This window comes from Pantoea sp. MT58 (assembly GCF_014495885.1).
Classification (GTDB): domain Bacteria; phylum Pseudomonadota; class Gammaproteobacteria; order Enterobacterales; family Enterobacteriaceae; genus Pantoea; species Pantoea eucalypti.
Genome location: NZ_CP061083.1, coordinates 287,543 through 516,078, shown reverse-complemented (window position 1 = coordinate 516,078; position 228,536 = coordinate 287,543). Strand labels below are relative to the sequence as shown.

The following is a 228,536-nucleotide window of genomic DNA, read 5'->3' as shown; positions in this document are numbered from 1 at the left end:
TATTTATTGATATCGCCTGGAAACAGATTCAGCAGCAAAAACAGTTGCTGATAGAGCGCTGGCAAATGGTTTTCACGTCGCCGCGCCTGATTGGTGGTCATGGCGGAGACGGCCGCATACATAAAGCGATTCAGCAGCTTGCGTCCGGTACGCGCCTTTGATTTATCACGAATTAACAGGATCACCATCATCGCCACAAAGCAGCCGATAACCTGTCCGAGCACGTTGTCCAGAAAGACATTGGTGTGAAATTGCATCGGATTATCAAGAACCACGACGTTGAGAGTACCAATTAAGGCGCCCAGCGTGCCGATCTGACGCCGCTGAATAAAGATGCCAGCGATAAAGCCCAGCACGCCAATTGCGATGCAGAGCAGCAATGCGCTCTGCTGAGTAGCAGGGAGAACATACATAAAGTAGAGCGCACCCAGCGGAACCGCGACTGTCATGCCGTAGAGAAAATCTTTGGCCATCATCAGTGGATTAGGCATACGCATTGCCAGTGCGGTGATTACCGCCAGCATCACCATACAGCCACTGCCTGAGGTCCAGCCGGTATAAAGCCAGAACAGTGAACCCAGCGCAGTCGCAACGAAGGTACGAATACCGTTGATCATCGCATGATGTGTTTCAGCGGAACGCGCCTGAATCACCACTTCCCGCTGTAAAATCTCCTCTTCCAGCGAGGTGATTCGGCTGTTGCTTTTGATACCATTGAGCAGCAGGAGATATTCAGTGGCAGTGCTAACCCAACTGGCCAGCGTGACCGGCGTCGATTTGCCACTGGCACCGATCACCCGCCGCATCACTTTCATCCGCTTGTGCACCTCTTCAACCGTCGACGCGGGCTTTTCAACCATCAAACGATATTGAGGCGGAATGTAGTCAGGGCGAGAATTCTGAATGAGGAAGGTTTCAGCAGCCTGCGTAATCAGCGTCAGCGACAACGTGTTCAGCATCTGCAAACGGCGGTGACTGTTCTTCCAGCGTGACGACTCCATCATCAGCTGGCTGCGCATGCTGTTCAGGGCTGAAGTGCGACGCACCAGGCCTCCCCATGCTTTGTCGACCTCTTCTTTATCACCATGTGCGACGCAGAGTTGCAGCAGGTGATAATGCGCCACCAGCAGCGAATCCACTTCGGCGTCGATCACTTTTTTGATTGAACGTGGCGAGAAGATCATGTCGGCCAGAATGGCACACAAAATACCGAGAACGATTTCACTGCAACGCTCAACGGCGTATTGCGGTACCAGTGTCAGACCGCCGCTGGCGTTGGCCGTGACCACAATAATGAGCGCCGTGTAGCCCGCCAGTCCCAGTGCGTAAGAGTTTTCAACTTTGATCAGCGACGAGAGCCAGACGCAGAGCCCTGCCCAGATGCAGCACAGCAGCAGCATCACGACCGGCGCACGAACGGTGGCAATCATGATGGTCAGCGCGGCAATACACCCAATGAATGTCCCGATAATACGCAAAACACCGCGATAACGCAGCGCCCCGGAATAGGGATCACCACCGGCCGCAAACGCGGTGCCGCCCGCCACGATCCCGGCGGTCATCACTGCCCAGCGTGGCGTTTCAAGGTTCAGGTGGAACCCCACCATCAGCGCTAATACCAGCGCAAAGGTGAGTTTTACCGGGAAACGCAGAAACTGGATCATATCGCCCTCTTAACCAAACTCACGCAGGCGATTAAACAGTCGGATCATCGGTGACACCTGTTCAGGCTGACGATCGACCTGGCCCGTTATCACCACCGTTGCCGTGGTTCCTGCCGGGAAGCGATTACCTGGCTGGTCATCCAGCCGAATTCGCACAGGCACACGCTGCGCCAAACGGACCCACTCCAGGTTGGAGTCCACTGTTGCCATACCTTTACTGTCGACCGAGCTGCTGCTATTGGTCACGCCAGCCGCCACACTATCGACCGTGCCACGCAATACAATGTTGCTGCCAAGCGGCGTAACTTCCGCACGGTAACCCTTCTCAACACCGTGCAGCTTGGTCTCTTCCAGGTAAGCCAGTACATAGAAGGAGTGCTGCTGAACCAGCGCTACTGCCACAGAACCGCGGGTAATAAACTCACCCTGGTAGACATTAAGGTTAGTGACCCAGCCGTCCGATGGCGCTTTTACAGTGGTGCGTTCAAGGTCAATCGCCGCCAGATCGCGTGTTGCCACCGATTTCGCCAGCTGATGCTCGCTGGTTTGCAGATCGTTATTGGATTGCTCGATAGCCTCGCGCGACATCGCGGAGGTGCCAAGCTGATTTCGTCGTCCGGCTTCGCGACGTTTCTCACTCACCAGTGCCTGATAGTACTCAACATCCGCCTGTGCCTGATCAAGCGCTTTCTGATAGCGCGGCCGATCAACCACAAACAGCGTATCGCCCTTTTTAACCAGCTGATTGTCGTGTACCGGAACATCGGTAATGAGGCCGGTGACGTCAGGCGAAATCGCCACCACGTCTGCCGCGAAACGTGCATCCCGGGTCCAGGGCGATTCGGTGTAGAACACCCAGGCGCGGAAAATGATTACCACAGCGATGATGACCAGCAGAATAGTGATCGCGTAGCGCGCGATTTTTCTTATGAGTGCTTTCACTTCAACCTCAGACTAATAAACGGGAGACAAGGTAAAACACACAGCAGTAAAGCGCTGTATTAAAAAGTGCCGGATGCCAGACAAGATCGTAGATACCGCTCGGCGTGAGCACACGTTTCACTAACCAGAACAGCATCAGTGAAATAATAAGTTCGATGAAAACGGGCGGAAAAGAGAGCCCAAACATGACAAATACCGGAAGCACACTCATCAAAAATCCTTAGTTCGACCTTGCCGGGATACTCCTTTGCCTTTTCAGATTTCGCGGGAAAACCATCTGGCAGCGCTATCCGAACCGCAGCTGGCTTAATAATAGCGTATCATCGAAGGGTATCAGGCAATGAAGAATCACCGGGAAATACCCCGGCGCGCATATAGTAACGCGCCTGACTATACGTTTTCTACAGAATGTGATCTAAATCACTTTTAAGCCAGAGTAAATAATGGAACGACTGAAAGGCATGTCTGTCTTCGCCAGAGTGGTCGAACTGGGTTCGTTTACCGCCGCGGCACGCCAGCTTCATCTTAGCGTCTCATCAATTAGCCAGATTGTCGCGAAACTGGAAGATGCATTGCAGGTTAAGCTGCTGAATCGCAGCACCCGCAGTATCGGGCTGACCGAAGCGGGTAAAATCTATTATCAGGGTTGTCGCCGTATGCTGGCCGAAGCGACGCAGGTGCACGAGCAGCTCTATGCGTTTAACAACACGCCCATTGGCGAACTGCGAATTGGCAGCTCCTCAACCATGGCACAGAATGTGTTAGCCGGCATGACCAGCGACATGCTGCGGGAGTACCCGGGACTGAGTGTGAATCTGGTTACCGGTGTACCGGCGCCGGATTTGATTGCGGATGGTCTGGATCTGGTGATTCGGGTGGGCGCACTAAAAGACTCCAGCCTCTTTTCACGTCGTCTTGGTGCCATGCCAATGGTGGTGTGCGCTGCAAAAAGCTATCTGACGCAGCATGGCACGCCCGAGAAACCAGCTGACATTGATAATTTTTCCTGGCTGGAATATAGCGTACGGCCCGACAACAATTTCGAGCTGATTGCGCCGGAAGGCCTGGTGACCCGCCTGTCACCGCAGGGACGTTTCGTGACGAATGATTCTCTGACGCTGATCCGCTGGCTGAAGTCGGGCAATGGCATCGCCTATGTGCCAATGATGTGGGTGATTAATGAGATCAACGCGGGTGAGATCGATATTCTTTTTCCGCAGTATCAGTCCGATCCGCGGCCGGTCTACGCACTCTATACCGAGAAAGATAAGTTGCCGCTTAAGGTGCAGGTCTGTATCGATTACCTGACCGGCTATTTTGAACAGGTGGCTGAACAGTATCAGCAGCACCGTAAAAGCTAACAACCCGCCAGGTGGCGGGTTGTTGAGGTCACATCAGGCGGTGCCGCCGATGGTCAGTTTATCCAGCTTCAGCGTAGGCTGACCGACACCGACCGGCAGGCTCTGGCCCTCTTTACCGCAGACGCCCACGCCTTTATCCAGCGCCAGGTCGTTACCCACCATCGAGATCTGCTGCATCGCTTCAATGCCGGAGCCAATCAGCGTGGCGCCTTTCACCGGTTTGGTGATTTTGCCGTTCTCAATCAGATAAGCCTCTGAGGTTGAGAAGACAAATTTGCCGGAGGTGATATCCACCTGACCGCCACCAAAGTTCGGCGCATAGATGCCGTACTCAACACTTTCAATAATATCCTGCGGTGATGATTTACCTGCCAGCATATAGGTGTTGGTCATGCGCGGCATAGGCAGATGGGCGTAGGATTCACGGCGTCCGTTACCGGTCGGGCTGACGCCCATCAGTCGCGCATTGAGCTTGTCCTGCATGTAGCCTTTCAGCACACCATTCTCAATCAGCATGTTGTACTGGCCGGGAACACCTTCATCATCCACCGCCAGTGAACCGCGCAGCCCTTCAAGGGTGCCGTCATCCACCACGGTACAGAGTTCAGACGCAACCTGCTGACCGATTTTACCGCTGAACACTGAGGTGCCACGGCGGTTAAAGTCGCCTTCCAGACCGTGACCAACTGCTTCATGCAACAGGACGCCAGGCCAGCCCGCACCCAGCACCACCGGCAATGCGCCGGCAGGTGCCGCTACAGCAGAGAGATTAACCAACGCCATGCGCACCGCTTCACGCGCCCAGGCATCAGCGCGCACTTCGCCATTTTCATCTTCAAGGAAGAACGTATAACCGGTACGCGCACCGCCGCCGCTTGCGCCGCGTTCACGCTTGCCCTGATCTTCAACCTGAACGCTGATAGAGAGGCGAACCAGCGGACGAACGTCAGCCGCCAGTGTGCCGTCAGTCGCGGCCACCAGCACCTGCTCGTAAACACCGGTCAGGCTGGCATTGACTTCCTGCACGCGCGGGTCAGCCGCACGGGCCACTTTATCAACGCGATGCAGCAGGGCAATTTTATCTTCACGTGTCAGGCTGCTCAGCGGATCGACCGCAGAATAGAGCGAACGGTTCATTACGGCAGAGAGCGTGTGTGCCTTGCCATTTCCCTGTTCACGTACGATGCTACGTGCCGCTTCAGAAGAGAGACGCAGTGCATTCAGTGTGATCTGGTCTGCATAGGCGAAGCCGGTTTTCTCCCCGCTGACCGCGCGAACGCCCACACCCTGATCGATATGGTATGAGCCATCTTTAATAATTTTATCTTCCAGCACCCAGGATTCGTGAAAGCTGGATTGAAAATAGAGATCGGCATAATCCAGACGACGTTCTGAAAGCTGCCCTAACAGGGAAAATAGGTCCTGCTGATTAATGCCGTTAGCAGTCAGTAACTGCTCACTTACCAGGTTCAGAGTCATCGTTTCTCACTCATTATGTGCTCAGATAATCATAGCCTGCGGTAATTCCGGTACGGCGTCAAATTCACTTGTTGTCAGTTTCACGCGGTTTACGCAGTACTTCATTGATTTCCGGCTTATCCAGTGGGCCACTGATGTGATAACGCAGCAGCGATATCTTGTTCCAAAGGGGTCCCAGAACTTTACTGGCGGCAAACACCGCGGCACCAATCACCGGATTGATGGCAAAGGCGGTTGCCACGCCGACTGAAGCGGATATTTCCGGCGCCACCACCGCTTCCATGTCAATCTGACGTTTTACCAGGTCGAGATTGCCCTGCATGGCGATATCGGCTTCCAGCCCATCCACCAGCAGGTTATCGGTGCGCATCCTGCCGTTTTCGATCCAGGCGGTGCCGTTAATCGAATCGAAATAGAACGAGTTGGTAAAGGTGTCGCTGAAGTCGAAGCGCAGCTTGCGCAGCAGCGCATCAAAGCTCACCAGTCGCAGGATTTTTCCCGCTGTGCCTGTGTTGACATCCGCAATCTGGCCTTTGCCAAAGTGGGTCTTCAGGGTACCGCTCAGCGTCTCTGCGGAGGGCTGCCAGGGGGCAGAGCGCCAGTGCAGATCGTAAGAAATATCAAATGGCGCATCGCGCAGCGGCGTGTTGACACCAAACCAGTTGGTCGCGTTATTGACATTCGGGCCTTTAAGCGTCCCCTTCAGCGAGGTGCGCTGGTCATCGGGACGGTTGATCCACTCACCGTTAATTTTAAGCTGCGAACTGCCGGTATCCACTTTACCATTAGTAAGCGCTAACTTATCTCCTTCAGGTTGCAGCGCCGCAGATATCTGACCATATTTCTGGCCGAGCACCCAGCATTCTTTACAGCGTAATTGCAGAGCGGGCCACTGGCTGAAATTAATGTTTTTGGCTTGCTGAGGAGACGCTTTGCCGCCTTTATCGGCATCACCTGCATCATTACCCCACTGCGGATTGTAGTAGAGGTAATCCAGGTTCACTTGCCACGGCGCTTTAGGTGCCATTAGCAGCGCACCACGCAACTCTTTCGCATTGACGCTGACCTGGCTATTGCCGCCTGAACCCTGCGCCAGCGTCGCCTCAACATCATGCCATTGCTGCCCGGCCAGCGTGACTGCCGGACTGCGCAGCGTGATGTTACCCGGCAGCGTGACGCCACCCGTCTGGAAATCGCTACCGCCGCCTGATGCACGTGTCCCGGAAGAACCTCCGGCAGCCATCATCGCCACCCAGGCCTCGCCATCCAGCGCAGGCAGGTTCAGCACCATGCCAGCATGATCGGGCAGAGCCGGCGTTTTCCGGGCATCATTCAGCCAGATGCCGCGGTCAACACGCAACGTCGGCTCCAGCAACCAGCGGCTGTTAAAACGGTGGTCTTCATCTATGCTGCCACTGAGATCGAAATGGTTCAGGTCACCGCTGGCCTGAATGGCAATCGGCATTGCCTCACCGGCATTTTTATCGAGCGGTGCAGGTAAGTGACTACTTACTTCTTTGGCATTACCGTTCAGTACCACGTCATAACGCGCCCCGCCATGATGGGGCAGCGTGATATTCACGTCGCCCTGCCAGGGGAGATGCCCGCCCAGTTGCTTACTGACAGCTGCCGGGACCTCGCTGATTTTAGCGGGTTGCCAGTCGCCCTGAAGTTTGACGTTCACGCCAAAGTCGTCCGGGTTCTCTTTGGTGCTGAAACGGACGCCCATTGGCTGACCAAACCAGTTTGCCCGCAGATCCTCACTCTCCAGATTGCCATTGTCGTAACGGAAGCGGCCTGAAAGGTTGTTGATCGTGGTTTTTAACGGCTTGATAAACAGTGAATTATTGTTCAGATCGACATTGCCGCGGGCGTGCACCTGCTGGCCATCCAATGGAATATCCAGATTCAGATGGCCCCCGACGCGGCCTTTGATTTCCAGCTCCGACAGCGCGGCACCCAATGAAGGTTTCAGCGGCGTCTGATCGAAATAGTCAGCGATCTGCGGGCCTTCGCCGCTGATATCCCCGTCGATGATCAGTTTTTCTTTAAGATAGTCCGGGATCACCGCCGTGACATTATGCGCGTCCACCTCGCCCAGTCGGGCAATGGGTGCTTTCATCCACAGACCGTCATTCAGGAAGTTAAGGTCAATATCGAGATTGCTCAACGCCGGCCATTTGGGCTGAAACGCATAGGTCGCCTGGCGAAGCGGCACCCAGACCTGGAACATGCCATCATTGTGCTTGAACGGGAACAGCGCCGGGTTACCTGCAAACAGCAGCGTGGCATTGTCCACCCTGCCACCCTTCACTGCCCCACTCAGATAGTGCGTCAGGCTATTGCCCATCAGCGGTACCGGGAAGTAGCGCCAGGCATCGCCCGCATCGGTAAGCCGGATTCCGGCCAGAATATCCAGACGGGGTTCACCACCGCTATTCTGCTGATAGCTGAAATCCCCACGCGCCCAGAGCGAGCGAGCCTGCAGGTCAAGGTTTTCACCCGCCAGCGTGAGGCCATGTTCATCACGCAGCCACCGCACCGCACCGGTCACGCGCTTAATCTCTAAAGGGGCCTGGAACATATCGCCATAGGGAACGGTTGCCGCCCCCATATCTACACTGACCTGACCATTGCTCAGGCTGCCGCGCGCTTCACCGCTTAAATGGCTGATGCCCGGCAACAATTTCCAGTGCTGCCAGCTGAAATCACGCCACTTTACCTGGACGCGGGTTTTTTCAGGCTGCTGTAAGGGAATATCCAGCGCCAGGCCATCGACGGTGCCCTGGGGCTGCAGCGTCTGCCAGTTTTCAAACAGCGCCGGAGAGAGCGGCGCAAACAGCGGAACGATAGGTGCAATATGGCTCAATACCAGTTGTGTCGCGCGAACACGTACTTCCGGCTGACCGTCCGGCCCCAGCAGCTGTTTATCCTCAGGACGCCATAACAGAGAGAAGTGGCCGGCGGGCCATGACTGGCCGTCAGTGCTGAGCCGCGTGTGCGGCACATTGACGACCCAGCCATTCTGGAAGCGTGACAAATGCGCGGTCAGCCCATCGACGTCTATGCGGTGTCGGCCGGTCTCGCCCTGCCAGCTGGCGCCCCCCTTGCGCAGCAGCAGATCACCGGCATAAATGTCGCCATCACGCAGGTTGACCCAGGCTGCCAGGCTGAAGCGGGCGCTGTCCAGGCGGGTGTTATCGCGCACCCAGCGGCCCAGCCATGGACGCATGTCGACGTCGTCGGCCTGCATCCAGATGCGACCATCATTGAGTACGCCGTTGCTGTCATTGAGATCGAGCCGCACCTGAACCACGCCGTGCTGGCCGGTAAAGCTCGACAGACTGACTTCACCCTCGGCCCGGTGGCGGTTGTCTTCGTTGACCCAGGAGAGTCGCGGAATCGCCAGTTCAGCATGCTGGCCGGAAGGGGTGCGGAAACGGATGGTGCTATCCCGCAGGTCGAAGTGGTCAAACTGACGCAGAAAGAGTTCATTAATCTGCGCCGGACGGAAGCTGTTTTTCTCTTTGTCGTTGTCGAGTAAAGGACGATTAGTCTCGAGGTGCAGCTGCCAGAAGGTCAGATCGCGAAACTGCCAGCGCCAGTGCAGCAGGGATTGCCAGACGTCGAGCGCCAGGTTGATGCGATTGATCGAGAGTTTACCGTTCTCATTAAGATCAACGTTGAGATCGCGTACCTGCAGAGTCGGGCCAAAGTTCTCCCACTTGCCCTCTAACTGGCTGGCGTTAACCGGCACACCTGCGCGGTCAGAGATGAATTGCAGAAGGTTGCTGCGATAGCTGTCGAGATGCGGCATCACCAGACGCAATCCGCTGACCAGCAGCGCGACAATCACGATGATTGCCGCGACCAGCAGTAACAAAATCCTCGGCAACTGCCTCACGCACGCCTCTCCTTGTGTTCCGTAAACGACGGATAGTTGGTTCTTAATACCCGACCGTCTTCAGATGAAAGCGTTAAAAGCGCGCATTTTATCTCAAACAAGGGCGATTTTTCAGCCCGATTTCCGAAGAAACCGGTATTCGGACTGGTGTTACATCATCACCACGTCGAACTGCTCCTGAGTGTAGAGCGCTTCGACATGGACTTTGACCTGCTTGCCGACAAAGATTTCAACTTCAGCCAGTGCATGAGACTCGTCGGTTTTTAACGCTTCACCGACCGTCGGTGAAACATAGACCAGGAAACGGTCAGAATCATAGGCGTGGTGAACCCGGACAATTTCACGCATGATCTCATAGCAAACCGTTTCAACGGTTTTCAGCGTGCCGCGCCCTTTGCAGACCGGGCAATCCTGACATAGAACGTGCTCAATGCTTTCACGGGTACGCTTACGCGTCATTTCCACCAGACCCAACGTCGAGAACCCATTGATACCGGTTTTAACCCGATCTTTACTGAGTGCGCTTTCCAGCGAATGCAGTACCCGGCGCCGGTGGTCTTCATTGCTCATGTCAATGAAGTCGATAATGATAATGCCTCCCAGATTACGCAGTCGCAGCTGACGCGCTATCGCCTGAGTGGCCTCAACATTGGTATTAAAGATCGTCTCATCCAGATTGCGATGGCCGACAAACGCACCGGTGTTGATATCGATAGTCGTCATCGCTTCGGTCTGATCGATGATCAGATATCCGCCTGACTTTAGTTCAACTTTGCGATCCAGCGAACGCTGAATCTCATTTTCGACATCAAACAGGTCGAAAATAGGCTGTTTACCGTTGTAAAGCTCCAGCTTGCCGGCCATTTCCGGGATATATTCACCGGTAAATTCCACCAGCATGTCGCAGGTCAGACGGGAGTCGACCCGGATGCGATCCAGCGCAGCGCCGGCAAAATCACGCAGAATACGCTGGGCCAGCGCCAGCTCGCCGTAAAGCAGGCAGCGGGTCTGGTTGCGCTTTTTACGTTCGCTGACTTTGGTCCAGAGACGTTTGAGAAAAGCCGCGTCCTGCGCCAGCTCCTCTTCTCCAATTCCCTCTGCGGCGGTGCGGATGATAAAGCCACCGAGGTCGTCGCAGTAGTCAGCCACCACCGCTTTAAGCCGATCGCGCTCTTTCTCACTCTCAATGCGCTGAGAGACACCAACATGCGATGCGCCCGGCATAAAGACCAGGTAACGCGAAGGCAGGGTAATGTCCGTCGTCAGCCGGGCACCTTTAGTACCCAGTGGATCCTTGACGACCTGAACCACCAGATCCTGTCCCTGACGCACCAGCTCAGCGATATCACGCACGATGAAGTTTTTCTTTTCGTCACCCGCCACACATTCAGTATGCGGCATGATGTCAGAGGCGTGCAGAAAGGCCGCTTTTTCCAGACCGATATCGACAAAGGCGGCCTGCATGCCGGGCAGAACACGACTGACACGTCCTTTGTAAATATTGCCAACAATGCCGCGCCGCGCTTCACGCTCAATATGTATTTCCTGAAGGATGCCGCCGTCAATATAGGCAACACGCGTTTCAGAAGGCGTGACGTTAACCAGTAATTCAGCCGTCATGTTGACCTCTTACAGCACGCAGTGACTGGAAATGGCTGATCAGCTCCGCTGTCTCAACCAGAGGTAATCCGACCACTGCATGGTAGCTTCCATTAATTTTTCGGACAAAGTTTCCTCCCCTGCCCTGAATACCGTATGCACCCGCTTTATCCATCGGTTCGCCGGTAGCGATATAGTCGTCGATGTCGGTCTCCGTTAAGGTGCGGAATGTCACATCAGTGGTCACAACGCAATCCAGCGCCTGCTGGCTGTCGGCCAGCGCTACCGCCGTCATCACCTGATGTGTATGGCCCGAGAGTTTGCGCAGCATCGCGTGGGCATGGGCGGCATCGCGTGGTTTTTCCAGCACGTCGCCATTCAGCACCACGATGGTATCCGCGCCCAGCACCGGCAGATCCTGCGCGGCCAGTCTGACACCTGCCTGCGCTTTGTCGTTTGCCAGACGGCGGACATAAATTTCCGCCGCTTCATTTGGCTGACGTTGCTCTTCAACGTCAGTCACGATGCGCTCAAATGTCAGTCCAAGTTGAGTTAACAGCTCACGACGACGCGGTGAACCGGAAGCAAGATAAAGGGTTACCATAAATTTCCTTATTGAACAGCGAACTGACGACGAATTTTTCTCATTAATAAGAATAGCCAGGGCCAGAGAATACCGTCGACGACACTGCTCCAGAAAATTTCAGGTCGGAATGAAACGTTGATTACCAGGAACTCTGCCCAGAAGACAATCACATCCATCGCCAGTGACAGCACCATAACCATTAACGCTTGCTGCCACAACGCTAAGTTGCGGAATAACTGGAACTTAAAGGCAATCAGGTAGGCGATGATACTGAGCGCCAGCGCACGCACGCCAAGCGTCGATCCGGCAACCAGATCCATGATGGCACCCAGCACAAATCCAGTACCGACATTGACCCGATGTGGCAGAGCGAGAACCCAATAGATGAGGATCAGTAGCAGCCATGAGGGCCGGAACATATAAATCTCTTCCGGCCACGGCATGATTTGCAGGACTAACGCAACCAGGAAAGAGAGCCAGATGACCCAGCGTCCCTGGCTACGATATCGACTCAAGGCTGGCCCCCGCGTGAACGCGAGGAGTTGCTCTGTCCGCTGCTGCTGGCAGACGGAGCAGGCGGTCCCATCTGAGCGGCTGGCGCTGGCGGGCCCATTTCACCGGCAGGCGGTAAAACCTGCGGCATCATCTGCATCAGACGCTCGTTCGCAACGCGGTGCACTTCATCCTGCGGCAGTGGCATATCGCCATTGCGGTCAGCGCCCCACAGCAACAGCAGGTAACGCAGACGCTGCAGACCGGCGGTCGGATGGGCCTGAATCACCGTGTAAGCGCGCTGGGTGTCCACTTTCACAGAGGAAACCACACCCACCGGATAACCTTCAGGGAAACGACCACCAATGCCAGACGTCACCAGCACATCGCCGACACGAATGTCAGTATTACCCGGCAGATGCTCAAGCTGAAGATCTTCATTACAGCCGTTGCCGGCGGCAATCACACGAATGTCATTACGCAGCACCTGAATCGGCAGGGCATGAGATGCATCACAGATCAGCAGAACACGGCTGGTGAGTTGTCCGACCGCGATGACCTGACCCACCACACCTTTGTCGCTGATGACCGGCTGACCTTCATAGACACCGTTAACGCTGCCTTTGTCGATCACAACCTGGTCGGTGTAAGGATCGGTGCCGGTGGAGATCACCTGCGTCACCATCTTTTGCTCATCCTGACGCAGCGGTGAACCCAGCAGTTCACGCAGACGTGCGTTTTCCTGCTTATATTGCCCCAGCATTAGCAGGTTACTGTTTTTCAGGAAGAGTTCACGACGTAACGCTTTGTTTTCCTGCTCCAGTTGCTGACGCGATGCCAGCGACTCGGACACGCCATCCAACAGCTGACGTGGTCCATTGGCCAGGAAGTAAAACGGACTGACCGACGTATCCAGATAGTTGCGTATTTGGGTAAAAGAACCCACACGGCTGTCGGCAATAATAATGGCAATCGCCACAATTACCGCCAGAAAAAGACGCAACTGCAGGGAAGGCCCCCTGCTAAAAATCGGCTTCATATAATCTGCGTGATCCTCGACAACAGGAGAGGAAGCGACGGCAAAAAACCGTGCTTCCCTGGGCTGAACGCACTGTACCGGCACAGATATCGCCGGTTCACATGCCACTCCCTCGCATGATCATTGCGTTCTCAGCCGGTTGAGGCAATTATTCTTCGCTGAACAAATCGCCGCCATGCATGTCGATCATTTCCAGCGCCTTGCCGCCACCGCGAGCCACACAGGTCAGCGGATCTTCAGCAACCACCACCGGAATGCCCGTCTCTTCCATCAGCAGGCGATCCAGGTTACGCAGTAATGCACCACCACCGGTCAGCACCATGCCACGTTCCGAGATATCTGAAGCCAGCTCAGGCGGACACTGCTCAAGGGCAACCATCACCGCGCTAACGATGCCGGTTAATGGCTCCTGCAGCGCTTCCAGAATTTCGTTGGAGTTTAGCGTAAAGCCGCGCGGTACACCCTCTGCCAGGTTACGACCACGGACTTCAATTTCGCGGACTTCATCGCCCGGGTACGCTGAACCGATCTCATGCTTGATGCGTTCTGCGGTCGCTTCGCCAATCAGTGAACCGTAGTTACGACGCACATAATTAATAATAGCTTCATCGAAGCGATCACCACCAATACGGACTGATGAGGAGTAGACCACACCGTTCAGGGAGATCACGGCCACTTCTGTTGTACCACCACCAATGTCGACGACCATTGAACCGGTTGCTTCAGAAACGGGCAGACCTGCACCAATCGCCGCAGCCATCGGTTCTTCAATCAGAAAGACTTCACGCGCGCCTGCGCCCTGAGCCGATTCACGAATCGCACGGCGTTCTACCTGGGTTGCGCCAACGGGCACGCAGACCAGCACACGTGGGCTGGGACGCATAAAGCTGTTGCTGTGAACCTGCTTGATGAAGTGTTGCAGCATTTTTTCGGTCACGAAGAAGTCAGCGATAACGCCATCTTTCATCGGACGGATAGCTGCGATATTGCCTGGCGTACGGCCGAGCATCTGTTTGGCGTCATGACCCACGGCCGCGACACTTTTCGGCGAACCGGCACGGTCCTGTCGAATAGCGACCACGGAAGGCTCGTTCAGCACGATGCCCTGTCCTTTTACGTAAATCAGGGTATTCGCGGTACCCAGGTCAATGGACAAGTCGTTGGAAAACATGCCACGAAATTTTTTAAACATACTAAGGGATAATCCTGCAAGCTGGGGGCGGAAAATAAAATCCGCTTACTTTACCAACCACACGAAGCTGCCACAAGGCGCAAAAACGTTCTGCTTCGGTGAAAAAAGACGCCTGATTGCGTTTAAGTCATCTGAACCGACGATCTGCAACAGCAGAATGCCGACCAGACGCCATCAGCACTGCTTTTCCCGCGTTTTCCCTGCGCCATGCCCGACATAAAATCTAACATTTCCGGCAGCAAGGTCAGGGATTCAGATGCGGCTAAACATTAAAAAAACCGCAAATTGTCGTTGTTACGACGGCAATTCATTAAATACGGTAACGTTGAGAATATTTCTTCACGTTACTGTTTACCGGAAGCGAAGAGGCAAAAAAGTCTCCCTGTCCGCCTGCGACACCCAGCGCCACTAATGTCTGCCACTCCGCCTTTGTACGAACACCCGTTGCAAACACCTGAATGCCAGTACATTTACAGACTTCAAGCAGGCTCTGCACAAACAGCTGGTTTTCTGTTCGCCGCTCAATATTACGGACCAGACCCGCATCAAGCTTGATCAGTTCCAGCGGCAGCTGTCGTATATAGGCGCTGCTGACCACAGTCAGACCCGCCTGATTGACGGCAACCCGGCAGCCAAAGGCTTTAAGTGCGCGGAATACTGGCGCTAAACGGTTGATGTGTTGACATACATCTGCCTCGGCAAGTTCAAATAAAAATCGTTTTCTTTGTGCTTTCGGACACTGCAACAGCATATTCTGTAGCCAGACGACAAATGGACGCTGCAGGAGCGAGGTTATTGTCACCGGGATGACCAGCGTCTCTTCCGGCCAGAGTTCTGAGAGTGCGGCAATGCGGGTCATCAGTTGGCGATCCCAGGCATCAGCCATCCCCAGTTGCTGAACCAGCGGCATATATTCTGCGGCCAGCACCTCTTTATCGCCATCGAAGATGCGGGTCAGCATCACCCGATGCTGAACTTTACCTTCAATATTAACGGTGGGTTTGTGGTAAAGCCTTGGACCACCCCGGCTGAGTGTGTTCTCCAGCAAGGTTCGCCAGCGCACACTTCCGCGTCCGGCATCCTGAGGATTTCCAGCACCGTTAGTCCAGTTGTTACCGCCCAGCAGTGCCGCTCGTCGGGTGGCCATTTCAGCATTTTCAATGACCTGCGGCACGGTCTGCCCGCTGTGCCAGGCACTGATACCGATGTGGATCAGATCATCACGATTCACCATGCGCATCGGCGGCAGAGAATCGACAGCATTAATAAGTTGATCAGCAATACTGTTAGCCTCTTTGAGGCTGCGATGCGGCAGTAATACGGCAAAATCACTGCGGAAATAGCGTGCCAGTAAAGCGCCAGGGTAGCGCAGCACAAAAGTAGAGAGCATGTTGACGAAATTAAACAGGTACTCCTCAACCAGTCCCTGCTCCAGCCTGTCTTTCAGTGTGTCCAGATCGGGCAGACGCACCATCATCACAACACCGTGAGTGCCGACATTTTCCTGATCCTCCAGCAAAGTCGCGAGCTGGTTGTCAAAGAAAAGTCGGTTATTAAGACCGGTACGCCCGTCCTGTGCGGCAAAGGTACGGATTAGCGTGTCGATACGCAGGCGCTGTTCGCCCGCTTCCTGCAGATCCGCCAGCAAGAGATCCATGGCACGGCTCGCCCTGGGAGGCCACTCATCCGCACCACGGTCTGGCATGATTCCACGCTCACCGTTAATAATCGCCTCTGCCCGTGCTTCAAAATTTTCCATGCCGCGCCACTGCCGACTGAGCCAGCGATGCATCATCAGCAACAACAGACTCATCACCAGCACAACGGTAAACAGAATGCCCAGCGTGTAAGTTCCGGTGATAGAACGTAGCCAGGTTTTAGCAGGATCAAGGGTAACGACCCGCAGCTGTAAGCCGGTTTGATGCATTAAAGGCACATCGACCTGAAAAAAACGATTGGGCTCGTCTTCCAGCATCTGATTTTCGTGTCGGGAGAGAGTGAGAAAAGTCTGTTTGCCGTCGTGAAGAGAAATCTGCTCAGCATTCATTATCGGCATCATACGCGTAAGCCAGCCGTGCAACGCTGCAGGCGACTCAGTGAACATCGCCTGATCGACCTCCGTCGCCAGCACCTGCGCCCGATGCTCAACCCGCTGATGGCTGAACCAGAAAACACTTAATGCGCAGCCAGCCAGCATCAACGACATTGCCAGCAAACTTAAAAAGGTAATAAACGCAGATAATTTTGTGGTTAATCGCATCCCTGTGCCTGTATTACTGCGGTGATAACCGGATCATCCGACCTTGTACCCTTAGCCTGACGAAAACGCGAGCAAAATAGCATAATTTGCCCCTGCCGACAGCGCCTGGACGCATGAAGCCGAAGTATATCCCCGGGATATCATCGCAGGTGTTAATCCCGGCAACTTTCAGTGCATTCTCATCGCCGTGCTCAGCCAGGAAATTTCACATTTTCACAGCGAAACTGGCTGATATCAGCGATAGTCATCATGCTGGATGATGACATCCTGTCTGGAGAAGCCCAATGAAACGCATATCCCACCTGACCGAAGCCGACGTAACGCCGGAAAGCATTTTTAACCTGAAGCGCCGCCAGGTGCTGAAAACGCTGGGACTGAGCGCGGCGGCAATGGGTATGCCGGGCGTGGCGAATGCCGATATTCTCAGTTGGTTTAAAGGTAATGACCGTCCACCCGCGCCCGCTGGCCGGGCGCTGGACTTTACTAAACCGGCGAAATATCAGGCCGATCTGACCTTAACACCTGAGGATAAAGTCTCTGGCTACAACAACTTCTATGAGTTCGGGCTGGATAAGGCCGATCCGGCTGCCAATGCAGGTACGCTAAAAACTGCCCCCTGGAAGCTGACCATTGATGGCGAAGTGGCTAAGCCTGTGACGCTGGACATGGATGACATCTTTAAGCGGTTTGCTATGGAACAGCGAATCTATCGCATGCGCTGCGTAGAGGCCTGGTCGATGGTCGTGCCCTGGATAGGCCTTGAGCTGAATAAGCTTCTTTCGCTGGCGGAACCCACCAGCAAAGCGCGCTTTGTCGCCTTCCAGACGTTGTACGACCCGGAGCAGATGCCCGGCCAGAAAGATCGCTTTATTGGCGGCGGACTCAACTATCCTTATGTAGAAGGTTTACGCATTGATGAAGCGATGCACCCGCTGACGATACTGACCACCGGTGTCTATGGCAAAGCGTTGCCGCCGCAAAATGGCGCACCGATTCGTCTGACGGTACCGTGGAAATATGGTTTTAAAGGCATCAAGTCGATTGTGAAAATCACGCTGACCGACAAACAGCCGCCAACGACCTGGAATCAGATTGCTGCCGACGAGTATGGCTTTTATGCCAATGTGAATCCCCATGTTAATCACCCTCGCTGGTCGCAGGCGACAGAGCGATTCATTGGCCCTGGCGGCAGTCTGAAGGTCGAACGCCAGCCAACGCTGTTGTTTAACGGTTATGCCGAACAGGTAGCGTCACTCTACCGAGGCATGGATTTACGGGAGAATTACTAGGTGGTCCGCCTGTCGCTAAAACAGATCACATGGCTCAAGGTGATCCTGCATCTGGCGGCCCTGTTGCCGCTGGTTTATCTGATTCTGGCCGCAATGCAGGGTGGACTGAGTGCGGATCCGGCAAAAGATATTCAGCATTTTACCGGCCGCATGGCGCTGAAACTGCTGCTGGGGACGCTACTGGTTTCACCGCTGGCACGTTACGGCAGGCAGCCGCTTCTTATCCGCACGCGTCGTCTGCTCGGCGTATGGACCTTTGTCTGGGCGTCCCTTCATCTGCTGAGCTATTACCTGCTGGAGCTGGGCGTGGACAATCTGCGTCTGCTGGGCAGCGAACTGATCTCCCGTCCCTACCTGACGCTGGGTATTATCAGCTGGCTGATATTACTGGCCCTGGCGGTAACCTCTTTCCAGCGCGCTCAGCGCAGACTCGGTAAGCGCTGGCAAACCCTGCACAACGCGGTCTATCTTGTCGCGATCCTTGTGCCGATTCACTATATCTGGTCGGTGAAAATCCTGTCACCCCAGCCACTTATCTATGCCCTTCTTGCTGCGATACTGTTAGCGTGGCGTTACAAAAAATTTCTCAAATGGTGGTCCCGCTAGCGCTTCACCCGTTGTTTTCCTCTGCCGTTTTCTGATAAAAGATGTGGCCCGCAGGCTACATCCGATCATCTTCGCAGATAAGACCAGTATTTTGCTGCGAAATGACACGAAACGGATATAATGCCCGGCTTTATTGCTCGTCGGGTCTTCTTTTTAGCCCCGAAAGGTGACAAATGAAGATTCGCAAGGTATTTTACGCGATGCCTCAATGATTGCGGGAGATGGCAGCACGATGGCGCATAAATTACATATTCTGCTTTTGAACGGGCCCAACCTTAATCTGTTGGGAACACGTGAGCCTGAGAAGTATGGTCATACCACGCTTAGTCAGATCGTGGACGATTTGACGCGTCAGGCAGACCAGCTGAATGTGGAGTTGAGCCACCTGCAGACCAATGCTGAATTTCAGCTGATTGATCGCATTCATGAGGCCAAAGGCAATGTGGATTACATCATCATTAATCCTGCCGCGTTTACCCATACCAGTGTCGCATTACGTGATGCCCTGCTGGCGGTAGAAATACCGTTTATCGAGGTTCATCTCTCTAATGTGCATGCCCGCGAGCCCTTCCGCCATCACTCCTATCTTTCTGATGTTTCTGCTGGCGTGATCTGTGGGCTTGGCGCTGACGGCTACACATGGGCTTTACAAACGGCAGTAAAACGCCTGTCTCAATCTCATTAATCAAACTGAGTACGGAACCCCACTCATGGATATTCGTAAAATTAAAAAACTGATCGAACTGGTTGAAGAGTCTGGCATTTCTGAGCTGGAAATCTCTGAAGGTGAAGAGTCCGTTCGCATCAGTCGTGCCCCTGTCAATACGGGTTACCCGATGATGCAGCAGGCTTACGCTGCGCCGGTTCAACAGCCTGCTCTGGCAACCGCTGTAGCCCCTGTTGCAGCGGCTGCCGAAGCGGCACCGGCTGAAATCAGTGGTCACATCGTGCGTTCACCGATGGTAGGGACCTTCTACCGTACGCCGAGCCCGGATGCGAAAGCCTTTGTGGAAGTTGGCCAGAAAGTGAATGCTGGCGATACCTTGTGCATCGTCGAAGCCATGAAAATGATGAACCAGATCGAAGCTGATAAGTCAGGCGTAGTGAAAGCTATCCTGGTTGAAAGCGGTCAGCCGGTCGAATTTGACGAGCCACTGGTTATCATCGAGTAACGGGGCAGATCATGCTGGATAAAATTGTTATTGCTAACCGTGGTGAGATCGCACTGCGCATTCTGCGTGCCTGTAAAGAGCTGGGCATTAAGACTGTCGCGGTTCACTCAAGCGCGGATCGTGACCTGAAGCACGTGCTGCTGGCAGACGAAACTGTCTGCATCGGCCCGGCGCAGTCAGTTAAAAGTTACCTCAATATCCCGGCGCTGATCTCTGCTGCAGAGATTACCGGCGCGGTGGCGATTCACCCAGGCTACGGCTTCCTCTCTGAGAATGCCGATTTTGCCGAGCAGGTTGAGCGCTCCGGCTTTATCTTTATCGGCCCGAAAGCAGATACTATTCGCCTGATGGGCGACAAAGTCTCTGCGATCAATGCGATGAAGAAAGCAGGCGTCCCAACCGTACCGGGTTCTGACGGTTCACTGACCGATGATATGGACAAGAACCGTGCCTTTGCTAAGCGCATCGGTTATCCGGTCATTATCAAAGCCTCTGGCGGCGGTGGCGGTCGTGGTATGCGCGTCGTGCGCAGCGACAAAGATCTGGAACAATCCATCAACATGACGAAAGCGGAAGCCAAAGCGGCATTCAGCAACGACATGGTTTACATGGAGAAGTATCTGGAGAATCCACGCCACATCGAGATTCAGGTACTGGCTGATGGTCAGGGCAACGCGATCTATCTGGGCGAACGTGACTGCTCAATGCAGCGTCGTCACCAGAAAGTGGTTGAAGAAGCGCCAGGCCCAGGTATTACTGAGGAACAGCGTCGCTTTATCGGCAATCGCTGTGCTAAAGCCTGTATTGAGATTGGCTATCGTGGCGCAGGTACGTTTGAGTTCCTGTATGAAAACGGTGAGTTCTACTTCATTGAGATGAACACCCGTATTCAGGTGGAACATCCGGTGACCGAGATGATCACCGGTGTTGATCTGATCAAAGAGCAGCTGCGTATCGCCGCAGGCCAGCCGTTGTCGATCAAACAGGAAGATGTGATCATTCGCGGACATGCGGTCGAGTGCCGTATCAACGCCGAAGATCCCGTGACCTTCCTGCCAAGCCCGGGTAAAATTACTCGCTTCCACGCGCCAGGCGGTTTTGGCGTGCGCTGGGAGTCGCATATTTATTCAGGCTATACCGTGCCGCCTTATTACGACTCCATGATCGGTAAGCTGATCACTTACGGCGAATCACGCGACGTGGCCATCGCCCGCATGAAAAATGCACTGGCGGAACTGATCATCGACGGTATCAAAACCAACGTTGAACTGCAGATGAAAATCATGTCCGACGAAAACTTCCAGCACGGTGGAACCAATATCCACTATCTGGAGAAAAAACTCGGCCTGCACGAGAAGTAATCGCAACGCTGAGTAGTCAGAGGCCGGTTAATCCGGCCTTTTTCTTTTTCCGCTGGCGTTAAGGTTGAATCATGGACGCTCGTTTTATACAGGCTCATAAAGAGGCGCGCTGGTCGCTCTGGCTCACGCTGCTCTGGCTCGCGGCCTGGGGGCTCTCTGCCTGGCTGGGTGGCAGTGAAATCGGTGTCACCGGTCTGCCGCGCTGGTTCGAACTCTCCTGCCTGTTTGCTCCCCTGTTGTTCATTTTCCTGTGCTGGATGATGGTGCGGGTCATTTTCCGCGACATGCCGCTGGAGGATAAAAGTGAACAGTGAAATTATCCTGCCATTGCTGATTTATCTTGTCGTCATTGCCGCGCTGTCGGTATTTGCCGTTCGTAAAAGACGTGAAGGCAGTTTCCTGACGGAATACTTCCTTGGCAGCCGCTCCATGGGCGGGTTTGTGCTGGCAATGACGCTTACTACCACCTATATCAGCGCCAGCTCGTTTATTGGTGGCCCCGGTGCTGCCTATAAATATGGGCTGGGATGGGTATTGCTGGCGATGGTACAGGTGCCCGCCGTCTGGCTGTCGTTAGGTGTGCTGGGGAAGAAGTTTGCCATTCTGGCGCGTAAGCATAATGCGGTGACGCTGAATGACATGCTCTACGCCCGCTATCAGAGCCCGCTGCTGATCTGGCTGGCGAGCCTGAGCCTGCTGATCGCCTTTATCGGTGCCATGACAGTGCAGTTTATTGGCGGGGCGCGGCTGCTTGAAACCGCCGCAGGTATCCCCTATGACACCGGTCTGCTGATTTTTGGCGGCACTATCGCGCTTTACACTGCGTTCGGCGGATTCCGTGCCAGCGTGCTGAATGACGCGATGCAAGGCATTGTGATGCTGATTGGCACCTTTCTGCTGCTGTTCGCGGTGATTCATCAGGCTGGCGGCCTGAGCACGGCCGTGCAGAAACTGCATGACATCGATCCTGCTCTGCTGTCGCCGCAGGGGCCAGGCGAAATCATTACACCCACCTTCCTCAGCTCGTTTGTCGTGCTGGTCTGCTTTGGCGTGATTGGCCTGCCGCATACTGCGGTGCGCTGCATCTCATATAAAGACAGCAAAGCCGTACATCGGGCCATTATTCTCGGCACTATTGTGGTGGTGATTCTGATGCTGGGAATGCATCTGGCCGGTGCGCTGGGCCGGGCAATTCTGCCTAACCTGACTGTGCCGGATAGTGTTATTCCTGTCCTGATGATTACCGTACTGCCTCCGTTAGCCGCCGGATTGTTTCTGGCAGCACCGATGGCCGCGATCATGTCGACCATTAATGCCCAGCTGTTACAGGCCTCGGCCACGCTGATTAAAGATCTCTATCTGCGTGTCGCACCGCAACAGCTGGAAAATGAGACACGGCTGCGACTGTTATCTGGCACCATTACCTTCGCACTGGGTCTCCTGCTGCTGATGGCGGCATGGAATCCACCCGATATGATTATCTGGCTCAACCTGCTGGCATTTGGCGGCCTTGAGGCGGTTTTCCTGTGGCCGCTGGTTCTGGGCCTCTACTGGGAGCGCGCTAATGCCGCTGGGGCCATCACCGGCATGGTGGTGGGGGGAGGCTGCTACGCTTTTCTGGCGAGCCTTAACCTGCAGATACTGGGTTTTCACCCCATCGTGCCCTCACTGCTTTTGAGCCTGCTGGCATTTTTAGTGGGCAACCTGTTTGGACGCGCGCCGCAAGCGGTCGACGCGCCGCAACACTGACGGAAAGAGAGACGTTATGCCGTGGATTCAAATCAAAATTAACAGCTCAGGTGAACATGCGGAAACGCTGAGCGATGCGCTGATGGACATCGGTGCGGTTTCAGTGACTTTTCAGGATACCCATGACACGCCGGTGTATGAGCCACTGCCAGGCGAAACGCGTCTGTGGGGTGATACTGATGTGATCGGCCTGTTCGATGCTGAAACTGACATGGCTGTCATTACTGCCGAACTGGAGCAGCATCCGCTGCTGGGCGCCGGTTTTCGCCACCGGATCGAGCAGATCGAAGACAAAGACTGGGAGCGCGAATGGATGGAAAACTTCCACCCAATGCGCTTCGGCGAACGTCTCTGGATCTGCCCAAGCTGGCGTGACGTGCCGGATCCCGATGCCGTCAACGTGATGCTTGACCCGGGTCTGGCGTTTGGAACGGGTACCCACCCCACTACCTCACTTTGCCTCACCTGGCTTGACGGTCTGGATCTGGACGGCAAAACCGTGATCGATTTTGGCTGTGGATCGGGGATCCTGGCGATCGCCGCATTGAAGCTGGGTGCAGCTCAGGCAATTGGCATTGATATTGATCCGCAGGCCATTCAGGCCAGCCGGGATAATGCAGAGCGCAACGGCGTCTCTGACCGCCTGTCACTTTATCTGCCCCACCAGCAACCCGACAACCTGCAGGCTGACGTGGTGGTCGCGAATATTCTGGCCGGTCCGCTACGTGAGCTGGCACCGCTGATCAGTGTACTGCCCAAGTCTGGTGGACACCTGGGCCTTTCGGGCGTTCTGGAGAGCCAGGCTGAGAGCGTCTGTGAAGCATACGCCGGCGAGTTCACACTCGACCCGGTTGCCGTTAAAGAGGAGTGGTGCCGAATTACCGGGATTAAATCCTGAATCTGGCGCCTGTCTACCCCTTCTGATATCGCACTGGCCGGCCCACAGTGCCTTAACAGAACATTCAACCAGCCCGCAGCGTAAGCTGCGGGATTTTGCGATTTGAAATGGATGCTTGTATCGTTAATCACGTTATGTGACGTTTTTTATCTGGTGGATTGACGTACTTTTCTGGAAAAACTTTTGTTCACAATTTCAGCATAAAAAATTAACTGACTGATATTTAAGGTTAATAATCTTAATCCCCGATCATCATCCGGATTTCATTGATCTTTCTTGCTGATTGTTCAAAGTTTGGCCTTTCATCTTCCTGCAAAAATGCGTAATATACGCCGCCTTGCAGACACAGTATGGCCATTCTGACTTCATGCGTATTGGAAACCTTCAGCTGAGAAATCGACTGATTGCAGCACCGATGGCCGGTATTACCGACAGGCCGTTCAGGGCGCTGTGTCACGAAATGGGTGCAGGTATGGCAGTTTCTGAGATGTTGTCTTCTAACCCGGAAGTGTGGGCTAGCGACAAATCCCGATTACGCATGGTTCACAGTGATGAGCCAGGCATTCGCGCCGTGCAAATTGCCGGTTGCGATCCCAGTGAAATGGCGCAAGCTGCACGCATTAATGTTGAGGCTGGTGCACAGGTCATCGACATTAATATGGGATGCCCTGCCAAGAAGGTTAACCGCAAAATGGCGGGTTCAGCCTTGCTGCAATATCCCACCGTGGTGGAGTCTATCCTCTCCGCAGTGGTTAATGCAGTGAATGTGCCGGTTACGCTGAAAATTCGTACTGGCTGGGATCCTGAAAACAGGAACTGTGTCGCGATTGCCCAATTGGCTGAACGCTGCGGTATACAGGCTCTGACGATACATGGTCGCACTCGTGCCTGCCTGTTCAACGGAGAAGCTGAATATGACAGCATTCGGACAGTTAAGCAGAGTGTCTCCATTCCGATTATCGCGAATGGAGACATAACTGACCCGCATAAAGCCAGAGCGGTGCTCGACTATACAGGGGCCGATGCTCTGATGATAGGACGCGCTGCTCAGGGAAGACCGTGGATCTTCCGGGAAATCCAGCATTATCTGGACACTGGGGAGTTGCTTGCCCCGCTGCCAATGGCAGAGGTCAAGCGCTTGCTTGTTTCGCATATACGTGAGCTGCACGACTTTTACGGTTCAGGCAAGGGATACCGTATAGCGCGAAAGCACGTCTCCTGGTACCTGCAGGAGCACGCCCCGAATGACCAGTTTCGGCGCACATTCAACGCCATTGAGGATGCCAGCGAACAGCTGGAGGCGTTGGAGGCATACTTCGAAAATCTTGCGTAACGAAATAAAGAGCTGAAAGAACTATGTTCGAACAACGCGTAAATTCTGACGTACTGACCGTTTCTACCGTTAACTCACAGGATCAGGTAACTCAAAAACCTTTGCGTGATTCGGTTAAACAGGCACTGAAGAACTATTTTGCTCAACTGAATGGTCAGGATGTGAGCGACCTGTATGAGCTGGTTTTGGCTGAAGTCGAGCAGCCTCTGTTGGACATGGTGATGCAGTATACCCGTGGCAACCAGACCCGTGCTGCCCTGATGATGGGTATCAACCGCGGTACGCTGCGTAAGAAATTGAAAAAATACGGCATGAACTGATTTTTAGTTCTGTCTGTTAATCACGCCAGCCTTCGGGCTGGCGTTTTTATTTGTGCCTGTTCACACAAATTCATCGCCAGACCAGTGAAACATTTGCGGGTAATATGGTAACTATAGTTGCAATTGCTGGCGTGATATTTCACCTTCTCGCTTTTGCTTGTGCTGATTTGACTTAATCTCTCTTCTGAAAATCACCCAGCCCAAACCCCTGCCAGTGCTGGGGATGTGACTTTCTACGCATTAAAAAAGCAATATCACCCCTTCGTACATATATGCATGAGCGATTGCTCACACTGCTCCCATATAGTGAAACTATTTGCACTAATTGTGATCGAGTCGACTCGCATTGCTTCCTTTTGGTGCGCCATATTAGCGAAACTTTCTAAGTACTTCCGAATATTAACCGTTCTTTCATATGAATTCAGGATTCTGCAAAACTGGCATCAGCTTTGCAAAGTCGTGGATGGCTGACCGCCATAGACAGGAAAAAAACGCACATTAAAGTGCGCAAACATAACAACATGATCCCGCCACACAGGATGCTTTATGAAAAAGATGATGCTCTCTACGCTGATCGCCGCCGCCTCACTGGTTGGCCTTGCTCAGCAAGCACACGCAGGCACCACTCTGGATGCGATAAAGAAAAAAGGTTTTGTTCAATGTGGTATCAGTGACGGCCTGCCGGGCTTCTCCTACGCAGATGCGGGTGGCAAGTTTACCGGTATCGATGTAGATGTGTGTCGTGCGACGGCTGCCGCTGTGTTTGGCGATGCGACCAAAGTGAAATATACCCCGCTGACTGCGAAAGAGCGCTTCACCGCGCTGCAGTCAGGCGAAGTGGATGTGCTCTCACGCAATACCACCTGGACTTCATCGCGCGATGGCGGCATGGGCTTTCTGTTTGCGGGCGTGAACTATTATGACGGTATCGGCTTCCTGACTCACAAGAAAGCCGGCCTGAAAAGTGCGAAAGAGCTGGATGGCGCGACGGTCTGTATTCAGTCAGGTACCGATACCGAGCTGAACGTGGCGGACTATTTTAAAGCCAACAAAATGCAATATACGCCAGTGACCTTTGACCGCTCTGATGAATCTGCGAAAGCACTGGATAGTGGACGCTGCGATACGCTGGCATCTGACCAGTCTCAGCTTTACGCCTTACGCATTAAGCTCGGCAAGCCTGACGACTTTATTGTTCTGCCAGAAGTGATCTCCAAAGAGCCGCTGGGGCCATTGGTACGTCGTGGTGATGATGACTGGTTCACCATCGTCAAATGGTCGCTCTATGCCATGCTGAATGCGGAAGAGATGGGTATTAACTCGAAAAACGTCGACCAGATGACAGCCAAACCAACGACACCAGACATGGCACACTTCCTGGGTGCCGAAGGTGATTTTGGTAAAGATCTGAAGCTGGATAATAAGTGGGCCTACAACATCGTTAAGCAGGTGGGTAACTACCAGGAAAGCTTCGATCGTAACGTCGGTAAAGATAGCGCACTGAAGATCGCACGTGGCCAGAATGCGTTGTGGAATCAGGGCGGTATCCAGTACGCACCACCGGTACGTTAACAGACCTCTCCAATCGGGCACTGTATTCTGCGGTGCCCTGCCCCAGCTCTCGTATTGAGGTTTCAACATGTCACAACGCCCAACCGTGAAAAGGGATTTTTCATTTGGTAATCCCACGGTTCGCGCCTGGATTTATCAGCTCATCGCCGTCGTCGCGGTGCTTGGTGTGGTGGGTTATCTGGTGCATAACACCATTATTAACCTGGACAATCGCGGCATTACATCGGGGTTTGGATTTCTTGAACGCACTGCCGGTTTCGGCATCGTTCAGCATCTTATTGAGTACACGGAGGGAGATACCTACGCGCGCGTGTTTCTGGTTGGATTAACCAACACGCTGCTGGTCTCTGCGCTCTGTATTGTTTTCGCGTCGATTCTCGGATTCGCGGTCGGTCTTGCCCGCCTGTCTGACAACTGGCTGCTGCGGAAGCTCTCAAATATCTATATTGAAACTTTCCGTAATATCCCGCCTTTGCTTCAGATTTTCTTCTGGTACTTCGCGGTTTTACGCAATCTGCCAGGCCCACGCCAGGCGCTGAATGCGTTTGATCTGGCGTATGTCAGTAATCGCGGACTTTATGTGCCGTGGCCGACCTATGCACCTGGCAGCTGGCCGTTTGTTATCGCACTGCTTCTGGCGGTAGCGGTGAGCTATGCTCTGTACCGCTTTAACCGCCAGCACCAGTTAAAAACCGGTGAGTTACGTCGCACCTGGCCCGCAGCCGTTGGAATGCTGATTCTCTTTCCTTTGCTTGCGCATCTTGGGTTTGGCGCAGCGATGCACTGGGATGTGCCGCAACTGCGTGGATTCAATTTCCGCGGCGGCTCGGTGATGATACCGGAGCTGGCGGCACTGACGCTGGCACTGTCGATCTATACCTCGTCGTTTATCGCTGAAGTGATCCGCTCAGGAATTCAGTCTGTGCCGCATGGGCAGCATGAAGCCGCCCGGTCGCTGGGTCTGCCGAATCCGGTAACGCTGCGCCAGGTCATCATCCCTCAGGCCATGCGCGTCATTATTCCGCCGCTGACCAGCCAGTATCTGAACATCGTAAAGAACTCCTCACTCGCCGCCGCTATCGGTTATCCCGATATGGTGTCGCTGTTTGCCGGATCGGTGCTCAATCAGACTGGTCAGGCCATTGAGACGATCGCTATCACGATGGGCGTTTACCTGATTATCAGTCTGCTGATATCGATGCTTATGAACTTCTATAACCGCAAAATTGCGCTGGTTGAGCGTTAAGAGAACGGGATAACTATGTCTGTGACTACGCATGAAACGCCCCCCGTCCCGACGACGCCTGTCAGTCGCGCCTGGCTTTGGGCTCGTAAAAATCTATTTTCCAGCTGGTTTAACACGTTACTGACGCTGTTCTGCATCTGGGTAATCTGGCACGTTATTCCGCCCGCGCTGAACTGGCTGGTCTTTCAGGCAAACTGGATTGGTACCACGCGCGCCGATTGCACCAAAGAGGGAGCCTGCTGGGTGTTTATCCATGCGCGTTTCGGCCAGTTCATGTATGGGCTTTATCCGCATGAGTTGCGCTGGCGTATTAATCTGGCGCTGGTGATCGGCCTGGTGTCGATTGTGCCGATGTTCCTGAAGAGCCTGCCGTATCGTGGACGCTACATTGCGGCATGGGCCGTGATCTATCCGGTGATTGTCTGGTTCCTGCTGTATGGCGGGTATCTGGGGCTGGAGCGTGTCGAAACACGTCAGTGGGGCGGATTAACGCTGACGTTGATTATCGCGTCGGTCGGTATTGCCGGTGCGCTGCCGCTGGGTATTTTGCTGGCGCTTGGCCGTCGTTCACGTATGCCGGTGGTCCGCACGCTGTCGATTATCTTTATTGAGTTTTGGCGTGGCGTGCCGCTGATTACGGTGCTGTTTATGTCATCAGTGATGCTGCCGCTGTTTATGTCTGAAGGTACTAATATCGACAAGCTGGTGCGCGCACTGGTGGGCGTCATTCTGTTCCAGTCCGCCTATGTGGCAGAGGTGGTTCGCGGTGGTCTTCAGGCACTGCCTAAAGGCCAGTATGAAGCAGCCGAGTCTTTGGCGCTGGGGTACTGGAAGACGCAGATGCTGGTGATTCTGCCACAGGCATTAAAGCTCACCATTCCCGGTCTGGTTAACACCATTATTGCACTGTTTAAAGATACCAGCCTGGTCATCATCATTGGTCTTTTCGATCTGTTCAGCAGCGTCCAGCAGGCAACGGTCGATCCGACCTGGCTGGGGATGTCGACTGAAGGTTATGTCTTTGCTGCACTGGTCTATTGGATTTTCTGTTTTAGCATGTCGCGCTACAGCCAGTATCTGGAAAAGCGCTTTCACACCGGGCGTACATCGCACTGAGGTTTTACATGACTGACTCTATGACACACACTTCCGACGCGTTGATGATTTCGCTTGAGAACGTGAATAAATGGTACGGGCAGTTTCACGTACTGAAAGACATCAACCTGCAGGTCAAACCCCGTGAACGCATCGTGCTGTGCGGGCCTTCCGGCTCCGGCAAATCGACGACGATCCGCTGTATTAATCATCTGGAAGAGCATCAGCAGGGTCGCATTGTTGTTGACGGTATCCACCTGAACGATGATGTGCGTAACATTGAGCGCGTGCGCACCGAAGTAGGCATGGTATTTCAGCACTTTAACCTCTTCCCGCACCTGACCGTATTGCAGAACTGTACGCTGGCACCTTCGTGGGTGAGAAAGATCCCTAAGAAGGAAGCAGATGAACTGGCCATGCATTATCTGGAACGCGTGCGCATTGCCGAGCATGCCCATAAATTTCCAGGCCAGCTCTCTGGTGGACAGCAGCAACGTGTCGCCATCGCCCGCTCACTCTGTATGAAGCCTAAAATTATGCTGTTTGATGAGCCAACGTCAGCACTGGATCCTGAGATGGTTAAAGAGGTGCTGGATACGATGATTGGTCTGGCTGAAGACGGGATGACCATGCTGTGCGTCACCCATGAGATGGGCTTTGCCCGCACCGTGGCTGACCGGGTGATCTTTATGGATCGGGGTGAGATCGTCGAAGTTGCGCCACCGCAGGAGTTCTTTGCGAACCCTAAATCGGAGCGCACACGGGCGTTTTTATCGCAGGTTATTCACTGATTACTGGCTCAGTGATCTTACAACCCGGCCTGGTGCCGGGTTTTTATGGCCTGAAAACTGTCTGAATGCGCTCATTGCGTGGATGCACTGATGCACTGATGATGAACGCGAAGAGTGATGGACTGCTATGACGGTGTTTTATTGCGGACTTCCACAATGAAAGTGGATTGCCACAACGAAAAAAGCCCTTCGCATACGCGAAGGGCTCTCTCTTATTTGATGCCTGGCAGTTCCCTACTCTCGCATGGGGAGACCCCACACTACCATCGGCGCTACGGCGTTTCACTTCTGAGTTCGGCATGGGGTCAGGTGGGACCACCGCGCTACAGCCGCCAGGCAAATTCTTTTATTTACCGAACTCGTGTCTTAACTGGTGCTGATACCCAGAGTCGAACTGGGGACCTCACCCTTACCAAGGGTGCGCTCTACCAACTGAGCCATATCAGCACACTAAATTTGATGCCTGGCAGTTCCCTACTCTCGCATGGGGAGACCCCACACTACCATCGGCGCTACGGCGTTTCACTTCTGAGTTCGGCATGGGGTCAGGTGGGACCACCGCGCTAAAGCCGCCAGGCAAATTCTTTGTGCACGAAACGAATCTTTTACGTCATGACCGCGTTGCCATCGCTCAGCCACACCGGTCACATACTTCAGTATGCTCCCGCTGATGTCTTCGCTCTGCGCCTCGTCACGCCGCAAAATCTTTCGTTTCCGCAAATTATTATCCGGTAACAGGCTGAAAATTGTGTCTCTCAAAAACGCCTCTGGCGTTGTAAGGTTAAGCCTCACGGGTCATTAGTACCGGTTAGCTCAACGCATCGCTGCGCTTACACATCCGGCCTATCAACGTCGTAGTCTTCAACGTCCCTTCAGGACTCTCAAGGAGTCAGGGAGAACTCATCTCGGGGCAAGTTTCGTGCTTAGATGCTTTCAGCACTTATCTTTTCCGCACTTAGCTACCGGGCAATGCCATTGGCATGACAACCCGAACACCAGTGGTGCGTTCACTCCGGTCCTCTCGTACTAGGAGCAACCCCCCTCAATTCTCCAGCGCCCACGGCAGATAGGGACCGAACTGTCTCACGACGTTCTAAACCCAGCTCGCGTACCACTTTAAACGGCGAACAGCCGTACCCTTGGGACCTACTTCAGCCCCAGGATGTGATGAGCCGACATCGAGGTGCCAAACACCGCCGTCGATATGAACTCTTGGGCGGTATCAGCCTGTTATCCCCGGAGTACCTTTTATCCGTTGAGCGATGGCCCTTCCATTCAGAACCACCGGATCACTATGACCTGCTTTCGCACCTGCTCGAGCCGTCACTCTCGCAGTCAAGCCAGCTTATGCCATTGCACTAACCTCACGATGTCCGACCGTGATTAGCTGACCTTCGTGCTCCTCCGTTACTCTTTAGGAGGAGACCGCCCCAGTCAAACTACCCACCAGACACTGTCCGCAGCCCGGATCACGGGCCTACGTTAGAACATCAAACATTAAAGGGTGGTATTTCAAGGTTGGCTCCACGCGAACTGGCGTCCGCGCTTCAAAGCCTCCCACCTATCCTACACATCAAGGCTCAATGTTCAGTGTCAAGCTGTAGTAAAGGTTCACGGGGTCTTTCCGTCTTGCCGCGGGTACACTGCATCTTCACAGCGAGTTCAATTTCACTGAGTCTCGGGTGGAGACAGCCTGGCCATCATTACGCCATTCGTGCAGGTCGGAACTTACCCGACAAGGAATTTCGCTACCTTAGGACCGTTATAGTTACGGCCGCCGTTTACCGGGGCTTCGATCAAGAGCTTCTCCTTGCGGATAACCCCATCAATTAACCTTCCGGCACCGGGCAGGCGTCACACCGTATACGTCCACTTTCGTGTTTGCACAGTGCTGTGTTTTTAATAAACAGTTGCAGCCAGCTGGTATCTTCGACTGGCTTCGGCTCGGGGAGTAAATCCCTCCACCTACGCGCCAGCGTGCCTTCTCCCGAAGTTACGGCACCATTTTGCCTAGTTCCTTCACCCGAGTTCTCTCAAGCGCCTTGGTATTCTCTACCTGACCACCTGTGTCGGTTTGGGGTACGATTCTGTGTTACCTGATGCTTAGAGGCTTTTCCTGGAAGCTGGGCATTTATCACTTCAGCACCGTAGTGCCTCGTCGTCACGCCTCAGCGTTGATAAGGGACCGGATTTACCTGGACCCTCCGCCTACACGCTTAAACCGGGACAACCGTCGCCCGGCTGATATAGCCTTCTCCGTCCCCCCTTCGCAGTAACACCGAGTACAGGAATATTAACCTGTTTCCCATCGACTACGCCTTTCGGCCTCGCCTTAGGGGTCGACTCACCCTGCTCCGATTAACGTTGAACAGGAACCCTTGGTCTTCCGGCGAGCGGGCTTTTCACCCGCTTTATCGTTACTTATGTCAGCATTCGCACTTCTGATACCTCCAGCATGCCTCACAGCACACCTTCGACGGCTTACAGAACGCTCCCCTACCCAACAACACATAGTGTCGCTGCCGCAGCTTCGGTGCATGGTTTAGCCCCGTTACATCTTCCGCGCAGGCCGACTCGACCAGTGAGCTATTACGCTTTCTTTAAATGATGGCTGCTTCTAAGCCAACATCCTGGCTGTCTGTGCCTTCCCACATCGTTTCCCACTTAACCATGACTTTGGGACCTTAGCTGGCGGTCTGGGTTGTTTCCCTCTTCACGACGGACGTTAGCACCCGCCGTGTGTCTCCCGTGATAACATTCCTCGGTATTCGCAGTTTGCATCGGGTTGGTAAGCCGGGATGGCCCCCTAGCCGAAACAGTGCTCTACCCCCGAGGATGAGTTCACGAGGCGCTACCTAAATAGCTTTCGGGGAGAACCAGCTATCTCCCGGTTTGATTGGCCTTTCACCCCCAGCCACAGGTCATCCGCTAATTTTTCAACATTAGTCGGTTCGGTCCTCCAGTTAGTGTTACCCAACCTTCAACCTGCCCATGGCTAGATCACCGGGTTTCGGGTCTATACCCTGCAACTTAACGCCCAGTTAAGACTCGGTTTCCCTGCGGCTCCCCTATACGGTTAACCTTGCTACAGAATATAAGTCGCTGACCCATTATACAAAAGGTACGCAGTCACCCCCATAAAGAAGGCTCCCACTGCTTGTACGTACACGGTTTCAGGTTCTGTTTCACTCCCCTCGCCGGGGTTCTTTTCGCCTTTCCCTCACGGTACTGGTTCACTATCGGTCAGTCAGGAGTATTTAGCCTTGGAGGATGGTCCCCCCATATTCAGACAGGATACCACGTGTCCCGCCTTACTCATCGAGCTCACAGCACGTGTGCTTTTGTGTACGGGAGTATCACCCTGTACCCTGCGACTTTCCAGACGCTTCCACTAACACACATGCTGATTCAGGCTCTGGGCTGCTCCCCGTTCGCTCGCCGCTACTGGGGGAATCTCGGTTGATTTCTTTTCCTCGGGGTACTTAGATGTTTCAGTTCCCCCGGTTCGCCTTGCAGCACTATGTATTCATGCTGCAATGATGCACAGAGTGCACCGGGTTTCCCCATTCGGACATCGACGGCTGTAGCGGTTCATATCACCTTACCGTCGCTTTACGCAGATTAGCACGTCCTTCATCGCCTCTGACTGCCTGGGCATCCACCGTGTACGCTTAGTCGCTTAACCTCACAACCCACAGGCGTTTTACAACGCTGCGAGCTGCAAGCATTTGAGAGACTCGAACATGTCGCGCTTTTCATTCTTATTACGGAGAATGAAAACGACACGTCGTTTCAATTTTCAGCTTGTTCCGGATTGTTAAAGAGCAAATATCTCAAACGCGCCACGGCTGCTTACGCAACCAGAACGGTTTTGAGATACTGTATGGAGACACCTTTCACCTGTCACCAAGCAGGTGGCGTCCCCTAGGGGATTCGAACCCCTGTTGCCGCCGTGAAAGGGCGGAGTCCTAACCGCTAGACGAAGGGGACACGATAGTGTCACGACTTCGCAGCCGTCCTGCTCATTACTTTTTATCAGACAATCTGTGTGGACACTGCGCGGGAAGGTATCTTCAGGTAAGGAGGTGATCCAACCGCAGGTTCCCCTACGGTTACCTTGTTACGACTTCACCCCAGTCATGAATCACAAAGTGGTAAGCGCCCTCCCGAAGGTTAAGCTACCTACTTCTTTTGCAACCCACTCCCATGGTGTGACGGGCGGTGTGTACAAGGCCCGGGAACGTATTCACCGTGGCATTCTGATCCACGATTACTAGCGATTCCGACTTCACGGAGTCGAGTTGCAGACTCCGATCCGGACTACGACGCACTTTGTGAGGTCCGCTTGCTCTCGCGAGGTCGCTTCTCTTTGTATGCGCCATTGTAGCACGTGTGTAGCCCTACTCGTAAGGGCCATGATGACTTGACGTCATCCCCACCTTCCTCCGGTTTATCACCGGCAGTCTCCTTTGAGTTCCCGCCATCACGCGCTGGCAACAAAGGATAAGGGTTGCGCTCGTTGCGGGACTTAACCCAACATTTCACAACACGAGCTGACGACAGCCATGCAGCACCTGTCTCACGGTTCCCGAAGGCACTAAGGCATCTCTGCCGAATTCCGTGGATGTCAAGAGTAGGTAAGGTTCTTCGCGTTGCATCGAATTAAACCACATGCTCCACCGCTTGTGCGGGCCCCCGTCAATTCATTTGAGTTTTAACCTTGCGGCCGTACTCCCCAGGCGGTCGACTTAACGCGTTAGCTCCGGAAGCCACTCCTCAAGGGAACAACCTCCAAGTCGACATCGTTTACGGCGTGGACTACCAGGGTATCTAATCCTGTTTGCTCCCCACGCTTTCGCACCTGAGCGTCAGTCTTTGTCCAGGGGGCCGCCTTCGCCACCGGTATTCCTCCAGATCTCTACGCATTTCACCGCTACACCTGGAATTCTACCCCCCTCTACAAGACTCAAGCCTGCCAGTTTCAAATGCAGTTCCCAGGTTAAGCCCGGGGATTTCACATCTGACTTAACAGACCGCCTGCGTGCGCTTTACGCCCAGTAATTCCGATTAACGCTTGCACCCTCCGTATTACCGCGGCTGCTGGCACGGAGTTAGCCGGTGCTTCTTCTGCGGGTAACGTCAATCGGTAAGGTTATTAACCTCACCGCCTTCCTCCCCGCTGAAAGTACTTTACAACCCGAAGGCCTTCTTCATACACGCGGCATGGCTGCATCAGGCTTGCGCCCATTGTGCAATATTCCCCACTGCTGCCTCCCGTAGGAGTCTGGACCGTGTCTCAGTTCCAGTGTGGCTGGTCATCCTCTCAGACCAGCTAGGGATCGTCGCCTAGGTGGGCCATTACCCCGCCTACTAGCTAATCCCATCTGGGTTCATCCGATAGTGAGAGGCCCGAAGGTCCCCCTCTTTGGTCTTGCGACGTTATGCGGTATTAGCCACCGTTTCCAGTGGTTATCCCCCTCTATCGGGCAGATCCCCAGACATTACTCACCCGTCCGCCACTCGTCACCCAAGAGCAAGCTCTCTGTGCTACCGTCCGACTTGCATGTGTTAGGCCTGCCGCCAGCGTTCAATCTGAGCCATGATCAAACTCTTCAATTTAAGTTTGATTTGCTTAAACAAGTTAAGCGGTGCTCATCTGTAAAACGTCATAATGAATTTCATTATGTGTTCACTCGTGAGGCTTTGATATTTTTTTACGTCCGGAGACGCTGATATCAATCCTGCGAGTGCCCACACAGATTGTCTGATAAATTGTTAAAGAGCAGTGCGAACAGTGCGTTAGCGTCCTGTCGCGAGGTGGCGTATATTACGCTTTCCTCCTGCAGAGTCAACCTCTATTTCAGAAGTTTTTCTCCGGCGGCGCAGTCTCCTGTGCCTCTCAACCCGCTTCCCGTTGCCGGTGTTCCGTGTCGATGGAGGCGCATTATAGGGATCCCGTTTCAGAGCACAACCCTTTTTTTGGATCTTTTATCTGAACGGTTATAAATGATCCAGATTGATGAGATCACCAGCGATCCGGGTCAGAATTGGCTTGTCAGCTGTGTAAAATCGCATCAGGCTGCAGTGAAAACAGAACAAAGGAGAACATGATGACTTCCGCCCTACGCCCCTATAAAGATCTTTTCCCGCAAACTGGCCAGCGCGTTATGGTCGATTCAAGCAGTGTTGTCGTTGGTGATGTGATTATGGAGGATGACGTCAGCATCTGGCCGCTTGTTGCGATCAGGGGTGACGTGAATCAGGTCCGGATCGGTGCCCGAACCAATGTGCAGGACGGCAGTGTTCTGCACGTTACGCATAAATCTGCAGCCAATCCGCAAGGCTTCCCTCTTATTATTGGCGAGGAGGTCACGGTCGGCCATAAAGCGATGCTGCACGGCTGTACCATTGGCGATCGCGTGCTGGTCGGAATGGGATCGATTTTGCTTGATGGCGTAATAGTAGAAGATGAGGTGATGATTGGTGCCGGCAGTCTGGTGCCGCCAGGTAAAAGACTGGAGAGTGGCTATCTCTATCTGGGGAGTCCGGTGAAGCAAATCAGGCCGCTTAATGACAGCGAAAAAGAAGGGTTACGCTATTCCGCTAACAACTATGTGGGCTGGAAAGATGATTACCTGGCTGACGCTAACCAGACCCAGCCCTGAGCATCAACGTTATCCTGACGGATAGCCTCTTCCGCCTCATCCTCCAGATCCCAGCGATGGTGCTGAAACAGCGCCATCGCCTCTCCTTCACCAAAACGTGATATCAACGACTCACAGCTGATTGCACAGTTCAGCCGCATGCCGTTGACCAGTACCGGGAAACAGACCGCCTTGAGTTCAGCATCATAGGCTTCATCATCAGGGAACTGTATCGCCTGATTCACGACTGCATGGCCTGCTTAAGCTGAGCAATGACCGGAGCAATGTCTGGCATTACTCCGTGCCATATATAGAAGGCATGAGCAGCCTGCCCCACCAGCATACCCAAACCATCTGCCAGATGATTCGTGCCATGCCCCTGACACCAGCGCAGGAAAGGCGTCAGCCCGCTTTGGTAAAACATGTCATAGCACTGCACGCCGGAATGGATCACGTCAGAAGGTAAAGGAGGCGTTTCTCCATTCACACCGCTTGAAGTGGCATTAACGATCAGATCGAAGTGCTGACCCGTCAGCTGTTCAAAACGACATGCCCGGATAGGCCCATTCTCTCCAAACAGCGTCGCCAGCTCTTCAGCGCGTGCAGCTGTACGATTGACGACGGTCAGTGTCACGCCCGCTGAAAGCAATGGCAGAATGACGCCGCGAGCAGCCCCGCCCGCGCCCACCAGCAATACATTGTCGCCAGCGTTGATCATCTTAAGCCGCTCAAGGTCACTTAACAGGCCAATGCCATCCGTGTTGTCCCCCAGGATCTGACCATCACTGAGTTTTTTCACCGTGTTTACCGCGCCGGACAGGGCTGCACGTTCACTCAGCTGATCGGCAAACTCCCATGCCTGCTGTTTAAAAGGCAACGTCACATTGGCACCACGACCTCCCTGTTCAAAAAAGGCAGAGAGCGCCTGGGGAAAACCATCAATCGGGGCGCAGATGCGACCATAGCGATGTTCAATACCCGTCTGCTCAGCGAAAACCTGATGGATCAGCGGAGATTTACTGTGGCTGATGGGATTACCGAAAACGGCGAATTGATCCATGAATTAACCCTGACGTATAAGTTCGCCGCTAATCACATCGCGGATTTCAGAGGGATTAAGGCGGCCACCGGTTTTTCCCGACAGAACCGGGAAGTGCTCACCAAACTGTTGCTTCACTTCTTCCGCCGTGCGGCAGGGAGGCAGACCCGACAGATTTGCGCTGGTTGAAACCAGCGGTTTACCAAATGCGCGGCAAAGCGCCTGCACATCGGGATGGTCACTGACGCGAATGGCCAGCGAATCAAACTGCCCGGTCAGCCAGCGAGGGGTTTGTGGTGGAACGGGGACGACAAAGGTCACAGGACCGGGCCAGCATGCAAACATCCGCTCACGCTGCATCACCGAAAGTTCGCGTGCGGAGATATAAGGTTCAAGCTGGGTGTAATCAGCGGCAATCAGGATAAGTCCCTTTTCTACCGGACGCTGTTTCAGCGCCAGCAAGGCCATGACGGCAGATTCACTGTCAGGGTCACAGCCCAGACCAAATACAGCTTCAGTGGGATAGGCGATGACCGCCTGACGATTCAGATGCGCTAAGCAATTTTCAAATGAATCGGCGAGGTGTTGATTTTCCATGATCTATGAATTCTCTTCAGCGATGGCTTTGCCACAACTCTTACTGGCACAGAATCGTTTAATGCCCTGCGCCGTCTTTTTTTCAACTAACAGTGGATACTCACAATAAGGACAGATTCCGGCAACGGGTGTCAGATTCACAACAAACTGGCAGGCGGGATAGCGATCGCAGGAGTGAAACGTTTTGCCGTAACGGGAACGCCGCTGAACTAACCGGCCTTCATGGCACTGAGGACAGGCCAGCGAGGTTTCATCCGGTTTATCGATGGTTTCGGTGTATCCGCATTCCGGATAGCAGCTGCAGCCGATAAACATGCCAAAACGTCCCTGCCGCAGCACTTTATCCGCACCACATTCTGGACAAGCGTGGCCTTCCAGCACTTTGACCACGTGGCCATCGGCCTGACCTTTTAAAGGTCGAATGTAGTCGCAAGCCGGGTAGTTCGCGCAGCCCAGAAAAGGACCATGTTTACCGGAGCGAATAACCAGTTCTGCCCCGCAAGCGGGGCAGGGATCCTGTTTACGCACGGTGAAGAGTGCAGCTTTACTCATAGCGATCAATGCATGAAAGGAAATTTAATGCAGCATACCTTCATTGACGTCGAATAGCAGTTCTTCCATCTGCTGATAGGCATTTTCACATCCCGGGATGTTGAACAACACCATCAGCACCACCCATTTGAGATCCTCCAGGTCAAACTCAGAGGTATCCAGCGCCATGATACGTTCGATGACCATTTCACGGGTTTCCAGGTTCAGCACCTGAATCTGCTCCAGGAACAGCAGAAAACCACGGCTATCAGCATCTAAACGCTTGCTCTCTTCGTCGGTATAGATACGCATGGAGAGCGGATCACTTGTCAGTAAAACTGGCTCAACCAGCCCTTCCTGATAATCAGCCAGTCTTTCCAGCCAGTTCAGCGCACTGTAAACATCTTCACGATGGAACCCGGCATCCGTCAGGTCGTCTGTCAATCTGTCCTGATCAACACCCATTTCTGCTTCGTTGTGGATATATGTCTCAAACAAATACATCAGTACGTCGAACATGGCATGCCCTCCTCAATCGGACATAGCCGCCGGGTACAGCTGCGATCCATCCTGCTAACTCCAGTTCCAGCAACTGAGCTGAGATAACTGGCACAGATTGGCCGGCACGTTCAGCGACAACGTCAACAGGTGTAACATCATCACCTACGTTAGCCAACACATCAGCAAATGGCAATGGAGCATCGTCACTCACCTCAGAATAAATTTCGTCAGCCTGTGTCGCTGGCAGCCAGTTCAGCGCACCAGCCAGATCTTCCACGATGTTATTGGGGTGGGCCACCAGCAGCGCACCCTGCTGAATCAGCCAGTTAACGCCTTCGCTTAATGGATTGCCGATCGCGCCAGGTAAGGCATAGACATTGCGATTCTGCTCCAGCGCATAACGTGCCGTCACCAGTGAGCCACTCTTCAGCGAGGCTTCTACCACCAGCACCCCATGACTCAGACCGCTGATGATACGATTACGGCGTGGAAAATTCGCCGGATGCGGCAGGGTCGCCAGCGGAAATTCAGAAATCACAGCACCACCCTGCTCAACAATCTCTGCGGCAAGGTCGGCATGATTTTTAGGATAGAGATTTTGTAACCCACTGCCCAGCACAGCCACCGTTTTGCCCTTCACGTTGAGTGCTGCCTTATGTGCAACACCATCAATACCCCGGGCCAGTCCGCTGGTAATGGTCAGACCGCTGAGGCTTAAGTGCTGAGTAAACCAGTCGCACCAGTAACGGCCATTATGTGAACAGTTTCGACTCCCCACCACCGCTAACTGAGGAGTACTTATCACAGCAGGATCGCCATGAATATAGAGCAGTGGCGGAAAGCGGCTCGTTTCTTTGAGACGGGCTGGATAGGCCGCGTCCAGCGCAGTAATCAGATGATGAGCCGGACTCTGTGCCAGCCAGTCATACAATTCTGGAAGTTTTTTTGCACTGAAATCATAATATTGCTGGCGCTGACTGGCATCTAACCCTAATCGGATAAGCTGCTCCTTATCTGCTACCTGGCCACCTGTCTGCTGTGCGACGTCAATCCAGCGTTTCCCTGTCATTCCAGTGACGGCTGCCAGCCGCACATACTGCGCTATTTTGTCCATCTCAGACTCCCTGATCGCCCTTGCTTCCTGCTGCACAATGCTGTCAATCAGGCCTCGAAAAGTCTACAATATGAGGTAGTAATCTTTTCTTAACCGAATACAGATCTGGATATTTATGTCAGTTTTGCAGGTATTACATTTCCCTGACGAGCGTCTTCGCAAAGTCGCTGCGCCCGTTAAAGAAGTTAACGCAGACATTCAGCGTATCGTTGATGATATGTTCGAGACGATGTATGCCGAAGAAGGTATCGGTCTTGCCGCTACGCAGGTCGATATTCATCAGCGCATTATCGTGATTGATGTCTCTGAAAGTCGTGAAGAGCGTTTAGTTCTGATCAACCCTGAGCTGCTGGAAAAAAGCGGCGAAACCGGTATTGAAGAGGGTTGCCTCTCAATTCCGGAACAGCGCGCATTTGTTCCACGTGCCGAGCGGGTTAAAGTCCGTGCACTTGATCGTGACGGTAACAGTTTCGAGCTGGAAGCCAGCGAGTTACTGGCCATCTGTATCCAGCATGAGATCGATCATCTGGAAGGCAAACTGTTTATCGATTATCTGTCGCCTCTGAAGCGGCAACGAATCAAAACTAAGTTAGAGAAACTGGCGCGTCAGAACGCCCAGGCTTCCTGAGAACTTAAGAAGGGATACACGTGTCTGCCCCGCTAAAAATCATCTTTGCCGGCACACCTGACTTTGCAGCGCGTCATCTTGACGCGCTGCTTGCTTCTGAACATCAGGTTATCGGTGTATTCACCCAACCCGACCGCCCGGCGGGTCGCGGTAACAAATTAACCCCAGGCCCGGTCAAAACGCTGGCGATGGCACATGACATTCCTGTGTATCAGCCTAAGTCACTGCGACCGGAAGAGAATCAGCAGCTGGTTGCTGACCTTAAGGCTGATGTGATGGTTGTTGTGGCCTACGGATTAATTCTGCCAAAGGCCGTGCTTGATATGCCACGTCTGGGCTGCATCAACGTTCATGGTTCACTGCTGCCACGCTGGCGTGGAGCCGCACCGATTCAACGTGCGCTCTGGGCTGGCGACAGCGAAACCGGCGTGACCATCATGCAGATGGATGTGGGGCTGGACACCGGCGATATGCTGCACAAGCTTGCCTGTCCGATTACTGCCCAGGATACCAGTGCAACGCTATACGATAAGCTGGCTGAACTTGGACCACAGGGACTGCTGGATACGCTGACCTTACTGAGCACTCAGCAGGCTACACCTGAAAAACAGGATGAAGCGCAGGCCAACTATGCTGAGAAGCTCAGTAAAGAGGAAGCTCGTCTTGACTGGACACTCTCAGCAGAACAGCTTGAACGTTGTATTCGCGCGTTTAACCCGTGGCCGATGAGCTTTTTCACCATTGATGATCAACCGGTGAAAGTCTGGCAGGCAAGCGTTCTGCCTCACAGCGATCGTTCGCCGGGTGAAATTATTCATGCGGATAAACGTGGCATCCAGGTGGCGACCGCTCAGGGTGTACTGAATCTACTGCAGTTGCAGCCCGCCGGTAAAAAACCGATGTCGGCTCAGGATCTTCTCAACTCGCGCCGGGAATGGTTTGAACCTGGAACCCTTCTGGACTGACTCTCAGGCCCGGTCACTCACCGGGCCTTTTGTTTGATGACAAAACCCTATGACTAAATCAATCAACCTGCGTAGCCTCTCCGCCCAACTTATTGAGCGCGTTGTCGACAAGGGCGAATCCCTGAACACGGCACTGCCTGCCGCTCAGAAAAAACTCTCTGACAAAGATAGCGCGTTAGTGCAGGAGATCTGTTTTGGCGTGTTGCGTACATTACCGCAGCTTGAAGCGCTAATCGGTAAACTGATGGCGCGTCCCCTTACCGGTAAACAGCGGGTTCTGCACTATCTGATCATGGTCGGGCTTTACCAGCTGGAATATACACGCGTGCCTGCTCACGCCGCACTGGCAGAAACTGTCGCAGGGGCCGAAGTCCTGAAGCGCACCAGCCTGAAAGGCTTATTAAATGGTGTATTACGCCAGTTTCAGCGCCAGCGCGAAGAGCTGCTCGCCAGCATTCAGGATGGCCCGCAGCGGTATCTGCATCCGGGATGGCTGCTAAAGCGATTGCAGCATGCCTGGCCAGAACAGTGGCAGCAGATCGTCGAAGCCAATAACCAGCGTCCGCCGATGTGGTTGCGGGTTAACCAACAGCACCACGAACGTGATGCATGGCTGGCCCTGCTGACTGAAAGTGGCAGGAATGCACAGCCTGCTGACGATGTGCCGGATGCACTGCGGCTCGATGCCCCTGCTCCGGTCAGTCAGTTACCAGGCTTCGGGCAGGGTTGGGTGACCGTGCAGGATTTGTCCGCTCAGCGCTGTGCTTTGCTGCTTGAACCCCAAAACGGCGAACAGATTCTGGATCTATGTGCTGCACCCGGCGGTAAAACGACCCATATTCTCGAAATCGCGCCGGAAGCAGAAGTCATGGCCGTCGACGTAGATGCACAGCGCCTTAAACGCGTTGAGGAAAATCTGCAGCGACTGGGCATGAAAGCAGATGTTAAACAGGGTGATGGACGGACGCCGCAGCAGTGGTGCGGTGATCGGCAGTTTGACCGAATTCTGCTGGATGCCCCCTGCTCTGCTACCGGAGTGATCCGACGTCATCCAGACATCAAGTGGCTGCGTCGCGATCGTGATATCGCCGAGCTGGCAAAGCTTCAGTCTGAAATTCTTAATGCTGTCTGGCCGCACCTGAAACCAGGCGGTACGCTGATTTATGCTACCTGTTCCATCCTGCCTGAAGAGAATCATCAGCAGATAGATGCTTTCCTGCAGCGCCAGCACGATGCACAAGCCGTTCCCCTCAGGGATGCACCCGCGAATGGCCTACAGGTATTCCCGCAAGCCGAAGGCGGAGATGGTTTCTTCTACGCTAAGCTGATAAAGAAATCGGGTACAAACTGAGATGAGTATTGATAAGCGATGAAAATAATCATTCTGGGCGCAGGTCAGGTTGGCGGTACCCTGGCAGAAAATCTGGTCGGTGAAAACAACGATATCACGGTGGTGGATACCGACTCTTCTCGCCTGCGTCATCTGCAGGATAAATTCGATCTGCGCGTCGTACAGGGTCATGGTTCTCATCCGCGCATTTTGCGGGAGGCAGGCGCGGAAGATGCCGACATGCTGGTTGCCGTTACCAACTCCGACGAAACCAACATGATTGCCTGCCAGATTGCTTATTCGCTTTTCAACACGCCGAACCGTATCGCCCGGATTCGCGCGGCCGACTATCTGCGTGATGCGGACAAGTTATTTATTCCTGAAGCGGTGCCCATTGATCACCTGATCTCACCGGAACAGTTGGTGATCGAAAATATCTACCGTTTAATCCAGTATCCTGGCGCGTTGCAGGTGGTTAACTTTGCTGAGGGCAAAGTCAGCCTTGCGGTGGTGAAAGCCTATTATGGTGGACCACTGGTGGGCAATCCGCTCTCCATTATGCGTGAGCATATGCCACACATTGATACCCGAGTAGCCGCTATCTTTCGTCAGGACCGGCCCATTCGTCCGCAGGGATCAACCATTGTTGAAGCGGGTGATGAAGTCTTTTTCATCGCGGCCAGCCAGAATATTCGTGCCGTAATGAGCGAGATGCAACGGCTGGAGAAACCCTACAAGCGGATTATGCTGGTGGGTGGCGGTAACATTGGTTTCGGTCTGGCACAGCGTCTTGAGAAACATTACAGCGTTAAGCTGATTGAACGTAATGCTCAGCGCGCAGCCGAACTTGCAGAACATCTGCATGACACGGTAGTTTTTTATGGCGATGCGTCCGATCAGGAGTTGCTGGCGGAAGAGCACGTTGAGCAGGTTGATCTGTTTATTGCCGTCACCAATGATGATGAAGCCAACATCATGTCAGCCATGCTGGCAAAAAAGATGGGGGCGAAGAAAGTTATGGTGCTTATTCAGCGTCGTGCGTATGTCGATCTGGTGCAGGGCAGCGTCATCGATATTGCTATTTCACCTCAGCAGGCCACTATCTCTGCTCTGCTGGGCCATGTGCGCAAAGCAGATATCGTGGGTGTATCGTCACTGCGACGCGGTATTGCAGAGGCAATCGAAGCAATAGCGCATGGTGACGAATCCACTTCACGCGTGGTCGGCCGTTCAATTGATGATATCAAATTACCGCCAGGGACCATTATCGGCGCAGTGGTTCGCGGTGACGATGTGATGATTGCCAATGACAATCTGCGTATTGAACAAGGAGATCATGTCATCATGTTCCTCACCGACAAGAAATTTGTCTCAGACGTTGAACGTCTCTTTCAGCCAAGTCCATTTTTCCTGTAAATGCCGCATTTACAGGCATAAAAAGTACGAGACGCGTGAAAGTGCCGCTTAAATCGCTGAGTTGATGGCAAAAACAGTAAGGTTTGTTAAACTTTATGACATTGGCTTAGGCAAGGAGATAAGTATGAGTTTAATCAAAGAGTTTCGCGATTTCGCGATGCGCGGTAATGTGATGGATCTCGCCGTCGGTGTTATCATCGGTGCGGCCTTCGGGAAAATCGTTTCATCGCTGGTCGCCAACATCATTATGCCACCATTGGGCTTGCTGATCGGTGGTGTCGACTTTAAATCATTCCAGTGGGTACTTAAGCCCGCAGTTGGTGATGCGCCAGCCGTTGTAATGCAATACGGTATCTTCCTTCAGACCATCTTCGATTTCGTCATCATCGCTTTCGCAATCTTCATGGCGATCAAGTTAATGAACCGTCTGTATAAGAAAAAGGAAGTTGAAAAGCCCGTTGCGAAACCAACGAACGAAGAATTACTGCTGACTGAAATCCGCGATCTGCTTAAACAGCAAAACACGCGGGTATAGTTGATAAGCCGCCGCACAGGCGGTTTTTTTAACCGTAAAAGCAGAAGGGCAGTGATAAGACGCTTTCTTATCACTGCCCTCCCATCCAGTCCCCTTGCCATGTTTCTCTTTTCGCTTAAAACTGCCTTTACCTTTTTGCTTCTGCTCAATACGTTGCCGAAATAGCGGGTCGTGTAAGAGGGCCTGAATCGCGTTGTCGCGAATTTGCCCTTTGGTGTGCTGATATTTACTCATGACGCCTCCTGTTTATAAGGTCTGATACTTTATTCTTTTGCAGCAAAATAACAATATCCTTATTTGCTCAAAGCCTCTCCCCGCTCCAGTGCCTCAAGAATTGAGCACGAAACGCTAGTGTGGCTGTCTCCACAACAGGCATCCGAGAGATGTCGCAGAGAACGCTGCATCGTTTCTAATTCTGCGATCATTTGAGCAACTTCATACAGCCGTTTTTCAACGATCGCTTTTGATTCCTGACAGGTGTGATGCACAGGATCGACCCGGATCGAGAGCAGCTCTCTGATGGCTTCAAGGCTAAAGCCGAGTTTGCGCCCGTAGCGAATAAATTTCAGACGCTGAAGATCACTCTCGCTATAAAGTCGAAAACCGCCTTCTGTCCGACCATCATGATCCATCATCTGTTGTTTTTCATAGAAGCGAATCGTGTCTGGCGTGACATCTGCAAGCTTAGCTAGCTGGCCAATGCGAAACATTTACTTCTCCTCACGGAAATGATGCTGGATGGCTGTGGAATAACGGCCATGAAGAAAATCGGTACTCATACCTGCCTGACGTAATCTTAGCTCCAGAACCTGCAGCCGATGACAATGATCCTGATAGCGATGATCCTCTGGATCGAGCTGACAAATAAGATCGTTAACTTCCATGGCTTCGCGTCTTAACTCAAGTTCAGGCGGCAGAAATCCTGAATTTTTGAGCAACCGGTAACCTGCTCTTAATTCGGGCGGAACATGGCTGTCATCATCCAGCTGCAGTGGCTTACCTGAGCCAGGAAGATTGCTCAGCTCGCCTTTTTCTAACGCTGCTTTGATATGCTGTTCAGCAAGTTCATCAACCAGCCACATAGTTAGCTCCTTTGAACATAAAAGACTACGTTCTAAGGTAATAAATTGCAGGCAATAAAAAACCCGCCGAAGCGGGTTTTTTACGTTGCTACAGATTACTCTGCAGCTGCTTCTGCTTGAGCTTCTGGACGATCAACGAGCTCGATGTAAGCCATCGGAGCGTTGTCACCAGCACGGAAGCCACACTTCAGAATACGAGTGTAACCACCGGCACGGCTCGCGAAACGCGGGCCTAACTCATTAAACAGTTTTGCCACGATCTCGTTATCACGAGTACGGGCGAATGCCAGACGACGATTAGCTACGCTGTCGGTCTTGGCAAGAGTAATCAGCGGCTCAACTACGCGACGCAGTTCTTTGGCTTTCGGCAGAGTCGTTTTGATGATCTCATGACGAACCAGAGAACCGGCCATGTTGCGGAACATAGCCTGACGATGGCTGCTGTTGCGGTTCAGTTGACGACCACTCTTACGATGGCGCATGACCTTATCCTTCTCAGTGAAACCTTAACCTGTGATCTGATTATTCATCAGCAATGCTTGCTGGCGGCCAGTTCTCAAGGCGCATGCCCAGAGAAAGACCACGCGAAGCCAGCACATCTTTAATCTCGGTAAGAGATTTTTTACCAAGGTTAGGCGTTTTAAGCAGCTCAACCTCGGTACGCTGTACCAGATCACCGATGTAGTGGATAGCTTCTGCCTTAAGGCAGTTAGCAGAGCGGACAGTCAATTCCAGATCGTCAACAGGGCGCAGCAGGATCGGATCGAATTCTGGTTTCTCTTCTTTAACTTCCGGCTGACGTACATCACGTAAGTCAACGAAAGCTTCAAGTTGTTCAGCCAGAATGGTTGCCGCACGACGAATCGCCTCTTCAGGATCGATTGTGCCGTTGGTTTCCATTTCGATGACCAGCTTGTCCAGGTCGGTGCGCTGCTCTACACGCGCTGCTTCAACATTGTAGGCGATACGGTCTACAGGGCTGTAGCAAGCGTCAACTAACAGGCGGCCGATTGGGCGCTCATCTTCTTCCGAATGAATTCGGGCAGAAGCCGGCACATAGCCACGTCCACGCTGAACTTTGATACGCATGCTGATAGCAGCGTTCTCATCGGTCAGATGGCAAATGACATGCTGAGGCTTGACGATTTCGACATCACCATCATGGGTAATGTCGGCTGCAGTCACAGGGCCAATGCCAGATTTATTCAGGGTCAGAATAACTTCATCTTTACCCTGAACTCTTACCGCCAGCCCTTTCAGGTTGAGCAGGATTTCCAGGATATCTTCCTGTACGCCCTCTTTGGTGCTGTACTCATGAAGTACACCATCAATTTCAACCTCGGTCACCGCGCAACCCGGCATGGATGAAAGCAGAATACGGCGCAGTGCGTTACCAAGAGTATGGCCAAAGCCACGCTCTAAAGGCTCAAGGGTCACCTTGGCGTGCGTCGAACTCACTTGCTCGATATCTACCAGGCGCGGTTTTAGAAACTCTGTCACAGAACCCTGCATTGTGTCCTCTCTTTGGTACTAAGCCTTACTTGGAGTAAAGCTCGACGATCAGGTGTTCGTTAATGTCCGCAGACAGATCAGTACGTTCAGGAATACGCTTGAACACACCTTCCATCTTAGTCGCATCAACTTCCAGCCAGGTTGGCTTTTCACGCTGCTCAGCCAGCTCCAGAGCGGCCTTCACGCGAGATTGCTTTTTGGCTTTCTCACGGATGCTAACGACATCATTCGGAGATACCTGATAAGAAGCGATGTTAACAACGCGGCCATTTACCAGAACAGACTTATGGCTCACCAGCTGACGTGCTTCTGCACGAGTGGCACCAAAGCCCATACGATAAACTACGTTGTCCAGACGACCTTCCAGCAGAGCCAACAGGTTTTCACCGGTGTTGCCTTTCAGACGAGCTGCTTCTTTATAATAGTTACGGAACTGACGCTCCAGCACGCCGTAGATACGACGAACTTTCTGCTTTTCACGTAACTGACCGCCGTAATCAGACAGACGCGGTTTACGCGCACCATGCTGACCAGGGGCTTGTTCAATCTTACACTTGGAATCAATCGCGCGAACGCCAGACTTAAGGAATAAGTCAGTGCCCTCACGACGGCTCAGCTTGAGCTTAGGACCCAAATATCTTGCCATTTTCTTTCTCCAACTATCCTAAAAAAACGGGCGTTATACGCGACGTTTTTTCGGCGGACGACAACCGTTATGAGGGATCGGAGTCACATCAGTAATATTAGTGATGCGGAAACCAGCGGCGTTCAAAGCACGAATCGTAGATTCGCGTCCTGGACCCGGACCCTTTACCATAACTTCCAGGTTCTTAATTCCGTAATCTTTTACCGCTTCTGCACAGCGCTCTGCAGCGACCTGAGCAGCAAACGGAGTGGATTTACGTGAACCGCGGAAACCGGAACCACCGGCGGTTGCCCAACCCAGTGCGTTACCCTGACGATCAGTAATGGTAACGATGGTGTTGTTAAAAGAAGCATGGACATGAGCCACGCCATCTGAGACTTGTTTTCTTACACGCTTGCGTGCACGAACTGGTGCCTTTGCCATTATTTACTCACCCCGATTATTTCTTGATCGGTTTACGCGGACCCTTACGGGTACGTGCGTTGGTCTTAGTACGCTGACCGCGAACCGGAAGACCACGACGATGGCGCAAACCACGGTAGCAACCAAGGTCCATAAGACGCTTGATGCTCAGGGTGATTTCACGGCGCAGATCACCTTCTACAACGAATTTCGCAACTGCATCACGCAGCTGATCAATTTGTTCTTCAGACAGCTCACTGATCTTAACATTTTCAGCAATACCCGTTGAAGCGCAGATGGCTTTTGAACGGGTTTTACCGATACCGAAGATCGAAGTTAATGCGATAACGGTATGTTTTTGATCAGGAATGTTAATGCCTGCTATACGGGCCACTATGCACTCCTATAATTAAACAAGCACGTCCCATGCTGAAAAGCCCGTTTTCAGGATACTCAAATGGAAACGCACTGACATACAAAAGATTGGCTGGCTAATCTAGCCAGCTCAACCCGACTTTGCAAGAAAAATATGTGACAAAATCAGCCTTGGCGCTGTTTATGCTTAGGCTCGGCGCTACAAATCACACGGACGACACCGTCGCGACGAATGATTTTGCAGTTACGACATAATTTCTTGACGGAAGCACGAACTTTCATTTTTACTCTCCGTAACTTCTCAACCAACTGAATTAACGGCCGTAGCCTTTCAGGTTAGCTTTCTTCAGTGCCGACTCGTACTGACTTGACATCATCAGAGTTTGCACTTGAGCCATAAAGTCCATGATGACGACAACTACGATAAGCAGTGACGTACCGCCAAAGTAGAAGGGAACCTTCATCGCATCACGCATGAACTCCGGGATAAGGCAGATAAACGTAATGTACAGGGCGCCGATTAAGGTCAGTCGCGTCATTACTTTATCAATATACTTCGCCGTTTGCTCTCCCGGACGAATTCCCGGTACGAATGCACCAGACTTCTTCAGGTTATCTGCTGTTTCACGTGGGTTGAAAACCAACGCCGTATAGAAGAAACAGAAGAAGATGATTGCAGTCGCATAGAGTAGCACATAAAGCGGCTGTCCTGGCTGCAAATACAGCGAAATTGTTGTCAGCCAGTTCCAACCGGTACCGCCCCCAAACCACGATGCAATCGTTGCCGGGAACAGAATAATGCTGGAAGCGAAGATAGCTGGAATAACACCCGCCATGTTCACTTTCAACGGTAAATGTGTGCTCTGTGCAGCGTAAACGCGACGACCCTGCTGACGTTTTGCGTAGTTCACCACAATGCGGCGTTGACCACGTTCAACGAAGATAACAAAGAAGGTCACTGCGAATACGAGTACTGCAACCAACAGCAACAGAAGGAAGTGCAGGTCGCCTTGCCGCGCTTGCTCGATGGTATGGCCAATGGCCGGCGGGAGACCCGCAACAATACCTGCGAAGATAATGATCGAAATACCGTTACCGATACCACGTTCAGTAATCTGTTCGCCCAGCCACATCAGGAACATCGTTCCCGAGACCAGACTCACAACAGCGGTAAAGTAGAAAGCAAAGCCTGGATTCATTACCAGGCCTTGCATCCCTGGCATATTCGGCAGACCGGTAGCAATACCGATCGACTGGAATATGGCCAATACCAACGTACCGTATCGGGTGTACTGGCTAATCTTACGACGGCCAGCCTCCCCTTCTTTCTTAATTTCCGCTAACGCTGGGTGAACCACCGTTAATAACTGGATAATAATCGATGCCGAAATATACGGCATGATGCCCAGTGCGAAAATAGAAGCACGGCTGAGAGCACCACCAGAGAACATGTTAAACATTTCAATGATGGTGCCACGCTGTTGCTCAAGCAGTTTGGCAAGTACAGTGGCATCAATACCAGGGATTGGAATAAAAGAGCCAATACGGAAGACAATGAGTGCGCCGATTACAAACAGCAGTCTGCGTTTCAGCTCACCAAAGCCACCTTTGGCACTTTGAAAATCTAATCCCGGTTGTTTAGCCATCTGCTACTTATTCCTCGATTTTACCGCCAGCAGCTTCGATTGCAGCACGTGCACCTTTGGTGACACGCAGACCGCGAACCGTTACCGGTGTAGAAACTTCACCAGACAGAATTACTTTAACGAATTCAATCTGAACACCGACAATGTTGGCTGCTTTCAGCGCGTTCAGGTCGACGATACCGCCTTCAACTTTCGCCAGATCAGACAGACGAATCTCTGTGGTGATCATTGCTTTGCGAGAGGTGAAACCGAACTTCGGCAGACGACGGTACAGAGGCATCTGACCACCTTCGAAACCGCGACGTACGCCACCGCCAGAACGTGAGTTCTGACCTTTGTGACCACGACCACCGGTTTTTCCGAGGCCAGAACCGATACCACGACCCAGACGCTTGGTAGCGTGCTTAGACCCTTCGGCCGGAGACAGAGTATTTAAACGCATCTCTTACTCCTCCACTTTAACCATATAGGAAACCGCGTTGACCATACCGCGTACTGCTGGCGTGTCTTCACGCTCAACGGTGTGGCCAATACGACGCAGACCCAGGCCAACCAGAGTGGCTTTATGCTTAGGCAAGCGGCCGATTGAACTACGGGTTTGAGTGATTTTAATAGTCTTAGCCATCGTGATTACCCCAGAATTTCTTCAACGGATTTACCACGCTTAGCAGCGACCATTTCCGGAGATTTCATATTGCCCAGGCCATCGATAGTTGCACGAACCACGTTAATCGGGTTTGTAGAACCATACGCTTTTGCCAGTACGTTATGAACTCCAGCGACTTCCAGAACGGCGCGCATTGCACCACCGGCAATAATACCGGTACCTTCTGAAGCCGGCTGCATGAACACGCGGGAACCCGTGTGTGCACCTTTAACTGGGTGCTGCAGGGTGCCGTTGGTCAGCGCGACGTTAACCATGTTGCGACGGGCTTTCTCCATCGCTTTCTGGATCGCTGCTGGAACTTCACGCGCTTTACCGTAACCAAAACCTACGCGACCATTACCATCGCCTACCACAGTCAGTGCTGTGAAGGAGAAGATACGACCACCTTTAACAGTTTTAGAAACACGGTTTACCGCGATCAGTTTTTCCTGCAGTTCGCCAGCTTGTTTCTCGATGTGTGCCATCTTAGACCTCTACCTTAGAACTGAAGGCCAGCTTCACGGGCAGCATCTGCCAGTGCCTGGACGCGACCATGATATTGGAAACCGGAACGGTCGAAAGAAACACCAGTGATGCCTTTTTCGATTGCGCGTTCTGCGATAGCTTTACCTACTGCAGCTGCGGCTTCTTTATTACCGGTATACTTCAGTTGTTCAGTGATAGCTTTTTCTACAGTAGAAGCAGCGACCAGAACTTCGGAACCGTTCGGGGCGATTACCTGTGCGTAAATATGACGCGGGGTACGATGTACCACCAGGCGAGTAGCACCCAGCTCTTTGAGCTTGCGACGTGCACGGGTCGCACGACGGATACGAGCAGATTTCTTATCCATAGTGTTACCTTACTTCTTCTTAGCCTCTTTGGTACGCACGACTTCGTCGGCGTAACGGACACCCTTGCCTTTATAAGGCTCAGGACGACGGTAGGCGCGCAGGTCCGCTGCAACCTGACCAATCAGCTGTTTATCAGCGCCTTTCAGCACGATCTCAGTCTGAGTTGGACATTCTGCAGTGATACCCGCGGGCAGCTGGTGATCGACTGGATGAGAAAAGCCCAGAGACAGGTTGACCACGTCGCCTTTAACGGCTGCACGATAACCTACACCAACCAGCTGCAGCTTCTTAGTGAAGCCTTCGGTAACACCGATAACCATTGCGTTCAGCAGCGCGCGAGAAGTACCCGCCTGCGCCCAGCCGTCAACGAAACCTTCGCGCGGAGCGAAAGTCAGAGCGTTGTCAGCATGCTTAACTTCAACAGCATCATTGATAGTACGAGTCAGCTCGCCGTTTTTACCTTTAATCGAAATTACCTGACCGTTGAGTTTTACCTCTACGCCGGCAGGAACAACGACAGGTGCTTTAGCAACACGAGACATATGTATCCTCCGATTACGCTACGTAGCAGATAATTTCGCCACCAAGACCTGCCTGGCGCGCTGCACGATCAGTCATGACACCTTTAGATGTAGAAACTACAGCGATGCCCATACCGGCCATTACCTTTGGCAGCTCATCTTTTTTCTTATAGATGCGCAGACCAGGACGGCTTACTCGCTGAATGCTTTCTACAACAGCTTTGCCCTGGAAATACTTGAGAGTAAGTTCCAGTTCCAGCTTGATGTCGCCTTCGATTTTGAAATCTTCAATATATCCTTCTTCCTTCAGAACGTTGGCAATTGCCAATTTCAGCTTGGAGGAAGGCATGGTGACCGCAACTTTGTTTGCGGCCTGACCGTTACGGATACGGGTCAGCATATCCGCGATCGGATCTTGCATGCTCATCTGTGTTACTCCCGTGATTCAATTGGTGACAATTACCAGCTAGCCTTTTTCAGGCCCGGGATTTCACCGCGCATGGCGGCTTCGCGGACCTTGATACGGCTCAACCCAAACTTCCGCAGGAAACCGTGCGGACGACCTGTTTGACGGCAGCGGTTACGCTGACGCGAAGGGCTGGAATCACGCGGCAGACTCTGCAGCTTCAGAACAGCATCCCAACGATCTTCGTCGGAAGCGTTCACATCAGAGATGATCGCTTTCAGTTCAGCGCGTTTAGCGAAGAATTTGTCTGCTAATTTTGCACGCTTAACTTCGCGTGCTTTCATAGATTGCTTAGCCATTAAGTAACCCTACCTTACTTACGGAACGGGAAGTCAAAGGCAGCCAGCAGAGCACGGCCTTCATCATCAGATTTCGCAGTAGTGGTAATGGTGATATCCAAACCACGAACGCGATCGACTTTGTCGTAGTCGATTTCTGGGAAGATGATCTGCTCACGTACACCCATGCTGTAGTTGCCACGACCATCGAATGACTTAGCGGACAAGCCACGGAAGTCACGGATACGTGGAACAGCAATGGTGACCAGACGCTCAAAGAACTCCCACATGCGCTCGCCACGCAGAGTTACTTTACAGCCGATCGGATAGCCCTGACGGATTTTGAAGCCTGCAACTGATTTGCGTGCTTTGGTGACCAGCGGTTTTTGACCGGAGATTGCTGCCAGGTCAGCTGCTGCGTTATCCAGCAGTTTCTTGTCAGCGATCGCTTCACCAACACCCATGTTCAGGGTGATCTTCTCGACCCGAGGGACTTGCATGACAGAATTGTAGCCAAACTCTGTCATGAGTTTCTGGACTACTTCGTCTTTGTAGTAATCATGCAGTTTCGCCATCGTACTACTCCAAATTACTTGATAGTTTCGCTGTTAGACTTGAAGAAACGGACTTTTTTGCCGTCTTCGAATCTAAAGCCTACACGGTCAGCCTTACCAGTTGCCGCGTTGAACAGTGCAACGTTAGAAACCTGAATAGCAGCTTCTTTTTCAACGATGCCGCCTGGTTGGTTCAGGGCCGGGACCGGCTTCTGATGTTTCTTAACCAGGTTGATACCTTCAACGATGACCTTACCAGAAGACAGGACATTCTTAACTTTACCGCGCTTACCTTTATCTTTACCGGTTAACACGATAACTTCGTCGTTACGACGGATTTTAGCTGCCATTGTTCGCTCCTTAGAGTACTTCTGGTGCCAGAGAGATAATTTTCATGAACTTTTCAGTACGAAGTTCACGAGTTACCGGCCCAAAAATACGCGTACCGATAGGCTGCTCACTGTTATTGTTCAGAATAACGCATGCATTACCATCGAAGCGAATGACAGAACCGTCCGGGCGACGAACACCCTTCCTGGTGCGCACCACTACCGCCTTCAGGACATCACCTTTTTTGACTTTACCACGAGGAATTGCTTCCTTGATGGTAACTTTGATGATGTCACCGACGCCTGCGTAGCGACGGTGCGAGCCACCCAGAACCTTGATACACATTACGCGACGTGCACCGGAGTTGTCGGCGACGTTCAGCATAGTCTGTTCTTGGATCATTTTAGTGCTCCGCTAATGTCAACTACTACTTCGGGACCTAAACCTCAGGTCGTTAGAAAGCCCCATAATTGAGGGCGCGGCATTGTAACACCGGTTCTCACAGATGGGTAGAAAAAATAAACGGCTCTCAATCGAGCCGCTGATTTTCCCTGATGACAGGGAGGGCGTATTCTAGGGAATAGTGCGAACAGTAGCAAATGTAATCTGCCTTATTTTTCGTCGCCTTCCAAATTAAGTGCCCTTCTGACTCAATCAACCAGCTTTCTGGCTAGTTGGTTATGCTGACGCAGTATGGCTGGCAGGTCAATTCCGGCCAGTTCTCCGTTACGCACCCTGACTTTACCGTTAATGATGCTGTAAGCGACCTGGCCGGGATTACAGAATACCAGCGCAGCAACGGGATCGTGCCCTGCCCCGGCAAGACCAATACGATTGAGGTCAAAAATAGCCAAATCAGCCATCATGCCCGGCGCAATAGCGCCCACGTCATTGCGATTCAGCACTTTTGCTCCCCCCAGCGTCGCCAGTTCGAGTGCCTGACGCGCCGTCATCGCATCCGGGCCGAACCCCACGCGTTGCAGCAGCATGGCCTGACGTACTTCTGCCATCATATCTGCGCTGTCATTGGAGGCAGAACCATCCACCCCCAAACCGACATGTACTCCGGCATCGCACATGTGCCTTATCGGCGCAATGCCCGAGCCGAGACGCATGTTTGAGCACGGACAGTGCGCGATACCTGTCCCTGTACGCGCAAATAACTCAATACCGGGCTGATCCAGTTTGACGCAGTGTGCATGCCAGACATCCGGGCCTACCCAGCCGAGGTCTTCAACATACTGCGCGGGTGTCATGTTGAACTTTTCGCGGCTATATTGGATATCACTGTCATTCTCCGCCAGATGCGAATGCAGAGAGACGTTGAAGCTGCGTGCCAGTGCAGCGGATTGCTTCATCAGCTCACGGCTGACCGAGAACGGTGAACATGGCGCAACCACAATGCGTAGCATCGAGCCATAGCTGTCATCGTGATAGCGCTCAATCACCCGCTGCGTATCCTTCAGAATGGCTGCTTCACTCTCAACCAGCGAATCGGGCGGCAGGCCACCCTGTGATTGACCGACACTCATGCTGCCCCGGCTCGCATGGAAACGCATACCCATTAAGGATGCAGCTTCAATGCTGTCGTCAAGCTTACAACCATTAGGGTAAACATAGAGGTGGTCACTGGTGGTGGTGCAGCCGGAGAGGATCAACTCGGCCATTGAGATCTGCGTTGACACCTGAATCATCCCGGGCGTTAAATTCTGCCACAGTGGATAGAGGTGAGTCAGCCAGTTGAACAGTTCACCATTTTGCACCGCAGGAATAGCGCGGGTCAGGCTCTGGTACATATGGTGATGCGTATTGATCAGGCCTGGAATAACAATGTGTCCCTGGAGATCAATCACCTCGTCGGCGTTATCAGGTAATGAGTCTGCTTCTCCAACCGCAGCAATTTGATTTCCTTTTATCAAAATACTGGCGTGTCGTATTTCCTGACGGTCAGCATCCATGCAGACCACATAGTCGGCATTCTTCAGTAACAGCGTTCGTGTCATAAACTTGCCTGTGGGTTGTCAGTGGTTATGTGCTATCCGATATTAGCGGCAAGTTTTTGGCTGAGACAATAGCAGGCAGTGCAGTGACAGTTGCTGGGGTGACAGGTAGTGCGGTGAACGGTGAAAACGTTCAACGGTAGCCGACACAATCAATCATGACTCTCCATTTTCAAGACTCATCACTTCCCTGGCGATGATAATCCGCCCGCTCCCGTGTGGCATTTTCAGGTCGCATTGACTGATGAACCGCAGGACCCACGGGCTCCCCGTTAAATTTGTGAACGCTCTCAGACTTGTACAACCACTGGCATGAATGGAACAGGCCAGATACCAGGCAAAAAAAAACCCCCTGCCGAAGCAGAGGGTTTCTCAGAAAAAACAATTCTTATTACAGAACCGCTTTCTCGATTACGCGAACCAGGGTCCAGGATTTAGTCTTGGACAGTGGACGGCATTCGCGGATTTCTACCACGTCACCAATTCCACATTCATTGTTCTCGTCATGGATGTGCAGCTTAGTCGTACGTTTGATGAATTTGCCGTAGATCGGGTGTTTCACAAAACGTTCGATAGCAACAACTGCAGATTTCTGCATTTTGTCACTTACTACACGACCCTGCAGAGTACGGATTTTATCGGTCATTACGAACCCGCCTTCTCAGTCAGTAAAGTCTTAACGCGTGCAACATCACGGCGCACCTGTTTCAGCAGATGGGTCTGCTGCAGTTGGCCAGATGCTGCCTGCATGCGCAGGTTAAATTGCTCACGCAGCAGATTAAGCAGCTCAGTGTTCAGCTCTTCAACGCTTTTTTCACGCAGCTCTGTTGCTTTCATTACATCACCGTCTTAGTTACAAAGGTGGTTTTGATAGGCAGTTTTGCTGCTGCCAGCTTGAATGCTTCACGGGCCAGCTCTTCTGGTACGCCGTCCATTTCATACAGGACTTTACCAGGCTGGATCAGGGCAACCCAATACTCTACGTTACCCTTACCTTTACCCATACGCACTTCCAGCGGCTTCTCGGTGATCGGTTTGTCCGGGAATACTCGGATCCAGATCTTACCTTGACGCTTAACTGCACGGGTCATAGCACGACGTGCTGCTTCGATCTGACGAGCAGTCAGACGACCACGGCCAACAGCTTTCAGACCGAAAGTACCGAAGCTGACATCCGTACCCGCAGCCAGACCGCGGTTACGGCCTTTGTGCACCTTACGGAATTTCGTACGCTTTGGTTGTAACATCAGCGACTCTCCTTACTTACGGCCTTTACGCTGCTGCTTTTTAGGTTGAGCAGCCGGTTCCGGTTGTTCAACAGCAGCCATACCACCCAGGATCTCACCTTTGAAGATCCATACCTTAACGCCGATTACACCATAAGTGGTGTGCGCTTCAGAGGTGTTGTAGTCAATGTCAGCACGCAGTGTGTGCAATGGCACGCGACCTTCACGATACCATTCGGTACGTGCGATCTCGGCGCCACCCAGACGGCCGCTAACTTCGACTTTAATACCCTTCGCGCCAAGACGCATGGCGTTCTGAACCGCACGCTTCATAGCACGACGGAACATCACACGACGCTCCAGCTGTGAAGTGATGCTGTCAGCTACCAGTTTCGCGTCCAGTTCCGGCTTGCGGACTTCGGCGATATTAATCTGTGCAGGAACGCCAGCGATTTTCGCGACGACCGTGCGCAGTTTTTCTACATCTTCGCCTTTCTTACCGATGACGATGCCCGGACGAGCGGTGTGAATAGTCACACGGATGCTCTTCGCAGGACGCTCGATAACGATACGAGAGACAGATGCTTTAGCCAGTTCCTTAGTCAGGAACTGACGTACTTTAAAATCGCTGTCCAGGTTGTCAGCGAATTCATTGGTGTTCGCAAACCAGGTAGAGTTCCATGGTTTTACAATACCCAGGCGAATACCATTAGGATGTACTTTCTGACCCATTGCTAGTCTCCAGAGTCTCAGCGATCGGACACAACCACAGTAATGTGGCTGGTGCGCTTCAGGATGCGATCTGCACGACCTTTGGCACGCGGCATAATGCGTTTCATGGTCGGACCTTCATCAACGAAAATTTTCGTGATTTTCAGATCGTCGATATCAGCGCCATCGTTGTGTTCGGCGTTAGCAATGGCAGATTCCAGAACTTTTTTGACCAGTACAGCCGCTTTCTTATTGGTGTAGGTCAAAATGTCCAGTGCCTGCGACACTTTCTTACCGCGAATCAGGTCAGCAACAAGGCGAACCTTCTGAGCAGAAGAACGAGCGTGGCGATGTTGAGCTAAAGTTTCCATCTCTTCCTCCTACTTATTTCTTCTTGGCTTTTTTATCAGCCGCGTGACCGCGATAAGTACGTGTCGGCGCGAATTCACCCAGTTTGTGACCAACCATTTCGTCGGAAACAAAGACAGGAACGTGCTGACGACCATTATGGACAGCGATGGTCAAACCGATCATGTTAGGAAAGATCGTTGAACGACGGGACCAAGTGCGCAAAGGCTTCTTGTCACCGCTTTCCACCGCTTTCTCTACCTTCTTCAGCAAGTGCAGGTCAATAAAAGGACCTTTCTTGAGAGAACGTGGCATGGCTTATCCTCTAATATTATTTGCTACGGCGACGTACGATAAACTTATCGGTACGCTTGTTGCTACGGGTCTTCTTACCTTTGGTCTGAACGCCCCACGGAGTTACCGGGTGCTTACCAAAGTTACGACCTTCACCACCACCGTGCGGGTGATCAACTGGGTTCATCGCGGTACCACGAACGGTCGGACGAACACCACGCCAACGGGCTGCACCGGCTTTACCCAGAACGCGAAGCATGTGCTCAGCGTTGCCGACTTCGCCCAGTGTTGCGCGGCAGTCAGACTCGACTTTACGCATTTCACCTGAACGCAGACGCAGGGTAACGTAAGAACCTTCACGCGCAACGATCTGCACATAAGCACCAGCTGAGCGAGCAATCTGACCGCCTTTGCCTGGTTTCATTTCTACGTTATGCACGGTTGAACCCACCGGGATGTTACGCATCGGCAGAGTGTTACCTGCTTTGATCGCAGCATCAACGCCAGATTGAATCTGGTCGCCGGCTTTCAGGCCTTTAGGGGCCAGGATGTAACGGCGCTCGCCGTCTTTGTACAGAACCAGTGCGATGTTCGCAGAGCGGTTCGGATCGTACTCAAGACGTTCAACAACTGCCGGGATACCATCTTTGTTGCGTTTGAAGTCAACAATACGGTAAGCCTGCTTGTGACCACCACCGATATGACGGGTAGTGATACGACCATTGTTGTTACGGCCACCGGATTTGCTGTTTTTTTCTACCAGCGGGGCGAATGGTTTGCCCTTGTGCAGCTCCGCGTTTACCACTTTAACTACATGGCGACGACCCGGAGATGTCGGTTTACATTTAACAACTGCCATTGTCTTTCTCCTCCGACTTACTCAGCGCCGCCAGCGAAGTCCAGATTCTGGCCTTCTTTCAGGGTGACGTAAGCTTTTTTCCAGTCGCTACGACGACCGATACGCTGTCCTTGACGCTTAACTTTGCCCTTAACTACCAGGGTGTTTACGTCTTTAACTTCTACTTCGAACAGTTTCTCAACAGCAGCAACGATCTCTGCTTTGGTCGCGTCATTAGCAACTTTGAGAACGATGGTATTGGTTTTTTCCATCGCGCTAGATGCTTTTTCAGATACGTGCGGCGCGCGCAGTACTTTCAGCAGACGTTCTTCACGGATCATGCCAGCATCTCCTCAACTTGCTTAACTGCATCAGCAGTCATAACGACTTTGTCGAAGGCGATCAGGCTAACTGGGTCGATACCGGATGCATCACGCACGTCAACCTTGTACAGGTTACGCGCAGCCAGGAACAGATTCTCATCCAGTTCACCGGTGATGATCAGCACGTCTTCCAGAGCCATGTCTTTCAGTTTCTGTACCAGCAGCTTGGTTTTCGGTGCTTCTACAGCAAATGATTCGACAACGATCAGACGATCTTGACGTACCAGTTCGGACAGGATGCTTTTCAGCGCGCCGCGGTACATCTTTTTGTTAACTTTTTGACTGTGGTCCTGTGGCTTCGCAGCAAAGGTCACACCACCTGAACGCCAGATTGGGCTCTTTACAGAACCTGCACGCGCACGGCCGGTGCCTTTTTGACGCCATGGCTTTTTGCCTGAACCAGTTACTTCGGCGCGAGTTTTCTGCGCACGAGTACCCTGGCGGGCGCCAGATGCGTAAGCAACAACAACCTGGTGAACCAGCGCTTCGTTGAAATCACGACCGAAGGTAGTTTCGGAAACAGTCAGCGCGCTCTGCGCGTCTTTCAATACTAATTCCATTGCTATCCCCTTACGCCTTCACAGCTGGTTTAACGATCAGGTCGCTACCGGTAGCACCGGGAACTGCACCTTTAACCAGCAGCAGGTTGCGCTCAGCGTCAACACGTACCACGTCCAGACTCTGAACGGTTACGCGCTCATTACCCAGCTGACCTGCCATTTTCTTGCCTTTGAACACTTTGCCCGGAGTCTGGTTCTGACCGATTGAACCCGGAACGCGGTGAGACAAGGAGTTACCGTGAGTAGCGTCCTGGGTACGGAAGTTCCAGCGCTTAACGGTACCGGCGAAACCTTTACCTTTAGAGGTACCGGTTACGTCAACTTTTTTAACTTCAGCGAAAATTTCAACGCTGATGCTCTGACCTACAGAGTATTCTTCACCTTCAGCGGTGCGGAATTCCCACAGGCCACGGCCAGCTTCAACGCCAGCTTTAGCAAAATGACCAGCTTCAGGTTTGGTCACACGGTTTGCTTTTTTAGCACCGGTGGTAACCTGAATTGCCTGGTAACCATCGTTTTCCAGGCCTTTGACCTGAGTAACGCGGTTCGCTTCAACTTCGATTACGGTGACGGGGATAGAAACGCCATCTTCAGTGAAGATGCGGGTCATGCCCACTTTTTTACCGACTAAACCAATCATTGTTTCAACCTCTCAATCGCTCGATGACCTGATTAACCCAGGCTGATCTGCACGTCAACACCGGCAGCCAGATCCAGACGCATCAGAGCATCAACGGTTTTTTCAGTTGGCTCAACGATGTCTACCAGACGCTTGTGAGTGCGGATTTCGTACTGATCACGCGCATCTTTGTTAACGTGCGGAGAGATCAGAACAGTAAAACGCTCTTTGCGGGTTGGCAGCGGGATTGGACCACGAACCTGCGCACCAGTGCGCTTGGCGGTCTCAACGATTTCCGCGGTTGATTGATCGATCAGACGATGATCAAACGCTTTAAGACGGATACGGATTCTTTGGTTCTGCATGAGACCAGAGCTCCAAACTTTTTATAGACGAAAAAAATTACTACTCGAGCCCATTACGATTGATGGGAGAGTGTAATCGTTCAGCATATAACTCCACAATTGGGAGTATTGTCAGGCGGCCTAAAATTCAGCCGTCTGCGATTCTGCTCGAATCGCGCCTGCAATATCTGCAGGCCCGCGCATTATACGTAAATCTGTTCAGGAAGCAACCCGTGTTGCGCTTTTCCCTGCTAAATAGTGGCCGACGTGTGAGGCACGCGTCGCACTGAACTGCCTTAAGGCTGATAAATCATGGATTCAATTGTGAGCACATTTCCGGGGTTCCTCATTCGCAGATGACACAGAACAGCAAGCCGGTGAGAGTGTTCGTCACCTTTTACCTGGAGCATAACCATGTCCCTGCCCTTTATTACTCAAATCGCTGTTCTGGCTGGCGGAGGTGCATTAGGAAGCTTTCTGTCTCTGGCCTGTGCGCGCTTCTCTCCTGCCCTCCCTCCTGACCAGTGGTTTGCCTCACTCTGCTTCCCCGGGTCACGGTGCACCCATTGTCAGCAGCGCCTGCTATGGGGCGATAAACTGCCTCTGGTCAGCTGGCCAGTCTTAAAAGGACGGTGTCGTTTCTGCAATCAGCTATTCAGCGAATCGAGCTTTGTCATGGAATGTCTGACTGCAATGCTCTGTCTGCTGGTGCTACAAAGCGTTACCCATTCTGCAGACGCGATTTTTATTATTGCGGCCTCTGGCCTGTTGCTACTGGTGGCGGCTATTGATTGTCGCCACTACTGTATACCCGACCCGCTGAGCTATCTGCTGCTCTGGCTGGGATTACTGCACGCCTCACTAACCGGAAATGAAACAGCGGCGATATGGGGCGCCCTGACTGGATACTGTGCGTTGTGGCTGCTTGCCTGGGGCTATCGGCTGGTAAGGGGGTTTGAAGGATTAGGCTATGGCGATATCAAGCTTTTCGCAGCGCTAGGTGCCTGCTGTGGCTGGCAGGCATTACCCTGGATTGCGCTGGGTGCTACAGTTCTGGCGTTAGCGACCATCGTGATGTTGCAACGACGGGGCGTAGTCCAGATGGACAGCCCGCTACCCTTTGGGCCGTTCCTGGCCATTGCGGGCTGGGTGATGCTTGTACTTCAGGCGCGGTTCACTCTTCTTTGATTTGAGCCTGCAAATAGTTCTGGATGCCCATCCTCTGGATGAGCTCAAGCTCCGTCTCAATCCAGTCGATGTGGTGTTCTTCATCCGCCAGGATTTCAATCATCATGTCACGGCTGACGTAATCATGAACTTTATCAGCATAGGAGATAGCTTCACGAAGATCTTTAGCCCCTTCCAGCTCCAGATTCAGGTCTGAACTCAGCATCTCCTCAACGTCTTCTCCAATACGCAGACGTCCCAGATCCTGAAGATTTGGAATGCCTTCAAGAAAAAGAATGCGCTCAATATATTTGTCAGCATGCTTCATCTCATCGATTGATTCGTGATACTCCACATCATTGAGGCGCATCAGTCCCCAGTTTTTAAACATGCGTGCATGCAGAAAGTACTGGTTGATAGCAACCAGTTCATTTCCAAGCAGTTTATTGAGATGACTAATAACTTTGATATCACCCTTCATTGTTAACCCTCCGCGTCTGATTTATTAGAGCGTAGATGCGGTTAAAAAGAAGTCAAAAAAGCGTGACAGATATTGTGGGTATTCACACACCGATGTTCGTCAGGCTATCTCTTTATAGAGCGGCGGATTTTGCATCTCTTCATCCAGGATTTCACGCGCAGCACGAACGCATTTGCCGCATTGTTTGCCTACTGGCACAAACTGACGCAGTTGCTGGATAGACTCAGGCTGATAGCGACGCACGACTTCACGAAGGGTTTTATCACTGATGGCATTACAAAGGCAGACGTACATTGATTCATCACTCTGGTACATTTTCTATACACAGTGTAAATGCGAATAGTTTTTATTTCAAACCCACCCTTTGCAGGGTTATGGCTTATTCAGAGCAAAAAAAAAGAGCACCGAAGTGCTCTTTTATCTGTGTTGCAGTGGCCGTTTGCACGACTACAGCAGATATCACAATTAAGCGATAACTTTAGCAACAACACCCGCGCCAACGGTACGGCCGCCTTCGCGGATTGCGAAGCGCAGACCTTCGTCCATTGCGATTGGGTGGATCAGGGTAACAACCATTTTGATGTTGTCGCCTGGCATGACCATTTCAACGCCTTCTGGCAGCTCTACTGAGCCGGTTACGTCAGTTGTACGGAAGTAGAACTGTGGACGATAGCCTTTGAAGAACGGAGTATGGCGACCACCTTCGTCTTTAGACAGAACGTAAACTTCTGACTCGAACTGGGTGTGTGGCTTGATTGAGCCTGGCTTAGCCAGAACCTGGCCACGCTGGATGTCTTCACGCTTGATACCGCGCAGCAGAACACCACAGTTTTCGCCTGCCTGACCCTGGTCCAGCAGCTTACGGAACATCTCAACACCGGTACAGGTTGATTTCGCAGTATCTTTGATACCAACGATTTCAACTTCGTCGCCGACTTTAACGATGCCGCGCTCAACACGACCGGTAACAACAGTACCACGGCCAGAGATTGAGAATACGTCTTCGATTGGCAGCAGGAACGGCATGTCGATCGCACGCTGTGGTTCTGGGATGTAGTTATCCAGATGCTCAGCCAGTTCGATGATTTTCGCTTCCCACTCAGCTTCGCCTTCCAGCGCTTTCAGAGCAGAACCACGAACGATTGGAGTGTCGTCGCCTGGGAAGTCATATGCTGACAGCAGGTCACGAACTTCCATTTCTACCAGTTCCAGCAGCTCTTCATCATCAACCATGTCACACTTGTTCAGGAACACGATGATGTAAGGAACGCCAACCTGACGACCCAGCAGGATGTGCTCACGGGTCTGTGGCATTGGGCCATCAGTCGCAGCAACAACCAGGATCGCGCCATCCATCTGCGCAGCACCGGTGATCATGTTTTTCACATAGTCGGCGTGGCCTGGGCAGTCAACGTGCGCATAGTGGCGGGTTGGGGTTTCATACTCAACGTGTGAAGTGTTGATGGTGATACCACGTGCTTTCTCTTCTGGTGCGTTATCGATCTGATCGAATGCACGAGCCTGACCGCCGTAAGTTTTAGACAGTACGGTGGTGATAGCTGCAGTCAGGGTGGTTTTACCGTGGTCGACGTGACCGATGGTGCCCACGTTTACGTGCAGTTTGTTACGCTGAAATTGCTCTTTCGCCATGGCGATAATTCCTTACGTTGTGCCTTCACCCTTTAGGTGAAGGCATCAGTTCAAATTTAAACCGTAGCTTATTTGCTACGAGCTTCAATAACGGCCTGCGCTACGTTGTTCGGCGCATCGTCATACTTCAGGAACTCCATGGAGTAAGAAGCACGACCTTTGGTCAGAGAACGCAGCTGAGTTGCGTATCCGAACATCTCAGACAACGGAACTTCAGCGTGAATCTGAACGCCAGTAGCGTTAGATTCCTGCCCTTTAAGCATACCACGACGACGGCTAAGGTCACCGATGACATCACCCGTGTTCTCTTCTGGCGTTTCAACTTCAACCTTCATGATAGGCTCAAGCAGGACTGGTGTCGCTTGTTTAAAGCCTTGTTTGAAGGCAATAGACGCGGCCAGTTTGAACGCCAGTTCTGAGGAGTCAACATCGTGGTAAGAACCGAAGTGCAGACGCACGCCCAGATCCACAACCGGATAGCCGGCCAGAGGGCCTGATTTCAGCTGTTCCTGAATACCTTTGTCAACCGCAGGGATGTATTCACCAGGAATCACACCACCTTTGATATCGTTGACGAATTCGTAACCTTTCGGGTTAGAACCTGGCTCCAGTGGGTACATGTCGATAACAACATGACCGTACTGACCACGACCACCAGACTGCTTGGCGTGTTTACCTTCAACATCGGTAACTTTGTTACGAATCGCTTCACGATAAGCAACCTGTGGTTTACCCACGTTCGCTTCAACGTTGAACTCACGCTTCATACGGTCAACGATGATGTCGAGGTGCAATTCACCCATACCAGCGATGATGGTCTGGTTAGATTCTTCATCAGTCCATACGCGGAATGATGGGTCTTCTTTCGCCAGACGGCCCAGAGCCAGACCCATTTTTTCCTGGTCAGCTTTGGTTTTCGGTTCAACGGCGATAGAGATTACCGGCTCCGGGAACTCCATGCGCTCAAGGATGATGACGTTATCTGGGTCACACAGGGTGTCACCAGTGGTCACATCTTTCAGGCCGATCGCAGCTGCGATATCACCCGCACGAACTTCTTTAATCTCTTCACGCTTGTTAGCGTGCATCTGAACGATACGGCCCAGACGCTCACGGTTTGATTTAACCGGGTTGAATACGGTATCACCCGTGTTAACAACACCAGAGTAAACGCGGAAGAACGTCAGGTTACCCACGAATGGGTCGGTAGCGATTTTGAACGCCAGTGCAGCAAACGGCTCGTTGTCATCAGAGTGACGAACAGCCGGCGTGTCTTTACCGTCGTCCAGCATACCGTTAATCGCGGTAACGTCAGTCGGTGCTGGCAGATATTCAACAACTGCATCCAGCATCGCCTGAACACCTTTGTTCTTAAATGCAGAACCACAGGTTACCAGGATGATTTCGTTGTTCAGAACACGCTTACGCAGAGATGTTTTGATCTCTTCTTCAGTCAGTTCTTCACCACCGAAGAATTTCTCCATCAGCTCATCAGAGCCTTCAGCAGCGGCTTCAACCAGCTTCGCATGCCATTCTTCAGCCAGTTCCTGCATATCAGCTGGGATATCTTCGTAGTCGAAGGTTACACCCTGATCTGCGTCGTTCCAGTTGATTGCTTTCATTTTCACCAGGTCAACAACACCGGTGAATTTCTCTTCTGCGCCGATAGCCAGCTGCAGAGGAACTGGAGTTGCGCCCAGACGAACTTCCATCTGTTTAACAACTTTCAGGAAGTTAGCACCCATGCGGTCCATTTTGTTAACGAACGCAATGCGTGGAACTTTATATTTGTTAGCCTGACGCCATACGGTCTCAGACTGTGGCTGAACGCCACCAACTGCACAGTAAACCATTACCGCGCCATCAAGCACACGCATAGAACGTTCAACTTCGATGGTGAAGTCAACGTGTCCTGGGGTGTCGATGATGTTGATGTGGTGTGGTTCGAACTGCTTTGCCATACCAGACCAGTAACAGGTGGTCGCAGCGGAAGTGATGGTAATACCACGTTCCTGTTCCTGCTCCATCCAGTCCATGGTTGCTGCGCCGTCATGTACTTCACCGATTTTGTGGTTTACACCGGTGTAGAACAGAACGCGTTCGGTAGTGGTAGTCTTACCGGCGTCGATGTGCGCACTGATACCGATGTTACGGTAGCGGGCAATGGGTGTTTTACGAGCCATTTGATTCCTCTGATTCTCGGGCGTTCAAGGTAAGTCGACCCCAGCGGGTTGGCTGATTGAGCGCCCGCTGGTTTAACTACGTGGTAATTACCAACGGTAGTGTGCGAACGCCTTGTTGGCTTCTGCCATGCGGTGAACGTCTTCACGTTTCTTCACTGCAGTACCTTTGTTCTCTGCAGCATCAGAAAGTTCGTTCGCCAGGCGAAGAGCCATTGATTTATCACCGCGTTTACGAGCAGCATCTACGATCCAGCGCATTGCCAGAGCATTACGACGAACCGGGCGGACTTCAACTGGTACCTGATAAGTAGAACCACCAACGCGACGTGACTTAACTTCGACAGTCGGACGCACGTTTTCCAGGGCTACTTCAAAAGATTCCAGTGCGTTTTTACCTGAACGCTGAGCCAGGGTCTCGAGCGCGGTATAAACGATTGATTCTGCAGTAGATTTTTTACCATCTACCATCAGGATATTTACAAATTTGGCCAGCAGCTCTGATCCGAACTTAGGATCTGGCAGAATTTTACGCTGACCAATGACGCGACGACGTGGCATGGAAATACTCCGTTGTTAATTCAGGATTGTCCAAAACTCTATGAGTTTATTATGACATTTAATTTAAAACGTTTGGCCTTACTTAACGGAGAACCATTAAGCCTTTGGCTTCTTCACGCCGTACTTGGAGCGAGCCTGCTTACGGTCTTTAACACCTGAGCAGTCAAGCGCGCCACGAACGGTGTGGTAACGCACACCTGGCAGGTCTTTTACACGACCGCCACGGATCAGGATCACGGAGTGTTCCTGCAGGTTATGACCTTCACCACCAATGTAGGAGGTAACTTCAAAACCGTTGGTCAAACGCACACGGCAGACTTTACGCAGTGCGGAGTTTGGTTTCTTAGGAGTGGTGGTGTACACACGAGTACAAACGCCACGTTTTTGCGGGCAAGCTTCCAGCGCCGGCACGTTGCTCTTTGCAACTTTGCGGACGCGTGGTTTGCGAACCAGCTGGTTAACTGTTGCCATTAAATAGCTCCTGGATTTGCTTTTGCTTCGTAAACACGTAATAAATCGCCTCGTAGAATTACGAGGAGGCAGAATTTTAGGGCTGAGTCAAAGGGGTGTCAAGAAATAACCAGGTTTTAGCCGATTACCACACGATTTGTTGCTGATGCCTGATCGTTAGCGTGACAAAGCCATTATAGTCTATTGACTGTACGCTGCTCGAAATTTGTCCAGCGAGACCGCGAGCCTGAACATCTTCGTCCAGCACCCACAGCGTCAGGTCGCTCTCTGAGAGCCGCATTAATGCACGGCTTCCGGTTAAGGCGGCCAGCACTCCATCCTGCAACAGCAGCAGGTCATCCCCGGCGCCCGCCATTAAAAGCAGAGTATCAAGATCACTGTAGGCCGGTGAATGCATTAAAGTGTGCAGCATTAACGTCTCTTAGAAAGTAAGAATGCGATCGTAGCTGGCCAGCATCTGCCGCAGTGCCGGCGCGTCCAGCAGGGTAACATCCAGCAACCGGTCAGCGTCAACCTTTAACCCTCGCGCAATCAGGGAGTCCTGGCAGAGATAGCACTGTTCAATGTCATACAGCGGCAGCACGCCAAAGGTCGCGGCATAGTGACGGCTCTTAATCGTCTCTGGTTGCTGATGAAGATTAAGCTGCAATACGCCATCACCAATAAAAAACAGGCCGATATCGTCACTGAGCGCGCCCGTGGCCAGCGCGGCATCCAGCCCTTCGCGCCCTGCACTGCTGCCGTGCGGCGCACGGGTAAAAACAAATGCGACACGATTCATCAGAACTGCACCATGCGTTCACAGCTCAGCGCGGCTTCCGCCAGCGCACCCAACCCACTCAGGGTAAAACCCGGCTGCAGGTTACTGCCCGCCAGCTGGAGCCGGTCCGCTTCCTGCGAATCGCTGACGCCGCGACGCAGCGCGGCCGCGACACAGATGTTCAATGCCACACCGTGCTCCTGATGCAAGGCCTGCCACGCACGTACAAGGTCAAATTCATCACTGGCAGGCGCGGTGAGCTGGTTAGCATTCAGCACCCCTTCGCGATAGAAGAACACGCTGTCGAGTTGATGGCCCGCCGTCAGCAGTGCACGGGCGAACAGGTATGCACTGGTCGCCTGTTGCGTCCCATAAGCCGGGCCGGTCACCATCAGGGTGTAGCGCATTACCGATCCTGTCCCACAAAGTCGCCATTTTTAAACTGACGGATGTAGAGATAGACAGTGTGTTTCGAAATGTTCAGCCGATCCGCAACCTGGTTGATGGCATCTTTGATGTCGAAGATCCCCTTCTCATACAGGTTCAGCACAATCTGACGATTCTTGGCGTTGTTCGATACATTGCGGTCAGCACTCACCTCTTCAATGGTGAACTCCAGCGTCTGCATCACCAGATCATCAACCGAACTGGCGAAGTTGACATTGGAGTCAACCTGCTGCATCTCGGGTGGCATAAAGGTCGACATGATTTGTGAAAACGGCACATCAAGGTTCATGTTGATGCAGAGCAGGCCAATGACCCGTTGCTGACGGTTGCGAATCGCAATGGTGACAGACTTCATCAGCACGCCGCTTTTGGCGCGCGTAAAATAGGCACGGGAGACATTGCTGTCCGCGCCATGCATGTCGTGCAGCATACGCAGGGCTAAATCAGTGATAGGCGAACCGACTTTACGACCGGTGTGTTCTCCATTGGCGATACGTACGGCCGAACACTTAAGATCTTCAAGCGAATGCAGGACAATTTCACAATGCGAGCCGATCAGCATCGCCAGGCCATCCACGACAGCCTCGTACGATTTCAGAATATCGTAATCGGATTGTTCGAACGGGCGCTGCTCCAGAAGATCGAAGTCGCTCAGTTCACCCGGATTGAATGGATTAGACATTGAAGAGTATCACCCTGAATGGCTGGAGCCTGTCACAGCGGCTTATGGGCAGACTCAATATTGGGATAATTAGGCAGGCATTAGTCTGGCAAATGTCGTCGGCTTATGCCAGAGGTTTGTCGTGAAGCTAAAATGAAACCGCCGCCCGGAGGCGGCGGTCAGCAGATTACTGCGCTTTTTCTGCCGCAGCAGGCGCAGGCGCCTGTGCTTTTTCATCTGCTTTAGGCGCTGGTTTGATATCAAGCAGTTCAACATCAAATACCAGGGTGGAGTTAGCCGGGATGCCCGGAACGCCATTTTTGCCGTAAGCCAGATTTGGTGGGATCACCAGCTTGATCTTGCCGCCTTTCTTCACATGCTTCAGACCTTCGGTCCAGCCTGGGATAACACCATCCAGACGGAACGAGAGTGGCTCACCACGGGTATAAGAGTTGTCGAATTCAGTACCATCAATCAGCGTACCTTTGTAGTTCACCACTACGGTATCGCTGTCTTTAGGTGCGTCGCCGGTCCCTTCTTTCTCAACTTTATACAGCAGGCCGCTTTCGGTTTTCTTCACGCCACTCTCTTTAGCAAATTTGGTCGCGAACGCTTCACCCTTTTCAGAGTTCTCTTTCGCATCTTTTTCCATTTTCGCTGAGGCTGCGCCTTTCACGCGGCCTTCAAAGGATTGCAGCGTCTGCTCAATCTCTTCATCAGACAGTTTGCTCTTACCACCAAATGCATCCTGAACACCAGCAATCAGCTGCTGCTTATCCAGTTTGATGCCCAGTTTTTCCTGCTCCTTCAGGGAGTTGTCCATGTAGCGACCCAGTGAAGCACCCAGTGCGTAGGCAGACTGCTGGTCTTCATCTTTGAAAGCAGCATTCTTAGGTGCCTGTGGCGCGGACTGTGGCGCAGCAGCGGGTGCAGCCTGTGGGGCCGCAGCGGTATCTGCCGCCATTGCCAGCGGAGCATTCAGTGCAACAGCCATGGTGGTAGCTAACAATGTGACTTTAAACAGTGATTTCATCCATTCTCCAAAACCGAAGCGTCTAACCTCGGGAAACATTGCGGACTTCAGGGTCCACACTATAACTTTACGTGGCAGTGGCGAACACTCCCACAATGTAATTACCCGGTCTACCTCCGACCTTTATAACATCGGGAAGTTTCATCAGAGATGATGCCGCGCAGCCTTTTTTCAAGCGCAACGCTGGAGGTAGTGAAAAAAACAGGTGATTCCTGGCATTCAGGTCGTAGAATCACGCCCCGAGTCGCACCTTAACAGAGGAACAGGTCATGCAACAATCTGAGTGGGAACAGCGTCTGGAGACGTTAGAGAGTAAACTGGCCTTTCAGGAGATGACGATCGATCAGCTAAACAGCGCAGTGGTTCAGCATGAGCTTGAGATGAATAAAATGCGTGAACAGATGCGCATTTTAACTGACAAGCTCAAAGCGAATGCGCCCTCGATGGTCGCCTCACAGTCTGAAGAGACGCCGCCCCCGCACTACTGATCGCGGGCCATCTGGCCCCGGTTCAGCCGGGCTGAACCAGAGTAACGACCAAAAGAAAGGCCACCCGGAGGTGGCCTTTAAAGGACTGTTGAGACTTAGTGGCTGCAACCGCAACCGCCAGTTCCGCAACCGCCTTTACCGTGATCATGGTCGTGGTCGTGATCATGGCCGTGATCGTGGTCATGATGATGGCCATCTGCACCGTGAACATGGCCATGAGCCAGTTCTTCTGGTGTGGCTTCACGGATAGCAACCACTTCAACGTTGAAGTTCAGGTTCTGACCCGCCAGCATGTGGTTACCATCAACCACGACGTGTTCATCTTCAACTTCAGTGATTTCTACTGGCACCGGACCCTGATCGGTCTCTGCCAGGAAACGCATGCCAACCTGCAGTTCATCAACACCCATGAACACGTCTTTAGGAACGCGCTGCACCAGGTTGTCGTCATACTGACCGTAAGCATCGTTTGCCGGGATATGCACGTCAAACTTGTCGCCGGCAATGTGGTTTTCCAGCGCATTTTCCAGACCAGAAATCAGGGAACCATGACCGTGCAGGTAGTCTAACGGTGCACTCACCGGTGACTCGTCAACTAACACGCCGTCTTCTGTACGTACCTGATAGGCCAGGCTTACCACCAGGTCTTTTGCTACTTTCATGATATCTCCTAACCGTTGAGAGCTGAGATCCCGTCTCATTGGTCTATTCTTGCGTGCAATAACACCAACCAGAAAGGTTCGGGGCTGAGTACAAGAGGGATTTCACATTCTCTTGCGACTTAAGCCTTAATGGCGGTAATTGTAACGGAATTCAATCCCGCTGTAAGTTCAAGCTTAAAAAAAGCTGCCCGATTCCGCTACTCAGGATGGAAAATGCCAATAACCTGTTCATTTGAGCGAACCTGATCGCGCGCCTGCTTATCCGCCTCGCGCATCTGATGACCACACTTCACGCACTCCACCACATCAACATTATTTTCACGCCACATCGCCAGCGTGTCCTTTTCCTGACAGTGCGGGCATGTCGCACCGGCAATAAAACGTTTACGCATTAGCTTCTGCCTGTTTTAAGAGATTATTGGTCATCGTCCCAGCCGTCGAACTGCCGCTTCTCGTGCTGCATTTCGCGCTGGAAGATATCTTCCAGTTCACGCCGTGCTTCACGGACTCGTGAAGCCTGCGCCGCACTTTCAGAGAGATTAGGCATCAGCTCACGCAACATCCGCATATCAAGCCGGCGGAAATGTTGCTGGGCGCGGTGCGCCTGATGCGGATGCATCCCCAGCGTCATCAATGTTTTACGTCCCAGCTCCAGCGCACTGGAAAAGGTCTCGCGCGAGAACTGCGTGACGCCTGCCTGTAACAGCTCATGGGCTTCGACGCGGCCACGGGCGCGCGCCTGAATCTGCAGCTGCGGAAAATGCTGCTGGCACAGATGCACGATCGTCATCACATCTTCCGGTTCATTGCAGGTGATGACAATTGACTGCGCGTTGGCTGCACCGGCTGCCCGAAGTAACTCCAGTTCGGTCGCATCGCCGTAATAGACCTTATAGCCATATTTCCGCATCAGACTTACCACACTGATGTCGCGCTCCAGCACGGTGATGCGTTTATTGTTCGCCATCAACAAGCGTCCCACCACCTGACCGAAGCGACCAAAGCCCACCACAATCACCTGTGGCTGATCATCTTCAACAAAGTGTTTTTCTGCATCTTCATCCGTCTCGTTGAAGCGGCGTGCCAGCAGACGATCGACTCCCTTCATCAGCAGTGGCGTGGTCATCATCGACAGCGTCACCGTCACCAGCAGCATCGGCAGTTGCTCGCCTGAGAAGAGCTTTGCCGAGGATGCCGCTGAAAATAGCACAAAGGCGAACTCACCACCCTGACTCAGCACACCCGCGAACTGCTGTCGCTCTGAACTGCGCAGGCCATAAATGCGCGCCAGCACATAGAGCACCCCTGTTTTCACCGCCACCAGCGTCACCACACCCAGCAGGATGGTCACAATATGGGTATAGAGCACACCGAGATTGAGCGCCATGCCTACCGAAATAAAGAACAGGCCCAGCAGTAAACCTTTGAACGGGTCGATAGCCACTTCCAGCTCATGGCGGTATTCGCTCTCCGCCAGCAGGATCCCGGCAATAAACGTACCCAGCGCCATCGACAGGCCCAGCGCATCCATAAACAGCGCGGAACCCAGCACCAGCAGCAGCGACGCCGCGGTAAAGACCTCGCGCACGCCCGATGCGGCGATGTAACGGAAGATTGGTCGCAGCAGATAGCGTCCGCCTACCAGCATGCCGGCAAACGCCAGCACTTTCATGCCAACCTTCATCCAGTCGATATGGCCGCTGTCGGTCCCGGCCAGCAGCGGGATCAGCGCCAGGGCAGGAATAACCGCGATATCCTGGAACAGCAGCACCGAAAAGCCCAGCTGACCCGCTTCGCTGCGGTTCATGCCTTTATCCATCATCAGCTGCAGCGCCATGGCGGTCGAGGACATCGCCAGGCCAATCCCGCCGATGATCGCCGCCTGCCAGCTAAAATGGGTCAGCCACAATAAGCCGCCGAGAATGGCTGCGGAGAAGATGACCTGCGCCGCGCCAACCCCAAAAATGGAGCGGCGCAGCGCCCACAGCTTTGCCGGGTTCAGCTCCAGCCCGATAATAAACATCAGGAAAACCACGCCGAGCTCAGAGAAGTGAAGAATCTCGTCGACGTCGCTGATAAAACCTAATCCCCACGGGCCGATGGCGATACCCGCCACCAGATAACCCAGAACTGCACCAATACCGAGGCGAGCCGCCACCGGTACAATCAAGACCGCCGCGACCAGATAAATCACCCCCGCGGTCAGCAGCGTTTGCCCTTCCATCTATACCCCTCCATTCAGCAGCGGTGCCGCGAGCCAGTCACCATAAGCGCGGGCGTAATTTTTCAATAATTCAGGACTCTGACGACGTGCCATGTAAACAATCATCGGCGGCATCCAGTGCATACGGCACATCCGGGCGGTCAGCTCAAAAGGCCGCATAATGTCATTGAGCGAATAGCGGTTCAGACCCTGCTGCTTAAAGGCACTTTCCGGTTCGCCGGTCGTCACCACGCTGCGCCAGTATTTACCTTCAAGTGCATTGCCATCCACGCCATTGGCGAAGCCGCGGGACAGAACCCGATCCAGCCACTCTTTCAGCAATGCCGGACAGCTGTAGGTATAGAGCGGATGCTGAAAAATGATCACGTCATGTTCGCGCAGTAACTGTTGTTCATGATGAATATCGATAAAAAAATCCGGATAGGCCGCGTACAGATCGTGCACGGTGACGTGTTCCAGTGCCTGAGCCGGCTGTAACAAAATCCGATTCGCGATCGAATCCTGTGATTCCGGATGAGCATAAAGCAGCAAAACCCTGGGTGGCTGCGACATCCTTTCCCTCCAAAGCGTCGTCATTGGTGCGGTTTTCAGCTACCATGCACGACGCAGCAAAATCTCATTATGTTGCCAGTAAATTAACATATTCTGACGATACGGCGCTTACATGATTGTCTTCTCAGCCTTACAAATTCGCCGCGGCATCCGCGTCCTGCTCGACAATGCCACCGCCACCATTAATCCCGGTCAGAAGGTCGGGCTGGTGGGTAAAAACGGCTGTGGGAAATCCACGCTGCTGTCGCTGTTAAAAGGTGAAATCACCAGCGATGCCGGCACCGTCACGTTCCCCGCTCACTGGGCGCTGGCCTGGGTGAATCAGGAAACGCCAGCGCTGGATAAAGCCGCGCTGGAGTACGTGATTGATGGCGATCGCCAGTTTCGTCAGCTTGAAGCCGAGCTGGCGGACGCCAATCTGCGTGACGATGGCAATGCCATTGCGCTGCTGCATGGCCAGCTGGACGCGGTGCAGGCGTGGAGCATTCATGCGCGCGCCTCAAGCCTGTTGCACGGCCTGGGCTTCAGTCAGGAGCAGTTGCAACGGCCGGTCAGCGACTTTTCTGGTGGCTGGCGCATGCGCCTCAATCTGGCACAGGCGTTGATTTGCCGTTCCGATCTGCTGTTGCTGGATGAACCGACCAACCACCTCGATCTCGATGCGGTGATCTGGCTGGAGCGCTGGCTGAAAAGTTATGAAGGCACACTGATCCTGATCTCGCACGATCGTGACTTCCTCGATCCGGTCATCGACAAAATTATTCATATCGAACAGGAGTCGATGTTCGAATATACCGGCAACTACAGCTCCTTTGAACGGCAGCGCGTCGCCAAGCTGGCTCAGCAGCAGGCGCTGTATGAGAGTCAGCAGGAGAAAGTCGCGCATTTGCACAGCTACATTGATCGCTTCCGCGCCCAGGCGACCAAGGCGAAACAGGCACAGAGCCGCATCAAGATGCTGGAGCGCATGGAGATGATTGCGCCCGCCCATGTTGATAATCCATTCAGCTTCACCTTCCGCAAGCCGGAAAACCTGCCTAATCCACTGATGAAGATGGAGAAGGTCACCGCAGGTTATGGCGATCGCATCATTCTCGACGCGATCAAGCTCAACCTGGTGCCAGGCTCACGCATCGGCCTGCTGGGACGTAACGGAGCCGGTAAATCCACCCTGATTAAGCTGCTGGCAGGTGAGCTGGAGGCGATGCATGGCAAGATGGGGCTGGCGAAAGGGATCAAGCTTGGTTACTTCGCCCAGCATCAGCTGGAGTACCTGCGGGCCGATGAGTCACCGCTGCAGCATCTGTCGCGCATTGCGCCTGACGTGCTGGAACAGCAGCTGCGCGACTATCTGGGCGGCTTCGATTTCCGCGGCGACAAAGTCACGGAGAACACTGAGCGCTTCTCCGGCGGTGAGAAAGCGCGACTGGTGCTGGCGCTGATTGTCTGGCAACGCCCTAACCTGCTGTTGCTCGATGAACCAACTAACCACCTGGATCTTGATATGCGCCAGGCGCTGACCGAAGCGCTGATCGACTTCGAAGGTGCACTGGTGGTGGTCTCGCATGACCGTCACCTGCTGCGCGCGACCACGGACGATCTCTATCTGGTGCATGATGGCAAAGTGGATGTGTTTGAGGGCGACCTCGAAGATTATCAGCAGTGGCTGAGCGATCTGCAGAAACAGCAGGCGCAACAGGATGCCGCGCCGAAACTGGATAACGGTAACAGCGCCCAGGCGCGTAAAGATCAAAAGCGCCGTGATGCCGAACTGCGCACTCAGACCCAGCCGCTGCGCAAAGAGATAGAGAAGCTGGAAAAGCAGATGAGCAAATGGCAGAGCCAGCTGGCCGATGCCGAAGCGCAGCTCGCAGACAGTGCGATTTATGATCAGAGCCGAAAAGCGGACCTGACCACTGCACTCAAGCGGCAGGCGGAAAGTAAATCTGCGCTGGAAGAGGTTGAGATGGCGTGGCTGGAAGCCCAGGAACAGCTCGAACAGATTATGGCCTCATAAAAAATCTCCCCGCTTACGGGGAGATGCTTTTTAACGGGGTTTGTCGCCCAGTACCGTTGCCCGCTGCATGATCCGCCGGGCCGGATAATAGTCGGCATTGGCATAATGCTGCGTGACCCGATTATCCCAGATAGCCAGATCGTCTGGCTGCCAGCGCCAGCGCACCTGAAACTCCGGTTTGGTAGCGTGCGCAAACAGGAAGCCCAGCACCGCATCACTCTCCTTCTCGCTTAAATCCAGGATCCGCGTGGTAAAGCCTTCATTCACAAACAGCGCTTTTTTGCCGCTGACCGGATGCGTGCGGATTACCGGATGCTGCACGGGTGGATGTTTTGCCACCGCCTGCTGCCAGCGCAGATGTTCTTCCTCCGTTTTGCGGTACTTATACTCCTGGAATGATTTTTTAAAATCATGCTCGGCGCGGAGACCCTCCAGCAACTGCTTAAAAGGCACTGACAGCGCCTCGTAAGCGGCGATGCCACTGGTCCAGAGCGTGTCACCGCCCGCTTCCGGTAAGACTTTGGAGGCCAGCAGCGCGACAGCCGGCGGTGTTTCGATAAAGGTGACATCGGTGTGCCAGTTGTCATTATCCGGCGGATTATCCTGATGGGTATCGAGCACGATAATCTCTTCGACGCCCTCCGCATGGGGATAGACCGGATGGATATGCAGGTCGCCAAAACGGATTGCCAGAGCGCGATGCTGTTCAGGCGTAATCTTCTGGTCCCGCAGAAACAGCACCTGATGACGCAGCAAGCCATGATACAACTGCTCAAACTGCGCATCACTCAATGGCCGTGAGACATCCAGGTTTGAGACCTGCGCGCCTATGTAAGGGCCAAGCGGGGTAAAACTCAGACGTTCATTCATGATTGTTCTCCACTCCAGGGCGTCAGACGGCGCTGCAACGCACGAAGCCCGAGTTCTAAGCTAAAAGCGATAAAAGCGATCACGGCGATACCCGCCAGCACCACATCGGTGGCGAGGAATTCTCCCGCTGACTGCACCATAAAACCGAGGCCACGCGTGGCGGCAATCAGCTCCGCCGCCACCAGCGTTGACCAGCCCACCCCGAGCCCAATGCGCAGGCCGGTCAGAATCTCCGGCAGCGCGCCCGGCAGAATCACCCAGCGCAGCAGCTGCCAGCGGTTAGCTCCCAGCGAGCGCGCCGCACGAATCCGTACCTGCTGGGTGTTACGCACCCCGGCCAGCGTGGAGAGCGTCACCGGCGCGAAGATGGCCAGGCTGATCAGCAGGATTTTCGACGTCTCACCAATGCCAAACCAGATCACCATCAGCGGCAGATAGGCAAGTGGCGGAATCGGGCGATAAAGCTCAATAAGCGGATCAAGCAGACCGCGAGCTACCGGGCTGAGGCCCATCAGAATCCCCACCGGAATGCCGATGACGGCAGCCGCGGTCAGCGCAATCAGCATCCGCGTCAGACTGGCGGCCAGATGCTGCCACAGCGTGGCATCCATAAAGCCCTGGGCGCTGGCAATCAGCAGCAGCTTGCTGAACACCTGCTGTGGCGACGGCAGGAACAGCGGAGCAATCAGGCCCAGCGCGGTCACGCCCCACCAGAGCAGCAACAGCAGAGAGAGACTCAGCATGCTCAGCGTGAACGTGGTTGAAAATGGCCAGCGCAAACGACGGCGCACCGGCAGAGACTTGTCGTGGATTAACGCGCTCATGCAAACGCCTCCCGCTGGTCAAATACGCGGCTCAGCACATATTCGCGCTGGGCGATAAACTGCGGATCGGATTTTATGCTGCGGCACGACTCACCTGCGGCAAAGCGCTGACCAAAGCCGGGCCGCAAGCGTTCCACGATGCGGCCGGGTCCTGGCGACAGCAGAATCAGTTCGCTGGCCAGGAAAATAGCCTCTTCTATATCGTGCGTAATCAGCAGGATCTGTTTACCGCTGTCGCGCCACAGCGTCAGCAGCAGGGTCTGCATCTGCTCGCGGGTAAAGGCATCCAGTGCGCCAAATGGCTCGTCAAGCAGCAGCAGTTGCGGATCGGTCGCCAGCGCGCGTGCAATGCCGACCCGCTGCCGCTGACCGCCTGACAACTGCCAGATGGCGCGCTTCTCCGCCCCTTCCAGCCCCACCTGCCTGATGAGCTTCCGTGCGATGGCCTCGCGCGCCGGACGCGACATCCCCGCCAGCTGCAGACCAAAGGCAACATTATCCAGCACGTTACGCCATGGCAGTAAGCCTTCATGCTGAAACACCACGCCGCGCTCCGCACCAGGCCCCGTCACTGGCTGTTTATCCAGCGTGATGCTGCCCGACTCCACCGGCAGAAATCCGGCAACCAGATTAAGCAGCGTGGTTTTGCCGCAGCCGGAGGGGCCGAGCACCACCAGCAGTTCATGGCTATCCAGCTGCAGATTGATATCCTGCAACACCGGTTGTCCGGCATAACGGGCATGAAGATGAGCGATACGCAGCATCGTGCCTCCTTAAGGTTTAACTAATGGTGCGACGAAACGGGAGGTCACATAGCTGCTGTAGTCGTTATCCGCCTGCGGCACCCGGCCCTGTGCTTTCAGAAACTGCGCAGTATCGACGATCGCTTTATTGACCGGTTTGCCCAGCTGCTCAACCTGCTGCTGCGCCGTGAGGTAGGTATTGCCCTTCACCAGATCCGGCACCTGCGCTTCCGGCACACCGCTAAGGCGGGAGAGTTTGCTGAGATTATCGGGCTGCTTCAGCCAGCTATCGGGGCTGTTAAGATAGGCCTGCTGCGCATCAAGTGCGCTGCGGGCAAACGCGGTCACGATCTCCGGATGCTGCTCAGCGAAATCTTTGCGGACCACCCAGACATCCAGCGTCGGCGATCCCCAGCTCCCCACTGCCGCCGAGTCGGTCAGCACCTTGCCCTGTTTTTCCAGTTCATTCACCGCAGGCGCCCAGACGTAAGCGCCATCAATGTCGCCACGCTGCCACGCCGCGATAATCGCAGGTGGCTGCAGATTAACCAGCTGTACCTGCGACGGTTTAATGCCCCAGTGTTTCAGTGCAGCAAGCAGGCTGTAGTGGGTGGTAGAGATGAACGGCACCGCGATGCGCTTGCCGATGAGATCGCTGGGAGTGGTGATGTTCTTCTTTACCACCAGCGCTTCAGAGTTGCCCAGCTGTGAGGCAAGCAGAAAGGCTTCGATTGGCAGCTTTTGCGCCGCTGCGACCGCTAACGGACTGGAGCCGATATTGCCAATCTGGACGTCGCCGGACGCCAGCGCGCGCAATACGCCTGCACCGCTGTCAAACTTACGCCAGTCGACGCTGGCCCCGCTCTCTTTGGCAAAACTGCCATCAGCCTGTGCCACTTTCGCCGGTTCGGCAGAGGTCTGGTACGCAACGGTGACATTGACTGCATCAGCCCGAAACGCCAGCAGCGCCATCGCTGCGGCTAAGAAAGTTAAACGTGTTGCTGCCATGATCACTACCCCACCGGTTTTATCGTGGAGGCAGTGTCTCTGCACGCAATAGTTTCATAAAGGAATTAAAAATTATCCCTAATAGAAATAAGTTCTTAGATCACTATCTGCAAAACTAAGCTGAAAATCGCAAATGCTGAAAATAGCTAAAGTAAGCAAAAATGTCAGGCGCTCACATTGTGCCTGTGTTATTGATATGCGTTCCCAATTATTGCCTGTTAAGGTCTTTAAATCCGATGTCGATCGAGAAAGTCGCTCAGCTGGCTGGCGTTTCCAAAGCCACGGTATCGCGGGTTCTCAACGCGCATCCCGGCGTAAAGCCCGATACGCGTGAGAAAGTTCTGGCGGCAATCTCTGCCTGCGACTATCAGCCCAACTTACTGGCACGTCAGCTGCGGACGGCACAAAGCCACATGCTGCTGGTGCTGATCTCGGATATTACCAACCCCTTCTGTTCGCGCGTGGTTCAGGGCATTGAAGCCGAAGCAGAACTGCACGGCTATCACATTCTGCTTTGCAACTCCGCCTCGCAGCTTCAGCGTGAAGCCGCCTATCTTTCGCTGCTGACCGGAAAAGTGGTGGATGGTGTAATAACGATGGATGCCGCATCAGGGTTGCAGGATTTGCAGGCGCTGATCGCCGGGGCGCCCTGGGTGCAATGCTGTGAATTTGATCCGGATATTCCCGCCTCCTCGGTCAGCATTGATCACCTTGAAGCCGCGCGTGACACCATCCATTACCTCGCGGGTAAAGGGCGGAAACGCATTGGGCTGGTCAATGGCGACATGCGTTACCTCTACTCGCATCATCGTGAAAAGGGCTACCGCCAGGCCATTGAGGAGCTGGGCTATGCGTGGTCCGCCGTCTCCTATACCTATGAAATCTCCCCAGAGGCAGGCATTCAGGCGATGAAGGAATTAATGGCATTGCCGGAACCGCCGGATGCGGTGTTTGCGGTTTCAGATGTGCTGGCGATGGGCGTGGTGCATGCGGCGCTGGAAGCGGGTCTGCGCGTGCCGGAAGATCTGGCGGTGGTTGGGTTTGACGGAGTGCCCTTTACCCGCAGCCTGAATCCGCCACTGACTACCATTGAACAGCCGATGAATCAGCTGGGCGCACGCAGCGTACAGCTGCTGCTGCAGAAGATCCGCAACCCGAACGCGCCGGTGATGCGTGAGTTGCTGCCCTGGACGCGCGTTGAACGCGCATCCAGCTGACTCAATGCCAGATTAATAGCACGCAGGCAGCGGTCAGCAGCCCCATGGCGAGGTTAAATATTCTCCAGGCGCGGCGACTGCGCAGAATGCGACCAATCATCGCGCCAAATCCCATCCAGATGACGCCCGACACCAGATTAACCAGAAACATACCGACGCTTATGGCCATCACGGAATGACGATACGCATCACCGGCCAGACTGAAGCTGGCGACCGCGCCCAGCGCCATCAGCCAGGCTTTGGGGTTGATAAGCTGTAGCAACCCGCCCTGCCAGAACGGCATTGGCGCATCCGGTGCCTGGTCAGTTTCCAGCTTTGCATAACTGGCGGTGGCTATCTTCCACGCCAGCCAGAGCAGATAGAGGCTACCGGCGATTTTCAGCATCAGATGCAGCGAGGGATAGAGCAGGATCAAACCGCCTACGCCAAAGGCCACCATCAGCAGCATCACCTGCATGCCGATCATGATGCCGATCATCAGCGGAATCGTGCGCAGAAAGCCAAAATTAGCGCCCGAGGCGGTGAGTAACATATTATTGGGGCCTGGCGTAATGGCCGCGACCCACAGAAATCCCAACATTGATAAGAAAAGACTCAGTTCCATGGCAATCGGGTACTCCTTACCCTGCAATAAAAAACTTATCGAAGCTAACAGTGTGATATGGAACAGACAAGCTTTTACCACATGAAATTTACCGGCCCGGAAAACGAGCAGTTCAGACCACCTGACACGCTGCGTAACGCGCATCTGCAGACGATGCTGCCGCGCCTGTTACGTCGCCGTATCACCTTCGCTCCTCACTGGCAGCGTCTCGATCTGCCCGATGGCGATTTCGTCGATCTCGCCTGGAGCGAAGATCCGCAGCTGGCGCAGCATAAACCGCGCGTGGTGCTGTTTCATGGACTGGAGGGCAGCTTTCAGAGTCCCTATATTCATGGCCTGATGGCGATCTGCCGCGCACGCGGCTGGCTGGCAGTAGTGATGCATTTTCGCGGCTGCAGCGGCGAACCTAACCGGCTGAACCGCATCTATCACTCCGGCGAAACTGAAGATGCCCGCTTCTTCCTGCACTGGCTGCGCACCCGCTGGGGTCATGTGCCTACCGCCGCCGTGGGTTTCTCGCTGGGCGGCAACATGCTGGGCTGCCTGCTCGGCCAGCAGGGTGCCGCTGCGGAGGTGGATGCCGCCGTGATTGTCTCCGCCCCGCTGCTGCTGGAACCGTGCAGCGTGAAACTGGAACGCGGCTTCTCGCGCTTCTATCAGTACTACCTGCTGGCGCAGCTCAAGAAAAATGCCCGCCGCAAACTGCATGCCTGGCCGGACACCCTGCCGGTTAATCTGGCACAGCTCAAAGCGATGCGGCGACTGCGCGATTTTGATGATGCGATTACGGCCCGCGCCCACGGTTTTGTCGATGCAGCAGATTATTATCATCGTGCCAGCGCCATGCCCTGGCTGAAACACACAGAGAAACCGCTACTGATCATCCACGCCAAAGACGATCCCTTTATGAGTGATGAGGTGATCCCGCACAGCAGCCAATTATCTGCCACTATTACTTATCAACTGACACCCTACGGCGGCCACGTCGGTTTTGTCGGCGGAACGCTACGCCAGCCTGAAATGTGGCTGGAACAGCGCATCCCGCAGTGGATCGCCCCTTTTCTGGATAACTGATCTTGTGATTATTCCCTGGCAACAGGTCTCACCTGAGACCCTTGAAAATCTGATTGAAACCTTTGTGCTGCGTGAAGGCACAGACTATGGCGAGCAGGAACGCAGCCTCCTGGACAAGGTAGCTGATGTGCGACGCCAGCTGGAAACCGGTGAAGTGGTGCTGGTGTGGTCGGAACTGCATGAATCGGTCAATATCATGCCGCGCAAAGAATTTCGTGGCTGATGCACCCGGCATCATTTCATGATAACAATGCTCATCGCCCGACCTCACAGGGAGCTTTTCTATGTCTGCACGTCATCCCATTATCGCGGTGACCGGTTCCAGCGGTGCAGGAACCACCACCACCAGCCTCGCGTTTCGTAAAATCTTTCAGCAGCTCGATCTTCATGCTGCTGAACTTGAAGGCGACAGCTTTCACCGCTTTACCCGCCCTGAAATGGATATGGCGATTCGTAAGGCGCGCGATTTAGGACGTCACGTCAGCTACTTTGGCCCGGAAGCCAATGACTTTGGTCTGCTGGAGCAGAGCTTTAAAGAGTATGGTCAAAGCGGACAGGGCCAGTCGCGTAAATATCTGCACACCTACGATGAAGCCGTACCGTGGAATCAGGTGCCCGGCACCTTTACGCCCTGGCAGCCGCTGCCGCAGAACACTGACATTCTGTTCTATGAAGGACTGCACGGCGGCGTGGTGACGGCGCAGCATAACGTGGCGGAACAGGTTGATTTGCTGGTGGGCGTTGTGCCCATTGTTAACCTGGAGTGGATTCAGAAGCTGGTGCGCGACACCGGCGAGCGCGGTCATTCACGCGAAGCAGTGATGGATTCCGTGGTGCGTTCGATGGAAGATTACATCAATTTCATCACGCCACAGTTCTCGCGCACCCACATCAACTTTCAGCGCGTCCCGACCGTCGACACCTCAAACCCGTTCGCTGCCCGCGCCATTCCGTCACTGGATGAGAGCTTTGTGGTGATTCATTTCCAGGCGCTGGAAGATATCGACTTCCCCTACCTGCTGGCGATGCTGCAGGGTTCGTTTATCTCGCACATCAATACGCTGGTCGTGCCCGGCGGCAAAATGGGTCTGGCGATGGAGCTGATCATGGGTCCGCTGGTGAAGCGGCTGATGGAAGGTAAGCGGATAGAGTAAGAGGTCAGCAAAAAAAACGCAGAGAGCAGAGGCCTTTCGCAAAGATGTAAAACTGGCATTTCTGCGGGGAAAGGCTTACTGCTGAGCTGGCTTCAGGGAGCATACACCTTTCGCAAAGACGCAAAACCGCCATCCCTGGCAGGCTCAGCGCGGGCCATCCCTGGCCCGCTATGCTTTGCTACAGGCATATGCTCCCTTCGCTTCACGTCCGGCAACCACATCCGTTTTCAGAAAGGTCGCCACTGAAAAAACCTGGTGACAAAGAATCTGACAGCAACACCTAAGCTCAACACGCCGGGAACAGGGTCAGAAGAGGAAAGCGTCCCGCGACTGGGACAAAAACGCCGGGAGCGTTTTTGAACAACGCAAAGCGTTGGCCCGGTATGGGCGCACCTCAGGGATGAGGTGCGTAATAACGCGGGCACAGTCTTAAAGCGGACTCTCTATGCAGGAACGGCACGACACCAGACCGACTCCGAATTGGCCCGCGACTTTAAAATGCCCTTCAGCCTGTTACAGCTCAATCACTTCATAGCTATGCGTAATCGTCACGCCTTTACCCAGCATGATGGCCACCGAACAATATTTTTCAGCAGAAAGATCCACCGCGCGTGAGACCGCTTTATCCTGGAGCGCTTTACCACTCACGATAAAATGCAGGTTGATGTGCGTAAAGATTCGCGGCGCCTCTTCACGACGTTCTGAGGTCAGTTTTACTTCACAATCAGCCACATCGTTACGGCCTTTTTGCAGAATTGATACCACGTCAATCGCGCTGCATCCGCCGGCCGCCATCAGCACCATCTCCATTGGGCTGGGCGCTTTATCGCCCGAATTTCCATCCATCAGTATCTGATGGCCGGATGAGGATTCTCCGAGGAATGTCAGTCCTTCTACCCACTTCACTCTTGCCTGCATGATTTTTGCTCCGGAATACGCTGTTTTGTCGCCAGAGTACGCTTTCGCCTGGTAAACAGCAATCCAGAGAAATCCGCCTGTAGCTGAAGCGAGACAACACAAGACAGTCGGCAAAAGCTGTGCTACAAACAGTGCTGAAAATATTTTTCGTCACCCGATGGCGAAGCCGGGAAGAATGATGCGCACTGCGCCTGATGCGGCCCGAATAATTTCCTGAAAGGGAAACGCTTGAAGCTTTCACCGCCTGACAGGGAAAACTGCCCCCTGTATTTTGGGCACGATTACAACAGAGGATAATAGCGAATGGTTCTCGGCAAACCGCAAACAGACCCTACACTCGAATGGTTCCTGTCCCATTGCCATATTCACAAGTATCCATCCAAAAGTACGCTGATTCACCAAGGTGAAAAAGCAGAAACGCTTTACTACATCGTGAAAGGTTCCGTCGCGGTTCTGATTAAAGATGAAGAAGGCAAAGAGATGATTCTTTCCTACCTGAATCAGGGCGATTTCATTGGTGAGCTTGGCCTGTTCGAAGAAGGCCAGGAGCGCAGCGCCTGGGTACGTGCGAAAAGCGCGTGCGAAGTGGCGGAGATTTCTTACAAGAAATTCCGTCAGCTGATTCAGGTTAATCCCGACATCCTGATGCGACTCTCCTCGCAGATGGCGCGTCGCCTGCAGGTCACGTCTGAAAAAGTGGGTAACCTCGCTTTCCTCGACGTCACCGGACGCATTGCACAGACCCTGCTCAACCTGGCGAAGCAGCCAGATGCCATGACGCATCCCGACGGCATGCAAATTAAAATCACTCGTCAGGAAATTGGCCAGATTGTTGGTTGTTCACGCGAAACCGTGGGCCGTATTTTGAAGATGCTGGAAGATCAGAACCTGATCTCCGCACACGGCAAAACCATCGTCGTTTACGGCACCCGCTAATTCCTGTCACCCACGGCGTGATGGCAACATCACGCCGTTATTGTTTGTGTTGGGCCGATGTGGCGTCGAATTATTTACCATCCTGAAGTCAACTACGCCTTGCGGCAAACGCTGGTGCTTTGTCTGCCCGTCGCGCTGGGCTGGCTGGCTGGCGACCTGCAAAAAGGTCTGCTGTTCTCGTTAGTGCCTGCCTGCTGCAATATTGCCGGTCTGGATACCCCGCATAAACGCTTTTTCAAACGCCTGATTGTGGGTGGCAGCCTGTTTGCCCTCGGCAGCTTCCTGATTCAGTGGCTCACACTGCATGCCATTCCGCTACCGCTCATCCTGTTCGCCATGCCCCTGCTGCTCGGCGTGACGGGTGAGATCAGCCCGCTGCATGGTCGTCTGCTGCCCGGCACGCTTATCGCCGCCATTTTTACCCTGAGCCTCATTGGCCGCATGCCCATCTATGTTACCCCGCTGCTCTACATCGGCGGCACGCTCTGGTATGGGCTGTTTAACTGGTTCTGGTTCTGGCTGTGGAAAGAGCAGCCGATGCGCGAAAGCCTCAGCCTGATCTACCGCGAGCTGGCTAACTACTGCGACGCCAAATACACCCTGCTGACGCAGCTGACCGACCCGGAAAAGGCACTGCCGCCGCTGCTGGCGCGTCAGCAGAAAGTGGTTGATCTGATTAACACCTGCTATCAGCAGATGCACATGCTGTCGGCAAGCCGCGATCACAGCCATAAGCGGCTGACGCGCGCCTTTCAGGTGGCGCTGGATCTGCAGGAACACATATCGGTCAGCCTGCATCGGCCGGAAGAGGTGCAGAAGCTGGTCGAACAGAGCCATGCCGAAGCGGTAATCCGCTGGAATGCCAAAACCATTTCGGCCCGGCTGCGGGTGCTGGCGGATAACATCCTTTATCACCAGCTACCCGATCGCTTTGCGATGGATAAACAGCTCGGCGCGCTGGAGAAGATCGCCCATCAGCATCCCGACAATCCGGTGGGTAACTTCTGTCTTTACCACTTCAACCGCATTGCGCGGGTGCTGCGCACGCAGAAACCGCTGTATCAGCGTGATCTGATGGCGGATCGTCAGCGCCGTCTGCCGCTGTTACCGGCGCTGCGCAGTTATCTCTCTTTTCGCTCGTCAGCGCTGCGCACCGCCGGACGCTTTGCGGTAATGCTGATGCTGGGCAGTGCACTGGCGCTGTTCTTCAACATCCCCAAACCTTACTGGATCCTGATGACCATCATGTTCGTCAGCCAGAACGGTTACAGCGCTACGCGTGTTCGCATCCAGCACCGTGCGCTGGGCACCTTTGCCGGTCTGGTGATTGCGGCCGCCACGTTGCGGCTGGCGGTACCGGAGTCGCTGGTGCTGCTGATCATGCTGGCAATAACCTTTATCAGCTATCGCTTTACGCGCCAGTTCTATGGCTGGTCAATGATTGGCTTTACGGTCACGGCGGTTTACTCGCTGCAATTGCTGTCGCTGAATGGCGCGCAGTTTCTGCTGCCGCGACTGATGGATACGCTGATGGGCTGTCTGATCGCCTTTGGCGGAATGCTGTGGCTGTGGCCGCAGTGGCAGAGTGGCTTACTGCGACAGAACGCCCATGATGCGCTGGAAGCCGATCAGGACGCACTGAGATTGTTGCTGGGTAACGAACAGTCACCTGAGAAACTGGCGTATCAGCGCGTGAAGGTGAATCAGGCGCACAATGCGCTGTTTAACTCGCTGAATCAGGCGATGCAGGAACCCGCGTTTAACTCCCGCTATCTGAGTGATATGCGGCTCTGGGTCACGCACAGTCAGTTTATTGTTGAGCACATTAATGCCATAACGATTCTGGCGCGGGAGCACACTATGCTGACCGACTCGCTGGCAGAACGCTATCTGCAATCCTGTGAAATCGCGCTACAGCGGTGTCAGCAGCGGCTGGAATATGATGGTGAAAGCTCACAGGTTAATCTGCTGGATGATCTTGAGAACATCAGTGAGGGACCTGTCACGGTGGTGGAACAGCATGTGCGACGTATTCTTGACCATCTGAGCGTGATGTACACCATCTCCTCACTGGCATGGAACCAGCGACCACAACATGGCCGCTGGCTGATCAGACGCTTACGTAAAAACTAGCCTAGCCGTTAAGCACCTTGCCGACGGCGGTGGCGAAGCGGCGCATGCCCTCTTCGATATCGGCCGGTTCGATAATCAGTGACGGCGCAAAACGCATCACGTCGGTGCCGGCAACCAGCACCATCACGCCCTCAGCGGCGGCGGCATTCAGTATGTCGCGTGACTTCCCGGCATGCTGAGGTTTAAGCGCGGCGCCAATCAGCAACCCCTTGCCGCGAATGTCACTGAACAAGTCATACTTCGCATCAATGGCCTGCAGCGCTGTGACAAAGTGCTCACGCCGCATATCGACACCCGCCAGCACGTCCGGCGTATTGATAATATCCAGCGCCGTTTCAGCGATGGCGCAGGCCAGCGGATTGCCGCCATACGTGGTCCCATGCACGCCTGGTGCCATGGTCGAGGCGATCTCGTTAGTGGTCAGCATGGCGCTGACCGGGAAACCGCCGCCCAGCGCTTTGGCTGAGGTCAGAATATCGGGCTGGACGCCATAATGCTCATAGGCGAACAGTTTGCCGCTGCGTCCCATGCCACTCTGCACTTCATCCAGCACCAGCAGCGCCTGATGCTGATCGCAAAGCTCGCGCAGTCCCTGCATAAATTCCTGCGTCGCGGGCACTACGCCGCCTTCGCCCTGAATCGGTTCAACCACGATGGCGCAGGTGTGGTCGTCGATTACCGCTTTCACTGCATCAAGGTCATTAAACGGCACGTGGACGATATCCGCCGGTTTCGGCCCGAACCCGTCGGAATATTTTGGCTGTCCGCCGACCGTAACGGTAAACAGCGTCCGGCCATGAAAGGCGTTATGGAAGGCGATGATTTTACTTTTAAACGGGCTGTGACGTTTGCAGGCGTAGTAGCGCGCCAGCTTAAACGCGGCTTCGTTGGCTTCGGCACCGGAGTTGGCAAAGAAGACGCGATCGGCAAAGGTCGCCTGGATTAACTTACTGGCAAGGCGCAGCGCCGGTTCGTTGGTGAAGACGTTGCTGGTGTGCCACAGCGTCTCGCCCTGGCTTTTCAGCGTCTCCACCAGCGCAGGATGGCAGTGTCCAAGTGCGGTGACGGCGATACCACCCGAGAAATCGATATACTCTTTGCCCTGCTGATCCCATACACGGCTGCCCTTGCCTTTTACCGGCACGAACTGCGCAGGTGCATAAACAGGCAAAATAACGTTATCGAACGTCTCCCGCGTGACCGCAATTTTTTCCGCTGCCATTGATGACCCCATTTAAATGATTATTGTGCAAACATGAAATAATAATCACAAAATATGCATAAAAAATCACTCAAAGGCAACTTATTGCTCAAGGAAATTGCGCAGCAGCAGATGTCCCTGCTCGCTGAGAATGCTCTCGGGATGGAACTGTACGCCTTCCAGCGCCAGAGTTTTGTGGCGGAATCCCATAATTTCGTCAGGCTCGCCGTCACGCATCGTCCAGGCCGTCACCTCGAACGCCTCGGGCAGAGTATCGCGCTGCACAATCAGCGAGTGATAGCGGGTCACGGTAAGGGGATTATTGAGATTGCGAAACACGCCCTGGCCGGTGTGCTGAATGGCAGAGGTTTTGCCGTGCATCACCTGACGCGCACGTACCACCTGCGCGCCATACGCCTGCGCAATCGCCTGATGGCCCAGGCAGACGCCCAGCACCGGCAGCTGTCCGGCGAAGTGCCGGATTGCCGCCAGCGAGATGCCTGATTCCGACGGCGTGCAGGGGCCAGGCGAGATGACCAGATGGGTCAGTGGCAGCGCCGCCATCTGCTCCAGCGTGATGGCATCATTGCGCACCACCTGAACCTGCGCGCCCAGCTCGCAGAAATATTGATAGAGATTCCAGGTAAAGGAGTCGTAATTGTCGATAAGCAGCAGCATGACGTGTCCAGAATGATAAACCGCGCCGCTATTCTACGCGGTCAGGCCGCCTCACTCACCACTTTCGCAAAGACCTGCTCCAGCGGGACCAAATCTCCGGCTACACCGGCCTGATTCGCCGCTTTCCAGCTTTCAGCATCCGTCTCTTCCCAGTTCAGCAGATATCCGGCATGCAGTGCAAGCTGTTCAAAGAAAATCCGCTGCGCCCGACCATTTCCGTGGCGGAAAGGATGCAGCATATTGATTTCGCAATAGTAGTGAGCGAGGCGCTGAATAAATTCGTCACGCGGCAAATCAGCTAACCCCTTCTCTTCTTCCAGCGCGGCCATCAGGGCATTGCCTTCCTTTTCGATATATTCGAAATGACAGAACGGCGTCTCATCACGCCAGATATCAATGGTGCGCAGTTCCCCCGCCCAGCTGTAGACATCCTGGAACAGCGTGCGATGGATCTGGCGCAGGTAAGGCAGCCCGGGATTACGCGGGCCCAGCTCCAGCGTAGCGGCGCGTGCCGCACTAAAGCTCAGCTCTGCCTTGCGCAGCTGCGCAGCGTCATGAATATCGGGCAGGTTTTTCAGCACGTTGTCGTGCTGCCACAGGTAGGGATCCTGGCTGACGGCGGTATTAGAGTCCATATTGCCTCCTCAGTGACGCCAGACGTGCGGCTGCATCATCGCTGTTAACACTGGTTTCATTTGGCATGAAACCTTCCAGCCGACAGCTGGCCTGATAGCTGGCGCTACGTCGCTGTTGCCACAGGGTGACCTTCTGTTTTTCGGTGAGTTTGTTCGCCATGCCGCCTCCTGCTCAGGTTTTTGCCCTAAGTATAAGAGCAATTTCTGGCTTTGCCGGAGGCGACAGACGGTCGCCATCCGCAGATGGCGACGAAAAGCGTTAAGGCAGGACTTTAGCGGAGAGGATAACTACCGGTTTGGACGGAACATTCTGGTAAGGACCCACATCTTTGGTCGGAACCTGAGAAATTTTTTCAACCACATCCTGACCTTTCACAATCTTGCCAAATACGGCATAGCCAAAATCGCGCTGTCCGTGGTCGAGGAAGGCATTATCCGCGACGTTGAGGAAGAACTGGCTGGTCGCACTGTCTTTATCGGCGGTACGCGCCATAGAGATGGTGCCGCGCAGGTTACGCAGGCCATTGTCCGCTTCGTTTTTAATTGGCGCGTTGGTCTGCTTCTGCTGCATGTCTGTGGTGAAGCCCCCACCCTGCACCATAAAGCCCGGGATCACGCGGTGAAAAATGGTGTTGTTGTAAAAACCATTGTTGACGTAATCAACGAAGTTTTTCACAGAAACCGGCGCTTTTTGGTTATTCAGTTCGAGTTCAATATTGCCGGCGGAGGTGGTGAGCAGAACGTGGGTGTCACCTTTTGCGGCCAGCGCCTGGGCGGAAACGGAAGAGAGCGCTAACAGGGTGATGGCCGCTGTTAAAGTACGTTTAAACATGAAAGATTCCTTACCTGGGAGAGCGGGCACAAAAACGTGATTGATTGTAAAGAGACTCTATTCCATGAGCCAGCGTTTTACCTATATTTACGCTGTTGCAGCAAAAGGTCTGAGCAAACGTTAAACACCCGCAATTGCGTGATTAAAATCACACAATACATGAAATATGGATCTGTAGTTTCACTGCTTGTTTATTAAGATCACAGTTCCGTTTACACTTTCTGACACTTTTTGCCACCCGGTTCTCAACAGGTTCAGAACATGACAAACCGTAATCGTATTGGCCTCACCTGGATAAGCTTCTTCTCCTATGCACTGACCGGCGCGCTGGTGATCGTTACCGGCATGGTAATGGGCGATATCGCAAAAGATTTCCAGATCCCCATCTCCAGCATGAGTAATACCTTCACCTTCCTCAACAGCGGCATTTTAGCTGCGGTCTTCCTGAACGCCTGGCTGATGGTCATTGTGCCGCTGAAGCGCCAGCTTATTTTCGGCTTCGTCCTGATGGTGCTGGCGATAATCGGATTGATGACCAGCCGCGATCTCACTGTCTTCTCGCTCTGCATGTTTGTACTGGGTGTGGTGAGCGGCATTACCATGTCGATCGGCACCTTCCTGATTACCCACATGTATGAAGGTCGTCAGCGTGGTTCACGCCTGCTGTTCACCGACTCCTTCTTCAGCATGGCGGGCACACTGTTTCCGGTGCTGGCAGGGATTCTGCTGGCGCGTCAGTTGCCGTGGTACTGGGTCTACGTCTGCATCGGCTTTATCTACGTCGCCATCTTCATCATGACGCTGTTTGTTGAGTTCCCGGTGCTGCGTAAGCCTGAAAACAGCCCGACGGTTGAGAAAGAAAAATGGGGTGTGGGCGTGCTGCTGCTGGCAGTGGCGGCACTCTGCTACATTCTGGGCCAGCTCGGCTTTATCTCCTGGGTGCCGGAATATGCCACCAAAGTCATGGGCATGAACATCAATGACGCAGGACAACTGGTGGGCAGCTTCTGGACGGCGTATATGGTGGGTATGTGGGCCTTCAGCTTCCTGCTGCGTTTCTTCGATCTGCAACGCATTCTGATGGTGCTGGCAGGCCTGGCGACCGTGCTGATGTACTGGTTCGTCAGCAGCAGCGATGCTGGCATGCTGAAGTGGATCATCATGATTCTTGGTTTCAGCTCAAGTGCTATCTACACCACCATTATCACTCTGGGTTCACTACAGACCAAAGTGGCTTCACCGAAGCTGGTGAACTTCATCCTGACCTGCGGCACCGTCGGCACCATGCTGACCTTTGTGGTCACGGCACCTATCGTTGAGAAAAGTGGTGTGCATACCGCACTGGCGACGGCTAACGCGCTCTACGCCGTGGTGTTTGTAATGTGTGCCCTGCTCGGCTTTGTCAGCCGTCATCGTACTCACGGTCACGTCACGCATTAATCCTTCAGAGCGGCGAGTCATCGCCGCTCTGCTTTCTACCGCCGGAAGTCGATGCGCTCCCGTTCCCGCCAGTAAATCTCGCTTTCTGCGGGCTTTGTCTCTGCCACCACGACACCACGACGCAATGAATAGCGCACCGGCACCTGCCTTCTGACCGCATCAAAACCGCTTTCCGCTGGCAGAATGATCAGGCTGGCCTCGTTGCCGCTCTGAATGCCATAACCTGACAGCTGCATCGTCTTCGCGCTGTTATGCGTAATCAAATCCAGACCCGCATCAATCTGCTCATAGCCCATCAGCTGACAGACATGTAATCCCATATGCAACACCTGGAGCATATTGGCGGTGCCCAGCGGATACCAGGGATCAAACACATCGTCGTGGCCGAAGCAGACGTTAATCTCTGCCTCCAGCATCTCTTTTACGCGCGTTATCCCGCGCCGCTTAGGATAGGTGTCAAAGCGACCCTGCAGATGAATATTGACCAGCGGATTGGCAACAAAGTTAATGCCCGACAGTTTAAGCAGCCGGAACAGCCGTGAGGCGTACGCGCCATTGTAAGAGTGCATTGCGGTGGTATGACTGGCCGTCACACGTGCGCCGTTGCCATCGCGATGTGCCAGCGCCGCCACGGTTTCCACAAAACGCGACTGTTCATCATCAATCTCATCGCAGTGAACATCGATCAGCCGGTCGTAGCGGTTAGCCAGCGCAAAGGTTTTATGCAGCGACTCGACGCCATATTCGCGGGTGAATTCGTAGTGCGGAATGGCGCCGACCACATCCGCGCCCAGCCGTAACGCCTCCTCCAGCAATGCTTCGCCGTTGGGATAAGAGAGAATGCCCTCCTGAGGAAACGCGACAATCTGAAGGGTGACCCATGGGGCCATCTCCGCTTTCAGCTCCAGCATCGCTTTCAGCGCCGTCAGTGACGGATCGGACACGTCAACGTGAGTGCGGACAAACTGGATACCGTTGGCGATCTGCCACTTCAGCGTCTGCAACGCCCGCTGTTTAACATCTTCGTGGCTGAGCAGCGCCTTGCGTTCGGCCCAGCGCTCAATGCCTTCAAACAGCGTCCCGGACTGATTCCATGCCGGTTCACCCGCCGTCTGGGTGGTATCCAGATGAATATGAGGCTCAATAAAGGGCGCGCAGGCTATGCCGCCCTCACCGTCCAGTGATTGATCCGCGGGTGAAGGCTGCTGCGACTGAGCTGAAATGCGGGCAATTTTTCCGTCGGCGATTTCGATTTGCCACAATCCTTCCCGCCAGGGTAAACGCACGTTATTGATCCACTTGGGTGACAACATGGCTGATTCCTTATCCGGTTAACCTGAGTGGTTAAAACTAGCACGATTCATACCACGCACGGCAATGCAGGATATTCAGCAGGTTAGCCTCACCAGATAAACTTAATTAAAATCAAAAACATACCTCTTAATAGGTATATAGGACCGTGGTTGATGTATATCAATAAGCGTCAGAAATGGCGCGCTATTGTAGCCGCAGATATCGCAAATTTGAGGCAAAAATGAGCAAGCACAATGTCGTCGTTATTGGTAACGGCATGGTCGGCCAGCCGGAGAGGTGACCAGTCCCAGCCTGATGATCATCGGCAGCGTGGTGAGTCTGCGTGAAAGCCTGCGCTGGTTTTAAATCCTGCAAATAAAAACGGCGGGCACAAAGCCCGCCGCGTTGTTTGTCTGCTCAGCCATTATGGCATCGCGACAAAGCCTACCGCCTGATAAACCTTCTTCAGCGTTTCCTGCGCCTGTGCGCGTGCTTTGGCCGCGCCATCACGCATTACCTGCTCCAGCAGGGCTTCATCGTTGCGGAAGCGATGATAACGCTCCTGAAGCTCAGAGAGCATGCCCGACACAGCATCGGCTACCGCGCCTTTCAGATGACCATACATTTTGCCTTCGAACTCCTGCTCCAGCTCAGCAATGGTTTTACCGGTCACGCCTGACAGAATATCCAGCAGGTTAGACACGCCCGCTTTCTCTTTGATGTCGTAGCGCACCACTGGCGGCTCTTCAGAATCAGTCACAGCGCGTTTGATCTTCTTCACGACCGCTTTCGGATCTTCCAGCAGGCCGATAACGTTATTACGGTTATCGTCGGACTTGGACATTTTTTTGGTCGGTTCCAGCAGAGACATGACGCGTGCACCCGATTTCGGAATGAACGGCTCTGGCACTCTGAATATGTCGCCATAGATCGCATTGAAGCGATGTGCGATATCGCGGCTCAGCTCCAGATGCTGCTTCTGATCTTCGCCCACCGGCACCTGATTGGTCTGATAAAGCAGAATGTCCGCCGCCATCAGCACCGGATAATCGAACAGACCAGCGTTGATGTTCTCTTCGTAACGCGCTGATTTATCTTTGAACTGCGTCATGCGGCTCAGTTCACCGAAGTAGGCGTAGCAGTTCAGGATCCAGCTCAGCTGCGTGTGTTCTGGCACATGCGACTGAACAAAGATGGTGCTTTTTTCCGGGTCGATACCACAGGCCAGATAAAGCGCCAGCGTGTCCAGCGTCGCTTTGCGCAGTGCTGCAGGATCCTGACGCACGGTGATTGCGTGCAGATCAACGATGCAGTAAATACAGTGGAAATCATCCTGCATCTGCACCCACTGACGCAGCGCTCCCATATAGTTGCCAATGGTCAGTTCGCCGGACGGCTGTGCGCCGCTGAAAACGATGGGTTTCATACTTAAGTCCTGATATTTACAGCCCCAGAGCGGGCAAAAGTTCGTCGAAAGAGTCGAGGGTTAAATCGGGCTGGCTGGTCGCAATCGGCTCGCCATAATTATAACCAAAGGTCATACCCACATTCGGTACGCCTGCCGCCTGCGCCGCCTGAATATCATTGCGAGAGTCGCCAACAAACAGCAACTCATTCTGCAATACGCCGAAGGTGCCCAGCACCATAAAGATCGCTGCAGGGTGCGGTTTTTTAACCGGCACATCGTCGCCACCAATAATCAGCGAAAACGCATCGGCAATGCCCAGCGATTCCAGTAACGGTGCCACAAACGGCGTCGGCTTGTTCGTCACAATCGCCATCGGCAATCCGGAAGCCTTTAATGCCTCCAGCGTCTGTTTTACCTGTGGAAACAGCGTGCTACCCGCCTCTACCGTATCGGCGTAGTGCCGGTCAAACAACGCCCGCGCATCACGCTGCTCTTCAGGCTGCGGTTCGCGACCCAGCGCGAAGGTCAGCGCGCGGGCCATCATGATATCGGCACCGTTGCCGATCCAGGTGGAGACCCGCTCAAGGCCCGCCTGCGGCAGGCGGAGATCGCTCAGCGTGCGGTCGATCGCATCAGCAAGACCTGGCGCGCTATCCACCAGCGTGCCATCGAGATCAAACGCCAGCGCACGAATCTCAGTGAAATGAGCCATTGGCTTTCTCCAGTTCATTGCGCATGTCGTCGATCACTTTTTTATAGTCAGGATGACCGAAGATGGCAGAACCGGCGACAAACATGTCAGCACCGGCAGCCGCTATCTCGCGGATATTGTCGATCTTCACGCCGCCATCCACTTCAAGGCGAATGTTGTAACCGCTCTGATCGATACGTCTGCGCGCTTCACGCAGTTTATCCAGGGTGCCGGGAATAAATGACTGACCGCCAAAACCAGGGTTCACTGACATCAGCAGAATGATATCCAGCTTATCCATGACGTAATCCAGATAGCTAAGCGGGGTCGCCGGGTTAAACACCAGACCTGCTTTACAGCCATGCTCTTTAATCAATTGCAGGGTGCGGTCAACATGTTCGCTGGCTTCGGGATGAAAGGTGATGTAAGTGGCGCCGGCTTTGGCGAACTCAGGGATCAGCGCATCTACCGGCTTCACCATCAGATGCACATCGATGGGAGCGGTGATGCCATAGTCCCGCAGTGCTTTTAGCACCATCGGACCCATGGTCAGATTAGGGACGTAGTGGTTATCCATCACGTCGAAGTGCACCACGTCACCTCCGGCCGCCAGCGCTTTGGCTGTGTCTTCGCCCAGACGGGCAAAGTCCGCCGAAAGGATTGAAGGGGCCAGCAAATATTGTTTCATCCGATTCTCCCACTGTTGTGCGCCAGCCCGGAGGCTGGCGTGATGCGTTGGTCGCGGACGAAACAGACTAGCGATAAAGTGCCAGCAGTTCGTCGACCTTGGTGCGACCCGTTATGCTTCGGCTGATAGAACGCCGGGCTTTGACCACATGTAACACTGCATCCTGATACCACAAACGCGTCAGTGCAGTGTCGTGGTTAGAAATCAGAACCGGAATACGGTTCTCCGACGAAGCGAGCTGTGCCGCTAACGCCGCCAGATTCTCCTGCTCGCGAAGACTGAAGCTGTTGGTGTGATAAGCCGTGAAATTAGCCGTTGCCGACAGCGGGGCATAAGGCGGATCGCAATAGACCACAGAGCCCTTGCCAGCATTGGTCAGCGTAACATCGTACGATTCACAGACAAACGTCGCTTTTTGCGCGCGCTCGGCAAACCATAACAGTTCTGCTTCCGGAAAGTAGGGTTTGCGATAGCGGCCAAACGGCACGTTGAACTCACCACGCAGGTTATAGCGACAGAGGCCGTTGTAACAGTGACGGTTCAGATAGAGGAACAGCAGCGCGCGCTGGTAGGCGTCGGTGCTGGTGTTGAATTCGGTGCGCCGCTGGTAATAACAGATCTCGTTGTTACCTTCCGGCGTAAACAGCAGCTGCGCGTCACGAATGAAATCCGCCGTGCGCGTTTTAACAATGTTGTAGAGATTAATCAGGTCACTGTTGATATCTGCAAGATGGTAGCGATCAAACTCCGTGTTCAGAAACACTGAACCTGCACCCACAAAGGGCTCGACCAGACAGTCGCCTTGCGGCAGGTAACGATGGATCTCTTCTACTAAGGGAAATTTTCCCCCTGCCCATTTCAGGAAAGCGCGATTTTTTTTCATGCTGTCGTGGTTATTACATCTTATTGTGAGGCTGTGGCTTTACCGACAGCAGATCTGCGCTTAAAACGGGGCCAGAACATGGCCCCACATCCGCTATTGGCTGGCTTCTTTCTTCACCTGGCTAACGGGTTTTACCCATGGGTTTTTTGCACGTACTTCCGCAGGCAGCGACGCGACAGCGCGTTTGGCATCCGCCGGTGTGGCATAAGATCCACTCACCAGCACATACCACGGCTGACCGTTACGGGTGGTTTTGTAGACGTGATACCCGCTCAGATTCTGTTGTTTAGCCCAGGCATTCAGGCTTTCCGCCTTCGATGCACCGCTCAGCTGCAGCGTATAGCTGCCGCCTGGCACGGATTTGCTGGCTGAACTGCTGCCGGTGGACGCAGTGGCCGGAGCAGAACTGGCTGGGGAATGCGCTGACGTGGTATGCGTTTTGCTGTCACGGGTTGCAGGTTTCGACGCCGTTTTATGCGATGAATCATGCGCCGGACGTGCAGAAGCACTGGATTTGTTGGGCGTCTGACGTGAAGGTGCGGCGACAGGATTGGCTGCCGTTCCTGCATTACCGCTGACCGTCGCGGGCGCCGTCGGCAGTGAACTGCCACCCTGCGTTCCCATCGCAGCGTTATCGACCTGCTGCTGCTGATTCGTCAGCGCGCTGTTCAGATCGCCTGGCAGCGTGACGCGCTGCTGATTTGCTGGCGCGTCAACCGGCGCGGCCTGGGTAGGCGTTGACGCCACAGGCGGCATGGAAACGTCACGCTGAGGAGCAGAGGCACCCTCACCGCTGGTCGATGCGTTATTTGCGTCAGCCGCTGGCGTGGTTTGACCTGACGGAGGAGTCTGCCCGGCTGACATGGAAGAGGAGCCGCCCAGATCGATATTCTTCTCGCTACCGGAACCGCCACTGGCGGCAGGAGTCGTGCCCGCAGTCGCTGGCTTTTTCTCATCCGGGCCATTCAGCGCTGAACCAATACCCAGTACCAGTAACAGCAGAACCAGAATCCCGACACCCATCATGATGCGCTGGCGCGACGCCGGTACTTTGGCTGCGGCAGACGGCTTACGCGGGCGCGAGGGACGGCGGTCGCTGGCGTCAGGTTTTAACTCGTCTTCCGGTTTAAACTCATCCATTTTGCCTCCTCCGTAAAGCGGCATTCCGCACTGCGCACCCTGCGCGCCGCGTCACCACTCAACTGCTTAATCTCAGGGTTGCTGACAATCATTAATCGCAGCCAGCACCATATCATGTGCCACGCCACCACGCACTTCAGAGCGACCAATCGACAGCGGGAGTATCAGCCGCAGTTCGCCCGCCAGAACTTTTTTATCGCGCATCATGTGCGGCAGATACATCTCCGCACTCATCGCCTGCGGCCCATGCACCGGTAAACCGGCACGGCGGAACAGCGCAATAATGCGGTCGGTCTCCTGCGCCTGGAACTGCCCCATACGTTCAGCCGTTCGTGCTGCCATCACCATGCCTGCCGCAATGGCTTCACCATGCAGCCAGTTGCCATAGCCCATATGTGCTTCAATCGCATGACCAAAAGTATGGCCCAGATTAAGCAACGCCCGCTGACCGTTTTCACGCTCATCGGCCGAAACAACCTCGGCTTTCAGCTCACAGCAGCGACGAATGCAGTACGCCAGCGCCTGTTCATCCAGCGCCAGCAGAGCATCAAGATTCTGCTCCAGCCACTCAAAAAATATCCCGTCGAGAATGATGCCGTACTTAATGACTTCCGCCAGACCCGACGCCAGTTCGCGCGCGGGCAGTGTCTTCAGACAGGCCGTATCAATCACCACCGACGCGGGTTGATAAAACGCGCCGATCATGTTTTTGCCCAGCGGATGGTTAACGGCCGTTTTACCGCCAACCGAAGAATCAACCTGCGACAGTAAGGTGGTCGGTACCTGAATAAAGCGTACGCCACGCTGATAACTGGCCGCAGCAAAACCGGTAAGATCGCCAATGACGCCACCGCCTAAGGCGATAAGCGTCGTATCACGACCGTGCGGTTTTTGCAGAAGTGCGGTAAAAACCTGATCCATTACGGCCAGCGTCTTGTATTGCTCGCCGTCGGGTAAGATCACCTGATCCACTTTTACACCAGCCGCCTTCAGCAGCGCTGTAAGCGGGTCAAGATAAAGCGGAGCCAGCGTCTGGTTTGTCACCACCATGGCGTTTTCGCCCGCGCGTAGCGGCCAAAAAGAAGCCGGATCGTTAAACAGTCCGGCGGCGATAGTGATGGGGTAACTGCGTTCCCCTAGTGAGACGGTGATCTTCTCCATGATGCTCGATACCTGTTAAAGAGCCTTCGAACGTTGGATCAACTTTTTTCCAACATGTGGATAATCTGATTCGCCACCACTTTCGCACTCTGATCATCTGTGCGAATGGTTACATCGGCGATCTCTTCGTAGAGCGGGTTACGTTCGCCAGCCAGCGCTTCGAGCACTTCACGCGGCGGTGAATCCACCTGCAGCAACGGACGTTTTTTGTCACGTTGGGTGCGCGCCAGTTGCTTCTCGATGGTGGTTTCAAGATAAACCACAACACCGCGAGCGGAGAGCCGATTACGCGTTTCCCGGGATTTGACGGAACCCCCGCCTGTCGCCAGGACGATGCCTTGCTTCTCGGTCAGTTCGTTGATGATTTTTTCTTCGCGATCGCGAAAGCCAGCTTCGCCTTCGACATCAAAAACCCAGCCCACATCCGCTCCGGTGCGTCGCTCAATTTCCTGATCGGAATCGAAGAACTCCATGTTGAGTTGCTGAGCCAACTGACGGCCAATAGTGCTTTTGCCGGCACCCATCGGCCCAACCAGAAAGATATTGCGTTTCTCTGCCATTTTGTCGGTATTACTAAGAATTCGTTAATGATACCCCGCGTTCAGCATTCGCTGGCGGGACAGGAACTGAGACCTCATGAGCGTTAGCAAGAGTCAGATGAAAAATTATCTCAACACTCAAGGCTGTTTGGCAACCGATTATATTGCCTTCAGCACATCCATTTCTGAATTGGCCTGTGTTCGCGAAACTGTAACGCGCCAGCGCTGCGTCTTTTACAACGCTGCTTACAGAGAAGTTTTCTGATCTGTTTGCCGGGATTTACCCAGCCTAGACGGTTACACCGTATTGAAAATCGCTAAACCTTGTAAGCTAATTCCTCTCCTGCGTCAACGCAGATGGCCTTAAGGGACGCATTTTCCGTTTTATCCAGCCGTAAGCGCTGCTTCCCTGACCAATCGTGGCGTAATGAAGATCACCAGCTCTCTTTTTTTGCGCTGCTCAGATTGCTGGCGAAATAACCCGCCAATCAGCGGCACATTTCCCAGTAGCGGCACCTTATTCTCGCCACGACTACGCTGCTGCTGAAAGATACCCCCTAACGCCAGTGTTTGCCCGTCACTGACCGTGACCTGAGTCTCAATTTCCTGTTTATCAATGGATAATATGTTGCTGTCACCGGTTCTGATGCTGCGACCCGGCATATTCTGGCTGATACGAATTTTCAGCTGGATGCGGCCATTACCGGAAAGGGTCGGTGTCACCTCCATGCCCAGCACCGCTTCTTTAAACTCAATACTGGTTGCCCCGCTGTTTCCTGCTGACACTTCATAAGGAATCTCCGTGCCCTGCTTAATCGATGCGGTCTGCTGATGTGAGGTAAAGAGGCGCGGACTGGCGATGATTTCAATCTGGTTTTCCTGTTCCAGCGCGCTTAACTCCAGATCCAGAAGCTGGCCGCCTATACGCGCCAGCGCCATCCCCACGCTGATGCCGGGTGAACTCAACGCCAGCGGGATATCCAGACGGGGATGGTGCAGAATGTCAGTCACTGCGGCGTCACCCGCCTGCAATCCCCACTTCACCCCCAACTCCTGCAAATGCTCTTCGCTGATGGTAACGATATGCGCTGAGAGCTCAATCTGCTCCAGTGGCAGATCCAGCGCCCGTATCCAGCGTTCTGTCTCTTTTAAAGCCGCTGCGGTATCGCGCAGTAACAGCGCATTGGTCCGTTTATCGACTGTCACGCTGCCGCGCGCCGTCATCAGCGACTGCCGCTCACTCAGCAGACTGGCATGCACCTCGCTGGCGCTGGCATAACGCAATGTGACCGCGCGCTGCTGCAAAGGTACCTGCTGCAACTGCGCCTGCTGCTCAGCCGCACGAGCCTGCTGTTGCGCCTGTTGCCAGCTTTCCGGATAGACCAGCAGGACATTATCCTGTTCAATCAGCGTCAGCTTTGCCATGCGCGCCACCAGATCCAGCGCCTGATGCCACGGCAGGTTATCCAGCCGCAGCGATAACGAACCTTCCACCTCTGGCGCAATCATCAGATTGAACTGCTGATAATCAGCCAGTGCCTGCAAAATACGCTCTACCGGTGCATTATCAAATGTCAGGCTGAGCGGTTCCTCATCAGCGGCGTAAACCGGCAGCAGGCAGCTGATGACCAGCAGCAGAGTGGCTATCCAAACCATACGAACGTCCTTTTAAATAGAATGTAGTCTGTTGTGCGGTGCAGCTGTTTTGCACCGCTAAGGTGATGCTGCGGCGGGTCATGTCAGTGAGTTGCCAGGGCGCTACAGGAAAAGGTTTGCCGATGCGGGCGATGACAATCTCTTTATGCGGACCAATCAGCCAGGCATGGAAATGCGCCTCCCGGCCAATGATCCCCTGCAGACGCCAGCCAGTGAGCGGTTCCACTGACGCTTCACACACTGAACCGGCAACCGGCCTGAACGGATCACGCGCCACCACACTGCTACAGCACAGCAGTAAAATCAGCAGGCTATGGCGCATCGTCAGATTCCAGCCAGAGTTGAGCGATCAGGAACTGCGGCTGCGCCAGCAGCAGGAAATGCACCGGAAACGGTGCGGAGGCATCGGCAAGCTCGGCAAAAAGCGACTGGAATGCCGGCCACTGCAGATGCAGCGTCAGCACGCGGGAGGGTGCATCCGGCTGCCACTCTTCCAGTTGGTTACGACGTGCCGCCAGAATCGCTTCCAGTGCCAGGCCTGATGTGCCAGATACAGACCGGGCACGCTGAATTTCCGCCAGTTGCACCTGCAACACCTCATTATCAGGATGCTGACGCCACTGCTGCTGGCGCTGCTGCAGGGTACGGGTCAACTGCAACAGCGCCACCTTTTCAGTTGTCAGCGCCTGCTGCTGTGGCCGCAGCCAGAGAATCCACGAGAGCAGGAGCAGGCAGAATGCGAGGGCGGCGAGCAAGCCGTAACGCGGAAGCGCGGCCATCTGCCACCACCGCTCCCACCACTCATTCATCAGCCACCGCCTGGACCGATGCCCGCAGTGAAAAACGATAACTGCCATCGGCCTGCCGCTTTACACCGCCCTGCTTAACCTGATCCAGCAGGGCGACCGTAGTTAACTGCTGGCGGAATTGCCGGACCGAGGCCATATCCTGCGCCTGGCCCTCCAGAGTCAGATGATTGTCACGCTTCTCCAGACGGGTCAGCCAGGCGGAATCGGGCATCAACACGGGTAAATTGAGCCAGAACTGCTGCCAGGCAGCCAGTTGCACGGCCTGCTGACGCTGCTTTGCCTGCTGTTTTTGTACGACGGCGAGCCGGGCGAGTAACTGCTTTTGCTGCGCGAGTTGTTGTCCCAGAGCGTCCAGCGCCTGCTGCTGTAAACTGCGCGTCTGCGCCACCTGCTGACGCGCCTGATAGATCTGCCAGGTTTGTTGCACAACAACCAGAAACAACGTACCCAGCATCAGTAACAGCATCACCAGACTCTGCCGCTGCTGCTGCTGCCGACGGTGCTGCCGCCAGGGCAGCAGATTAACCGCCACCATTATTCATCTCCATCACGAAGCGCCAGCCCGGCCGCCAGCGCAAAGGCTCCCGGGTTTTCCGGCAAGGGAGGTTGCTTATAGTAAAAGAGATCAAAAGGGGAAAAGCCGGTGGCGTCGGCGGGCAGTACACCCGGCTCTGCGGCGCACCAGGCAACAAAACTGGCGTCGGGGAAAGCCTGCTGCCGCAGGGCCGCCAGTGTGGCGACTTCGCCGATGTCAGCCGCTGAGTGCGCATCGCTCCAGAGCCAGCGGTTATCCTGCTGCAGAACCAGTACCGCGCCGGACTTCAGTGCTGCCTGCCGGGCTAATCGCTTCAACGCGTCAGTGGTCAGTTCAAACACCTGCGGCTTTAATCCTGACTGTAACAGTGGCGCTGCCCACTGATCGATAATCTCCAGCCGCGCTGCCGTGACGCAGAGCTGATCACGCTTTGCATCCGGTCGATAATCCAGCGCCAGCGCAGTAGGCTCCAGAGGAAAGAGACGGCGCGCGGCCGCCTGTACGTAATGCCCCAGTGCGGGTTCGTTCAGCGCCTGCGCAGGCAGGGGGAGCTGGCGCTGTAACACCAGCCGGGCGGGCAGTGCGACACGCAGCGAATAACGACGCGGCAACCGCTGACGCCAGGCCGTTAAGGCCGCCAGTAATTCAGGCGAAGATTGCAGCACGCCGTTTCTTAACGTATCTTGCGGCAGCCGCTGCTGCCACCAGTGGCGTAGCTGCCAGCCATCACGACGAGGCTGGAGGGCAAGGGCACAAATCTGCCTATTCTGAATATCCAGCCCAATTTGCCAGGTATGAAAAGCCATGCGCGCGATCTCCTTATCGTCCGGGAAAATGGACATATCAAAGCGTCTGGCTTGCCTTTATACTACCGCGCGGTTGTTTATAAACTGCTCAAACGACAACAGATGGGAAATTCCAGGTGAAGTTCGTAAAGTATTTATTAATCCTTACAGTGTGTTGCATCCTGTTGGGAGCTGGCTCGATTTATGGTTTATACAAATACATAGAGCCACAGCTGCCCGACGTGAACACGCTGAAAGATGTGCGTCTGCAAACCCCTATGCAGGTTTACAGCGCCGATGGCGACCTGATCGCCCAGTATGGCGAAATGCGCCGTATCCCTTTGACTCTGCAGCAAGTGCCACCTGTCATGGTGAAAGCGTTTATTGCGACCGAGGACAGCCGTTTTTATGAGCACCATGGTGTTGATCCGGTGGGTATTTTCCGTGCCGCCAGCATTGCACTGGTCTCCGGTCATGCTTCACAGGGTGCAAGTACCATCACTCAACAGCTGGCCCGTAACTTCTTCCTGAGTCCGGAACGCACCCTGATGCGAAAAATAAAGGAAGCGTTCCTGGCGATCCGCATTGAGCAGTTGCTGAATAAAGATGAAATCCTTGAGCTCTACCTGAATAAGATCTACCTGGGCTATCGCGCTTATGGCGTCGGTGCCGCCTCACAGGTCTATTTCGGTAAGCCCGTTGACCAGCTGTCGCTGAGTGAGATGGCGATGATTGCCGGTCTGCCGAAAGCGCCGTCTACCTTTAACCCGCTTTACTCGCCGAGCCGCGCCCTGTCGCGCCGCAACGTGGTACTGGCGCGTATGCTGGATCAGCATTACATCACGCAGCAGCAATATGACGAGGCCCGTAATACACCGCTGGTGGCGAAGTATCATGGCCCGGAAATCGCCTTCTCTGCCCCTTATCTCAGCGAGATGGTGCGTCAGGAGATGGTGAAACGCTACGGCAATAATGCCTACACCGACGGTTACAAGGTTTACACCACCGTGACTCGTCGTCTGCAGGAAGCCGCGCAGACCTCGGTGCGCAATAACGTCATGGCCTACGATATGCGTCATGGTTATCGCGGCCCGACCAGCGTGCTGTGGAAAGTGGGTGAACCGGCCTGGGATCAGACGAAGATCGAGAAAGCGCTGAAGGTGCTGCCGGTTTATGGCCCGCTCCACCCGGCCGTCGTAACGGAAGCACGCAGCGATGAAGCGACCGTTATGATGCAGGATGGCAGCAATGTGTCGCTGTCATTAGCCGGTGTGCGCTGGGCGCGTGCTTATAAGTCTGACACCGTGCAGGGCCCGACGCCGAAAAGTGTGACGCAGGTCTTGCAGGCTGGCCAGCAGATTTGGGTGCGTAAAGTGGGTGACGACTGGTGGCTGGGTCAGGTGCCGGATGTGAACTCGGCACTGGTCTCACTGGATCCAAATGATGGTGCGGTGCGCGCGCTGGTAGGTGGTTTTGCCTTTAACCAGAGCATGTTTAACCGTGCGACCCAGGCACTGCGCCAGGTCGGCTCTAACATCAAGCCTTTCCTTTATACCGCCGCCATGGATCGCGGGTTGACGCTCGCCTCCATCCTGAACGATGTGCCGATTTCACGCTGGGATGCAGGTGCGGGTGCAGACTGGCGTCCGAAAAACTCACCGCCAACTTACGATGGTCCGATTCGTCTGCGTCAGGGATTAGGTCAGTCGAAAAACGTCGTGATGGTGCGTGCGATGCGTGCGATGGGCGTGGATTATGCCGCAGAGTATCTGCAGCGCTTTGGTTTCCCGGCGCAGAACATTGTTCACACCGAGTCGCTGGCACTGGGTGCGGCCTCATTCACCCCATTACAGGTGGTGCGTGGCTACTCCGTGATGGCGAATGGCGGCTTCCTGGTTGATCCTTACTTCATTACGAAGATTGAGAACGAACAGGGCGGCACCGTCTTTGAAGAGAAACCGAAGATCGCCTGTCCGCAGTGCAATCTGCCGGTGATTTATGGTGAGACCAAAAAAGCGCTGGCGCTGAATGAAGAGAGTGTTGAGAACGTTGCTGCCTCAAATAACAACCAGAATCAGGCAGTTCCTCAGCCTGAACTGGAGCAGGTTCCTGCTCAGGCTCAGCAGGGCGATCAGCAATATGCACCTCACGTGATCAATACGCCGCTCAGCTTCCTCATCAGGAGCGCGCTGAACAGTAATATCTTTGGCGAACCGGGCTGGATGGGAACGGGCTGGCGTGCCGGACGTGACCTTAAACGTAATGATATCGGCGGGAAAACCGGTACCACCAACAGCTCGAAAGATGCCTGGTTCTCGGGTTACGGCCCTGGCGTAGTGACCTCCGTCTGGATCGGTTTTGATGATGCGCGCCGTAATCTGGGCCGCAGTACGCTTTCCGGCGCGATTCCCGATCAGATATCGGGCTATGAAGGTGGCGCGAAGAGTGCGCAACCGGCATGGGATGAGTTCATGAAGAGCGCGCTGGACGGTGTACCGGTGCAGCCATTGACACCGCCGGATGGCGTCGTCACGGTGACAATCGATCGCAGTACCGGCAAGCTGGCAAATGGCGGCGGTAACACGCGTCAGGAGTACTTCATCAATGGTACCCAGCCGACCGAATATTCGGTTCACGATGTGGGTACCACTATTATGGATAACGGCGAGAGTCACGAACTGTTCTGATGTGATCCCTGTTATTGCACGATAAAAAAAGCCGACATCTGTCGGCTTTTTTATTCATTAAAGCATCCTGTTCAGTAACGCAGCCGTCCCTGTTTCACCAGCCATTCGCGCGCCATAAACAGTGCACTGACATTACGCGCCTCGCGGAAATCGGGTTCGTCCAGCAGCGACAGCATATCGCTGAGCGGCCAGCGGTGGATAATCAGCGGCTCCGGCTCATCACCCTCCAGCTTTTCAGCATAGAGACCTTCCGCGATCACAATATTCATTTTGCTGGAAAAGTAAGAAGGTGCCATGGTGAGCTTGCCCAGCGTGGTCAGCTGATCTGCACCAAAGCCGACTTCTTCTTTCAGTTCGCGCACCGCCGCTTCATTCACGGTTTCGCCTGCATCGATCAGCCCTTTCGGGAAGCCGAGTTCATAGGTTTCCAGTCCGACGGCGTACTCCTGAATCAGGATCAGATGATCATCAATAATCGGCACAATCATCACCGCTTCGCGCTCTGAAGGCTTCATCCGCTCATAGACGCGATGTGCACCATTGCTGAAAGCCAGATCAACCGACTCGATAGTGAATAACCGTGAACGTGCCACGGCGGTGATATTGAGGATGTCAGGTTTTTTTGGAATTTTCATATCAGCCTCAAATTATTCTGCGCCAGCTATCAGTAGCGAATTAGCATACCTAACCGCAGGCAATTGTGCGACAGTCAGACAGTGACGTTATCGTTGCACAGATTCAGTCGGATGAATAACAGGCTTTAGTTATCAGTTAAGACTAAATTTGCATTAGTCAATACGCTGCGATAAGTTTCAGATAATACCGATATTTAATCCAGTCTGTGCCGGTTACCATTCGGACAAGGCAGGGTTTAACAAATGCCAATCAGATATACGCTGGCACTATTTCATCGGGTGTCTGACTCCTCAGGGTTATATAATCTTTCGGAATGTCTCTTTTATAGTGAGCATAACCGGGAGCGAAAGTTTAAAGTGAAGGCAGCATTTTGGCTGAATTGAGCAGAGCATGAGCACAATCTTGATGATCCTGGCCATAGTGCTGACCTGTTCAATCCTGGCAGGCATGGGGTTTTGGTACGCTATGCGGCATCGTCCGCCGTTGGCGAAACCACTGCCATTCATCAGTCCGCCCTGCCGTAAGCTCTCTCCGCAGGAACGTGAGGCTGTCGATAAGTATGTCGCCGCGCTGGAAAAACAACTTAGTACGCCTGTCACTACCCATAAGCGAAGCGCGTCTGAACGGCTGACGCTGACAGCGCAGAGCAACAATGTCTATCCGGTTACCCGCGCAATTACCCGTTACGGCCTCTCTACAGACGATCCCCATAAATGGCGCTATTACCTGGATGAGGTTGAAGTTCATCTGCCGCCGCTGTGGGAACAGTACATTACCGACGAAAACTATGTGGAGTTAATCCGCACCCAATCTATTCCGCTGGTGATCTCGCTGAACGGCCACTCGCTGGTTGATTACGCTGTGGATCAGCAATCGCTGCCTGTGCTCATGCGTCCGGTGTCCACCAACGCCTCAATCCGCAAAGCAGAAACAGAAAATGTTGAGCTGCTGCAGGTGCGTAAAGAGACGCCAGAAGAGTATCGTCTGTCGCGGCCAGACGGCACGCGTGAAGCGGTGACGATCTCTCTGGCCTTCTTACTGTTCTTCTTCAGCCTGTTAGTGCCTGCCACGCTGATGATCTGGCTGGTGTTGACGGGGACATTAATGATTGGCGCCAGCCTCTGGCTGCTTTATCGCATTCCCGGCGAGCGCGGGCTGCGTGATATACACTGCCTGCGCGGCGCACCAAAACGCTGGGGTCTGTTCAGTGAATCGAACCAGGAGCAGAGCAATATCACGCTGGGCATTATTGACCTTGCCTATCCGCCACATTGGCAGCCTTACGTCGCACACGATCTCGGTCAGGTAACGGATGTCGAGATCTACCTTAATCGTCAGGTGGTGCGTCAGGGTCGCTTCCTGTCGCTACAGGATGAGGTCAAAAACTTCCCTATCCAGCGCTGGCGGAAAAACGTGGTGCTGGCGTGTGGTTCACTGTTGGTGCTGACTATGCTGGTCACCTGGATCCCGCTCACGATGCCGATTAAACTGAGTCTGGCCTGGGCAAGAGGCACCGACAGCCTGGAGGTCAGCAGCGTTGATAAGCTCAGCAACGTGGCACTGAACATTGGCGACAACCTCAAAGTGAGTGGCACCGGTATGTGTTCAGTGCCGGACAACTATCAGAGCAACCGCAGCTACGCCTACATGCCGTTCGACTGTTCGGCGATCTACTGGAATAACGCGACGCCACTGCCGCAGCCGCAATCGGACATTATTGATAAAGCGGCGGCGCTGCTGGAGACCACCACAAAGCAGCTGCATCCCGAAACCAATACTGACCCTAAACTGAACCCACAGCTGGCTTCCGCGATTCAAAAGTCCGGAATGATTCTGCTGGATGACTTCTCAGATCTGGTGATGAAAACGCAGGATCTCTGCAATCAGCCGCAGGATTGTATGCGGCTGAAAAACGCCCTGGTAAACCTTGGCAATGCCAAAGACTGGGAAGCTTTGATGCGTCGGGCAGATTCTGGTCAGTTAAACGGCATGAATGTGCTGCTGCGCCCGGTGAGTGCGGAAGCGCTGGAAAACCTGGTTAATACCGCTACATCCACCTTCTTTTTCCGCGAAACCCGTCGGGCGGCAGAAAATCTTAACAGCCCGCCGCCAGGGGGATTCCTGATCGTCAGCGACGAAGGTCGCCAGTTAGTGAATCAGCCGCAGCCCACCGTATCGCTGTTTGATCTCGATCCGCCTTCTCAGTGGCGTGAGCTGCAACGACTCTCCACCGTACTGCTGCATACACCTTTCAGCGCCAGCGGCATCATCACCAGCATTTCAACGGATGCCAACGGCACGCGTCACATTGTCCTGCACAATGAACCGGATGCCATGGCGCAGTGGCGCTATCTCGGCACCGTATTGCTGCTTCTGATGCTGCTGACCTGTGGGATAATTAACGGCTTACTGGCGCTTCGCCGCATGCACCGTAATCGCCAGCGCATGATCGATATCCAGCAGTATTATGAAAAGTGTTTCAACCATAACCTTGGCACTTTGCAGGGTGTGCGCTCGATATTCTGAGTCCTGCCCTTCTGTGCTACCCTGTCGCCCGGTTTTTTCACAGGGTGAACCTGGATGCTCAACTGGTCTGAGATTGATACCGTGCTGCTCGACATGGATGGCACGCTGCTGGATTTGGCGTTTGATCGTCACTTCTGGCTGGAGCATGTGCCTGAACAGCTCAGCCAGCAACGCGGCATCAGCCGGGCGGAAGCCGACGCGATCATTGCGGAAAAATATCAGGCCGTCGCCCATACGCTAAACTGGTATTGTCTGGATTACTGGGCAGACGCGCTGAAGCTTGATATCCGTGCCATGACGCTGGCGATGCGCAGCCTAATTGCCCTGCGTGACGATACGCTGCCTTTTTTGCAGGCGCTGCGTCGCGCGGGCAAGTCCACCATCCTGCTGACCAACGCGCATCCTTACAATCTGGACGTCAAACTGGCGCAGACAGGTTTAGCGCCGCACCTTGATTTATTACTTTCCACCCATACCTTTGGGTATCCGAAAGAAGACCAACGTTTATGGCAGGCGGTACAACAGCACACCGGCTTTTCTGCGGCGCGCACGCTGTTTATCGATGACAACGAAGTGATTCTGGATGCTGCAACGTTATGGGGCATCGGCTGGTGCTTAGGCGTGAAGAACCCTGATTCGGGTCGTCCTGAGCAAATCTTTCAGCGTCACCGGGCCACTGGCGATTACCGGACGCTGATCTGAGTCAGGAGCAGCAATGAAAGAGAAAAGCAGCGAAGAGGTCCGCCTCGACAAGTGGCTGTGGGCCGCGCGCTTCTACAAAACCCGGGCGATTGCGCGGGAGATGATTGAAGGCGGCAAAGTCCATTACAACGGCCAGCGCAGCAAACCCGGCAAAGTGGTGGAACTGAATGCGGAACTGACACTGCGTCAGGGCAATGATGAACGCACCGTGATCGTGGCGGATATCAGCGCCCAGCGCCGTCCCGCCAGTGAGGCCCAGCAGCTCTATCGCGAAACCGATGCCAGTATTGAAAAACGCGAAAAAATGGCGCAGGCGCGCAAACTCAATGCGCTGACTATGCCCCATCCCGATCGGCGACCTGACAAAAAAGAGCGTCGCGATTTGATGAAGTTTAAATTATCGGGCGATGAATAACGCCGTCTTCGCTGACGCACCGTCGCCCCGTTCCAGTGAGAGAAAAAATATGTCAGTCCAGGATCAACTGCACCGTTATCTGTTTGAAAATGCCGCCGTGCGCGGCGAGCTGGTGAACGTCTCTGACACCTGGCGTGAAACCGTGAAAAATCACGACTATCCGGCACCGGTTAAAACGCTGCTGGGTGAGATGCTGGTAGCGACCAGCTTGCTGACCGCCACGCTGAAGTTTGATGGCGAAATCACCGTACAGCTGCAGGGTGACGGTCCGCTGTCGCTGGCCGTGATTAACGGCAACAACAATCAGGAGCTGCGGGGCGTAGCGCGTATCAAAGGCGACATCCCGGACGACAGCACCCTGAAAAGCATGGTCGGCAACGGTTATCTGGTAATCACGATTTCGCCTGAAAAGGGTGAACGTTACCAGGGTGTGGTCGGGCTGGAAGGTGAAACCCTGGCTGCGTGCCTGGAAGATTACTTCATGCGCTCAGAGCAGCTGCCAACGCGTCTGTTTATCCGCACCAGCGACAAAGGCGCCGCCGGTATTCTGCTGCAGGTGCTGCCCGCGCAGGACACAGAGAAAGAGGTCTTCGAGCACCTTGCGACGCTGACCGAAACCATTAAAACAGAAGAGCTGATCGATCTGCCGGCGAATGAAGCGCTCTGGCGTCTCTATCATCAGGAAGAGGTCACCCTCTACGATCCGCAGCCGGTGATCTACAAATGCACCTGCTCGCGTGAACGTTGTGGCGAAGTGCTGACTACGCTGCCACAGGAAGAAGTGGACGAGATCATCGCGGAAGATGGCAAAATCGACATGCACTGTGACTATTGCGGTTCAAACTACGTGTTTGATGCTGTCGATATCGCCGGTATTCGCAGCCACTCCCTTGAGAATGATGACCGTCTGCATTGATTTGATTGTTCGGGCGGCGTCTGCCGCCCCTTCTCCTCTCCCCCTTTCCTATCCCCATAATTTTCCAGACAAATTATCTTTTTTTACTTTCATAACATCTTTTAAACGTTCGAAACATAGCCTTAACGCGCCCTGAGTCGCATTTTTAGATCACTGCCCTTTTTCCCGTAACGCAGAAGAGTAAACTGCGCGCGATCGTGCAAACGCCCGGAAGCCAGAGGCAGATGCCCTGAAAAGTCCGGTTCTCTTTGCAGGCTGTCGTGACGAAGCGCAGTGGACTGTCAGTGATTCGCCGCACCTGATGCAACAGCCGGTTGGCACGATCCCAACCTATCTCTGCTTTGCAGAACAGACACCGATTTAAGGAGCAGTAAAATGCGCGTTAACGGCCTGACCTCGCAAGACCTTGCCGCTTTGGGCATCGTGGATACCACGGAAGTGGTTTACAACCCTGATTACGACACACTATTTCAGGAAGAGACGCGCCCGGACCTCGAAGGTTTTGCTCGTGGCACCCTGACGCAGAGCGGCGCGATTGCAGTAGACACCGGGATTTTCACCGGGCGATCGCCTAAGGATAAGTACATTGTGCGTGATGACACCACGCGCGATACCCTGTGGTGGAACGACCAGGGCACCGGCAAAAACGACAATCAGCCTCTGTCGCAGGAGACCTGGAACGCACTGAAAAGCTGCGTCACCCGCCAGCTTTCCGGCAAGCGTCTGTTTGTTGTGGATGCGTTCTGCGGGGCCAATGCCGATTCACGTCTGAGCGTACGTTTCGTCACCGAGGTCGCCTGGCAGGCGCACTTCGTGAAGAATATGTTCATCCAGCCTGACGATGCTGAGCTGGCCGACTTCAAACCTGACTTTGTGGTGATGAACGGAGCTAAATGCACCAATCCTGACTGGCAGGCGCAGGGTCTTAACTCAGAGAACTTTGTCGCTTTCAATCTGACTGAGCGTATGCAGCTGATTGGCGGAACCTGGTACGGCGGCGAGATGAAGAAAGGTCTGTTCGCCATCATGAACTACCTGCTGCCGCTGAAAGGCATCGCCTCCATGCACTGCTCTGCTAACGTGGGTAAAGCAGGTGATGTGGCGGTCTTCTTTGGCCTTTCGGGTACCGGCAAAACCACCCTCTCCACCGATCCTGATCGCCAGTTGATTGGCGATGATGAACACGGCTGGGACGATGATGGCGTGTTTAACTTTGAAGGCGGTTGCTACGCCAAAACCATCAACCTCTCTGAGCAGGCTGAGCCGGAGATCTACCGCGCCATTCGCCGCAACGCGCTGCTGGAAAATGTGGTGGTACGCGAAGATGGCAGCGTTGATTACGCAGATGGCAGCAAAACGGAAAACACCCGCGTCTCCTATCCGATCAATCACATCGACAATATCGTGCAGCCGGTCTCAAAAGCGGGCCACGCGAAGAAAGTGATTTTCCTTACCGCCGATGCGTTTGGCGTGTTGCCACCGGTTTCACGTCTGACGCCGGAGCAGACACAGTATCATTTCCTGTCAGGATTTACGGCCAAACTGGCCGGTACCGAGCGTGGCGTGACGGCACCCACCCCAACCTTCTCCGCCTGTTTCGGCGCGGCATTTCTGACGCTGCATCCGACGCAGTACGCTGAAGTGCTGGTGAAGCGAATGGAAGCGTCCGGTGCGCAGGCTTACCTGGTGAACACTGGCTGGAACGGCAGCGGCAAACGCATCTCACTGAAGAATACCCGCGCCATCATCAATGCGATCCTGGCGGGTGAGCTGGATGATGCGCCAACGGAAACGCTGCCGATCTTTAATCTGCAGATGCCGGTTGCGCTGGGCGAGCTGGATAGTGACACGCTGGATCCGCGTCGTAGCTGGGAGAGTGAAGAGAAGTGGACCGCTGCTGCCGAGGGTCTGGCACAGCGCTTTATTGATAACTTCGACAAGTACACCGATAACGCCGCAGGTGCTGCGCTGGTGAAAGCGGGCCCGCAACGCTAAAAGAACCGGCGCGGCAATAACAGTGCCGCGCCGTTTTTTTATCCCGACACGCTGTTGCTGCCGTTGTTGTGGCTCAGCGCCATGCTTTCCACTAACGGCAACCAGGCACGAATACGCAAACCTCCGCGCTCGCTCTCGCCAATCTCCAGCGAGCCCTGATGAGCATCGATAATACGCTGTACAATCGCCAGACCGAGACCGGTACCGCTGGTGCTGCGGGCACTGTCGCCCCGCACAAACGGCTGGAACAGATGCGCCAGCTGATCCGGCTTGATGCCAGGGCCATCATCTTCTACCTGAAACCACGCGCGATGCAGTTCCCGTCCGCTGCTGACCTTGATCCAGCCATTGCCATATCGCGCGGCATTAACCACCAGGTTAGCCAGCGCCCGTTTAATCGACAGCGGGTTGATATCCAGCATAAGCTCTTCCGGCATCACTGCATTTTCGATTTCACGTTCATAGCCACTTTCAGCCGCCACCACTTCGCCCAGCACGCTGTTCAGATCCGCGCGCTCGGTCTGCATCTCCTGACCAGTACGCAGATAGTCGATGAACTGCTCAATGATGGCGTTGCACTCTTCGATATCTTTATTAATCGATTCGGCAAGATAGCCATCCTGCTCGCTCATCATCTCGGTGGCGAGGCGAATACGGGTCAGCGGCGTTCGCAAATCGTGGCTGACGCCCGCCATTAACAGCGTGCGGTCATCCGCCAGCTGCTTCACCCCCGCTGCCATCTGGTTAAAGGCACGGGTCACCGATCGCACTTCTGACGCGCCATACTCGCGCAGCGGCGGCGGAATAATCCCGCGCCCGACCTGCAGGGCGGCGTGCTCCAGATCCACCAGGGGTCGGTTCTGGATACGGATAAACAGCCAGGCACCGCCTATCGCCAATAGCATAATCGCCAGGGTATAGCGGAACAGCGGGGAGAAGTCGCCCTGATGAATCTCAGTCAGCGGCACCCGCACCCAGATGTCGGGCGACAGCCAGGTTTTCAGCCAGACCACCGGCGAGTTTTTGTTAACCTCAACCCGGACATCGGTCGGACCGCCAAGCTGCTGTCCCATCTGCTCGCTCAGGAATTCATAATGCTGCGCCCAGCGCAATCCGCTCTCCTCTGCTGCTGCATTGGTGTAGAGCGAGATCCCCAGTTCGCGATAGATTTCCCGGCGAAACGCCGGTGGCACTTCCAGCTGCGTGCCATCCTCCAGCTGCAACCGGTCGGTCATCAGCATACGAACTTCGTAAGCGAGCACCTTATTGAACTGTTGCAGACTGGGAAGAATGGCGAAGTTCAGCACCACCAGATAGGTCGTTACCAGGCTGACGAACAGCAGGGTAACGATCAGCAGCAGGGTGCGGGCAAACGAACTCCGTGGCGAGAAGCGCAGTCGCTTCATGCTTTACTGCCGTCCGGCACAAAGACGTAGCCCAGACCCCAGACGGTCTGAATATAACGCGGATGCGCTGGATCCTCTTCCACCATGCGACGCAGGCGGGAGATCTGAACGTCAATCGAACGTTCCATGGCGCTGTATTCACGGCCACGCGCCAGGTTCATCAGCTTGTCGCGAGACAGCGGCTCACGCGGGTGGCTTACCAGTGCTTTCAGCACGGCAAACTCACCGCTGGTCAGCGGCATCGGCTCATCTTCACGGAACATCTCGCGAGTGCCGAGGTTCAGTTTGAATTTGCCAAAGGCAATAATCGCCTCTTCCTGCGAAGGTGCGCCTGGCAGTTCATTGGCCTGACGACGCAGTACCGCCCGGATACGCGCCAGCAGCTCACGCGGGTTAAACGGTTTGGGAATATAGTCGTCAGCGCCGATCTCCAGCCCCACGATACGATCCACTTCTTCACCCTTAGCCGTCACCATAATGATCGGCATCGGGTTGCTCTGGCTGCGCAGACGACGGCAGATAGAGAGGCCATCTTCACCTGGCAACATCAGGTCGAGCACCATCAGATGGAAGGATTCACGGGTTAACAGGCGATCCATCTGCTCAGCATTAGCGACACTGCGCACCTGAAAGCCCTGCTCGGTGAGATAGCGTTCAAGCAGTGCACGCAGACGCATATCGTCATCGACGACCAGAATTTTGTAGTTCTCTTGCATTTTCAACTCCCAAAGGCGCTATTGCCTGAACCAACATTGTTAAAAAAAGATGCCTTATAGTGACAGTCATTATTGGTTTATATTCTAGCCAAAATTGTTACAAAGCATATTAAACAGGGGCTTATATTTGATTTAAGGCGTTTCAGGGTCAGTTTTAGCGCTTTTAACCCCGCCCGACAGCCGATACGGCAAATCTGAAAAAACGGCCTTGTTTCTTTGAATCGCTGGCGTTGGAAGCGTGCCAGCTTTTAATCAATGTATTAATTCAGTGAGTTAGCAGATAATTTGACTTAATGATCAGCCATCACTGTGAATATGCTCCAGATAATCTACCTCAACCGCTGTCAGGGAGCATAATATTCCAGCAACCCCGCATAATGCCCGACGCTCCTCTCGGATTAGTTTCAGTCGTGCCATCAGCAAGGCCAGTTGTAATTAAAGTCCTTTAAATCAATCAGTAAAGCCAACTTTTCGCCTTCCCCGTTTTAAACCAGACTGCTCAGGCAACATTCGATGTCTCAACGGGGATTACATACAATGAAAAAAACAATTTTACTGCTGAGCGCGCTGGCATTAGGCAGCGTCAGCCCAGGTTATGCAGCCACTGCAACCGGTGAAGCGGCCGGCGCAGCAGCAACAACAACAGCACAAGGTAACTCTAACGCCATCGGTGTTGGCGCAGTCGCAGCCCTGCTGGGCGTAGCACTGGCCACCATGGGCGGCGGCGGCGGTGACGGTCACAGCACCGGCACATCGACCACCACGGCGACCCACGCCGGAAAATAAGTTTACGCACGCTTTTTCGCCGGCTTCAGATGACTGGCTCTATTTCAATCACAGCACCAACCCTTTCGCCGCCGGGGAAATCAACGTGGGTTTTTAACCTTTAAAAACCCTTTCCCCGACTCTTTTTTGCCGCGCCCTCTTTGCCTTACACTGTCGCTCTTTAGATCTCTCTGGCCGGTATAGCATGAAAACCCGACTCATTACCCGCGAAGGCTTCGACAAACTGAAAGCGGAACTCGACTATTTATGGCGTGAAGAGCGACCGGAAGTGACAAAGAAAGTCACCTGGGCTGCCAGCCTTGGCGATCGCAGTGAAAATGCCGACTACCAGTACAACAAAAAACGGCTGCGTGAAATTGATCGCCGCGTACGCTATCTGACCAAAAGCCTTGAGCAGCTGCGAATCGTTGATTACTCACCCCAGCAGGATGGCAAAGTATTCTTTGGTGCCTGGGTGGAAATTGAAAACGATGAGGGCGACCTCAAACGCTTCCGCATTGTGGGCTACGACGAGATTTTTGGCCGCAAAGATTACATTTCCATCGACTCACCTATGGCGCGGGCACTGCTGAAAAAAGAGGTCGGCGATGCCGCCACTGTTGAGACCCCAGTGGGTCCGGCGCTGTGGTATGTCAACGCCATTGACTACCCGCAATAACGATTCAGATTATCGCTGAAAGCCGCCCGCTTCTCTGGCAATTTTAACCATCAATCCGTATAACTGTCGGCTATTTCTCAACCCGGAAAGCAAGACAGTCCTGATGATGAAAGTTCTGAGCCAGATAATTGCCAGTGAGCTACAGGCGCGACCAGAGCAGGTTGACGCCGCCGTTCGCCTGTTAGATGAAGGGAATACCGTGCCGTTTATCGCACGCTATCGTAAAGAGGTAACCGGCGGGCTGGATGACACCCAACTGCGTCAGCTGGAAACCCGTCTCAGCTATCTGCGCGAACTTGAAGATCGACGCCAGTCGATTCTGAAGTCGATTGACGATCAGGGAAAACTCACTGACGACCTCGCCCGCGCCATCAACACCACCCTCAGCAAAACCGAGCTTGAAGACCTCTACCTGCCCTACAAACAGAAACGCCGGACGCGTGGACAGATCGCTATTGAAGCCGGTCTGGAACCGCTGGCGGACACGCTCTGGCAGGAGCCCTCTCACATCCCTGAGCAACTTGCTGAACAGTATGTCGATGCGGACAAAGGCGTTGCTGACGTCCGTGCCGCGCTGGATGGTGCCCGCTATATTCTGATGGAGCGTTTCGCCGAGGATGCCGCGCTGCTGGCCAAAGTGCGTAACTATCTGTGGAAAAATGCCCATCTGGTGTCACGTGTGGTGGAAGGCAAAGAGGAAGCGGGCGCGAAGTTCCGTGACTACTTTGACCACCACGAAGCGCTGAGCAGTGTGCCGTCACACCGTGCGCTGGCGATGCTGCGTGGCCGTAACGAAGGCGTACTGCAACTGTCGCTGAATGCTGACCCGCAGTTTGATGAAGCACCACGTGAAAGCCACGGCGAAACGCTGATCGCTGAACACCTGAATCTGCGCCTGAACAACGCGCCAGCCGACAGCTGGCGTAAAGCGGTGGTGAGCTGGACGTGGCGCATCAAGGTGATGCTGCATCTTGAAACGGAGTTGATGGGTACAGTGCGCGAACGCGCAGAAGATGAAGCCATTAACGTCTTTGCCCGCAACCTGCACGATTTGCTGATGGCGGCGCCAGCGGGCATGCGCGCCACTATGGGACTGGATCCCGGCCTGCGCACCGGCGTTAAAGTCGCGGTGGTCGATGCCACCGGTAAAGTCGTGGCGACCGATACCGTCTATCCGCACACCGGCCAGACTGCCAAAGCCGCCGCTGCCGTCGCCGCGCTCTGCATTAAGCATCAGGTTGAGCTGGTGGCGATTGGCAACGGAACCGCCTCACGTGAAACCGAGCGCTTCTTCCTGGATTTGCAGCAGCAGTTCCCGCAGGTGACGGCGCAGAAAGTCATTGTCAGTGAAGCCGGCGCCTCCGTTTACTCGGCCTCTGAACTGGCGGCGCTGGAGTTCCCGGATCTCGATGTTTCACTACGTGGCGCGGTGTCTATCGCACGACGTCTGCAGGATCCGCTGGCTGAGCTGGTGAAAATCGACCCGAAATCCATCGGTGTCGGTCAGTACCAGCATGACGTCAGTCAGAGCCAGCTGGCGAAGAAACTCGACGCCGTGGTAGAGGATTGCGTGAACGCCGTCGGCGTTGACCTCAACACCGCCTCGGTGCCGCTGCTGACCCGCGTCGCGGGCCTGACGCGCATGATGGCGCAGAACATTGTCGGCTGGCGTGACGAGAATGGCCGCTTCCAGAACCGCCAGCAGTTGCTGAAAGTGAGTCGTCTTGGGCCAAAAGCCTTTGAACAGTGTGCGGGCTTCCTGCGCATCAACCACGGTGATAACCCGCTGGATGCCTCAACGGTTCACCCGGAAGCGTATCCGGTCGTCGAACGTATTCTGGCCGCCACCGAGCAGGCCCTCAGCGATCTGATGGGTAATGCTGGCAGCCTGCGTAACCTCAGCCCGCGCGATTTTATTGATGAGCGTTTTGGTCTGCCGACCGTTACCGACATCATGAAAGAGCTGGAGAAACCGGGTCGCGATCCGCGTCCTGAGTTTAAGACTGCGCAGTTTGCGGAAGGCGTTGAAACACTGAACGATCTGACGCCGGGCATGATCCTTGAAGGTGCCGTCACCAACGTCACTAACTTCGGTGCGTTTGTGGATATCGGCGTGCATCAGGATGGCCTGGTGCATATCTCGTCGCTTTCTGATCGCTTCGTGGAAGATCCCCATCAGGTGGTGAAAGCCGGCGATATCGTCAAAGTGAAAGTGATGGAAGTCGATCTCCAGCGTAAACGTATCGCCCTCACCATGCGTCTTGATGAGCAGCCAGGCGAAGGCAATGCACGGGGTGGCGCGAAGAATGCCGCGCCGCGCGAAGAGAAACGTCCGGCTGCAGGTAAAGGCCGTCCGCGTCCAGCCAGCGCATCCGCAGGCAACAGTGCAATGGGTGATGCACTGGCTGCGGCATTCGGTAAAAAACGCTAAGCTTTTCAGGGGGCCGCATCAGGCCCCCTCTTCACACGCTTTCCCCCGGTTGAAAATCCCCATCATCGCGCTACGCTAAAAAGAAGCCTGTCATAAAAACAACACCTGCTGTGGCACCCAATTCACGATGGAAACGATCACCGATCTGATTGATAAGATTTATGCTGGCACATTCCCGGAGGCGACCTTAGCGCGCCTGAAGGCTGACATTGCCACAGCCCGCGAGGCGATTAAGCTGCCGCGCAAGGCCCACTGGGATGAGCAGGATGTGGTGCTCATCACCTACGCCGACCAGTTTCGTGAAACCGATAAACCCACGCTCAATACCTTTTCCCGTTTCTATCAGCAGCACCTGCAATCCACCTTTCCGTTGGTTCACCTGCTACCTTTTTTCCCCTGGTCGTCCGACGACGGATTTTCGGTGATTAATTACCACGAGGTCGATCCGGTGTGTGGCGACTGGCAGGATATTTCGCGTTTGCATCAGGAAACCCGCCTGATGTTCGACTTCGTCTGCAACCATATGTCGGCAAAAAGCGCCTGGTTCAGCCACTTTCTGGCGCAGGATCCCGGCTGGGACGATTTCTTTATCAGCATGCCACCCTCCACGGATCTCAGCGCCGTGACGCGCCCACGCACCTCGCCGCTGCTGACACCGTTTAAGATGGCGGATGGTGATACCCGCTTCATCTGGACCACCTTCAGTGCCGACCAGATTGATCTTAACTTTGCCAATCCTGAGGTATTGTTGCGCATGGTCAACGTGTTGCTCGACTACCTGGTCCGTGGCGCCGACTATGTGCGCCTTGATGCGGTCGGCTATATGTGGAAAACGCCAGGCACGCGCTGTATTCATCTGGAAAAGACCCATCAACTGGTGAAGCTGTTCCGCGCGATTGCCAACCATGTCGCGCCAGGTACGGTGATTATTACCGAGACTAACGTGCCGCATCAGGACAACATCAGCTACCTGGGCAACGGGCACGATGAAGCGCAGATGGTTTATCAGTTTTCGCTGCCGCCACTGGTGCTGCATGCCATTCACACCGGCTCGGCGCGCGCGTTGCGGCAGTGGGCCAGCTCATTGGATCTCAGTAGTAATGACACCACTTTCTTCAACTTCCTGGCGTCACACGATGGTATCGGGCTGAATCCGGCGCGCGGCATCCTGTCTGAAGTGGAGATTGTGTCGCTGGTGCGCGACCTGGCGCTGGAGGGCGCGCTGGTCTCCTATAAAAATAACCCTGACGGTAGCACCAGCCCCTATGAAATTAATGTCACGTTTCTGGATGCGCTGAACCGTGAAGCGGATGATGATGCCACGCGGCTGAAACGCTTCCTGCTGGCCCATGCGATTCTGCTGGTCTTTCCTGGCGTGCCGGCCATCTATATCCAGAGCATTCTGGGCGGTCGTAACCATTATGATGGCGTGCGGGCCGCCGGACATAACCGGGCGATTAACCGTCAGAAGTATGATTTACAGCAGATTGAGGCGGCCCTGGCGGGTGGTGACTGGCTGCGTCAGCAGATTTATACCCGACTCAGCCAGTTGATCCAGCTGCGTCGTCGTCAGCCCGCATTCCATCCTGATAATCCGATGACGATCTACGACAGCGAAAACGCCCTGCTGGTGCTCAGCCGTCATCAGCCAGAAAGCGGCGGCGGATTGCTATGCGTGTTTAATCTGAGTGGCCGGTCAGTGGAAACGCGATTGCCGGTGGCGCATACGTTGCAGGATGTGGTGAGCGGAGAGAAGATTGATGGCACCCAGCCGGTTAAGCTGGATGCCTGGCAGTTCATGTGGCTGCGTTAATTACTTGTAGACTTCAGCCGTTGCACTGAATTTACCGTGTTCGCGACCGGCGATCACCAGGTAGTATTTCCCGCCTTTTTCGTCAGCGAGCTTAGACAGTACTTTTTTAGCATCCATTGGCGAGGTGGTTTCCGCTGTGGTGTTAACGGTGCCAATTTTCTGCAGGTTCATTGTCTTAACTTCTTCTTTGGTGACTTCCTTCGCTGCCATCGCAGAAAATGAAATCGCGCCCATCATCATTGAAGCCACAACCCATTTAAAAACCTTCATTATGTTTACCCTCATTCATGATCCATTGTGAGATGTAAGCAGCCGCTAAACGCGTAAGGCAGTATGGAACGGCATAGTCATTTCCGTGACTAATCACATAAAATTGCAGCGGCCTTGCTCACAAAGAGAAGTATTGATGCTGTTAACGATTTTTGCCAACCCGTAGCACGACTATCCCTCTAAACTGCTGATAAAATTAATAATGTGCTGACAAAACATCTCTGGATGAGAAATAAAAGGTGCATGTGCTGCTTTTTCGATAATCACAGAGAGCGAGGCTGGCAACATTTCATCGATCTCAGCAGCAATCCGACGCGGCACCAGACCATCTAATGCCCCGTAGAGTCGCAAAAACGGCAATGTGATCTGCGGTAACGCGTCGCGCAGGTCGACCTGACGCAGAATGTCGAGCCCGCCATCCAGCACCGCCACCGCCGGCACGGGTTGTGACAGTACCACCTCTTTCAGCTGTCGCGCATCGGCACGCGCCGTTTCGGTGCCCAGCGTCTGCAGCGCCAGAAAGCGCTCCACCGTGCGCTGAAAATCATTACTGAGCATCTGCTGAAAGTTCTGCAGCGTTTCCGGTTTAATGCCGGGCCAGTGCTCTGTGGCGGTGAAACAGGGTGATGATGCAACGGTAATCAGGGCGTCCAGCTTTTCTGGCGCGGTCAGCGCAAGCTGCGTCGCGACCAGTCCGCCCAGCGACCAGCCCACCACAATGGCCTGCGGTGGCAGGAAAGGCATTATCTGCTCAGCCATCTGCTCCAGTGTCAGCGCGTCAACGTTCTGGCTGCGACCATAACCGGGCAGGTCGACCAGATGCAGACGGTAATGCGCGCTGAGTCGCGGAATAATGCTTTGCCAGACTTCGGCATTCAGTCCCCATCCGTGCAGCAGCACAAGATCGCGTTTTCCTTCTCCGCAGGTGTGCCAGTAGAGCGACGTCATCAGTTACTATCCCGAAAATGATAAGGAGGTCGCTATGCTAGCAATGCCCGCCCTGTGTTGGCTATGCCGGATGCCGTTGCGGATAGCCCGGCACGGTATCTGCAGCTTATGTTTACGCAAATTACCGCCATTACCGCGGCTCTGCCCACGCTGTGGGTTACCGGCAGGATCAGAAAAGGTCGCCTGTGGCCGCTGCCAGCTTAAACCGCCCGCCTGGCAGGCGCTGGTCTGCGTTAATGACTATTGTCTGCCGTTCAGCCAGTGGGTTAATCAGCTTAAATTTTCTCACATAACCGCACTCAGGGTGATGCTGGCGCGGCTGATTTTGCTAAGCTGGCTTAATGTTTACCGACGCGGTGATGTGCCGCGTCCTGATCTGCTGCTGCCGGTTCCGCTGCACCAGCGACGACGCTGGCAGCGCGGCTTCAACCAGACTGTCCTGCTGGCCGCACCGCTGGCGCACTGGCTGGGATGTGAATGGCGTGAAGGGCTTTCCCGCACGCGCAGAGGCGCATTACAGCATCAGCTCAGCGCCCGCCAGCGCCGCACTAACTTACGCGGTGCTTTCCGCCTTGAAATGGCGGTGCAGGGACGCCATATCGCTTTGCTGGATGACGTCATTACCACCGGCAGTACCGTAGATGAAATCAGTCGTCTTTTACTGGCGCAGGGTGCTGCCAGCGTGCAGGTCTGGTGTCTGTGCCGTACCTTGTAGCGCGTCATTGATGGGCGTATTATAACCAACTAAATTAGTCAACTATTGAGCAATCGACATGATCCGAATTACTGACTCTGCCCAGGAACATTTTTCTAAACTGCTATCCAAACAAGAAGATGGCACCCAGATTCGCGTATTCGTGATTAACCCGGGTACGCCAACAGCCGAGTGTGGCGTCTCTTACTGTCCGCCCGATGCTGTTGAAGCCACCGATACTGAACTGAAGTTCGAGAAGCTCTCAGCGTATGTTGATGAACTGAGCAAACCTTATCTGGAAGATGCGGAAATCGACTTTGTGACTGATAATCTGGGTTCTCAGCTGACGCTGAAAGCGCCGAATGCCAAGATGCGCAAAGTCTCTGATGATGCGCCAATGGTTGAGCGCGTTGAGTACCTGCTGCAGGCGCAGATCAACCCACAGCTCGCTGGCCACGGCGGTCGCGTATCGCTGATGGAGATCACCGAAGATGGTTACGCCATTCTGCAGTTTGGCGGCGGCTGTAACGGCTGTTCGATGATCGATGTGACCCTGAAAGATGGTATCGAGAAAGAGCTGCTGGCTGCCTTCCCGGAACTGAAAGGCGTGCGGGATATTACCGAGCATCAGCGTGGCGAACACTCGTTCTACTGATGATAAAGCGCGGCAGCCTGACTGCCGCGCTATTTTTATTGCCCTTTCTGTCCTGACTGACGCTGCTCACTGACCACCTTCAGCAGCGTATTCACCTCCTTGTCCGCAAAGATCGCCTCCAGCGTTTTGCTCAGCTTGCGTCGCCAGTTAGGGTACTGATCTACCGTGCCCGGCACGTTGACCGGCGTGGTCATACCGAGCCAGTCCTCAGGCTGCAGGCCAAGCAGCGCACTCTCGGTATCCGCCAGGAAGCGATGGATGGCCCGGTTCAGCGCAGGCGTCATGGTCAGCTTCTCCGCCTTCTTCTGACTGCGGGCCGGTAAGGCACCTGCCTGATGCAGCGCATCCAGCAGCGCCTGTTTCTGCGCGGCACGCTGTTGATGCAGCGCTTTCACTGCATCGCCCGGATAAAGGCCCAGCTTCTCACCCAGATCCAGGTCGCCCTGCTCCCAGAAACCGGTCAGCGTCGGCAGATCATGGGTACTGGCGCTGGCGATAGACTGGCGTGGATAGTCCTGCGGCGCGCGATAACGCTGATCTTTCTCCTGCTCAAACCAGAGCACCTTCCATGAAAAGACACCGCTTTTACGCAGCAGGCTGATAATTTCCTGAGGCACGGTGCCCAGGTCTTCACCAATCACCATGCAGCGCAGCCGGTGGCTCTCCAGCGCCAGGATGCCCAGCAGGTCATTGACCGGATAGGCGACATAGGCGCCTTTATCCGCCGTCTCTCCGGCGGGTACCCACCACAGACGCAGTAGAGACATCACATGGTCGATACGCAATGCCCCGCAGTCGCGCATGTTGGCGCGCAGCATGTCGATGAACGGCTGATAGCCCCGCGCCTGCATCACATGCGGGTCCATCGGCGGCAAGCCCCAGTTTTGTCCCAGCGGCCCCAGACGATCGGGTGGTGCACCCACTGAAGCTTTAAGGCGATAAAGCTCCGGGTCGTGCCAGGTTTCCGCACTGCCCTCTGCTACGCCCACCGCCAGATCACGATAAAGCCCCACACTCATGCCCAGCGCCTGACTGTGCGTCCAGCAGGCCGAGAACTGCTGCTGTGCCAGCCATTGCAGCCACTGCCAGAACGCGATCTCCTCTTCATGCTGCTCACACCACTGCTGCACCTCAGGTAACTGGCTGTTACGCCACGCTTCCGGCCATGCAGGCCAGCCGCCCTGCTGCGTCTTGTCCGCCTGCCGCTCCAGCTGGATGCCGTCGTAAGCCGCCTGATAACGCAGGCTGTCGCCGCCTTCACGTACAAAATCTGCCCAGGATTGATGCTCTTCGCTCTGGTTATCACGCGCCTGGAAGTGGGCCCAGGCGTGCCGCAGCGCAGTGAGCTTAAGCGCCATCACGGCCTCGTAGTCAACCCACTCTGCCTCTCGCGCTTTGGTCAGCGCCTTCTGGGTTTTGGCACTTTTCCACCACTTCTGTGCTGCCGCGCTTTGCTGAAAATCGGCGACCTGACTGACGTCGATATAAATCACATTCAGCCAGCGGCGGGATGACGGACTGTACGGGCTGGCGAAACCGGCGCTGGCGGGATAGAGCGCATGCAGCGGATTCAGCCCGACAAAATCGCCGCCGCGCTCAGCCAGTTGCACCAGCAGCTGGTCAAGGTCGCCGAAGTCGCCAATGCCCCAGTTCTGTTCAGATCGCACCGTGTAGAGCTGCACCAGCGCGCCCCAGCGTTTCTCTCCCGCCTCCAGCGCTGGCGGCAGATAGCAGCGGCGCGGCGCGACAATAATCCGCGTCTGCCAGCGCTTCTTTCCTTTAGTGAGCGTGAGCTGGTGATAACCTTGTGTCAGCGGCCCCGGCAGCGAAAAAGGCTCTCCGGCGGTTAACTCGCCGCTAAACTGCTTGCCCTTTTCGGTCTGCAACTGCCAGCTGTAGACGCCGCTGCCCTGTGGCGTCAATTGCCGTTTGCCACTGCCGCTGAACACCGCGACCGGCGGCAGCGGTGATTTTTTGGCATCCTGCGGATCGTCCATTACCGCCAGCAGCGCGCGTTTGGTCTCATCGCTGATCGCCGCTTTCTCGCCGTTAACGTTGATGTAATCCAGTGAAATTCCCGCGGCACGGGCGGCCTGATCGAGTGCATTTTGCTTCATTGCTGCTCCTTAGCGCGGTGCCTGCCAGATACGTTGCTGATAGTCACGAATGGAACGGTCCGAACTGAACATGCCGGTTCGGGCCGTATTGAGGATAGCGGCGCGGGTCCAGCCTTCCGGGTCACGCCACAGGGCTTCCACCCGTTGCTGTGCCTCGACATAGGCCTGAAAATCAGCCAGCACCAGCCAGGGATCGCCATTTTTGGTCAGGCTCTCCAGCATCAGGTCAAACGCATGTTTATCCCCGCCGCTGAATTTGCCTTTCTCCAGCGATTTCAGTAAATCGTCCAGCGGCTTGTTCTGCTTACGCACCTTTTTCGGGTTGTAGCCTTTCGCTTTGAGCGCCTTCACCTCATCCACGGTGTGACCGAAGATAAAGATATTCTCCTCACCCACCTGTTCAGCAATTTCGACATTCGCACCATCCAGCGTGCCAATGGTCAGCGCGCCATTCAGCGCCAGCTTCATGTTGCCAGTGCCGGAGGCTTCATAACCGGCTGTAGAGATCTGCTCGGAGAGATCGGCCGCCGGGATCATCAGTTCAGCCACGGTGATGCGGTAGTCCGGGATAAACACCACTTTGAGCCTGTCACCCACCCGCGGGTCGTTGTTCACCACCTCCGCAACCTTGTTAATGGCGTAGATAATATTTTTTGCCAGGTAGTAACCCGGCGCGGCTTTGGCCCCGAACAGGAACACCCGCGGCGTGAAGGTGACATCTTCCGGGTTGTTCAGAAGCTTCTGATAGCAGTAGAGGATATGCAGCAGGCTGAGGTGCTGGCGCTTGTACTCATGCAGACGTTTGATCTGCACATCGAACAGCGCCGCCGGGTTCGCGATGATGCCGGTATGGCGGGCGATATACTCTGTGAGCTGCGCTTTGTTCTGCTGTTTGATGCTGCGATAGCGCTGACGAAACGCCTGATCGTCGGCATACGACTCCAGACCGGTTAACGCATCAAGGTTATTGGCCCACTCCGTTTTCAGCGTCTCATCAATCAGTGCCGCCAGCGCCGGATTACACTGCTTCAGCCAGCGACGCGGCGTAATGCCGTTGGTGACGTTGTGGAATTTTTGCGGCCAGAGCTGGTGATATTCCGGGAAGAGATCGCTGACCACCAGGCGGGAGTGCAGTGCCGCCACGCCGTTGACCGCAAAGCCACTTACCACGCAGAGATTGGCCATGCGCACCTGTCCGTCCGCCACCACCGCCAGCTTGTGCCACATCGCTTTGTCATCCGGCCAGTGCTGTTTCACCTGCTTTTTCAGCCGCTGATTAATCTCTTTGATAATCAGCATATGGCGCGGCAGCAGGCTGCGCATCAGCTTCTCATCCCAGCGCTCCAGCGCCTCGGGCATCAGCGTGTGGTTGGTGTAAGCGAACAAACGGCTGGTGATATGCCACGCCTCATCCCAGCTTAGCTGATGTTCATCCAGCAGCACACGCAGCATCTCGGGGATGGCGATGGTTGGATGGGTATCGTTGAGCTGGATCACCTCGAAGTCCGGCAGACTGTGAATGCTGCGGCCCGCCAGATGGTGACGGCGCAGGATGTCGGCTACGGCGCAGGCACACTGAAAATATTGCTGCATCAAACGCAGCCGCTTGCCGGCCTGATGGTTGTCATTGGGATAGAGCACTTTGGTGAGTTTTGCCGCCTCAATACCAGGCTGCTCCGCCTGAAGGAAATTGCCGTCGTTAAAGGCCGTCAGGTCAAACGGGTGCGCACTCACGGCCTGCCACAGGCGCAGCGGCAGTGTCACGCCGTTGCGGTAGCCGGTCACCGGCAAATCCCAGGCCTCACCACGCAGCGTAAAATCGGGAAGCCAGCGTACACCGCCATCCTCACGCTTTTCCACCCGGCCGCCCATCGCAACGTCCACATCCAGCGCCGCATTGTGACGAAACCACGGATAGCGTTCACGCTGCCAGTCATCGGGCGCTTCAATCTGCTTACCCTCCTCGAAAGACTGGCGGAACAGGCCATACTGATAATTCAGCCCGTGGCCGGTGGCGGACTGCCCCACCGTTGCCATCGAATCCATATAGCAGGCGGCGAGTCGCCCCAGCCCGCCGTTGCCGAGTGCCGGGTCGATCTCCTGCTCCAGCAATTCGGTTAAATCAAGTTGCTGCTCAGCCAGCGCCGCTTTGACCTCGTCATACCAGCCGAGATTCAGCAGATTGTTGCCGGTCAGACGACCAATGAGAAACTCCATCGACAGGTAATTTACGTGACGCTGCTGCTTAGCCGGACGCGGTGCCGGCTGGGTATCGAGCAGTTCTGCCAGTGCCGCACTGACCGCCTGCCACGCCTGGTGCGAGGTCATCTGTTGGGCGGAATGGAGACTCAACTGTTGCCACTGTCGGGTCAGAGCAGCGGTAAAACGGGCTTTATTAAATTTTTGCTGCGGCATATCACTCCCTTCTGTTACGCAATGAGGTGAAGCAAAACAAAAATAGAAAGCGCACGGGCTGGCAACCGGGTGCCAGCAACCGTTAAGTTAAGACGTGAGTGGGGGAAAAAGCGACAACAATCAAAGAAAAACGCCAGCCGGGCGGCTGGCGTCGCAGGAATCAGCAGAGTTCGAGGTGAACCTCATGCTGCTCAATCACTTTCATGACGCTGGCTGGCGGCATTTTATCGGTGTAGAGATAATCCAGCAGACTCATGTTGCCAAGGTTAACCATGGCATTTCGGCCAAATTTCGAATGATCCACCACCAGCATCGCGCAGCGTGAATTTTCTATAATCGCGCGTTTGGTGCGGACTTCGTGATAGTCGAACTCCAGCAGCGACCCATCCATGTCGATGCCGCTGATCCCCAGGATGCCGTAATCGAGCCGGAACTGAGAAATAAAGTCGAGCGTCGCTTCCCCCATCACGGCGCCATCGCGGGTGCGCACTTCACCGCCCGCGATAATCACCCGGAAATCGGGTTTGCCCATTAACAGCATCGCGACGTTAAGGTTATTGGTCACCACACGTAAATTGCTGTGGTTGAGCAGCGCATGCGCCACCGCTTCCGGCGTGGTGCCAATATCAATAAACAGCGTAGCGCCATCCGGGATCTGGCTGGCAACACGCTGCGCAATCCGCGCTTTTTCCGCTGACCACATCATTTTGCGATCGTGCCAGGCGGTATTCTCAGAGCTGGAAGGAAGCGCCGCGCCGCCGTGGTGGCGCTGAATTTTGTTTTGATCGGCCAAATCGTTGAGGTCGCGACGAATGGTCTGCGGGCTGACCTCAAAATGATCTACCAGCTCCTCAGTACTGACATATCCCTGACGACGGACTAAATCGATAATCGCGTCATGACGTTGCGTCTGCTTCACGTTCCTCTCCTGTTAACCCGCTAAACCTGTCTATCGACGCGTGACGTTACGCGTATCGACCAGCGCCATCGCCAGCCCCACCACCAGACCAGCAACGTGCGCCGCGTTGGCAATCGCCAGACCAAAGACGCCGAACCAGCCAATCACCAGCCAGACCACCGCAAAACCGATCAATCCCCGTTCAAGATAGACGCCGCTGTCGGGATCGCGCTCACCGCGTAGCCAGCAGTAACCCATCAGGGCATAGACCACGCCCGACAGACCACCAAACCAGATGCCACTGAACTTCGCCTGCAGCCAGCCGCTGAGCAGCGCCGAAATCAGCATAATTACAAACAGTTTGCCGCTGCCCAGACGCTTTTCAACCGCGCCGCCGAGATACCACCACCACATCAGATTAAACAGGATGTGCAGCAGTGAAAAGTGCAGCAGCGCATGACTGAACCAGCGCCAGACCTGAAGATGCTGGTCGGCATCCGGCCAGGAGAGCCACGCCATCACGGCCTGATCGCCCATGACCTGCATCAGAATAAAGACCGCGATGCAGAGCACCATCAGGGTCATGGTCAGCGGACCGGCACGCTCGCGGATGTTCGCCCAGATATTGCTGCGCTCATAGCGCAAACCGCTGTCAGTCTTGCCGCTGTGCCAGCTGGCGGCCTGATAGCGCGGATGGTTAGGGTCGTGCAGAAACTGCTGAAGTTCGTTTTCGACCACTGCAATCTTGCTCTCATCATCCAGCATGATGACGTAGTGATTTTCATGCTCGATACGCAACGTGATGCCCTGCGTCGCCATGTAGTCAACAAACGCCTGCGCCATGCGCGGCTGATTAAATTGGGTAATGCGCATCATTAACTCTCCATGTGACGAGCAGCAAGCTATTCACTGCCAGAGGCAACCTGCTGAGGGAAGGCGGCACGCCAGGCATCAAAGCCGCCATCAATGCTGTACGCCGCGCTGAAGCCCTGTCCCAGAAGATACTGCGCCGCACTTTTGCTGCTATTACCGTGATAGCACATCACCAGCACGGGCAGGCTTTGATCCGCGCCACTGACAAACTCGCTGAGGTTGGCGTTGGTCAGATGCAGCGCGCCCGCCGCATGGCCAAGGGCATAACTTTGCGGATCACGGATATCCACCAGCAGCGCACCCTGCGCCAGACGCGCCTGCGCCTGCTGCACATCAATACATTCAAACGTTTCCATGGGATCTCTCATAACAGCATCACAATAGCGCGTAGTGTAACCCGATAATCCGCGCCGATAACCTGACAATCGTTACGGCTATCTGTTTTTTTGGTGGGCAGAATGTTAGCTATATCACGCAAAAATGTTTTTACCGGGTTAAAGACTGGCGTAAATGTTGGTTTGCGATTATGATTATGCTCGAAAACGAACATAAGAGAACTATTCCGAACATCGGAGGAGATGACGTGGAAACCAAAGACCTGATCGTGATCGGCGGCGGCATCAACGGTGCCGGCATTGCAGCAGACGCTGCAGGACGCGGACTGTCGGTGTTAATGCTGGAGGCGCGGGATTTGGCTTGCGCGACCTCTTCAGCCAGCTCAAAACTGATTCATGGCGGCTTGCGCTACCTTGAACATTACGAATTCCGCCTGGTCAGTGAAGCACTGGCCGAGCGCGAAGTCCTGCTGAAAATGGCGCCGCACCTGGCGTTTCCGATGCGCTTCCGCTTGCCGCACCGTCCGCATCTGCGTCCGGCGTGGATGATTCGTACCGGCCTGTTCATGTATGACCATCTTGGCAAGCGTACCAGCCTGCCAGGCAGCAAAAGTTTGCGATTTGGCGCGGATTCGGCCCTGAAGCCAGAAATCACGCGCGGATTCGAATACTCCGACTGCTGGGTAGATGATGCCCGCATGGTCGTTCTGAATGCGCAGGAAGTGGTTAAGCATGGTGGCGAAGTGCGTACCCGTACTCGTGTCACCCGCGCCTGGCGTGAAGGTGGCCTGTGGATGGTCGAAGCCGAAGATGTTGATACCGGCAAAACCTTTACCTGGCAGGCGAAAGGTCTGGTCAACGCGGCAGGCCCGTGGGTCAAACAGCTGTTCGACGACAGCCTGAAGCTGAAATCGCCTTACGGTATCCGCCTGATTAAAGGCAGCCATATTGTGGTGCCGCGCGTCCATACCGAGAAACAGGCTTATATCCTGCAGAACGAAGATAACCGCATCGTGTTTGTCATTCCCTGGATGGATGAGTTCTCAATCATCGGCACCACCGATGTGGAATACAAAGGCGATCCGAAAAGCGTCCATATCGATGACAGCGAGACCGAGTACCTGCTGAAAGTGTTCAACGGACACTTTAAAAAGCAGCTGACCGCCGACGATATCGTCTGGTCTTACTCAGGTGTCCGTCCGCTGTGTGATGACGAATCTGATTCGCCGCAGGCGATCACTCGCGATTACACGCTGGATGTGCGCGATGATAACGGTCAGGCACCGCTGCTTTCCGTGTTTGGTGGCAAGCTGACCACTTATCGCAAGCTGGCAGAACATGCGCTGGAGAAACTGGCGAAGTACTATCCGAAAGCCGGCCCAGCCTGGACCAAAAACTGCGTGTTGCCGGGCGGTAATATCAACGGCACCAGCGATGATTACGCGGTCAGCCTGCGTCGTCGTTATCCGTTCATCACTGAAAACATGGCGCGCCACTTCTCACGCACTTACGGCAGCAGCACTGAAACCCTGCTGGCGGGTGCGAAAAGTCTGGACGATCTGGGTGAGAACTTCGGTCACGACTTCTATGAGGCGGAGTTACGCTACCTGGTGCAGCATGAATGGGTACGTGAGCTTGACGATGCTATCTGGCGTCGTACCAAACAGGGTATGTGGCTGACCAAAGAGCAGCAGGCCCGTGTGGCAGAGTGGCTGGCGGCGAAAGCCAAACCGGCACTGTCGCTGGCGTCATAAGCGAGCTATACAACAACAGAAAGCAGGCTTCGGCCTGCTTTTTTTATTGGCTGCTTATTCGGTTAATATTCAGGCCAGCCGCATCCTCACACCTCATCAGGAGAAACGCCTGTCAGCGAGCAAACCGGTCTGACTGTTTTTGTTCACAATAAATGCAGACCCTGGCAATTACCCACTGCAACCTTTTCTTCATGCTTCCCCGCGTAAACTCAACGCATCCTGACTGCATATCCCCCTTTTCGCCATTGTTACTTTAAATCTAACGTTCCGTTTTTTTGCTTAATTGAACACCGTTTTAAGAAAGCTCAGACTTCCCTCAGCATAAACGTCAACAAAGCGATTCAAATCCGGAGGTTGAAATGAACACAGGCCAAACGCCTGCCCGGGAGTGGAACACACGCCGCAGTGAAAAAGCGCGTCGTCTGGCCTCCTTTCCCCTTGATGGCAAAGTTATTCCTGCTGAAAGAGCCGTTGAAGCATTTGAACAGTTAATCGCACCAGGCGACCGCGTGGTACTGGAAGGGAATAACCAGAAGCAGGCTGACTTTTTATCCCGCACCCTGGCGGCGGTGAATCCGGCGAAAATTCACGACCTGCATATGATTATGCCCAGCGTCGGCCGCAGCGAACATCTCGATATTTTTGAAAAAGGCATTGCCCGCAAACTCGACTTCTCCTTCTCCGGTCCGCAGAGCCTGCGCATGTCTCAGCTGTTGCAGGATGGTCAGCTGGAAATCGGCGCGATTCACACCTATATCGAACTCTATTCCCGTCTCTACGTTGACCTCAGTCCGAATGTGGCGCTGATTGCCGGCTATAAAGCCGACCGCAAAGGCAACCTTTATACCGGCCCGAGTACCGAAGATACCCCGGCGCTGGTGGAGGCCGCTGCGTTTCGTGACTGTATCGTGATAGCCCAGGTCAACGAACTGGTCGATGACGAAACCGACCTGCCGCGCGTCGATATTCCTGGCTCCTGGATTGACTACATCGTGGTGGCAGATAAACCGTTCTTTATCGAACCGCTGTTTACCCGCGATCCGCGCCTGATTAAGCAGGAGCATATCCTGATGGCGATGATGGCGATTAAAGGCATCTACGCCGAGCATCAGGTGCAGTCGCTTAACCACGGTATCGGTTTTAACACCGCCGCGATCGAACTGCTGCTGCCCACCTACGGCGAACAGCTTGGTCTGAAAGGCAAAATCTGTAAGCACTGGGCGCTGAACCCGCATCCGACGCTGATCCCGGCCATCGAGAGCGGCTGGGTGGAGAGCGTGCACTGTTTCGGCGGCGAGCTGGGGATGGAAGAGTATATCCGCGCCCGTCCCGACATCTTCTTTACCGGCAGCGACGGTTCAATGCGCTCTAACCGTGCGTTCTGTCAGCTGGCAGGTCAGTACGCGGTCGATATGTTTATCGGTGCCACCCTGCAGGTTGATGGCCTGGCCAACTCCTCTACCGTCACCCGTGGTCGTCTTTCCGGCTTCGGTGGCGCGCCAAACATGGGTCACGATCCCCATGGCCGCCGCCACGCAACACCCGCCTGGCTGAATATGATCACCGAGCCAGACCCGATGCAGCGCGGTAAAAAACTGGTGGTGCAGATGGTCGAGACCTTCCAGGCCGGTGCAAAACCAACCTTCGTTGAAACCCTCGATGCGGTTGAGGTGGCGAAATCCTCCGGTATGCCACTGGCGCCGGTGATGATCTACGGCGATGACGTGACGCACGTGCTGACCGAGGAAGGTATCGCCTATCTCTATCGGGCAGAAAGCCTTGAGGAACGTCGCGCCATGGTCGCCGCAGTCGCCGGAATTACCGATATCGGTCTGGGTGTGGATGCAGCACGCGTCGCTGCCCTGCGTAAAAGCGGCAAAGTGGTTTACCCGGAGGATATGGGTATTCGTCGCTCCGATGCCACCCGCTCACTGCTTGCCGCTGGCAGCGTCGCTGACCTGGTTGAATGGTCAGATGGCCTGTACAACCCGCCTGCTAAATTCCGGAGCTGGTAATGAAACTCCTGTCACAGACTCATGCCGAGGCGCAGGCCAGTCATCTGGCGACGATTGCGCGCGATTGCCTGATTGATGAAGCACGCCTGAGCCCCAAGCCGGGTCTGGTAGACAGTCGGGGAAACGGCGCACATCGGGATCTGACGCTGGCGCTGATGGAGCGTTCTGCCCACAGCCTGATGCCCATCTTTCTGGCGCTGGCCCGTCACAGCTGGCTTCGTCCCGCCGACATCGCCCTGCGCGAAACAGTCGGTCGGCTCGGCCGCGATGGCGAACAGCAGATGATGGCAGCAACCGGCGGCGTGAACACCCATCGGGGCGCGATCTGGGCGCTGGGATTGCTGGTCAGTGCCGCTGCCATGCAGGGTGGCACAACCACGGCTGACACGCTGGCCCGCACCGCTGCCGCGCTGGCGAGCCTGCCCGACAGCCACGCCCCCAGAGTGTTCAGCAAAGGGTTAAAAGCGACGCACCGCTATCAGGTACCCGGCGCACGCGAAGAGGCGCAACAGGCATTTCCTCACGTGATGAAGCTGGCGCTGCCGCAGTTGCTGATCAGCCGTGCGGTGGGTGCCAGTGAGAGCGAAGCCCGGCTGGATGCGCTGATGGCAATCATGACTTCACTCAGCGATACCTGCGTGTTGTCACGTGCAGGCATGACCGGACTCGACGCCATGCAACAGGGCGCACGCGCCGTGCTGCTGGCAGGCGGCTGCCGTACAGCGGCGGGTCAGAGGGCGCTTCAGCAGCTTGACCGCCGGATGCTGGCGCTCAACGCCTCGCCGGGCGGAGCCGCCGATTTGCTGGCCGCAACGCTGTTTATCGATCGGGTCTGTTCGCCTGAACATTCTTATTTTTAGAGGCCATTATGGAACACATCACATTATCTCTACCTGCTAACCGCCTGCTCAGTGGCAGAGCGCTGGCCGGGGTCGTTGGTTCCGGTGATATGGAAGTGCTGTACACCGCAACTGAAGGCCAGACACTGAACGTCAATATCACCACCTCACTGGATAACAGCGACGCCCGCTGGAAAGCGCTGTTTGACCGCCTGAACTTAATCAACGGCCTGCCCGCCGGAGAGATGATTATCCACGATTTCGGTGCGACACCGGGCGTGGCGCGTATCCGTATTGAACAGGTTTTTGAAGAGGTGAGTCATGCGTAACGATGCCAGTTTTATTGAATTACGAGCCCGCGAACGTGCGCATGCGCTGCTGGATGCGGGCAGCTACCGCGAACTGCTGGATCCTTTTGAGGGCATCATGTCGCCCTGGCTGGCTCCGCAGGGCGTGGTGCCCCAATCCGATGATGGCATGGTCGTGGCACGCGGCACGCTGAACGGTCAGTCTGCGGTGGTGATCGCCATCGAAGGCACCTTCCAGGGCGGCAGCATGGGTGAAGTCTCCGGGGCGAAAATGGCGGCGGCGCTGGAGCTGGCGGCAGAAGACAATCGCAACGGCATCCCGACACAGGCGGTGCTCTGCCTTGAGACCGGTGGCGTGAGGTTACAGGAAGCGAACCTGGGGCTGGCAGCGATTGCCGATATTCATGCGGCGATTGTCGACCTTCGTCGCTACACCCCGGTGATCGGCATCGTCAGCGGCACCGTTGGCTGCTTCGGCGGGATGTCTATCGCCGCCGCGCTCTGCAGCTATCTGATTGTGACCCGTGAAGCCCGTCTGGGCCTGAACGGCCCGCAGGTGATTGAGCAGGAAGCGGGAATTGAAGAGTACGACTCTCGCGATCGTCCGTTTATCTGGAGCATGACCGGCGGCGAAATCCGCTACGCCAGTGGCCTGGTCGATGCGCTGGTGAATGACGGTATCAATGCCGTGAAAACCGCGATGCATGATTTTATTGCCAGGGGCGTTCCGGCGCAGAACCGCAGTGATAAGTATGACGACTTCCTGTCACGTCTGACGCAGTTCGATACCCGCCAGCAGGCGGACACCGCGCAGATTAAACAGCTTTTCGCCCAGGAGGAGAAATAATGACACAGACAAGCAGCCGTGGTGCAACCTGGCTGGAAAAACTTGCACCTGATGCACAGCGCCTGAGCGGTCTGTGCGCCTCTGTTCAGGTGGCTGACGGCCAGCTTAATGGCGAAGATGTCCGCTTTATCGCCGTCGTGCCCGATGCCCAAAACCACTATCCGCGCGCCGCGCAGGGTGAAGTGGGTCTGCTGGAAGGCTGGACGCTGGCGAAAGTGGTGAATGAAACGCGGGAAGCTGACAAAAACAGCGCTGTGAAACGTCCGATTGTGGCGGTGATCGACGTCCCCAGTCAGGCCTACGGTCGCCGCGAAGAGGCGTTTGGCATTCACCAGGCGCTGGCAGGTGCAGCAGGCGCCTATGCGAATGCGCGCCTTGACGGTCATCCGGTGATTGGTCTGATTGTGGGTAAAGCAATGTCCGGTGCGTTCCTGGCACACGGATATCAGGCCAACCGCCTGGTTGCGCTCAACGATCAGGGTGTGCTGGTGCATGCCATGGGCAAAGCGTCAGCGGCGCGCATCACACTGCGTTCGGTAGAGGCGCTGGAGAAACTGGCCGCCACCATTCCCCCTATGGCGTATGACGTGAATAACTTCGCCACGCTGGGTCTGCTCTCTGATCTGCTGAACGTTGCCAATCCTGATGCGCCGTCTGACGCTGATGTGGCGATGGTCGAAATTGCATTACAGAAGGCGATCAGTGACGCACGTCAGGATCCTACCCTGAAAAACCGCCTTGGCGCCTCTAATCGTCAAAGCTCCTCCCTGGTTCGCGAACGTATGCGCGCGACCTGGTAATGACATAAAAAAAACCAACCTGCCGAAACCGGTCTGACGGGGCGCATAGCGACGTGCGCCCCGGAGCAGTGGCCGTGGTCAGAATTATAAACATCGCTGTTTTTAAAGAATTTTTCTCTTAATTACAGGTGATTTATGATTTACATAATTGTTCATGCCCTTGCTCCAATTTTTATCATTATGCTGTTAGGTTTCTGGGCCGGTAAGGCCGGAATGGTCAATAACAGAGATGTCTCCCTGCTCAATATTTTCGTGATGGATTTTGCGCTGCCCGCTGCGCTGTTCAGTGCCACCGTTCAGACACCCTGGTCGGGTATCGTGGCGCAGTCGCCATTGATTGTCGTCTTAACCGGGGCGATGTGGATAACCTATGTGGCGCTCTATTTCCTGGCGACCCGCCTGTTTAAAAAGTCGCCTCAGGATGCTGCGGTATTAACGCTGACTGTCGCCCTGCCCAATTACGCCGCGCTGGGGCTGCCGATTCTGGGCAGCGTACTGGGAGAAGGTTCAGCAACTTCACTTTCTGTTGCGGTTTCAATTGCCTGCGGCTCGGTGCTGATGACACCCTTCTGCCTGCTGATTCTGGAACGGGAAAAAGCGCGCATTGCCGGTGAGAATGTGGGTTCGACAGTGACCATGCTGCCGGTGCTGATGTGGCGCTCGCTCAAAAAGCCGATCGTTCTTGGCCCGCTGCTGGGTGTGGTGTTGTCGGCGCTGGGCTTCAGAATGCCGGAGCTGGTCATCTCAGCGATTAAGCCGCTGGGGCTGGCAGCCACCGCCGCCGCGCTGTTCCTGACCGGCGTGATCCTCTCCGCACGTCAGCTGAAACTCAACGCCATCGTCGGCGTCGGGACGGTTGCCAAACTGCTGATTCAGCCCTTTATCGCCTGGGGTCTGGTGCTTGCGCTGGGACTTCACGGGTCAGTGGCAATCACCGCTATTCTGATGATAGCGCTGTCAGCCGGTTTCTTTGGCGTGGTGTTCGGCAACCGCTTTGGCGTGCAGTCACCCGATGCTGAGGCCGTGCTGCTGCTAAGCTCAATTCTGTGTATTTTATCTTTACCGTTGTTCATTACGCTGACATCAGGAATGTAATATGCGTGCGCCGCGTCCCCACGATTTGCTCTGGCTGCGACACAGCAGTGCTTTAGCCACGATTCAGGAGAGCTGGGTCAGCCCGTTCTGGCATCCCGACATGCCGGTGGTGGTGCGGCGCGATCGCCATGAATCCGGTTTGATCCCGATTGGCGTGCGCGGTGAGCGACGTGAGCGACGCGCCGCTGGCTGGATCACGTCAGACACTATTATCCGCGTGGTGACGCCAGAATGGCTGGCTGAACGCACACGGCTGCTGGATTCGCCCTTTACGGCTTATGCGCCTGTCAGCGCGGCGATTTCGCTCAGCGAGACCGCCTGGCCGTGGCGCTGGGGCATTACCGGCAGCACCGGTTATGCGCTGGCAACGCAATGCCCTGTGTTGCACGCCGCCAGCGATCTGGATGTCATCATCCGCGCCCCGCAGCCACTGCCACGCGATGCGCTGCAACGCTGGCAGACAGCAACCGACGCGCTGAGCTGCCGGGTGGATACGCAGGTGGAAACGCCGTCTGGCGCCTTTGCCCTGAACGAGTGGCTACGCGAGGAGCGCGTGCTGTTAAAAACCGACACCGGACCGATACTGACCGCTTCACCCTGGAGCAGGGAGAATCCATGAAAATACTCTTTACCTTCCCCGGCCAGGGCACCCAGCGTGCCGGGATGCTGCAACATCTGCCTGAGGGGGATGCGCTGAAAAGCCGCGTGCGTGCGGTGCTGGGCGACGAAGCTGACCGGCTCGACAGTGCCGATGCACTGCGCCACACCCGCGCCGTGCAGCTCTGTCTGCTGATTTCAGGTGTTGCCTGGGCGCGCGAACTGATCCGCCGTGGGGTGAAACCCGATATCGTCAGCGGTTTATCGATTGGCGCGTTTCCTGCGGCGGTGATTTCCGGCGCGCTGGATTTCAGCGACGCCCTGCGGCTGGTTGCGTTGCGCGGCGATCTGATGGAGCAGGCGTATCCGCAGGGATATGGCCTGACCGCCATCACTGGCTTAACGCTGAGCCAGCTGGAGAAACTGCTGCCCGGCAGTAACACCTACATCGCGAACCTCAATGCGGAAACGCAGATTGTGATTGCTGGCCGCGACGAGGATATGGCAGTGGTCGCGCAGAGGGCGCTGGATGCGGGAGCCAGTAAAGCGATTAAGCTCGCGGTGAGCGTGCCATCGCACTGCGCGCTGCTGGATAAACCCGCCGCCGAACTGGCTCGCGCCTTTGCGTCCGTCACCCTCTCCCGCCCCGATTGTGCCTACCTCAGCGGCTCAACCGCGCGGGTGATTTGGGAGCCGGAGAAAATTGCCGACGATCTTGCCTTTAATATGGCGCGCACAGTGCAGTGGAATGATGCGATGGTTGCAGCGAATCAGCGTGACGCCCGACTGGCCATTGAGATGCCGCCTGGCAGTGTGCTGACCGGTCTGACGCGTCAGGCGAACTGGCAGGGCGAAGCGATTTGTCTGGAACGTAACAGCGTGGAGGTGGCACTGCATCTCGTTAAACGGTTACATCAGTAAGGCTGCGGGCGTACATTCGCCCTTCTGCCGCCAGGGCCAGCAGGTCATTGTCACGTTCGCGGTGATGTGAGTAGACAATCGAGATCTGCTGACGCATCTGGTAAGGCTCAGCCAGCCTCAGCAGCTGGATGTTATTTTCATACACCTTCTTCATCCGTCCCGGAATCAGCGCCAGACCCACGCCCGCCTGCACCAGGCTTATCATCGAGAAGATGTCATTTACCTGGGTAACCATGCGCGGTTCAAATCCGGCAATCTGAAATGCCTCCTGTGAACCGGCATAAGTGGCGAATCCCTCTGCCAGTGAGACAAAATCACGGTCAGCATAATCACGCAGATCCACCGGTCCGGTTGCGCTCTGCGATTCTCCAGCCGGCATGGCCAGAAAGATGCTGTCTGTGAACAGCGGAATCACTTCAAATTGCGCATCACTGAGTTCGCCCTCATCGGTGGCGATCAGAATCGCATCCAGCGCGTCATCTTCCAGCATATTGAGCAGCATCTGATTCGACCCCATAGTCAGGTCAAGCTCCAGGGCTGGACGACGCAGCTTCATGCCCATGATCAGGCGGGGAATGGTTTCAAGCGTCAGCGAGTAGAGTGTGCCAAGCCGCAGGCGACCCCCGCCGATACCCGCCACTTTGCGCGCCTCTTCAATGCCTTTGCCCATCAGTGTGGTCACGTCGCGACAATAGTCCAGCAGCGTCCAGGCAGCCGGCAGCGGCACCAGGTTGCGGCCTTTATGAATAAACAGCGGGCAGTCGATGCCCTCTTCCAGCGTGTGCAGGGCGCGATGCACGCTGACGCTGCTCAGCTCCAGCGCTTCCGCCGTGCGGGCGATATTGCCTTTGCTCATAAACATCATGAAGACGCTGAGCTTACGGAAGGTAATTTCCTGGTTAATGTTGTCACTCATTGGCTGCGGTTGCCTGTAGGGTCGTTTTGCATGTCCGCATAGTAACGATTCTTCACCAGGGTGTAATGATCACGCTCGCACAACGGGCATTTACAGGCCCGGAGTCGATAAGCGGCTGAATTTTTTAGAGGTGTGTGGCGTGGGAGAGAAGCAGAAAGAGGAAGAGTGCGGCCGATCCCTCGGCCGCAGAGAAAACAAAATTTACTGCAGGAGCCTTACAACCTTACCGGCGAGATATTCCAGATCTCGTCAGCGTACTCCTGAATAGTACGGTCCGACGAGAAGTAGCCCATTCCGGCAATGTTTTTCGCCGCGCGGCGCTGCCACTCATCCGGCTTACGGTAGAGCGCATCCACCTTATCCTGGGTATCTACGTAGCTGCGATAATCCGCCAGTAACTGATAGTGATCGCCGAAGTTAACCAGTGAATCGAACAGATTGCGGTAGCGGCCCGGATCCTGCGGACTAAACAGACCTGAAGCAATCTGGGTCAGCACCTGGTGCAGTTCCTCATCGCCTTCGTAATAGTCACGCGGGTTATAGCCGTTCTTACGCAGCGCTTCGACCTGTGGCGTGGTATTCCCGAAGATAAAGATGTTCTCTTCACCAACGTGATCCAGCATCTCAACGTTAGCCCCATCCAGCGTACCGATAGTCAGCGCGCCATTCAGCGCAAACTTCATGTTACTGGTGCCGGAGGCTTCAGTGCCTGCGGTGGAGATCTGTTCAGAAAGATCGGCCGCCGGAATGATGATCTGCGCCAGACTCACGCTGTAGTTCGGGATGAAAACGACCTTCAGCTTGTTCTTCACCTGCGGATCATTGTTGATCACATTCGCGACATCGTTGATCAGGTGAATAATGTGCTTGGCAACGTAATACGCTGATGCCGCTTTACCGGCAAAGATATTCACGCGCGGCACCCAGTTCGCCTGCGGATCGGCCTTGATTCGGTTGTAGCGGGTGATCACATGCAGCACATTGAGTAACTGGCGTTTGTACTCGTGAATACGCTTGATCTGCACATCGAATAGCGCGTTCGGGTCGAGCACCACGTCCAGATTCTTCGCGACCCAGTCAGCCAGGCGGCGCTTATTCTGATGCTTGGCGACCGCCACTTTTTCAATAAACGCCGGATAGTCGATCTGCGCTTTCAGTTCGCTCAGCTGACTGAGATCGGTGCGCCAGTTACGACCAATCTCCTCATCCAGCACCTCTGACAGCGCCGGGTTGGCCAGCGCCAGCCAGCGACGTGGCGTCACACCGTTGGTTTTGTTACAGAAACGCCCTGGGAAGAGGCGCGAGAAATCGGCAAACAGAGACTGCACCATCAGATTGGAGTGCAGCTCAGACACGCCGTTCACTTTGTGACTGACCACAACCGCCAGCCAGCCCATGCGAATCCGGCGGCCGTCGTTCTCATCAATGATCGAAATGCGCGACAGCAGATCCAGGTCATCCGGATAGTGATCCTGAATGGTCTTGAGGAAGAAGTCGTTAATCTCGAAAATAATGCTGAGGTGGCGCGGCAGGATCTTACCGATCATATCAACCGGCCAGGTCTCCAGCGCTTCGGTCATCAGGGTATGGTTGGTATAGGAGAAGACCTGACAGCAAACGTCAAAAGCGCTGTCCCAGCTGAATTTATGGTCGTCGATCAGCAGGCGCATCAGTTCAGGGATCGCCAATACCGGATGGGTATCGTTGAGGTGAATGGCGATTTTGTCCGCCAGGTTGTCCCAGGTCTGATGCATCCGCCAGTGACGATTCAGGATGTCCTGCACCGTCGCGGAGACCAGGAAATATTCCTGACGCAGACGCAGTTCACGGCCGGAATAGGTGGAGTCATCCGGATAGAGCACGCGCGACACGTTCTCAGAGTGGTTTTTATCTTCCACTGCCGCAAAATAATCACCCTGGTTAAACTTACCGAGGTTGATTTCGTTGCTGGCCTGCGCACCCCAAAGTCGTAAGGTGTTGGTGGCGTCGGTGTCGAAGCCCGGGATGATCTGGTCATAAGCCATCGCCAGAATCTCTTCGGTCTCCAGCCAGCGCACTTTCGTGCCTTCATGCTGCACGCGACCGCCGAAACGCACTTTGTAACGGGTATTGAAACGCTGGAATTCCCACGGATTACCATACTCAAGCCAGTAATCCGGAGACTCTTTCTGCTCACCTTCCACGATGTTCTGTTTGAACATGCCGTAGTCATAGCGGATGCCGTAGCCACGGCCCGGCATGCCCAGCGTCGCCAGCGAATCGAGGAAACAGGCCGCCAGGCGACCGAGACCGCCGTTGCCCAGTCCCGGATCGTTCTCCTCTTCCATCAGCTCGGCCAGATCCAGCCCCATCTCATCCAGCGCCTGGTTGAGATCGTCATAAATCCCCATCGCCAGCAGCGCATTCCCCAGCGTGCGGCCCATCAGGAACTCCATCGACAGGTAATAAACCTGGCGGACATCCTGAGAGAGCTGGGCACGGCTGGAACGCAGCCAGCGCTCCACCATCCGGTCGCGCACCGCCAGCAGCGAGGCGTTGAGCCACTCGTGCTTGTTGGCAATAGAGGGATCTTTGCCGATGGTAAACATCAGTTTGTAGGCAATCGAATGCTTTAAGGCATCAACCGTCAACGTTGGTGAGGCGTAAGTGAAAGGTGCATTCATATCCAGTTTTCCCAATCCGTTACATCAAACGTTGGTAGAGATCACGGTAGGCTGTTGCTGCCACCTGCCAGCTAAAGTCCATTGCCATCGCCTGGCGCTGAACATAGCGCCATAACGAAGGACGGGACCACAATACGAACGCACGTCGGATGGCCCGTAACAGCGACCAGGCATTGGCATCTTCGAAACTGAATCCACTGGCGATACCGTCGGCCAGATTCTCTAACGAGCTATCATTAACGGTATCGGCCAGTCCACCCGTACGTCGCACTAACGGCAACGTACCATACTTCAGGCCATAAAGTTGTGTCAGACCGCAGGGCTCAAAGCGACTCGGCACCACAATGACGTCCGCGCCACCCACAATGCGGTGTGAAAATGCTTCGTGATAGCCAATCTGCACGCCTACACTTCCGGGATGTTCTGCCGCCGCCGCCAGGAATCCCTGTTGCAGTTCGGCATCGCCCTGACCCAGCAGCACCAGCTGTCCGCCCTGCGCCAGCAAGCCAGGCAGCGCCTCTAAAACCAGGTCCAGACCTTTCTGTTTAGTCAGGCGGCTGATCACGCAGAACACCGGCGCTTTATCATCCACTTTCAGGCCCATCGCAACCTGCAGCTGACGTTTATTTTCTGCTTTTGCTTCCAGCGTGTCGCGGTTATAGCGTGCGCTCAGCAGCAGGTCGTGCGCCGGATCCCAGATAGAGGGATCAACGCCATTAAGAATCCCGCTAAGACGACCTTCCCGCATCCGCTGCGCCAGCAGGGTTTCCATGCCGTAAGCATATTCAGCAGAGGTAATTTCATGGGCGTAAGTCGGACTGACCGCCGTGATATGGTCGGCGTAAAAGAGCCCCGCTTTCAGGAAAGAGATCTGACCGAAGAACTCCAGCCCATGCATGTTAAAGAATGACCATGGCAGGCCAATCTCATCCATATGATGCGCCATGAACAGGCCCTGATACGCCAGGTTGTGCACCGTGAACACCGACTTAGCCGGACGTCCTCGCGCTTCCAGATAGGCGCAGGTCAGGCCTGCATGCCAGTCATGCGCATGCACGATATCGGGACGCCACATGGAATCCATGCCACACGCCAGTTCGCAGCCAACCCAGCCCAGCAGCGCAAAGCGCAGATAGTTGTCGACATACGCAAACTGCGACTCATCATGATAAGGACTACCAGGACGATCGTAGAGGCCGGGCGCATCAATTAAGTAGATGCCCACACCGTTAAATTCACCAAATAACAGACGTATATGACCAGCAAATGTCTCTCGCTCCGTCACTACCTGGAGATCAGGTATGCCTTTGCGCAATGCGGGAAAAGCAGGCAACAGCACCCGCGTATCCGTACCGCCCGCAATTTGCGCCTGAGGTAATGCCCCGACTACATCAGCCAGTCCGCCCGTTTTCAGCAGCGGGAAAAGTTCTGAACAGACATGTAAAACCTGCATCCTCGACCTCATTAAGTTATCCGGCACGCTCCGCGTGCCGATTGCGTAAGTTCCGCTTATCGCTTACAGCCCCGCTTTGGCCAATCTGGCCAGCATGGCGCGGGTTACCAGTACGATCCCTTCATCCGAACGATGAAACCGGCGACTGTCTTCATCGGGGTTTTCGCCAATCACCATGCCTTCCGGCAGTTCGCAGGCGCGATCAATCACGCAGCGACGCAGACGACACGATCGGCCAACGACCACATCAGGCAGCAGTACAGTTGAATCGATATTGCAAAACGAGTTAACGCGTACCCGTGGGAACAGCACCGAGTTGACCACCACCGAACCGGAGATGATGCAGCCGCCTGAAACCAATGAATTCATGGTCATCCCGTGACTGCCGGAACGATCCTGAACAAATTTGGCTGGCGGCAGCGGCTCCATATGGGTACGAATCGGCCAGGTGACGTCATACATATCGAGTTCCGGCATCACCGATGCCAGGTCGAGATTGGCGCGCCAGTAGGCTTCCAGCGTCCCGACATCACGCCAGTAAGGTGGCGCGTTGTCGTCGTTCTGAACGCAGGAGAGCGCGAAGGAGTGTGCATAGCCTTCGCCACTTGCCACAATTTTCGGCAGAATATCTTTGCCAAAGTCATGGTTAGAGCCTGGCGTCTGCAGATCTTCCTCCAGCAGCGCATAGAGATAGTCCGCGTTAAAAACGTAGATCCCCATGCTGGCCAGCGCCTGCGTGTCATCACCTGGCATGGTAGGCGGCTTCGCAGGTTTCTCCACGAAGTCGATCACCATGTTCTCTTCGTTAACCGCCATCACACCAAACGCCGTGGCTTCATGTACCGGCACGGGCAAACAGGCAATGGTACATTTCGCCTCGTTGACCACGTGATCCAGCAGCATGCGTGAATAATCCATCTTATAAATGTGGTCCCCGGCAAGGATCACGATGTACTGCGCCTGATAGCGGCGAATCACATCAAGGTTTTGCGTCACGGCATCGGCCGTACCGCGATACCACTGTTCGGTCGAAAAGCGCTGCTGCGCTGGCAGCAAATCGACAAACTCATTCATCTCTTCATTGAAGATGGACCAGCCACGCTGGATATGCTGAGTCAGGGTATGGGACTGATACTGCGTAATCACGCCAATCCGTCGGATACCGGAGTTAACGCAGTTGGAGAGGGCAAAGTCGATAATGCGGAACTTGCCGCCGAAATGCACCGCAGGTTTGGCACGCTTAGCCGTTAAATCGACCAGTCGCGTGCCGCGTCCGCCGGCGAGGATCAGAGCAACCGTCTGTGTAGGGAGCTGGCGGGCCAGCATCAGGTGATCTGTTCTATCTAACTTAACCATGTCTGACTCCTTATGATTGCTTTTGGAACACGCACACACCGTGTGCGGGACCATGCCAGACAGTTAACAGGATGGGGTTGTCGTCCCCGGCGAAAGGAGGAAGGGCACGCCATTCTCCGTCTGGTAACACGATGTCATTCACCGTATCCGTGGCGTTTATTGTTATTAACCAGCGGCCGGACAGCAGGATCTGCAATCTGTGCATTCCCTGTGCCCATTCATCGTGTTGCAGTGGCTGGCCACCGGCATTGAGCCACTGCACATTGCCGTCACCGTCCTGCCACCAGCGATCTGCGGTCAGCGCCGGAATGCGCTGGCGCAGAGCAATCAGTGCTGCGGTGAATCCGACTAATCCTTTCTCATCCGCCTGCCAGTCAAGCCAGCTCAGCGCGTTGTCCTGACAGTAAGCGTTGTTATTACCGCGCTGGGTGTGGCCACGCTCGTCACCTGCCAGCAGCATCGGCGTGCCCTGTGACATCAGCAGCGTCGTCAGCAGTGCCCGTACGCTGCGGCGACGGCGTTCAATGACGTCAAAGCTGACGTTCAGCCCCTCTTTGCCGTGGTTGTGACTGTAGTTATCACCATGGCCATCGCGGTTATCTTCCCCGTTCGCCTCATTGTGTTTACGTTCAAAGCTCACCACATCCCACAGCGTAAAGCCGTCGTGGGCGGTGATGAGATTAACCGTGGCGTGTGGCGGCCGGTCGTCGTGCTGGTAGAGATCGCTGGAGGCGGCAAAGCGGCGAACGAACTCGCCATTGCTTAAGCCGCCATGGAGCCAGTATTGACGCGCGGTGTCGCGAAACTTATCGTTCCATTCGGCAAACGGTGGCGGAAAGCGGCCAACCTGATAGCCGTCAGGGCCGATATCCCAGGGTTCCGCAATCAGCTTGACCTGAGAGAGCAGCGGACAGGCGCGTATCGCGTCAAAAAAGGGCGCATCACGCTGGTAATCGGGCGTGCGGCCCAGCACCGGCGCAAGGTCAAAGCGGAAGCCGTCGACGTGGCAGACCCGCACCCAGTAGCGCAGCGCCTCCAGGGCCCACGTCATCACCTGCGGATGGTGGATATTCAGTGTGTTGCCGCAGCCGGTCCAGTTCTGGTACTCACCCTGCTCATCCAGCCAGTAGTAGCTGGCGTTATCGATGCCGCGCATTGAAATCGTCGGGCCAATCACATCCAGTTCGGCTGTGTGGTTAAACACCACATCCAGCACCACTTCGATACCCGCAGCATGCAGGTTTTTAACCGCCTGCTGGAACTCCTGAAGCGGTGTTACGCCCGGCTGACCGGAGGCGTAGCGGGGATCCACCGCCCAAAGTGCAAAGGGGTTGTAGCCCCAGTAGTTACTCAGGCCAAGCTGCAGCAGTCGCGGTTCACTGGCAAAGTGGGCAACCGGCAGCAGCTCAAGGGTGGTAATCCCCAGATCGCGCAGGTAATTCACCATAACAGGATGACCCAGCGCCGCGTAAGTCCCGCGTAACGTTTCCGGAATTTCCGGATGCTGCTGCGTCAGGCCGCGCACGTGGGCTTCATAAATCACTGTGTTACCCCACGGGATACGTGGTGCGACATCACCCTGCCAGTCAAAATCCTCCGCGACGACCCGGGACTTCGGCGCAATCGCTGCGTTGTCATGCGGATCGGGCTGCGCTTCACCGCCATGAAACAGCAGATCATCAGGCACATCGCCTTCTACGGCGCGGGCGCAGGGGTCAACCAGCACCTTCGCCGGATTAAAACGATGCCCCTGCTGCGGCGCCCAGGGGCCATGCACCCGGTAACCGTAGCGCTGTCCCGGTTTTAACGCCGGAACATAACCGTGCCAGATATCCCCACTGCGGCCAGGCAGGTCAAGACGCTGTTCTGCGCCCTGTTCATCAAACAGGCAGAGCTCTACGCGCTCTGCATGCTGTGAGAACAGGGTGAAGTTAACGCCTTTGCCATCGTAACTGGCACCCAGCGGTTCGGGATCGCCGGCAGTGATGGTCATTCAGCCTCCCGCACCAGCCATACTGTTGCCAGCGGTGGCAGATTGAGACTCAGCGACTGCGGTCGTCCGTGGCTCTCCTGCTCATCGGTATGTACCCGCTGATTTCGCACGTCACTGCCGTGATAATCATGCTGGTCGGTATTCAGCACCTCGCGCCAGTAGCCCGGCTGGTTGACGCCAAAGCGATAACCCGGGCGCGGCACCGGCGTAAAGTTACTGACCACGATCACTTCGTTGCCTTCACGATCGCGGCGCACAAAGGCGAAGACGGAATGCTCTGCGTCGTCTACCACTAACCACTCAAAGCCTGCCGGATCGAAGTCGAGCTGATGCAGCGGCGTGTAGTATTGATAGGTATGGTTGAGATCACGCACCAGACGCTGAACGCCGTTGTGCCAGTTATCCTCCCCTTCCAGCAAATGCCAGTCGAGACTGACGTCATGGTTCCACTCACGGCCCTGGGCAAATTCATTGCCCATGAACAGCAGTTTTTTGCCCGGGAAGGCCCACATCCAGCCGTAGTAAGCACGCAGGTTGGCGAACTTCTGCCAGGCATCGCCCGGCATACGATCCAGAATCGAGCGTTTACCGTGCACAACTTCATCATGCGATAGCGGCAGCACAAAGTTTTCAGTGTAGTTGTACATCATGCCGAAGCTCATCAAATTGTGATGATGCTTGCGGTAAATGGGATCGACTTTCATGTAGTCGAGGGTGTCGTGCATCCAGCCCAGATTCCATTTGAACCAGAAGCCCAGCCCGCCACCTTCAGTTGGACGCGTCACGCCAGGATAGTCTGTAGACTCTTCAGCCATTGTCACCGACCCGGATGCTACCGTGCCGAGCGTGCGGTTGGTGTAGCGCAGGAACTCAATCGCTTCCAGGTTCTCACGGCCACCGTACTGATTTGGCACCCACTCCCCTTCACTGCGGCTGTAGTCGCGGTAAATCATCGACGCGACCGCATCTACACGCAGGCCATCGATGCCAAAGCGCTCCGTCCAGTAGAGCGCATTACCCGACAGGTAGTTGCTCACTTCGCGGCGGCCAAAGTTGTAGATCAGGGTGTTCCAGTCCTGGTGGAAGCCTTCACGCGGATCGCTGTGCTCATAGAGCTCTGTTCCGTCGTACTTCGCCAGACCGAAATCATCGCTGGGGAAGTGGCCTGGCACCCAGTCGAGCAGCACGTTGAGGCCCGCTTCATGGGCAGCGTCAATGAAGGCGCGAAACTCGTCACGCGTACCAAAACGGCGGGTCGGCGCATACATGCCCAGCGGCTGATAGCCCCAGCTGCCGTCAAACGGATGTTCGTTAACGGGCAGCAGTTCGATATGGGTAAAGCCCATCTCTTTAACGTAAGGCACCAGCTGTTCAGCCAGCTCTTTGTAGCTCAGCCAGAAGTTGTTGTCGGTGTGACGACGCCAGGAACCCAGGTGGACTTCATAGATTGAGATGGGCGCGTCGAAAGCGTTGGCGGCCTTGCGCTCCTCTTTCATCTCAACCGGCTCCGGCAGACCACAAATCATCGACGCCGTCTGCGGACGCATCTGTGCCTCAAAGGCGTACGGGTCCGCTTTGATGCGCAGCTCACCATTGGCATCGATAATTTCATATTTGTAGAGCTGGCCGTTAACCGCACCTGGCACAAACAGTTCCCAGATACCTAACTCCTGACGCAGACGCATCGGATGACGGCGGCCATCCCAGAAGTTGAAATCGCCAACCACGGAAACGCGACGGGCATTGGGTGCCCAGACGCAGAAGCGGGTGCCGAAGACGCCATCAATCACGTCGCCGTGCGCGCCCAGCGTCTCATAAGGGCGCAGATGCGTCCCTTCCGCCAGCAGCCACAGATCCATCTCCTGCAGCAGTGGCCCGAAACGATAGGCATCATCGACGAGGTTTTGCTGACCATGCCAGTTGACCGCCAGTTGATAACGGAATGGATTTTTACGGCGTGGAATGACGCCACTGAAGAAGCCGCGTGCATCTTCACACACCAGCTGAGCCAGTTTACGCCCGGTGGAGGTTTCAATGACCCACACTTCAAGCGCTTCGGGGAGCAATGCCCTGACCTCAAGGCCTTGCTGAGTTCGGTGCATCCCTAGTAACGAAAAAGGGTCGGCATAATTACCCGCAAACAGGGCATTGATCGCATCGCGATCGGGAAGCTCTGACATGACTTTCTTCCTGTGATAATTGGCAGCCGAAATGAACGCAACATAGCCTGTCGCGCTTCACCTGCGCTGCTCTTCATTGAGCCATACGTACAACGACAAAGTAGTCAGGCCATTCCATGGGAAAAGTGTTTTTGTCGCGTACCACAACCATTTAATCCGGAAAGCACAAGGGTTACCTGTGGCACATCATGGTTAAATCATAGCTTGGTCACGGCAGTTGCCATGGACTTAAGCAAAATATTCTTTAACGGCTGGCAAAAAAGGGAAGCTGATCACTGAGTAAGCGAAACGGTAGGTTGTTTTGCATACGACACAAACAAAAAAGGCCGGGTAAATCCGGCCTTTGGTGATATGTCTGTTTAGCTGATTAACAACCGCAGCATGCGACGTAGCGGTTCGGCTGCGCCCCATAACAACTGGTCGCCCACCGTGAAGGCCGAGAGATATTCCGGCCCCATATTGAGTTTACGTAACCGGCCAACAGGTGTGGTGAGCGTGCCGGTGACAGCGGCAGGCGTCAGTTCACGCATCGTCAGCTCACGGTCATTTGGCACCACCTTGACCCACTCATTGTGAGAGGCCAGCAGCTGTTCGATTTCCGCCAGCGGCAGATCGCGTTTCAGTTTCAGCGTAAAGGCCTGGCTGTGACAGCGCAGCGCACCGACACGTACGCACAAGCCATCAACCGGGATGACTTTAGAGGTGGCAAGGATTTTGTTGGTCTCTGCCTGGCCTTTCCACTCTTCGCGGCTCTGGCCGTTGTCCAGCTGCTTATCAATCCACGGAATCAGGCTGCCCGCCAGTGGTACGCCGAAGTTGTCGGTCGGTAACGTGCCTGAACGGGTGAAGTCGGTCACGCTACGCTCAATGTCGAGAATGGCGGAAGCCGGGTTCTGCAATGCAGGCGCAACGTGATCGTGCAGCATGCCCATCTGGGTCAGCAATTCGCGCATGTGGCGCGCACCGCCACCCGAGGCTGCCTGATAGGTGGCAACTGAGGCCCACTCAACCAGATCCTGAGCAAACAAACCGCCCAGTGACATCAGCATCAGGCTGACGGTACAGTTACCGCCAACAAAGGTTTTGATGCCACGGTCGATGCCGTCACGAATAACCGCGTGGTTAACCGGATCGAGGATGATGATGGCATCCTCTTTCATGCGCAGCGTGGAGGCCGCATCAATCCAGTATCCCTGCCAGCCGCTGGCGCGCAGCTTAGGATAGACGTCACTGGTGTAGTCGCCACCCTGGCAGGTAATAATGATATCCAGCGCGCGCAGCGCCTCAATATCAAACGCATCCTGCAGTGTGCCCTGCTGTTTGCCCGCAAACGCGGGTGCCGCCTGACCATGCTGCGACGTCGAGAAGAAGACCGGATTGATTGCATCAAAATCACGCTCTTCACTCATGCGGGACATCAGCACTGAGCCGACCATGCCGCGCCAACCAACAAAACCTACATTCTTCATGTCGTGTCCGTCTAAGGCAGTTACACCTGCTTTTCATTTCAGAGGAGAGAGCGGCGTGCTATTTTCACGCCGCTCTGCGTAATAATAAGATTTACCTGTGTCCCCTCACTCTACAAAATGCAGGCCGGGTAGCAAGTGAATTAATTCGATTACGCTAACTTTTTCAGCAGCGTAACTAATAACTCTGCTTTTTCGCGAACAACATGGCGTAAAACCGATGACTGAAATGATTTCGGCGACAATATTATTGTTGTTAATTATGGATCCGCTGGGCAATCTGCCGATTTTTATGTCGGTTTTAAAGCATCTGGAGCCGAAAAGGCGGCGGGTTGTGCTAATCCGTGAAATGCTGATTGCCCTGATCATCATGCTGCTGTTCCTGTTTACCGGCGAACGCATTCTGGCATTTTTAAATCTGCGCACCGAAACGGTATCGATTTCTGGCGGGATCATTCTGTTTCTGATCGCTATCAAGATGATTTTTCCGTCGGCGGAAAGCAGCAGTTCGGGCTTACCGGCGGGTGAAGAGCCATTCCTGGTTCCGCTGGCGATTCCGCTGGTCGCCGGGCCATCGCTGCTGGCAACGCTGATGCTGTTGTCGCATCAGTATCCGCATCAGATGACGCATCTGGTGGGCGCGCTGTTGATCGCCTGGGGCGTGACGGTCGGCATTCTGCTGATGTCAGGTCTGTTCCTGCGTCTGCTGGGTGATAAAGGCGTGAATGCGCTGGAGCGGCTGATGGGATTGATACTGATTATGCTGGCCACCCAGATGTTCCTGGATGGCATTCGGGCTTATCTGAAGTTGTAAGCGCACCTGTGTCCTTTTATCCTGGCAGGCGAGCAGGCTGCCGCCTTCATTCAGCCGGCTTATCACAACGTTACGGCATTGAAATGAATAATAATATTTATATAATGCCGCAAAAAGAGATATCCATGGCAGGCAGTATCGAAAATTAGATGCAGCGTCTGAAAACGCGGGGGAAATGCAATGAGGTTGGGCCTGACCGTACTATCCTTCCCGGGCCAGAAAGCGGCGCTGAATGACGCGCAGCTGATGCAGGTTGACGTTACTGATTTTGCCTGGGTTTACTTATCTGCCGCCGCCATCACGCTGGTTCTTTTTGCTCTGAATAAGAAGAAAATGGGCATGAACAGTCTGCTGCAGATCATCAAAAGCTGTTTTTTGCGCACCTTTAATTATCAAGGGCGTGAAGGCAGGACGAGCTATTTTATTTTCCTGCTGTTCCAGCTGGCCTGGTTCTGCAGTTATCTGCAATGGTTTACCGGGCCATTGCATGAAATTGGCTTAATCGCGCTGCTGCTGTTTATTTTGCCTGTTTTTTCCTGCGGGGTGAGAAGAATAAATGACGCTGGCTATTCATCCGGCGTCATTGTCCTTTTGGTAGTGGCGCCTTATCTGCTGTTCCCTTTTTTACTCTTCCCGCGCTCGCGGGAAAAAAACTGACGGGCAGTTAGCCCGTCAGGTTGGTCAGGAAAGCAGTTCGAAAGCAATCATCCCGACAACCGCGCCAACAGTGCCAAGAATGGTCTCCATCAGCGTCCAGGTCTTCAGCGTTTCCGCTTCGCTGGCCCCGGTGAAGCGGCCAAACAGCCAGAAGCCGGCATCGTTCACATGGCTGATAATGATTGAGCCACCGCCGATGCAGATCGACAGCGCTGCCAGCTGAGCACCGCTGTAGTGCAGCGGTTCAATCACCGGCATGATTAGCCCGACGGTGGTCAGACAGGCGACCGTCGCCGACCCCTGAATAACCCGCACCGCGCCCGACAGGATAAAGCAGGCCAGCGCAATCGGCAGTCCTGCGCCGGTCAGCGCATTGCCCAGCACCGGACCGACGCCAGAATCCACCAGTACCTGCTTAAACACACCGCCCGCGCCAATCACCAGCAGGATAATCCCGGCCGGTTGCAGCGCGCTGCCACACACCTGCATCACCCGCTCTTTATCCATACCCTGACGGTAAGCCAGGCCATAAATCGCCACCAGCAGCGCCAGCAGGATCGCAGTGAAAGGATGGCCGATAAATTCCAGCCATTCATACAGCGTGGTGCCTTCGGTTGTGAAGCGTGCGCCGATGGTTTTCAGGCCAACCAGCACCAGCGGGAAGAGGATCAGTGAGAGGCTGAAACCAAATGACGGCAGCTTGCTCTCATCAACATCCGGCTGATGATCTTCCGGCGGCGCGCTGAACGTGACGTGGTTGCCGATAAAGTTGCCAAACAGTGGCCCGGCAATCAGCATGCCGGGAATCGCCGCACACAGACCCAGCAGGATCATCCAGCCAAAGTCCGCGTGCATCTGCGAGGCCAGCAGCATCGGGGCCGGTCCGGGCAGCAGGAAGGCCGCCGATGCCGCAACGCCCGCAAACAGCGGGATCACCAGTTTCACCAGATTGCCGCCGGTACGCCGCGCCACCGCAAACGCAATGCTGATCAGCAGCACCACGGCAACTTCAAAGAAGAGCGGCAGCGCGCAGATCAGACCGGCAATGCCCATCGCATAATGGGCACGACTCTGACCAAAGGTTTTCAGCATCCTGATAGCAATCTGATCGACGGCGCCGGTTTCATGCAGGATTTTGCCGAACATCGCGCCCAGCGCAACCACAATGGCAAGGAAACCGAGCGTGCCGCCCATCCCCTTTTGCATGGTTTCCGCGATTTTGTTGAGTGGCATACCGGAGAAAAGTCCGGCACCAATGGAGACTAACATCAGCGCGACAAAAGCGTGCATGCGCGCCTTCATCACCAGAAAAAGCAGCAGCAGGACAGAGCCTGCTGCGGTCAAAACGAGTGTTGCGGTATTCATCTCTAACCCTGGCTGATAGCGTCCTGGATAGTGGCAACCGTAGCTGCCACCACATCGTCCAGTGAATGCGCGATATCCACCACCAGTACATCCGACTCATCGCTGCCTGGCTCTTCCAGCGTGGCAAACTGAGTTACCAGCATCTGCGGCTTGAAGAAGTGGCCTTTACGCGCTTTCAGACGGGCTTCGATAGTGTCGAAATCGCCTTTCAGGTAAACAAAACGCAGGTTGTCATTTCCCTGACGCAGAATGTCGCGATAACTTTTCTTCAGGGCTGAACAGACAATGATAGAGATCGCCTGGGTGCGCTGCATGGCAAACGCGGCATCGTTCAGCGCCTGTAACCACGGCTGACGATCGCCGTCATCCAGTGGATGACCATCGGCCATTTTCAGGATGTTGGCGCGCGGATGGAGAAAATCACCGTCAAGAAAGGCCGTGTTGAGCTGGTGAGAAACCTGGTTGGCGACGGCAGACTTTCCGCTGCCTGAAACGCCCATCAGGATGAAGACGTGATGTGACGGGGATTGCGTTGTCATTTTTCTGCTCCGGCAGGTGAGAATTTGCCAATGTTACCGATAACAATGTCGTTTCTCATTCTCCTGGCCGGTTAACAGCCTGGCAACCTTTTTACCAGGAAAAGCATGAAAGTGTGAGCTGACTCATAAAAACGCCACAATCAGATGCTGCCACCTTCACTGATTTCAAAACCGACATCCAGCAGCCGATTATCGCTGCTTTCACCGGCAATGCGCGCCAGTAGCCGCGTCGCCGCTTCACGCCCCATGCGGTCACGTGGCGTGAGCACGGTCGCCAGTTGTGGCGTCACCACCTGGCTGATGTCATGGCCGTGGAAACCGGCAATGGCCATCTGCGAGGGCACCTGTAATCCCTGCCGCTGGCACTCAAACATCGCCCCGACCGCCAGATCGTCATTGGTACAGAACAGGCTATCCGTTTCAGGATAAAGACGCTGCGCCTCACGCAGCAGATCGCCACCGGCGCTGAATGAAGAAGCCTCTTCCATCATCACGCTGCGCGGCGTCAGCCCCGCTTCGCGCATGGCGATTTCATAACCCTGTTGCTTCTGCAACGTACGTTCATCAAGGCGTGCGCCGAGGTAGACAGTGTGACGATGGCCTTTACTCAGGATAGTCCGCGTCATCTGCCGGGCTGCTTCAACGTTATCAAAGCCGACGGCCATATCCAGGCAGGGTGTGACGCTGTCCATCATCTCTATCACCGGAATACCGGCCACTTCCAGCATGCGCAGCGTGCCTGGCGTATGGGTACGTTCGGTGAGAATCACGCCATCGATGTTCCAGCCCAGCAGCGAGCGCAGTTGCCGCTCCTCTTTTTGCGGGTTGTAACCAAAGTGGGCGACCAGCGTCTGATAGTTCGCTTCGTCGGTGACGGCTTCAATGCCGCGCAATACGTCGGCGAAAACCTGGTTGGTGAGTGACGGCAGCAGCACGCCAATGGCGCGACTGGTGGCGTTAGAAAGCATATCGGGGGCGCGATTGGGGATATAACCCAGCTCATCCAGTGCCACTGCAATCTTGTCCCGCAGGGCAACAGAGACCTGCTCAGGATTACGCAGGTAACGGCTGACGGTCATTTTAGTAATGCCGACGCGATCGGCAACATCCTGTAATACCGGTCTTTTCTTCTTCATCGTAGCGCCTGGGATCGCCCTGAAAGCTAAAGTACGATGAGTCTATCACTTTTCTGTCACAAAATTGCCAACCGGGCGCGATGATGCGCGCCCGTAATCTGCTTAGACCGGTGGCAGATCAAACAGCAGGACTTCTGCAGCCGTGCTGGCTTCAATCGTCAGCGCGCTTTCGTCCCAGATCGCCAGGGCGTCACTGGTTGTCACCGCGTTACCGTTAACAGTCACATTGCCTTTGACCACCTGAATCCAGATACGACGTCCTGCCTCAACGGCGACATTGTCCTGCTCACCAGCAGCCAGTACCCAGCGCGATAAGGTCATGTCCTGATAAACTTTCAGCGACCCTTCACGGGCATCCGGGCTTAACACCAGCTGACGCCCTGTAACATCCGGGAAGCGGCGCTGATCGTAGCGTGGCTCAATGCCGGTACGCTCAGGAATGATCCAGATCTGATAAAGGTGCAATGGCTCGCTTTCACTGGCGTTGTACTCAGAGTGACGTACACCCGTGCCGGCGCTCATGATCTGGAACTCCCCTGCCGGGATCTGCTCTTTGTTACCCATGCTGTCCTGATGCTCAACGGTACCGGAAAGCACGTAGGTCAGGATTTCCATATCTTTATGAGGATGGGTGCCAAACCCCTGACCACCATCGATCACATCTTCATTGATGACACGCAGCGCGGAGAAACCCATGAAGTTCGCATCGTGATAGCTGGCGAAAGAGAAGGTATGCCAGCTATCCAGCCAGCCATGGTTTGCGTGACCGCGTTCTTCAGCTTTGCGTACATAGATCATGTTTAATTCTCCTCAATGTTTTTTATAGTGTGTTCCCGAGGCGGTATGATTGATAGCTGAAAAACTTCACTTCTCTGTTCAAATTCGTTGAACAAAATCGGGCTTCTCACTGAAACAGATCGAAGGAAAAGGAGGTGATGCAGGAATGAAAGATATTAAGGGAAAGCCTGAAATAAAGGTTAATCTGATAAACCCGTAAAATAATGAAAGCCGGATAATCCGCGGTTACTTTATTTTCCGTGTCATCATCCCAGGCTAATTTAGCCTCTGGATTTGACACACACAACGTGATTAACGCATTAAAAATGATACCTTAAAAAATAGAGTCAATAAGGTATTACTTTTGATGCCTTAAAACTTCACCTGTAAATTAAAGAATGTGATCGCCGTAAATAACCCGCTTTCATAAATCCTACTAAAATAGCCGATAAATAAAAACCTTTCGTTTTAAACACCCTCCGATTCATTTTATTTTAAATTATTATCAGGAGCCCGATTATGGATGCCGTTCAAAATACGCTGATATCAGATGAAACGCCACGCTGGAGAAGAAGTGATACCGTCTGGATGCTGGGATTATATGGAACTGCAATTGGTGCTGGCGTTTTGTTTTTGCCGATAAATGCAGGCACTGGCGGTTTGCTGCCGTTAATCATTATGGCTGTGCTGGCTTTTCCGATGACATTCTTTGCCCATCGCGGGCTCACCCGTTTTGTTCTTTCCGGCAAAAATCCGGGGGGAGATATTACTGAAGTGGTGGAAGAACATTTTGGTATCGGCGCGGGAAAACTCATCACTCTGCTCTACTTTTTTGCTATATACCCTATCCTGCTGGTGTATAGCGTCGCGATTACCAACACCGTCGACAGTTTTCTCACCCACCAGCTTCATCTGATATCGCCGCCGCGTGCGGTACTGGCTTTCATTCTTATTGTCGGCATGATGGCTATCGTACGCTTCGGCGAAAAAGCTATCGTGAAGGCGATGAGTATTCTGGTGTTTCCGTTCGTGGCCGCACTGATGCTGCTCGCGCTGTATCTGATTCCACAATGGAACGGCGCTATTCTGGATACGCTCTCAATGAGGGGTTCTGAAACGACCGGAAGCGGATTATGGCTCACACTATGGCTGGCTATTCCCGTCATGGTCTTCTCCTTTAATCATTCTCCCATTATTTCATCATTTGCAGTAGCCAAGCGTCAGGAGTACGGCGATCAGGCGGCGTCAAAATGTTCACGCATTCTGGCCTGTGCTCATATCATGATGGTGCTCACCGTCATGTTTTTCGTTTTCAGTTGTGTGCTGAGTCTCTCTCCGGAACACCTGGCGGAGGCAAAGGCGCAGAATATTTCTATCCTTTCCTACCTCGCTAACCATTTTAACGCGCCGTTAATTGCCTGGATGGCCCCCATCATCGCAATTATCGCGATCACCAAATCTTTTCTCGGCCACTATCTGGGGGCGCGTGAAGGTTTCAATGGCATGGTGATCAAATCGCTTCGCAGCAAAGGCAAGTCGATAGAAATCAATAAACTGAACCGCATCACCGCCCTTTTTATGCTGATCACCACCTGGATTGTCGCCACCCTAAACCCCAGCATTCTGGGCATGATTGAAACCCTGGGCGGACCGGTTATCGCCATGATCCTGTTCCTGATGCCGATGTACGCCATTAATAAAGTCCCGGCGATGCGTAAATATAGCGGTCATTTGAGCAATCTTTTCGTCGTCATCATTGGCCTGATTGCTATCTCCGCCATCGCCTTTTCTTTACTTAACTGATGCCGTCGCTTGCCATACTGGTCAGCGCCTCTTTCATATTGCAATCCGCATGGGTGAATCATGATTAGCGTTTTCGATATTTTTAAAATCAGCATCGGGCCATCCAGTTCGCATACGGTGGGCCCCATGAAAGCGGGTAAACATTTTGTTGATACGCTAAAGGAAAAAGGCCTGCTGGATAGTGTGAGCCGGCTGGTCGTGGATATTTATGGCTCTCTTTCCCTGACGGGAAAAGGCCACCATACAGATATTGCGATTATTCTCGGCCTGAGTGGTTATCTGCCTGACACGGTAAATATCGATCAGATCCCCGCCATCATTCGCGACGTGAATACGCAGCAACAGTTACGTATCGAAGAAGGGCACCGGGAGATTGCCTTCCCGGTGGCAGAGTGCATACGCTTTCACAGCGAGTTTCTGCCGTTACATGAAAATGGCATGAGCATAACCGCCTTTTGTGATGGAAAAAGCGTTTACACCCAGACCTATTATTCTGTCGGAGGCGGCTTTATTGTCACCGAAGACGATTTTGGTAAAAGCCTGGATAGCGAAATCGATATTCCCTTCCCCTTCTATTCCGCCCGTAACCTGCTGGCACATTGCCATAGCAATAACCTTTCGGTTTCGGCCGTCATGATGAAGAACGAGATAGCGCGTCATGGTCGCCGTGAGGTCGAAGAGAACATGGCACAACTGTGGCAAACCATGCGCAATGCGATAACACGTGGCATCAGCACTGAGGGCGTCTTACCCGGTCCGCTGAAGGTGCCACGGCGGGCTTCTTCCCTGCATCGCATCCTGGCGCCACTGAGCCAGTCCATTAATCCCCTGAGTGCCATGGATTGGGTGAATATGTTCGCGATGGCAGTGAGTGAAGAGAATGCCGCTGGAGGACGTGTGGTCACCGCACCCACCAATGGCGCATGCGGGATTATTCCGGCGGTACTGGCTTATTATGATCGCTTCATCAAGCCGGTAACGCCTGAACTCTATATGCGCTATTTCCTCACAGCAGGCGCAATCGGCATTCTTTATAAGATGAATGCGTCGATTTCTGGCGCTGAAGTCGGCTGTCAGGGAGAGGTCGGCGTGGCCTGTTCCATGGCGGCGGCGGGACTGGCTGAACTGCTGGGGGCCGATGCGGAGAAAGTCTGCATCGCCGCTGAAATTGGCATGGAGCATAATCTTGGTCTGACCTGCGATCCCGTAGCGGGTCAGGTCCAGGTGCCCTGTATTGAGCGGAATGCGATTGCTGCCGTCAAAGCCATTAACTCAACCAGTATGGCGATGTACCGCACCAGCGATCCCAAAGTGTCACTGGATAAGATTATCGAAACCATGTTTGAAACCGGCAAAGACATGAACGCCAAATACCGTGAAACCGCCCGCGGCGGTCTGGCGATCAAAGTGGCGATATGTGAATCGTAACGATCTGAAAACCGCTGGCTGTGAGGCTGGCGGTTTCTTCATTGCTCCGGTTTTGCTGAAGATGGGCTTTGAGCAGGATTATTTTGATTCGTTTTCGCGGGGCAGACTGGACCAGACCATACTCCGCATTTCAGAGGAGGTGTACCACTCATTTATCGTTGCGCTGACAGACTGCTCAGCAACAGCTTCAGTGTTATTCGCCGCCGGTGACTGGCTGCGCTGTTTTTTTCGGATGCGAATACGTGCAGGTGGCGAGTCGGTAAACTGCGCATTAAAGGTTCGCATATGAGAATCGGACAAAATGGACTCCAGCTGATGCAACCGTCCAAGACCCCGCAATATTCCTATTAAGGTGCTCAGCGTAACGGACTCACCTAACTCTGCCCGTTTAATGGTGGCCGTACCAACGCGTGCACGTTCAGCCAGTTCAATCTGAGAGATCCCAAGCTGCATACGGGTTTCTTTAATTCTGCAGCACAATTCAGCAATTATTGCGCCATCGGAAAGAGTATTAAAACGCATAGCAATATCTCATTGCGGGATATACAGAATAAATTATTGAGTAAACCCGCCGGCAAATAAAGAAGATAATTTTAAAATAACAGCACCTGCATCAAAGTAAGTTATTTATTAACAACGTAAGCGATGAAATATAACCTTCAGGCTTTATTTTTATTGAATTATGGCTATGTCTGAAAAGGGGCGAAAAGGGAAACCTGTTCCGCTGTCGGTCAGGCTCATATTACCGGCTTAAAACCAAATGATGAGTGAGTTACCGCCTCTCTTTTCCAGTCAGTGAGTGGCAGGCAAAAAAAAGCCAGCGGATAAGCTGGCTAAATAATACTGGAAGCAATGTGAGCAATGTCGTGCTTTCTCAGACTGTCGATGACTGCCCGGGAACGCATGACAATAATAATCATTATCATTCGTATCTGTAAAGCTGTTTTCACGTTTTTTTCGCTTGATTATTGTGGTGAATACCTTGATGTTTAAAGGGTTTTTATCGGCAAAAGGAGAGCACATGAGTGACATCGTTATCCGCCACGTTACGCCAGAAGATGCCGCTGCACTGCACAGAATTTATGGTCAGCCAGATACTCAGGCCAGCACATTGCATCTGCCTAACGCATCCCTGCAAATGTGGCATGCCCGTCTCGCTACGCCACAGCCCAATGCGCATCTGCTGGTCGCCTGTATCGACGAAGAGGTTGTTGGTCAGTGTGCGCTGCACACAGAAGAGCGAGCAAGACGCCGTCACGTCGCCTCTTTAGGGATGGGCGTGGATGATCGCTACCGGCAGCGCGGCGTCGGCACGGCGCTGATGCGTGAGATGGTCTCGTTGTGCGACAACTGGCTGCAGGTGAGCCGGATGGAGCTGACGGTGTTTGTCGATAATGGCCCGGCCATCGCCCTTTATCAGCGTTTCGGTTTTGAGATTGAGGGAACGGCTAAAGGCTTCGCTATGCGACACGGTGAACTGATCGACGCGCATTATATGGCGCGGGTTAAAGTCTGACGATTGGAAGCATAAAGGGCACCGAAGGTGCCCTTTATGCTGATAAACCTGCCAGGATTCGCTGTCAGTTAGCGCCTGCGCAGGAAACAGGGTCAGATCGGAAAGACGCAAAAGCTGTCATCCATGACACGCTCGGCCCGCGCCGTCCTGCCGCGGGACGCTTTCCTCTTCTGACCCAGTTCCCTGCACATTGAGCTTATTTATTGCTGTCAGATTCACCTGGGTTTAGGTTTGTCAGCAGTCCTGGAAATTAATAACCCGCACTCAAATCATCAATGCTACGCGGATCAGACGCGCCATACAGCATGCCATCCGGCCCGATCATGATGCTCTGTGTACTGCCCATCGACGGCAGCACCTTCACATGCTGACCTTTGGCTTCCAGCAGACGCAGCGTATCGGGACTGAAGCCCTTCTCCACTCGCAGCTGGTCCGGCAGCCACTGATGATGGAAGCGCGGCGCATTAGTGGCTTCCGCCACATTCATCCCGAAATCGATACTATTTACCACCATCTGCAACACCGTAGTGATAATGCGGCTGCCGCCAGGACTGCCGGTGACCAGCCAGGTTTTGCCGCCTTTGGCGACGATGGTCGGTGACATCGATGACAACGGACGCTTCGCCGGTTGCACCGCATTCGCCTCACCGCCCACCAGTCCGTAGACATTGGGCGTGCCTGGCTTGGCAGAGAAGTCATCCATCTCGTTATTCATCAGGATGCCGCTTTTGCCCGCCACAATTCCGCTGCCGAAATAGGTGTTCAGCGTGTAAGTCACCGCAACCGCATTTCCCTGCTTGTCGACCACCGAGAAATGGGTCGTCTGATTGCTTTCATAAGGTTCGAGCTTGCCGGGTTTGATCTCACTGGAAGGCCGCGCTTTCGCCACATCGATCTGCTGTGCCAGGCTTTTAGCATAGGCTTTACTGGTCAGCGCCTGCCACGGTACCTTCACGAAATCGGGATCGCCGAGATATTCCGAGCGGTCCGCGTAGGCATATTTTTCCGCTTCAGCCATCACCTGCATGGCGTCTGCACTGCCAAAGCCCATCTTCGCCAGATCGAAGTTCTCCAGGATATTCAGAATCTGCACGATATGGATACCACCGGATGAGGGAGGCGGCATTGAGAAGACTTCATAGCCACGGTATGTCCCGCTGACGGGCTTACGCTCGACCGCGCGATAGGCTGCCAGATCAGCTTTGTTGATCAGGCCGCCGTGTTGCGCCATCTCTCCGGCAATCTCATCTGCAATCTCACCTTTGTAAAAGGCATCCGGTCCCTGACGGGCAATCAATTGCAGGCTGTGCGCCAGGTTCTTCTGCACCAGCCGGTCACCCTTCTGCCACGGCGTGCCGTCCGGTTTATAGAAGATCGCTTTGCTGTTGGGATGGGTAATCAGGACCTCTTTGCCGTAGGTTTTCAGGTCATCCGCCAGTGCGTCATTGACCGGAATACCGTCACGCGCCAGTTTGATCGCCGGTGCCAGCAGAGTGCTCAGCGGCAGGGTGCCATATTTCTGCGCAGCCAGCGCCAGTCCGGCCACAGTGCCCGGCGTACCTGAGGCAAGATGTGATGTCAGCGACAGCTTACTGTCGGCATTACCCTGCTTATCCAGGAACATATCGCGCGATGCGTGGCCCGGTGCCATTTCACGGAAATCAATAGCCGTCGCGCGTCCCGATGCGGTGCGCAGCAGCATAAACCCGCCGCCGCCCAGATTGCCTGCCTGCGGATGGGTCACGGCCAGCGCAAAGCCCACAGCGACCGCGGCATCCACTGCATTCCCGCCCTGACGCAGGATCTCCACGCCGACCTGGGTTGCCATCGCATCCACCGACGCCACCATGCCGTGCTGCGCTTTTACCGGATGAAAGGTGTCACTGTCCACGCCGTAAGAGACCGGCGGTGCCTGAGTGGGTGCGGCGTTCGCCCCTGCCACCACGGTGAAACTCATCACCAGCGACCAGCTAAGCTGACGCACTGTTTGCTGCATTTTCATCCTGCCACCATCCCGTATAGTTATTTACATTTTTTTATCATTTCTGCAAGTCTCTACAAATACAGCAAAATAACCGGGGTTAAGTCAAATCAGGAATACATCTGAAAGTAAGGTCTGTGATATCGGGTAAACTTATGGATGCGACCCTGATATCGGGGTGCGCGATTGTGCACCCAAAACCCTGTCGCGTTTACGGAAGGAGGAGTGATGAAAAAGTGGATAATTGTTTTAGCGGCCCTGCTGCCATTCGCCAGCCAGGCGAACACGCTCAACAGCACCAATGATCCCAATAAACCGGGCTATAACCCGAGCCAGCAGCGGATGCAGTCGCAGATGCAGACCGATCAGCAGCAGCAGCAGCTGAAGCTGCGCCAGGATCAGCAGCGTCAGACGCAGGATATGCAGCGCAAAATGCAGGAACAGCGAAATAGCGCCCAGCAGCGGGTTATTACCTCGCAGCCGGGCCAGCAGAATCAAAACCAGAACTAATGAAAATCGGGGCCAATGATGTCGATGCTGTCAGTACAGATGGCATCGACGCCCCATTTCAGCAATTCCCGCGCCCGATCCGGGTTGTTCACGGTATAAACCAGAATTTTCAGTCCGGCCGCTTTCAGTTCGGCGACCCGCTCAGCGGTCAGCACCTTGTGATTCAGATGGATCGAGACGCAGGCCAGCGCTGTTGTTTTTGCCTGCCACTCGGGATCCCAGCTGTGCGACAACAGACCACGCGGCAGTTGTGGTTCGGCCTGCATTGCTGCCTCCAGCGCCTCAAACGAGAATGAAGAGAGCAACGGCGCGGTCTGTCCCTGCCACAGGATTGCGGCTGCCTGCGCCACCGCACGTCCGGTTTCGGCATCACTGCCGGTGGTCGGTTTGATTTCGATGTTTGCCATCATCTGATGCTGACGGCAGCGTGCTGCCACCTCATCCAGCCGCGCCAGCTTCTCGCCGGTAAACGCCTTGTCAAACCAGCTGCCTGCATCGAGCTGCGACAGCTTCTCCCAGGGCAACTGGCCTGCCACGCCCCAGCCGTTGCTGGTGCGATCCAGTGTGTCGTCATGCAGCAGGAAGATTTGGGCATCCATTGATAATTTGGCATCAAACTCAATCATTTGATGGCCATATTTCGCACCCGTGTCGATGGCTGCCAGGGTATTTTCCGGTGCCAGTTTACCGCCGCCGCGATGAGCGACGATGCGGGGATAAGGCCAGTGTTGTGTGCTCATTCCAGACGCTTTCCATGGGTTGAATCGAAGAAGTGTAACGCATCTGACGGAAGATGCAGCCACAGCGTACTGCCTGGCTGCGGCCGTTCGCTGTGGGCTAAGCGTACCACCAGTGGCGTCTCCCCGATGCGACCATGTGCCAGATTATCGGCACCCAGCATCTCCAGTGTATCGACCCGCAAAGGCACGCCGCCCTGCTCGCGGCTACTGAGTTGAATATGCTCTGGCCGGATGCCCAGCACCACCGGGCGGTTAGCCCATTTCGCTTTTGTGTCGCTGAGTGGCAGCGCGTGTGAGGCATCAAGCTGGAAGCGCGAGCCGTCACTGCTGAACTGTCCTTTCAGCAGGTTCATGGCGGGCGCACCGATAAACGAGGCCACAAACTGGCTGGCAGGACGTTCATATACGTCGACCGGCGTGCCAAGCTGCTCGACCACGCCTTTGTTCATCACCATCACCCGCTGTGCCAGCGTCATCGCCTCGACCTGATCGTGCGTCACATAGAGACTGGTGGTCTGTAAGCGGCGGTGCAGCTGCTGCAGCTCCAGCCGCATCTGCACCCGCAGGCGGGCATCAAGATTCGACAGCGGCTCATCGAACAGAAACACCGCCGGTTCACGTACGATGGCGCGACCCATCGCCACGCGCTGGCGCTGACCGCCCGAGAGTTCGCGAGGCCGACGCATCAGCAGGTGATCCAGTTCCAGGCTGCGCGCTGCGTCCAGCACCCGCTGGCGAATCTGCTCTTTGCCCATGCCGCGGATTTTCAGGCCATAGGCCATGTTCTCCTCCACCGACATGTGGGGATAAAGCGCGTAATTCTGGAACACCATCGCAATGCCGCGATCTTTTGGCTCTTCCTGAGTGACGCGCCGGTTGTCGATGTAGATATCACCGGAGCTGACGCGCTCCAGTCCGGCTACCATGCGCAGCAGCGTCGATTTACCGCAGCCGGATGGCCCCACCATCACCATAAACTCGCCGTCATTGATGGTGACGTTCAGCGGCTGAATGATCTGATTTTTGCCATCGTAGGACTTGGTTACTGCCTGAAGGGTTACGCCTGCCATCTTATTTCTCACTCTCAACCAGACCGCGCACAAAGGCACGCTGCATGACTAACACCACCACCAACGGCGGGATCAGGGTTAATAACATTGCCGCCATCACTTCATTCCACTGGGTCGGCGATCCACTGGTGGAGATCATACTTTTGATCCCCGCCACCGCTGTGCCGAGGCTGGCGTCATTGATGATCAGCAGCGGCCAGAGATACTGGTTCCAGCCGTAGATAAAGGTGATGACAAACAGCGCCGCCAGATTGGTTTTCGACAGCGGCAGAACAATGTCGATAAAGAAGCGCATTGCGCTGGCACCGTCGATACGCGCCGCTTCTACCAGCTCATCCGGCAGCGACATAAAAAACTGACGGAACAGGAAAGTCGCGGTGGCCGACGCCATCAGCGGCAGAGTTAATCCGCTGTAGCTGTCGAGCATATTAAGGTCGGCTATCACCTGCACCGTGGGGAAGATACGCACTTCAACCGGCAACATCAGGGTGATGAAGATCAGCCAGAAAAAGAGCGTGCGCAGCGGAAAGCGAAACCAGACCAGCGCAAACGCCGACAGCATTGAGACGGTAATTTTGCCGAAGGTGATACCCAGCGCCATGATCATGCTGTTGAGCAGCATCAGGCCAAACGCTGGTCCGCTGCCGTTGACGCCCTGCGTCCAGATGCGCGAGATGTTCTCCCACAGGTGCGTGCCGGGCACCAGGGTCATCGGCACCTGATAGACCGCCTCGTTATCCAGCGTTGCCGCCACAAAGGCGACATAGAGCGGAAAGAGGATAGTGAGCACGCCCAGCACCAGCACGATGTGGCTGAAGATATCCAGCCCGCGTCGATTCTCAATCATTGGTATTGCACCTTACGTTCAACAAAGCGGAACTGAAGCACCGTCAGCCCGATCACCAGCAACATCAGCACCACCGACTGCGCCGCGGAAGAGGAGAGATCCAGACCGGTAAAGCCTTCGCGATAGATTTTGTAGATCAGCGTGGTGGTCGCCTGCACCGGCCCGCCGCCGGTTGCGGCATCGATCACCGGGAAGGTATCGAAGAAGGCGTAGATCAGGTTCACCACCAGCAGGAAGAAGCTGACCGGCGTGATCAGCGGCAGTGAGAGGTTGAAGAAGCGACGCACCGGTCCGGCACCGTCGATGGCAGCGGCTTCCACCAGCGATTTAGGGATAGACTGCAGTGCGGCAAAGAAAAACAGGAAGTTGTAGCTCATCTGCTGCCAGATCGAGGCCAGCACCACCAGGAACATCGCCTGACCGCTGTTCTGCGCGAAGTTCCAGTTGTAGCCGACGTGGTTCAGCAGGTAGCTGAACAGACCCAGGCCAGGGTTAAACAGAAACATCCACAGCACCGCAGCCACCACCGGCGCAACGGCGTAAGGCAGTAGCAGCAGGGTCTGATAGAGGCGGCGGAGTCGTACCACATAATCCACCAGCGCCGCCAGCAGCAGCGAGAAGACCATGCCAAACACCGTGACCATGCCACTGAATTTTATCGTGGTCCAGAAGGAATCCAGATAGTAAGGATCGGCAAATAGCCGTCTGAAGTTTTCCAGCCCGACAAAGCTGCTGGAGATGCCAAAGGGATCGAGGCTTTGCAGCGAGTACCACAGCGCTTCACCCGCAGGCCAGAGAAAGAAGATGGCGGTAATCAGCAGTTGCGGCAGTACCAGAAGATAGGGCAACAGACTGGTGCGAAAGACCGGACGGGATGAAGACATGGCATACCTGGCGTCAGAAAGAGCGGGCCAGCCTGAGCGGGCCCGCAGGAAGAGATTACTTCACCTGCTGCTGAAAGCGGCGCAACAGCTCGTTGCCGCGTTTCACGGCGTTATCCAGTGCGCTTTGTGGCGACTGTTTGCCGGTCCAGACACTTTCCAGCTCTTCGTCGATCACGGTACGAATCTGCGGCATATTGCCCAGACGCATGCCTTTAGTGAAGGGCAATGGCGGCTTGTTCATCATCTGGCGAGTGGCGATATCCGCACCCGGATTTTTGTCGTAGAAGCCCTGCTGTTTCGTCAGCTCGTAGGCGGCGGTCGTAATCGGCAGATAGCCGGTTTTCTGGTGCCATTCCGCAGCGATTTCCGGTTTAGCCAGGAACTGCATGAACTCAGCTACGCCTTTGTACGTTGCTGCATCTTTGCCTTTCATTACCCACAGGCTGGCTCCGCCAATCAGGGCGTTCTGTGGCGCATTCGGTACGGTGTCGTCATACGGCATCATGCCAACGCCGAAGTTGAATTTGGCGTAGTGACGGATATCGGCCAGCGAACCGGATGAGGCAGTGGTGATACCGCAATCGCCGTTGTAGAACTTGGCGGTGGATTCATCTTTGCGACCAAAGTAGGTGAAGTCCCCTTTCTTGTTCATCGCTTCCAGCAGTTCGATATGACGAACCTGCACCGGCTTGTTGAACTCCAGCACCGCATCGAGTCCGTCAAATCCGTTGTTTTCCGTCGCGACCGGCAGAGCATGCCAGGCACTGAAGTTTTCAATCTGGATCCAGCCCTGCCAGCCGCTGGCGTAGCCACAGCTCATGCCCGATTTACGCAGTGCGGCGGCATCTGTCGCCAGCTCCTGCCAGGTTTTAGGCGGCTGGTCCGGGTTCAGGCCCGCTTTTTTAAAGGCGTCTTTGTTGTAGTAGAGCACCGGTGTCGAGCTGTTGAACGGCTGAGAGATCAGCTGACCTTTGCTGTCGCTGTAGTAGCCCGCCACCGTTGGCACGAACTGTTTTTCATCGAAGGGAATGCCGGCGTCTTTGAATACCTGATGCACCGGCACAATCGCCTTTGAGGCCATCATGGTCGCCGTACCGACTTCATAGACCTGCAGCACCGCTGGCGCTTTGCCGCTGCGCACGGCCGCAATCCCTGCTGCCAGGCTCTGCTCGTAGTTACCTTTGTAGGTCGGAACAATTTTGTAATCGGGATGCGTCTCGTTAAAACGCTGTGCCAGCGAATCCACTTCTTTGCCAAGCTCGCCTTCCATGGAGTGCCAGAAAGGGATCTCAGTGGCGGCCATGGCATGGCTGCAGAGCGTCAGACCGAGCAGCGCGCTCATCAGGCTACGACGAAAGGTAACGACGGACATAGAATTTTCCTGTGCAGGTAAATACGCGTGAAATCACGGATTTCTGTTTCGCGAAGTAACATGACACGGGGAAATGACGGATTAATAACAGGGAGATGACAGCAGGATGACAGGCGAAAAAGAGGAAAAGCGGAGCAGCTAACTATTGTTGAGATTGTTGACAAAGTCTGGCTTGGTTGCTTTAAGACTGTGCCCTGCGCAGAGAACACGGTCAGATCGGAAAGACGCAAAATCCGTCATCCATGACACGCTCGGCCCGCACCGTCCATGGCGCGGGACGCTTTCCTCTTCTGCCCGTGTTCCCTGCGCGTTAAGTTTATGTGTTGCGGCCAGATTCACCTGATTTGAGTTTGTCAGCAGCCTGAGCTGCTATACATCATTATTACGTCGAATTTATTACCAGAAGCTGCAACGGCCTCTGGCAATGGCAGAACTTGCCCCTACTTTCAGGCAAATTTGAAGGCCGTCGGCACCACCACCCACACCGACACTCAAGGCCGTCGGCGTCGCAGGCAGTTCGGCACCGGCCAGCGCACAGCATCCGGAGCGTACTGAAGTACGTGAGGAATGCGAGCACTGCCCGGTGTCGAAATGGCAAGTAAGCCAGGCCTCTAAACCTTAAGCGCCGAGGTAAGCGCTGCGGACGGCTTCGTTGGAGAGTAGCGCTGCACCTGTGTCTTCGAGCACCACATGCCCGTTCTCCAGCACATAGCCCCTGTCCGCCAGCTTCAGCGCCTGGTTCGCATTCTGCTCCACCAGGAAGATCGTCATCCCCTCGCTACGCAGTTGCTCAATAGTGTCGAAGATCTGCTGAATAATGATCGGTGCCAGCCCCAGTGACGGCTCATCCAGCAGCAGCAGTCGCGGCTGGCTCATCAGTGCACGGCCAATTGCCAGCATCTGCTGTTCGCCGCCTGACATGGTGCCAGCGCGCTGGATTTTACGCTCTTCCAGACGCGGGAAGAGTTCATAAACGCGTTTGATCCGCGTCAGATAATCCGGACGGCTGGCAAAAAAACCGCCCATCGCCAGGTTCTCTTCCACCGTCATGCGCGAAAACACCCGCCGGCCTTCCGGCACGATGGCAATCGCTTCACGCATAATGCGCGCCGTTTGCCAGTCGGTGATAGCTTTGCCATCAAAGGTAATGGTGCCCTGCGTGGCGCGTGGCTCACCGCACAGCGTACCCAGCAGCGTGGTTTTTCCGGCGCCGTTAGCGCCAATCAGGGTAACGATTTCGCCCTGATTGATATAGAGGCTGACATTGTGCAGCGCCTGAATTTTGCCGTAGTGGGCGCTGACGTTCTCAATGGTTAACATCGCATTTGCCATCTCAGGCCTCTCCTAAATAGGCACGGATGACATCCGGATTATTACGAATCTCTTCCGGCGTTCCGTTAGCCAGCGGCGTTCCCTGATTAACCACATAAATACGGTCAGAAATGCCCATCACCAGCTTCATATCATGTTCAATCAGCAGCACTGATACCTTGTGTTCGCCACGCAGCTCCGCAATCAGCGCATCCAGCTCGTGGGTCTCTTTAGGGTTAAGGCCTGCTGCCGGTTCATCCAGCATCAGGATCTCCGGGCGCGTCACCATGCAGCGTGCAATCTCCAGCCGACGCTGCTGACCATAGGCCAGATTGCCCGCCTGACGGTTAGCCAGCTCCAGCAGACCGACCCGCTCCAGCCAGGTCGCCGCGCGATCCAGCGCCTCGCTCTCACTACGGCGAAACGCAGGTGTTTTTAGCAGGCCGGAAAACACGCCGCTTTTCAGGTGCTGATGCTGAGCGACCAGCAGGTTTTCAATTACCGTCATCTCACGGAACAGACGCACATGCTGGAAAGTACGCACAATGCCCATCTGCGCAATCTTCTGACCCGTCAATCCTTCCAGATGCTGTTCACGCAGTTTAATCGTGCCGCCAGTGGGCTTATAAAAACCGGTCAGGCAGTTAAACACGGTGGTTTTACCGGCACCGTTAGGGCCAATCAGCGAAACGATCTCCTGCGGACGCAGCTCCAGCGCCACATTGTTCACGGCTAACAAACCGCCGAAGCGCATCATCAGGCCTTCAACGGCTAATAAAGGCTGGATCATGCCTGCTCTCCTTTTTTACCGGTTCTGAGCTTCAGATGCGGACGCTTCATCGGCAATAATCCCTGCGGACGCCAGATCATCATCAGCACCATCAGGCCACCCAGCACCAGCATGCTGTATTCATTCAGATCACGCATCAGCTCGCGCGACACCACCAGCAGAATGGCCGCCAGAATCACTGCAAACTGCGAACCCATTCCGCCCAGAACCACAATCGCCAGCACAAAAGCCGATTCGACAAAGGTAAAGGACTCCGGGCTGACAAAGCCCTGGCGCGCAGCAAACAGCGTGCCCGCGAAACCAGCAAACGCGGCACTGATGGTAAAGGCGGTCAGCTTGATGCGGGTCGGGCTCAGGCCCAGTGAACGGCAGGCAATCTCATCCTCACGCAATGCTTCCCAGGCACGGCCCAGCGGCATCCGCAGCAGCCGGTTGATCACGAACAGCGTCAGCACCACCAGCAGCAGCGCCACCAGGTAGAGATAAATCACGCGGTCGCTGGGATCGTATTTCAGGCCAAAGAAATCGTGGAAGGTGTTCCAGCCCCCTTCAGAGACTTTGCGGCCAAACTCAAGGCCGAACAGTGACGGTTTGGGGATCTGCGCAATGCCGTTGGGACCGCCGGTAATCGCCGTGTTATTCAGCAGCAAAATACGCACAATCTCGCCGAAGCCCAGCGTGACGATCGCCAGATAGTCTCCGCGCAGGCGCAGCACCGGAAAGCCGAGCAGCAGCCCGAACAGCGCCGAGACAATGCCCGCCAGCGGCAGACACTCCCAGAAGCCGAGACCAAAATAGTGGTTCAGAAGAGCAAAGGTGTAAGCGCCAATGGCATAGAAGCCACCATAGCCGAGCACCAGCAGCCCCGACAGGCCGACCACCACATTCAGGCCCAGACCGAGCATCACGTAGATCAGCGTCAGCGTGGCGATGTCTACCGTGCCGCGCGACACGAAAAAGGGCCAGGCCACAGCGACCAGGATCAGCGCCAGCATAAACAGCTTCTGCTTCGGCGTTGAGCCGTCGATGCCGGGCAGCACCAGCGCCGGACCGGAAATCTTTTTCAGACCGCGCTGCCAGAACGGACGCAGCAGCTGAAACAGAAAGACCACGGCACAGCCGACGAAAATCCAGTTCCAGCGCACGTCACCCGCGCTCTGCACCACCAGTCGGGTGCCGTCGAGGCCGAGACGCATGCCCATAAAGAAGCTGGCCAGCACCAGCAGCATGACAGAAGAGAGCAGCGCGTTGATAAAGGAAGATTTCATACTTTCTCAACCTCCGGGCGACCCAGAATCCCGGTCGGCATTACCAGCAACACCACGATCAGCAGAGCAAACGACACCACATCTTTGTATTCCGTGCTGAGATATGCGGAGGTCAGTGCTTCAGCAATGCCCAGAACCAGGCCGCCAATCATCGCGCCCGGAATACTGCCAATGCCGCCCAGCACGGCAGCGGTAAAGGCTTTCATGCCCGCCATAAAGCCGATGAAGGGGTTGATGGAGCCGTAGAACTGGCCCAGCAGCACGCCCGCTACCGCCGCCATGGCAGCACCAATCACAAAGGTCAGCGAGATGACGCGGTCGGTGTTAATTCCCAGCAGGCTGGCCATTTTCAGGTCTTCAGCGCAGGCGCGACAGGCGCGGCCCATGCGGGAATAACGGATAAAGGTGGTCAGCGCCAGCATCGCCAGGAACGTCACCACCCAGATCACAACCTGCATGGTAGAAATTGTGGCGGCAAAACCGTTGCTCTCGCCTACCGTCCACTGTCCGGTGATCAGGCTCGGCAGCGCCAGGTCGCGTGAACCCTGCGTCAGGCTGACGTAGTTTTGCAGAAAGATCGACATGCCGATGGCGGAGATCAGTGCGATCAGACGCTTCGACGATCGCACCGGCTTATAGGCGACGCGCTCTATGCTCCAGCCGTAGGCGCTGGAGATCAGTATCGCCATCACGAAGCCAGCGGCAATCATCAGCCAGCCCGTGTCGATACCCATCATCATCAGGGCGGCAATCACGATAAAAGAGACATAGCTGCCGATCATATAGACTTCGCCGTGGGCGAAGTTGATCATGCCGATAATGCCGTAAACCATGGTGTAACCAATGGCGATCAGCGCGTAGGTGCTGCCGAGAGTGACCCCGTTAAGCATCTGCTGAATGAAATAAAGAAACTGCTCGGACATAGTGAAGACCTGCATAAGAACGGGAAAATCCTCTGCCGACGCGGCAGAGGATTGGTCTGTCGATGGAACGATTACTTAACTGCGGTAGACGAACCGTCTTTGTGCCATTTGAATACGCCGAACTCGAAGCCTTTCAGATCGCCTTTCTGATCCCAGCTCAGGTTGCCCATCACTGTTGGTACCGGCTCACCGGTTTTCAGGTTTTTCGCGATCGCGTCTGGCTCGTCGCTCTTACTGCGTTCGATACCCGCTACCAGCGACTGGATTGCCGCATAAGTGGTCCAGACGAACGGACCGGTCGGATCCTTGCGATTCTGTGCGCTGTTGGTTTTGATGGCCTCAACAATCGCCTTGTTCTCCGGCAACTGGTCGTAGCGCTTCGGCAGCGTCACATAGATACCTTCTGATGCATCACCCGCGATATTGGAGAGTGAAGCGTTACCCACGCCTTCCGGTCCCATAAAGCCCGCTTTCAGGCCAGCCGCTTTCGCCTGACGCAGAATCTGACCCATTTCCGGGTAGTAGCCACCGTAATAAACGAAGTCGACGTTCTCTTTCTTCAGGCGCGTAATCAGCGTAGAGAAATCTTTATCGCCTGCAGTGATGCCTTCAAACAGCACCACGTTGCCGCCTTTCGCTTTCAGCGTTTTCTGTACTGATTCCGCCAGACCCTGACCATACTGCTGCTTGTCATGCACCACGGCGATACGCTTAGGCTTGATCTGATCAAGAATATAGTTCGCGGCAGTCGGGCCCTGATCGGAGTCCAGGCCGGTTGTACGCATAATGGTTTCGTAACCGCGTGCCGTCAGCTCCGGTGCCGTGGCTGCCGGGGTAATCATCAGCACACCTTCATCGTTATAGATGTCGGACGCAGGCTGGGTAGAAGAGGAGCAAAGATGGCCGATAACGTATTTAATGCCGTCGTTAACAACCTTGTTTGCCACCGCCACGGCCTGTTTCGGATCGCAGGCATCGTCATACTCTACGCCGACCAGCTTGTTGCCGTTTATGCCGCCTTTGGCGTTAATGTCCTTAATCGCCTGCGCGGCACCAGTGAACTGCATATCACCGTACTGCGCGACCGGGCCAGTTACGGCACCAACGATAGCGATTTTAATGTCGGCAGCCAGGGCGGCGTGGCTCATTGCCAGCGCAACGCAACCCGCCAGTAATGCGCGGCCTTTACTCATTTTCATGCGGACTTCCCCATCTTGTTGTGACTGTGAGTTGTGGTTTGCTGTTGCTACCGGATAAAGCCGAAAAATGATGTTTATGAATGGTTTAGCGCACTTTTCCGGTATTTTTTGATAATAAGGCTTTATTTTTCAGGTTATTAAACAGGAATTTTCTTCTTTAAATCAACTGACATATTCAGAATTGACTGAGTGAAACAGCATAATACACTGGAGGCAATGGCCGGTTTTTCACCATTTTGCCAGCGCGTTGTGCTGGATTGATCGTCTGATTTCCCTGTTTACAACTATCATCCTGGCATCCAGGCCATCTTTTGACCTGTTTTATTGATGAAAATGTGGTGGCACTCTGGTTGTATACTTTCGCTGCACTTTCCCCTATTACAGAGGTTTTTGTTATGAAGCTCACTATTCAGCGTTTAACCACGCTGACCGCGCAGGACCGCATCGATCTGGGCAAAGTCTGGCCGGATCTGGAGATTGAAAAACTGGAGCAGCACCTGGATGAGCGTCATCGTCTTTATGCCGCACGCTTTAACGATCGGCTGCTGGCGGGTCTGCAGCTGGAAATCTCAGGGATGCATGGCAAGGTCCACCGGCTGACGGTGCGCGATGTCACCCGGCGACGCGGTGTGGGACAATATTTGCTTGAGGAGACGATCAGGCAGAACGGGTCGATATCAGACTGGTGGATTGCCGATGATGGCAGTGACGATCAGCAGGTGCGGGCGGCATTTATGCAGGCGTGTGGTTTCAGGGCGCAGAGTGATGGGTGGATACTGGCGGTAGAGTAGCCTGACGCAGAAAACAAAAAGGGCGACATCATCTGTCGCCCCTTGAGGTGTCGAAGTGCGTTACGCTTCGATCGCCATACGCAGTTTCTTCATGGCGTTCTTTTCCAGCTGCCGGACACGTTCCGCTGATACGCCGTATTGATCGGCCAGCTCCTGTAGCGTGGTTTTGTTGTCTTCATCCAGCCAGCGGGCGCGAATGATGTGCTGACTGCGCTCATCCAGACCTTCCATCGCATAGCTCAGCTTGTCAGCGGCATGCGCGTCCCAGTTATCCTCTTCAATGCCGTCAGCAAAGTCAGAGGTTTTATCCTGGAGATAAAGCACCGGCGCCATCGAACGGCCTTCGCTGCTCTCATCGTCGGCAGACATATCAAAGGTCATGTCCTGCGCGGCCATACGCGATTCCATTTCACGCACATCTTTGCTGCTTACGCCCAGCTCACGCGCAACCATCTCGACTTCGTCCTGATTGAACCAGCCCAGACGCTGCTTGGTTTTACGCAGGTTAAAGAACAGCTTACGCTGTGCTTTGGTGGTCGCGACTTTCACGATACGCCAGTTACGCAGCACGTATTCGTGAATCTCCGCTTTAATCCAGTGCACGGCAAATGAAACCAGACGCACGCCCACTTCAGGATTGAAGCGACGCACCGCTTTCATCAGACCGATGTTGCCTTCCTGGACCAGGTCAGCCTGTGGCAGACCGTAGCCGGAGTAATTACGAGCGATATGAACTACAAAGCGTAGGTGAGACAGGATCAGCGTCTTTGCTGCTTCCAGATCGCCCTGGTAATGCAGCCGTTCAGCCAACGCTTTTTCCTCTTCAGCCGAGAGCATCGGCCAGGTATTCGCAGCCCGGACGTAAGACTCCAGGTTGCCAAGAGGAGCAATAGCTAAAGTTTGCATTTCTTTGGTCATTCAAACCCTCACAAATTTAGTGGAATTGCCGCACATTTCCCTGCGCAGACGATACATTACGTCAACGTCGCGCGAAATCCGAAAGCAATCTGTGCTACTTAGAGTGCTAAAGTTATCCACAAGTTCAATTATAGCGGTGAATATTTTACACACAGATGACAGGAAGGGAAGAGGGAGAAATCCTCTGCACCCACCATCGGTAGCAGAGGACCATTATAACAAAAAAATGTTGCAGGCGTTTACTGCGGCGTAAATCGACGTAAATGTTGTACCGTTGCCAGCCACGCAGCCACCCAGCCGATGATTGCTGCAATCAGTAACAGCAGCAGCGCCTCATCCCAGGAGAAGCCTTCCAGCGAGAAGGTGGTACCAAATACGGTCGCCACACTGGCGACGACAGACTGGAGACGCAGCACCAGCACTTCCGACAGCAGCAGCGACAGCACCGCGCCGCTGAACCCCAGCAGCGCCCCGCCGTAGAGGAAAGGACGCAGGATAAAGCCGTCAGTCGCACCAATCAGCTTCTGCACGTTAATCGTGTCGCGTCGGGCAAAGATGCTGAGACGAACACTGTTACCGATCACCAGGAACACCGCCACGATCATCAGCACACCAATCATCGACGCGATTTGCCCCACCAGTCCGGTCAGTGCAGCCAGCCGCGCAAACCAGCTGTCATCCATCCGCACTTCATCCACGCCCTGCACTTTGGTGACCCGATCGCGCAGGCTCTGCATGGTGTCAGAGTTCTGGAAATTGAGTTTCGGCGTAATGATGGCTACCGCAGGCAGCGGATTCTGCTCCAGCATATCCATTGCGCCGCCAAAGCCTGACCAGTTGCGGAACTCATTCAGCGCCTCTTCCCGTGTCAGGTAGTTAACGTTATCCACGCCTTCGACCTGCTTGAGCTGCGCCACGACGTTTTCTGCTGCCGTGTCATCAAGCGTTTTGGAGAGATAAACGGTTAACTGCGGCGCCGGATACCATTGCGTGGCCGCCTGGCTAACGTTTTTCCACACCATGTAGCAGACGCTGGGCAGCGTCAGGGAGATGGCAATAACCATCACCGTCAGCAGCGTGGCCAGCGGCTGACGCCACATGTCTGAGAGCGTGCCACGCAGTGCATAGCGCCACTGCTCCTGCCAGCCGCCCTTCAGCGCTTTACTCTTCGATGGCTGCTTCGCTTTCGGTGCAGCCGGACGTTTAATGCGTTTATTGACCATCGTGGCCTCCGTGCAGACGTCCCTGATTCAGCGTCATCATCCGGTAATTACGCCGGGCGATCAGGCCGCTGTCATGCGTTGCCATCAGAACGGTGACGCCAACGCGGTTAAACTCTTCGAACAGGCGCAGAATGTCTTCTGACAGCGCGTCATCAAGGTTACCGGTCGGTTCATCTGCCAGCAGCACGGCTGGCTTGTTCACCACCGCCCGGGCGATGCCCACACGCTGCTGTTCACCACCCGAAAGCTGAATCGGATAACTTTTCGCTTTGTCGAGCAGGCCGACTTTATCCAGCGCCGCCGAGACGCGACGACGGATATCTTCGCCGCTGGCACCGGAAATAATCAGTGGGATAGCCACATTGTCGTAAACAGAGCGATCCATCAGCAGGTGGTGATCCTGGAAGATCATGCCAATCTGACGACGCAGGAAAGGCACCTCACTGTTGCGCAGGCGGGAAATGTCATGGCCGCTGAACCAGATTTTTCCGGCACTCGGGCGCTCAATGCCACAAATCAGCTTCAGCAAGGTACTTTTACCGGCACCGGAGTGGCCGGTCAGAAACGCCATTTCGCCAGGACGCAGACGGAAATCTACTCCCTGTAGCGCCTGACGTCCGCCGAGATATGCCTTACTGACCTCTTCAAAGCGAATCATCCTAATTAGTCCTCTCGGGCAAACAATGCCTCAATAAAATCTTCCGCCTTAAACGGCCGTAAATCTTCAATGCCTTCACCGACGCCGATGTAGCGAATCGGAATACCGAACTGATCGGCCACCGAGAAGATGACGCCGCCTTTAGCGGTGCCATCCAGCTTGGTGAGCGCGATACCGGTCACGCCAACCGCTTCGTTAAACAGTCGGGCCTGGCTGACCGCATTCTGTCCGGTGCTGGCATCCAGCGTCAGCATCACTTCGTGTGGCGCTGAATCATCCAGTTTTTTCATCACGCGGGTGATTTTTTTCAGCTCTTCCATCAGGTGCGATTTGTTCTGCAGACGACCGGCCGTATCAGCAATCAGCACGTCAACGCCGCGCGATTTCGCTGCCTGAATGGCATCGAAGATCACCGACGCCGAATCTGCACCCGTGTGCTGAGCAATCACAGGAATGTTATTACGCTGGCCCCACACCTGCAGCTGCTCAACCGCCGCTGCACGGAAGGTATCACCAGCCGCTAACATCACCGTTTTGCCTTCGGCCTGATACTGGCGCGCCAGCTTACCGATGGTCGTAGTTTTACCCACGCCATTGACGCCAACCATCAGGATGACAAACGGCGTTTTGCCTGAGACTTCCAGTGGCGCATCCACGTTTGCCAGAATCGAGGCCATTTCCGCTTTCAGCAGGCCGTAGAGCGCTTCGGCGTCACGCAGCTGCTTGCGGTTTGCCTGCTGAGTAAGATGGGTAATGATGCGGCGCGTGGTATCCACACCGACATCCGCAATCAGCAGCTGCTCTTCCAGCTCATCAAACAGGTCATCATCAATCTTTTTGCCACGGAACAGACTGATAAAACCGGAACCGAGGTTCTGACGGGTTTTGACCAGGCTGCGCTTCAGGCGGGCAAAGAAGCCCTCTTTGCTGGGACGTTCCTGCTCCTGCACGATGAGTGGCGCGGCGGCCAGCGGAAGATCGCTGACGGTGTCGGATAATGTGTCTGCCGGTTCCGCGTCAGTGACGTCGGCTTCGCCCAGTGCCAGCGCGGTCAGCTCTTCTTCGGTCAGCGGTGATTCCGCTTCACTGTGAGAGATTTCAGCGGTGGGTGCGTCATCCCGTGCCAGCGCGGCCAGCTCTTCTTCGCTTAATGGCGCGTCTGCTTCACTGTGTGGCGTTTCAACGATCGGGGCGTCGCCCAGTGCCAGCGCAGTCAGCTCTTCGTCGCTTAATGGCGCGTCTGCTGATGCGTCCGGGATTTCAATGATCGGAGCGTCGCCCAGCGCCAGCGCGGTCAGCTCTTCTTCGCTTAACGGCGCGTCTGCTGATGCGTCGTCCGCGATCGGCGTGACCACATCGTCGGCATCGATAACCGGCGTCGCGTCATGTTCAGGTGCGGAGACGTCCAGTAATGCTTCAGGATCGGCCTCAATCGGCTCAGCCTCATCCAGCACCGCCGGTGCTGATTCGTGCGGCGCAGCCGCGGTGACGTCCGCCTCACGCTGCTGTTCGGCCACCGTTTCGGTGATAGCGACAGTCTCTTCCGCTTGCGCTTCAGCCTGGCTTAATGCCGGCGCTTCCTGTTCAGTCTGCTGCTGTGCGGGTTCTGCGACCTCGTGTGTCTGCTCCTCCGCTACAGGTTGTTTCTCTTCCTCTTTGCCAAATCCCAGCCAGGAAAAAAAGCCACGTTTTTTCTCTTTTGCCATTGTGTGACGACACTCCTCGATGGCTTTGTCCCGGTCGCGCGTGGTTTCCAGGGGTAAATCAATGAAAGTCGGTCAGCGCCAGACCGGCGTAAACCGCAGAATAATGCATGACTTCAGCAACTCAGTAGTCTAACACTTTCCAGCCAGCTCACCACAGCACCCTTTTTTAACGTTTCTTCTCACCGATTCGCCCGTTAAACTACGCAACAAATTATGACGAGTTGTGAGCAAGATGAATAAAAACCCCCGCAGTACAGGCGGTGCCGGGCAGATTCGCATCATTGGCGGCCAGTGGCGCGGACGTAAATTGCCGGTGCCGGACAGTGCCGGACTCCGCCCGACCACCGATCGGGTGCGTGAGACACTGTTTAACTGGCTGGCCCCGGTGCTGCCAGAGGCGCGATGCCTCGACTGCTTTGCCGGTAGCGGTGCATTAGGACTGGAGGCGCTATCGCGTTACGCGGGATCGGCTACGCTACTGGAGCTGGAACGGCCTGTGGCACAACAGCTGACAAAAAATCTGCAGACGCTGCGCGCGAGCAATGGCACTGTGATTCAGACCAATGCGTTAAACTGGCTGGCACAGCCGGGTACCCCGTTCGATGTGGTGTTTATTGATCCGCCGTTTCGTCAGGGATTGCTGGAGCAGACGTTGCAGTTGCTGGAGCAGAATCACTGGCTGGCCGACCAGGCACTGATTTACGTCGAAAGTGAAGTGGAAAATGGCGCACCGCCGGTGCCGCCCGAGTGGGATCTTTATCGCGAGAAAATAGCCGGACAAGTGGCTTATCGTTTGTATCAACGTCAACAGGAGACGCAGGATGTTACTTAATTTGGGGCGTCTGTTGATGCTATGCGTGTGGGGATTTTTACTGGCTAATCTGGTTCATCCCTACCCGAAACCGCTGACGTATTTTATCAACGTTGCGCTGATTTTCATGATCCTGATGCATGGCCTGCAGCTGGTTTTACTGCGCACCACGCAGACCAAAGATGCGCCGCCAATTGACCGCGTCACCCAGGCCAAAGTGTTTCTGTTCGGGGTGTTCGAACTGGTCGCCTGGCAGAAGAAAAACTTCCCACGCAAGAAATAGTGTCGTGCGGGCGCTATGCCCGCCCGTTACTGCAGGGGCGTGAAGCTGATAAAGCGCGTGCCCTGCATCTTCAACTCGCCTCTCGCGCCTTTATCCAGCTGATGATATTCCGCCTCCTTCAGCTGCACCTTGATGTCGCTGGCCCCGTTCAGTGGATGAAACAGCACCTCATACCGCATCTCTTCTCCGGCGATCACCTCACGCTGCCGTGAACGGCGATTGGGAGAAGGAAATTCACGTTTAGTTTTGACCTCGGCCTGCAGAGAACGCACCGGTGAGGCATCATTGACCGCCACTTCACGGCGTTGCTTAATGAACTGACGGGTCGCCAGCACGGCGATTATCGCCAGGACAATGATAAAGATTAGCGGCGGTTTGCTCATAGTGCTCTTGTGCCTGCGGGGAAAATTAATCAGGCGGTAAAGCATACAACCAGAGTTGACCGATTGTCACATCTCAGGGGCTTAACCTAAACTGGAAGGGATATTTTGGGATCTTTCACCACTTTGAGTAAAAAAGGGAGAAACAATGCTCTGGTCTTTCCTCGCTGTACTTTTCTCCGGCTGGCTCTATGTCGACGCCACCTATCGCGGCCCTCAGTGGCAACGCTGGCTGTTTAAACCGGTCACACTGCTGCTGCTTGTCGGGCTGGCCTGGCAGGCGCCGGTGCTGCAGACCACGGACTACCTGATTCTGGCCGGTCTGGTCGCGACACTGGTCGGTGATGCGTTAACGCTGCTGCCGCGTCAGCAGATGCTCTATGCCGTCGGGGCTTTCTTCCTGTCGCACCTGCTTTATACGCTCTGCTTCGCCGCCAGCATGACCATGACCTTCTTCTGGCCTATTCCGCTGACGTTGCTCATTATCGGTGCCGCCCTGACTGGCATCATCTGGAGCCGACTGGAAGACCTTCGCTGGCCTGTCTGTACGTTTATCGGCATGACGCTGGTGATGACCTGGATAGCGACCGAGCAGTACTTCTTCCGTCCAACCGATTACAGCTTCTCTATCATGGTCGGTGCCGGCCTGCTGCTGCTGGCAAACGCCGTCTGGTTTATCTCGCACTATCGCCGTCGCTTCACCGCTGACAGCGCGATCGTCGCCGCCTGCTACTTTGCCGGTCATTTTATGATCGTGCGCTCATTGTGGGTCGTCTGAGAAAATAGCCTTGACTCTGGAGTTCACTCCAGAGTGTAGGATAGCGGGATGAGCCGGGTTGCTCATCCCGCTTTTTTTTACACTCTGGAGGTCATATGCATCAACATCACGCCTGTGGCTGCGGCAAACCGCGTGCCAGCCACGCCGCAGCGAAACCGCTGTGCCAGGTTCGTCAGGCCCGTCCCCTCTCCCTTTCTATTCATGCTGCTACACCCGTAACGGCGGATACAGCGGGCTGTTGCTGTGACAGTAACAGCAGCCCTGGCAATGACGCCGACGCCGCTGAGGAAAGTGACCGGCGAGGCTCCTGGCCCTTTAGCTGGCAGGTCAGCGGGATGGATTGCCCGAGCTGCGCCCGCACCATTGAAACCGCCGTCCGTCAGGTAAAAGGCGTGACCGACGCCCGCGTGCTGTTCAGCAGCGAAAAGCTGGTCGTCAACGCCGATCAGGATGTGCAAAACGCCGTTGAACAGGCGGTGAAAAAAGCCGGTTTTCAAGTCGCCATTCCATCAGCCTCGTCACCCGCCACGGCAACCAGTCCGGGCTGGCAACAGAACCGGATGCTGATTTTGCTGGCATTGCTGGTACTCGTCAGCAGCGTCGTCAGCCAGTTCGCACCCGCCTGGGGCGATCGGCTGTTTGTGCTGACCACGCTGGTCGGCCTGATCCCGGTCGCACGCGGTGCATGGCAGCGCATTCGCAGCGGATCGCCTTTTACCATTGAGACATTAATGACACTGGCGTCAGCCGGTGCGCTGATTATTGGCGCGCACGCTGAAGCCGCGATGGTGCTGGTGCTGTTTCAACTGGGCGAACAGCTGGAAAGCTATGCCGCTTCCAGGGCGCGCAGCGGCGTCACCAGCCTGATGGCCTTGCGGCCTGAGTCGGCTATTCGCCTTGAACAGGGCAAACGTCGTGAAGTACCGCTGGCGGCGCTGCAACCCGGCGATGTGATTGAAGTCGCGGCGGGCAGCCGCCTGCCGGTCGACGGCCGTTTAATCAGCCCGCTTGCCAGTTTCGATGAGAGCGCGCTGACCGGAGAATCATTACCGGTCACGCGGGCCAGCGGCGAAAAGATTCTCGCCGGCGCCACCAGCGTGGATCGGCAGGTAATGCTGGAAGTGGTGTCGAAGCCGGGTGAAAGCGCGATTGACCGTATCCTGCAGCTGATTGAGGAGGCGGAAACGCACCGTGCGCCGGTAGAACGCTTTATCGATCAGTTCAGTCGCATCTATACGCCACTGGTGATGCTACTGTCGCTGCTGGTGATGGTGGTGCCGCCCCTGCTTTTCGCAGGCGACTGGCAGCCGTGGATCTACAAAGGTCTGACGCTGCTGCTGATTGGCTGCCCCTGTGCGCTGGTGATCTCCACGCCCGCCGCGATTACCTCCGGGCTGGCGGCGGCGGCGCGACAGGGCGCGCTGATTAAAGGCGGTGCGGCGCTGGAGCGGCTGAGTTCGCTGCGCAGAATGGCGTTTGATAAAACCGGCACACTGACGCTGGGCAAGCCACAACTGACGCACATCCTGCGATTTGGCGAGGCCAGCGAATCAGAGATGCTGGCGCTGAGCGCCGCTGCGGAACAGGGTGCGACCCATCCACTGGCCAGCGCTATCGTGGCGGCCGCGCAGGCGCGTGAGCTGGTGATTCCTGACGCGCTGGATCAGCAGGTGCAGGCCGGACGTGGTATCCGTGCGCAGGTCTCAGGCCAGCAGATTCAGCTGCTGACGCCAGGCCATGCTCCCGGTCTGACGCCGAAGCAAAATGCGCAGATAGCGCAACAGGAAGCCGAAGGTGAAACGCTGGTAGTGCTGATGCGCGATGGCGACGCGCTGGGTGCGCTGGCCCTGCGCGATCAGCTGCGCGACGACGCCGTGGAGGCGTTAAAGGCGCTGAAAAAGCTGGGCATTGAGAGCCTGATGCTGACGGGTGACAATCCTCGCGCCGCAGCAACCATTGCCCGTCAGCTCGATATCGATTATCGCGCCAGCCTGCTGCCCGCCGATAAGGTGGCGGCCATCCGTGAACTGAGTCAGCAGCAGCCGCTGGCGATGGTCGGAGATGGTATTAACGACGCCCCGGCGATGAAAGCGGCGACGCTGGGCATTGCCATGGGTAGCGGCACTGATGTCGCGCTGGAAGCGGCCGATGCGGCCCTGACGCGAAATCAGCTCAGCAATCTGGCCCCGATGATTGCGCTGGCACGCCGGACACGGCGCATCATCCGCCAGAATATCGGTATTGCGCTGGGTCTGAAGGCGATTTTCCTGGTCACTACCCTGATGGGCCTGACCGGACTGTGGCTGGCGGTGCTGGCAGATTCCGGTGCGACCGCGCTGGTCACTGCCAACGCCTTGCGGTTACTGCGTCGTCGCGCCTGAGTGTGAGGCTTCTGATCGATGAGTAAAGTTAACGACGGCCCGAACGGCTGTCGTTAACCCGCCATGCCTTTACGAATCAGAAACTGATAAGGCAGCGTGTCGGTCTGCTGCGCCAGCAGGCCATGTTCCATAAAGCGGCAGAAGCCGGGAATGTCGCGCGTCGTCGCCGGATCGTCGGCGATAATCAGCAACGTCTCGCCATCCTGCAGGCCGCGTACGGTTTTGCGCACCATCATCACCGGCTCCGGGCAACGCAGGCCACGGGCATCCAGCTGATGATCGGCAGAGGAAAAAGCATCGCTCATAATCAACTCAGTTCAGCAAAAGGGCGCCTATTCTAGCGCGTGCTGGCGGTGAAGCAAGGCGATAACGATTGCGTTAAAATTAACCATTGCATAAAAAGCACAACGCGGTAAGATGCCGCCGCTTTTTGCTCATAAAACTGCCAGGCGCTGCCCGAACGGCGTCCCGCAATGGGTTCCCTCACCCCAACATTAAAAAGGTTGAATATGCTCGCATTTTCTTCACGTCAGCGCATGCATGCGCTTTTCTGGTTGTCGCTGTTTCACCTGCTGGTGATCACATCAAGTAACTATCTGGTTCAGTTGCCAATTTCTGTCTTTGGCTTCCACACCACCTGGGGTGCATTCAGCTTTCCCTTTATCTTCCTGGCGACCGATCTCACCGTGCGTATTTTTGGCGCACCGCTGGCCCGACGCATTATTCTGGCTGTGATGATCCCGGCGCTGTTTATCTCTTACGGCGTTTCGGCACTGTTTTATCAGGGTGAATGGCAGGGCTGGCAGGCACTGGAAGTCATGAATCTCTTTGTTGCCCGTATCGCCTGCGCCAGCTTCATGGCTTACGCGCTGGGTCAGATCCTCGACGTTCATGTATTCAACCGTCTGCGTCGTCTGCCACAGTGGTGGATAGCACCAGGCTGTGCCATGTTCCTGGGAAATATCAGCGATACGCTGGCCTTCTTCTTCATCGCCTTCTACAAAAGTCCTGATGCCTTTATGGCGCAGCACTGGGTTGAGATTGCACTGGTGGATTACAGCTTCAAAGTGCTTATCTGCATGGTCTTCTTCCTGCCCGCCTACGGCGTACTCCTCAACGCCGCGCTGAAGCGTCTGGCGGAACGCCAGACCGCCCGCCAGGTCAATTTCGGCTGAGCCGGGTTTATCAGACGTTATTGTTGCAGGCAGTCTGGACACGGACAGCGCGGAACAATCCGTAGTACACGTTAGTTCGTGAGGATTACTCGCTGCGCTCGCCCCTTCAGGGCCGCCCTGACGGGCGTTCAGGTTGCTAAAGCAGCCTGTGTGAGCACTGCCCAGGTTCAGAATGACAAAAAAATAGTCTGATTGGCCAGGCGCTAAGAGCCCATACCATTTCCGCCATTACCCGCTAAGATCTTCTGACAATCATCAGGTTGCGTTTGCAGCCTGATTCCTGTTGTATTACTGCCTGACTGGAAACTTAAAAAGGGATTCTGATGCGCAATCTGGTGAAATATGTAGGAATGGGTTTACTGGTATTGGGCTTAGCCGCCTGTGACCAGAAGAAAGATGAAGCGGCGAATGACAACGGCGTCAGCGCCAGTCAGTCGGCGCAGACTGTCACGCTGATGGATGGCAAACTGAGCTTCTCACTGCCACCAGGCATGTCAGATAAAAGCGGTAAACTGGGTTCGCAGACTACGAACATGCACGTTTACGCAGATGAAACCGGTGCCCGCGCCATCATTGTGATTGCCGGCGACCCGACCAGTGATGGGCTGGATGTGCTTTCGAAGCGCATGGAACAGCAGCAGCGTAACCGCGACCCGCAGCTGCAGGTGGTGTCGAACAAATCTGTGACGCTGAAAGATCAGCCCGCACAGCAGCTGGATACGGTGATTTCTGCCAACAATCAGACCTCATGGTCTTCTGTGGTGCTGGCTAAAGTCGATGGCAAGCTGGTGACACTGCAGATTACGCTGCCAGGCGATAATCAGCAGCAGGCGCAGAGCGATGCAGACAACATTGTGAAAAGCATTACGCTGAAGTAAAACAAAAGGCTGGCTTCCCACGGGGAAGCCAGCCTTTATTCAGAGCAGATTATAAACCTGTATTTTCCCGGATATATTTCCGCGCTTTCACGGCATATTCAAAAGGATTGGCCAGCGCCGGATCCTGCTCCGCTTCCACCACCATCCAGCCTTTGTAGCCGTAATCATTCAGAATTTTAAACACCGGTTTGAAGTCGATCACGCCATCGCCAGGCACGGTAAAGGTGCCCTTTTTCACGCCTTCCAGGAATGAGAGATGATTCTCCCGCACCTCAGCGACCACCTCATCACGCACATCCTTGAGATGAACGTGGAAGATGCGCGGCAGATATTTTTCCAGTACCGCCAGCATCTTCTGCTGGGAGCCTTCGGAGTAGTAGACGTGGCCAGTGTCATAGAGCAAACCCACCTGCTCGTCAGTCATCGCCATAAACCGGTCAATCTCTTCCGTGGTCTGAATGCCAGTACCCATGTGGTGATGCAGCGTCACGCGCATCCCTTTCTCCGCTGCAATGCGGGCGAGTTCGTTGTAGCCTTCTGCCGTTAACTGCCACTCTTCATCGCTGAAAATCGCTTTCTCTTCAAACACCGCAAGCCCGGTGCCCTGAATACTTTTACTCTGCTCAGAACAGCCGATCACCCGCGCGCCCATCGCATGCAGGAAGTTCATGTGCTCGATGAACTGTTCGATGGTTTTCTCTTTGTCACCGTTGGCGAAAAAGGTGCTGAACCAGGCGTTGCAGATCTGGATGCCGCGAATGTCGAGCATCGGTTTCAGAATCGCCGGATCGCGCGGGTATTTGCTGCCCACTTCGCTGCCGGTAAAGCCAGCCAGCGCCATCTCACTCACGGTCTGCTGGAAAGTATTTTCACTGCCGAGATCCGGCATGTCATCGTTGGTCCAGCCGATCGGCGCGATAGCCAGTTTTACTTTCTCTTTGTTCATTTTCTCATTCCCAGGCGGAGAGCGGCCAGGCCGCATAGACAGCTGAATCAGTTATAGAAAGCAGGACGTGGCGGCATCTCTACCGGCTCAATCGCACCACTGTTCTGCGCTTTGATACAGGCATCGGCGGCCACGGAGGCGGCAAAGCCATCCCATGCAGAAGGTCCGGTAAGCTGGCCCGCTTTGATGTCGTTGATAAACGCCTGCAGCTCAACGTCATACGCTTCGATAAAGCGATCTTTCCAGTCCACCAGAATGGTGTTCGACAGGCGCGCATCTTTGCGCAGCTGTACTGATGAAGGCTCCGGCAGACGAGCAATCCCCTCTTCACCGACCACTTCACACTGAATGTCATAGCCGTAAGCGCAGTTAACAAAAATCTCAACGTCGATACGCACCCCTTTGTGGGTTTCGAACAGGACGATCTGCGGATCTTTCAGCTGACCATGCGACTTCGACGTCACGCGCGGGAAGATGACCTGCACGGTTTTATAGTCGTCGTTTGTCAGCCAGCGCAGCACATCCAGCTCGTGGATGAGGGTGTTGGTGATCGCCATCGGCGTGGTGTAGTTCTCTGGCACGGTCGGGTTGCGGTGCGCGCAGTGCAGCATCAGCGGCTCACCGATATCGCCATCGGTAATCACTTTTTTCAGGGCGCGATAGCCCGCATCGTAAGGACGCATAAAGCCGACCTGCACCAGGCGTTTACCGGCCTGAATCTCTGCATCCACCACCCGGCGGCAGCCCTCGGCGCTCATCGCCAGCGGCTTCTCACAGAACACCGGTTTACCGGCGGCAATCGCCGCTAAGGTGAACTCTTCATGGGTTGGATCCCATGAGGTGACCAGCACCGCATCAACATTCGGTGACTGAATCACATCGTGGCCATTTTCGAACACCTCCGCCTCAATGTTCAGGCGCTGCAGTGCAGCACGCGCGCCTTCGACATTGATGTCAGAGACGGCAACCACCTGGGCACCCTGCAGCACATGGCTGCAGCGGCGAATATGTTCCTGACCAATTGCACCTGTACCGATGACACCAAGTTTCAAAGTCATAATTACACCTGTGTAGGGTTCGTACGGAGAAGAGGAAAACGGGCCGCAGCACGGCCCGGAAATTAATATTTGCGCGCCTGATCCAGATGGCTGTTGAGCTTGTCCGCCACCGCCTGAGCGCGTTCGGTCTTCGACGCCTGCGCCACACCGACATGCCACCAGCTGAAATATTTGTGGATCATGGTTTTAGGCAGCACTTTGATGTCGATAAGGGTGGAAACCGTCTGGGTGCGGGCATCTTCCAGCGCCGCTTTGAGCTGCTCCAGCGTGGTGACACGATAGGTTTTGCAGCCATAACCGGCAGCAATCGCGGCGAAATCGACCGGGATAAAACCGCCGTCCAGCTTGCCGCCTTCCGGGTTACGGAAGCGGAACTCGGTGGTGAAGCTGTCCATGCCGTGTTCCATCTGCAGGTTATTGATGCAGCCGTTGGTCATGTTATCCAGCAGCACCACGTTAATTTTCGCCCCTTCCTGAATCGAGGTGACCAGCTCTGAGTGCAGCATCATAAAGGAGCCATCACCGACCAGCGCATAGACCTCGCGCTGCGGTTGCGCCAGCTTCACACCCAGCGCGGCATTCACTTCATAGCCCATGCAGGAGTAGCCATATTCAACGTGGTAGGCGTTGTAATCTTTGGTGCGCCAGACGCGCTGCAGGTCACCCGGCAGACTGCCTGCCGCTGCCACGACCACCGCATCTTTTGGCAGTTGCTCGTTCAGCGTGCCGAGTACGCTGCTTTGCGTCAGCAGCGACTGGGTCAGGCGGTTAAATTCAGCGAACACCGCTTCGCGGTCGAGATGGTCAGCAATCTCCGGCACAAAGTCGCCATCGTGATATTCCACCTGGTAGACGCGCTGCGTCTCTTTCAACAGCTGACTCTGCGCCTGCTCAATCTGGTTGCCCCAGTCGTTGCTGTAGTGCTGTGAGGCCAGCGCGGCGGTGAGCGCGGTCAGCCCTTCGCGGGCATCGGCCAGCAGCTGCACGCCATCCAGCTTGTAGCTGTCGAAGTTGCTGACATTGATGTTCAGGAAGCTGACATCGGGATGCTGGAAAATCCATTTCGATGCAGTCGTGAAATCGGTGTAGCGGGTGCCGATGCCGATCACTAAATCGGCCTCTTTTGCCAGCAGGTTAGCGGCCAGACAGCCGGTTTCACCCACGCCGCCGACGTTCAGCGGATGGTCAGAAACCAGCGTGCCTTTGCCCGCCTGCGTCTCGGCAAAGGGAATCTGATAACGCTCAGCAAACTGGCGCAGCGCCTCGCCCGCTTCGGAGTATTTCACACCGCCGCCGCAGATAATCATCGGCTTGCGCTTACGATTAATCAGCGTCAGGGCATCTGCCAGCTGCGCCGCCACCGGCAGACGGCGATCCAGACGGTGCACACGTTTCTGGAAGAAGTAGTCCGGATAATCCCAGGCTTCGCCCTGCACATCCTGCGGAAGAGAGAGCGTGACCGCGCCGGTTTCAGCCGGATCGGTGAGTACGCGCATGGCATTGATACAGGCGGACATCAGTTGCTCCGGGCGGCTGACGCGATCCCAGTATTTGCTGACGGCGCGGAAGGCGTCGTTGGTGCTGATGCTGAGGTCGTAGCTCTGCTCAATCTGTTGCAGTACGGGATCGGGCTGGCGGGTAGCGAAGACGTCGCCGGGCAGCAGCAGCAGCGGAATGCGGTTAGCCGTCGCCGTCGCGGCGGCAGTGATCATATTCGCCGCACCAGGCCCCACGGATGAACTGCAGGCGATAATCTGACGGCGCAGTGACTGGCGGGCAAAGCCGGTGGCAGCATGGGCCATGCCCTGCTCATTACGGCCCTGATAAACCATCAGATCGCCGCTATCCTGTTCCAGCGCCTGGCCCAGCCCCAGCACGTTGCCATGACCGAAGATCGCGAAGATACCTTTGACGAACTTCGTTTCAACGCCATCGACATCAATGAATTGATTATCCAGAAATTTAACCAGCGCCTGTGCCGTGGTCAGTCTGATAGTGCTCATATTCTTCCTTACATGCTGGTGGACCCCGACTTCCGCGACAGCACGCCAGGCGTTGTCTTGGGCGGAAAAGGCGACCGGAATAACTGAAACGTGAGGCGATTATAAACAAATATTTTTTTCATAAAACACGATTACAGAAGAAACATTTCATTTTGCGAGTGAGATCAAATTTAATGGCGGCTTCAGGTGTGACGGGGGATTGCAGAGGGGAAATCTGGAACGTTTAACAGAGAGTGGCACATGATGAAAAAATTTATTTCAATGCAGCAGCATGCCTGACTGGCGTGCGGATTCCTGCGATCCCCTTCACAACCCTGACATACCGGACATCGTGCCGACGAAGACTGCGCAGACGGAAGAGAATCAGGAGTTTTACCTGGTTCACAAAATTGCGATGGATATTTCATTTCGTGTTGAATATGGAATTTTTATTCCTCATAATTCTCCCATTGTCAGTCAGACACCCACAGACCCGGATGCAGAGCGAATATAGCGTCGACCTTTTCGCCCGCCAGCCCTGCTAATCACAAGAGGAAACCACAGGTATGAGTACACAACAGAAGCCGCTTGATGTGATTTGTATCGGGCGAATTGCCGTTGATTTTTATGGCCAGCAAATTGGAGCGCGGCTGGAAGATGTCACCTCCTTTGCGAAATATCTGGGCGGTTCCTCAGGCAACGTCGCCTATGGCACCGCGATACAGGGGCTGAAATCAGCGATGCTGGCGCGGGTGGGAGATGAGCATAATGGTCGCTTTCTGCGTGAAGCGTTGCAGCGCGTCGGCTGTAATACCGATGCGCTGATCACCGATCCGCGGCGTCTGACGGCACTGGTGATCCTGGGCATCAAAGACGAAGAGACTTTTCCGCTGATTTTCTACCGTGATAACTGCGCTGACATGGGGCTGGTACCGGAAGATATTGATGAAACCTTTATTACCTCTTCCCGCGCGGTAGCGGTAACCGGCACTCACTTATCGCATCCACAAACCCGTGAAGCTGTGCTGAAAGCGCTGGATATCGCCCGCCGCAACGGTCTGCGCACGGCGCTGGATATTGATTACCGCCCGGTATTGTGGGGGCTGACCTCGCTGGGTGACGGTGAAACGCGTTTCATTGAGTCTTCCCAGGTTACGCAGCAGTTGCAGGAAGTGGTGCACTATTTCGATTTGATCGTCGGCACCGAAGAGGAGTTTCACATCGCCGGTGGCAGCACCGACACCCTGACTGCTCTGAAGAACGTTCGCAAGGCGAGCCAGGCAACGCTGGTCTGCAAACGCGGTCCGCTGGGTTGCGTGGTGTTTGAAGGGGATATACCGGATAGCTGGGAAGAGACTCAGCTGCACACCGGCGTGCGCGTTGACGTGCTCAACGTGCTGGGCGCGGGTGATGCCTTTATGTCTGGCCTGCTGCGCGGCTGGCTGAATGATGAAGGCTGGGAGCAGGCGTGCCGTTACGCCAACGCCTGTGGGGCGCTGGTGGTTTCACGCCACGGCTGTGCCCCGGCCATGCCAACCAAAGCGGAACTGGATGATTTCCTGAGCCGCGACAAAGAGGTGAAACGTCCCGATCTCGACAGTCGTCTCAACCACCTGCACCGCGTGACCACCCGCAAGCAGGCGTGGCCGGAGCTGAACGTTTTCGCTTTTGATCATCGCAAACAACTGGCGGACATGGCGGAGGAAGCGGGCGTGGATGAAAGCCGTATTCCACAGCTGAAACTGCTGCTGCTGGAAGCCGCTCAGGAGGCCGCCAGAGAGGCGGGATTAGAGAATAGGAGCGGCATTCTGGCGGATACCACCTATGGTCAGAAAGCGCTGAATGCCATCACCGGGAAGAACTGGTGGATTGGCCGTCCGATTGAGCTGCCGAGCTCACGTCCGCTGCGCCTGGAGCATGGCAACATTGGCTCGCAGCTGATCGACTGGCCCGCCGAGCACGTCGTGAAATGTCTGGTGTTTTATCATCCTCACGACAGTGCTGAACTGCGCAAAGAGCAGGATGACGTGGTGCTCGATGTCTGGAATGGCTGTAATAAAAGCGGGCATGAGCTGCTGCTGGAAGTGATTCTCCCGGAGAGCAACCCGGATAAAAATGAAGCCTATTACCTTGATATGCTGACGCATTTCTACAGTCTGGGCATCCAGCCTGACTGGTGGAAACTCCCACCGCTGTCCGCGGAAAGCTGGCAGGCGATCAGCACGCTGATTGAGCAGCAGGATCCCCACTGTCGCGGCATTCTGTTGCTCGGTCTGGATGCGCCTGAAGAGAAGCTTAAAGCGGGCTTTGCCGCGGCGGCCAACGCGCCCTGGGTGAAAGGCTTTGCGGTGGGTCGCACCATCTTTGGTCAGCCTTCGCGCCAGTGGCTGCAGGGTGAACTGGACGATCAGGCGCTGATTGAGACCGTTAAAGGCAATTATCTGCGGCTGATTGAGTACTGGCGTGCTGCCCGCGCCTGATTTCATGCTCTGCTATAGACTGTCTCAACCGCGATGGCCTCAGACGGCTGACTTACTCAAGGCAGGGTGAAGGTTGCAGCAACAAATAAGCTCAACGCGCAGGTAACATGGTCAGAGGAGGAAAGCGTCCCGCGCCAGGGACGGGGCGGGCCGAGCGGCCATGGATGGCTTAAGCGACTTTCCGATCTGACCATGTTACCTGAGCCTGCGCGAACTCATAGCAGGCAGAGACAGACTCTTTCATCACGCTATCCCAACCGGGATGGCGTTTTTTACTGGTTACCCTCCCAGCCTGCTGTCATTTCATCCCGGTTTTCACCCTGACATTGCCCGCGATGAGTCATGCCTCGGGCGCTAAAGCTAATCTGTGAACCATTTCATAAAGCCATGAAATAAACTGCGCCGTTAACGCAAAGAAATGAAATTTTCCATCCATCTGGTAATATAGCGCTCATTATGCAGCCATTATTCTAATTATACGGGCAGAAGTGATGAACAATAATCCCACCCAACTTTCTCTCTTGCAGGACGATATTCGTCGCCGCTACGAAACGCTGAGCAAGCGTCTTAAACAGGTTGCGCGCTACATCCTTGATAACAGTAACAGTATTGCTTTCGATACCGTCGCCTCGATTGCCCAGCAGGCCGATGTGCCGCCGTCGACGCTGATCCGTTTTGCGAATGCGTTTGGCTTCAGCGGTTTCAACGAAATGAAACAGGTTTTTCGTCAGCACCTGATGGAGGAGACGGTCAACTATACCGAGCGCGCTCGCCTGTTTCGTCAGACCTCAACGGACGACAGCGCCAGTGCCCCTGAAAGCCCAGCGGAGATCCTCAACGTCTTTACGATGGTGAACAGCCAGGCGTTGCAGCAACTGGCGATGCAGGTTAATCCTGAGCAGCTGAACAAGGCGGTGAAACTGCTGAATGAGGCTGAGAACATCTATGTCATCGGCCTGCGTCGCTCCTTTAGCGTCGCCTCCTATCTGGTTTACGCGCTGCGTCACCTGGAGCGTCGCGCGTTTCTGATTGATGGCCTGGGCGGGATGTTTACTGAGCAGCTCAGCCTGGTAAACCCGAAAGATGTGGTGATTGCGATCAGCTATTCGCCTTATGCGCGTGAAGCGGTCGAAGTGGTCGAAATGGGTGCTAAACGTGGCGCGCATCAGATTGCTATTACCGACAGTCAGGTTAGCCCGCTGGCCGCCTTTAGTGATGTCTGCTTTGTGGTGCGTGAAGCGCAGGTCGACGGCTTCCGTTCGCAGGTCGCCTCGCTCTGCCTGGCGCAGACGCTGGCGGTGTCACTGGCTTTGAACAACGCCGAGAGTTCCGCTCAGTAACCTGCGTTCCACACAGTAACCTGCGTTCCACACAGTAAAAAGGGCAGCCCAATCGGCTGCCCTTTTTGTGGCTATCCACGCACTATGCACGCCTGATAAAACCGCCGTGATTTACGGGTTGCGCGGATAGCTGTCGCTGTTCACCCAGGCGTGATCTTTCTCCCAGCTGAATTTCCACAACCGCACCGGCCCCGCCATCACGTTAAGATAGTAGTTGTTGTAACCCGCCAGCGTCGCCACCGGATGATAGCCGCGCGGCACCATCACCACGTCGCGATTATAGGGTGCCATGCAGACATCCAGTGAGCGGTCGTCGGTGTAGACGCGTTGCATGGCAAAGCCAGGCTCCGGATCGAAACGGTGATAGTAGGTCTCTTCCAGGTAGGTTTCGTTTTCACTCTCCTCCTGGTCGTGCTTGTGGCTGGGATACGAGCTGGTATCGCCCTCGTTGGTATAAACCTCAACCACCAGCAGGCTGTCAGCCGGTTCAGTGTCAGGCAGGATATTATGCACCAGGCGCTGATTGCGCCCTTTTCCGCGATGCTCAACACCCACATCCGCTGGTGCAATCAGTCGTGCAGGCAGATTTCCCTGACCGGGCGCGTTACAGACCGCCAGTTCAAGATCGCTGTCTGCATACACTTCCACTTCATCATCATGCGGCACATAAACGGAATAAGGCGGCACGCGTTCGAAAGGCGACATGCGCTTACCGATACCGGGAAACTCAGCATGGCGGGTTTTCACCGAGGCCAGCCCGGCCACCAGCACCAGACACAGCTCTTTATCACCACTGTTGAGGCGCAGGGTTTCCCCTTTCTTCAGCAGATAAGCATCAAACCCTACATAACGCCAGCCAGCACGCTCAGGTGTGACATGCTGAATACGGCCCTCTGCGTCAGGGGCCTGTGCTTTCGACAGTAAAGACATCCCGATCCTCCTCTCTGTCACGATTAACACGGCGAGAGTCACGCGGACGCAATGCCAGCGAACAAAGCGACCGGCAAACTATCCTGCCGGTCGCACACCGTGATCCGTGATCGACGTTGAAATAAATTAGCCTAAGGTTGGCATACTGAATTCAGACACGGTCTGCTGACCGGATGGCCAGCGCACGGTGGCGGTTTTCATGCGCGTATAGAAGCGCACGCCGTCCGGCCCGTGGACATTAAGCGCGCCAAACACGGAACGCTTCCAGCCACCGAAGCTGTGAAATGCCATCGGCACCGGAACCGGCACGTTGACACCCACCATGCCCGCTTCAACGTTCTGCACAAACTCACGCGCGGTGTGACCGTTGCTGGTGAAAATCGCACTGCCGTTGCCAAACTCATGGCTGTTAACCAGTTGCAGTGCGCTGTCGTAATCCGGTGCGCGCATGATGCTCAGCACCGGCCCAAAAATCTCTTCACGCCAGATCACCATCTCAGAGGTGACGTTATCAAACAGCGTGCCGCCAACGTAGTAACCTTCTGCGTGACCCGCAACCTGCACGTTACGGCCATCCACCACCAGCTTCGCACCTTCCTGCTCGCCTTTATCGATGTAACCCAGCACCTTCTTCTGGTGCGCAGCGGAGACCACCGGACCCATCTCATTTTCTTCGGCACCCTGACTCATTCCCGGGCCGATACGCAGTGCTTTCACCAGCGGTGTCAGGCGGGCAATCAACTTGTCAGCGGTGTCATCACCCACGGCGACAACAACAGGCAGAGCCATACAGCGTTCACCGGCAGAACCAAACGCACCGCCCATGATGGCGTTGACGGTGGCATCCAGATCGGCATCCGGCATAACGATAGCGTGGTTTTTCGCCGCGCCAAATGCCTGCACTCGCTTGCCGTGGGCGCTGGCGGTCTTATAGATATGCTCAGCTACGCCTGAAGAGCCGACAAAGCTCACCGCGGCAATGCGCGGATCCTTATAGAGCTGCTCAGCATCTTCATTAGAGCTGTGCACCACGTTGAATACGCCATCCGGCAGGCCCGCTTCGGTCAGGAGCTCGGCCATACGCACGGCCGCAGACGGATCCAGCGCCGGTGGCTTCAGGACAAAGGTGTTACCGCAGGCCAGTGCGATCGGGAACATCCACAATGGCACCATGGCCGGGAAGTTGAACGGCGTAATGCCCGCCACGACGCCAACCGGCTGCATCAGCGAGAAGCTGTCAACGCCGCCGCCGACGTTCGGGGAATATTCGCCTTTGAGCAAATGAGGGATCCCGCAGGCAAACTCAATCACTTCAATGCCACGCGTCAGTTCACCCAGTGCATCGGACCAGACTTTGCCATGCTCAGAGACAATCAGCGCCGCCAGCTCATCACGATGCTGCTCCATCAGGGCTTTAAAGTTAAACAGAACGCGGGCGCGACGCAGCGGCGAAGTTTTAGACCAGGCTGAAAATGCGTCATGCGCGACACCAATCGCCTGAGCCACTTCATCAGCGGTACTTTGCGTCAGTTCACGAACCACTTTGCCGGTTGCCGGATCGTAAACAGGAATGGTTTCGTTGCTGGCGCTGAACGTGATTTTACCGCCAATAAAGTTACCTATGGTTGTCATGATGTTGCCTCTTAAGATGGTTAAGTTCCCTGCAGACGGGCCCTGTGGCCTGCCACACTGCCTGACCAGGCAAACCTGAAAGCGTGCTATGAAGCTATTACAGTGGAATAAATTTTTCAAATAGTTATTTTTGGAAAATTTGATTTTAGCGGCACAGATCGCATTTTTATTGTCCACCCCTGTCTGACCGCGTGATGAGAGCAGCAGAGCAATATTACCGGTCAGCCTTAGCGTAACAGGGGAATTGCTGCGGCGTGGATCACGTCTGTTTCTGCGAAGTCGATCCGGCGTTGACGCATCAGCGTGAAACGAAATATGAAATTAATGCGAGGCTGATCTAATAAAATACATTTCATAATTCACTAATTATGAAATAAATGTTTTCTTTAATCGCAACATTCTCCTGTTCCGGAGTTAACGCATGGCCATCGGCCCAACCCGTTTCTGTATCAACCGCAAAATTGCGCCCCGGCTCTCGCTGGAAGCCTTCTTTCAGCTGGTTCAGCGTCTGGGCCTGAGCAAGGTTGAACTGCGTAATGATATGCCCGGCGGCAGCGTCACTGACGATCTCAGCACCGATCAACTGCGCGCCCTGGCCGACAGATACCACATTGATATCATCAGCATTAATGCGCTCTATCCGTTTAACCATATTGATGATGCGCTGCTGAGCCGGGCCGAGGCGCTGTTACAGACAGCACAACAGATTGGTGCAAAAGCGCTGGTGATGTGTCCGCTGAATGAGGGGATTACCGTGTCGCCTCAGCAGACACAGGCGGCGATGCAGGCACTGGCGCCGCGCTTTGCCCACTATGGCATTCTGGGGCTGGTGGAGCCACTGGGTTTCCCGGTCAGCTCACTGCGTTCGATCGTGCAGGCGCAGGCGTTAATTGCTGCGGCAGGCGTGCCTTTTAAACTGTTGCTGGATACTTTTCATCATCATCTCTATGAGAAGGCTGAACAGGAATTCCCGGTGGGTATCGATATTGACCAGATTGGACTGGTGCACCTTTCAGGCGTGGAAGATCAACGTCCGACCGCCGAACTGACTGACGAAGAACGCATCATGCTGAATGACAATGATGTGCTGAAGAGCGTGGTGCAGGTTAAACGGCTGGAGATGCTTGGCTATAAGGGCGTCTACGCCTTTGAGCCGTTCTCCGGTCAGCTCAACAGCTGGACCCCGGCGGAGATTGAACGCCAGATCCGCCACAGTATTGAACTGCTGCAGGCCTGAATCCTGCTGCATCCCGCATTTATCCGTTTATCTGTGTCTGAAAAGACGTTATGGCCCGCTGCTGGGCCATTTTTTTTATTCTGAAGAACCGTCTGCTGCTGACTGCGATGCCTGACGCTTCAGCAGCCGCAGCGTGCAGAAAAACGCGACACAGACCAGCAGCGCCGTAAGCAGATAGACGCGTGAGACATCCGCATAATTCATGATGAATCCGGCCAGTGGCCCGGTTATCCCCAGCGACAGATCCATAAAGGCGGTATAGGTTGCCAGGGCGCTGCCCTGATTCTGCTGCGGCACCACTTTTACCGCCACCACGCCCAGCGCCGGGAACACCAGAGAAAAACCTGCCCCGGTCAGAAAGGCACCCGCGTTTGCCATCCAGGGATTACCCGCAGCGGCGACCAGAAACAGTCCGGCCGCTTCAACCGCCAGACAAACGCTGGCGACCCGCAGACCGCCGTGGCGGTTAATCGCATTGGGAAACAGCAGGCGTGCGCCAACAAAAGCCATGCTGAACAGGGAAAGCGCAAAAGCGGCTCCCTGCCAGCCTTTATCCTGATAGAACAGCGTGATAAAGGTGGCGATAACGCCAAAACCCGCCGATCCCATCGCCAGAATCGCACCAAAACCGGCGATTTTTCCCAGCACAGCCCGAAACGGCAGCGGTCTGGCGCGGCTGGCTTTTACAGCCGGACGCGGCACGGCGCAGACGATGCCCACGACACAGATGGCAACAATGACCAGTGACAGCCACAGCAAACCGCCTGCCTGGAAGATCACTACGCCGAGCGGTGCGCCAATGGCCATCGCGCCATAGGTGACGATCCCGTTCCAGGATATTACCCGACCAATGTGCAGTGAACCCACCCTTGCCACTCCCCACAACGAGGTGCCGGTGCCGGTAAAACTCTGGCCCACGCCCAGAATCAAACGGCCCACGCAGAGCAGGATCAGGCTCCACATCGGTGATGCGATCAGGGCCGCCAGCAGAATACACAATCCGCTGATCAGACAGCCTACCAGGCCCGTCACCACCACTTTTTTGGGTCCCCAGATATCGGCATAGCGACCAGCATGTGGCCGGCTCAGCAGCGTCGCGACATATTGCAGGCTGATCACCAGGCCGGCCCAGAACGCGCTGAAGCCCAGCTGGTCATGCACCCAGCCTGGCAATACCGCCAGCGGCAGACCAATGGTGAGATAGCTGGCAAAGTTGTAGGCCACAATAGAGAGGATCAGCAGAGAGATATTCAGGTTGCCATGTGGGGTAGTCGGTTCCGCTGCAGGCTGTTCAGGCATGCGTCCTCACGATCGTATTTGGCTGAATGATAAGGTTTATCCCTTAACTATACCCGCTTTCGCCTCCTGCGCATCACAATGGCACGGTTATCTGGCGAACACGACAGCGCGGACATGCTGCAGATAACCGGATGAAAACAGCCACAAGGGAGAGTGGCTGTTCTGTTGCTATAGCTGAGTGCTGTGGCGCTAATACTCTCGCCACTTTGCCGCCGCGCTTTACCGTTTCTCTGATAAATCAGATTGTTAATTTTCTTTCAGCTACACTTTCAACAGCCAATTTACGTTATGAGAGAGAGAATGAGCGAGCTGCAACGGGAAAAGATCGGACAAAATATTCTGATAAAACTGGCGATGCTGGTCATCATCCTCGCCGGGGTTCGGGCAGCGTCCGATATTCTGGTTCCGCTTTTGCTGGCGGCGTTCTTTGCAATTGTACTCAACCCACTGGTGACGATGCTGATGCGCCGGGGCTTTCGCCGTGGACTGGCCATTGGCCTGGTTATCACGGTGATCTTCTGCGCACTTGTGCTGCTGGGCGCCATCATCGCCAGCTCAATGAGCGAGTTTTCCGACCTCTACCCGCAACTGCGCGCCACGATGGAGCAGAAGATGACGGTGCTGCAACATCTGGCGGCAGGCTTTCATATCAATATCTCAACAGATGCGCTGGTACAGCGTTTCGATCCTAACACTATGATGAACCTGGCAAGCGTGGCGCTGAGCGGCTTTTCCGGTGCGATGACCAATACTGTGCTGCTGGTGCTGACCGTGGTCTTTATGCTGTTTGAGGTTCATCACCTGCCCTATAAAATGCGTAACGCGCTGGTGAATCCTAAAATCCGCATCGCCGGGCTGCATAAAGCGTTGAAAGGGGTCACGCACTATCTGGCGCTGAAAACCCTGGTGAGCCTGATTACCGGCATCGCGGTCTGGCTGAGCCTCTATCTGCTGGATGTGAAGTTCGCGCTGCTCTGGGGTGTCGTGGCATTTATCCTCAATTTCATTCCCAATATTGGTCCGATTATCGCCGGTATCCCGCCCTTACTTCAGGCGCTGTTACTGAACAGTCTGTTTGATGCCGCGATGGTGGCGGCGCTGTTTACCGCGATTCACATGGTGTTCGGCAATATGCTGGAACCGCGACTGATGGGTCGCGGTCTGGGCTTATCAACGCTGGTGGTGTTCCTGTCGCTGGTGTTCTGGGGCTGGCTGCTCGGGCCGGTCGGCATGCTGCTCTCGGTGCCGCTGACCAGCATTACCAAAATCCTGATGGAAACTACGCCAGGCGGCAGTCGTCTGGCGATTATGCTGGGCACCGGACGACCTAAGCGGGCGCGGGGATTAACCAAGTAGCTGCTGCTGCACGTGCTGCAGATGGTTCTCCATCGCCTGACGGGCAGCCGCTTCATCGCCCGCCACGATGGCCTCGGCGATCTGCTGATGGTCAGCATTCATCTCGCGAGCGAAGCTATTATCAGCATAATGGCGCTCCAGTCGCTGCACATGCGGACTGTGCCGCCGGTTCCATAACTGCTCCAGCAGGTCGCGTAACACATCATTGCCGCTCATCTCGCTGATGAGCAGGTGAAAGCGTTTGTCCTGCTCCAGGAAAGCCGCATCGTTTGCATTGTACTGCTGCAGTTCAGCGGTCAGCGCCAGCAGTGCCGCGCGCTGAACGGCGGTGCCGTTACGTGCGGCAAATCCCGCCAGCATCCCTTCAAAGGCTTCCCGCGCCTGCAGCAGGTCCTGCAGACTGCAACTCTCCTGCGGAACGGCGGCCTGCGGCAGTGGCTGCGCGACGTAGACGCCGTTGCCCGTGCGGATATCGACCCAGCCGGTCATTTCCAGCGCAATCAATGCTTCACGCACTGACGAGCGGCTGACACCCAGCTGTTTTGCCAGCTCGCGCTCTGGCGGCAGTAAGCCTCCTGCCGCAAAGTCACCGCGCGTAATGCCGGCCATAATGACGTTGGCGATCTGACGATACAGGCGCTCAGTTTTAATAACGGGTAGCGTCATCACCCTCTCCTCTTCGTCCGCTTAAAACCGATCACATCGCTGATGCAGTTTGTGATGCTGCGATCCGGATCACGGCCCTGTTTTGTCCACTATCATACTCTTGGCCCAGCGGCCTGACCACTGGGCCACATCACACTAAGGAGTAATAATGGAACATACATGGCGATGGTACGGCCCAAACGACCCGGTATCCCTGGATGATGCGCGTCAGGCGGGTGCGACCGGCATTGTAACGGCGCTGCACCATATCCCTAACGGCGAGGTGTGGCCGGTTGAAGAGATTAAAGCACGCCAGGCCCTGCTGGCTGAAAAAGGTCTGGTCTGGTCGGTGGTCGAAAGTATCCCGGTCCATGAGGCGATCAAAACTCAGCGGGGTGACTACCTTCGCTACATTGCCAATTACCAGCAGTCGATACGCAATCTGGCTGCCTGCGGCATTGATACCGTCTGCTACAACTTCATGCCGGTGCTGGACTGGACGCGCACCGACCTCGCCTGGACGCTGCCAGATGGCGCAAAAGCGCTGCGCTTTGACGCTGATGCGTTTGCCGCCTTTGAGCTTTATCTGCTACAGCGCCCGGGCGCGGAGAAGGATTACAGCGCTGCCGAGCAGCAGGCCGCAGCGCAGCGCTTTTCCGCCATGAGCGCAGAAGAGAAAAACACCCTGGTGCGCAATATTATCGCCGGTCTGCCAGGTGCTGAAGAGGGTTACACCCTGGCGCAGTTTCAGGCGCAACTGGCACAGTATGACGGTATTGATAAAGCGAAACTGCGCGAGCATATGGCAACGTTTCTGCGCGCCATCGTGCCGGTTGCGGAAGAGACGGGCGTTAAACTGGCGGTGCATCCGGACGATCCACCGCGTCCTATTCTGGGTCTGCCACGCATTATCTCCACGCAGGAAGATATGCAGTGGCTGAAAGAAACCGTGGACAGTCTGCACAACGGATTCTGCTTCTGTACCGGCTCTTATGGTGTGCGTGCCGATAATGCGCTGGTTGAGATGGCGGAAACCTATGCCGACCGCATCAACTTTGTCCATCTGCGCGCCACGAAGCGCGAAGCTAATCCCGCCAGCTTCCATGAAGCGGCGCATCTGGCGGGCGATGTCGATATGGTCGGCGTGATCAAAGTCATTCTGGCGGAAGAGCAGCGCCGTCGCCGTGCAGGCAACCTGCGGGCAATACCTATGCGTCCCGATCACGGTCATCAGATGCTGGACGACCTGCATAAACGCACGAATCCGGGTTACTCAGCCATTGGACGTCTTAAAGGTCTTGCTGAACTGCGCGGCGTTGAAGTCGCCTTGAAACAGATCTATTTTGCTCATTAAGTCAACGGCTACCCTGTGCCCGATTCTGACGGGCCAGGGTCTCTGCCGGCCGCAATGAGATGTTTTCCTCCGCGTTACTTATCCCTGCCTGATTTCTGCCGAATTCAAATGAAAGCAAAACAACCCCCTCAATTAAGGCTGTGTCGGGTCGATAATTGACCTGAGTCAGTTCTGTTGCTCGCAAAAACGCTAATCTGCCCGGCCCGGAGAAATGCTATGCTGCGCAACTGTTCAGCCCCTGCATAAAACGAATAATACTCAGAGGATTCAGCGGTGCCGCTACTGAAACGAAAACGCGACTATGCCAGGCTGGTGATTATTTTCTCCGGTGTGCTGCCTCTGCTTATTGGCCTTTTTTTTACTGCTCTGGATGCGCGCCACACCGTCCAGCAGCATCAGGTGAATGCAGCCAATACCCTGCTCTCTCAGGCTGAAAGAATGAGTGACAGCGCCTGGGATATGATTAATACGCTGCGCCAGTTTCAGTATCAGCCCTGCAGTCAGATTCAGAATCAGTTACAGCGCATCGGCTCACTGAATCCCTATTTCCGCGCAATCGGTAAAATTGAAGAAAACAGAATTGGCTGTTCGTCAGCATATGGAACCATGCCGGGTTTACTGAAAGATATGATCATGCGCGATGCGCCGGTCACCGGAAAAGCCTGGTGGAGCCTGTCAATTGCCGGCACCTCCGGTGTGCCGGATCGCCCGGCCGTGATTTTTATGCGTGACCTGCCTGATGGCGTGGGATTCTGGGCAGTGGTTGATGGCCAGTATCTGCTTGATCTGATGCGCGCTATCAGCAGCACTCACCGCTATCATTTCAGCATGGCATTCAGCGACGGCGCCCCCATCTCGTTTGGTGACCCACAAATTGCTGCATCCGGCTGGTTTGAGCCTCTGATTTATGAGGCCCGTTCAAACCGCTACCCGCTCTCTGTCACTCTGATTGCCTCGCCCACTGAGCTGATCTCTGCCTGGCGCCAGGTGATTTTTATTATCATGCCGATGGCGGCGATCTTTTCTGTTCTGCTGATGATGCTGACGGCGAACTGGCTGCGACGGCGTATTTCATGGCGCGATGAGATTCGCCGGGCCATCATCTGCGGCCAGTTCAGGGCGCACTATCAGCCAGTCTATGATAACCGGCTGCAACGCTGTAGCGGTGCAGAGGTGCTGCTGCGCTGGACAACGTCCGACGGTAACGGCGTTCGGCCTGATATTTTTATTGGTGCAGCAGAAGCGGAAGGGATGATTGTGCCGCTGACCCGCCACCTGCTCGATTTGATTGCAGAGGATGTGCAGAGCTGGCAGGTGGATCCCCATTTTCACCTTGCGATTAACGTGGCGGCGGAGCATCTGCAGCATCCTGATTTTGTTCGCGATATGCTGCAATTCGCCGACAAAATAAAAGATAAGCAGTTTGTCATTACGCTTGAGCTGACTGAGCGCAGTCTGATTAAAGAGGGTGAAGCGGTGGCGCGTAAGCTGGAGCAGTTACGCCATGCGGGTATGAAGGTTGCGATTGATGATTTTGGTACCGGTCACTGCTCACTGAGTTACTTACAGACCTTCACGCTGGATTATCTGAAAATCGATCGTGGATTCATTAACGCTATCGAATCGCTGGAAGGCGAAACGCCAGTGCTGGATGCGATCATCAATCTCAGTCACAGTCTGGCGCTGGAGGTGCTGGGTGAAGGTGTGGAAACGGAGCTGCAATTTTGCTATCTCCAACAGCGCGGCGTCGTGTTTATTCAGGGTTTTTATTACGCCCGCCCGATGGATAATACATCGCTGGCAGAGTGGCTGGCGCGTCAGGGGGATCAGCGTGTGCTGGCTGACCCGTGTCACGTTTGAACCTCCGCAGCACATCGAAAACCGGACGACACCGAAACCGGGATTGCCACCCGCGGCTCTTGCGCCAGCCCGTTCACCGACGAATAATGTCCAGCCCCCGACCCTTCGCACTGAACCGTCGGACAGGGATCCCTCCCGTTAAGCGCAAATAAACATCACTTGCGCAGACAATCTGCTGAAAAAAACGGCTGTCGTCACGCAGCGTGATAATTTTTTTGCGGTGCTAAACAGTCATAAAGATTGCCGGAACAGGTCAGCATTAGCTCAAACATGACAGATATCACACAAAAACGGTATACTCTGTCGCTGTTTGCAATAATCACAACAGTAATTATTGTGTTCGCTGGCGCGTAATGAGCGCTTAATTACGGCTATGCTTAAATTTCTCAACGCAGCGGTCTGAACGATTTACCACGGCTCGCGCCGTTGAGGACTTTCGTGTTCCATTACAGGGTAATTCTATGAAATTGCGTAGGAAGCGTGTAAAACCAATTGGGATCAATGATGTCACCATCATTGATGATGCTCGTTTACGTAAAGCCATCACTGCGGCCTCTCTGGGTAACGCGATGGAATGGTTTGACTTCGGTGTGTATGGCTTCGTGGCCTATGCGCTGGGTAAAGTCTTCTTCCCGGACGTGTCACCCGGCATTCAGATGATTGCTGCACTGGCAACCTTCTCTGTGCCCTTCCTGATCCGTCCGCTGGGTGGCCTCTTCTTCGGTATGCTGGGCGACAAATATGGTCGTCAGAAAATCCTCTCCATTACCATTATCATCATGTCGGTCAGTACCTTCTGTATCGGCCTGATACCGTCCTATGCGTCTATCGGCATCTGGGCGCCGATTCTGCTGCTGTTAGCGAAGATGGCGCAGGGCTTCTCCGTGGGCGGTGAATATACCGGCGCCTCAATCTTCGTGGCGGAATATTCGCCTGACCGCAAACGCGGCTTTATGGGAAGCTGGCTCGACTTTGGCTCAATTGCGGGCTTTGTACTGGGTGCGGGCCTGGTCGTGCTGATCTCTTCTGTTATCGGAGAAGCACGTTTCCTTGAGTGGGGCTGGCGTCTGCCGTTCTTCGTGGCGCTGCCGCTGGGCATTATCGGCCTTTATCTGCGTCATGCGCTGGAGGAGACCCCGGCATTCCAGCAGCATGTGGACAAACTGGAACAGGGTGACCGCGAAGGCCTGCAGGATGGTCCGAAAGTCTCGTTTAAGGAAATTGCAACCAAACACTGGCGCAGCCTGCTCTCCTGTATCGGTCTGGTTATCGCCACCAACGTCACCTACTACATGTTACTGACGTATATGCCGAGTTACCTGTCGCATAACCTGCACTACAGCGAAGACCATGGTGTGATGATTATCATCGCTATCATGATCGGTATGCTGTTTGTTCAGCCTGTGATCGGCATGATGAGTGACCGCTTTGGCCGTCGTCCCTTTGTTATCATCGGCAGTATTGCTCTGCTGGTCTTCGCCATTCCCGCCTTTATGATGATTAACAGTGGCGTGCTGGGACTGATTTTTGGTGGCCTGCTGCTGATGGCCGTTATTCTTAACTCGTTTACCGGTGTCATGGCCTCGTCGCTGCCTGCGATGTTCCCGACCCATATCCGTTACAGTGCGCTGGCCAGTGCGTTTAACATCTCTGTACTGGTTGCGGGTCTGACGCCAACGCTGGCCGCCTGGCTGGTTGAAACCACCAACAATCTTTACATGCCAGCCTACTACCTGATGGTGGTGGCGATCATTGGTCTGATTACCGGTCTTTCCATGAAAGAGACGGCAAACAAGCCACTGAAAGGTGCAACGCCAGCCGCGTCCGATATGGAAGAAGCGCGCGAAATCCTGCAGGAACATCACGATAACATCGAGAACAAAATCGAAGATATCGATGCAGAGATCGCCCGCCTGGAAGCGAAACGCAAAAACCTGGTGCAGCAGCATCCGGATATCAACGAGTAATCGTTCTGCTCTCCCGCCGCCCGGCGGGAGAGCGCTTTTCCCTCTCTGTTACCGCACACAAACCTTCATCCCTCGCGGTCAAAGGGAGTAAACTGTTGTTACTTTTTTCACCTGCGTAAGAATGAAAATGTCTGATTATTCCCTTATCCAGCGCCCAAGAAGATTGCGCGCCAGCGCCTCAATGCGTGAAATGTTCCAGGAGTCATCCCTGAGCCTGAACGATCTGGCTCTGCCTATCTTTGTTGAAGAAGAAGTCGACGATTACAAAGCGATTCAGGCGATGCCTGGCGTGATGCGTATTCCGGAAAAGCGTCTCGCCTATGAGATTGAGCGCATCGCCAAAGCGGGCATCCGCTCGGTGATGACCTTCGGTATTTCTCACCACACCGACGCCACCGGCAGCGATGCCTGGAACGAAAACGGTCTGGTGGCGCGCATGTCGCGCATCTGCAAAGATACCGTACCGGAAATGATTGTGATGTCTGACACCTGCTTCTGTGAATATACCAGCCACGGCCACTGTGGCGTGCTATGTGATCACGGCGTCGATAACGATGCAACCCTGGCAAACCTGGGCAAGCAGGCCGTTGTTGCCGCCGCAGCCGGTGCAGACTTTATCGCCCCGTCAGCGGCGATGGATGGTCAGGTTGAGGCGATTCGCCGCGCACTTGATGCGGCAGGCTTCACCCAGACCGCCATCATGTCTTATTCCACCAAATTCGCTTCATCGTTTTACGGCCCGTTCCGTGAAGCGGCCGGAACGGCGCTGAAAGGCGACCGTAAAACCTACCAGATGAACCCGATGAACCGTCGGGAAGCGATCCGTGAATCGTTGCTTGATGCGGCGCAGGGCGCGGATTCATTGATGGTGAAACCGGCAGGCGCTTATCTGGATATTCTGCGCGATATCCGCGAACGCACCGAACTGCCGCTGGCGGCTTATCAGGTGAGTGGCGAATACGCGATGATTAAATTTGCCGCACAGGCCGGTGCCATTGATGAGCGCAATGTGGTGCTGGAAAGCCTCGGTGCGATTAAACGCGCCGGAGCCGACCTCATTTTCAGCTATTTCGCCCTTGATCTCGCCGAACAAAAAGTGCTCTGATCCCCTCCTCATAAAGAGCGTGGTCGCTGTATCACGCTCTTCTTCGCTGTTAGGCACACACCAGAACCTGGCTTCAGCTAAAAACCAAAGGGCTCTGTGATGAAAGCACCTGAAATCGCCGCCGACGAGGCACAACGTTTATCGCAGTTGCGTGCGCTGAACATAATGAATACGCCAGCGGAAGAACGATTTGATCGTTTAACTCGCCTGGCGCGCCGCCTGTATGACGTGCCTATCGCGTTAGTCAGCCTGCTGGAAGAAGATCACCAGTGGTTTAAATCTGCACAGGGTTATGCGCCTACCGGATCGCCACGGAATATCTCGTTTTGCGGCCACGCTATCCTGCAGGATGAAATCATGATCGTTGAAGATGCGTTACAGGATGAACGTTTTCACGATAATCCGCTGGTGACTGGCGAACCACACATTCGCTTTTATGCGGGCTGTCCGCTGCGTGCGCCGGGCGGTGCCAAAATGGGTACGTTCTGTATTATTGGTCGTGAGCCGCGTCAGTTTAATGAAGAGGATCAGGCCACCATGCGCGATCTCGCCGCCATGGCTGAAGCGGAATTGATCGCCTTTCAGACGGCTACCTGTGATGAACTGACGCAGATTACCAATCGCCGCGGTTTTATGACGCTGGGACAGATGGTGCTTAATGAGTGCCAGAGGAAAAACCGTCCCGCCTGTCTGACTTTTCTCGATCTCGATAAGTTTAAGCAGATTAATGACACACTGGGCCATCGCGAAGGCGATCGCGCGCTGATGGACTTTGCCAATGCGATGAAAGTGGCGTTCAAACATTCCGACCTGTTTGCCCGCCTGGGCGGCGATGAGTTTGTGGTGCTGTTTGATGGCCTGCAGCAGCAGCAGAGTGAAGCGCTGCTCATGCAGTTCGACCGTTATCTGCACCAGCAGTCAGTCAGCCTGAACCGACGTTACCGCCTGCAGTTCTCTTCCGGCGTGGTAGAGTTTGACCCGGCCAATCCGCAATCGCTGGAACAGTTACTGCACGACAGCGATAAACAGATGTATCTGACTAAAAATCAGAAACGCATTGCCGTGTAAGGTCAGGCGCCGCAGCGCCTGAGGGGTCAGGGACGGGCCAGATCGTCGAGCAGCGTCTGATTAAACTTAGCCGGATCTTCCATTTGTGGTGCGTGCCCCATGCCAGGAAATTCAATTAAGCGCGCGCCCGGGATACGTTTAGCCGCCTCTTTTCCCAGCACCGCATAATCACCCAACCGGGCTTTCACCTCCGCCGGTGCGATATCACTGCCAATGGCCGTGGTATCTGACGTACCGATTATCAGAGTGGTCGGCACCCTGAGATCGCCGAACTCATAAAACACCGGTTGAGTGAAGATCATGTCGTAGATTAAGGCGGAGTTCCACGCCACCTTCTGATGGCCCGGCCCACTGTTTAGTCCGGCCAGCATATCGACCCACTTATCATATTCGGGTTTCCAGCGCCCGACATAGTAAGTCTGCTGTTCATACTTCTTAATACCCGCCGCGCTGAGTTTGAGTTCGCGCTGATACCACTGATCCACCGAACGCCACGGTGCACCTTTGGCTTTCCAGTCCTCCAGCCCTATCGGGTTAACCAGTACCAGCTTCTGCGTCTGCGCCGGGTACATCAACGCATAACGCGTTGCCAGCATCCCGCCGGTTGAATGACCGACAATGACCGCCTTCTCCACTCCCAGCCGTGCAAGCAGCTGATGGGTGTTCTCTGCAAGTTGCTGAAAACTGTATTGATAGCTGGCGGGCTTGGTCGAGCTGCAGAAGCCAATCTGGTCGGGCGCGATAACGCGATATCCCTGCTGACTCAGTGAGCGAATCGTCTCTTCCCAGGTCGCGCCACAGAAGTTTTTACCGTGCATCAGCACCACGGTTTTGCCGTTGGCACGTTGCACCGGTTTGACATCCATAAAGCCCATGCTCAGCGGTTGCTGCTGAGACTGAAAGTCAAAATGCTGCAGAGGATAGGGATATTGAAACCCCTCCAGCTGTTCGCCATACACAGACGCAGCATGGGCAGGTGCATGAGCCAATAAGGCCAGCGAGGTGAGCAAGGCGGCAAGCGGTTTTTTCAGCGCGTATGTCGGGCTCATCCGGGGGTACTCCATGTTAAAGGTGAGTCGTAAGCCTGGCATGTCATTGTGAAAAATCTATTGCCAGGCGGTGCTATCACGTTAATAACACGGCGGCTGCCAGGATTCATCAGGAGGTGGTCAGCGGCATAGCGCCTGATTTAATTTTTATCTGCCAGATATCAATCATCTATATTTCCCAACAGATTTATCACAATTCATCTAATTTAATAAAAAACGGCTGTTCGGATGAATAATATCATGAGATAAAAACTCAAAACCTGAAAAATGTTTACGCAAAGAATAAGAACATTAAGGTGGATTTTTCACATTCGTGATGAATTTAACCGTGGAGTCGCTATGAGCGAAAATAAATATAATGAAAGCGTAATCATCTCTGTCACTGAATGGATTAATAATAATCCTGGCCAGCGCCTGAGTGTTGATGATATTGCCATAAAGGCAGGTTATTCCAGATGGTATTTACAGAAACTCTTTGCCCGTTACCATAATGAAACACTGGCGCGTTATATTCGTAAGAGAAAACTTAACGCCAGCATTCATGATTTAAAAAACAGCCAGACACCTATTATCACTCTGGCACTGAAATACCATTTTGAAAGCCAGCAATCTTTTACCCGCTCTTTTAAACAGATTATGGGTTGCACGCCGAGCACCTGTCGCAAACGTCAGATGAACCACAAGGCGAAACAGCAGCTGGCTGAGGTAGCGCATCCCTGTACCTTATGCAGCTTTGTGCGTGAGGAAAGTATAAAGCCGGATGCTGGCGTAACAGTCCGGCCTGTTACGCACTTCACGCACGAATATACGCAGGCAGAGCCATTCCGCGACAGGGGTTAATCAGGCTTCATCCGGCTGATAATATTGCACGCCAATCTGAATGCGCTCACGCCCCTGGGCGACGCGATGACGATTGGTGTCGCGCAGTGAATAGACGCAGCCACAATATTCCTGCTGATAAAAACTCTCGCGCTTACTGATTTCAATCATGCGCGAAGACCCACCGCCTTTACGCCAGTTAAAATCCCAGTACATCAGATCCGGATATGCTGACGCGGCGCGGACACCACAGCTGTTAATCTGCTTCATATCTTTCCAGCGTGAGATCCCCAGGCAACTGGTCATCACCGGGAAGCCGTTCTCATGGGCATAGAGTGCCGTACGCTCAAAACGCATATCAAAGCACATGGTGCAGCGCTCACCCCGTTCCGGTGACCACTCCAGCCCGCGCGCGCGCTCAAACCAGTTATCCCGGTCATAGTCCGCATCCACAAACGGCACACCAAATTTTTCGGCAAAGCGAATATTCTCCTCTTTTCGCAGCTCATACTCTTTGAGCGGGTGAATATTCGGGTTGTAAAAATAGATGGTGTATTCAATACCGGATGCCAGCATCGCTTCCATCACTTCACCCGAACAGGGCGCGCAACAGGAGTGCAGCAGGACTTTTTTATGACCGCCCGGCAGCGGCAGCGGCTGGCGCTGGAAAGGTTCAGACATAAGCACCTTCAATCAATGGCTAAAAGCAGCAGTTTAATGCTGCAAGCAGTCAGTTGCAAAACGGGTCTGATATGCCTCGTTTGGTGTAATCGTGCTTCATCCGCCCTTATTCCCTGTAGTGCCAACCCGCTGATCTTCGATGTTTTCTTTTTAGCGTAATGCTGTGCAGCACGGGTTATGGCCAGAAGTGTGATCGTCACCACACTGGCATCAACTATGTTTACATAACATTAACAATATTGACATTGAATCGCCTCAAGGAGACTCGCATGGTCGCGACAAAAAAATCGGGAAGTCAGCAGAACCGTTTTACGTGGTTCGTCTGTTTTATGGCTGCGCTGTCAGGCCTGCTGTTTGGTCTGGATATCGGTGTCATTGCCGGTGCCTTACCGTTTCTGGCAAAGGATTTGCAGATAACTAACCATCAGCAGGAGTGGGTGGTGAGTTCAATGATGTTCGGCGCGGCGCTGGGTGCGCTGGCGGCGGGCTGGATGTCATCAAAGCTGGGACGTAAGAAAAGCATGCTGGCAGGCGCGACGCTGTTTGTGATTGGTTCACTGTGGTCAGCCTTTTCACCCGATGTTGAGTCGCTGGTCTGCGCCCGCGTGATGCTGGGTCTGGCGGTGGGCATCGCCTCTTACACCGCGCCTCTCTATCTGGCAGAGATTGCGCCGGAACGTATTCGTGGCTCAATGATTTCGATGTATCAGCTGATGCTGACCACCGGCATCGTGGTGGCTTATCTCTCCGACACCGCGTTCAGCTACAGCGGCAACTGGCGCGGGATGCTGGGCGTTATCGCCATTCCGGCGGTGATCCTGTTTATCGGCGTGCTGTTTCTGCCCAATAGTCCGCGCTGGCTGGCCGCGCACGGACGCTTTAACGAGGCGCAGCGCGTGCTGGACCGGCTGCGGAACAGCAGCGAGCAGGCCCGGGAGGAGCTGGAAGAGATCCGCGAAAGCCTGCAGGTGAAGCAGCGCGGCTGGTCGCTTTTCCGCTCTAATGGCAATTTCCGCCGCGCGGTATGGCTCGGCATGTTGCTACAGGTGATGCAGCAGTTTACCGGCATGAATGTGGTGATGTATTACGCCCCGAAAATCTTCAATATTGCCGGCTTCTCCAGCACCAGTGAGCAGATGTGGGGCACGGTGATTGTCGGACTGGTCAATATGCTGGCCACGCTGATTGCGATTTTCTTTGTCGATCGCTGGGGTCGTAAGCCGATGCTCACCACCAGTTTTCTGGTGATGGCGGTGGGAATGGGCGTTCTGGGAACGCTGCTGCACATGGGCGTTGAAACCGATTTCCGCAAATACTTTGCTGTTGCGATGCTGCTGATGTTTATCGTCGGCTTTGCGATGGCGGCCGGACCGGTGATCTGGCTGCTCTGTTCAGAGATTCAGCCGCTGAAAGGGCGTGACTTCGGCATTACCGCCTCCACCACCACTAACTGGGTTGGCAATATGATTGTGGGTGCGACCTTCCTGACGATGCTGGATCAATTGGGGAATGCCAACACCTTCTGGTTCTACGGCGCGCTCAATCTCGTGTTTATCGTGCTGACGATGATGCTGGTGCCTGAGACCAAACATGTGACGCTGGAGCACATTGAACGCAACCTGATGAAGGGTAAGGCACTGCGTGACATCGGGGCGTAACCGCCCCGTATCAACTTACCATTGCAGCTGCTGGCCGGCGTAATCGACATAGTGATGACCACCACGACCGCGCCAGTGGGTCAGTTGCCGGACGATACCGGCCGCACTCTCTTCTGCTGTCAGTGGCGCACTCTCGCCACCCATATCTGTTTTCACCCAGCCGGGGTGCAGCGTCAGCAGCGTCCCGCTCTGCGCGTCAACTGCCGGAGTCAGTGTGCGGCTCAGCATATTCAGGGCCGCTTTGCTGGCCGAATAAATCGGCATCTGCGCCTGCGGGTTTTCATTCAGGCTGCCGAGCTGAGATGAGGTCAGCGCCAGCACACCTTCCGGCTTCAACAGCGGCAGCAAAATCTCTGCACTGCGAACCGGCGCTATCGCGTTGGTCAGGAACAGCTGCGCCAGATCCTGATCGTCACTCTGCAAGACCTTCTGGTGTGAAGGCCCGGAAATCCCGGCGTTAATCAGAATCGCATCGAACGTTTTGCCACTGAGCTGGCTGGCAAGCTGCTGAACCGCCGATGAGTGCGTCATATCCAGCGCATGCCAGTGAATGTCTGGCTTATTACCCTGCTCTGGAATGCCACTGCGATGCGTAGCCGTGACCTGCCAGCCCTCACCCGCAAACGCCTGTACCACCGCCAGCCCGATACCGCGCGAAGCACCAATAATCAGAACCTCTTTTTGCTGAGCCATATTCACTCCTCGTTGATTGTCTCACTACAAGCTTAACGGGTATTCCGCCAGGACAGCGGCCCGCTGTGCTTTTTAGCGTGGCGACAGCACGGTCGGTAAAAACCTTGCGGCACAACGCTGATGATGGTTTTCCATCATTAAATTGCTTTATCTTTTACTTTTAACCGGTTAGAAGAGATAAATAGTCAGGCATGCAGCAGTTAATCGCCATTTTCCCCGTGGAGTCTGAATGAAAAAGCTCACCTTAGAGGTGGTGGCAAAAATGGCGGGCGTCGGGATTGCGACGGTCGATCGTGTGCTGAATGAACGCGGCGGCGTGTCACTGGAGACCAGCCGTAAAGTCCTGAAAGCTGCGCGCGAAGTGGGATTGAAGCGTCTGCTGCCCCAGGAGTACCAGCATCCCTGGCAAATTGAGGTGTTCCTCAGTAATAACGGCTCCTCCTTTTTTCAGCAGCTTACTACCCATTTCAGCGAAGTCGCCAGCCAGCTTGGCTATCGTCGCCTGAAACTGCATAAAACTCTGGTGGCCGAGGCACAGCCTGAGCAGCTGGCGCAAAGTATTATCGCCCGCAGCAGCACGCGCGACGGCATCATTGTCTTTGCACATGATTCACCGCCCATCTACCGGGCGCTAGCGCTGTGCCGCAGCCGCAATGTGCCGGTGATTACCATCGTTACCGATCTGCCTGATGCCGACCGCTTATGTCATGTCGGCATTGACCAGTATCAGGCCGGACGCACGGCGGGATTACTGATGAGTAAAACGGTGAGTCAGCCCGGCGACATTCTAATGGTCAGTGGCCGCTTCGATTATCGCGCCCACCGTCAGCGCATTGACGGATTCCGGGAGGCCATGGCGCAGCGCGCCCCCCAGCGTCATCTGCGTGAGGTGCTGTCGGGTCAGGATCAGCGGGAGACAATCCGCAGCGTGCTGGCCCGCAACCTGCAACCGTCGCAGATGATTGCAGGGGTCTACAACACTGGCATGGGCAATACTGTTGTCAGCGACACACTACGTGCCCACCAGTTGCTGGGTAAATGCACCTATATCACTCATGAACTTTATGATGTGACACGTAAGCTACTGATGAATGATGAAGTGGCATTTACCCTGGATCAGCATGCTCAACAACATGCCCGGCTGGCGATTGATTTGATGCTAAGTCATCTGGAAACCGGCTCTCAACCGGATGTGTATCAGGCGGGTAAAGTCGCGTTCAGGTTGTTTACGGCGGAAAATATGACGTGAGGGGATCGGTTTCCCCTGATGATGTCACATCATCAGGGGAAACCGATCGAGCTTTTAACCCGCTGCATCGCGGCTTTTATCGTCCGGGCTGTCCGTGTCGTCACCACCCTGACTCTTCTCCACTTCCTGCGGATGTCCCATTGAAAGTGCGGCGGCACTGGCGGGATCGAACAGTGACAGACTCTCTATCTGATCAACCATGATCACTTTACGGAATGACATCGCATCTTTGGGTTTCGAGTCGAGCGTGATGTCATGCTCGGCGTACCACTTGCTGTAGTTATGTTCCACCGCCAGCTTCAGCGTCTTGCTGTCGCGGTATCCGCTGAGCATCGGGATCAGCACGATGTTTTTAGTGCTCTCATATTCAAACGTCGAGGCATGAATCATGCCGATGTAAATGCGGCGCGACTTCATCGTAATCCACGCGAGTTCGCCCTCTTCCATGCACTGAAACAGCAGTTGTTCAACGCCGTTGGAGCGTGACAGTTGCTGATAAAGGTCTTTACGGCCCGATACGTTCAGCCGTGCACTGCCCGCCCAGTTTGAGCGATACAGGCAGAGCAGAATGGCAAAAGCGAGCATGATCACAACTGGTGCCTGAATCCCCAGGAAACTCCAGTTCATAAACTCGACCTGCCACTTCAGATGCACGCCGGGGATCATCTGGACGGCATTCGCGATGCCGGAGATACAGAGCAGTACCAACCAGATGATGCCGGTGGCAAATACGCCCTGCAGAACAAAAATACAGCCGTAGAGCGCCACCAGGAAATAGACATCCCAGCCCGACGAGCGACGGATTTTAAAGCGGCTGTTTAAATCGCGGCTGGTGTACCAGTAACCACTCACCATCAACACCATAAATATTGCGGTACCCACCTTATACTCCCTTTAAGGTATTCACGTGCCGGGCAAAATCTTCGTGGACTTCCTCGCTCAGCGTGTTGACTGAAATATTGCCGTTCTCATCAATAATGATGCGTTCACCTTCAGCAATTGAGTCGTTGATATCCTGACGGGTCATAATCTGCAGAAACTTATCGGGACTGGCAAAGACCGACTTAATAAATTTGAACATAGCGATCCCATTGTTGGCCTGAAAAGTGAAGTATGTGACCGAATCGACACTCTCGCCTGTTTAATTTCGGGTGAAATTTCTTAAAATCAATAAATTAGCGAAGCGGTAATCGCCTGTTTAAAACCGATTTCCATAGAAATCTTCAACGTAACCAGCAGCCTGCCGTCAAAAACATCCTGTCCAGACTCGTCTGGTCTGCAATAACGCTGGCTCACCTCACCGGCGGAAAGGGCTAAGCTCAATGGTTAGCCCTTTTCTGTCACCCTGTCTGAAACGCATCGAGGAAGGTTTGCATGAAACAACGAACACTGGGCCGTACCGGTCAGCGCGTCTCTGAAATTGGCTTTGGCGCATGGGCCATTGGCGGAACCTGGGGAGAAGTGAGCATGGAGGATGCCAAAGCCGCGCTGAATGCTGCGCTGGATGCAGGCATCACCTTTATTGATACTGCCGATGTCTATGGCGATGGCCGCTCCGAAAAAATTATTGCAGAGGTGCTGAATCAGCGCGGCGGTGAACGCCCGTTTGTGGCCACCAAGCTGGGGCGTCGTCTGTCACCGCACGTGGCTGAGGGCTACAACGCCGAAAACCTCAACGCCTTTATCGATCGCTCACGGGAAAATCTGCAGACCGACACGCTGGATCTGGTGCAGCTGCATTGCCCACCGACGGAGGTCTACTACAACCCGGACGTGTTTGCGGTGATGGATGAGATGGTCGCCGCCGGAAAAATCCGTCACTACGGCGTCTCCGTTGAGAAAGTCGAGGAAGGCCTGAAAGCGCTGGCATTTCCAAACGTCTCGTCGATTCAGCTGATTTACAACATTTTCCGTCAGCGTCCCGCGGAACTGCTGTTGCGTGAAGCGAAACGCCGTGATGTGGCGATCATTGCCCGTGTGCCGCTGGCTTCAGGCCTGCTGACCGGCAAAATGCGCGCCGACAGCGTGTTTGCCGCTGACGACCATCGCACCTTTAACCGTAATGGCGAAGCGTTCGATAAAGGCGAGACCTTCTCCGGTGTGCCTTATGAGGTGGCACTGGAGGCGGTGGAGGAGATTCGCCGCTTTGTTACGGGCGACACCACCATGGCGATGTTTGCACTGCGCTGGATCCTGATGAACGAAGATGTCAGCGTGGTCATTCCTGGCGCGAAAAATCGTGAGCAGGCTGAAGCCAATGCCCGCGCCAGCGACGTCGGTGCACTCTCTGAGGATACGATGGCGGCGCTGAAGCAGATCTATCAGGAGAAGATTGCGCCGCACGTGCATCAGCGCTGGTAAATGCGCGTTACAACGCCTGGGCGCACGCCCAGGCGGAACTCCAGGCCCACTGGAAGTTATATCCCCCCAGCCAGCCGGTGACATCGGCCACTTCACCAATAAAGTACAGCCCCGGCACCGCGCGCGCCTCCATGGTTTTCGAGGAGAGCTGCGTGGTGTCTACGCCGCCCAGTGTCACTTCAGCTGTGCGATACCCCTCGGTGCCGTTTGGCTGAATGCGCCAGGCATGCAGCGTTTGCGCCAGTTCAGTTTGCTGTTTGCTGTTGAGCTGTTTCAGGGTGATATCCGGCACCACTTTGAGTGCCTGCAATACTTCCACCAGACGCTTCGGCAGGATTTTCGCCAGACTGTTTTTCAGGCTGAGATTCGGATGCGCTTCACGCTGCGCCGTCAGAAACGCCTCAAGCGGCGTAGCGGGTAACAGGTCGATGGTGACGAATTCGCCGGGCAGCCAGTAGCTGGAGATTTGCAGTACCGCGGGGCCAGAGAGCCCACGGTGAGTGAACAGCATCGCCTCTTTAAAGCGGGTACCATCCTGCGCATCGATGGTGGTGTCCAGCGCAACGCCTGAGAGCGTCTGTAATTGTTCCAGCAGTGGCTTATGCAGCGTAAAGGGCACCAGAGCCGCCCGGGTCGGATACACATTCAGACCAAACTGCTCTGCAATTTTGTAGCCAAACGGCGTGGCACCCAGGCCTGGCATCGACAGACCACCGCTGGCAATCACCAGTTTTTTCGCCTGAACCGTACTGCCGTTGAGTTGCAGGGTGTAGCCACTTTCATCGCGCTCAACACTGAGCACTTCACTGCGCAGTCGCAGGATGACATTGCCCTTGTCACATTCGGCCAGCAGCAGATCGACAATTTGCTGAGCAGAATCGTCACAGAAGAGCTGGCCCAGGGTTTTTTCATGCCAGGCGATACCGTGGCGATTAACCATATCGATAAAATCCCACTGGGTATAACGCGCCAGCGCGGATTTACAGAAATGAGGATTGTGCGACAGATACGCCGCCGGTTCAGTGTAGAGATTGGTGAAGTTGCAGCGGCCACCGCCCGACATCAGAATCTTGCGGCCTGGCTTTTTGCCGTTATCCAGCAGTAACACGCTCAGTCCGCGCTGCCCGGCCTGGGCGGCACAGAACAGCCCTGCGGCTCCGGCACCAATGATGATAACGTCAAACTGTTCCACTGCATTCACTCACTTAACTGGAAAGGCGCAGATTGTAGTGATCTGCTCACCCGGACGCCAGCGTCAAAAAATTGCCGTAAATGTGTCATATTGTATCTGTCTAATATCTAACCCTTTTTCACTGAGTAACCCGTTCGCTCTGCGAAGAAAGGTTAAATTAGCGCTATATTTTCCTTTCCCATACAGCACGTTGTCGCGGATAATGCGCCGCGTTCATGTCCTCCAAAAATGGCGTAACGTTTATGCTACATCTGTTTGCTGGTCTAGACCTCAGTACTAGCCTGTTATTGGTTCTTGCCCTGCTGTTTGTATTGTTTTACGAAGCAATCAACGGTTTCCACGACACGGCCAACGCAGTTGCGACGGTCATCTATACGCGTGCCATGCGTGCCCAGCTTGCTGTGGTTATGGCGGGTGTATTCAACTTCCTTGGCGTACTACTCGGTGGATTGAGTGTTGCCTACGCTATTGTTCATATGCTTCCCACCGATCTGTTGCTGAATGTTGGATCGGCTCACGGTCTCGCCATGGTGTTTTCTATGCTGCTGGCGGCGATTATCTGGAACCTCGGCACCTGGTATCTCGGTCTGCCGGCCTCCAGCTCCCATACACTGATCGGCGCGATTATCGGTATCGGTCTGACCAACGCCCTGATGAGCGGAACCTCGGTGGTTGATGCACTCAACATTCCGAAAGTCCTGAACATCTTCCTTTCTCTGATCCTGTCGCCGATTGTCGGCCTGGTGATGGCGGGCGGGTTAATCTTTATTCTGCGTCGCTACTGGAGTAATACCAAAAAGCGTGCGCGTATTCATATGACGCCTGCTGACCGCGAAAAGATCGACGGCAAGAAAAAGCCGCCGTTCTGGACCCGTATCGCACTGATTGTTTCGGCAATTGGCGTGAGCTATTCGCACGGTGCGAATGACGGTCAGAAGGGCATTGGCCTGATCATGCTGGTCCTGATTGGCGTGGCGCCGGCTGGTTTCGTCGTGAATATGAATGCCTCCGGTTATGACATCACGCGCACCCGCGATGCCGTCAACCATCTGGAACAGTATTACCAACAGCACAACGCCTCGCTGACGCATATCATCCAGATGGCACCGCCTAAGTTGCCAACACCGGAAGAAGTGCCGGCATCCAGCCCGCAGGAGTTTCACTGCGACAGCGCGCGAGCACTGCAGGCAGTTCAGCGTGCGCAGGTGTTGCTGAACAATCTGCAGAGCTACGATCAGCTGACCGTTGATCAGCGTGGTCAGATGCGTCGTCTGCTGCTGTGTATCTCAGACACCGCCGATAAAGCGGCCCGTCTGCAGGAAACCACGCCAGATGACAAACGCTTCCTCAATAAGCTGAAAAGCGACCTGCTTGGCACCATCGAGTACGCGCCTATCTGGATTATTGTGGCCGTGGCGCTGGCGCTGGGCACCGGTACTATGATTGGCTGGCGTCGTGTTGCCACCACCATCGGTGAGAAGATTGGTAAAAAAGGCATGACCTATGCGCAGGGAATGTCAGCCCAGGTGACAGCAGCGCTGTCGATTGGTATTGCCAGCTATACCGGCATGCCCGTCTCTACCACGCATATCCTCTCTTCATCGGTAGCCGGTACCATGCTGGTCGACGGTGGCGGATTGCAGAGCCGGACTATCAAGAACATCGCTATGGCGTGGATCTTCACCCTGCCGGTTTGTATTCTGCTGTCAGGTTCGCTCTACTGGATTGCCTTGAAACTGGTGTGATGCCAGCTGACAAAAGGGCGACGCAAGTCGCCCTTTTTTAATGCCAGATCGCCAGCGCCACCAGACTGATAACCACCAGCCCACACAGCGCACTGGTCAGAACAAACTGTCCCCGCACCCGTTCACAGCGCCGGATAAACTCATCGTCGTGGTGATCAAGATAGCGTTTTGCCCAGATATAAGTGACCAGCCGCACCTGTTTACTCGGCTGACCGTGAGAGGTGAAAAACCCCGCCCCATCGACATACTGATACAGCAGTGGATCACAACCCCGTAATACCGCCAGTAGCGCGCGCAGCGATGAAAAATAGCGTGCCATATTCACGATACACACCACACAAAGAGCCCAGAAAAGCGCAATAGTGCTGATCATATTCCCCCCTCCCAGCTGGAATCGCAGCAACAGACTCAGTGTCTGGCACTGAATCCGCCTGCAGAAAAAACCAGCCACTGAATCTCCGGACTGCGAAAATTTTCGACCCCCTGAGCGGCTGCGAACCGGACCGCCTTTTCTCAGTGTAGGAGAATTCTTTACATTTTTTCCAACGATGATTTTCGTTCAGCGCGAGTAAATCTGGCATAGCCTTGATCTTATTCATAAGCCAGACGGCAACAGCAGCATTTACAATGAGAGAAGGCTATACTCAGACTATAACAACATCATCACCTGCAACGCAGGTTGACACTTTGGTGGCGCTCATCGCCCGCTCGCGCAAGGGACTTCGCTAAGCTGTGACGCGGCAGGAACACCGGATGCCATCCTTAATCTCGTGAAAGGAGTTTTATCATGGCTTATAAACACATCCTGATTGCAGTAGACCTTTCTCCCGAAAGCCAGTTGCTGGTGGATAAGGCTGTCTCGCTGGCGCGTCCCTACGATGCCAGAATTTCTCTGATTCACGTTGATGTGAATTATTCTGACCTCTACACCGGCCTGATTGATGTCAACTTAGGGGATATGCAGAAGCGTATTTCTGAAGAGACGCATGCCGCACTGAAAGGGTTGTCCGATGCGGCGGGCTATCCGATCAGTGAGACACTGAGCGGCAGTGGTGACCTCGGCCAGGTTCTGGTTGATGCCATCAAGAAATATGACGTTGACCTGGTGGTGTGTGGTCATCATCAGGATTTCTGGAGCAAGCTGATGTCCTCAGCCCGTCAGTTGATCAATACCGTGCATATCGACATGCTGATTGTGCCGTTGCGCGATGAAGACGAGGCGTAATTCAGACGCTTAACGAAATGAATAAAGCCGGCGCGACGCCGGCTTTTTTTATACGTTCAGAGCGGGGGATAGATATCAAAGCGATGGCTTTTGGTGACCACAGCCGCCTGTGTCACGACACCCGCCAGCGGCGGTGCATAGTCTGGTCGTTTGACCACAATACGCTTTTTCGCCAGTCGACGAGCCGGTTCCAGTAACGCATCCGCATCTTCATCCGGCCCGACCAGCGACTGAAACACCCGCATCTCCTTTTTCACCAGTGCACTTTTCTGGCGATGGGGATACATCGGATCGAGATAGACCACATCTGGCTGCGGCGTAATATCGCCCAGGGCCTGCGCGCTGGCCGCGTGAATCAGCGTCAGACGATCGCGCAGCCAGGGGCCAATTTCCGCATCCTGATAACCGCGCTGTAATCCATCTTCCAGCAGCGCAGCCACCACCGGATGGCGCTCCAGCATCCGCACCCGGCAGCCGAGCGCCGCCAGCACAAACGCATCACGCCCCAGTCCTGCCGTCGCATCCACCACATCCGGCAGATAACCGCCTTTAATGCCCACCGCTTTGGCGACAGCTTCGCCGCGTCCACCGCCGAAACGACGGCGATGCGCCATCGCGCCGGTGACGAAATCAACAAAAATACCGCCCAGCTTAGGCTCATCACGTTTACGTAGTTCCAGGTGCGTTGAGGTCTGCACCAGCGCCAGCAGCGCATCTTCATCGTGCTCCAGCTGCCAGCGCTGCGCTAAACGTGATAAGGCGCCGTCTCCGGCGCCTGATTCATCGAGCAAACAGATTTTCACAAACTGACTTATCCCTGAATGCCGTAATGTTCCAGCATCGCATCGAGCTGCGGTTCACGACCGCGGAAGCGTTTGAACAGCTCCATCGGCTCTTCAGAACCGCCACGCGTCAGGATGTTATCCAGGAAAGACTGACCGGTTTCACGGTTGAAGATCCCCTCTTCTTCGAAGCGGGAATAGGCATCCGCTGCCAGCACGTCTGCCCACAGATAGCTGTAGTAACCCGCCGCATAGCCACCGGCAAAGATGTGGCTGAAGGCGTGCGGGAAACGGCCCCATTCCGGACTCGGAACGACCGCAACGCGGCTTTTCACTTCGCGCAGGGTTTCCAGAATCTGCGCGCCCTTCTCCGGATTAAACTCGGTGTGCAGACGGAAATCGAACAGGCCGAACTCCAGCTGACGCAGGATAAACAGCGCGGCCTGGTAATTCTTCGCCGCCAGCATTTTATCCAGCAGTTCTTTCGGCAGCGGTTCGCCAGTCTCAAAGTGACCCGAGATAAACGCCAGCGCATCCGGTTCCCAGCACCAGTTTTCCATAAACTGGCTTGGCAGTTCGACCGCATCCCATGGCACACCGCTGATACCGGAAACGCCAGGCGCTTCGATGCGGGTCAGCATGTGGTGCAGGCCATGACCAAACTCATGGAACAGAGTAATCACTTCGTCATGGGTGAACAGCGCAGGTTTGCCTTTCACCGGGCGGTTAAAGTTACAGGTCAGGTAAGCGACCGGCTTCTGCAGGCTGCCATCGGCTTTACGCATCTGGCCCACGCAGTCATCCATCCACGCCCCGCCACGTTTGTGCTCGCGGGCGTAGAGATCGAGATAGAAGCTGCCGCGCAGTTCGCCGGTTTCATCGAACAGATCGAAGAACTTCACGTCCGGATGGTAAACCTCAACGTCGGTACGCTGCTTCGCGCTGATGCCATAAATGCGTTTAACGACTTCAAACAGACCGGCGACCGCACGCTCTTCCGGGAAGTAAGGACGCAGTTGCTCATCGCTGATGGTATAGAGATGCTGCTTCTGCTTTTCGCCGTAATAGGTAAGATCCCACGGATTCAGTTCAGTGACGCCATGCTCTTTTTGGGCGAAGGCGCGCAGTTGCTCCAGCTCTTTTTCACCCTGCGGACGGGCGCGTTCAGCCAGGTCATTCAGGAAGTCGATCACCTGAGACGGGCTTTGCGCCATTTTGGTCGCCAGTGATTTATCGGCGTAGGAGTCGAAGCCCAGCAGCTGGGCCAGCTCGTGACGCAGCGCCAGCTCTTCCGCCATGATAGGTCCGTTATCCCACTTACCGGCATTCGGACCCTGATCGGAGGCGCGCGTTGCATAGGCGCGATACATCTCTTCCCGCAGCGCCGCGTTGTCGCAGTAGGTCATGACCGGCAGATAGCTTGGGATATCCAGCGTCAGCAGCCAGCCGTCCTGCTCTTTGGCTTCAGCCTGGGCTTTCGCTGCCGCCATGGCGCTTTCCGGCATACCGGCCAGCTCACTTTCATCGGTGATCAGCTTGCTCCAGCCCATGGTGGCATCAAGCACATTGTTGCTGTAAGCCGAACCCAGCTCCGAGAGACGCGCGGCGATTTCGCCATAGCGTTGCTGTTTATCTTTTGGCAGGCCAATACCGGAGAGTTCAAAATCACGCAGGGCGTTATCGACCGCTTTCTTCTGCGCCAGATCCAGAGCCGCGTACTGATCACCCTCTTTGAGATTGCGATACGCCTGATAGAGGCCTTCATGCTGACCGACCCAGGTGCTGTATTCAGAGAGCAGCGGCAATGTCTGCTCATAGGCTTCACGCAGTTCCGGGCTGTTTTTTACCGCATTCAGATGGCTGACCGGTGAGAAAATGCGGCTCAGACGATCGTCGGTTTCCGCCAGCGGCTGAACCAGATTATCCCAGGTATAGGGCGCACCCTGCGCCACGACTTTTTCGACTTCTGCGCGGCATTTGCTCAGCACTTCCGTCACGGCAGGAACAACATGTTCAGGCTGGATGGCAGAAAAAGGGGGAAGCGTAAAAGATGTCAGTAGCGGATTGGTCATAGCGCAGTCCTTTAGAGATGTATGGGGCGCAGCGGGTCGCGCAACGCAATCTAAGTAACATGCGGCTTAGTGTAGCGAAAATCAATGGCAGCCAGGATGAGGTGGGGAAGAAACGCGCGGATCATCGCACGGAAAATGCCTGCTTTTGTCTGATGCCTGAAATCCTGGCGGGCGCGCCGGGCAGATTTTGCGGCCGGTTTACCCGCCTGAAAACCGCAAACTCAGCTCGTCACCCTGAACCGCACTCTGCAATCCCGATTTGTTATCACGCTTCTGGCCCATCAGCGGGTCATCCCTGATATAATCGCCGATTCTCATGCTTTTCCTGCGTCGGTTGCTGTGCGTCGTTCTGTGGGTAATACGTGGGGTAATAATTGGTATAAATTGATTTTCCATCAATTAAAACCTTATACATTCAACAGGATAAACAATGCTGAGTTATCGCCATAGCTTCCATGCTGGCAACCACGCCGACGTGCTGAAGCACACCGTTCTGAGCCTGATCATCACGGCGCTGAAAGAGAAAGAGAAACCGTTTTTCTACCTGGATACCCATGCAGGCGCAGGTCGCTACCAGCTGAGCGGCGAGCACGCCGAGCGTACCGGTGAATATCTGGAAGGCATCTCACGTATCTGGCAGCAGCCCGATGCGCCGGAATTGTTGCAGCCCTATTTTGATGCGATTCGTGCGCTGAACCGCAGTGGCACGCTGCGCTACTATCCTGGCTCGCCGCTGATCGCCCGTCATCTGCTGCGTGAAGATGACAAGCTGCAACTCACTGAGCTGCACTCCAGCGACTATCCGCTGCTGCGTAACGAATTCAGCAAAGATAACCGCGCGCGCGTCGATCGTGCCGACGGTTATCAGCAGTTAAAATCGAAGCTGCCACCGCCGTCGCGTCGCGGTCTGGTGTTGATTGATCCGCCGTATGAGATGAAAAGCGACTACCAGGCGGTAGTGAAAGGCATTCAGGAAGGCCATAAACGCTTTGGCACCGGCGTCTTTGCACTGTGGTATCCGGTGGTGTTACGCCAGCAGATCAAACACATGCTGCGCGACCTGGAAGCAACCGGCATCCGCAATATTCTGCAGATCGAACTGGCGGCCCGTCCGGACAGCGATCAGCGCGGCATGACGGCCTCTGGCATGATCGTGATTAACCCACCGTGGAAGCTGGCCCAGCAGATGAATACCCTGCTGCCGTGGCTGCACCAGAAACTGGTTCCGACCGGAACGGGTCACTATGCGGTAAATCAGATCGTTCCTGAATAAATCCTCATGTGGATTCTGCTGGCTGGTGCGCTGGGCGCCCTGCAACCCGCCCGGCGGCTGGCGCTACTGCTGTTAGCGCTCGTCGCGCTGCTGGGATTTTATCATCAGGTTCTGACCTGGCCGGTCTTGCCGCTGCTGGGCGGGATCGCCGCACTGGTCGCGCTGCGCCGCTTTGACCCGATCCGTTCCCGCCAGCAAATCCTGAGCGAAGCGCTACTGGTGCTGATTTCGCTGGGCTTGTTTCTCCATCTTTTCCCTGGCTTTAACAATCCCCTCCAGGTCGATGAGGTGCAGACGGGTGCCCGGAGCCTGCCGTTCAGTTTCTCCTTCAACGCCGATAAAGCGCTGATCCCCTTTGTGCTGCTGGCCTGCCTGCCGACGCTGTTCCGCGCTCGTGCCTGCCCGCCGCGTTATCCGTGGATTGCCGCACTGACGTTAATCACCGCCGTGCCGCTGCTGCTGTGTAGTGCCGTGCTGCTGGGTGGTCTGGCATTTGAGCTTCACAATCCACCGTGGCTGCCCGCGTTTATGCTGGCGAATCTGTTCTTTGTCTCGCTGGCCGAAGAGGCGCTGTTCCGGGGCTATCTGCAACAGCGGCTGAGAGAGTCGCTGGGAGGGATGCCCGCGCTGCTGATCTGCTCGCTGCTGTTTGGGCTGGCACATATCCAGGGCGGCGTGCTGCTGGTGGTATTCGCCTCCCTGGCCGGGCTGATTTACGGTCTGGCGTGGCACTGGAGCGGCCGGTTGTGGCTGGCGACCGCCCTGCACTTTGCCCTTAACCTCACCCATCTGCTTTTCTTTACCTATCCGGCACTGCATCACTAAACAGTGAATACGGCCAGATCCGAGGCCAGCTCAGTGCGGGGAAAAATCGTCTGGCACTCCGCCAGCAGGCGGCTCATGTCCTTTGCCAGATAGCGGGAGCTGAAATGGGTGGCGATCAGCCGCTTTGCCCCGGCGCGTTTTGCCACGTCGGCGGCCTGCAGGGTGGTGGAGTGCCCGCGTCCGTTGGCTTTCTCCATCATCGCCGCCTCCAGCGTGGTTTCATGCACCATCAGGTCAACATCCGCCGCCAGTTGCAACGCGACGTCGGTCGGTGCGGTATCGCCAAAAATGGCCAGCTTTTTGCCGGGTGTCGCCGGGCCAAGATAGTCAGCGCCGTTGATTACCCGCCCATCTTCCAGCGTCACACATTCCCCCTGCTTCAGCTGCTGGAACCACGGGCCACGGGGCACGCCTTCCGCTTTCAGCCGCGCGGCATCCAGCAAGCCGGGTTTGTCGTGCTGTTCAATGCGATAGCCAAAACACGCCACCGGATGGCTCAGCGGCCAGGCACTGATACGAAACTCACCGTCATCCAGCGTCCAGCCCGCCTCA

Annotated in this window: 226 protein-coding genes, 2 tRNA genes and 4 rRNA genes (2 of these 232 running past the window's edge); 82 read left to right on the top strand and 150 right to left on the bottom strand. The window is 54.8% G+C overall.

The genetic code is table 11. The annotated features are described in order from the left end of the window. The 3 genes in view from aaeB to aaeX are tightly spaced (at most 9 nt apart) and all read right to left on the bottom strand, a layout consistent with a single transcriptional unit that may run on beyond the window. Nucleotides 1–1,664 carry the 5' portion of a p-hydroxybenzoic acid efflux pump subunit AaeB gene (gene aaeB, locus IAI47_RS02485; RefSeq protein ID WP_008925807.1) on the bottom strand. It extends 289 nt beyond the left edge of the window, so 1,664 of the gene's 1,953 nt are visible here — the first part of the coding sequence; the start codon lies at nucleotides 1,662–1,664; its stop codon lies beyond the left edge, outside the window. Between the two features lie 9 nt (nucleotides 1,665–1,673). After that, entirely contained in the window at nucleotides 1,674–2,606 is a 933-nt protein-coding gene (gene aaeA, locus IAI47_RS02480) for a p-hydroxybenzoic acid efflux pump subunit AaeA (protein WP_008925808.1), read from the bottom strand. Nucleotides 2,607–2,613: 7 nt separating this feature from the next. Further along, the gene (gene aaeX / locus IAI47_RS02475) at nucleotides 2,614–2,817 is read right to left on the bottom strand and encodes a p-hydroxybenzoic acid efflux pump operon protein AaeX (RefSeq protein WP_003855277.1); all 204 of its coding nucleotides are present in this window, start codon (nucleotides 2,815–2,817) and stop codon (nucleotides 2,614–2,616) included. 232 nt (nucleotides 2,818–3,049) lie between these two features. On the opposite strand from aaeX, the gene aaeR reads away from it, so the two are divergent. Next, nucleotides 3,050–3,967, top strand: a complete 918-nt coding sequence (aaeR, locus tag IAI47_RS02470; protein WP_003855274.1) for an HTH-type transcriptional activator AaeR — start codon at nucleotides 3,050–3,052, stop codon at nucleotides 3,965–3,967. A 33-nt stretch (nucleotides 3,968–4,000) separates the two neighbouring features. Here the strand turns inward: aaeR and tldD are convergent, their stop codons facing one another. From tldD to csrD, 8 genes are all read right to left on the bottom strand, one after another. Next, nucleotides 4,001–5,446: a metalloprotease TldD gene (gene tldD, locus IAI47_RS02465; protein ID WP_008925809.1), complete on the bottom strand. Its 1,446-nt coding sequence runs from the start codon at nucleotides 5,444–5,446 to the stop codon at nucleotides 4,001–4,003. A gap of 64 nt (nucleotides 5,447–5,510) precedes the next feature. Next, nucleotides 5,511–9,350: an AsmA2 domain-containing protein YhdP gene (yhdP, locus tag IAI47_RS02460; RefSeq protein WP_008925810.1), complete on the bottom strand. Its 3,840-nt coding sequence runs from the start codon at nucleotides 9,348–9,350 to the stop codon at nucleotides 5,511–5,513. Between the two features lie 150 nt (nucleotides 9,351–9,500). Further along, entirely contained in the window at nucleotides 9,501–10,970 is a 1,470-nt protein-coding gene (gene rng, locus IAI47_RS02455) for a ribonuclease G (RefSeq protein WP_008925811.1), read from the bottom strand. Beyond that, nucleotides 10,960–11,553, bottom strand: coding sequence for a nucleoside triphosphate pyrophosphatase (locus tag IAI47_RS02450; RefSeq protein ID WP_003855266.1), 594 nt, complete (start codon nucleotides 11,551–11,553; stop codon nucleotides 10,960–10,962). The genes rng and IAI47_RS02450 overlap by 11 nt, the downstream gene beginning before the upstream one ends. An 8-nt stretch (nucleotides 11,554–11,561) precedes the next feature. After that, nucleotides 11,562–12,050, bottom strand: a complete 489-nt coding sequence (gene mreD / locus IAI47_RS02445) for a rod shape-determining protein MreD (RefSeq protein ID WP_003855265.1) — start codon at nucleotides 12,048–12,050, stop codon at nucleotides 11,562–11,564. Further along, the gene (gene mreC / locus IAI47_RS02440) at nucleotides 12,047–13,066 is read right to left on the bottom strand and encodes a rod shape-determining protein MreC (RefSeq protein WP_003855263.1); all 1,020 of its coding nucleotides are present in this window, start codon (nucleotides 13,064–13,066) and stop codon (nucleotides 12,047–12,049) included. The genes mreD and mreC overlap by 4 nt, the downstream gene beginning before the upstream one ends. Nucleotides 13,067–13,214: 148 nt before the next feature. After that, nucleotides 13,215–14,258: a rod shape-determining protein MreB gene (gene mreB, locus IAI47_RS02435; protein ID WP_003855260.1), complete on the bottom strand. Its 1,044-nt coding sequence runs from the start codon at nucleotides 14,256–14,258 to the stop codon at nucleotides 13,215–13,217. Between the two features lie 310 nt (nucleotides 14,259–14,568). Continuing rightward, entirely contained in the window at nucleotides 14,569–16,518 is a 1,950-nt protein-coding gene (gene csrD, locus IAI47_RS02430; RefSeq protein ID WP_003855254.1) for an RNase E specificity factor CsrD, read from the bottom strand. Between the two features lie 284 nt (nucleotides 16,519–16,802). On the opposite strand from csrD, the gene msrP reads away from it, so the two are divergent. The 14 genes from msrP to IAI47_RS02360 all read left to right on the top strand — a co-directional run bounded on the left by msrP (nucleotide 16,803) and on the right by IAI47_RS02360 (nucleotide 29,950). Continuing rightward, nucleotides 16,803–17,807: a protein-methionine-sulfoxide reductase catalytic subunit MsrP gene (msrP, locus tag IAI47_RS02425; protein ID WP_008925812.1), complete on the top strand. Its 1,005-nt coding sequence runs from the start codon at nucleotides 16,803–16,805 to the stop codon at nucleotides 17,805–17,807. After that, the gene (msrQ, locus tag IAI47_RS02420) at nucleotides 17,808–18,413 is read left to right on the top strand and encodes a protein-methionine-sulfoxide reductase heme-binding subunit MsrQ (RefSeq protein WP_003855248.1); all 606 of its coding nucleotides are present in this window, start codon (nucleotides 17,808–17,810) and stop codon (nucleotides 18,411–18,413) included. Nucleotides 18,414–18,645: 232 nt separating this feature from the next. After that, on the top strand, nucleotides 18,646–19,098 hold the full coding sequence (aroQ, locus tag IAI47_RS02415; protein WP_008925813.1) for a type II 3-dehydroquinate dehydratase: 453 nt from the start codon (nucleotides 18,646–18,648) through the stop codon (nucleotides 19,096–19,098). 25 nt (nucleotides 19,099–19,123) lie between these two features. Continuing rightward, a complete protein-coding gene (accB, locus tag IAI47_RS02410) occupies nucleotides 19,124–19,585 on the top strand; it encodes an acetyl-CoA carboxylase biotin carboxyl carrier protein (RefSeq protein WP_003855242.1) in 462 nt (153 codons plus the stop codon). An 11-nt stretch (nucleotides 19,586–19,596) separates the two neighbouring features. After that, complete coding sequence (accC, locus tag IAI47_RS02405; protein WP_003855240.1) at nucleotides 19,597–20,946, top strand: acetyl-CoA carboxylase biotin carboxylase subunit; 1,350 nt, start codon at nucleotides 19,597–19,599, stop codon at nucleotides 20,944–20,946. Between the two features lie 71 nt (nucleotides 20,947–21,017). Continuing rightward, on the top strand, nucleotides 21,018–21,260 hold the full coding sequence (locus IAI47_RS02400; RefSeq protein WP_003855238.1) for a YhdT family protein: 243 nt from the start codon (nucleotides 21,018–21,020) through the stop codon (nucleotides 21,258–21,260). Next, on the top strand, nucleotides 21,250–22,695 hold the full coding sequence (gene panF, locus IAI47_RS02395) for a sodium/pantothenate symporter (RefSeq protein WP_003855236.1): 1,446 nt from the start codon (nucleotides 21,250–21,252) through the stop codon (nucleotides 22,693–22,695). The genes IAI47_RS02400 and panF overlap by 11 nt, the downstream gene beginning before the upstream one ends. 16 nt (nucleotides 22,696–22,711) lie before the next feature. Beyond that, a complete protein-coding gene (gene prmA, locus IAI47_RS02390) occupies nucleotides 22,712–23,593 on the top strand; it encodes a 50S ribosomal protein L11 methyltransferase (protein WP_003855234.1) in 882 nt (293 codons plus the stop codon). Nucleotides 23,594–23,960: 367 nt separating this feature from the next. Continuing rightward, nucleotides 23,961–24,926, top strand: a complete 966-nt coding sequence (gene dusB, locus IAI47_RS02385) for a tRNA dihydrouridine synthase DusB (protein WP_008925814.1) — start codon at nucleotides 23,961–23,963, stop codon at nucleotides 24,924–24,926. A 23-nt stretch (nucleotides 24,927–24,949) separates the two neighbouring features. Then, a complete protein-coding gene (gene fis / locus IAI47_RS02380) occupies nucleotides 24,950–25,246 on the top strand; it encodes a DNA-binding transcriptional regulator Fis (RefSeq protein WP_003855228.1) in 297 nt (98 codons plus the stop codon). 546 nt (nucleotides 25,247–25,792) lie between these two features. Beyond that, nucleotides 25,793–26,818 (top strand): amino acid ABC transporter substrate-binding protein, encoded by a 1,026-nt coding sequence (locus tag IAI47_RS02375; protein ID WP_003855224.1) that lies wholly within the window; start codon nucleotides 25,793–25,795, stop codon nucleotides 26,816–26,818. Between the two features lie 67 nt (nucleotides 26,819–26,885). Next, nucleotides 26,886–28,064, top strand: a complete 1,179-nt coding sequence (locus IAI47_RS02370) for an amino acid ABC transporter permease (protein ID WP_008925815.1) — start codon at nucleotides 26,886–26,888, stop codon at nucleotides 28,062–28,064. Between the two features lie 15 nt (nucleotides 28,065–28,079). Next, nucleotides 28,080–29,180 carry an amino acid ABC transporter permease gene (locus IAI47_RS02365; protein WP_003855220.1) on the top strand — a complete coding sequence of 367 codons (1,101 nt, stop codon included), beginning with the start codon at nucleotides 28,080–28,082 and terminating at the stop codon, nucleotides 29,178–29,180. Between the two features lie 8 nt (nucleotides 29,181–29,188). After that, entirely contained in the window at nucleotides 29,189–29,950 is a 762-nt protein-coding gene (locus IAI47_RS02360) for an amino acid ABC transporter ATP-binding protein (RefSeq protein WP_003855214.1), read from the top strand. 221 nt (nucleotides 29,951–30,171) lie between these two features. Here the strand turns inward: IAI47_RS02360 and rrf (IAI47_RS02355) are convergent. From rrf (IAI47_RS02355) to IAI47_RS02330, 6 genes are all read right to left on the bottom strand, one after another. After that, nucleotides 30,172–30,287, bottom strand: a 5S ribosomal RNA gene (gene rrf, locus IAI47_RS02355). 34 nt (nucleotides 30,288–30,321) lie between these two features. Next, a tRNA-Thr gene (locus tag IAI47_RS02350) sits at nucleotides 30,322–30,397 on the bottom strand. 14 nt (nucleotides 30,398–30,411) lie between these two features. Further along, a 5S ribosomal RNA gene (gene rrf / locus IAI47_RS02345) occupies nucleotides 30,412–30,527 on the bottom strand. A 200-nt stretch (nucleotides 30,528–30,727) separates the two neighbouring features. After that, nucleotides 30,728–33,635, bottom strand: a 23S ribosomal RNA gene (locus IAI47_RS02340). A gap of 230 nt (nucleotides 33,636–33,865) precedes the next feature. Beyond that, nucleotides 33,866–33,940, bottom strand: a tRNA-Glu gene (locus tag IAI47_RS02335). A gap of 88 nt (nucleotides 33,941–34,028) precedes the next feature. Continuing rightward, nucleotides 34,029–35,569 (bottom strand): 16S ribosomal RNA (locus tag IAI47_RS02330). The 16S, 23S and 5S rRNA genes sit together here with 2 tRNA genes alongside, the layout of an rRNA operon. 491 nt (nucleotides 35,570–36,060) lie before the next feature. Between IAI47_RS02330 and IAI47_RS02325 the strand changes: the two genes are divergently transcribed. Then, the gene (locus IAI47_RS02325; protein WP_003852332.1) at nucleotides 36,061–36,615 is read left to right on the top strand and encodes a gamma carbonic anhydrase family protein; all 555 of its coding nucleotides are present in this window, start codon (nucleotides 36,061–36,063) and stop codon (nucleotides 36,613–36,615) included. Here the strand turns inward: IAI47_RS02325 and IAI47_RS02320 are convergent. The 6 genes from IAI47_RS02320 to dprA are packed head-to-tail and all read right to left on the bottom strand — an operon-like array spanning nucleotide 36,582 to nucleotide 40,376. Beyond that, nucleotides 36,582–36,839 (bottom strand): DUF1488 domain-containing protein, encoded by a 258-nt coding sequence (locus tag IAI47_RS02320; protein ID WP_003852334.1) that lies wholly within the window; start codon nucleotides 36,837–36,839, stop codon nucleotides 36,582–36,584. The two genes, IAI47_RS02325 and IAI47_RS02320, sit on opposite strands and share 34 nt — an antisense overlap. Next, complete coding sequence (aroE, locus tag IAI47_RS02315; RefSeq protein ID WP_008927124.1) at nucleotides 36,836–37,654, bottom strand: shikimate dehydrogenase; 819 nt, start codon at nucleotides 37,652–37,654, stop codon at nucleotides 36,836–36,838. The genes IAI47_RS02320 and aroE overlap by 4 nt, the downstream gene beginning before the upstream one ends. Before the next feature lie 3 nt (nucleotides 37,655–37,657). Then, nucleotides 37,658–38,230, bottom strand: coding sequence for an L-threonylcarbamoyladenylate synthase type 1 TsaC (gene tsaC, locus IAI47_RS02310; RefSeq protein ID WP_003852339.1), 573 nt, complete (start codon nucleotides 38,228–38,230; stop codon nucleotides 37,658–37,660). A gap of 3 nt (nucleotides 38,231–38,233) precedes the next feature. Next, on the bottom strand, nucleotides 38,234–38,782 hold the full coding sequence (locus IAI47_RS02305; protein WP_003852341.1) for a topoisomerase DNA-binding C4 zinc finger domain-containing protein: 549 nt from the start codon (nucleotides 38,780–38,782) through the stop codon (nucleotides 38,234–38,236). Between the two features lie 24 nt (nucleotides 38,783–38,806). Then, complete coding sequence (smg, locus tag IAI47_RS02300) at nucleotides 38,807–39,280, bottom strand: DUF494 family protein Smg (protein ID WP_003852344.1); 474 nt, start codon at nucleotides 39,278–39,280, stop codon at nucleotides 38,807–38,809. Beyond that, complete coding sequence (gene dprA, locus IAI47_RS02295; RefSeq protein WP_008927125.1) at nucleotides 39,252–40,376, bottom strand: DNA-protecting protein DprA; 1,125 nt, start codon at nucleotides 40,374–40,376, stop codon at nucleotides 39,252–39,254. Before dprA ends, smg begins: the two co-directional genes overlap by 29 nt. A gap of 115 nt (nucleotides 40,377–40,491) precedes the next feature. On the opposite strand from dprA, the gene def reads away from it, so the two are divergent. The 5 genes from def to mscL all read left to right on the top strand — a co-directional run bounded on the left by def (nucleotide 40,492) and on the right by mscL (nucleotide 45,250). Then, nucleotides 40,492–41,004: a peptide deformylase gene (gene def / locus IAI47_RS02290; RefSeq protein WP_003852348.1), complete on the top strand. Its 513-nt coding sequence runs from the start codon at nucleotides 40,492–40,494 to the stop codon at nucleotides 41,002–41,004. Nucleotides 41,005–41,024: 20 nt separating this feature from the next. Further along, nucleotides 41,025–41,969 (top strand): methionyl-tRNA formyltransferase, encoded by a 945-nt coding sequence (gene fmt, locus IAI47_RS02285; RefSeq protein WP_008927126.1) that lies wholly within the window; start codon nucleotides 41,025–41,027, stop codon nucleotides 41,967–41,969. A gap of 49 nt (nucleotides 41,970–42,018) precedes the next feature. Next, nucleotides 42,019–43,320 carry a 16S rRNA (cytosine(967)-C(5))-methyltransferase RsmB gene (rsmB, locus tag IAI47_RS02280; protein ID WP_008927127.1) on the top strand — a complete coding sequence of 434 codons (1,302 nt, stop codon included), beginning with the start codon at nucleotides 42,019–42,021 and terminating at the stop codon, nucleotides 43,318–43,320. Between the two features lie 18 nt (nucleotides 43,321–43,338). Continuing rightward, on the top strand, nucleotides 43,339–44,715 hold the full coding sequence (gene trkA / locus IAI47_RS02275) for a Trk system potassium transporter TrkA (RefSeq protein WP_008927128.1): 1,377 nt from the start codon (nucleotides 43,339–43,341) through the stop codon (nucleotides 44,713–44,715). 124 nt (nucleotides 44,716–44,839) lie between these two features. Then, a complete protein-coding gene (gene mscL, locus IAI47_RS02270) occupies nucleotides 44,840–45,250 on the top strand; it encodes a large-conductance mechanosensitive channel protein MscL (RefSeq protein ID WP_003852356.1) in 411 nt (136 codons plus the stop codon). On the opposite strand, the gene IAI47_RS02265 is transcribed toward mscL, so the two are convergent. The 32 genes from IAI47_RS02265 to rpsJ all read right to left on the bottom strand — a co-directional run bounded on the left by IAI47_RS02265 (nucleotide 45,197) and on the right by rpsJ (nucleotide 61,906). Beyond that, on the bottom strand, nucleotides 45,197–45,484 hold the full coding sequence (locus IAI47_RS02265) for an alternative ribosome-rescue factor A (RefSeq protein WP_008927129.1): 288 nt from the start codon (nucleotides 45,482–45,484) through the stop codon (nucleotides 45,197–45,199). The two genes, mscL and IAI47_RS02265, sit on opposite strands and share 54 nt — an antisense overlap. Nucleotides 45,485–45,543: 59 nt before the next feature. After that, complete coding sequence (gene zntR, locus IAI47_RS02260) at nucleotides 45,544–45,960, bottom strand: Zn(2+)-responsive transcriptional regulator (RefSeq protein WP_003852359.1); 417 nt, start codon at nucleotides 45,958–45,960, stop codon at nucleotides 45,544–45,546. Further along, the gene (locus tag IAI47_RS02255) at nucleotides 45,961–46,332 is read right to left on the bottom strand and encodes a DUF1992 domain-containing protein (RefSeq protein WP_008927130.1); all 372 of its coding nucleotides are present in this window, start codon (nucleotides 46,330–46,332) and stop codon (nucleotides 45,961–45,963) included. Nucleotides 46,333–46,427: 95 nt separating this feature from the next. After that, a complete protein-coding gene (rplQ, locus tag IAI47_RS02250; protein ID WP_003850180.1) occupies nucleotides 46,428–46,814 on the bottom strand; it encodes a 50S ribosomal protein L17 in 387 nt (128 codons plus the stop codon). Between the two features lie 40 nt (nucleotides 46,815–46,854). After that, nucleotides 46,855–47,844 (bottom strand): DNA-directed RNA polymerase subunit alpha, encoded by a 990-nt coding sequence (gene rpoA / locus IAI47_RS02245; RefSeq protein WP_003850179.1) that lies wholly within the window; start codon nucleotides 47,842–47,844, stop codon nucleotides 46,855–46,857. 25 nt (nucleotides 47,845–47,869) lie between these two features. Next, nucleotides 47,870–48,490: a 30S ribosomal protein S4 gene (gene rpsD / locus IAI47_RS02240; RefSeq protein ID WP_008927131.1), complete on the bottom strand. Its 621-nt coding sequence runs from the start codon at nucleotides 48,488–48,490 to the stop codon at nucleotides 47,870–47,872. A 33-nt stretch (nucleotides 48,491–48,523) separates the two neighbouring features. Further along, complete coding sequence (rpsK, locus tag IAI47_RS02235; RefSeq protein ID WP_004160563.1) at nucleotides 48,524–48,913, bottom strand: 30S ribosomal protein S11; 390 nt, start codon at nucleotides 48,911–48,913, stop codon at nucleotides 48,524–48,526. Between the two features lie 16 nt (nucleotides 48,914–48,929). Then, nucleotides 48,930–49,286 carry a 30S ribosomal protein S13 gene (gene rpsM / locus IAI47_RS02230; RefSeq protein ID WP_003850176.1) on the bottom strand — a complete coding sequence of 119 codons (357 nt, stop codon included), beginning with the start codon at nucleotides 49,284–49,286 and terminating at the stop codon, nucleotides 48,930–48,932. Between the two features lie 146 nt (nucleotides 49,287–49,432). After that, entirely contained in the window at nucleotides 49,433–49,549 is a 117-nt protein-coding gene (gene rpmJ / locus IAI47_RS02225) for a 50S ribosomal protein L36 (RefSeq protein WP_004160566.1), read from the bottom strand. 32 nt (nucleotides 49,550–49,581) lie between these two features. Further along, nucleotides 49,582–50,913 (bottom strand): preprotein translocase subunit SecY, encoded by a 1,332-nt coding sequence (secY, locus tag IAI47_RS02220; protein ID WP_003850175.1) that lies wholly within the window; start codon nucleotides 50,911–50,913, stop codon nucleotides 49,582–49,584. Nucleotides 50,914–50,920: 7 nt separating this feature from the next. After that, nucleotides 50,921–51,355, bottom strand: a complete 435-nt coding sequence (gene rplO / locus IAI47_RS02215; protein ID WP_003850168.1) for a 50S ribosomal protein L15 — start codon at nucleotides 51,353–51,355, stop codon at nucleotides 50,921–50,923. 3 nt (nucleotides 51,356–51,358) lie between these two features. Next, complete coding sequence (rpmD, locus tag IAI47_RS02210; RefSeq protein WP_003850166.1) at nucleotides 51,359–51,538, bottom strand: 50S ribosomal protein L30; 180 nt, start codon at nucleotides 51,536–51,538, stop codon at nucleotides 51,359–51,361. Nucleotides 51,539–51,543: 5 nt separating this feature from the next. Continuing rightward, nucleotides 51,544–52,044, bottom strand: coding sequence for a 30S ribosomal protein S5 (rpsE, locus tag IAI47_RS02205; RefSeq protein ID WP_003850164.1), 501 nt, complete (start codon nucleotides 52,042–52,044; stop codon nucleotides 51,544–51,546). 14 nt (nucleotides 52,045–52,058) lie between these two features. After that, a complete protein-coding gene (gene rplR, locus IAI47_RS02200) occupies nucleotides 52,059–52,412 on the bottom strand; it encodes a 50S ribosomal protein L18 (protein ID WP_003850163.1) in 354 nt (117 codons plus the stop codon). 9 nt (nucleotides 52,413–52,421) lie between these two features. Further along, on the bottom strand, nucleotides 52,422–52,955 hold the full coding sequence (gene rplF, locus IAI47_RS02195; RefSeq protein ID WP_003850161.1) for a 50S ribosomal protein L6: 534 nt from the start codon (nucleotides 52,953–52,955) through the stop codon (nucleotides 52,422–52,424). A gap of 13 nt (nucleotides 52,956–52,968) precedes the next feature. Continuing rightward, complete coding sequence (gene rpsH / locus IAI47_RS02190) at nucleotides 52,969–53,361, bottom strand: 30S ribosomal protein S8 (RefSeq protein ID WP_003850158.1); 393 nt, start codon at nucleotides 53,359–53,361, stop codon at nucleotides 52,969–52,971. 32 nt (nucleotides 53,362–53,393) lie between these two features. After that, the gene (gene rpsN, locus IAI47_RS02185; protein ID WP_008927132.1) at nucleotides 53,394–53,699 is read right to left on the bottom strand and encodes a 30S ribosomal protein S14; all 306 of its coding nucleotides are present in this window, start codon (nucleotides 53,697–53,699) and stop codon (nucleotides 53,394–53,396) included. A gap of 14 nt (nucleotides 53,700–53,713) precedes the next feature. Further along, nucleotides 53,714–54,253: a 50S ribosomal protein L5 gene (rplE, locus tag IAI47_RS02180; protein WP_003850155.1), complete on the bottom strand. Its 540-nt coding sequence runs from the start codon at nucleotides 54,251–54,253 to the stop codon at nucleotides 53,714–53,716. Between the two features lie 14 nt (nucleotides 54,254–54,267). Further along, nucleotides 54,268–54,582: a 50S ribosomal protein L24 gene (gene rplX / locus IAI47_RS02175; RefSeq protein WP_003850150.1), complete on the bottom strand. Its 315-nt coding sequence runs from the start codon at nucleotides 54,580–54,582 to the stop codon at nucleotides 54,268–54,270. A gap of 10 nt (nucleotides 54,583–54,592) precedes the next feature. Continuing rightward, on the bottom strand, nucleotides 54,593–54,964 hold the full coding sequence (rplN, locus tag IAI47_RS02170) for a 50S ribosomal protein L14 (RefSeq protein WP_006120590.1): 372 nt from the start codon (nucleotides 54,962–54,964) through the stop codon (nucleotides 54,593–54,595). Nucleotides 54,965–55,212: 248 nt separating this feature from the next. Next, nucleotides 55,213–56,565 (bottom strand): 8-oxoguanine deaminase, encoded by a 1,353-nt coding sequence (locus tag IAI47_RS02165; protein ID WP_008927133.1) that lies wholly within the window; start codon nucleotides 56,563–56,565, stop codon nucleotides 55,213–55,215. A gap of 388 nt (nucleotides 56,566–56,953) precedes the next feature. Beyond that, complete coding sequence (gene rpsQ / locus IAI47_RS02160) at nucleotides 56,954–57,208, bottom strand: 30S ribosomal protein S17 (protein WP_003850147.1); 255 nt, start codon at nucleotides 57,206–57,208, stop codon at nucleotides 56,954–56,956. Then, entirely contained in the window at nucleotides 57,208–57,399 is a 192-nt protein-coding gene (gene rpmC, locus IAI47_RS02155; RefSeq protein ID WP_003850146.1) for a 50S ribosomal protein L29, read from the bottom strand. Before rpmC ends, rpsQ begins: the two co-directional genes overlap by 1 nt. After that, nucleotides 57,399–57,809 carry a 50S ribosomal protein L16 gene (rplP, locus tag IAI47_RS02150; RefSeq protein WP_008927134.1) on the bottom strand — a complete coding sequence of 137 codons (411 nt, stop codon included), beginning with the start codon at nucleotides 57,807–57,809 and terminating at the stop codon, nucleotides 57,399–57,401. The genes rpmC and rplP overlap by 1 nt, the downstream gene beginning before the upstream one ends. Nucleotides 57,810–57,821: 12 nt before the next feature. After that, complete coding sequence (gene rpsC, locus IAI47_RS02145) at nucleotides 57,822–58,520, bottom strand: 30S ribosomal protein S3 (RefSeq protein ID WP_008927135.1); 699 nt, start codon at nucleotides 58,518–58,520, stop codon at nucleotides 57,822–57,824. Nucleotides 58,521–58,537: 17 nt separating this feature from the next. After that, on the bottom strand, nucleotides 58,538–58,870 hold the full coding sequence (rplV, locus tag IAI47_RS02140; protein ID WP_008927136.1) for a 50S ribosomal protein L22: 333 nt from the start codon (nucleotides 58,868–58,870) through the stop codon (nucleotides 58,538–58,540). Nucleotides 58,871–58,883: 13 nt separating this feature from the next. Further along, the gene (gene rpsS, locus IAI47_RS02135; RefSeq protein WP_001138115.1) at nucleotides 58,884–59,162 is read right to left on the bottom strand and encodes a 30S ribosomal protein S19; all 279 of its coding nucleotides are present in this window, start codon (nucleotides 59,160–59,162) and stop codon (nucleotides 58,884–58,886) included. 16 nt (nucleotides 59,163–59,178) lie between these two features. Next, a complete protein-coding gene (gene rplB, locus IAI47_RS02130; RefSeq protein ID WP_008927137.1) occupies nucleotides 59,179–60,000 on the bottom strand; it encodes a 50S ribosomal protein L2 in 822 nt (273 codons plus the stop codon). A 17-nt stretch (nucleotides 60,001–60,017) separates the two neighbouring features. Continuing rightward, nucleotides 60,018–60,320, bottom strand: coding sequence for a 50S ribosomal protein L23 (rplW, locus tag IAI47_RS02125; protein WP_003850708.1), 303 nt, complete (start codon nucleotides 60,318–60,320; stop codon nucleotides 60,018–60,020). Then, entirely contained in the window at nucleotides 60,317–60,922 is a 606-nt protein-coding gene (rplD, locus tag IAI47_RS02120; RefSeq protein WP_003850711.1) for a 50S ribosomal protein L4, read from the bottom strand. Before rplD ends, rplW begins: the two co-directional genes overlap by 4 nt. Nucleotides 60,923–60,932: 10 nt before the next feature. Beyond that, nucleotides 60,933–61,562 (bottom strand): 50S ribosomal protein L3, encoded by a 630-nt coding sequence (gene rplC / locus IAI47_RS02115; RefSeq protein ID WP_003850712.1) that lies wholly within the window; start codon nucleotides 61,560–61,562, stop codon nucleotides 60,933–60,935. Between the two features lie 32 nt (nucleotides 61,563–61,594). Next, nucleotides 61,595–61,906 carry a 30S ribosomal protein S10 gene (gene rpsJ, locus IAI47_RS02110; RefSeq protein ID WP_001181005.1) on the bottom strand — a complete coding sequence of 104 codons (312 nt, stop codon included), beginning with the start codon at nucleotides 61,904–61,906 and terminating at the stop codon, nucleotides 61,595–61,597. A 393-nt stretch (nucleotides 61,907–62,299) separates the two neighbouring features. Between rpsJ and IAI47_RS02105 the strand changes: the two genes are divergently transcribed. After that, the gene (locus IAI47_RS02105) at nucleotides 62,300–63,073 is read left to right on the top strand and encodes an A24 family peptidase (RefSeq protein ID WP_008927138.1); all 774 of its coding nucleotides are present in this window, start codon (nucleotides 62,300–62,302) and stop codon (nucleotides 63,071–63,073) included. Here IAI47_RS02105 and bfr read toward each other — a convergent pair. The 11 genes from bfr to fkpA form a co-directional block, all read right to left on the bottom strand. Then, nucleotides 63,060–63,533, bottom strand: a complete 474-nt coding sequence (gene bfr / locus IAI47_RS02100; protein WP_008927139.1) for a bacterioferritin — start codon at nucleotides 63,531–63,533, stop codon at nucleotides 63,060–63,062. The two genes, IAI47_RS02105 and bfr, sit on opposite strands and share 14 nt — an antisense overlap. A gap of 99 nt (nucleotides 63,534–63,632) precedes the next feature. Beyond that, entirely contained in the window at nucleotides 63,633–63,827 is a 195-nt protein-coding gene (gene bfd, locus IAI47_RS02095) for a bacterioferritin-associated ferredoxin (RefSeq protein WP_008927140.1), read from the bottom strand. A 171-nt stretch (nucleotides 63,828–63,998) separates the two neighbouring features. Next, nucleotides 63,999–65,183 (bottom strand): elongation factor Tu, encoded by a 1,185-nt coding sequence (gene tuf / locus IAI47_RS02090; RefSeq protein WP_105099977.1) that lies wholly within the window; start codon nucleotides 65,181–65,183, stop codon nucleotides 63,999–64,001. A gap of 68 nt (nucleotides 65,184–65,251) precedes the next feature. After that, nucleotides 65,252–67,366, bottom strand: a complete 2,115-nt coding sequence (gene fusA / locus IAI47_RS02085) for an elongation factor G (RefSeq protein WP_003852908.1) — start codon at nucleotides 67,364–67,366, stop codon at nucleotides 65,252–65,254. 87 nt (nucleotides 67,367–67,453) lie between these two features. Continuing rightward, nucleotides 67,454–67,924, bottom strand: coding sequence for a 30S ribosomal protein S7 (gene rpsG, locus IAI47_RS02080; protein WP_003852909.1), 471 nt, complete (start codon nucleotides 67,922–67,924; stop codon nucleotides 67,454–67,456). Nucleotides 67,925–68,020: 96 nt separating this feature from the next. Beyond that, on the bottom strand, nucleotides 68,021–68,395 hold the full coding sequence (gene rpsL, locus IAI47_RS02075) for a 30S ribosomal protein S12 (RefSeq protein ID WP_003852912.1): 375 nt from the start codon (nucleotides 68,393–68,395) through the stop codon (nucleotides 68,021–68,023). 124 nt (nucleotides 68,396–68,519) lie between these two features. Further along, nucleotides 68,520–68,807, bottom strand: coding sequence for a sulfurtransferase complex subunit TusB (gene tusB, locus IAI47_RS02070; RefSeq protein WP_008926257.1), 288 nt, complete (start codon nucleotides 68,805–68,807; stop codon nucleotides 68,520–68,522). Between the two features lie 9 nt (nucleotides 68,808–68,816). Next, nucleotides 68,817–69,176: a sulfurtransferase complex subunit TusC gene (gene tusC, locus IAI47_RS02065; protein WP_008926258.1), complete on the bottom strand. Its 360-nt coding sequence runs from the start codon at nucleotides 69,174–69,176 to the stop codon at nucleotides 68,817–68,819. Beyond that, on the bottom strand, nucleotides 69,176–69,562 hold the full coding sequence (gene tusD / locus IAI47_RS02060) for a sulfurtransferase complex subunit TusD (protein WP_008926259.1): 387 nt from the start codon (nucleotides 69,560–69,562) through the stop codon (nucleotides 69,176–69,178). The genes tusC and tusD overlap by 1 nt, the downstream gene beginning before the upstream one ends. Continuing rightward, nucleotides 69,562–70,284, bottom strand: a complete 723-nt coding sequence (locus tag IAI47_RS02055; RefSeq protein WP_003852919.1) for a transcriptional regulator — start codon at nucleotides 70,282–70,284, stop codon at nucleotides 69,562–69,564. Before IAI47_RS02055 ends, tusD begins: the two co-directional genes overlap by 1 nt. A 166-nt stretch (nucleotides 70,285–70,450) precedes the next feature. After that, entirely contained in the window at nucleotides 70,451–71,296 is an 846-nt protein-coding gene (gene fkpA / locus IAI47_RS02050; RefSeq protein WP_003852921.1) for an FKBP-type peptidyl-prolyl cis-trans isomerase, read from the bottom strand. 269 nt (nucleotides 71,297–71,565) lie between these two features. On the opposite strand from fkpA, the gene IAI47_RS02045 reads away from it, so the two are divergent. Further along, nucleotides 71,566–71,784: a SlyX family protein gene (locus IAI47_RS02045; RefSeq protein WP_003852923.1), complete on the top strand. Its 219-nt coding sequence runs from the start codon at nucleotides 71,566–71,568 to the stop codon at nucleotides 71,782–71,784. 95 nt (nucleotides 71,785–71,879) lie between these two features. On the opposite strand, the gene slyD is transcribed toward IAI47_RS02045, so the two are convergent. From slyD to kefG, 4 genes are all read right to left on the bottom strand, one after another. Further along, nucleotides 71,880–72,446: a peptidylprolyl isomerase gene (gene slyD, locus IAI47_RS02040; protein ID WP_003852924.1), complete on the bottom strand. Its 567-nt coding sequence runs from the start codon at nucleotides 72,444–72,446 to the stop codon at nucleotides 71,880–71,882. 197 nt (nucleotides 72,447–72,643) lie between these two features. Beyond that, entirely contained in the window at nucleotides 72,644–72,838 is a 195-nt protein-coding gene (locus tag IAI47_RS02035) for a YheV family putative zinc ribbon protein (protein ID WP_003852926.1), read from the bottom strand. Nucleotides 72,839–72,861: 23 nt separating this feature from the next. Continuing rightward, entirely contained in the window at nucleotides 72,862–74,670 is a 1,809-nt protein-coding gene (gene kefB / locus IAI47_RS02030; protein ID WP_003852928.1) for a glutathione-regulated potassium-efflux system protein KefB, read from the bottom strand. Further along, nucleotides 74,671–75,222, bottom strand: a complete 552-nt coding sequence (kefG, locus tag IAI47_RS02025) for a glutathione-regulated potassium-efflux system ancillary protein KefG (RefSeq protein WP_003852930.1) — start codon at nucleotides 75,220–75,222, stop codon at nucleotides 74,671–74,673. Between the two features lie 112 nt (nucleotides 75,223–75,334). On the opposite strand from kefG, the gene IAI47_RS02020 reads away from it, so the two are divergent. Further along, the gene (locus IAI47_RS02020; RefSeq protein ID WP_003852931.1) at nucleotides 75,335–77,239 is read left to right on the top strand and encodes an ABC transporter ATP-binding protein; all 1,905 of its coding nucleotides are present in this window, start codon (nucleotides 75,335–75,337) and stop codon (nucleotides 77,237–77,239) included. A 30-nt stretch (nucleotides 77,240–77,269) separates the two neighbouring features. On the opposite strand, the gene tauD is transcribed toward IAI47_RS02020, so the two are convergent. The 4 genes from tauD to tauA are packed head-to-tail and all read right to left on the bottom strand — an operon-like array spanning nucleotide 77,270 to nucleotide 80,684. Then, complete coding sequence (gene tauD / locus IAI47_RS02015) at nucleotides 77,270–78,109, bottom strand: taurine dioxygenase (RefSeq protein WP_003852933.1); 840 nt, start codon at nucleotides 78,107–78,109, stop codon at nucleotides 77,270–77,272. Beyond that, nucleotides 78,106–78,933: a taurine ABC transporter permease TauC gene (gene tauC / locus IAI47_RS02010; protein ID WP_003852935.1), complete on the bottom strand. Its 828-nt coding sequence runs from the start codon at nucleotides 78,931–78,933 to the stop codon at nucleotides 78,106–78,108. Before tauC ends, tauD begins: the two co-directional genes overlap by 4 nt. Further along, a complete protein-coding gene (tauB, locus tag IAI47_RS02005) occupies nucleotides 78,930–79,697 on the bottom strand; it encodes a taurine ABC transporter ATP-binding subunit (RefSeq protein ID WP_003852938.1) in 768 nt (255 codons plus the stop codon). The genes tauC and tauB overlap by 4 nt, the downstream gene beginning before the upstream one ends. A gap of 9 nt (nucleotides 79,698–79,706) precedes the next feature. Beyond that, a complete protein-coding gene (gene tauA / locus IAI47_RS02000) occupies nucleotides 79,707–80,684 on the bottom strand; it encodes a taurine ABC transporter substrate-binding protein (protein WP_008926260.1) in 978 nt (325 codons plus the stop codon). A gap of 236 nt (nucleotides 80,685–80,920) precedes the next feature. Here tauA and IAI47_RS01995 point away from each other — a divergent pair, with 236 nt between their 5' ends. Beyond that, complete coding sequence (locus tag IAI47_RS01995; RefSeq protein ID WP_008926261.1) at nucleotides 80,921–81,901, top strand: LacI family DNA-binding transcriptional regulator; 981 nt, start codon at nucleotides 80,921–80,923, stop codon at nucleotides 81,899–81,901. Nucleotide 81,902: 1 nt separating this feature from the next. Here the strand turns inward: IAI47_RS01995 and IAI47_RS01990 are convergent, their stop codons facing one another. Continuing rightward, nucleotides 81,903–82,505: a LysE family translocator gene (locus tag IAI47_RS01990; protein ID WP_003852942.1), complete on the bottom strand. Its 603-nt coding sequence runs from the start codon at nucleotides 82,503–82,505 to the stop codon at nucleotides 81,903–81,905. A gap of 57 nt (nucleotides 82,506–82,562) precedes the next feature. On the opposite strand from IAI47_RS01990, the gene IAI47_RS01985 reads away from it, so the two are divergent. The 3 genes from IAI47_RS01985 (at nucleotide 82,563) to IAI47_RS01975 (ending at nucleotide 84,733) form a co-directional block, all read left to right on the top strand. Further along, the gene (locus tag IAI47_RS01985) at nucleotides 82,563–83,579 is read left to right on the top strand and encodes a hydrolase (RefSeq protein WP_008926262.1); all 1,017 of its coding nucleotides are present in this window, start codon (nucleotides 82,563–82,565) and stop codon (nucleotides 83,577–83,579) included. Between the two features lie 4 nt (nucleotides 83,580–83,583). After that, entirely contained in the window at nucleotides 83,584–83,802 is a 219-nt protein-coding gene (locus IAI47_RS01980; protein ID WP_003852945.1) for a YheU family protein, read from the top strand. 61 nt (nucleotides 83,803–83,863) lie between these two features. Continuing rightward, a complete protein-coding gene (locus IAI47_RS01975; protein ID WP_003852946.1) occupies nucleotides 83,864–84,733 on the top strand; it encodes a phosphoribulokinase in 870 nt (289 codons plus the stop codon). A 513-nt stretch (nucleotides 84,734–85,246) separates the two neighbouring features. Here IAI47_RS01975 and IAI47_RS01970 read toward each other — a convergent pair. Beyond that, entirely contained in the window at nucleotides 85,247–85,651 is a 405-nt protein-coding gene (locus tag IAI47_RS01970) for an OsmC family protein (protein WP_003852949.1), read from the bottom strand. Between the two features lie 303 nt (nucleotides 85,652–85,954). Here IAI47_RS01970 and crp point away from each other — a divergent pair, with 303 nt between their 5' ends. Beyond that, a complete protein-coding gene (crp, locus tag IAI47_RS01965) occupies nucleotides 85,955–86,587 on the top strand; it encodes a cAMP-activated global transcriptional regulator CRP (RefSeq protein WP_003852956.1) in 633 nt (210 codons plus the stop codon). A gap of 57 nt (nucleotides 86,588–86,644) precedes the next feature. Further along, nucleotides 86,645–88,720 carry a YccS/YhfK family putative transporter gene (locus IAI47_RS01960; protein ID WP_003852957.1) on the top strand — a complete coding sequence of 692 codons (2,076 nt, stop codon included), beginning with the start codon at nucleotides 86,645–86,647 and terminating at the stop codon, nucleotides 88,718–88,720. 1 nt (nucleotide 88,721) lies between these two features. On the opposite strand, the gene IAI47_RS01955 is transcribed toward IAI47_RS01960, so the two are convergent. The 5 genes from IAI47_RS01955 to ppiA form a co-directional block, all read right to left on the bottom strand. Beyond that, nucleotides 88,722–89,942, bottom strand: coding sequence for an aspartate aminotransferase family protein (locus tag IAI47_RS01955; protein WP_003852959.1), 1,221 nt, complete (start codon nucleotides 89,940–89,942; stop codon nucleotides 88,722–88,724). A gap of 81 nt (nucleotides 89,943–90,023) precedes the next feature. Next, complete coding sequence (locus tag IAI47_RS01950; protein WP_008926263.1) at nucleotides 90,024–90,599, bottom strand: aminodeoxychorismate/anthranilate synthase component II; 576 nt, start codon at nucleotides 90,597–90,599, stop codon at nucleotides 90,024–90,026. 41 nt (nucleotides 90,600–90,640) lie between these two features. Further along, entirely contained in the window at nucleotides 90,641–91,234 is a 594-nt protein-coding gene (locus IAI47_RS01945) for a putative adenosine monophosphate-protein transferase Fic (RefSeq protein ID WP_003852963.1), read from the bottom strand. After that, entirely contained in the window at nucleotides 91,224–91,394 is a 171-nt protein-coding gene (locus IAI47_RS01940; protein WP_003852968.1) for a YhfG family protein, read from the bottom strand. The genes IAI47_RS01945 and IAI47_RS01940 overlap by 11 nt, the downstream gene beginning before the upstream one ends. A 99-nt stretch (nucleotides 91,395–91,493) precedes the next feature. Further along, nucleotides 91,494–92,066 carry a peptidylprolyl isomerase A gene (ppiA, locus tag IAI47_RS01935; RefSeq protein WP_003852970.1) on the bottom strand — a complete coding sequence of 191 codons (573 nt, stop codon included), beginning with the start codon at nucleotides 92,064–92,066 and terminating at the stop codon, nucleotides 91,494–91,496. Nucleotides 92,067–92,327: 261 nt separating this feature from the next. On the opposite strand from ppiA, the gene tsgA reads away from it, so the two are divergent. Beyond that, entirely contained in the window at nucleotides 92,328–93,506 is a 1,179-nt protein-coding gene (gene tsgA / locus IAI47_RS01930) for an MFS transporter TsgA (protein WP_003852972.1), read from the top strand. A gap of 35 nt (nucleotides 93,507–93,541) precedes the next feature. Here the strand turns inward: tsgA and IAI47_RS01925 are convergent, their stop codons facing one another. The 13 genes from IAI47_RS01925 to pilM all read right to left on the bottom strand — a co-directional run bounded on the left by IAI47_RS01925 (nucleotide 93,542) and on the right by pilM (nucleotide 105,115). Next, a complete protein-coding gene (locus IAI47_RS01925; protein WP_008926264.1) occupies nucleotides 93,542–94,819 on the bottom strand; it encodes a cytosine deaminase in 1,278 nt (425 codons plus the stop codon). A 404-nt stretch (nucleotides 94,820–95,223) separates the two neighbouring features. After that, on the bottom strand, nucleotides 95,224–96,225 hold the full coding sequence (gene trpS, locus IAI47_RS01920) for a tryptophan--tRNA ligase (RefSeq protein ID WP_003852975.1): 1,002 nt from the start codon (nucleotides 96,223–96,225) through the stop codon (nucleotides 95,224–95,226). 16 nt (nucleotides 96,226–96,241) lie between these two features. Then, nucleotides 96,242–96,919, bottom strand: a complete 678-nt coding sequence (locus IAI47_RS01915; RefSeq protein ID WP_008926265.1) for a phosphoglycolate phosphatase — start codon at nucleotides 96,917–96,919, stop codon at nucleotides 96,242–96,244. Continuing rightward, nucleotides 96,903–97,586, bottom strand: a complete 684-nt coding sequence (rpe, locus tag IAI47_RS01910; RefSeq protein ID WP_003852981.1) for a ribulose-phosphate 3-epimerase — start codon at nucleotides 97,584–97,586, stop codon at nucleotides 96,903–96,905. The genes IAI47_RS01915 and rpe overlap by 17 nt, the downstream gene beginning before the upstream one ends. A 67-nt stretch (nucleotides 97,587–97,653) precedes the next feature. Continuing rightward, nucleotides 97,654–98,469 carry an adenine-specific DNA-methyltransferase gene (gene dam, locus IAI47_RS01905; protein ID WP_003852984.1) on the bottom strand — a complete coding sequence of 272 codons (816 nt, stop codon included), beginning with the start codon at nucleotides 98,467–98,469 and terminating at the stop codon, nucleotides 97,654–97,656. A 93-nt stretch (nucleotides 98,470–98,562) separates the two neighbouring features. Further along, a complete protein-coding gene (locus IAI47_RS01900; protein ID WP_003852986.1) occupies nucleotides 98,563–99,609 on the bottom strand; it encodes an SPOR domain-containing protein in 1,047 nt (348 codons plus the stop codon). A 72-nt stretch (nucleotides 99,610–99,681) separates the two neighbouring features. Next, complete coding sequence (gene aroB / locus IAI47_RS01895) at nucleotides 99,682–100,770, bottom strand: 3-dehydroquinate synthase (RefSeq protein WP_003852987.1); 1,089 nt, start codon at nucleotides 100,768–100,770, stop codon at nucleotides 99,682–99,684. 38 nt (nucleotides 100,771–100,808) lie between these two features. Beyond that, nucleotides 100,809–101,330, bottom strand: coding sequence for a shikimate kinase AroK (gene aroK / locus IAI47_RS01890; RefSeq protein WP_003852989.1), 522 nt, complete (start codon nucleotides 101,328–101,330; stop codon nucleotides 100,809–100,811). A 363-nt stretch (nucleotides 101,331–101,693) separates the two neighbouring features. Then, on the bottom strand, nucleotides 101,694–102,965 hold the full coding sequence (gene hofQ / locus IAI47_RS01885) for a DNA uptake porin HofQ (protein WP_008926266.1): 1,272 nt from the start codon (nucleotides 102,963–102,965) through the stop codon (nucleotides 101,694–101,696). Then, on the bottom strand, nucleotides 102,904–103,287 hold the full coding sequence (locus IAI47_RS01880; protein ID WP_003852993.1) for a HofP DNA utilization family protein: 384 nt from the start codon (nucleotides 103,285–103,287) through the stop codon (nucleotides 102,904–102,906). Before IAI47_RS01880 ends, hofQ begins: the two co-directional genes overlap by 62 nt. Next, entirely contained in the window at nucleotides 103,277–103,774 is a 498-nt protein-coding gene (locus IAI47_RS01875; protein ID WP_008926267.1) for a hypothetical protein, read from the bottom strand. The genes IAI47_RS01880 and IAI47_RS01875 overlap by 11 nt, the downstream gene beginning before the upstream one ends. Continuing rightward, entirely contained in the window at nucleotides 103,767–104,309 is a 543-nt protein-coding gene (locus tag IAI47_RS01870; RefSeq protein WP_008926268.1) for a PilN domain-containing protein, read from the bottom strand. The genes IAI47_RS01875 and IAI47_RS01870 overlap by 8 nt, the downstream gene beginning before the upstream one ends. Further along, complete coding sequence (pilM, locus tag IAI47_RS01865) at nucleotides 104,309–105,115, bottom strand: pilus assembly protein PilM (protein WP_008926269.1); 807 nt, start codon at nucleotides 105,113–105,115, stop codon at nucleotides 104,309–104,311. The genes IAI47_RS01870 and pilM overlap by 1 nt, the downstream gene beginning before the upstream one ends. A gap of 116 nt (nucleotides 105,116–105,231) precedes the next feature. On the opposite strand from pilM, the gene mrcA reads away from it, so the two are divergent. Then, nucleotides 105,232–107,781 (top strand): peptidoglycan glycosyltransferase/peptidoglycan DD-transpeptidase MrcA, encoded by a 2,550-nt coding sequence (gene mrcA / locus IAI47_RS01860; RefSeq protein ID WP_008926270.1) that lies wholly within the window; start codon nucleotides 105,232–105,234, stop codon nucleotides 107,779–107,781. 71 nt (nucleotides 107,782–107,852) lie between these two features. Here mrcA and nudE read toward each other — a convergent pair whose 3' ends face one another. Beyond that, the gene (gene nudE / locus IAI47_RS01855) at nucleotides 107,853–108,416 is read right to left on the bottom strand and encodes an ADP compounds hydrolase NudE (protein ID WP_003853003.1); all 564 of its coding nucleotides are present in this window, start codon (nucleotides 108,414–108,416) and stop codon (nucleotides 107,853–107,855) included. A gap of 391 nt (nucleotides 108,417–108,807) precedes the next feature. Between nudE and IAI47_RS01850 the strand changes: the two genes are divergently transcribed. The 5 genes from IAI47_RS01850 (at nucleotide 108,808) to pckA (ending at nucleotide 114,971) form a co-directional block, all read left to right on the top strand. Then, nucleotides 108,808–110,943 (top strand): intracellular growth attenuator family protein, encoded by a 2,136-nt coding sequence (locus IAI47_RS01850; protein WP_033743308.1) that lies wholly within the window; start codon nucleotides 108,808–108,810, stop codon nucleotides 110,941–110,943. 54 nt (nucleotides 110,944–110,997) lie between these two features. Next, nucleotides 110,998–111,645 (top strand): GMP/IMP nucleotidase, encoded by a 648-nt coding sequence (yrfG, locus tag IAI47_RS01845; protein WP_003853007.1) that lies wholly within the window; start codon nucleotides 110,998–111,000, stop codon nucleotides 111,643–111,645. Nucleotides 111,646–111,658: 13 nt separating this feature from the next. Further along, nucleotides 111,659–112,060, top strand: coding sequence for a ribosome-associated heat shock protein Hsp15 (gene hslR / locus IAI47_RS01840; protein ID WP_003853009.1), 402 nt, complete (start codon nucleotides 111,659–111,661; stop codon nucleotides 112,058–112,060). A 49-nt stretch (nucleotides 112,061–112,109) separates the two neighbouring features. After that, a complete protein-coding gene (gene hslO, locus IAI47_RS01835; RefSeq protein WP_003853011.1) occupies nucleotides 112,110–112,976 on the top strand; it encodes an Hsp33 family molecular chaperone HslO in 867 nt (288 codons plus the stop codon). 375 nt (nucleotides 112,977–113,351) lie between these two features. Next, nucleotides 113,352–114,971, top strand: a complete 1,620-nt coding sequence (gene pckA / locus IAI47_RS01830) for a phosphoenolpyruvate carboxykinase (ATP) (RefSeq protein WP_003853012.1) — start codon at nucleotides 113,352–113,354, stop codon at nucleotides 114,969–114,971. Nucleotides 114,972–115,009: 38 nt separating this feature from the next. On the opposite strand, the gene envZ is transcribed toward pckA, so the two are convergent. Further along, nucleotides 115,010–116,377, bottom strand: a complete 1,368-nt coding sequence (gene envZ, locus IAI47_RS01825; RefSeq protein ID WP_003853013.1) for a two-component system sensor histidine kinase EnvZ — start codon at nucleotides 116,375–116,377, stop codon at nucleotides 115,010–115,012. Further along, entirely contained in the window at nucleotides 116,374–117,093 is a 720-nt protein-coding gene (ompR, locus tag IAI47_RS01820; protein WP_003853014.1) for a two-component system response regulator OmpR, read from the bottom strand. Before ompR ends, envZ begins: the two co-directional genes overlap by 4 nt. Nucleotides 117,094–117,630: 537 nt before the next feature. Here ompR and yjbE point away from each other — a divergent pair. The 4 genes from yjbE to IAI47_RS01800 all read left to right on the top strand — a co-directional run bounded on the left by yjbE (nucleotide 117,631) and on the right by IAI47_RS01800 (nucleotide 122,781). Further along, nucleotides 117,631–117,879 carry an exopolysaccharide production protein YjbE gene (gene yjbE / locus IAI47_RS01815; protein ID WP_003853015.1) on the top strand — a complete coding sequence of 83 codons (249 nt, stop codon included), beginning with the start codon at nucleotides 117,631–117,633 and terminating at the stop codon, nucleotides 117,877–117,879. Between the two features lie 184 nt (nucleotides 117,880–118,063). Further along, entirely contained in the window at nucleotides 118,064–118,537 is a 474-nt protein-coding gene (gene greB, locus IAI47_RS01810; RefSeq protein WP_003853016.1) for a transcription elongation factor GreB, read from the top strand. A gap of 103 nt (nucleotides 118,538–118,640) precedes the next feature. After that, on the top strand, nucleotides 118,641–120,968 hold the full coding sequence (locus tag IAI47_RS01805; protein ID WP_008926271.1) for a Tex family protein: 2,328 nt from the start codon (nucleotides 118,641–118,643) through the stop codon (nucleotides 120,966–120,968). Between the two features lie 127 nt (nucleotides 120,969–121,095). After that, nucleotides 121,096–122,781 (top strand): alpha-amylase family glycosyl hydrolase, encoded by a 1,686-nt coding sequence (locus tag IAI47_RS01800; protein WP_008926272.1) that lies wholly within the window; start codon nucleotides 121,096–121,098, stop codon nucleotides 122,779–122,781. On the opposite strand, the gene IAI47_RS01795 is transcribed toward IAI47_RS01800, so the two are convergent. After that, nucleotides 122,782–123,051: a YdgH/BhsA/McbA-like domain containing protein gene (locus IAI47_RS01795; RefSeq protein ID WP_003853019.1), complete on the bottom strand. Its 270-nt coding sequence runs from the start codon at nucleotides 123,049–123,051 to the stop codon at nucleotides 122,782–122,784. A 171-nt stretch (nucleotides 123,052–123,222) separates the two neighbouring features. Then, nucleotides 123,223–123,999: a pimeloyl-ACP methyl ester esterase BioH gene (gene bioH, locus IAI47_RS01790; RefSeq protein ID WP_008926273.1), complete on the bottom strand. Its 777-nt coding sequence runs from the start codon at nucleotides 123,997–123,999 to the stop codon at nucleotides 123,223–123,225. A gap of 34 nt (nucleotides 124,000–124,033) precedes the next feature. On the opposite strand from bioH, the gene gntX reads away from it, so the two are divergent. Together gntX and nfuA are read left to right on the top strand one after the other, a co-directional pair. After that, nucleotides 124,034–124,714, top strand: coding sequence for a DNA utilization protein GntX (gntX, locus tag IAI47_RS01785; RefSeq protein WP_003853023.1), 681 nt, complete (start codon nucleotides 124,034–124,036; stop codon nucleotides 124,712–124,714). A gap of 58 nt (nucleotides 124,715–124,772) precedes the next feature. Next, nucleotides 124,773–125,348: a Fe-S biogenesis protein NfuA gene (gene nfuA / locus IAI47_RS01780; protein ID WP_003853024.1), complete on the top strand. Its 576-nt coding sequence runs from the start codon at nucleotides 124,773–124,775 to the stop codon at nucleotides 125,346–125,348. A gap of 35 nt (nucleotides 125,349–125,383) precedes the next feature. Here nfuA and malQ read toward each other — a convergent pair whose 3' ends face one another. The 5 genes from malQ to glpE form a co-directional block, all read right to left on the bottom strand. Further along, nucleotides 125,384–127,465 (bottom strand): 4-alpha-glucanotransferase, encoded by a 2,082-nt coding sequence (gene malQ / locus IAI47_RS01775; RefSeq protein WP_008926274.1) that lies wholly within the window; start codon nucleotides 127,463–127,465, stop codon nucleotides 125,384–125,386. Between the two features lie 9 nt (nucleotides 127,466–127,474). Next, nucleotides 127,475–129,880, bottom strand: a complete 2,406-nt coding sequence (malP, locus tag IAI47_RS01770; RefSeq protein ID WP_008926275.1) for a maltodextrin phosphorylase — start codon at nucleotides 129,878–129,880, stop codon at nucleotides 127,475–127,477. A gap of 160 nt (nucleotides 129,881–130,040) precedes the next feature. Then, the gene (locus IAI47_RS01765) at nucleotides 130,041–130,799 is read right to left on the bottom strand and encodes a DeoR/GlpR family transcriptional regulator (RefSeq protein ID WP_003853028.1); all 759 of its coding nucleotides are present in this window, start codon (nucleotides 130,797–130,799) and stop codon (nucleotides 130,041–130,043) included. Between the two features lie 30 nt (nucleotides 130,800–130,829). Then, a complete protein-coding gene (gene glpG, locus IAI47_RS01760; protein WP_033743324.1) occupies nucleotides 130,830–131,651 on the bottom strand; it encodes a rhomboid family intramembrane serine protease GlpG in 822 nt (273 codons plus the stop codon). Between the two features lie 29 nt (nucleotides 131,652–131,680). Beyond that, nucleotides 131,681–132,007, bottom strand: coding sequence for a thiosulfate sulfurtransferase GlpE (gene glpE / locus IAI47_RS01755; protein WP_003853030.1), 327 nt, complete (start codon nucleotides 132,005–132,007; stop codon nucleotides 131,681–131,683). Between the two features lie 227 nt (nucleotides 132,008–132,234). Here glpE and glpD point away from each other — a divergent pair, with 227 nt between their 5' ends. The 9 genes from glpD to mdcH all read left to right on the top strand — a co-directional run bounded on the left by glpD (nucleotide 132,235) and on the right by mdcH (nucleotide 141,162). Next, entirely contained in the window at nucleotides 132,235–133,740 is a 1,506-nt protein-coding gene (glpD, locus tag IAI47_RS01750; protein WP_003853033.1) for a glycerol-3-phosphate dehydrogenase, read from the top strand. 359 nt (nucleotides 133,741–134,099) lie between these two features. Further along, nucleotides 134,100–135,755 (top strand): malonate decarboxylase subunit alpha, encoded by a 1,656-nt coding sequence (mdcA, locus tag IAI47_RS01745; RefSeq protein ID WP_187961167.1) that lies wholly within the window; start codon nucleotides 134,100–134,102, stop codon nucleotides 135,753–135,755. Then, nucleotides 135,755–136,615, top strand: a complete 861-nt coding sequence (locus tag IAI47_RS01740; RefSeq protein WP_008926276.1) for a triphosphoribosyl-dephospho-CoA synthase — start codon at nucleotides 135,755–135,757, stop codon at nucleotides 136,613–136,615. The genes mdcA and IAI47_RS01740 overlap by 1 nt, the downstream gene beginning before the upstream one ends. Nucleotides 136,616–136,623: 8 nt before the next feature. Beyond that, on the top strand, nucleotides 136,624–136,923 hold the full coding sequence (mdcC, locus tag IAI47_RS01735; protein WP_008926277.1) for a malonate decarboxylase acyl carrier protein: 300 nt from the start codon (nucleotides 136,624–136,626) through the stop codon (nucleotides 136,921–136,923). Continuing rightward, nucleotides 136,916–137,749: a biotin-independent malonate decarboxylase subunit beta gene (locus IAI47_RS01730; protein ID WP_003853038.1), complete on the top strand. Its 834-nt coding sequence runs from the start codon at nucleotides 136,916–136,918 to the stop codon at nucleotides 137,747–137,749. The genes mdcC and IAI47_RS01730 overlap by 8 nt, the downstream gene beginning before the upstream one ends. Next, nucleotides 137,749–138,549, top strand: coding sequence for a biotin-independent malonate decarboxylase subunit gamma (gene mdcE / locus IAI47_RS01725; RefSeq protein ID WP_008926278.1), 801 nt, complete (start codon nucleotides 137,749–137,751; stop codon nucleotides 138,547–138,549). Before IAI47_RS01730 ends, mdcE begins: the two co-directional genes overlap by 1 nt. A gap of 135 nt (nucleotides 138,550–138,684) precedes the next feature. Next, entirely contained in the window at nucleotides 138,685–139,644 is a 960-nt protein-coding gene (locus IAI47_RS01720; protein WP_008926279.1) for an AEC family transporter, read from the top strand. 1 nt (nucleotide 139,645) lies between these two features. Continuing rightward, nucleotides 139,646–140,263: a malonate decarboxylase holo-ACP synthase gene (locus tag IAI47_RS01715; RefSeq protein WP_008926280.1), complete on the top strand. Its 618-nt coding sequence runs from the start codon at nucleotides 139,646–139,648 to the stop codon at nucleotides 140,261–140,263. Then, nucleotides 140,260–141,162: a malonate decarboxylase subunit epsilon gene (mdcH, locus tag IAI47_RS01710; RefSeq protein ID WP_008926281.1), complete on the top strand. Its 903-nt coding sequence runs from the start codon at nucleotides 140,260–140,262 to the stop codon at nucleotides 141,160–141,162. The genes IAI47_RS01715 and mdcH overlap by 4 nt, the downstream gene beginning before the upstream one ends. Here the strand turns inward: mdcH and IAI47_RS01705 are convergent. The 7 genes from IAI47_RS01705 to asd form a co-directional block, all read right to left on the bottom strand. Further along, nucleotides 141,143–142,078, bottom strand: coding sequence for a LysR family transcriptional regulator (locus IAI47_RS01705; RefSeq protein ID WP_008926282.1), 936 nt, complete (start codon nucleotides 142,076–142,078; stop codon nucleotides 141,143–141,145). The two genes, mdcH and IAI47_RS01705, sit on opposite strands and share 20 nt — an antisense overlap. A gap of 215 nt (nucleotides 142,079–142,293) precedes the next feature. Further along, the gene (glgP, locus tag IAI47_RS01700) at nucleotides 142,294–144,741 is read right to left on the bottom strand and encodes a glycogen phosphorylase (protein ID WP_008926283.1); all 2,448 of its coding nucleotides are present in this window, start codon (nucleotides 144,739–144,741) and stop codon (nucleotides 142,294–142,296) included. A 19-nt stretch (nucleotides 144,742–144,760) separates the two neighbouring features. Continuing rightward, nucleotides 144,761–146,194, bottom strand: coding sequence for a glycogen synthase GlgA (gene glgA, locus IAI47_RS01695; protein ID WP_003853048.1), 1,434 nt, complete (start codon nucleotides 146,192–146,194; stop codon nucleotides 144,761–144,763). A gap of 63 nt (nucleotides 146,195–146,257) precedes the next feature. Further along, nucleotides 146,258–147,550, bottom strand: coding sequence for a glucose-1-phosphate adenylyltransferase (gene glgC / locus IAI47_RS01690; RefSeq protein WP_003853050.1), 1,293 nt, complete (start codon nucleotides 147,548–147,550; stop codon nucleotides 146,258–146,260). A gap of 10 nt (nucleotides 147,551–147,560) precedes the next feature. Then, nucleotides 147,561–149,543, bottom strand: a complete 1,983-nt coding sequence (gene glgX / locus IAI47_RS01685) for a glycogen debranching protein GlgX (RefSeq protein ID WP_008926284.1) — start codon at nucleotides 149,541–149,543, stop codon at nucleotides 147,561–147,563. Beyond that, nucleotides 149,540–151,723 (bottom strand): 1,4-alpha-glucan branching enzyme, encoded by a 2,184-nt coding sequence (gene glgB / locus IAI47_RS01680; RefSeq protein ID WP_003853052.1) that lies wholly within the window; start codon nucleotides 151,721–151,723, stop codon nucleotides 149,540–149,542. Before glgB ends, glgX begins: the two co-directional genes overlap by 4 nt. A 359-nt stretch (nucleotides 151,724–152,082) precedes the next feature. Continuing rightward, on the bottom strand, nucleotides 152,083–153,192 hold the full coding sequence (gene asd, locus IAI47_RS01675; protein ID WP_003853053.1) for an aspartate-semialdehyde dehydrogenase: 1,110 nt from the start codon (nucleotides 153,190–153,192) through the stop codon (nucleotides 152,083–152,085). A 217-nt stretch (nucleotides 153,193–153,409) separates the two neighbouring features. Here asd and IAI47_RS01670 point away from each other — a divergent pair, with 217 nt between their 5' ends. Then, nucleotides 153,410–154,003, top strand: coding sequence for a YhgN family NAAT transporter (locus IAI47_RS01670; protein WP_008926285.1), 594 nt, complete (start codon nucleotides 153,410–153,412; stop codon nucleotides 154,001–154,003). Nucleotides 154,004–154,183: 180 nt separating this feature from the next. Then, entirely contained in the window at nucleotides 154,184–154,660 is a 477-nt protein-coding gene (locus tag IAI47_RS01665) for a DUF805 domain-containing protein (RefSeq protein ID WP_008926286.1), read from the top strand. 24 nt (nucleotides 154,661–154,684) lie between these two features. Here the strand turns inward: IAI47_RS01665 and gntU are convergent, their stop codons facing one another. The 4 genes from gntU to IAI47_RS01645 all read right to left on the bottom strand — a co-directional run bounded on the left by gntU (nucleotide 154,685) and on the right by IAI47_RS01645 (nucleotide 158,498). Then, nucleotides 154,685–156,025 carry a gluconate transporter gene (gene gntU / locus IAI47_RS01660; protein ID WP_008926287.1) on the bottom strand — a complete coding sequence of 447 codons (1,341 nt, stop codon included), beginning with the start codon at nucleotides 156,023–156,025 and terminating at the stop codon, nucleotides 154,685–154,687. Nucleotides 156,026–156,027: 2 nt separating this feature from the next. After that, complete coding sequence (gene gntK / locus IAI47_RS01655) at nucleotides 156,028–156,564, bottom strand: gluconokinase (protein WP_008926288.1); 537 nt, start codon at nucleotides 156,562–156,564, stop codon at nucleotides 156,028–156,030. A gap of 140 nt (nucleotides 156,565–156,704) precedes the next feature. Continuing rightward, the gene (gntR, locus tag IAI47_RS01650) at nucleotides 156,705–157,700 is read right to left on the bottom strand and encodes a gluconate operon transcriptional repressor GntR (protein ID WP_003853061.1); all 996 of its coding nucleotides are present in this window, start codon (nucleotides 157,698–157,700) and stop codon (nucleotides 156,705–156,707) included. Nucleotides 157,701–157,802: 102 nt separating this feature from the next. Next, the gene (locus IAI47_RS01645; RefSeq protein WP_003853063.1) at nucleotides 157,803–158,498 is read right to left on the bottom strand and encodes a pirin family protein; all 696 of its coding nucleotides are present in this window, start codon (nucleotides 158,496–158,498) and stop codon (nucleotides 157,803–157,805) included. A gap of 498 nt (nucleotides 158,499–158,996) precedes the next feature. Between IAI47_RS01645 and IAI47_RS01640 the strand changes: the two genes are divergently transcribed. Continuing rightward, nucleotides 158,997–160,280 (top strand): HAAAP family serine/threonine permease, encoded by a 1,284-nt coding sequence (locus IAI47_RS01640; RefSeq protein WP_003853066.1) that lies wholly within the window; start codon nucleotides 158,997–158,999, stop codon nucleotides 160,278–160,280. A 60-nt stretch (nucleotides 160,281–160,340) separates the two neighbouring features. Beyond that, nucleotides 160,341–161,708, top strand: a complete 1,368-nt coding sequence (locus IAI47_RS01635) for an L-serine ammonia-lyase (RefSeq protein ID WP_003853069.1) — start codon at nucleotides 160,341–160,343, stop codon at nucleotides 161,706–161,708. A 78-nt stretch (nucleotides 161,709–161,786) separates the two neighbouring features. On the opposite strand, the gene IAI47_RS01630 is transcribed toward IAI47_RS01635, so the two are convergent. After that, a complete protein-coding gene (locus tag IAI47_RS01630) occupies nucleotides 161,787–162,230 on the bottom strand; it encodes a helix-turn-helix transcriptional regulator (RefSeq protein ID WP_003853070.1) in 444 nt (147 codons plus the stop codon). Between the two features lie 499 nt (nucleotides 162,231–162,729). Here IAI47_RS01630 and IAI47_RS01625 point away from each other — a divergent pair, with 499 nt between their 5' ends. Then, complete coding sequence (locus IAI47_RS01625) at nucleotides 162,730–163,224, top strand: GNAT family N-acetyltransferase (RefSeq protein ID WP_187961166.1); 495 nt, start codon at nucleotides 162,730–162,732, stop codon at nucleotides 163,222–163,224. 250 nt (nucleotides 163,225–163,474) lie between these two features. Here IAI47_RS01625 and ggt read toward each other — a convergent pair whose 3' ends face one another. Further along, nucleotides 163,475–165,226: a gamma-glutamyltransferase gene (ggt, locus tag IAI47_RS01620; RefSeq protein WP_033743311.1), complete on the bottom strand. Its 1,752-nt coding sequence runs from the start codon at nucleotides 165,224–165,226 to the stop codon at nucleotides 163,475–163,477. 207 nt (nucleotides 165,227–165,433) lie between these two features. Between ggt and IAI47_RS01615 the strand changes: the two genes are divergently transcribed. Continuing rightward, nucleotides 165,434–165,715 (top strand): DUF2756 domain-containing protein, encoded by a 282-nt coding sequence (locus IAI47_RS01615; RefSeq protein WP_003852222.1) that lies wholly within the window; start codon nucleotides 165,434–165,436, stop codon nucleotides 165,713–165,715. On the opposite strand, the gene ugpQ is transcribed toward IAI47_RS01615, so the two are convergent. The 10 genes from ugpQ to IAI47_RS01565 all read right to left on the bottom strand — a co-directional run bounded on the left by ugpQ (nucleotide 165,712) and on the right by IAI47_RS01565 (nucleotide 176,119). Beyond that, on the bottom strand, nucleotides 165,712–166,455 hold the full coding sequence (ugpQ, locus tag IAI47_RS01610; protein WP_003852221.1) for a glycerophosphodiester phosphodiesterase: 744 nt from the start codon (nucleotides 166,453–166,455) through the stop codon (nucleotides 165,712–165,714). The two genes, IAI47_RS01615 and ugpQ, sit on opposite strands and share 4 nt — an antisense overlap. After that, nucleotides 166,452–167,525, bottom strand: a complete 1,074-nt coding sequence (locus IAI47_RS01605; protein WP_003852219.1) for a sn-glycerol-3-phosphate import ATP-binding protein UgpC — start codon at nucleotides 167,523–167,525, stop codon at nucleotides 166,452–166,454. The genes ugpQ and IAI47_RS01605 overlap by 4 nt, the downstream gene beginning before the upstream one ends. 1 nt (nucleotide 167,526) lies before the next feature. Then, nucleotides 167,527–168,372 carry a sn-glycerol-3-phosphate ABC transporter permease UgpE gene (gene ugpE, locus IAI47_RS01600; RefSeq protein ID WP_003852217.1) on the bottom strand — a complete coding sequence of 282 codons (846 nt, stop codon included), beginning with the start codon at nucleotides 168,370–168,372 and terminating at the stop codon, nucleotides 167,527–167,529. Further along, nucleotides 168,369–169,256 carry a sn-glycerol-3-phosphate ABC transporter permease UgpA gene (gene ugpA / locus IAI47_RS01595; protein WP_003852215.1) on the bottom strand — a complete coding sequence of 296 codons (888 nt, stop codon included), beginning with the start codon at nucleotides 169,254–169,256 and terminating at the stop codon, nucleotides 168,369–168,371. The genes ugpE and ugpA overlap by 4 nt, the downstream gene beginning before the upstream one ends. Before the next feature lie 55 nt (nucleotides 169,257–169,311). After that, complete coding sequence (gene ugpB, locus IAI47_RS01590) at nucleotides 169,312–170,628, bottom strand: sn-glycerol-3-phosphate ABC transporter substrate-binding protein UgpB (RefSeq protein ID WP_008926290.1); 1,317 nt, start codon at nucleotides 170,626–170,628, stop codon at nucleotides 169,312–169,314. Nucleotides 170,629–171,246: 618 nt separating this feature from the next. Further along, entirely contained in the window at nucleotides 171,247–171,960 is a 714-nt protein-coding gene (gene livF / locus IAI47_RS01585) for a high-affinity branched-chain amino acid ABC transporter ATP-binding protein LivF (RefSeq protein WP_008926291.1), read from the bottom strand. Between the two features lies 1 nt (nucleotide 171,961). Next, entirely contained in the window at nucleotides 171,962–172,729 is a 768-nt protein-coding gene (gene livG, locus IAI47_RS01580) for a high-affinity branched-chain amino acid ABC transporter ATP-binding protein LivG (RefSeq protein WP_003852209.1), read from the bottom strand. Beyond that, nucleotides 172,726–173,997, bottom strand: a complete 1,272-nt coding sequence (locus tag IAI47_RS01575; RefSeq protein WP_003852208.1) for a high-affinity branched-chain amino acid ABC transporter permease LivM — start codon at nucleotides 173,995–173,997, stop codon at nucleotides 172,726–172,728. Before IAI47_RS01575 ends, livG begins: the two co-directional genes overlap by 4 nt. Further along, the gene (gene livH / locus IAI47_RS01570) at nucleotides 173,994–174,920 is read right to left on the bottom strand and encodes a high-affinity branched-chain amino acid ABC transporter permease LivH (protein ID WP_008926292.1); all 927 of its coding nucleotides are present in this window, start codon (nucleotides 174,918–174,920) and stop codon (nucleotides 173,994–173,996) included. The genes IAI47_RS01575 and livH overlap by 4 nt, the downstream gene beginning before the upstream one ends. 71 nt (nucleotides 174,921–174,991) lie before the next feature. Beyond that, the gene (locus IAI47_RS01565; protein ID WP_003852205.1) at nucleotides 174,992–176,119 is read right to left on the bottom strand and encodes a branched-chain amino acid ABC transporter substrate-binding protein; all 1,128 of its coding nucleotides are present in this window, start codon (nucleotides 176,117–176,119) and stop codon (nucleotides 174,992–174,994) included. Between the two features lie 395 nt (nucleotides 176,120–176,514). Between IAI47_RS01565 and panM the strand changes: the two genes are divergently transcribed. Beyond that, nucleotides 176,515–176,910, top strand: a complete 396-nt coding sequence (gene panM, locus IAI47_RS01560; protein ID WP_008926293.1) for an aspartate 1-decarboxylase autocleavage activator PanM — start codon at nucleotides 176,515–176,517, stop codon at nucleotides 176,908–176,910. 60 nt (nucleotides 176,911–176,970) lie between these two features. Here the strand turns inward: panM and rpoH are convergent, their stop codons facing one another. The 4 genes from rpoH to ftsY form a co-directional block, all read right to left on the bottom strand. After that, nucleotides 176,971–177,828, bottom strand: a complete 858-nt coding sequence (gene rpoH, locus IAI47_RS01555; protein ID WP_003852201.1) for an RNA polymerase sigma factor RpoH — start codon at nucleotides 177,826–177,828, stop codon at nucleotides 176,971–176,973. 239 nt (nucleotides 177,829–178,067) lie between these two features. Then, nucleotides 178,068–179,051, bottom strand: a complete 984-nt coding sequence (gene ftsX, locus IAI47_RS01550) for a permease-like cell division protein FtsX (protein WP_003852199.1) — start codon at nucleotides 179,049–179,051, stop codon at nucleotides 178,068–178,070. Continuing rightward, a complete protein-coding gene (ftsE, locus tag IAI47_RS01545) occupies nucleotides 179,041–179,709 on the bottom strand; it encodes a cell division ATP-binding protein FtsE (RefSeq protein WP_003852197.1) in 669 nt (222 codons plus the stop codon). The genes ftsX and ftsE overlap by 11 nt, the downstream gene beginning before the upstream one ends. 5 nt (nucleotides 179,710–179,714) lie before the next feature. Continuing rightward, nucleotides 179,715–181,415, bottom strand: coding sequence for a signal recognition particle-docking protein FtsY (gene ftsY, locus IAI47_RS01540; protein WP_008926294.1), 1,701 nt, complete (start codon nucleotides 181,413–181,415; stop codon nucleotides 179,715–179,717). Nucleotides 181,416–181,647: 232 nt separating this feature from the next. Between ftsY and rsmD the strand changes: the two genes are divergently transcribed. Together rsmD and IAI47_RS01530 are read left to right on the top strand one after the other, a co-directional pair. Further along, nucleotides 181,648–182,247 (top strand): 16S rRNA (guanine(966)-N(2))-methyltransferase, encoded by a 600-nt coding sequence (gene rsmD / locus IAI47_RS01535; RefSeq protein ID WP_003852194.1) that lies wholly within the window; start codon nucleotides 181,648–181,650, stop codon nucleotides 182,245–182,247. Beyond that, complete coding sequence (locus IAI47_RS01530; protein ID WP_003852192.1) at nucleotides 182,237–182,509, top strand: DUF1145 family protein; 273 nt, start codon at nucleotides 182,237–182,239, stop codon at nucleotides 182,507–182,509. Before rsmD ends, IAI47_RS01530 begins: the two co-directional genes overlap by 11 nt. A gap of 26 nt (nucleotides 182,510–182,535) precedes the next feature. On the opposite strand, the gene IAI47_RS01525 is transcribed toward IAI47_RS01530, so the two are convergent. Continuing rightward, nucleotides 182,536–182,892 carry a DUF2500 domain-containing protein gene (locus IAI47_RS01525; protein ID WP_039660845.1) on the bottom strand — a complete coding sequence of 119 codons (357 nt, stop codon included), beginning with the start codon at nucleotides 182,890–182,892 and terminating at the stop codon, nucleotides 182,536–182,538. A gap of 145 nt (nucleotides 182,893–183,037) precedes the next feature. On the opposite strand from IAI47_RS01525, the gene IAI47_RS01520 reads away from it, so the two are divergent. Both IAI47_RS01520 and IAI47_RS01515 read left to right on the top strand, forming a co-directional pair. Further along, a complete protein-coding gene (locus tag IAI47_RS01520) occupies nucleotides 183,038–183,667 on the top strand; it encodes a lysoplasmalogenase (RefSeq protein WP_003852187.1) in 630 nt (209 codons plus the stop codon). Between the two features lie 95 nt (nucleotides 183,668–183,762). Beyond that, complete coding sequence (locus IAI47_RS01515; RefSeq protein ID WP_008926296.1) at nucleotides 183,763–186,048, top strand: zinc/cadmium/mercury/lead-transporting ATPase; 2,286 nt, start codon at nucleotides 183,763–183,765, stop codon at nucleotides 186,046–186,048. Between the two features lie 53 nt (nucleotides 186,049–186,101). Here IAI47_RS01515 and tusA read toward each other — a convergent pair whose 3' ends face one another. After that, a complete protein-coding gene (gene tusA / locus IAI47_RS01510) occupies nucleotides 186,102–186,353 on the bottom strand; it encodes a sulfurtransferase TusA (protein WP_003852184.1) in 252 nt (83 codons plus the stop codon). Nucleotides 186,354–186,557: 204 nt separating this feature from the next. Between tusA and IAI47_RS01505 the strand changes: the two genes are divergently transcribed. Beyond that, complete coding sequence (locus IAI47_RS01505; protein WP_003852182.1) at nucleotides 186,558–187,223, top strand: 7-cyano-7-deazaguanine/7-aminomethyl-7-deazaguanine transporter; 666 nt, start codon at nucleotides 186,558–186,560, stop codon at nucleotides 187,221–187,223. A 323-nt stretch (nucleotides 187,224–187,546) separates the two neighbouring features. Beyond that, nucleotides 187,547–188,101: a DcrB family lipoprotein gene (locus IAI47_RS01500; protein ID WP_003852180.1), complete on the top strand. Its 555-nt coding sequence runs from the start codon at nucleotides 187,547–187,549 to the stop codon at nucleotides 188,099–188,101. 49 nt (nucleotides 188,102–188,150) lie between these two features. Here the strand turns inward: IAI47_RS01500 and iolE are convergent, their stop codons facing one another. The 3 genes from iolE to iolD form a co-directional block, all read right to left on the bottom strand. Next, nucleotides 188,151–189,047 (bottom strand): myo-inosose-2 dehydratase, encoded by an 897-nt coding sequence (gene iolE, locus IAI47_RS01495; protein WP_187961165.1) that lies wholly within the window; start codon nucleotides 189,045–189,047, stop codon nucleotides 188,151–188,153. A gap of 47 nt (nucleotides 189,048–189,094) precedes the next feature. After that, complete coding sequence (locus tag IAI47_RS01490) at nucleotides 189,095–190,105, bottom strand: Gfo/Idh/MocA family protein (RefSeq protein WP_003852177.1); 1,011 nt, start codon at nucleotides 190,103–190,105, stop codon at nucleotides 189,095–189,097. A gap of 62 nt (nucleotides 190,106–190,167) precedes the next feature. Further along, nucleotides 190,168–192,108: a 3D-(3,5/4)-trihydroxycyclohexane-1,2-dione acylhydrolase (decyclizing) gene (gene iolD / locus IAI47_RS01485; protein WP_008926298.1), complete on the bottom strand. Its 1,941-nt coding sequence runs from the start codon at nucleotides 192,106–192,108 to the stop codon at nucleotides 190,168–190,170. A 545-nt stretch (nucleotides 192,109–192,653) separates the two neighbouring features. On the opposite strand from iolD, the gene iolC reads away from it, so the two are divergent. Continuing rightward, complete coding sequence (gene iolC, locus IAI47_RS01480) at nucleotides 192,654–194,567, top strand: 5-dehydro-2-deoxygluconokinase (protein ID WP_008926300.1); 1,914 nt, start codon at nucleotides 192,654–192,656, stop codon at nucleotides 194,565–194,567. Nucleotides 194,568–195,058: 491 nt separating this feature from the next. Beyond that, complete coding sequence (locus IAI47_RS01475) at nucleotides 195,059–195,907, top strand: MurR/RpiR family transcriptional regulator (RefSeq protein WP_003852174.1); 849 nt, start codon at nucleotides 195,059–195,061, stop codon at nucleotides 195,905–195,907. 111 nt (nucleotides 195,908–196,018) lie between these two features. On the opposite strand, the gene iolB is transcribed toward IAI47_RS01475, so the two are convergent. Together iolB and IAI47_RS01465 are read right to left on the bottom strand one after the other, a co-directional pair. Beyond that, nucleotides 196,019–196,837 carry a 5-deoxy-glucuronate isomerase gene (iolB, locus tag IAI47_RS01470; RefSeq protein ID WP_008926301.1) on the bottom strand — a complete coding sequence of 273 codons (819 nt, stop codon included), beginning with the start codon at nucleotides 196,835–196,837 and terminating at the stop codon, nucleotides 196,019–196,021. A gap of 126 nt (nucleotides 196,838–196,963) precedes the next feature. Next, complete coding sequence (locus tag IAI47_RS01465) at nucleotides 196,964–198,469, bottom strand: CoA-acylating methylmalonate-semialdehyde dehydrogenase (protein ID WP_003852171.1); 1,506 nt, start codon at nucleotides 198,467–198,469, stop codon at nucleotides 196,964–196,966. Nucleotides 198,470–198,890: 421 nt separating this feature from the next. On the opposite strand from IAI47_RS01465, the gene IAI47_RS01460 reads away from it, so the two are divergent. Next, the gene (locus IAI47_RS01460; protein ID WP_008926302.1) at nucleotides 198,891–199,706 is read left to right on the top strand and encodes a TIM barrel protein; all 816 of its coding nucleotides are present in this window, start codon (nucleotides 198,891–198,893) and stop codon (nucleotides 199,704–199,706) included. Nucleotides 199,707–199,781: 75 nt separating this feature from the next. On the opposite strand, the gene IAI47_RS01455 is transcribed toward IAI47_RS01460, so the two are convergent. Further along, on the bottom strand, nucleotides 199,782–201,005 hold the full coding sequence (locus IAI47_RS01455) for an MFS transporter (protein ID WP_008926303.1): 1,224 nt from the start codon (nucleotides 201,003–201,005) through the stop codon (nucleotides 199,782–199,784). Nucleotides 201,006–201,305: 300 nt separating this feature from the next. Between IAI47_RS01455 and IAI47_RS01450 the strand changes: the two genes are divergently transcribed. Beyond that, a complete protein-coding gene (locus IAI47_RS01450; RefSeq protein WP_003852166.1) occupies nucleotides 201,306–202,361 on the top strand; it encodes an AI-2E family transporter in 1,056 nt (351 codons plus the stop codon). On the opposite strand, the gene IAI47_RS01445 is transcribed toward IAI47_RS01450, so the two are convergent. After that, nucleotides 202,350–203,027 (bottom strand): FadR/GntR family transcriptional regulator, encoded by a 678-nt coding sequence (locus IAI47_RS01445; protein WP_003852164.1) that lies wholly within the window; start codon nucleotides 203,025–203,027, stop codon nucleotides 202,350–202,352. The genes IAI47_RS01450 and IAI47_RS01445 overlap by 12 nt on opposite strands. Before the next feature lie 148 nt (nucleotides 203,028–203,175). On the opposite strand from IAI47_RS01445, the gene uxuA reads away from it, so the two are divergent. From uxuA to IAI47_RS01420, 5 genes are all read left to right on the top strand, one after another. Beyond that, nucleotides 203,176–204,360, top strand: a complete 1,185-nt coding sequence (gene uxuA / locus IAI47_RS01440; protein WP_008926304.1) for a mannonate dehydratase — start codon at nucleotides 203,176–203,178, stop codon at nucleotides 204,358–204,360. A 273-nt stretch (nucleotides 204,361–204,633) separates the two neighbouring features. Continuing rightward, a complete protein-coding gene (locus tag IAI47_RS01435; RefSeq protein ID WP_008926305.1) occupies nucleotides 204,634–206,220 on the top strand; it encodes an EAL domain-containing protein in 1,587 nt (528 codons plus the stop codon). Between the two features lie 461 nt (nucleotides 206,221–206,681). Continuing rightward, nucleotides 206,682–208,187, top strand: a complete 1,506-nt coding sequence (proP, locus tag IAI47_RS01430) for a glycine betaine/L-proline transporter ProP (RefSeq protein ID WP_003852158.1) — start codon at nucleotides 206,682–206,684, stop codon at nucleotides 208,185–208,187. A gap of 127 nt (nucleotides 208,188–208,314) precedes the next feature. Next, a complete protein-coding gene (gene hemB, locus IAI47_RS01425; RefSeq protein WP_033734324.1) occupies nucleotides 208,315–209,292 on the top strand; it encodes a porphobilinogen synthase in 978 nt (325 codons plus the stop codon). 99 nt (nucleotides 209,293–209,391) lie between these two features. Then, nucleotides 209,392–210,360 carry a diguanylate cyclase gene (locus IAI47_RS01420; protein WP_003852154.1) on the top strand — a complete coding sequence of 323 codons (969 nt, stop codon included), beginning with the start codon at nucleotides 209,392–209,394 and terminating at the stop codon, nucleotides 210,358–210,360. Between the two features lie 26 nt (nucleotides 210,361–210,386). On the opposite strand, the gene IAI47_RS01415 is transcribed toward IAI47_RS01420, so the two are convergent. Further along, complete coding sequence (locus IAI47_RS01415; protein ID WP_008926306.1) at nucleotides 210,387–211,409, bottom strand: alpha/beta fold hydrolase; 1,023 nt, start codon at nucleotides 211,407–211,409, stop codon at nucleotides 210,387–210,389. A 339-nt stretch (nucleotides 211,410–211,748) separates the two neighbouring features. Here IAI47_RS01415 and IAI47_RS01410 point away from each other — a divergent pair, with 339 nt between their 5' ends. Further along, nucleotides 211,749–212,249 (top strand): helix-turn-helix domain-containing protein, encoded by a 501-nt coding sequence (locus IAI47_RS01410; protein ID WP_008926307.1) that lies wholly within the window; start codon nucleotides 211,749–211,751, stop codon nucleotides 212,247–212,249. Here the strand turns inward: IAI47_RS01410 and IAI47_RS01405 are convergent, their stop codons facing one another. Next, complete coding sequence (locus IAI47_RS01405; RefSeq protein WP_003852147.1) at nucleotides 212,250–212,909, bottom strand: epoxyqueuosine reductase QueH; 660 nt, start codon at nucleotides 212,907–212,909, stop codon at nucleotides 212,250–212,252. It lies immediately after the preceding gene. Nucleotides 212,910–213,178: 269 nt separating this feature from the next. Between IAI47_RS01405 and IAI47_RS01400 the strand changes: the two genes are divergently transcribed. After that, nucleotides 213,179–214,567 carry a sugar porter family MFS transporter gene (locus IAI47_RS01400; RefSeq protein ID WP_008926308.1) on the top strand — a complete coding sequence of 463 codons (1,389 nt, stop codon included), beginning with the start codon at nucleotides 213,179–213,181 and terminating at the stop codon, nucleotides 214,565–214,567. 15 nt (nucleotides 214,568–214,582) lie between these two features. Here IAI47_RS01400 and IAI47_RS01395 read toward each other — a convergent pair whose 3' ends face one another. Next, on the bottom strand, nucleotides 214,583–215,260 hold the full coding sequence (locus IAI47_RS01395) for an SDR family oxidoreductase (RefSeq protein ID WP_008926309.1): 678 nt from the start codon (nucleotides 215,258–215,260) through the stop codon (nucleotides 214,583–214,585). A 229-nt stretch (nucleotides 215,261–215,489) separates the two neighbouring features. On the opposite strand from IAI47_RS01395, the gene IAI47_RS01390 reads away from it, so the two are divergent. After that, the gene (locus tag IAI47_RS01390; RefSeq protein WP_003852141.1) at nucleotides 215,490–216,509 is read left to right on the top strand and encodes a LacI family DNA-binding transcriptional regulator; all 1,020 of its coding nucleotides are present in this window, start codon (nucleotides 215,490–215,492) and stop codon (nucleotides 216,507–216,509) included. Between the two features lie 54 nt (nucleotides 216,510–216,563). Here IAI47_RS01390 and IAI47_RS01385 read toward each other — a convergent pair whose 3' ends face one another. Both IAI47_RS01385 and IAI47_RS01380 read right to left on the bottom strand, forming a co-directional pair. Next, nucleotides 216,564–217,391 (bottom strand): hypothetical protein, encoded by an 828-nt coding sequence (locus IAI47_RS01385; protein WP_003852139.1) that lies wholly within the window; start codon nucleotides 217,389–217,391, stop codon nucleotides 216,564–216,566. 1 nt (nucleotide 217,392) lies between these two features. Beyond that, the gene (locus tag IAI47_RS01380) at nucleotides 217,393–217,590 is read right to left on the bottom strand and encodes a hypothetical protein (protein WP_003852137.1); all 198 of its coding nucleotides are present in this window, start codon (nucleotides 217,588–217,590) and stop codon (nucleotides 217,393–217,395) included. 293 nt (nucleotides 217,591–217,883) lie between these two features. Between IAI47_RS01380 and IAI47_RS01375 the strand changes: the two genes are divergently transcribed. Further along, on the top strand, nucleotides 217,884–218,870 hold the full coding sequence (locus IAI47_RS01375; RefSeq protein WP_008926310.1) for an aldo/keto reductase: 987 nt from the start codon (nucleotides 217,884–217,886) through the stop codon (nucleotides 218,868–218,870). 7 nt (nucleotides 218,871–218,877) lie between these two features. Here IAI47_RS01375 and IAI47_RS01370 read toward each other — a convergent pair whose 3' ends face one another. Then, the gene (locus IAI47_RS01370) at nucleotides 218,878–220,062 is read right to left on the bottom strand and encodes an NAD(P)/FAD-dependent oxidoreductase (protein ID WP_008926311.1); all 1,185 of its coding nucleotides are present in this window, start codon (nucleotides 220,060–220,062) and stop codon (nucleotides 218,878–218,880) included. Nucleotides 220,063–220,304: 242 nt separating this feature from the next. On the opposite strand from IAI47_RS01370, the gene pitA reads away from it, so the two are divergent. Continuing rightward, nucleotides 220,305–221,807, top strand: a complete 1,503-nt coding sequence (pitA, locus tag IAI47_RS01365) for an inorganic phosphate transporter PitA (RefSeq protein WP_128755141.1) — start codon at nucleotides 220,305–220,307, stop codon at nucleotides 221,805–221,807. A gap of 37 nt (nucleotides 221,808–221,844) precedes the next feature. On the opposite strand, the gene uspB is transcribed toward pitA, so the two are convergent. Beyond that, entirely contained in the window at nucleotides 221,845–222,180 is a 336-nt protein-coding gene (gene uspB, locus IAI47_RS01360) for a universal stress protein UspB (protein WP_003852126.1), read from the bottom strand. Between the two features lie 414 nt (nucleotides 222,181–222,594). Between uspB and uspA the strand changes: the two genes are divergently transcribed. After that, nucleotides 222,595–223,032: a universal stress protein UspA gene (gene uspA, locus IAI47_RS01355; RefSeq protein WP_003852123.1), complete on the top strand. Its 438-nt coding sequence runs from the start codon at nucleotides 222,595–222,597 to the stop codon at nucleotides 223,030–223,032. 56 nt (nucleotides 223,033–223,088) lie between these two features. Here uspA and rsmJ read toward each other — a convergent pair whose 3' ends face one another. Further along, nucleotides 223,089–223,835, bottom strand: coding sequence for a 16S rRNA (guanine(1516)-N(2))-methyltransferase RsmJ (gene rsmJ, locus IAI47_RS01350; RefSeq protein ID WP_003852121.1), 747 nt, complete (start codon nucleotides 223,833–223,835; stop codon nucleotides 223,089–223,091). Nucleotides 223,836–223,843: 8 nt separating this feature from the next. Next, nucleotides 223,844–225,886, bottom strand: a complete 2,043-nt coding sequence (prlC, locus tag IAI47_RS01345) for an oligopeptidase A (RefSeq protein WP_008926313.1) — start codon at nucleotides 225,884–225,886, stop codon at nucleotides 223,844–223,846. A gap of 430 nt (nucleotides 225,887–226,316) precedes the next feature. Here prlC and IAI47_RS01340 point away from each other — a divergent pair, with 430 nt between their 5' ends. Together IAI47_RS01340 and IAI47_RS01335 are read left to right on the top strand one after the other, a co-directional pair. Continuing rightward, nucleotides 226,317–227,159: a 23S rRNA (adenine(2030)-N(6))-methyltransferase RlmJ gene (locus IAI47_RS01340; protein WP_008926315.1), complete on the top strand. Its 843-nt coding sequence runs from the start codon at nucleotides 226,317–226,319 to the stop codon at nucleotides 227,157–227,159. 6 nt (nucleotides 227,160–227,165) lie between these two features. Continuing rightward, nucleotides 227,166–227,984, top strand: coding sequence for a CPBP family intramembrane glutamic endopeptidase (locus tag IAI47_RS01335; protein WP_008926316.1), 819 nt, complete (start codon nucleotides 227,166–227,168; stop codon nucleotides 227,982–227,984). Here IAI47_RS01335 and rnz read toward each other — a convergent pair. After that, nucleotides 227,981–228,536, bottom strand: partial view of a ribonuclease Z gene (rnz, locus tag IAI47_RS01330; RefSeq protein ID WP_008926317.1) — the 3' portion only. 356 nt of this gene lie beyond the right edge of the window; 556 of the gene's 912 nt are visible here — the last part of the coding sequence; its start codon lies beyond the right edge, outside the window; it ends in the stop codon at nucleotides 227,981–227,983. The genes IAI47_RS01335 and rnz overlap by 4 nt on opposite strands.

Coding starts and splice junctions, on each gene's coding strand:
- aaeX (WP_003855277.1), bottom strand. CDS start 2,817: ATGAGTGTGCTTCCGGTATTTGTCATGTTTGGGCTCTCTTTTCCGCCC.
- aaeR (WP_003855274.1), top strand. CDS start 3,050: ATGGAACGACTGAAAGGCATGTCTGTCTTCGCCAGAGTGGTCGAACTG.
- tldD (WP_008925809.1), bottom strand. CDS start 5,446: ATGACTCTGAACCTGGTAAGTGAGCAGTTACTGACTGCTAACGGCATT.
- rng (WP_008925811.1), bottom strand. CDS start 10,970: ATGACGGCTGAATTACTGGTTAACGTCACGCCTTCTGAAACGCGTGTT.
- IAI47_RS02450 (WP_003855266.1), bottom strand. CDS start 11,553: ATGGTAACCCTTTATCTTGCTTCCGGTTCACCGCGTCGTCGTGAGCTG.
- mreC (WP_003855263.1), bottom strand. CDS start 13,066: ATGAAGCCGATTTTTAGCAGGGGGCCTTCCCTGCAGTTGCGTCTTTTT.
- mreB (WP_003855260.1), bottom strand. CDS start 14,258: ATGTTTAAAAAATTTCGTGGCATGTTTTCCAACGACTTGTCCATTGAC.
- csrD (WP_003855254.1), bottom strand. CDS start 16,518: ATGCGATTAACCACAAAATTATCTGCGTTTATTACCTTTTTAAGTTTG.
- msrP (WP_008925812.1), top strand. CDS start 16,803: ATGAAACGCATATCCCACCTGACCGAAGCCGACGTAACGCCGGAAAGC.
- aroQ (WP_008925813.1), top strand. CDS start 18,646: ATGGCGCATAAATTACATATTCTGCTTTTGAACGGGCCCAACCTTAAT.
- accB (WP_003855242.1), top strand. CDS start 19,124: ATGGATATTCGTAAAATTAAAAAACTGATCGAACTGGTTGAAGAGTCT.
- accC (WP_003855240.1), top strand. CDS start 19,597: ATGCTGGATAAAATTGTTATTGCTAACCGTGGTGAGATCGCACTGCGC.
- IAI47_RS02400 (WP_003855238.1), top strand. CDS start 21,018: ATGGACGCTCGTTTTATACAGGCTCATAAAGAGGCGCGCTGGTCGCTC.
- prmA (WP_003855234.1), top strand. CDS start 22,712: ATGCCGTGGATTCAAATCAAAATTAACAGCTCAGGTGAACATGCGGAA.
- dusB (WP_008925814.1), top strand. CDS start 23,961: ATGCGTATTGGAAACCTTCAGCTGAGAAATCGACTGATTGCAGCACCG.
- fis (WP_003855228.1), top strand. CDS start 24,950: ATGTTCGAACAACGCGTAAATTCTGACGTACTGACCGTTTCTACCGTT.
- IAI47_RS02375 (WP_003855224.1), top strand. CDS start 25,793: ATGAAAAAGATGATGCTCTCTACGCTGATCGCCGCCGCCTCACTGGTT.
- IAI47_RS02370 (WP_008925815.1), top strand. CDS start 26,886: ATGTCACAACGCCCAACCGTGAAAAGGGATTTTTCATTTGGTAATCCC.
- IAI47_RS02365 (WP_003855220.1), top strand. CDS start 28,080: ATGTCTGTGACTACGCATGAAACGCCCCCCGTCCCGACGACGCCTGTC.
- IAI47_RS02360 (WP_003855214.1), top strand. CDS start 29,189: ATGACTGACTCTATGACACACACTTCCGACGCGTTGATGATTTCGCTT.
- IAI47_RS02325 (WP_003852332.1), top strand. CDS start 36,061: ATGACTTCCGCCCTACGCCCCTATAAAGATCTTTTCCCGCAAACTGGC.
- aroE (WP_008927124.1), bottom strand. CDS start 37,654: ATGGATCAATTCGCCGTTTTCGGTAATCCCATCAGCCACAGTAAATCT.
- tsaC (WP_003852339.1), bottom strand. CDS start 38,230: ATGGAAAATCAACACCTCGCCGATTCATTTGAAAATTGCTTAGCGCAT.
- IAI47_RS02305 (WP_003852341.1), bottom strand. CDS start 38,782: ATGAGTAAAGCTGCACTCTTCACCGTGCGTAAACAGGATCCCTGCCCC.
- smg (WP_003852344.1), bottom strand. CDS start 39,280: ATGTTCGACGTACTGATGTATTTGTTTGAGACATATATCCACAACGAA.
- dprA (WP_008927125.1), bottom strand. CDS start 40,376: ATGGACAAAATAGCGCAGTATGTGCGGCTGGCAGCCGTCACTGGAATG.
- def (WP_003852348.1), top strand. CDS start 40,492: ATGTCAGTTTTGCAGGTATTACATTTCCCTGACGAGCGTCTTCGCAAA.
- rsmB (WP_008927127.1), top strand. CDS start 42,019: ATGACTAAATCAATCAACCTGCGTAGCCTCTCCGCCCAACTTATTGAG.
- trkA (WP_008927128.1), top strand. CDS start 43,339: ATGAAAATAATCATTCTGGGCGCAGGTCAGGTTGGCGGTACCCTGGCA.
- mscL (WP_003852356.1), top strand. CDS start 44,840: ATGAGTTTAATCAAAGAGTTTCGCGATTTCGCGATGCGCGGTAATGTG.
- IAI47_RS02265 (WP_008927129.1), bottom strand. CDS start 45,484: ATGAGTAAATATCAGCACACCAAAGGGCAAATTCGCGACAACGCGATT.
- zntR (WP_003852359.1), bottom strand. CDS start 45,960: ATGTTTCGCATTGGCCAGCTAGCTAAGCTTGCAGATGTCACGCCAGAC.
- IAI47_RS02255 (WP_008927130.1), bottom strand. CDS start 46,332: ATGTGGCTGGTTGATGAACTTGCTGAACAGCATATCAAAGCAGCGTTA.
- rplQ (WP_003850180.1), bottom strand. CDS start 46,814: ATGCGCCATCGTAAGAGTGGTCGTCAACTGAACCGCAACAGCAGCCAT.
- rpoA (WP_003850179.1), bottom strand. CDS start 47,844: ATGCAGGGTTCTGTGACAGAGTTTCTAAAACCGCGCCTGGTAGATATC.
- rpsD (WP_008927131.1), bottom strand. CDS start 48,490: ATGGCAAGATATTTGGGTCCTAAGCTCAAGCTGAGCCGTCGTGAGGGC.
- rpsK (WP_004160563.1), bottom strand. CDS start 48,913: ATGGCAAAGGCACCAGTTCGTGCACGCAAGCGTGTAAGAAAACAAGTC.
- rpmJ (WP_004160566.1), bottom strand. CDS start 49,549: ATGAAAGTTCGTGCTTCCGTCAAGAAATTATGTCGTAACTGCAAAATC.
- secY (WP_003850175.1), bottom strand. CDS start 50,913: ATGGCTAAACAACCGGGATTAGATTTTCAAAGTGCCAAAGGTGGCTTT.
- rplO (WP_003850168.1), bottom strand. CDS start 51,355: ATGCGTTTAAATACTCTGTCTCCGGCCGAAGGGTCTAAGCACGCTACC.
- rpmD (WP_003850166.1), bottom strand. CDS start 51,538: ATGGCTAAGACTATTAAAATCACTCAAACCCGTAGTTCAATCGGCCGC.
- rpsE (WP_003850164.1), bottom strand. CDS start 52,044: ATGGCACACATCGAGAAACAAGCTGGCGAACTGCAGGAAAAACTGATC.
- rplR (WP_003850163.1), bottom strand. CDS start 52,412: ATGGATAAGAAATCTGCTCGTATCCGTCGTGCGACCCGTGCACGTCGC.
- rplF (WP_003850161.1), bottom strand. CDS start 52,955: ATGTCTCGTGTTGCTAAAGCACCTGTCGTTGTTCCTGCCGGCGTAGAG.
- rpsH (WP_003850158.1), bottom strand. CDS start 53,361: ATGAGCATGCAAGATCCGATCGCGGATATGCTGACCCGTATCCGTAAC.
- rpsN (WP_008927132.1), bottom strand. CDS start 53,699: ATGGCTAAGCAATCTATGAAAGCACGCGAAGTTAAGCGTGCAAAATTA.
- rplE (WP_003850155.1), bottom strand. CDS start 54,253: ATGGCGAAACTGCATGATTACTACAAAGACGAAGTAGTCCAGAAACTC.
- rplX (WP_003850150.1), bottom strand. CDS start 54,582: ATGGCAGCTAAAATCCGTCGTAACGACGAAGTTATCGTGTTAACCGGT.
- rplN (WP_006120590.1), bottom strand. CDS start 54,964: ATGATCCAAGAACAGACTATGCTGAACGTCGCCGACAACTCCGGTGCA.
- IAI47_RS02165 (WP_008927133.1), bottom strand. CDS start 56,565: ATGACACGAACGCTGTTACTGAAGAATGCCGACTATGTGGTCTGCATG.
- rpsQ (WP_003850147.1), bottom strand. CDS start 57,208: ATGACCGATAAAATCCGTACTCTGCAGGGTCGTGTAGTAAGTGACAAA.
- rpmC (WP_003850146.1), bottom strand. CDS start 57,399: ATGAAAGCAACAGAGCTGCGTGAAAAAAGCGTTGAAGAGCTGAACACT.
- rplP (WP_008927134.1), bottom strand. CDS start 57,809: ATGTTACAACCAAAGCGTACGAAATTCCGTAAGGTGCACAAAGGCCGT.
- rpsC (WP_008927135.1), bottom strand. CDS start 58,520: ATGGGTCAGAAAGTACATCCTAATGGTATTCGCCTGGGTATTGTAAAA.
- rplV (WP_008927136.1), bottom strand. CDS start 58,870: ATGGAAACTTTAGCTCAACATCGCCACGCTCGTTCTTCTGCTCAGAAG.
- rpsS (WP_001138115.1), bottom strand. CDS start 59,162: ATGCCACGTTCTCTCAAGAAAGGTCCTTTTATTGACCTGCACTTGCTG.
- rplB (WP_008927137.1), bottom strand. CDS start 60,000: ATGGCAGTTGTTAAATGTAAACCGACATCTCCGGGTCGTCGCCATGTA.
- rplW (WP_003850708.1), bottom strand. CDS start 60,320: ATGATCCGTGAAGAACGTCTGCTGAAAGTACTGCGCGCGCCGCACGTA.
- rplD (WP_003850711.1), bottom strand. CDS start 60,922: ATGGAATTAGTATTGAAAGACGCGCAGAGCGCGCTGACTGTTTCCGAA.
- rplC (WP_003850712.1), bottom strand. CDS start 61,562: ATGATTGGTTTAGTCGGTAAAAAAGTGGGCATGACCCGCATCTTCACT.
- rpsJ (WP_001181005.1), bottom strand. CDS start 61,906: ATGCAGAACCAAAGAATCCGTATCCGTCTTAAAGCGTTTGATCATCGT.
- IAI47_RS02105 (WP_008927138.1), top strand. CDS start 62,300: ATGTCCCTGCCCTTTATTACTCAAATCGCTGTTCTGGCTGGCGGAGGT.
- bfr (WP_008927139.1), bottom strand. CDS start 63,533: ATGAAGGGTGATATCAAAGTTATTAGTCATCTCAATAAACTGCTTGGA.
- bfd (WP_008927140.1), bottom strand. CDS start 63,827: ATGTACGTCTGCCTTTGTAATGCCATCAGTGATAAAACCCTTCGTGAA.
- tuf (WP_105099977.1), bottom strand. CDS start 65,183: ATGGCGAAAGAGCAATTTCAGCGTAACAAACTGCACGTAAACGTGGGC.
- fusA (WP_003852908.1), bottom strand. CDS start 67,366: ATGGCTCGTAAAACACCCATTGCCCGCTACCGTAACATCGGTATCAGT.
- rpsG (WP_003852909.1), bottom strand. CDS start 67,924: ATGCCACGTCGTCGCGTCATTGGTCAGCGTAAAATTCTGCCAGATCCT.
- rpsL (WP_003852912.1), bottom strand. CDS start 68,395: ATGGCAACAGTTAACCAGCTGGTTCGCAAACCACGCGTCCGCAAAGTT.
- tusB (WP_008926257.1), bottom strand. CDS start 68,807: ATGCTGCACACTTTAATGCATTCACCGGCCTACAGTGATCTTGATACT.
- tusC (WP_008926258.1), bottom strand. CDS start 69,176: ATGAATCGTGTCGCATTTGTTTTTACCCGTGCGCCGCACGGCAGCAGT.
- tusD (WP_008926259.1), bottom strand. CDS start 69,562: ATGCGCTACACCCTGATGGTGACCGGCCCGGCTTATGGGACGCAACAG.
- IAI47_RS02055 (WP_003852919.1), bottom strand. CDS start 70,284: ATGTCTAATCCATTCAATCCGGGTGAACTGAGCGACTTCGATCTTCTG.
- fkpA (WP_003852921.1), bottom strand. CDS start 71,296: ATGAAATCACTGTTTAAAGTCACATTGTTAGCTACCACCATGGCTGTT.
- IAI47_RS02045 (WP_003852923.1), top strand. CDS start 71,566: ATGCAACAATCTGAGTGGGAACAGCGTCTGGAGACGTTAGAGAGTAAA.
- slyD (WP_003852924.1), bottom strand. CDS start 72,446: ATGAAAGTAGCAAAAGACCTGGTGGTAAGCCTGGCCTATCAGGTACGT.
- IAI47_RS02035 (WP_003852926.1), bottom strand. CDS start 72,838: ATGCGTAAACGTTTTATTGCCGGTGCGACATGCCCGCACTGTCAGGAA.
- kefB (WP_003852928.1), bottom strand. CDS start 74,670: ATGGAAGGGCAAACGCTGCTGACCGCGGGGGTGATTTATCTGGTCGCG.
- kefG (WP_003852930.1), bottom strand. CDS start 75,222: ATGTCGCAGCCACCCAGGGTTTTGCTGCTTTATGCTCATCCGGAATCA.
- IAI47_RS02020 (WP_003852931.1), top strand. CDS start 75,335: ATGATTGTCTTCTCAGCCTTACAAATTCGCCGCGGCATCCGCGTCCTG.
- tauD (WP_003852933.1), bottom strand. CDS start 78,109: ATGAATGAACGTCTGAGTTTTACCCCGCTTGGCCCTTACATAGGCGCG.
- tauC (WP_003852935.1), bottom strand. CDS start 78,933: ATGAGCGCGTTAATCCACGACAAGTCTCTGCCGGTGCGCCGTCGTTTG.
- tauB (WP_003852938.1), bottom strand. CDS start 79,697: ATGCTGCGTATCGCTCATCTTCATGCCCGTTATGCCGGACAACCGGTG.
- tauA (WP_008926260.1), bottom strand. CDS start 80,684: ATGGCAGCAACACGTTTAACTTTCTTAGCCGCAGCGATGGCGCTGCTG.
- IAI47_RS01995 (WP_008926261.1), top strand. CDS start 80,921: ATGTCGATCGAGAAAGTCGCTCAGCTGGCTGGCGTTTCCAAAGCCACG.
- IAI47_RS01990 (WP_003852942.1), bottom strand. CDS start 82,505: ATGGAACTGAGTCTTTTCTTATCAATGTTGGGATTTCTGTGGGTCGCG.
- IAI47_RS01985 (WP_008926262.1), top strand. CDS start 82,563: ATGGAACAGACAAGCTTTTACCACATGAAATTTACCGGCCCGGAAAAC.
- IAI47_RS01975 (WP_003852946.1), top strand. CDS start 83,864: ATGTCTGCACGTCATCCCATTATCGCGGTGACCGGTTCCAGCGGTGCA.
- IAI47_RS01970 (WP_003852949.1), bottom strand. CDS start 85,651: ATGCAGGCAAGAGTGAAGTGGGTAGAAGGACTGACATTCCTCGGAGAA.
- crp (WP_003852956.1), top strand. CDS start 85,955: ATGGTTCTCGGCAAACCGCAAACAGACCCTACACTCGAATGGTTCCTG.
- IAI47_RS01960 (WP_003852957.1), top strand. CDS start 86,645: ATGTGGCGTCGAATTATTTACCATCCTGAAGTCAACTACGCCTTGCGG.
- IAI47_RS01955 (WP_003852959.1), bottom strand. CDS start 89,942: ATGGCAGCGGAAAAAATTGCGGTCACGCGGGAGACGTTCGATAACGTT.
- IAI47_RS01950 (WP_008926263.1), bottom strand. CDS start 90,599: ATGCTGCTGCTTATCGACAATTACGACTCCTTTACCTGGAATCTCTAT.
- IAI47_RS01945 (WP_003852963.1), bottom strand. CDS start 91,234: ATGGACTCTAATACCGCCGTCAGCCAGGATCCCTACCTGTGGCAGCAC.
- IAI47_RS01940 (WP_003852968.1), bottom strand. CDS start 91,394: ATGGCGAACAAACTCACCGAAAAACAGAAGGTCACCCTGTGGCAACAG.
- ppiA (WP_003852970.1), bottom strand. CDS start 92,066: ATGTTTAAACGTACTTTAACAGCGGCCATCACCCTGTTAGCGCTCTCT.
- tsgA (WP_003852972.1), top strand. CDS start 92,328: ATGACAAACCGTAATCGTATTGGCCTCACCTGGATAAGCTTCTTCTCC.
- IAI47_RS01925 (WP_008926264.1), bottom strand. CDS start 94,819: ATGTTGTCACCCAAGTGGATCAATAACGTGCGTTTACCCTGGCGGGAA.
- trpS (WP_003852975.1), bottom strand. CDS start 96,225: ATGAAACCCATCGTTTTCAGCGGCGCACAGCCGTCCGGCGAACTGACC.
- IAI47_RS01915 (WP_008926265.1), bottom strand. CDS start 96,919: ATGGCTCATTTCACTGAGATTCGTGCGCTGGCGTTTGATCTCGATGGC.
- rpe (WP_003852981.1), bottom strand. CDS start 97,586: ATGAAACAATATTTGCTGGCCCCTTCAATCCTTTCGGCGGACTTTGCC.
- dam (WP_003852984.1), bottom strand. CDS start 98,469: ATGAAAAAAAATCGCGCTTTCCTGAAATGGGCAGGGGGAAAATTTCCC.
- IAI47_RS01900 (WP_003852986.1), bottom strand. CDS start 99,609: ATGGATGAGTTTAAACCGGAAGACGAGTTAAAACCTGACGCCAGCGAC.
- aroB (WP_003852987.1), bottom strand. CDS start 100,770: ATGGAGAAGATCACCGTCTCACTAGGGGAACGCAGTTACCCCATCACT.
- aroK (WP_003852989.1), bottom strand. CDS start 101,330: ATGGCAGAGAAACGCAATATCTTTCTGGTTGGGCCGATGGGTGCCGGC.
- hofQ (WP_008926266.1), bottom strand. CDS start 102,965: ATGGTTTGGATAGCCACTCTGCTGCTGGTCATCAGCTGCCTGCTGCCG.
- IAI47_RS01880 (WP_003852993.1), bottom strand. CDS start 103,287: ATGCGCCATAGCCTGCTGATTTTACTGCTGTGCTGTAGCAGTGTGGTG.
- IAI47_RS01875 (WP_008926267.1), bottom strand. CDS start 103,774: ATGAATGAGTGGTGGGAGCGGTGGTGGCAGATGGCCGCGCTTCCGCGT.
- IAI47_RS01870 (WP_008926268.1), bottom strand. CDS start 104,309: ATGGTGGCGGTTAATCTGCTGCCCTGGCGGCAGCACCGTCGGCAGCAG.
- pilM (WP_008926269.1), bottom strand. CDS start 105,115: ATGGCTTTTCATACCTGGCAAATTGGGCTGGATATTCAGAATAGGCAG.
- nudE (WP_003853003.1), bottom strand. CDS start 108,416: ATGAAAATTCCAAAAAAACCTGACATCCTCAATATCACCGCCGTGGCA.
- IAI47_RS01850 (WP_033743308.1), top strand. CDS start 108,808: ATGAGCACAATCTTGATGATCCTGGCCATAGTGCTGACCTGTTCAATC.
- yrfG (WP_003853007.1), top strand. CDS start 110,998: ATGCTCAACTGGTCTGAGATTGATACCGTGCTGCTCGACATGGATGGC.
- hslR (WP_003853009.1), top strand. CDS start 111,659: ATGAAAGAGAAAAGCAGCGAAGAGGTCCGCCTCGACAAGTGGCTGTGG.
- hslO (WP_003853011.1), top strand. CDS start 112,110: ATGTCAGTCCAGGATCAACTGCACCGTTATCTGTTTGAAAATGCCGCC.
- pckA (WP_003853012.1), top strand. CDS start 113,352: ATGCGCGTTAACGGCCTGACCTCGCAAGACCTTGCCGCTTTGGGCATC.
- envZ (WP_003853013.1), bottom strand. CDS start 116,377: ATGAAGCGACTGCGCTTCTCGCCACGGAGTTCGTTTGCCCGCACCCTG.
- ompR (WP_003853014.1), bottom strand. CDS start 117,093: ATGCAAGAGAACTACAAAATTCTGGTCGTCGATGACGATATGCGTCTG.
- yjbE (WP_003853015.1), top strand. CDS start 117,631: ATGAAAAAAACAATTTTACTGCTGAGCGCGCTGGCATTAGGCAGCGTC.
- greB (WP_003853016.1), top strand. CDS start 118,064: ATGAAAACCCGACTCATTACCCGCGAAGGCTTCGACAAACTGAAAGCG.
- IAI47_RS01805 (WP_008926271.1), top strand. CDS start 118,641: ATGATGAAAGTTCTGAGCCAGATAATTGCCAGTGAGCTACAGGCGCGA.
- IAI47_RS01800 (WP_008926272.1), top strand. CDS start 121,096: ATGGAAACGATCACCGATCTGATTGATAAGATTTATGCTGGCACATTC.
- IAI47_RS01795 (WP_003853019.1), bottom strand. CDS start 123,051: ATGAAGGTTTTTAAATGGGTTGTGGCTTCAATGATGATGGGCGCGATT.
- bioH (WP_008926273.1), bottom strand. CDS start 123,999: ATGACGTCGCTCTACTGGCACACCTGCGGAGAAGGAAAACGCGATCTT.
- gntX (WP_003853023.1), top strand. CDS start 124,034: ATGCTAGCAATGCCCGCCCTGTGTTGGCTATGCCGGATGCCGTTGCGG.
- nfuA (WP_003853024.1), top strand. CDS start 124,773: ATGATCCGAATTACTGACTCTGCCCAGGAACATTTTTCTAAACTGCTA.
- malQ (WP_008926274.1), bottom strand. CDS start 127,465: ATGAAGCAAAATGCACTCGATCAGGCCGCCCGTGCCGCGGGAATTTCA.
- malP (WP_008926275.1), bottom strand. CDS start 129,880: ATGCCGCAGCAAAAATTTAATAAAGCCCGTTTTACCGCTGCTCTGACC.
- glpG (WP_033743324.1), bottom strand. CDS start 131,651: ATGCGCATTACCCAATTTAATCAGCCGCGCATGGCGCAGGCGTTTGTT.
- glpE (WP_003853030.1), bottom strand. CDS start 132,007: ATGGAAACGTTTGAATGTATTGATGTGCAGCAGGCGCAGGCGCGTCTG.
- mdcA (WP_187961167.1), top strand. CDS start 134,100: ATGAACACAGGCCAAACGCCTGCCCGGGAGTGGAACACACGCCGCAGT.
- IAI47_RS01740 (WP_008926276.1), top strand. CDS start 135,755: ATGAAACTCCTGTCACAGACTCATGCCGAGGCGCAGGCCAGTCATCTG.
- mdcC (WP_008926277.1), top strand. CDS start 136,624: ATGGAACACATCACATTATCTCTACCTGCTAACCGCCTGCTCAGTGGC.
- IAI47_RS01730 (WP_003853038.1), top strand. CDS start 136,916: ATGCGTAACGATGCCAGTTTTATTGAATTACGAGCCCGCGAACGTGCG.
- mdcE (WP_008926278.1), top strand. CDS start 137,749: ATGACACAGACAAGCAGCCGTGGTGCAACCTGGCTGGAAAAACTTGCA.
- IAI47_RS01720 (WP_008926279.1), top strand. CDS start 138,685: ATGATTTACATAATTGTTCATGCCCTTGCTCCAATTTTTATCATTATG.
- IAI47_RS01715 (WP_008926280.1), top strand. CDS start 139,646: ATGCGTGCGCCGCGTCCCCACGATTTGCTCTGGCTGCGACACAGCAGT.
- mdcH (WP_008926281.1), top strand. CDS start 140,260: ATGAAAATACTCTTTACCTTCCCCGGCCAGGGCACCCAGCGTGCCGGG.
- IAI47_RS01705 (WP_008926282.1), bottom strand. CDS start 142,078: ATGAGTGACAACATTAACCAGGAAATTACCTTCCGTAAGCTCAGCGTC.
- glgP (WP_008926283.1), bottom strand. CDS start 144,741: ATGAATGCACCTTTCACTTACGCCTCACCAACGTTGACGGTTGATGCC.
- glgA (WP_003853048.1), bottom strand. CDS start 146,194: ATGCAGGTTTTACATGTCTGTTCAGAACTTTTCCCGCTGCTGAAAACG.
- glgC (WP_003853050.1), bottom strand. CDS start 147,550: ATGGTTAAGTTAGATAGAACAGATCACCTGATGCTGGCCCGCCAGCTC.
- glgX (WP_008926284.1), bottom strand. CDS start 149,543: ATGACCATCACTGCCGGCGATCCCGAACCGCTGGGTGCCAGTTACGAT.
- glgB (WP_003853052.1), bottom strand. CDS start 151,723: ATGTCAGAGCTTCCCGATCGCGATGCGATCAATGCCCTGTTTGCGGGT.
- asd (WP_003853053.1), bottom strand. CDS start 153,192: ATGAAGAATGTAGGTTTTGTTGGTTGGCGCGGCATGGTCGGCTCAGTG.
- IAI47_RS01670 (WP_008926285.1), top strand. CDS start 153,410: ATGACTGAAATGATTTCGGCGACAATATTATTGTTGTTAATTATGGAT.
- IAI47_RS01665 (WP_008926286.1), top strand. CDS start 154,184: ATGAGGTTGGGCCTGACCGTACTATCCTTCCCGGGCCAGAAAGCGGCG.
- gntU (WP_008926287.1), bottom strand. CDS start 156,025: ATGAATACCGCAACACTCGTTTTGACCGCAGCAGGCTCTGTCCTGCTG.
- gntK (WP_008926288.1), bottom strand. CDS start 156,564: ATGACAACGCAATCCCCGTCACATCACGTCTTCATCCTGATGGGCGTT.
- gntR (WP_003853061.1), bottom strand. CDS start 157,700: ATGAAGAAGAAAAGACCGGTATTACAGGATGTTGCCGATCGCGTCGGC.
- IAI47_RS01645 (WP_003853063.1), bottom strand. CDS start 158,498: ATGATCTATGTACGCAAAGCTGAAGAACGCGGTCACGCAAACCATGGC.
- IAI47_RS01640 (WP_003853066.1), top strand. CDS start 158,997: ATGGATGCCGTTCAAAATACGCTGATATCAGATGAAACGCCACGCTGG.
- IAI47_RS01635 (WP_003853069.1), top strand. CDS start 160,341: ATGATTAGCGTTTTCGATATTTTTAAAATCAGCATCGGGCCATCCAGT.
- IAI47_RS01630 (WP_003853070.1), bottom strand. CDS start 162,230: ATGCGTTTTAATACTCTTTCCGATGGCGCAATAATTGCTGAATTGTGC.
- IAI47_RS01625 (WP_187961166.1), top strand. CDS start 162,730: ATGAGTGACATCGTTATCCGCCACGTTACGCCAGAAGATGCCGCTGCA.
- ggt (WP_033743311.1), bottom strand. CDS start 165,226: ATGAAAATGCAGCAAACAGTGCGTCAGCTTAGCTGGTCGCTGGTGATG.
- IAI47_RS01615 (WP_003852222.1), top strand. CDS start 165,434: ATGAAAAAGTGGATAATTGTTTTAGCGGCCCTGCTGCCATTCGCCAGC.
- ugpQ (WP_003852221.1), bottom strand. CDS start 166,455: ATGAGCACACAACACTGGCCTTATCCCCGCATCGTCGCTCATCGCGGC.
- IAI47_RS01605 (WP_003852219.1), bottom strand. CDS start 167,525: ATGGCAGGCGTAACCCTTCAGGCAGTAACCAAGTCCTACGATGGCAAA.
- ugpE (WP_003852217.1), bottom strand. CDS start 168,372: ATGATTGAGAATCGACGCGGGCTGGATATCTTCAGCCACATCGTGCTG.
- ugpA (WP_003852215.1), bottom strand. CDS start 169,256: ATGTCTTCATCCCGTCCGGTCTTTCGCACCAGTCTGTTGCCCTATCTT.
- ugpB (WP_008926290.1), bottom strand. CDS start 170,628: ATGTCCGTCGTTACCTTTCGTCGTAGCCTGATGAGCGCGCTGCTCGGT.
- livF (WP_008926291.1), bottom strand. CDS start 171,960: ATGGCAAATGCGATGTTAACCATTGAGAACGTCAGCGCCCACTACGGC.
- livG (WP_003852209.1), bottom strand. CDS start 172,729: ATGATCCAGCCTTTATTAGCCGTTGAAGGCCTGATGATGCGCTTCGGC.
- IAI47_RS01575 (WP_003852208.1), bottom strand. CDS start 173,997: ATGAAATCTTCCTTTATCAACGCGCTGCTCTCTTCTGTCATGCTGCTG.
- livH (WP_008926292.1), bottom strand. CDS start 174,920: ATGTCCGAGCAGTTTCTTTATTTCATTCAGCAGATGCTTAACGGGGTC.
- IAI47_RS01565 (WP_003852205.1), bottom strand. CDS start 176,119: ATGAAAATGAGTAAAGGCCGCGCATTACTGGCGGGTTGCGTTGCGCTG.
- panM (WP_008926293.1), top strand. CDS start 176,515: ATGAAGCTCACTATTCAGCGTTTAACCACGCTGACCGCGCAGGACCGC.
- rpoH (WP_003852201.1), bottom strand. CDS start 177,828: ATGACCAAAGAAATGCAAACTTTAGCTATTGCTCCTCTTGGCAACCTG.
- ftsX (WP_003852199.1), bottom strand. CDS start 179,051: ATGGTCAATAAACGCATTAAACGTCCGGCTGCACCGAAAGCGAAGCAG.
- ftsE (WP_003852197.1), bottom strand. CDS start 179,709: ATGATTCGCTTTGAAGAGGTCAGTAAGGCATATCTCGGCGGACGTCAG.
- ftsY (WP_008926294.1), bottom strand. CDS start 181,415: ATGGCAAAAGAGAAAAAACGTGGCTTTTTTTCCTGGCTGGGATTTGGC.
- rsmD (WP_003852194.1), top strand. CDS start 181,648: ATGAATAAAAACCCCCGCAGTACAGGCGGTGCCGGGCAGATTCGCATC.
- IAI47_RS01530 (WP_003852192.1), top strand. CDS start 182,237: ATGTTACTTAATTTGGGGCGTCTGTTGATGCTATGCGTGTGGGGATTT.
- IAI47_RS01525 (WP_039660845.1), bottom strand. CDS start 182,892: ATGAGCAAACCGCCGCTAATCTTTATCATTGTCCTGGCGATAATCGCC.
- IAI47_RS01520 (WP_003852187.1), top strand. CDS start 183,038: ATGCTCTGGTCTTTCCTCGCTGTACTTTTCTCCGGCTGGCTCTATGTC.
- IAI47_RS01515 (WP_008926296.1), top strand. CDS start 183,763: ATGCATCAACATCACGCCTGTGGCTGCGGCAAACCGCGTGCCAGCCAC.
- tusA (WP_003852184.1), bottom strand. CDS start 186,353: ATGAGCGATGCTTTTTCCTCTGCCGATCATCAGCTGGATGCCCGTGGC.
- IAI47_RS01505 (WP_003852182.1), top strand. CDS start 186,558: ATGCTCGCATTTTCTTCACGTCAGCGCATGCATGCGCTTTTCTGGTTG.
- IAI47_RS01500 (WP_003852180.1), top strand. CDS start 187,547: ATGCGCAATCTGGTGAAATATGTAGGAATGGGTTTACTGGTATTGGGC.
- iolE (WP_187961165.1), bottom strand. CDS start 189,047: ATGAACAAAGAGAAAGTAAAACTGGCTATCGCGCCGATCGGCTGGACC.
- IAI47_RS01490 (WP_003852177.1), bottom strand. CDS start 190,105: ATGACTTTGAAACTTGGTGTCATCGGTACAGGTGCAATTGGTCAGGAA.
- iolD (WP_008926298.1), bottom strand. CDS start 192,108: ATGAGCACTATCAGACTGACCACGGCACAGGCGCTGGTTAAATTTCTG.
- iolC (WP_008926300.1), top strand. CDS start 192,654: ATGAGTACACAACAGAAGCCGCTTGATGTGATTTGTATCGGGCGAATT.
- IAI47_RS01475 (WP_003852174.1), top strand. CDS start 195,059: ATGAACAATAATCCCACCCAACTTTCTCTCTTGCAGGACGATATTCGT.
- iolB (WP_008926301.1), bottom strand. CDS start 196,837: ATGTCTTTACTGTCGAAAGCACAGGCCCCTGACGCAGAGGGCCGTATT.
- IAI47_RS01465 (WP_003852171.1), bottom strand. CDS start 198,469: ATGACAACCATAGGTAACTTTATTGGCGGTAAAATCACGTTCAGCGCC.
- IAI47_RS01460 (WP_008926302.1), top strand. CDS start 198,891: ATGGCCATCGGCCCAACCCGTTTCTGTATCAACCGCAAAATTGCGCCC.
- IAI47_RS01455 (WP_008926303.1), bottom strand. CDS start 201,005: ATGCCTGAACAGCCTGCAGCGGAACCGACTACCCCACATGGCAACCTG.
- IAI47_RS01450 (WP_003852166.1), top strand. CDS start 201,306: ATGAGCGAGCTGCAACGGGAAAAGATCGGACAAAATATTCTGATAAAA.
- IAI47_RS01445 (WP_003852164.1), bottom strand. CDS start 203,027: ATGACGCTACCCGTTATTAAAACTGAGCGCCTGTATCGTCAGATCGCC.
- uxuA (WP_008926304.1), top strand. CDS start 203,176: ATGGAACATACATGGCGATGGTACGGCCCAAACGACCCGGTATCCCTG.
- proP (WP_003852158.1), top strand. CDS start 206,682: ATGAAATTGCGTAGGAAGCGTGTAAAACCAATTGGGATCAATGATGTC.
- hemB (WP_033734324.1), top strand. CDS start 208,315: ATGTCTGATTATTCCCTTATCCAGCGCCCAAGAAGATTGCGCGCCAGC.
- IAI47_RS01420 (WP_003852154.1), top strand. CDS start 209,392: ATGAAAGCACCTGAAATCGCCGCCGACGAGGCACAACGTTTATCGCAG.
- IAI47_RS01415 (WP_008926306.1), bottom strand. CDS start 211,409: ATGAGCCCGACATACGCGCTGAAAAAACCGCTTGCCGCCTTGCTCACC.
- IAI47_RS01410 (WP_008926307.1), top strand. CDS start 211,749: ATGAGCGAAAATAAATATAATGAAAGCGTAATCATCTCTGTCACTGAA.
- IAI47_RS01405 (WP_003852147.1), bottom strand. CDS start 212,909: ATGTCTGAACCTTTCCAGCGCCAGCCGCTGCCGCTGCCGGGCGGTCAT.
- IAI47_RS01400 (WP_008926308.1), top strand. CDS start 213,179: ATGGTCGCGACAAAAAAATCGGGAAGTCAGCAGAACCGTTTTACGTGG.
- IAI47_RS01395 (WP_008926309.1), bottom strand. CDS start 215,260: ATGGCTCAGCAAAAAGAGGTTCTGATTATTGGTGCTTCGCGCGGTATC.
- IAI47_RS01390 (WP_003852141.1), top strand. CDS start 215,490: ATGAAAAAGCTCACCTTAGAGGTGGTGGCAAAAATGGCGGGCGTCGGG.
- IAI47_RS01380 (WP_003852137.1), bottom strand. CDS start 217,590: ATGTTCAAATTTATTAAGTCGGTCTTTGCCAGTCCCGATAAGTTTCTG.
- IAI47_RS01375 (WP_008926310.1), top strand. CDS start 217,884: ATGAAACAACGAACACTGGGCCGTACCGGTCAGCGCGTCTCTGAAATT.
- pitA (WP_128755141.1), top strand. CDS start 220,305: ATGCTACATCTGTTTGCTGGTCTAGACCTCAGTACTAGCCTGTTATTG.
- uspB (WP_003852126.1), bottom strand. CDS start 222,180: ATGATCAGCACTATTGCGCTTTTCTGGGCTCTTTGTGTGGTGTGTATC.
- uspA (WP_003852123.1), top strand. CDS start 222,595: ATGGCTTATAAACACATCCTGATTGCAGTAGACCTTTCTCCCGAAAGC.
- prlC (WP_008926313.1), bottom strand. CDS start 225,886: ATGACCAATCCGCTACTGACATCTTTTACGCTTCCCCCTTTTTCTGCC.
- IAI47_RS01340 (WP_008926315.1), top strand. CDS start 226,317: ATGCTGAGTTATCGCCATAGCTTCCATGCTGGCAACCACGCCGACGTG.
- IAI47_RS01335 (WP_008926316.1), top strand. CDS start 227,166: ATGTGGATTCTGCTGGCTGGTGCGCTGGGCGCCCTGCAACCCGCCCGG.